The sequence below is a fragment of the Arthrobacter sp. 05L44 genome, from assembly GCF_056397605.1.
The window spans coordinates 912,486-1,131,114 of the sequence record NZ_JBFTNS010000001.1 but is presented as its reverse complement, the minus strand read 5'-3'; the positions used below and the strand labels follow the sequence as shown (position 1 = coordinate 1,131,114).

Below are 218,629 nucleotides of genomic sequence, written 5' to 3'. Positions count from 1 at the left end.
CGCCCGGTCCCATTCCGAACCCGGAAGCTAAGACCCACAGCGCCGATGGTACTGCACCCGGGAGGGTGTGGGAGAGTAGGTCACCGCCGGAACATCATTAGGTCGAGAGCCTCCAACCACCAGGTTGGAGGCTCTCCCACTTTAACCACACAACCAACCACGCCAGACCTGCGGACCGGCCCTCCCCCGGCCCCCGGCACAGACGGACGGCCCTCCCCGGCAGACCGGCACACCACGCAACAAGCGCCCCGGGCCGGCCACTGCAGCCCGCCGACGCCCCGCCCTGGCCAACACCTGCCGCCGGCCCCGCGCCCGGCCACACAGCAAGGTGTCCGCTGATGGCTGAAAAGCGGTCCAAAACCCGGAAATTTTCCCAAAAAAGGGCGAAAACACGCGGAATTTGCCACCTCGGCGGCGCCAAGCTGGTAAGTTTTCGAAGAGTGGCCCGCATGCATGCCGCGTGCAGGCTTCAGAAATTAGAACAGTCCAGGAGGACATAAATGGCTAAGAACCGTAGTGAACTTGTTGCAGAGGTAGCTGGCAAGGCCGGCACCAGCCAGGCAGCCGTCAACTCCGTGCTCGATGCACTGTTCGAGGTTTTCGAGACCTCTGTCGCCGCCGGCGAAAAGATCACCATCCCGGGCTGGCTCGCCGTCGAGCGCACCGACCGCGCTGCCCGCACCGGCCGCAACCCGCAGACCGGCGAGACGATCCAGATCGCCGCTGGCCACAGCGTCAAGCTGACCGCCGGCTCCAAGCTGAAGGCTGCAGTCGCCAAGAAGAAGTAGTCTTCTTCAAACGCTTGAAAGGAGCGGCAACCCTCTGGGTTGCCGCTCCTTTTGCGTTAAGCCTCCCCGCGGATTCGGCGGGCGGACGGGCGTAGCGGACAATGGAGTTGTGCCTTTCGCAGCAAAACCCCAGACCACAGCAGCGCCTGCCCCTACGGGGGGAGCGCCTGGCTCTGGTGCCGGAACGCCGGGTATCTCCCGGCCCTGGCAGGTGGCCGGACTGGCTGCGCTGTTCCTCGGCCTGGCGGCGGCGCTGATCTTCTCGGGTGCCGCCGGTGCCCGCGCGGTCTCGGATCCCGGCGCGCTGGTCCGCTGGGGCCTGCCCGTCAGCAAGGCCGTGCACAACGTGTCCCTCGCCGCGGTGATCGGCGGCCTCATCTTCGCCGTCGGGATCCTGCCGAGGAACCTCTCCGGACGCCCCGCCCGCGGCGCCGACGCCCCCGAACACCCCGCCTTCACCCGCGCCCTGGCCATCGCCGCGGCCGCAGGTGTCGCCTGGACGTTGTCGGCCGTGGCCGTGCTGGTCCTGAGCTACTCGGACATCGCCGGGCAGGAAATCTCCGGCGACCCCGAATTCACCAAATCACTTGTGTACTTCATGACGGACATCGAGACCGGGCGGGCCTGGTTGACGGTGGTGATTATTGCCGCCGTCGTCACCACCGCACTGTTCGGTATCCGCTCGCGCGGAGCCTTGGCACTGACGCTGGTCCTCGCCACGGTCGGCCTGGCGCCGGCGGCGCTGATCGGCCACTCCGCCAGCTCGAACGACCACGAGGGCGCCATCAACTCGCTGGGCCTGCACCTGGTGGGTGTCTCGGCCTGGGTCGGCGGCATCATTGTGCTGGCGCTGCTCTCCGGCATCCTCGGTTCCCCCAGGGGTGCCGGCGCCCAGGGCCGGACCGACATCACCGAGCCCACCCTGCGCCGCTTCTCCACGCTCGCCGGCTTCGCTTTCGCCCTGGTCTTCGCCTCCGGTGTCATTAACGCCAGCATCCGGGTCTCCAGCTGGGCCGACCTGTTTGGCTCGGCGTACGGCCAGCTAATCCTGGCCAAGGCAGCGGCCACCCTGGTCCTCGGCGGCGTCGGGCTGATGCACCGTCAGTGGGTCATCCCCCAGCTGGGCGTCAAGGGCCGCGGACTCTCGGCCCGCCGGGTGCTGTGGCAGCTGATCCTTGTGGAGCTGCTGATCATGGGCATGACGTCCGGAATCGCGGTCGCGCTGGGCCGCTCGGCCCCGCCGCAGCCCACCACCTTCGCCCCGGACGCCTCCCCGGCCTTCATCCTCTCCGGGTACGAGCTCCCTCCCGAGCTGACGCCCGAACGGTGGCTCACCGAATGGCGGCTCGACTGGCTGTGGGTCGCCGTCGCCGGTTTCGGCCTGGTGTCCTACGTCCTTGGCATCCGCAAGATCCGCGGCCGCGGCGACGCCTGGTCCTGGTTCCGGACCGTGAACTGGGTGATCGGGCTGGTGGTCCTGACCTACGTGACGTCCGGGCCGCCGTCGGTCTATGGCCGTGTCCTGTTCTCGGCGCACATGGTGGACCACATGGCCCTGACCATGGTGGCCCCCATCTTCCTGGTCCTCGGCGCCCCCGTCACGCTGGCGCTCCGTGCCCTCACCGCGCGGCGGGACAGCTCCCGCGGCCCGCGGGAGTGGCTGTTGGTCTTTGTGCACTCCAAGTTCTCGCAGCTGGTCACCCACCCGCTGTTCGCCGCCGCCAACTTCGCCGGCTCGATCGTGCTGTTCTACTACTCGGACGCCTTCGGCTATGCGATGCGCGACCACGTGGGCCACGAGCTGATGAACCTGCACTTTGCCCTGACCGGCTACATCTTCGTCCTGACCATGATCGGGACGGATCCGCTGCCCCGCCGGGCGCCGTACCCCATGCGGCTGCTGCTGTTGCTGGCCACCATGGGCTTCCACGCCTTCTTCGGCGTCGCCATCATGGGCGGTACCGGGCTGCTCGCCGCCGACTACTTCGGAAACCTCGGCCGCACCTGGGGCCAGTCGGCCCTGCTTGACCAGCAGATGGGCGGCGCGGTGGCCTGGGGCATCGGCGAAGTACCCACCCTGCTCGTGGCGATCGGCGTCGCGGTTATGTGGTCCCGGTCCGACGCGCGGGAAAGCAAACGCACCGACCGTGCGGCGGACAGGAATAACGACGCCGATCTCACCGCTTACAACGATATGTTTGCCCAGCTCGCCGAACGCGACGCGAAGCTGGCAGAACGCAATTCAAAGCTGGAAGGACGCTGATGAGCGAAACCGTACGCACCCACCTCCGGGTCCGGGCCTCCGAACTGGTAGGCCGGGGCTGGCTGAACACCGGCGGGAAGTCCCTGGACCTGGAATCACTGCGCGGCAAGATCGTGCTGCTGGACTTCTGGACTTTCTGCTGCATCAACTGCCTGCACGTCCTCGATGAACTGCGCCCGCTGGAACAGCAGTACTCCGACGTCCTCGTGACCGTCGGCGTGCACTCGCCCAAGTTCGAGCACGAGGCGGACCCGGTGGCCCTGGCCGCCGCCGTCGAACGCTACGAAATCCGCCACCCGGTTTTGGACGACCCGGAACTGGACACCTGGAAGGCCTACACGGCCCGCGCCTGGCCCACCCTGGTGGTCATCGACCCCGAGGGCTACATCGTCGCGCACCTGTCCGGCGAGGGGCACGCGGACGGGCTGGCAGTGCTCATTCCCGAGCTGATCGCCGAGCACGAAGCCAAAGGCACCCTGCACCGCGGCGACGGCCCCTACGTGGCTCCAGAGCCGACGTCGGGCACGCTGCGGTTCCCGGGCAAGGCGCTGTACCTCCCGGCCGGCCGTGGTGGCTCGGCCGCAGCCGGCGACGCCGGCTCCTGGCTGGTTACCGACACCGGTCACCACCGCCTGGTGGAGCTCTCCACCGACTTCGAAACGGTGCTGGACACCTACGGTTCGGGCGAGAAGGGCTACGCCGACGGCGCCGCCGGCGAGGCCCGGTTCAACGAACCCCAGGGCCTGGTGCTGCTCCCGGAGGACGTCGCCGCCAAGGCCGGCTACGACGTCGTGATCGCCGACTCCGTGAACCACCGCCTCCGCGGGCTGTCGCTGGCCGACGGCACCGCCACGACCCTGGCCGGGAACGGCATCCAGCGGCTGCTGGAGACCGGCCCGGCGCGCGTGGATGAGGACGGCGCCGCGTACGGTGCCCGGCTCGAAGCGGATCCCCTGCAGGTTGCGCTGAGTTCGCCGTGGGACGTGGTCTGGTCGAGCAAACTCAACGCGGTGGTTGTCGCGATGGCCGGAGTGCACCAGATCTTCAGCTTCGACCCCGTCACCGGCGCGGTGTCCATTGCCGCCGGCAACGGCCTGGAGGGCCTGCTCGACGGTCCGGCCGCCGAAGCCTGGTTCGCGCAGTCCTCCGGCCTGGCCGAGGACGCCGACGGCAACATCTGGGTCGCCGACTCGGAGACGTCGGCGCTGCGCAAACTTGTGATCGCGGACGACGGCGCCATCACTGTCGAGTCCGCCGTGGGCAAGGGATTGTTTGACTTCGGCTTCCGCGACGGCCCCGCCGCCGACGCCCGCCTCCAGCACCCGCTCGGCGTGACGGTCCTGCCGGATGGCTCCGTGGCCATCGCGGACACCTACAACGGTGCGGTCCGGCGCTACGACCCCGCCACGGGCACCGTCTCCACGCTCGCGCGCGGACTGTCCGAGCCCTCGGACGTCATTGTCGACCACACCCAGGTGGCCGGCTCCGAGCCGCTGCTGGTGGTGGTGGAGGCCAACAAGCACCAGCTGGTCTACGTGCCCATCCCGAAGGAAGCGCAGCAGGTGGACGAGGGTGCCTCGCAGACCCAGCGGCCCAAGAGCCCCGTGGCGCCGGGCCTTCTATCCCTGACGGTGCGGTTCACGGCGCCGACCGGGCAGAAGCTCGATGACCGCTGGGGCGACCCCACGCAGCTGAAGATCTCCTCCACCCCGCCGGAGCTGCTGGTGGCCGGTGGGGGGACCTCTGTGGGCCTGCTCCGCACCCTGGAGCTCTCGTCCGACGTGCCGGAGGGCGTGCTGCACATTACCGCCCGGGCCGCGGCCTGCGACGGCCCGGAGACCGAGGACGGCGAGATCCCGGACCACGCGGCGTGCCACCTGTACCAGCAGGACTGGGGCATCCCAGTGGTTCTGCAGGCCGACGGGGACACCGAACTGGTCCTGGACCTGCGCGGAATGGACTAAGGCGCGCCGCGGACCGGCCCCGTTTCGGCGGCCGGTCCCGCGGCCTGCGGCTAGTTGCTGAGCAGCGGGGTGAGCTTGACGGTGTCGCCGGCGATGTCCAGGCGCGTGGTGAAGCTGAAGTCGTGGACCGCGTTGAGCTCCGTGACGGCGCCGGTGAAGAGGTCCACCTGCCGGGCCTTGATCCGGGCTTTACCGTCCAGGGGAGCCACCACCCAGCGTCCGCCGAACGGCTCGATGCTGACGGCGGGGTAGTCGGTGATGCTCCAGTCGATGGTGCCGTCCACCACCCGGTTGTTCGTGGCGTGATAGAACGGGCAGTCCGGTTGGAGCTGCTGCTGCTTGTCCGCCTGGGCCGCGCAGTTGTCCAGGAACTCCTTGACCTTGGCCGTGACCGAGTCCTTCAGGCCCGCGGTGGCGTGGGTCAGGAGGTTCAGCGGCGCCGAGGGCATGTCCCGGCTGGACACGGTGGCGCGCGTGGGGGGTGCGGCGAAGAACTGGCCGTCCAGGGAGGCCTCGTATTCCCCGGGGTACAGCACGGCGAAGGTGTTCCGGCCGTTGGGCATGTTCACCGGAACGCCGTTGAGCGAGGCCTGGCTGGAGTTGACCACGGTGACGTCCAGGACCGGCAAGGCGGCGGGGACGATCGACCAGTCGTGGAAGAAAAGCCACTGGGTGCTGGAGCGCTGCAGCAGGAACTCGGTGCGCAGCTGGCTGCCGTCAATGGTGTAGTCGATCGGCACCATCACCTGGTTGCCGCCACGGTCTTCCGCGGCGCCGAACTTCACGTCCGAGATCCGGGCGGCCGCTTTTTTCAGGCCTTCACCGTCCAGCATCGCGGCGTTGCTTTGCGGTACGGAGGCATGCAGCAGGCCCAAGGCCTTCCCGCCTTCGCCCTTCTGCAGGGCATCCAAATACTCCCGGACCGGCTGCTGCGGGCTGCCGATGGAATTGTTCACCACGTTGATGGCGACGATGGCGGCGGCCACGGCGAGCATCAGGCCCAACAGCCACACGGCTGCAATCCTGACCAACGCCTGACTCATCTGCACGTACCTTACGTTACCTGCACGCCCGCTGAATGCCGGTGTCACAGGCGCCCGGTGTGACGTGCACCATCACCGCGGGGTATGTCCTAGCGACGGCGCCGCCGCGATGACGTGCCGAAGACGCCGCGGAGCAGCTCCCGGCCGATCTGCGTCCCGAGGGAGCGCGCCATGCTCTTGAGGCCGCCGCCGAGCACACCGCCCAAGGCCCCGGCGATGTCCCCGGCCATTCCGCCGCCTGCCGGCTGCTGCTCGGGAGCGCGCCGCTGGGGGGCCGGGGCGGGCGCGGGGGCCGGTGCCGAGCGGCTGCTGGGGCGGCCGAGGATTTCTTCCTCGATCTGGCGGGCATCGGCGTCGACGGCGTTGGGGTCCAGCGCCGTTCCGGCGGCCGGGCCGGTCGGTGCAGCAGCCCGGCCGGCGAGCTTTTCATAGGCCGAGACGTTGTCCACGGCGGTGCCGTATTTGGCGAGCAGGGCGGACCCGGCCACGGTGCTGGCCACCAGGGCGGCATCACTGGGGCCCATCACCGACTCCGGCGCCCGCAGCCGGGTCAGTGCCACCGGCGTGGGCGCGCCCTTTTCGTTCATGACGGTGATGACTGCCTCGCCGATTCCGGCGGAGGTAAGGGTTTCTTCGAGGTCGTAGTCGCTGACCGGGAAGGTCGACACTGTGGCTTTGAGGGCCTTGGCGTCCTCCGGAGTGAAGGCACGCAGGGCGTGCTGCACCCGGTTCGCCAGCTGGCCCAGGACATCCGCCGGGACGTCCTTGGGCGTCTGGGTCACGAAGAAGATCCCCACACCCTTGGACCGGATCAGCCGGACGGTGGTGGTGATTGCGTCGAGGAAGGCCTTGGACGCGCCGTTGAACAGCAGATGCGCCTCGTCCAGGAAGAACACAAGCTTCGGTTTGTCGAGGTCGCCGGCTTCCGGGAGGTCCTCGAACAAATCAGCCAGCAGCCACATCAGGAAAGTGGAAAACAGCATGGGCTTGGTCTCCAGGGTCGGCAGCTCAAGGCAGGTCACGACGCCCCGGCCGTCCGGGGCCGTGCGCAGCAGCTCGGCGGTATCGAACTCCGGCTCGCCGAAGAACTTCTCCATGCCCTGGGCTTCAAGGTTGATCAGCTCGCGGAGGATGACGCCTGCGGTCGCCTTCGACAGGCCGCCGAGTTCTTCAAGTTCGTCCTTGCCCTCGTCCGAGGTCAGGAACTGGATGACGGCCCGCAGGTCCTTGAGGTCGATCAGTTCGAGGTTGTTCTTGTCCGCGAAGTGGAAGACCAGCTGCAGGCTCGACTCCTGGGTCTCGTTCAGTTCCATCACGCGGGACAGCAGGACCGGCCCGAACGAGGTGATGGTGGACCGGACCGGAATGCCTGCCCCGTCGCCGCCGAGGGCCAGGAACTCCACCGGGAAGGTCTTGCCGGACCAGGCCTGGCCGATGCTGTCGGTGCGCGCCTTCAGCTTCTCCGAACCCGTGGCGGCCGTCGCGAGGCCGGAGAGGTCGCCTTTGATGTCCGCGAGGAAGACGGGGACACCGGCGGTGGAGAGCTGTTCGGCCATCATGTGCAGCGTGACGGTCTTGCCGGTGCCGGTGGCGCCGGCCACCAGGCCGTGCCGGTTCATCATCGACAACGGCAGCCGGACCGGTGCCTCTTTGTGGAGTTCGCCGTCGACGATCGCGGCGCCAAGCTCGATGGTGGGCCCCTCCAGGGTGTACCCCTTTTGGATGGTGGCGACTTTATCTGCAGTGGATTTGATGGCCATGCGGCTAGCTTAGCCGGGTCCGGCAACCCGGACCCGGCTTCAGCTGATGTTTATTTGCCGCGACTGGGACTACCCGGCGATGGCCTTGAGGACTTCCTTCGCCACGGCCTCGCTGGACTGCGGGTTCTGCCCGGTGATGAGGTTGCCGTCGCGCACCACATGGGAGCTCCAGGCGGCCCCGTTCTCGACGATCGAACCGTTTTCCTTCAGCGCGTCCTCGACGAACCACGGCGTGTTCGGGCCGGTGCCGCCGCCGAGTTCCTCCTCGTTGGTGAATACCGTGAGGCGGCGCCCGGAGAACGCGAACGCGCCGGCGTCGTCGACGGCGCTCAGCAGGCCGGCGGGGCCGTGGCAGAACGGCGCAATGACCTTGCCGGCGGTGTTGGCTTCGATCAGCAGCCGGCCGAGGTCGGCGTCCTCGAAGAGGTCCGCCATGGGGCCGTGGCCGCCGGGCATCACGATCGCGTCGTACCCGGAAAGTTCGACGTCGGCCAGCACCAGCGGTGCCGAGAGCTCGGCGTCGATTCCGGCCAGGTAGGCGCGGAACTCATCGGCGCGGTCCTGTCCGCCGGCCGAGTCAGCAGCCAGGCTGACCCCGTCAACGGTCGGCTTGGCGCCGCCGGGGGTCGCGATGCGGACGGTGTGTCCGGCGTCGAGCAGGGTCCGGTGCGAGACGACAAGTTCCTCGGCCCAGTAGCCGGTGGGGTGCTGGCTGCCGTCGCGCATGGTGAGCGAATCGGCGGCGGATACGACCATCAGGATGTTAGCCATGTTGTACTCCTGTTCCTCCGGCCGGGGAGCCGGTTGACGGGTGGGGGTCACAAGGGCGGCAACCCCGTCAGCGCGCCGGCTATTCCGGGCGCCGGAATCCGCGGGTTTCTGGCGCCCTTGAAATAAGCCGGGCCCCGCCGCCGTTGCCACCAGTGTGCGCCGCTACCCTCCAGTGCGGCGGACCCGAATTTCCCACCACCTCCGAAAGGCCGGCATTTTCCGTGACTGTTCCGCTTTCCATCCTTGACCTCGCAATCATCGGCAAGGGCCAGACGGCGGCGGAAAGCTTCGCCGGCAGCGTGGCCATGGCCCAGCGCGCCGAAGAACTGGGCTACCGCCGCATCTGGTACGCCGAGCACCACAACATGTCATCCATCGCCTCGTCGGCGACCAGCGTCCTGATCGCCCACATCGCCGCGCACACCAGCACCATCAGGCTCGGCGCGGGCGGTGTGATGCTGCCCAACCACTCGCCGCTGACCATCGCGGAGCAGTTCGGCACCCTCGAAACCCTGCACCCGGGCCGGATTGACCTGGGCCTCGGCCGGGCGCCGGGCAGCGACCAGAACACCATGCGGGCCCTGCGCCGGGACCCGATGAGCGCCGACAGCTTCCCGCAGGACGTGCTGGAGCTGCAGGGCTACCTGACCGGGAACACCCGCATCCCGGGTGTGGACGCCACCCCCGGGAAGGGCACCAACGTGCCGCTCTACATCCTGGGCTCGTCCCTGTTCGGGGCGAAGCTGGCAGCCCAGCTCGGCCTGCCCTACGCTTTCGCCTCGCACTTTGCCCCGAACGCCCTGCAGGACGCTGTGGCGGTGTACCGCCGCGAGTTCCGTCCCTCCGCGCAGCTGGACGCCCCGCACGTGATTGCCGGCGTCAACGTGATTGCCGCTGACTCCGCGTCCGACGCCCAGGAGATGTTCCAGGCCACCAAGCGCGCCCGGGTCTCGTTGTTCTTCGGCAACGGCCGGGTCTTCAGCGACGACGAGGCGGACATGATCCTGGATGCGCCGCAGGGCCAGCACATGGCGCAGATGATGAAATACTCCGCCGTGGGCACCCCCGCCGCCGTGCAGGAATACCTGGAGGAGTTCACTGCCCACGCCGACGCCGACGAACTGATCGTCGCGCACCAGAGCGCACGGATTGAGGACCGGCTGCGCTCAGTGGAGCTCCTCGCGGAGGTCGCCGGGCTCGTCCGCGTCTGAGGCGGGGTCGCCCGGCCCCGCCCGGCCCCGGACGGGCCCGGACGGGCCGGGCATCAGCGGCCGTATGGCGCCGGCCGGCTAGGACTCCCGGCGGGCGCCCTCCGCGGCGGCCACCGCGAAGATGTGCGGGGCCGTGTAGCCGGCTTGGGCAAAGCGCTCCGCCACGCCCTCGGCGATCCGGCCGGCGTCGGCGTCCCGGACCAGCGCGATCGCGGCACCGCCGAAACCGCCTCCGGTCATCCGGGCACCGATGGCGCCCAGCTCCTGGGCACTGGAGACCGCCAGGTCCAGTTCAGCCGTCGAAATCTCAAAGTCGTCGCGCATCGAGACGTGCGAGGCGTCGAGGAGTGCCCCGATGGCAGCGGCACCGTCGGCCCGCAGTGTGGCCACGGTGTCGAGGACACGCTGGTTTTCGGTGATCACGTGCCGGACCCGGCGGTAGGTGGTCGGGTCGAGGACGGCGGCGGCGCGGGGCAGGTCCTCCGTCCCGAGATCCCGCAGGCTGGGAACGCCCATGGCCCGGGCGCCCTCCTCGCAGGAACGGCGGCGGCTGGCGTACCCGCCGTCGGCGTGCGAGTGGCTGGTGCGGGTATCGATAACCAGCAGACCCACCCCCGCGCCGGCGAAACCCAACGGCACCGCCTCGGTCTGCAGGCTCCGGCAGTCCAGCAGGATGCCGTGGTCCGGTTCACCCAGGAGCGACGCCGACTGGTCCATGATGCCGGTGGGCGCGCCCACCACGCGGTTCTCGGCGAGCTGCCCGATTTTCGCCAGCTCCTGCCGACCCAAGCCCAGGCTCCAGAGTTCGTTGAGCGCCAGCGCCACTGAGCATTCGACGGCCGCCGAGGAGGATAGGCCTGCGCCTGCCGGGACCTCGGAACTGAGCGCCAGGTCGACGCCGGACAGCCGGGAAGAGTCCGTGCCGCGGTCTGCCGCGGCCCGGGCCATGGCCCAGGCGACCCCCAGCGGGTAGGCGGCCCAGCCCTCAAGTGCGTCCGGGTCCAGCTCGGCAAGGTCCAGCTCCACAACCCCGGGGAACGAGCTGCTGGCAACCCGGAGCCTGCGGTCCGCGCGGAGGCCCGCGGCGACCGCCGTGCGCTTGTCGATGGCCAGGGGGAAAGCGAAGCCGTCGTTGTAATCCGTGTGCTCGCCGATGAGGTTGACCCGCCCCGGGGCAGACCAGAGGCCCTCCGGGGCGTGGCCGAACGCGGCGGCGAAGTAGTCGAGTCCCTGTTGGAACAGTTCCGTCATGGTTATGCTGCCTCTTCCTTGTCCATGGCGTCCCGGAGCCGGGCGGCGGCGGTTTCCGGCGGGATGTCGGCGATGAACGCCCCCATGGCCGCCTCGGAGCCGGCCAGGTACTTCAGTTTGTTTTCTTCACGGCGCGGCGAGGTCAGCTGCAGCATCAGCCGAACGTCGTCCCGGTGGGCGTTGACCGGGGCCTGGTGCCAGGCCGAAATGTACGGGGTAGGGGTGTCGTAGAGAGCGTCCACGCCGCGCAGGAGCCGGCTGTAGAGCACCGAGAACTCGTCGCGTTCCTCGTCCGTGGTCGCTGCGAGATCCGGCACGTGCCGGTGCGGGAGCATGTGCACTTCCAGCGGCCAGCGCGCGGCGAACGGGACGAACGCCGTCCAGTGCCTGCCCTTGAGCAGGACCCGTTCGGAGGCCTGCTCGAAGCCGAGGATGTCCTCGAACAGCGAGCCGCCATAGTTCTCGATGGTGCGGATCAGCTGCGCCGTGCGGGGCGTGATGTACGGGTAGGCGTAGATCTGGCCGTGCGGGTGGTGCAGGGTCACGCCGATTGCTTCGCCACGGTTTTCGAACGGGAAGACCTGCTCGACGCCGGGCAGCGCGGACAGCGCTGCGGTACGGTCCGCCCACGCCTCCACGACCGTGCGCATCCGGGACACGGGCAGGCCCGCCAGGGAACCGGTGTGTTCGGGGGAGAAGCAGACCACCTCGCACCGGCCCACCGACGGCCTGCTCCGGCCGAGCCCCACCGTGGCGAGCTCCGCCAGGCTGGCCGGGCCGCCGTCGTCCGCCAGGTCCGGGCCGAAGGACGGGGACTTGTTCTCGAAAACCGCGACGTCGTAGAGGCTTGGGATCTCGGAGGGGTTCTCCGGCGACGCCGGGGCCAGCGGGTCCAGGTGCGAGGGCGGCAGGACCACCCTGTTCTGCCGGGCGGCCGCGATGGAAATCCACTCCCCGGTCAGGACGTCCTGGCGCATCGTGGCGGTCGGCGGCCGGACGGCCGGTTCGCGCAGGTCCGGGCCGCGCTCGGCCGGGAGCGACGTGTCGGCGTCGTCGAAGTAGATAAGGTCACGCCCGTCGGAGAGCTTGCAGGCGCGCTTGGTGATCTGGCCCATGCTAGGAATTCCTTACGGAGTGGCCGCCGTCGGCGGAGTCGGCGTCAGTGACACGGCGGACCGCCAGGAGCACGCCGTGTTCGGGGTTCAGGACCGGCATCGGCAGGCCCGAAGCCGCGAGGAAACGGCCCGTGGCTTCGACTCCCGTGGCCAGCCAGGCCGGCGGCACCGTGTGGATGTAGGCACCCCGGTCATCGGAGTCCGGATACACCGCCTCCACCCGGTAGCGGCCTTCCGGCTGCAGGGCCGGGAGGCAGATCCGGCCGGGCATCTCGGCGAACGACGTCGCGACGGACACCACCGCGTAGAGGGCCTCGCTGCCGTCGTGGGCGACGACGCCGTGCACCCGGAAGGCCGGATCGGGCTCGTCGGCCCGCACCATCCGCCCGCTGTGCAGCAGGGAACGGTACTGCTTGTACAACGCGATCACCCGGGCGAGTTCTGTGTGCTCGGCGGCGCTGAGCTGCCGGACGTCCCATTCGAGGCCGAAGTGGCCGAACATCGCCGTGATGGCCCGGAAGGAGAGGTCGTGCGTGCGTGCGGTGGTGTGGCTGGTGGTGGGTCCGATGTGGGATCCGACGAGCTCGGGCGGGACCACCATGCCGGTCCAGCGCTGGATGGTCTGCCGCTCCAGGGCATCGTTGCAGTCCGAGCCCCAGACCCTGTCGGTGCGTTCCAGGATGCCCAGGTCCACGCGGGCGCCTCCGGAGGAGCAGCTTTCGATTTCCACGCCGGGGTGGGCCCGGCGCAGCTCGTCGAGCAGCCGGTACACGGCCTGGGTCTGGGCATGCACCGAGGGCCGGCCGGCGTGCCCCATCTCGGTCAGGTCCCGGTTCTGGTCCCACTTGAGGTAGCTGATCCGGTTCTCCCGGAGCAGCGCGTCGAGCCGGTCGAAGATGTACTGCCAGGCCCCGGGGTTGACCAGGTCCAGGACTTGCTGGTGCCGCCAGCGTTCGGGCAGGCGGCCGTCGGAGTCGGCGGCGCGGCGCGGCGCCGGGCCCGCGATCCAGTCCGGGTGCGCCCGGGCCAGATCCGAGTCCTCGTTCACCATCTCCGGTTCCACCCAGAGGCCGAACTCCATGCCGTGCCCGGTGACGGCGTCGATCAGCGGTGTCAGCCCGTCTGGCCAGAGCTGCTCATCGACATACCAGTCGCCAAGGCCGGCGGAGTCGTTGCGCCGGCCCCGGAACCAGCCGTCGTCGAGCACGTAGCGTTCGACGCCGAGGTCCGCGGCGGTCTCGGCGAGCTCCAGCAGGGCCGGGAGCCGGTGGTCGAAATACACGGCCTCCCAGACGTTCAGCACCAACGGGCGGGGTGCGCCCGACGCCGTCCCGGGGTGGTGCGGGCGCCCGCGGAACCAGGTGTAGAAGGCGTCAGTGATGCCGTCCAGGCCGTCCGCGGAGTAGGCGGCGAACAGCCAGGGGGTCTCGTAGCGGGCGTCCGGGGCCAGGGTGATTTCGGCGGATCCGAGCAGCTCGGACGCGCCGATCACGGTCCGGCCGTCGCCCGTGGTGTCGACGAAGCTCTCATGGTTGCCGCTCCAGCCGAGGTGGACGGCCCAGACCTGCCCGTGCCGGTATCCGAAGCCGGGGGTGCCGGCGGCAAGCAGGAGTGAGGCATCGTGGCCGGTCCTGCCGTGCCGGCCGGAGCGGACCCAGGTGCCCTGGTTAAGGGGCAGCCGCTGGGGGTGGGATTCGCGGCACCAGCGGCCGGTCAGGTCCAGGACCTCGGTCGCGGCGCGGCCTACGGGCAGAACGGCCGCCAGTTCCTCGACGGTGTAGGGGTCCGGGCCGTCGTTGGTCAGCGAGTGGCGGAGCTGGAGGAGGCCGCCGTCGTTGATCCGGAGCTCGGTATGGACCGTGATGCCGGCGTCCGGGTCGGCCTGGGTGATGACCGCGGAGCCGGTGCCGCCCTCGGCAACGGATACCAGCCGGAGCCGGGAGGAGAACGCACGCCCGTCGCGGTGGCCGCGGAGTCCGGGCCGGCCGCGCCAGCCGGAGGACGCCTGCGGAACCAGGCCCAGGGTCACCGGGGTGTCCAGGGCCGAGTGCGGGACGGGGTCCCGCAGCAGCGCTAGGTCCGGCAGGTCGGGGCCGAGGTCGGCGCCGAAGTGCAGCAGGGCGGGTTCGCCGGTGCTGAAGTCGATGAGGAGCGCCGTGCCGGAGCGCCGCAGGTAGAGGGGAGCCGGCGGTGTGTCGGTTCCTCCGGCGAGGGGTGCCGGGGCAAGGTTCAGGTCCGGGTTATTCACTGCAGCTCCAGGCGTTGTCAGGTCGGGTGGGTGGTGCGTGCTGGTTGGGTCAGCCGGCGGCGGCGCTGGCCGCGGCCTCGGTGGGGGCCAGGCGCAGCCGGCCGACGCGCTCGCCGAGGACGCGCCTGGCCTCGCTGCCCAGCCGGTCGTCGCTGATGAGTTCGTCCGCGTCCTCGAGCGCGGCGATGGTGCTGATGCCCAGGGTGCCCCACTTCGTGTGGTCGGCCAGGACCACCACCCGGCGGGCCGCGGCGACGAAGGCCCGGTCGGTTTCGGCCTCCAGCACGTTCGGGGTGGTGAAGCCGGCGTCGGGGTCGACGCCGTGGACGCCGAGGAACAGGACGTCCAGGTGCAGTTGTTTCAGCGAGGATGTGGCCAGCGGGCCCACCAGGGCATCGGACGGGGTGCGCTCGCCGCCGGTCAGGATCACGGTGGACGGCGAGGAGCTTTGGTGGAAGACGTCGGCAATCCGCACCGAGTTGGTCACCACCGTGATCCGCGGGCCGGCGGAGAGCAGCTGGGCGAGCGCCCACGTGGTGGTGCCCGCGCTGAGGCCCACCGCCATCCCCTCCCGCACCTGGGCCGCTGCCTCCTGCGCGATGGCCATTTTCTCGTCCTTAAGCTGGGTCACCTTCAGCTCGAAGCCCGGCTCGTGGGTGCTGGCCCCGCCCGGCAGCTTGGCCCCGCCGTGGATTTTCTCCACGGCGCCGGACGCGTCCAGGGCCTCGATGTCCCGCCGTACCGTCATCAGCGAGACGCCCAGCATCTTGGCGAGATCGGCGACACGGACGATCCGTTCGCGCTGGACCTCGGCGAGGATGGCTGAATGACGGGCTGCGGCGAGCATCTGGGGTCCTTACAGGTTTGAGGGGGTTGGCAGGCTTGGCTGGTGTGAGTGGGCTGCGGCCGTGCCGGCGAGCCCGGCGGCCGCTGAGCGGACGACGGCGACTGCTCCGGCCGCGAGGCCGAGACCGCCGTCGAGCTCGGTGCCGGTGAGCACGTCGACGCCGGCCAGCGGGAGCCGGACGTCGGCGCTCCCGTGGTTGATGCAGAACGTCCAGTCGGTCCCGTCCTTGCTGCGCCGGGCCACCTCGACGTTCTCCGGCAGGTCCGGAACGAGTGGTTCCACCCCTGCGTCCGCGCAGACGGTGCTGAGCAACTCGCCCAGCCCCTCCGGCGCGAGCGAGGTCGCGACGTAGTAGGCGCGGCCGCTTCCGGCAGAGTTGCGGGTCACGGCGGGGGAACCGGCGGCCGGTCCCTCGTCCACGGCGGCGAGGACCTCGGCGGTGGTGGCCTGCCCGAGCTCGTTCCAGCAGGTGCCGGCGCCGTAACCGGTGAGCCGGACATTCTCGCCTTCCCGGAGCGGGAAGAACTCTTCCATCCGGACGCCGAGCAGTGCGCTGAACGCGCCGGGGTAGCTGCCAAGCCTGATGTGGTCATTTTCGTCCACGATACCTGAGAAGTACGTCACTATCAGGTGGCCGCCGGCGCGGACGTAAGCGTCCAGGTTCGCGGCCCCGGCATCGCTGACCAGGTACTGCATCGGGGCGACCACCAGGCGGTAGCCGGAGAGGTCGTCGGTGCCCTGCCGGAAGTCCGTGGGGATGCCGGCGCGGTAGAAGGCGTCGTGCCAGCGGCGGGTTTCGGCGATGTTGGAAGCGTCCACGCTGGGGTGCGAGTCCAGTTCCGAGGCCCACCGGGCGTCGGTGTCGTGCAGGATGGCGACGTCCACTTGGCCGGAGGCGCCGGTCGCCACGGACCCGGCGATCTCGGCCAGGCTGCGCAGCGCCTGCCCGAGCTGGACCACTTCACGCCAGACCTTGGTGTCGGTGCCGGCGTGCGGCAGCAGCCCGGAGTGGAACTTCTCGGCGCCGGCCCGGGAGGCCCGCCACTGGAAGAACAGCGCGCCGTCGGCCCCGCGGGCCACGTGCTGCATGGAATTGCGGAGCATCTCGCCGGGCGCCTTGGCGATGTTGCGGGGCTGCCAGTTGACGGCGGAGGTGGAGTGCTCCATCAGCAGCCACGGCTTGCCGTTGGCCCAGCCGCGGGTGAGGTCCGCGGTGGCGGCCAGCTCCTGGTAGTTCCGCGGGTCCTCGGCAATCAGGTAGTGGTCGTTGGACACCACATCCATTTCCTCGGACCAGCGCCAGTAGTCCACCGGCTGGTGCAGGCCCATGTTGAAGCCCATAAAGTTGGTGGTGACCGGGTGGCCCGAGTGCGAGCGGAGGATGGCGGCCTCGGCCTTGTAGCATTCGAGCAACTCATCGGAGGAGTAGCGGGCGAAGTCCAGCTGCTGGGTGGGGTTCACCCAGGTCCCGGAGGTCCGCGGCGGCAGGATCTCCTCCCAGGCCGAGTAGCGCTGCGACCAGAAGGCGGTGCCCCAGGCGGCATTGAGCGCGTCGAGGCTGCCGTAGCGGGCCTCGAGCCAGCGCCGGAAACCCGCAGCGGCGCCGTCGGAGAAGTCCGGCTGGTTGTGGCAGCCGTATTCGTTATGGACGTGCCACATCACGACGGCGGGGTGGTCCTTGTAGCGGACGGCGATCTGCTCGGTCAGCGCGGCGGCCGCCCGGCGGTAGTCGGGGCTGGAAGCCGCGAAGGCCTGCCGCGAACCGTAGCTGTGGCGGACGCCGTCGGCAGTGACCGGCAGTGATTCCGGGTATTTGTGGCTGAACCACGGCGGCGGCGATGCGGTGGCGTTCGCCAGGTCCACCCGGATGCCGTTGGCGTGCAGCAGGTCCAGGACCCGGTCCAGCCAGCCGAACTCGTAGACGCCCTCGGACGGTTCCAGCAGCGACCAGCTGAAGATGCCCACGCTGACCAGGTTGACGCCGGCCTCCCGCATCAGCCGGACATCTTCCTCCCACGTTTCCTCGGGCCACTGCTCGGGGTTGTAGTCCCCGCCGAAGGCGAGCATGGGGGAGCCTTCCGAGCCGAGGCGGGCGGTGATGTAGTCCATGGCGGCGTCGGTCTGCTTGGTGCTGTTGTCCACAATTATCCTTTGCTGGAGCCGAGGGTCAGGCCGGCCACGAAGTGTCGCTGGAGCAGGAGGTAGATCACCAGGGCCGGGATGGCCGTGATCATGGCGCCGGCCGCGATGAGGTTGTAGTTGGAAAGGAACTGGCCCTGGAGGTTGTTGACGGCCGTGGTGAGGGGGAGGCGGTCCCCGCTCTGCAGGAAGAGCAGCGGCCAGAAGAAGTCGTTGTAGATGAAGATGACTTCGAGTGTTCCCATGGCGGCCAGGGCGGGACGGCAGAGGGGCAGGATGATGTCCCAGTACTGGCGCCAGATCCCGGCCCCGTCAACCAGCGCAGCCTCGGTGAGCTCGGGGGAGAGGGCCTTCATGTAGTTCGAGAGGACGAAGGTCACGAAGCCGATCTGGAACGCGGTGTCCACGGCGATCACGCTGATGTAGGTGTTGAGCAGGCTCCCCGAGTCGCTGACGCTGTAGGGAAGCGGCAGCAGCTTGAACATCTCGAACAGGGGCGCGGCGAGGACCTGCGGGGGAAGCAGGTTTCCGGCCGTGAACATAATCAGGAGCGTGACGTTGAATTTCCAGCTGACCCGGCTGACGGCGAACGCCATCATCGAGGCGAAGAACAGCACCAGCAGGACGGACGGGATGGTGATCAGCGCCGAGTTCCAGGCGTACTGGGCGAAGCCGCCCTGGGTCCAGGCCTGGCTGAAGTTGTCGAAGTTGAAGGAGCCTTCGAAGCTGAAGTAGCCGTACTTGTCCGTGTCCGCCTTGGGCCGCAGCGCGGTGAAGATGGTCCAGACCAGGGGGATGAGCCACATCACTGCGAGCACGATCAGGAAAATGTGGATGCCGTAGTGGCGTTTTCCGCGCTTGGCGCCGGCCTGCTGGCGGGACGCCGCACGGGCGCTGCGCCCGGCGATGGTGTTGCCCGCGGCCGGTGCATCGGTGGGCTGTGCGATGCTCATGCCTCTTTGTCCTTTCCGAAGGCCCTGGACAGGTAGAAGGTGATGGGAACCAGGGAGATGACAAGGAGGATGACGGCCAGCGCCGATCCGACGCCGATCACCTGACCCTCGCCGACCAGGTTTTGGATGACCAGGGCGCTGATGAGTTCCAGGCCGTTGGTGCCGCGGTTGATCACGTAAACAATGTCGAAAGCCCGGAGGGATTCGATCACGGTGATGACGATGATGATGACGTTGACCGGCCGCATGGCCGGGAAAATGACCCGGAAAAAGGTCTGGACGGCGTTGGCGCCGTCGATCTGCGCAGCTTCGCGGAGGGTGGGATCGACGCCCTTGAGGCCGGCCAAATAGAGGATCATGACGTAGCCCGCGTGCCGCCAGGTCGCGGCGATGAGGGCGGCCCAGATGTTCACGCTGGAATCGCCGAACCAGTCGACGGCCTGGGGTGTGCCCGCGGTGCCGAGCAGGAAGTTCAGCAGCCCGCTGTCGCGGTTGTAGAACAACTGCCAGATGACGCCGATGAGTGCCAGCGAAAGCATCACCGGGGTGAAGAAGATGCTCTGGTAGATCTTGCTGCCGCGGATGTTCTGGTCCAGCAGGATCGCCAGCAGCAGGCCCAGCGGCGTCGCGATCACAGCCAGGAACACCAGCCAGAGCACGTTGTGCTGCACGGCGGGCCAGAACGGCGGGTAGTTCTGGGCGATGAAGTCGTAGTTGCTCAGGCCCGCCGGCTTGATGTCGTCGAGGCTCAGGCCATTCCACCGGGTGAAGGACAGGGCAGCCGACAGCAGTGTTGGGATCCAGACCAGGACCAGTTGGATCAGGGTGGGCAGGCCCACCATAAAGGCCAGGACCCATTTATCGCGGCCTGAAAGCCGGCGGACCCGCCCCGTCGGGGCAGCGGCTTTGCGCCGCGCCCCGACGGGGCTCGTATCGGTTGGTGTACTCACGAGAACTTATTCCTTAGTGCCGGATGGTGGTGGCCCGAACGGCCACTACTGGGCGGCGTAGAGCGACTTGGCCTGGGCTTCCAGGTTCTTGACGTCCACGTTGCCGTCCTTGATGAAGGACTGCAGCGCCGGGATCATGACGTTGTTGGCCATGGCCGGAAGCGCGTCCCGGTCGAAGAACTGGCTGATGCTCTTGGCGTTGGAGATGACATCGGCCATCTTCTTGCTCAAGGGCGAGAACTTGGACGTATCGGCGCCCTTCGCGGCGGCGATGTTCGAGCTGTCGACGGAGGCGTAGACATTCTGCCCCTCCGGGGTGCCGAGGTAGGCCAGGAAATCCTTGGCGGACTGGTTCTGGCCGCCCTTCTTGGACAGCAGGAGTCCGTCGATGGGGGCTTCGACGGCGTCCCGGCCCTCCACCGCCACCTCGGGGAACGGGAAGAAGTCGATGTCTGCGGCGACGGTCTTGTCCGTGTACTGCTGGGTGAGGAAGGAGCCGAGGAGGTACATGCCCGACTTCTTCGAACCGAGGTTCTTGGCCGAGTCCTGCCAGGTCATGCCCAGGGCGTTGGGGTTCTGGAACGGGAGCAGCTGCTTCCAGGTGTCGAAGACGTCGCTGACCTTCTTCTGGTCCCACGATTCCTTGTGCGCCGTGAGGTCCATATGGAACTGGTAGCCGTTCAGGCGCATGTTCAGGTAATCGAACGTGCCCATGGCCGGCCAGCCGTCCTTGTCGGCGAATTCGATCGGGATGAGGCCGTCAGCCTTCATCTTCTTGGCGAGGGCCACAAGCTGGTCGAACGTGGTGGGGACCTCGTAGCCCTTTTCCGTCCAGAGGCTCTTCCGGTAGAAGAAGCCCCACGGGTAGTTGTAGTTCGGGACGAAGTACATCTTGCCGTCGGCTCCGGTGGAGGCCTTCTTCATGGCGTCGGAGTAGTTGCCGCCGATCTTTTCCCAGACGTCGTCGATCGGCGCCAGCAGGCCCTTTCCGGCGTAGTACTGCATCCGGTAGCCGGCGAACCACGTGAAGGTGTCGTCCGGGCTGCCCTGAAGGTAGGTGTTGATTTTGTTCTGGAAGTCGTTGTGCGGCACCACGTTCGTGGTGACAGCGACGCCGGACTTCTTGGTGAAGGCATCGGTGACGGCCTTGTAGGCGGCCTTGGGCACCTCGTCCGATGAACCCGATCCGAACGTGACGGTCTTGCTGCCGCCGCTCGCTGCGGGGCCGCTGCCGCCTGTGCACGCGGCCAGGAAGGGTACCCCGGCCATGGCGATGGCGCCGGCGCCGAATGTCTTCAGCAGCGTCCGCCGGTCCCACCCGCCCTGGGCGGAGGCTTGGCGCAACGCGTCTTCGTGCATGGTCATGATTTCTCCTTTGAAACAGCGCGGGTGGTGTGAAGCAGCTCACATGATTATCTATCATAATCGCACAATAAGGAACGTCAAGAGGCAAAAAGGAACATTCTTGCACCGGGATGCCGAAGTATGACGTCGAGGACGACGTCGACGGGCGCCGGGTGGGGGCGCCTGGGCGGCGGCTGGCGACAGTGCCTTCGGCCCGTAGATATTTCCGGGGCCGCCCGCCACACTGAAAGATGATCGCCGGCAGTCATCGCTGTGCCGGCGGCCGGTGGCGCACCGCCTGTGATCCGGGGCTGCCCACCACGCTCCCGCTGGCCAGCAAACAGATTTCACCGGCCCTAGGAACTCATGGCATCAAACCCTGAGCGCAAAAAATTCCGCCCCTCCCGGCGCCTCATCACGGTCTTCGTGGCCATCCTCGCGGCGCTGGGCATCTGGCTGGGATCCACCGTGGTGCTGCGCGGCGCTGAGCCGGGTCCGCTGCCGGCCGCCGACGGGACCATCAGCATCGAGCTGGACAAGCCCGTCAACACCTTCGACGGCTACCGCGCCATGGGCGCGGGGGCGGACGGGCTGGAAGAACACGAAATTGACCGTGTCTGGTCTGCCCGGAACGTCGAGGCCATGAAGTCGGCCGGATTCGGTCCGCTGAGTTACCGGCTGCGCACCGAGCTGGGGGTCAAGGCGTGGCATTGGAACCCACGGGGGACCTGGAGCCAGCCGGACCGGGAGCAGGGTTACTGGACGTCCTCGTCGGAGCCTGCGGGGGACTACGGCGTCTCCTATGGCTACCGCCTCCCGAGGCGCGGAAACACGATCGACCAGGGCAAGGACAACGGGCACTCCCGGCTCAACGACGGGGACGACGCGACCTTCTGGAAAAGCAACCCCTATCTGGATCCGCATTACACCGGGGAACCGGCCGGGCTGAATCCGCAGTGGATCATGACGGAGTTCCCGCAGGCACTGCCCGTGGATATGGTCCGCTTCGACTGGGGGACGCCGTACGCCGCGTCGTTCAAGGTGCAGTACTGGACCGGCACTGACGCGCGGTTCCCCGTCGACCAAGGCACCTGGCGGGACTTTCCGCAGGCAGCCCACCGGGGGACCGGAGGGACCCAGACGGTCCGGGTCGCTGACCGGCCCGTCAACGTCCAGTACCTCCGCATCCTGCTTCTGCAGGGTTCAGGCACCGCCCCCGCCGGATCCCGCGATATCCGCGACCGGCTCGGCGTCGCCGTCCGCGAACTCTACATTGGCCGGCAGCAGGGCGGGTCCTTCATCGACAACGTCCGGCACCGCGAGTCGCGCCGCCAAACGGTGATGTGGACATCCTCGACCGATCCCTGGCACCGCGCAGAGGACCTCGACAAGAACTACGAGCACGCCAGTTTCGAGCGGCTTTTCGCCAGCGGCATCACCCGGGGGGAGCCCTTGATGGTGCCCGTTCCGGCGCTGTACGGGACCCCCGAGGACGCTGCAGCCCTGGCCACTTACCTCAGCAGGGGCGGCTACCCGGTCAGGCGGATCGAGGTCGGCGAGGAGCCGGACGGCCAACTGGCCCAGCCGGAGCACTACGGCGCCCTGTATGTGCAGATGGCGGCCGCCATGAAAGCCGTGAATCCGTCGCTGGAGTTCGGCGGCCCGGGGTACCAGACCACGCTGCCCGACTGGGTGCATTGGCCCGACGGGCACGGCGTCCGGTCCTGGACCGGCCGCTTTGTGTCCTACCTCCGCCACCGCGGGGCCATGCAGGACTTTAACTTCTTCTCCTTCGAGTGGTACCCGTTCGATGACGTGTGCGCGGACCCTGCCGCGACGCTGCCCCAGAACCCGGACCTGCTTGCGCAGCTTCTCAAGCGCCAGCACGACGCCGGCCTGCCCGCCGGGATCCCCAAGGTCATCACCGAGTATGGCTACTCGTCCTTTGTGGGGGCGGTGGAACTCGAATTGCCCGGGGCCATGGTCAATGCCGAAACCGCCGCCATGTTCCTGGCGATGGGCGGCGAAAGCAGCTACTTCTACGGGATCGAGCCGAACTGGGTGGTCCAGGACGAGGTCGGGGAGAAGTGCGACACCCGGGGCAACCTGATGCTGTTCCAGTTCTATGACGAATGGAAGATCCGCCCGGTAGCCGCCTTCCAGGCCGCCCGGTTGGTCAACGAGCACTGGCTGGAGGCCGGTACCGGCCGCCACACCATGTACAGCACCACCAGTGATGTCCGGAATGCGAAGGGCCAGGCGCTGGTCACCGCCTACTCGGTCCGCCGTCCGGACGGCAGGCTCGGCGTGCTGCTGTTTAACAAGGACCCCAAGCGTGCCTTCACCGTCCGCCTGATGCAGCACGACGGCGGGGACAGCCGGCCGCTGAAAGGGAATCTGGAACTAGACCAGTATTCGGCGGCGCAATACCAGTGGAATCCCTCCCGCGGCAGGGGCAACGGCGGCCATCCTGAACCCAACGACCCGCCGGTCAGCATCACCATCGGCGCGGACAGGCACGCCACCATCACGTTGCCGCCCTACAGCATCTCCGTGGCACTGGCCCCCGGCTGAGCCGCCGGCCGGGTCACGCCGTGCCGCTACTCGCAGCCCACTCCGTCGCCGTCGCGGTCCAGTTTGCGGCTGTACCCGGGCTGCCCGGCACGGATCGGCGCGGCACCGGCGGCCCGGGCCGCGGAGCAGTTGGCGTAGTATACCGCCGGGGCGGGCGCCGGTACCGCAGCCGCCGGGGCCGGGGCCGGAGCGGGGGCCTTAAGGACCGGCGCTGGTGCGGGGGCCGGTGCGGGTGCCGCCGCCGGGGCCGGTGCGGCCGGGAGCTGGGCGGCGGGGGCGACGGCGGCCGAGCAGTCCGCCAGGATCCGGGCCATGGCATCGTGCTCGGCCCGGGTGACCCAGAGTGCGTAACTGGCCTTGACCGAAATCTGGCGCGCCACGTAGGCGCAGCGGTACGACTTGTTGGCCGGAAGCCAGGTGGCGGCGTCGCCGTCGCTCTTTTGCATATTTGCCGGCCCGTCGACGGCCAGCAGGTTCAGCGGATCATTGGCGAAAGCGAGCCGCCGTGCCGGACTGAGCCGCTGCGCCCCCTTCTGCCACGCGTCGCTGAGCGCCACGACGTGGTCGATCTGGACCGCGCTGCTGGTGCGGGCGCCGCGCTGGAAGGGAATGGACGTGGCGGTGTACGGATCCTTCAGCACGCCGGAGAGCACCACGCAGCCGTGCGTTCCGGGCTTGAGGACTTCCGCGGTGAGGTCGCGGCGCAGGATGTCGTTGCGGGTGTCGCAGCCGTTGCGGTCGACGTCGGACCAGGCCTGGCCGAATTGGTCCCGGGCATATCCGGTCTTGGGTGCCCGGCCTTTGACCGGGATGGTTGCCAGCACTTTGAGGGCGGTGGCAGCAAACGCCGGTTGCTTGGGCTGGGCTTTGGCCACGGCAGCTTTGGAGACGGGGCCGGGAGTGGCGGACGGTGCCGGGGCCGCCGGCGTCGCTTTGCTCGCCGCCGGCACGGAAGTGGTGGGCGCGGACGGCATTGTGGCCGCGGCGCTGCCGGCCTGGGCGGCCGGCGCAGAGACGCCGGCGCAGGCGCTGGTCGAGGCCAGCAGGACGGCGGCGATCCCGCAGGTGAACCAGTCGACGGCTCCCGGCCGGCGGCCGCCGCCCTGTCGCGTACCAATCCTGCGCACTTCATCCCCCGTTGCTTGTCCTGCGGCCCGGTTTTGGCCGTTGCCAGCCTACCGGCGGTCCTCAGGCGAGCAGCAAGGCCACGCCGATCATGGCGGGGACGGCCACCACGGTGGTGATCAGCACCGTATCTTTGGCCACGGTGAGGCCTGTCCTGTACCGGTTAGCCGCGACAAAAACGTTCTGTGCCGTGGGCAGCGCCGAGGTGACCACAACGGCGAAGAGCGCCTGGTCCTGCAGGCCGAGGGCGAACCGGGCGAAGAGGTAGGCCAGCGTGGGGTGCAGGATGAGCTTGAAGCCGCTGGCCAGCAGGGTGTCAATCCTCCGGCCCGTGTCCGCCTGCAGCGGCCGTGACCCGTTCAGGCTCATGCCGAACGCCAGCAGCATGGCAGGAATCGCGGCGCCCCCGATCAGGTGGATCGGCTGCAACACCAAAGCAGGAACCTCCCAGCCGGTCCCGGCCACCAGGAGGCCGAGCCCGGAACCGACAATCATGGGGTTGCGAAGAATCATCAGGGCGAAGCTCAGCGGGGTGGTCCGGTGCGAGCTGGTGGTGGCGTCAAGGAACATCAGGAACAGCGGCGTGAAGAAGGCAAGCTGAAAGATCAGCAGCGGGGCCACGTAACTGGCGTCCCCGAGGACGAACACGGCGATCGGGATGCCCAGGTTGGCCGAATTGGCCAGGGAAGCGCTCATGGAGGACACCAGGGCTTCCGGGACCGGGCGGTTGAGCAGGAACCGCACGATGCCGAAGTAGATAGCCGCCGTTGCCACTGCGCCTACGGCCGTCACCAGCAGCGGTGCGGCGAAAACGTCGTGCAGTTTGGCCTTGCTGAGGGTTTCAAAAAGCAGCGCCGGGCTCGCTACGAAGAACGTCAGCGCACTCAGGACGTTGCGGGCGTTCTCGCCCAGGATGTTGCGCCTGCCGACGAACATGCCCACCAGGATGATGAACCAGACGACGAAGAAACCGGCGAGGACTCCTAGCACGCGACTGTCCTGGACGGCGCGGGCGGAATCAAAGGGGTGGGCACCTGTCCACAATAATCAGATTTGTCCCGGGAACCGCGACGCCGGGGCGGCACCGCGTCACGAACCGTCCAGGTCCGACGCCCGGAATGAGGGCGGCCGGCGCCGGCCTTAGTTCAGCGTGGCGTTGTTCAGCGCGTGCGGCGGGCGCAGAAGGCCGGCGGTGTGGCCCTCCGCGGGATCGTTGCCGATCTGGGCGATCTTGTTGTCCTTGTCCACGTGGACCACCTTGGGGACGTAGGACTTCGCTTCTTCGGAGGTCATCTCCGCGTAGGTGATCAGGATGACGATGTCGTTTTCGTGCATCAGGTGCGCCGCGGCGCCGTTGATGCCGATGACGCCGGAACCGCGCTCGCCGGCGATGGTGTACGTCTCGAGCCGGGCGCCGTTGGTGACGTCGACGATCGCGACGAGCTCACCGGGGAGGATGTCGGCCGCCTCCAGCAGGTCCAGGTCCACGGTGACCGAGCCGACATAGTGGAGGTCCGCGTGGGTGACCGTGGCGCGGTGGATTTTGGACTTGAACATTGTTCGATTCATAACGTCACCATTCTAGCGCCGGGACGTGCGGCGCGCTGTGAGCCAGGAAACACCGCCGGACCCAATGGCCGCGGCACCGTCAGGCCGGCGGAGCGATGGACGCCGCGGTTTCGGCGAGAATTTCGCGGGCCGCGAGGATGGCCGGGCGCTTGGCGCTGGAGCGCCGCACGGACGTGAAGACTGTGCGGCGGGGGTTGCCCGGGAGGTCGATCAGCTGGGCCGTGGTTCCCCGGCCGGTCCACACCAGGTCCGGCATCAGCGCCACAGCGTTCCCCGATTCGATGAGCCGGATCTGGGCCTGCAAGTCGGCGGTCTCGAAACGCACGTCCGGCTCGAAGCCGGCAGTGCGGCAGGCCTGCTCCGCCCAGTGCCGGGACGCCGCGCCCCGCGGTTCCATGACCCAGGACAGTGCTGCGGTGTCGGCGAGGGACGTGATGGCCGGCCGGCCCGGTGCTTCGGGCGGCACGGCCAGCCGGATCGCATCCCCGGTGAGGCGCACCCGGTCCAGTTCGGCGTAGCGCGGCGCCGCGTGCCCCGGGTACTGCTCCGCGATAACAAGGTCAAAGTCCCGCGCCCATGTTTCGTGGAGGGCCGTCTCGGGTTCCCGCTGGATCATCTCGATCCGGACTTCCGGGTAGCTGGCGGCCATCCGGGTCAGGGCATCGGGCATCAGGGCCAGGGCCGCGGACTGGAAAACAGCGATCCGCACCGTTCCGGTCACTGTGGTGAGTGAAGCCGCGAGATCCGCCTCGGCCTGCTCGAGGGTTTCGAGCAGCTGCGTGGTGTGCGCAACCAGCACCTCCGCCTGCGGCGTCAGCTGCACGCGACGGCCGGTTTTACGCAGGAGGTCCACGCCCGCTTCCTTTTCCAGGAGGGCCAACTGTTGGGAGACCGACGACGGGCTGTACTGCAGCGCTTCGGCGACTTCGGCGAGCGTGCCGCGGATTTTGAGTTCGCGTAAAAGGCGCAACCGCCGGACGTCGAGCATCGATATTCCTTTGTGAATTCTAATGGTTATTGATTAGGAGAATTCACTTTATCTAATGCAACCGGGCTTGCATACTGTTCTCACTGAGTAACCCCCATCACAGGGCGGATTGATGGGCGCCACCCCCGAGCAGGAGACCCTGATGAGCACCAGAGAACTGACCAGATCGATCATGCGGCGCAAGCCCATCGACGATATTGAAGAAGAAAACAAGCACAGCGGCCTGTTCAAGAGCCTCGGGCTATGGCAGCTGACGGCCATTGGCGTCGGCGGCATTATTGGCGTCGGCATCTTCTCGCTCGCGGGGCTGGTGGCCCACGGCAGCGAGGGTGAGCCCGGGGTCGGCCCGGCGGTGCTGTTCTCGTTCCTGATCGCCGGACTGGCCTCGGCAGCGGCCGCGCTGTCCTACGCCGAGTTCGCGGGAATGATCCCGCGGGCCGGTTCTGCCTATACCTATGGATATGTGGCGCTGGGAGAGGTGATCGGCTGGTTCATCGGCTGGGACCTCTTGCTCGAATACATTGCCATCGTGGCGGTGGTGGCAATCGGCATTTCCGGATACTTCGACGCGTTCCTGTCCGGCATCGGCATCCACATGCCGGTCTGGATGACCTCCACCGTGGATGAGGGCAAGGGCGGCGTGATCAATATTCCGGCCATTGCCGTATGCCTGCTCGTGACCTGGATCCTGTCCCGCGGCACCAAGACTTTCGGCCGCTTCGAACTGGTGGCCGTCGCGATCAAGGTTGTCCTGATCCTTTTCATCATCGGGCTGGGCATCTTCTACATCAACACCAACAACTACAACCCGTTTATGCCCAGCGGCTTCGGGCCCGTTCTGGCTGGCTCCGCCACCGTCTTCTTCGCCGTGTTCGGCTATGACGCAATGAGCACAGCGGCCGAAGAGGCTACGGACGGCAAGAAGCACATGCCCAAGGCCATCATCCTCTCGCTGATCGTCGCCATGCTCCTGTATGTTGCCGCGACCCTGGTGCTGACCGGGATGCAGAACTACAAGGACATCGACCCCAAGGCCGGCTTCGCCTCCGCCTTCAACGGGGTGGGGCTGCCGGTGATCGCAACGATCATATCCGTCTTCGCCGTCCTGTCCATCCTGACCGTGATGCTGACCTTCCTGCTCGGTGTCACCCGTGTCTGGTTCTCCATGAGCCGCGACGGGCTGCTTCCGGGCTGGTTTGCCAAGACCGACCGCAACGGCACCCCGCAGCGTGTCACCTGGATCGCGGGAGTGGCCTCGGCGCTGCTGGCCGGCGTCTTCCCGATCAAGGCCGTCGCTGACCTGACCAACATCGGCATCCTGGCCGCCTTCGTCGTCGTGTGCCTCTCCGTCATCATCTTCCGCTACAAGAAGCCCGACGCCCCGCGCACCTTTCGGCTGCCGTTTATGCCGGTGGTTCCCCTCTTCGGCATGCTCGCCTCGGCCTTCCTTATGGTGCAGCTGCACTGGGAGACGTGGGTCCGCTTCGGCGTCTGGCTGGTGATTGGCCTGGTGATCTACTTCGGATACGGCCGCAAGCACTCGCTGATGAATCCGGACAGCCCGCGGCACCAGGAAGTCGTGGAAATGCACCGCCACATCGGCTAACAGCGCTTCCCCTGAAGGACCCCCTCCCGCGTGCGCGGAAGGGGGTCCTTTGCGTCTGTACGGACGGCGTGGAAGGGGGCCGGTACCCCCGCGGAGCGCCGGCACCGGGCCGTTGCGAAACGTTCGGTTCTACTAACCAGTATTGCTCAGAAAACATCGCTTTATCTTATGGAAATCCGGTCGCATACTAAATCAAGAACGGTCCACATTTTGAGAAAGAACGAGTGCCACCATGACCAACACCTCAACGGAATCCGGCCTGAACGCCGGCGCGGACGCGGGCAACGAGGCCACGCACGCCGCCGTGTCTGAAGGCTCCCCCGTGCTTGAGGCGGCAGCCCTCGCCGAGGAAACCACCGCCCTGGTCCGCCACTGGCTCACCGAGGCCGCCAAGGTGCCCGTCGACGCCTCGGCCCAGCAGCTCGCCGGGGTTCTTAAGGACCCCAACGGCCTTGACTTCACGGTCGGTTTCGTTGACGGCGTCGTGCGTCCCGAGGACCTGCAGGTCGCGGCCCGCAACCTCGCCGCCCTGGCCCCCAAGGTTCCGGCGTTCCTGCCCTGGTACATGCGCAGCGCCGTCCGCCTCGGCGGCACCATGGCCCCGGTCCTGCCGCAGGTGGTCATCCCGGTTGCCCGCCGGGTGCTCCGGGAAATGGTCGGCCACCTCATTGTTGACGCGACGGACGCCAAGCTCGGCCCGGCCATCGCGAAGATCCGCAAGGACGGCATCAAGCTGAACGTCAACCTCCTGGGCGAGGCAGTCCTGGGCGAGCACGAGGCCTCCCGCCGGCTTGAGGGAACCCACACCCTGCTCTCCCGTCCGGACGTGGACTACGTCTCGATCAAGGTGTCCTCCACCGTCGCCCCGCACTCCGCCTGGGCCTTCGACGAAGCCGTGGAGCACGTCGTGGAGAAGCTCACCCCGCTCTTCACCCGTGCCGCCGCCTTCGCCACAGGGGGCCGCAAAGCCAAGTTCATCAACCTGGACATGGAGGAATACAAGGACCTGGACATGACCATCGCGGTCTTCACCCGGATCCTGGACAAGCCCGAGTTCAAGAACCTCGAGGCCGGCATTGTCCTCCAGGCCTACCTCCCCGACGCTCTCTCCGCCATGATCCGCCTGCAGGACTGGGCCGCCGCACGGCGTGCCGACGGCGGTGCGGCCATCAAGGTCCGCGTGGTCAAGGGCGCCAACCTGCCGATGGAACAGGTGGAGGCCTCCCTGCATGACTGGCCGCTGGCCACCTGGGGCACCAAGCAGGACTCGGACACCAACTACAAGCGCGTCATCAACTACTCGCTGCACCCGGACCGGATCAACAACATCCGGATCGGCGTCGCCGGCCACAACCTCTTCGACATCGCCTTCGCCTGGCTCCTGGCCAAGCAGCGCGGCGTTGAATCCGGCATCGAGTTCGAGATGCTGCTCGGTATGGCACAGGGCCAGGCCGAAGCCGTCAAGAAGGACGTCGGGTCCCTCCTGCTGTACACCCCGGTGGTCCACCCCGCCGAGTTCGACGTCGCGATCGCCTACCTGATCCGCCGCCTCGAAGAGGGCGCCAGCCAGGACAACTTCATGTCCGCCGTGTTCGAACTCAGCGAGAACGAGACTCTGTTTGAGCGCGAGAAGCAGCGCTTCCTGGCCTCGCTCGCCAAGCTCGACGACGAGGTTCCGGCCCCGAACCGCCGGCAGAACCGTTCCCTTCCGGCCGAGCCGATGCCGCGCGACTCCTTCGGCAACACCCCGGACACCGATCCGTCCCTCCCGGCCAACCGCGACTGGGGCCGGGCCATCCTTGGCCGCGTCCAGGGCTCCACCCTGGGCAACGCCGCCGTCGAGGCCGCCACGATCAATGACGAGGCGGCCCTGAATGCCGTCATCGACACCGCGGTCGAGAAGGGCAAGGCCTGGGGTGCCCTCTCCGGAGCGGAACGGGCCGAAATCCTGCACCGCGCCGGCGACGTGCTGGAGGCCCGCCGCGCCGACCTCCTCGAGGTCATGGCGAGCGAGACCGGCAAGACGATTGACCAGGGTGATCCCGAGGTTAGCGAAGCGGTGGACTTCGCGCACTACTACGCCGAATCGGCCCGCAAGCTCGACGACGTCGACGGCGCAACGTTCGTTCCGGCGAAGCTGACTGTCGTGACGCCGCCGTGGAACTTCCCCGTGGCCATCCCCGCAGGGTCCACCCTGGCGGCGCTCGCCGCAGGATCCGCCGTGGTGATCAAGCCCGCCAGGCAGGCCCGCCGCAGCGGTGCCGTGATGATCGAGGCCCTCTGGGAGGCCGGTGTCCCGCGCGACGTGCTCACCATGGTGCAGCTCGGCGAGCGGGAACTGGGGCAGCAGCTGATCTCGCACCCCGCCGTGGACCGCGTCATCCTCACCGGCGGCTACGAGACCGCAGAGCTGTTCCGCTCCTTCCGCAAGGACCTGCCGCTGCTGGCCGAAACCAGCGGTAAGAACGCCATCATCGTCACCCCGAGCGCGGACCTGGACCTCGCGGCAAAGGACGTGGCCTACTCCGCGTTCGGCCACGCCGGCCAGAAGTGCTCGGCCGCCTCGCTGGTGATCCTGGTCGGCTCCGTTGCGAAGTCCAAGCGCTTCCACAACCAACTGATCGACGCCGTCACCTCACTGAAGGTCGGCTACCCTGAGGACCCGGCCAGCCAGATGGGCCCGATCATCGAGCCTGCCGGCGGCAAGCTCCTCAACGCCCTGACCACCCTCGGTGAGGGCGAGGCCTGGGCCGTGGAGCCGAAGCAGCTGGACGAGTCCGGCAAGCTGTGGAGCCCGGGCGTCCGCCACGGTGTGCGCCGCGGTTCCTACTTCCACCTCACCGAATTCTTCGGTCCGGTCCTCGGTGTTATGACGGCCGAAACCCTGGAGGAGGCCATCGCGATCCAGAACCAGATCGAGTACGGCCTGACCGCCGGCCTGCACTCGCTGAACACCGACGAACTTGCCCTCTGGCTGGACACCGTCCAGGCAGGCAACCTTTACGTCAACCGCGGGATCACCGGCGCCATCGTGCAGCGCCAGCCCTTCGGCGGCTGGAAGAAGTCTGCCGTCGGTGCCGGCACCAAGGCCGGTGGCCCGAACTACCTCGCAGGCCTCGGCGACTGGGTCAGCAAGGCCAGCACGGCCGAGACGAAGCCGGCACACTCCGGCGTTCGCAGGATCGAGGACGCGGCCAAGGGCATCCTGCCGGCCGATGAACTCGGCCCGCTGCAGCGGTCCCTGGCCTCGGACGCCCAGGCCTGGGCCGAGGAGTTCGGCACCGCCAAGGACGTCTCCGGGCTGAGTGCGGAACGCAACGTGTTCCGCTACCGCGCACTGCCGGTCATGGTGCGGTTGTCAGAAGGCCAGCCGCTCGCCGACCTGATCCGCATCGTGGCTGCCGGTGTCCAGGCGGGCTCGGACTTCACGGTGTCCAGCGCCGTCGAAGTACCCGCCCAGCTCCGTGCGGTGCTGTCCGGACTCGGGATTGAGACCACCGTGGAGAACGACGCCGAGTGGCTCGCGTCCGTGGGCCGGCTTGCCCAGGCTGCCACCCTGGCCGTGCACCGCATCCGCCTGATCGGCGGCGACGCGAAGGCGCTGGCCGACGCCACGGGCGGCCGCCCCGACCTGGCCGTCTACTCCCACCCCGTCACGGAGGCCGGACGCGTTGAACTGCTGCCGTTCCTGCACGAGCAGGCCGTCAGCATCACCGCCCACCGCTTCGGCACCGCGAACCACCTCTCGGACAGCCTGATCTAAGCAGCCAATCCGGGTTCGCGACCCCTGAGTACGCAACGCCGCCGTCCCCGCACTCACAGTGCGGGGACGGCGGCGTTTGCGGTTACATGGGCGCGGGCATGGCTCCTACCCGAGGTACCAGCCCGGCGGGACCCACGCGGCCGGGACGGCATGGGCGGAGAAATCCTCACAGCCTGAACAGAAGTAGGTCACCTCACCGAGCCTGCTGATGGAACCGTCCCGGTGGTGTTTGGCCGGGACAAAGGATTCCAGGTAGACGAACTCATCCGTCCCGCAGCGCTCGCAGTAGGGGATACCGACGAAGTCGTCGTCACCCCGGGTACGGGCCGCATGCGGATCCAGCCTGCCGAGGCTCGGATGCGGCAGGCCTTCCAGGCGGGCAGCTGTACTCAGCGGCGGGGCGGCGCTCATTGGATGGCGCGGCCGCATGGTGGTGTGGGAGTTGTTTATGGCTGGCGTCATTGCTGGCCTATCCCGAACGTTTGCCGGTTTTGCTGCATGGCAACAACGAGGATAAACGTTCGTTTGTCGGATCGTTGTGGGGGCCTCTGCTTGACCTTCAACACTGTCAGGATAGGACAAGTAACACTTGGGTTCAATGGTCGGGGACAGACCCGCTGAAGCAAGTATGTTGCGGGTAGCTACCTGCTGTGGAGCGAGTATTTCGCCGGGGAGCGGGACTAGGACGAGCGGCTGAAGGCGCGGCCAACAATGGTCTGGGTCAGGGCGTCGATCACCTCGGTGTTTGCCAGCGGATTGCGGATCAGGGTGAAGTCGACGTCGCCGACGGGCGGCAGGTCGAAGCGCCGGGTGATGATTTTCAGGTCCTCCGGCACCAGCGAGGAGGGCATCACGGCGACGCCGATCCCGGCCCGGACGGCGGCCAGGACACCGCTGATCTGGCGGGTGGTGCAGGTGATGCGCCAGGTCCGGCCGGTGGCCTCGAGCGCGTCGATGGCCAGTTTCCGGCTCAGGCTCGGCGCGGGGTAGGCGATCAGCGGTACCGGATCCCCGGAATCGAGGACAGTCTGCTCGAGGCCCACCCAGGAGAAGGAATCCTGCTGGACCACGGTTCCATCCTTGGCGCCGGCAACCCATTTGACGAATACCAGGTCCAGTTGGCCGGCGTTGAGCCGCTTGTACAGCTGGTCGCTTTGCCCGACCGTCAGTTCCAGGTTGATCTGCGGGTAGATCTGCCGGAACTCCCGCAGGATCCGTGGCAGCCCGGTAATGGCGAGGTCATCCGCCGTGCCAAAGCGCAGCCGGCCGCGCATGGCGGAGCCGGAAAAATAGCGTGCCGCGGAGTCATGGGCAGCGAGGATGGTGCGCGCGAAGCCGGCCATCGCGTCCCCGTTGTCCGTGAGCCGGACATCGCGGGTGTCGCGGGCAATCAGGGTTCGTTTGGCGGCGGCCTCGAGCTTGCGGACGTGCTGGCTGACCGTGGGCTGTGCCAGCCCCAGCCTGTCCGCCGCCCTGGTAAAGCTCAGCGTTTCGGCCACGGCAAGGAACGAGCGCAGCTGGGCCGGTTCAAACATGCCTTCCGCCTGCCGGAGGAACTCGGGTCGCCATGAGATTCCTTTCATTGCATTTCGTGATGCTAGTTATGCCCTGGATAGCCTTCCATTATCAATTGCGGCCAGCTTAGCGTTAAGGAGACCCCGCAGACTTCGTTTCCCTGAGGACTTTCCGTGCCACCCCCTCCGCCGTTCCATCCCGCCGACACCCGGCCGGACCAGAGCCAGCCGACCGTCCCCGCCCCCATTACCCAGCCGATCGGCGTCGTAAGTGAACGCCTGCCGTGGCGGCATACCTTCATTTCCCTGAAGGTCCGCAACTTCCGGATCTTCGCGGTGGGGCACTTCATCGCCGTGGTGGCCCTGTGGATGCAGCGGATCGCCCAGGACTGGCTGGTGCTTCAGCTCTCCGGCTCGGTCACCGCCGTCGGAATTACCGTGGCCCTGCAGTTCCTGCCCTCGCTCCTGCTGGGCCCGTGGGGCGGCATGATGGCGGACCGCTTCGCGAAGCGGAAGATCCTGATGCTGTGCCAGTGCGTGGCCGCCGTACTGGCGGCGACTCTGGCCGTACTGGCCCTCTCGCACCGGATTGAAGTCTGGCAGGTCTATGGGATAGCCCTCATTCTGGGCCTGGTCACCGTACTGGACCAGCCGGCCCGGCAGGTCTTCGTCAACGAACTCGTCGGTCCCGCCTACCTGCGCAACGCCATCAGCGTGAACTCCACGATCTTCCAGCTGGGCGGCCTGATCGGCCCGGCCGTCGCCGGAGTGCTGCTTAGCGCGGTCGGCGCGGGCTGGGCCTTCGCCGGGAACGCGCTGGCGTGCTGCTCCACCCTGACCATGCTGCTGGTCCTGCGCAAGGACGAACTGCACGTGACGCTGCCGGCGGCCAAACGCAAGGGCATGCTCCGGGAGGGGCTGCGCTATGCGCTCGGCAAACCCACGATCTACTGGCCGTGGCTGATGGCCGGCTTCGTCGCGGTGTTTGCGATGAGCCTGCCCGTGCTGCTGGCAGCCTTCGCGGACCACGTCTACCGGGCCGGTGCCGGCGGGTACGGTCTGCTCAACGCATTGGTGGCCCTCGGTGCGCTGGCCGGCGCCATCACGTCCGCGAGGCGGCGGCAACTTCGGCTGCGTTCGGTGATGCTGGGCGCCGGGATGTACGGCCTGATGCTCTGCCTGGCCGCCTCCGCGCCGTCGATGGTGTTTTTCGGCGCGGCGATGGTCCTCGCCGGCTTCTGGTGCCTGATGTTCCTGACGGCCGCCAACCAGCTGGTCCAGGTCAGCGCCAACATGGGCATCCGCGGCCGGGTGATGAGCCTCTACATCATGGTGCTCATCGGTGGACAGGCCCTCGGCGGACCACTTATGGGCTGGCTCGCCGAGCACTTCAACCCGCACACGGCCATCCTCATCGCCGGCGCGGTACCGGCGCTGGCCGCAGCCGTGGTCTCGGTGGTACTTGCCAGGCGCGGCCAGCTGGCGCTCAAGGTGGACCTGAAAAACCGGCGTCAGTTGCTGCGGATTGTCGCGACCTAGGCTCACGGGGCCGGGGCGTGGGGTTGCCTGATCGAGTAGGGGTTCCGCGGGTCCCCTCGGGTACATTGCGGTGCTGATCCCGGTTTACCCGCAATAAAGTACTCGTGGATGGGGCGGCACCCGGGACTAGAATCCGGCCATGAAACGGACTCTGCGTATTGTGGCCGACATCGTTGGGGCGTTGCTTCTGGCAACGGGTATCGCCGTTCCGGCGCAGACCGACCCGTTGCATTGCGGCGCTCCGTGTCCGCGTGATTACAGCGGCGACGGCTACCCGGATGTCATGGCACTCGACAGTCACGGCACGCTCTGGCTTTACCCCGGCGATGGCGATGGCGGGTTCAAGCCGAGGATCAAATCGGCGACCGGGTGGCACTACACGGCGATCATTCCCTCACGAGGAGCCTTCTACGGCGTCTTCGCCCGGGACAAGGACGGGAACCTCTGGGCCATCCCGAGCAACGGGCACTCCGGATGGCGGTCGCGGACCCCACTCGGCGGAGGCTGGAACCAAATGACCAGCATCATTGACGAGTCTGGCCGTGGCAACCTGCTCGCCATCGACCGCTCCGGGACGCTCTGGCGTTACCCGTACACCACGGTCGGCAATGGCTACTCGGTCAGCTGGCAACCGCGGCAGCGGGCCGCCACCGGCTGGGCCGGCCGGATGCTCGTCGACTTGCATATCGGCGGGGGTTGGCCGTGGTTCTACGCGCGGGACACCCACGGCATACTCTGGCCCTACGACGACCGCCAAGGGATCCAGGTCAAGACCCCCACCTCGTACTACACCTTCGGCTCCGGCTGGAATCGTTACACACGAATCGTCGAGGCGGGCGACTGGGAGAACGTGGACGGGCTCAGCGACCTAATCGCCACGGACAAGCACGGCGACCTCTGGATGATCCCAGGCGGAGATGCGGGAAAGCACCGCGTAAAGATTGGCCACGGCTTTAGCGGTTACACCATCTGGTGACCCGGCGAGCCCAGGCCGGGAGAGAAAATGGAGCGGCTGACGGGAATCGAACCCGCGTATCAAGCTTGGGAAGCTAGCGCTCTACCATTGAGCTACAGCCGCAGAGCCGCAGAAATGACCGCAAAAACGCCTGGTCAAGATACTGCAGAACAACGAGATTTACCTTACCCCAGCCGCGGGGCTTCCCCGAACAGCAACACCGCGAGCACCGCCGTCGTGCCCGTTCCCGTCCGCGTGCAGCGCCACCAGTGGCGAATAGGTAGCCCCGTCTCAGTTCCACGTAGCACCGACAAGCAGGTCGAGTGGTGATTCGGCGGAAAGAGGTAGCTAACACTCGTGTGCGCCAATAAGTCACATTATTGACTGTGGAGACCGCAGCCACACTAGTCGCTAGAAGGTCTCCTCATGTTTCTTCGGACGTTGATTGCTGTTCATTTTCTCTGGTTATCGGACCGTCATAAACAGTCCGGTTCCCCTTCCAGCCAGGCCGACCAGGCCGCGCCGGCCAGTGCGCCGGCCGCTCATCGGGCCGACTCCTCCCGGCGCCGGTGATGAGCGAACTCAAACACCGCCGGCCATTCCACGCAGTACGGCGCGCGGCGGTTCCAGGAATCCAAGCACGTGCACTCACCCCGGAACGTCCCCAGCACTCGGTCTGGGACGACGAATCCCGGTTCGACCTCGCGGCCTCCCGGAAAGCAGTCACCCGGCAGTGGAAGAACTTCGCCAACCGTCTCCGGCTTACTGACTCGGCCGCCATCGCTGTATCCGTGGCCGCAGCCTACGTCTTCCGGTTCGGCGTCGATGCGCCCACCAGGTCCGCGGAGGAATTCGAAGCCCGGTACCTTGCAGTGTCTGTCCTCCTGCTAGCGGCCTGGATCGCCGTCCTGGAGATCTACCCCACCCGGGACAGGCGGACGTTCGGCATCGGTGCCGCGGAATACAAGCGGGTGGTTCAAGCCACCCTCAAGCTCTTCGGCGCCCTGGCCATCGCCATGGTCTTCGTCCGGTTCGACGTCGTCCGCGGCTATTTCGCCGTCGCGCTGCCCCTGGGGCTGGTCCTGCTGACAGGCACGAGGTGGCTGTGGCGGAAGTGGTTGAACCTGAAGCGGCGCGAGGGCAAATACCTGTCCCGGGTCATCGTGATCGGCGAACGCGCCGACGTCGAGTACGTCATCAACAACATTGAAAAGAACCGGGCCGCCGGCTATGAGATCACCGGGGTCGGGTTGTCCGCCCTGGACAAATCGGTGGAGCTCCGGGCGCCCTGGTACCGAATTCCGGTGGTGTCGAGCCTGGCCGATGTTTCCCGGATGGTCGAAACTGCGGGTGCGGACGCCGTCATTGTCGCGGGCAGGGTCCCCGGCGGCAGCACCTACATCCGGGAACTCGGCTGGAAGCTTGAGGCCACCGGAACGGAGCTTGTCCTGGCGTCAACGCTGACCAACGTCGCCGGACCGCGCATTCACTGGCGCCCGGTGGACGGCTTGCCGCTGGTACACGTTGAACTCCCGCAGTACGCCGGTGCCAAGCACATCCTCAAGCGGGTCATGGATGTGGCCGTCGCGTCGCTGGCGCTACTGATGTTGTTCCCCCTCATGGTGGTTCTCGCCATCATCGTCAAGCGGGACAGCCCGGGGCCCGTCTTCTTCCGCCAACTCCGCGCCGGCAGAAACGGTATGCCGTTCCACATGGTGAAGTTCCGTTCAATGGTGCAGACCGCCGAAACGGATCTCGGATCGCTGCAGGCGCTCAACGAGGGCTCCGGGCCGCTGTTCAAAATGCGGAACGACCCACGGGTCACCAATTGCGGGCGGTGGATGCGGAAGTACTCCCTGGACGAGCTGCCGCAGTTCTGGAATGTCCTCACCGGCGAGATGAGCCTGGTGGGCCCACGGCCGCCGCTGCCCACCGAAGTTGAACGCTACGAGAAATTCACCAGCCGGCGCCTGCTCATCAAACCCGGGATAACGGGCCTCTGGCAGATCAACGGCCGCTCCGCCCTCCCGTGGGACGAGAGCATCCGGCTGGACCTCTACTACGTCGAGAACTGGTCGCTAACCGGTGACCTGATCATTTTGTGGCGAACGTTCAGGGCCATGCGCAGCCCCGTCGGCGCCTACTAAGGAGCAACCATGAGCACACTGATTGGCTACGCAGCCGGGGCGTTCGATCTCTTTCACGTCGGCCACCTCAACCTCCTCCGCCACGCAAAAGCCCACTGCGACTTCCTGATCGCAGGCGTCGTATCCGACGAGCTATTGGTTCAGGCGAAGGGCCGGCCGCCGGTGATCCCCCTGGCCGAACGCCTGGAAATCGTCCGGTGCATCAGTTACGTCGACGACGCCGTGGCGGAAACCCTGCCGCGCAAGATCGACACCTGGCGGAGCCGGCCCTTCGACGTCTTCTTCAAGGGAGACGACTGGAGGGGCACACCCAAAGGCCTCGCCCTCGAACGCGAGTTTGCCGCCGTCGGGGTAAGAGTCGCCTATTTCCCCTACACGATGCACACGTCCAGCACCGCGCTCCGCCGGACCCTGGATCTCTTGAACGCCGGCACCCAGGAAAGAGGGGTCCTGCACAGCCTGCCCTGAGCGGTCGATTCGCGCCCCGCCGGCGCCGGCTCACCGCACGGTCTCAACCACTGGCCCGGCCCCAACAACCAGCCCGGTCCCACTAAAGCTCGGTCTCTATCAGCAGCATGTACCAAACTTCGGGGGTAAAAAATGAACAACGCAACGCCCAAACCTGCCGGTTTACGCATCGCCCTGGTGGGCACGCGCGGCGTACCCGCCCACTACGGAGGCTTCGAAACCTGCGTGGAGGAAGTGGGCCGGCGGCTCGCCACGCGCGGGCACACGGTGACGGTTTACTGCCGGTCCGGCAACGGTCCGGACAGGAAAGCCGAATTTGAGGGGATGCGGCTGGTGCACCTTCCGGCGGTCCGACGGCGCTCCCTGGAAACCTTGAGCCACACCGGCCTTTCCGTCGCCCACCTGATGGCGCACCGGGCCGATGCCACCATCGTCTTCAACGCCGCCAACGCGCCCTGGCTCCCGCTGCTCCGGCTGGCCAGGCTCCCCGTCGCCACCCACATGGACGGACTCGAATGGAAGCGTGCCAAGTGGGGGCCCGTCGGCCAGCGCTACTACCGCTGGGCGGAAAGCTTCGCCGTGCAGTTCTCCAACGCCCTGATCGCGGACGCCGCCGGGATCCGTGACTACTACCGGGATACCTTCAACGCGGACACGGAGCTTATTTCCTACGGCGCCCCGCTGCTTGAGCCGAGGGCACCCCAGCACCTCGGGTCAGTGGGCCTGGGCGCCGGAAAGTACCATCTGGTGGTCGCCCGGCTGGAGCCGGAAAACCACGTGCACACCATTGTGGAAGGTTACGTGCGCAGCCGCGCCAAACTCCCGCTGGTGGTTGTCGGGTCCACCCCGTACGGGCAGGGGTACGATCAGCGGCTCAGGACCTCGGCCGACAGGCGGGTCAGTTTCCTGGGCGGCGTCTGGAACCAGGAGCTGCTCGATGAGCTCTACGCCAACGCACTGGTCTACTGGCACGGGCACTCCGTGGGAGGAACCAACCCTTCGCTGCTCCGGGCCATTGGTGCCGGCGCGGCAACCAACGCGTTCGACGTGAACTTCAACCGTGAGGTCCTCGGCCCGGTCGGCCGGTATTTCCGGGACCCGGACGACGTCGCCCGCCTGGCTGAAGAAGCAGAAACACAGCCGGCCCTGACGCGCTCGCGGGCCAACCAGTCCCGGGAGGCAGCTGCCCGCTACGACTGGGACGTGGTGGCCGACGGGTACGAGGCCCTCTGCTATGCGCTGGCGTCCCGGGCGCTGACCAAGGCGCAAGGCCCCCGGGTCCGCAGCTTCGCCGCGGCCGCCCGGCACACGGCGGGCGAAAGCCAGGTGGCACAGTGAGGCCCCCGATCCCGCGGGCTCCGATGAACCCGGCGCGGCTCCGAAGCGCCCTGCGCGCAACCCCTAACCCCAGCAGCATTCCCGTGGAGGTCCCCATGCACCAGGTCCCTGCAGTACCGGCAGTATCAATTTCGACGGGCGCCAGGAGCCGTCTCCTGCGGCGGAAAGTCCTGGCGACCCTCGTCGGTGCCACTGTCGGCGTCGCACTCCTGTCCGGCTGCAACGCCGCGGCAGGGGCGCCCGGCCAGGCCGCCGCAGCGGCACAGGGCGCCGCGTCGAGCGACCCGAAGCCGACGGCGGACGGCCCGTCACTTCCTCCGGGCGGCCCGGGGTTCGTGGACAACTCGACGGCGGCCCCTGTGGTCAAGAGGGACAAGGAGAAGGCCGCCACCGCAAAGTCGCGCGCCGTGCCGGGCGACTTCGGCTCGGCTCCGGCCAAGTACACCGACGGAGTCCTTGTCTCCGTGGGCGGCATGCGCAGCGGGGTGGTGTCCGGCACGGACCCCGGCACCATCTCCGGAGCGCCCTACGTCTACATGGATATCACCATCCACAACGGTTCCGGCGAGGTCCTGCCGGTGTCGAACGTGGTGGCGACCCTGCGCTACGGGAACGGCAAAACAGCAGCGGCACCGCTCTACGAGGGCGCCAACGAGCTCGACTTCGCGGGCACCATCAACGCCGGAGACAGCCAGACGAGGGGTTACGCCTTTATGGTCCCCAAAGGCACCGAAAGCGCCACCCTCTATGTGGACATCGACGGCGGCCACACTCCCGCGGCCCTCAGCGGAAACCTCCCGAAGTAGTGGCCAGCCACAAGTCCCAACCCAACGCCCCGGCAGGCCAGGCCGGCCGAGGCATGCTCGGCGGTGTCGCCGCCCAGGGGTCGCAGGCGCTCGCAAGCTTCGGACTGCAGGTCCTGGCCGTAAGGACCCTCGGGCTCGACGGGCTGGGGCAGTTCGCCATCATGTACGGCGTCGTTCTGCTGGTCACGGCCATTGTGAGCGGATTTATCGGCGACACCTTGACCGTCCAGGACCGCCACGATCCGTCAATCCGGTTCACCCTGCAGCTGTGGTGCCTGGGCCTGGGCCTGGGGAGCGGGCTGTGCGCGGCCGTCATGGCGATGGCCTCCGGCCTGCTGGCGCCGTCTGGGGCCTGGATCTTCGGGGGAGCGATTACCGTTTTTGTCCTCGAAGACACCATCCGGCGGCTGCTCATGGCGCACCTCCTTTTCTGGAAAATCGTCGTCGTTGACCTCGCAGGACTCCTAGGCGCCCTGGCAGCACTCGGCGCGGAAGCAGCAGGCGGGCCCTTGGGCCTCAGCTCCTTCTTCGCCGCGATCATCTGGGGCCAATCCGCGGCGCTCATCATCGGGGCGGCACTCTTGCCCAAGGATGACCGCTACCTGATCCTGGCGGCCCGGAAACTCTCGCCGGCAGTGGCCCGCTACGGCATCTGGCGTTCCCTGCAACAAGCGGTCCGGCCCACGCTGCTCACCGCCGTTCGGGTGTCTGTGACGCTCCTGGCCGGACTGGCCGCCACCGGAGAACTGGAGGTCGCCCGGATCTACGTCGCACCGATCATGTTGATGGTCAGTGGTGCGTCCTCGTACCTGTTTGCCGCTTTCGCCCGGCAAAGCGCCGTCCCGATGACGGAATTGCTGCGCAGGGCGGACCGGGGCGTGGCGGTCCTGACCGTCGTGGCCGTAGGCGCGGGCGTCGTCGCCCTCGCATCGTTGCCCACGGTGGGCCGGCTCGTAGCGGGACAGCAGCCGGAGGTCGCTGCCGTGCTCGGCTGGATCGCCTACGCCACGTCCGTGGCGGCGGTAACGCCCTACGGTGCCCTCGCCGCAGTCCGCGGCAAACAGGCCGGCGTCCTGGGTCTGCGCGTGGCGGACTCCCTCTTCTCCCTGCTTCTGGCGGGGGCATTCGTCGCGGTCACCACCGGGTACACCATGGTGCCCGCCCTGATGGCTGTCGGCTCCTTGCTCGGCGGCCCGCTCATCCGCGGCCTGCTGATCAAGCCTCTGCTGGTTTCCGAAATTCAATCAACGGCGGCAGTTCAGCCTCCGCGGTCTCGAAAGGTGGCACATCGTGCATAGCAACAAATTTCCATCGCAAGAACACTTGTCCAGGGGGTCATCGACCATGAAATCACGCGCCAACAGGTTCAACCGGTCCGTCCGCGGCCTGGCCGGGGCGACGGCCGCCGTCGTCATTGCTGCTTTCTTCAGCGCCGGTGCGGCGGCAGCCGCGGACAACCCTCCACCGCCACCCCAACTGCCACCAACGGTGAGCGGCGACGTGCTGCCCACACCACAGATCAACGGTGTGGTTTGGAAGACGGCGGTCATCGGCAACACGGCCTATGCGGTGGGCAGTTTCACCACGGCCCGTCCCTCCGGCGCCGCACCGGGAACCAGCGAAGTCACCCGCAACAATGCGATGGCCTTCAACATCCTGACCGGAGCGATCCTGCCTTGGAACCCCAACCTCAACGCCCAGGCGCGGACCATCAAGGTCTCGCCGGACCAAAAGAAGATCTATCTGGGCGGCGACTTCACCACCGTCTCGGGCAACGCGCGGGGAAAGGTCGCGGCGTTTGACGCGGCCACGGGCGCGCTCGACCCCAACTTCAAGCCGACCGTCAACGGATCCGTCTGGAACGTCGCGGCCAGCAGCAACGCCGTCTACGTGGTCGGGTCCTTTGGCGTTGCCGGCGGAGCGACGCGGCGGAACATGGCGTCCTTCACCACCGCCGCGGGCGCACTGCTGCCATGGAATCCTGCTTCTGACGACATTGTCGAGGCAGTGGTCGCGGCACCGGACAATAGCAGGGTCGTTGTCGGCGGCCGGTTCCAGCAGCTCAACGGTTCGCCCATCGTCGGCATCGGAGCCGTCGATGGTGCCGCTGGCGGCCTGCTTCCCTGGACCAGCCGGCCCATCCCAACACGGCAGGACACCAACCGATCCGGAGTCACGGAACTCTCACTCGTCGGAGGCGTGGTCTACGCCAGCGCCGACGGCGAGGGCGGGCACTGGTTCGACGGGCGGTTCGCCGCGGACTTCGCCACTGGGGACCTGCTGTGGCTGAACAACTGCTACGGCGCCACCTACGGGATTTCCGTGATGGACCAGGTCATGTACTCCGTGGGCCACGCCCACGACTGCACCTCGGTGGGCACCTTCGCCGACCACAGCCCGCAGATCTGGAAGCGGGCCACGGCCGATACGACGTTCGCCACCGGAACTGACCAGGGGGCGCCCGGATCCAACATGAACTACGCCTACCAGCCCGTTCCGACGCAGCTGCCCTGGTACCCCGAAGTCAACGCGGGCAGCTACACGGGTATGTACCAGGGTGGCTGGTCGCTCGCGAACAACGGAACCTACCTTGTGATGGGCGGTGAATTCACGCGGGTCAACGGGCAGAACCAGCAGGGCCTCGCAACCTTCGCGAAGCGATCCGTCGCCCCCAACAAGGTGGGACCGACCTACAGCCCCATGAAGCCGAACGTCCTGTCGCTGAACTCCGGGACGGCGCGAGTCGCCTGGACCGGCACCTCGGACATCGACGACGGCACACTCACCTACGAAGTCCTGCGAGATAATGGCACCGTTCCGGTGTTCAGTGTCGACGCAAAGTCGCCGTGGTGGGCGCTGCCCCAGCTCGGGTTCACGGACACCGGCCTGGTTCCGGGGTCCACCCACACCTACCGGGTGCGGGTGAAGGACCCGGAGACCAATAACTACACCGGCAGCCGCTCCGATCCGATCGTGATCTCCTCGGCCGCGCCCAGCGCCTACGCCCAGAAGATCATCGGCGACGGCGCCACGAACTACTGGCCGCTCAATGAACCCGCCGGTTCAGTGGTCTTCGACAACGCCTCTTTCGCCGACGCCGATGCCGGTTCCGGCATCAGCCGCGGCGCCGGCGGCGCCATCCCCAACGACGCGGCGTCGACCTTTGACGGGACCAGCAACGGCTTTGCCGCAACCCGCGCCGCCATTCCCGGACCGGACACGTTCACGGCCGAAGCTTGGTTCAAGACCACCAGCACCAGCGGTGGCAAGATCCTCGGCTTCGGCGGCTCGGCAACCGGCGACTCGGGCACCTACGACCGCCACATCTACATGGATAACGCCGGCCACATCTGGTTCGGTGTCTACCCCGGCGGAGTCCAAACGCTGAACACCGCCAACACGTACAACGACGGACAATGGCACCAGGTCACCGCCAGCCTCGGCAGCGACGGGATGCACCTCTACATTGACGGCGTGGCGGCAGGGCAGCGGAACGACGTGACGTCCGGCCAGGCCTACAACGGCTATTGGCGCATCGGCGGGGACAACCTCGGCAGCTGGCCCAACCAGCCCGCCAGTTCCTACTTCGCCGGTGCCATTGACGACGTCGCCATCTACCCCACGGTGCTGACCCGGCAAACAGTCCTCTCGCACTTCACCGCGAGCGGCCGCGAATCCAGCCTTCCGCCGATGCCCAAGGACGCTTACGGTTCGGCCATCACGTCGGACCAGCCGGACCTCTACTGGCGCCTCGACGAAACCTCAGGCACCCAGGCCGTGGATTCGACGCAGTCCAGCAACAACGGCGCCTACCAGGGCGGCGTAACGCAGGGGGCAACCGGAGTGATCCCGGGCTACAGCGGGACGGCGGCCACCTTCAACGGACAGGACGCGGTGGTCTCCGGCCAAAACTCGGTGAGCAATCCGACCACCTACTCCCTCGAGTCGTGGTTCAAGACCACCACCACCCGGGGCGGGAAGATCATCGGGTTCGGCAACAACAACACGGGCCTGTCAGATAACTACGACCGGCACCTCTACATGCAGGATGATGGCACGCTCGCGTTTGGGGTCTGGACAGGGCAACCGAACCTGATCATCACGCCAGTGGCCTACAACGACGGGAAGTGGCACCACGTCGTCGCCGAACAGTCCAGCGACGGCATGAAGCTCTACCTCGATGGCGCCCTGGTGGGCACCAACCCGCAGACCCAGGCCCAGCCCTACACCGGATACTGGCGCGTCGGCGGAGACACCACGTGGGGATCCTCCAGCCCTTACTTCGACGGCACCATCGACGAAGTCGCGGTGTACTCCAAGGCGCTGAGCGCCGATCGGGTGGCTGCGCACTACAACCTGGCTGCGCCGGCCAACGTCCTGCCGGGAGCCGCGTTCACCTCGACCGGCCAGAACCTGGACGTCACCGTGGACGGTACCCAGTCCAGCGACCCTGACGGTCAGATTGTGAACTACGCCTGGGACTTCGGTGACGGCCAACTCGGCTCCGGGGCCACGGCAACGCACAGCTACTCGGCCGCGTCCACGTACGCCGTGAAGCTGACGGTTACCGACAACCGCGGCGGGAAATCAACGGTCTCCCACGACGTCACTGTCACGGAGCCGCCCAACCAGCTCCCGGCCGCGGACTTCGCCGCCACCACGGCGAACCTCAAGGTATCCGTGGACGCGGCAGCGTCGCACGACCCCGACGGAACGCTGGTGAACTACGCCTGGGACTTCGGTGACGGCCACACGGCGACGGGGGTGAACGCCGAGTACACCTACCTCACTGCGGGTAAGTACACGGTGACACTGACCGTGACGGACAACCGTGCCGGGACCAGCACCACCACCCGGGAGGTGACGGTGGAACGGCCGCCCAACGCGCTGCCCACCGCCGCCTTCACCCCGACGACCCAGAGCCTCGACGGATCCTTTGACGCTTCGGCCTCAAGCGACTCCGACGGGCAGATTGTGGACTACAGCTGGGACTTTGGGGACGGCTCTACCGGCAGTGGGGTCACCGGGCACCGCACGTACGCGGCCGCCGGCACCTACACCGTCACCCTGACGGTCACCGATGACCGCGGCGGCCAGGCCCGGATCGCACACGACGTCACCGTCGCTCCTGTACCCAACAGGGCTCCGACGGCGGCTTACGCGTTCACGACCACCGATCTCCGGGCAGCCTTCGACGGATCGGCGTCGTCCGACCCCGACGGAACAATCGACGCGTACGCGTGGGACTTCGGCGACGGGTCAACCGCCACCGTCGCCGCACCGGCCCATGTCTACGGCACGGCCGGCACGTATAACGTCACCCTGACCGTGACCGACAACAAGGGTGCCCGGGACGCGGTGGTCCACGCTGTCACGGTCACCGCCGCTCCGCCGCCCAATGCGCCGCCGGTCGCCTCATTCTCGAGCGTGGTCAACGGCCTGAGCGGACAGTTCGACGGTTCGGGTTCGTCCGATCCGGACGGCACGGTCACCGGTTACGCGTGGGACTTCGGCGACGGGTCCGGCGCAACCGGCCCGACGGCGAACCACACCTTCACCAGCGCGGGCGAATACTCCGTCACCCTTACTGTCACGGACAACAAGGGCGTCACGGACTTCATCGTCCACAAGGTGACGGCCTCGGCGCCCGCGAACGCGGTGCCCGTGGCGGCTTTCACGTCGCAGGTCCAGAACCTGAAGGTCAGCTTCGACGGATCGGCATCCTCTGATTCGGACGGGACCATCAGCAGTTACGAGTGGGCCTACGGCGACGGCGGCACGGGGACGGGCGCGACGGCGAACCACACCTATGCAACCGCGGGTGACTACGACGCCGTGCTCACGGTGACCGACAACTCCGGAGCGACCAACTCGGTCACGCACCGGGTGACGGCCACCGCGGCGCCAAACACGCCGCCCGTAGCGGCCTTCACCAACTCCGCCGGCAGCCTGCAGGTTTCCTTCGACGGCTCGACGTCGACGGATTCCGACGGGTCGGTCGCCGGCTACGCCTGGGACTTCGGCGACGGGGCAACCGCCACCGGGGTGACCGCTTCACACCGTTACGGCAAGGCCGGAACGTTCACGGTCCGGCTCACGGCTACCGATGATCAGGGTGCCAGTTCCACGAAGTCGGCCCAGGTGGTGGTGACGCAGCGGAGCTTCTCGCAGGATGCATTCTCCCGGACCGTCACCAACGGCTTCGGTTCCGCGGATCAGGGCGGGGCCTGGACAAGCTCGTCCAGCTCCAGCAACTTCTCAGTCACCAACGGAAAGGGGAATATTCGTATGGCGGGTCCGGGATCGGGCCCTTCCATCTTCCAGAAGTCGGCAAGCCAGGCTGATGCCGAGATCCGGGTGAGCGCCGGTGTGGACCGCGCGCCAACAGGCGGCGGAATCAACCTGTCCGTCATTGGCCGCAGCGTCGACGGCCAAGGCGATTACCGTGCCAAGGTGAACCTGCTGGCCAACGGGGGAGTCACCCTGGGCCTGTTCCGCGTCAACACTTCCGGGGTCGGCACCATGGTGGCCGCCGAGTCGGTAGTCCCGGGTCTCACCTATCAGGTTGGCGATGTCCTGAACATGCGCGTGCAGGTGACAGGAACGTTCCCGACGACGGTCAAGGCCAAGGTCTGGAAGGCCGGCACCACCGAGCCCGCGACCTGGACGAAGATGGGTGCTGACTCCACAGCGGGTCTGCAGGCCGCCGGTTATGGCGGACTATTTTCCTATCTCTCCAGCTCGGCAACAGTGGCGCCCGTAGTGGCCTCCTGGGACAACTGGTGGGCCGGGGAGAGCGCCGACCAGTAGCCGGCGCCCCACCCAGCTGAAGCCTCAGGCGGGTTCGCCCGCCTGAGGCTTCGGCCACCCGGCCAGCTTTGTCGCCTGAAATAGCGACGAATTACTTATCCAAGGAAGGACCAAAATGTCTAATGCAGTGAACATTTCCCGCCAGGGATCCATTCACGATTTCCGGGCGGCATTAGAGTCGCTGAGGACTGCGCAAAAAACCTCAAAAGGGGCTCCAGCGTACTCTCGCTACATTAATCGTCCCCTGGGCCGTCCCCTTGCTGCGCTGGCATTTGCCTGGAAGATGACTCCTAATCAGGTGACAGCAATAAGTGCGGTCATGACGTTCTTTGGACTGCTCATTGTGGCCGTCACGCCGCCCCGGGCGTTCACGGCGCTCGCAGCGGTATTGCTGCTGGTGGCCGGGTACGCCCTCGATTCGGCAGACGGTCAACTGGCCCGTTTGCGCGGCGGCGGCAGCTTCGCCGGGGAATGGCTGGACCACGTGGTGGATGCCTTCAAGGCCAGCCTCCTCCACATCACGGTTCTCCTTTGCTGGTGGCAGTTTTACGATCTGGACGCAGCGTGGTACCTGGTTCCCCTTGCATACACCGTTCTGTCCTCGGTGTTCTTCTTCGCGGTCATCCTCACTGACCAGTTGCGGCGGCAGCACCGCGGAAGTTCTGCGATGTTTCTTCAAGGGGAGGGACACTCGTCAGCCTGGTATTCGCTGGCTGTTGTCCCCACCGACTACGGCCTCATGATCGTGGTCTTCGGCCTTCTTTGGCTTCCGCAGGCCTTCATCACTGTCTACGTCGCGCTGTTCATCGCGAACCTCATTTTTCTCGCTCTGGCGCTGCCGAAGTGGTTTGGTGAAGTACGCGCATTTGCCAAAGCGTAGTCCGGTATTTTCTTCGCATTTTCCCTCGTCAATTACTAGTTTGGATGTAATGCTATGTACTACAAACCCCTGTGGGACGGGAACTGCGATCGGGACAACCTCATGGAGCTATCCGACTATTTGAAGGCTTTTCGGGAACGCTGGCTGTTGATTCTGGTCTGCACCCTGGTTGGAGGCGGGTTGGCGGGCCTAATTACCCAGCGCATCCAGCCCACGTACACCGGAGAAGCGACCCTTTTTCTGAAGGTTGATTCCAAGACAGGTTCCCTTTACGAGCGTTCCCAGTTCGGCCTGCAGCGGGTCAAGTCGTATCCCGCCGTCGTTCAGAGCCCCGACGTACTCCTGCCGGTTATGGCGGAGCTCAAACTTGGCGGGACCCTGGAGGACCTCCAGGCGCGCGTCTCTGCCACCAACCCCACCAATACGTTCTTCCTGAAAGTGCAGGCCGAGGACAGCTCCGCTGATCAGGCAGCAGCCGTGGCCAACGCGGTGGCCAAAAACCTGGCCGTGCAAGTCGCGGTTTTGGAAACGGCCAAAGGCGAGGCTGCCTCCGCCGTCTCCCTGGTGCAGACCGTCCCCGCCTCACCGCCGACCAGCCGGACCTCTCCGAGCCTGGCTCTGAACCTCGCCCTTGGATTGCTGATCGGACTATCGCTGGGGCTTGGGACGGCGGTTGTTGGCAAGCGGTTCGGCCAGCGGATCCGCACCGCCGACGACGTTCGGGCGGCCAGCGATCTGCCGGTTCTGGGGGTGCTGGGACGTAAATCCCGCCGCAGGCCGGTCATTCCGTCCCGGCACCGGTCGGGCCTGGACGAGACGAGGTCCCATCAGGACCTGGTCACCAACTTGCAGCTTGTCGCCGGGGGGCGGCTGCCCAACCTCCTGGTCCTGGTCTCAGAGCTGGATTGGCAGGCGCAGCACAGGCTTCGCCAGGAACTGGCATCGACCCTCGCGGGCACCGGCCGGGCCGTCTGCCTCCTGGAATCCGAGCTGCCGCCCGGTGCCGCCGACGACGGCACGCTGCCGCCCGGCTCCCGCGGCCTCGCTGATCTGCTCAGCGAAAAGTGCGAGGTAGTCGAGGCGCTGATCCCGAGCGCCGACGGCAAGTTCCAGGTCCTGCCGCCAGGCTCCAAGGCTGCAGCGCCCAGCGAATTCGTCATCCAGAAGCGCTTCCCCATGGTGGCCAACCGGCTGCGGGAAAGCTTCGACGTCATCCTGGCGGAGGCCGGTCCACGCTCGGAACCGCTAAGTCTCGCGATGGTGGCCCCGTGTGCGGGCGGCGTTCTCCTGGCCGTCCAGTACTCCAAAACCCGTAAGCGCGAGCTCGCCCGTCTGCTGGCTGAGGTGAAGGCGTTCGGATTGCGGCCGTTGGGCGTTGTGATGACGTCGGTGCCGGGTTCCCGGCGGGTGCCTGTCACCGACGGATGGCGGTCGGGCGACTTCCGCGATACAGACCTGCAGTTTGAACTTCAAAGAGTCCACGAGTATCGGTGATGCCGCCGCTGGCTGGCGCCGCGGCGCCGCCGAGGAGCGCCGCGCCGTACATCGTGTGGCTGTTGACCTTGGCAAGTGTTGTTTCCTGGCGGCGGGGAGTTTATTTCTCCGGCGGCCTGGATCCCGTGGTGGTCATCAAGGGCGCCGTTGGACTTGCGGCACTGGCGGCCGCTGCCTGGAGTTTCCGTCGCGGCGACGGCAAGCTGCGAGCCGGCAGCCGCACCCTGGCCTTCCTTCTGGTCTACGTATCGATCTCGATCCTCGGCGCGATCTCCGACGGCAACCTGCCGGCGTCGCTGATCCTCACTGTCCGGGTGCTGCTCATCGCCGTTTCCATCGTGTTGCTGGCCGGCACGTTTCCGCCCCGGACCCTGGTGCATTCGCTGCTGGCCATGATGGCGCTGGTGGGGCTGTGCGCGACGGCATCAGGGCTTGAAACCATGGGGGCGGAGGGGAGGATCTACGGTGTGTTCCCTCCCCTGAACCCCAACGAAATTTCACTGCTTTGCGGTTTGCCGGCCCTGGGGGTGGTGCACGAGCTGAGTATCGGCACCATGAAGAACAGGGTGGGTCTGCCGCTCCTGGCCGCCCTGCTGGCCGCCGTGTGGATGACCGGGTCCCGGACAGGTTTCTTTGCTTTTGCTGTGGCGTGCGTGCTGATCCTGATGCACGCACGGCGGCTTCGCCTCGGCGCCGGGCTGGCCCTGATCGCCCTTGTTCCGGTTGGTTTCTACGTCCTGACCGAGACCACAGTGGTCTCGAACATCGTGGAGCGTGGAGATGCGGCCGGGGCGGACCTGCTGACACTCAACGCCCGCACGATCGCCTGGGACACGGTGCTCAGCACGCCGGCAGATACCTGGCAGCGCTGGGTCGGTGCCGGGTTGTCCGTAAAACAGGTCGCTGTTGAAGGCCAGTACTGGCAGGACCAGGTGCTGGACAGCAGTTGGATTTCCGCGCTGGCCCAGGCGGGGGTCATCGGCACGGTGGTGCTGGGTGCCTGGTCGCTTTCGGCCGTCCTCGCGAGCCTGTCCGCGAAGAATGTCCGCTCCATCACGACCCCGATCCTGGCCTTCATCCTGATACGGAGCTTCCTCGAAAATGGCCTGGTCGATTCCAACGTGCCCTTCATCGTGTTCCTGACGGTGTCGCTTCTGGTCGAACGTGTCAGGAGTAGCGGCCCGCATCCCGGGGGCGCTCACGTTCCGGGCGGGTTAGGCCGGCCAGGCGCCCAGGTGCTGGATTCCCAGGTTTCTGCCCAGGGCGGCCGCCACAACGCCCGGTAGGGGCTGGCCGAGGGTCGTGTCCCTCGCTGCGACTTCGGAGGTGGGCTGCCAGCCGCTCAGGGCCGGCCGTCCGTCCACGAAGAGGTGGGAGGATTCCTGCCCGGTTGCGGACCTGAAGCCCGGGACGGTGGTGAACACGGCGGGATTGCCCGGCCCCCGCGACCACACGACTACCCACGAGGGGCTGCTGGCCGACGGGCGTTGATAGACATCCCCGTTGGCCGTGATGCCTAGTTGCTCGGCGCTGAACTGATGCGAATAGTCCTCCACGCAGAGGAGGCAATTGCCGGTCCCGCCGGCCAGGATGTTGTTGCGGACGGCGATCCTGGAGTTGATCCACGTCATGGTCGGGTCGGGGAACACCTGCCGGGGGTCGTGGCCGGGCAGCGCACGGTTGCTGGCCCGGCGGCCGTCCTGGACGATATTCAGATTCCGGCTGTTGGCGCTCACCGTGTTGTTCCACAGGTCCACGTTGCTGGTGTCGTTGAGCTTGATGCCGTTGCCCAGGTTCGCGGCGATGTAGTTGTCGGCGACCAGGAATTTGGCCGAGATCTCCATGGTCAGGCCATGCCCCTGATTGGAGACCATGTCATTGCGAGTGATGACACCGTTGTAGACGGATTCGTCAAGCCACAGGCCCGGGCCCGCGTTGCGCACAAACGAACTGTCGCTGACCTTCACCCCGCGGGAGCGTGTCACCTTGAAGCCACCCGACACCGGGGCCTGGTTGAACAGTTCCGTGTTGTTGCCGTAGGCCAGGATCGAGGTGGCCTTGAAGTTGTCCGCCGTGCTAGCGCTGCCGCCCAGCATCCCGTTGCGGGCCAGGGTGAGGTTGCGGAAGGTGATGTTGGCGCCGACCGCGTGGATGCCGGTGCCGGCGTTGTCCGTCACGGCGACGTTTTCGACCGTGACGCCGTCTTTCTCCGCAGTGATCGCGCCCATGTCCGGTATGGACGGCGCAAACCGGCGGAACCCCACTCCGCGGAGTGTGGTGCCGCCGCCCTGCAGTGTCGCGGCCTTGGAAATGTCGCTGGCGCGGACGCTGTGGCCCGTAGGGTTGCTCCCCAGATACAGCTTCCTGGCGGCGTAGTCCACGAAAAAGGTACCGGTCTTGACCTGGTCCAGAGCCTGGACCTGCGGGACGGCTTTCCCGTCGATCCAGACCTGGTCCGGGTGGGCGGCCATCGGGTGGGCCCGGTTGACGAAGGTCCAGTTGGCCGTGCTGCCGTCGGGGGCCCCGCGGGTGTACGTGGGGCTGGCATCGAATCGCGCGGTCCAGCCGCTGGAAACCCAAAGGTTTCCGCTGGCAACCCAGTTCTGCACCGGAACGCTTCCGTCGAACCAGACAGCCTCGTGGGGGTAAGGCTGAATGGTCAGTCTCTTGTTCGCCGGGACAGTTACGCTCTCGTGGTACTGACCTTGCCTGAGAACAATGGTCGAACCGCTGGCGGCCAGGGCGACGGCGCGGGCCACCGTCCGGACGGGCGTTCCCGGGGCGCCGGTTGCGGCGTCGGACCCGCCGGGGGAGACAAATAGCGCGCCTGCCGGCACCGGATACGCCGTCGAACCCACGGCCGGGGATCCTGCCGTCAGGCGGGTCCCGGTGAGGTCCATGGCCGGCTGCGGATCCGTTACCGTCGCAGCCGCGGCCAGCCGCGGCGTCGAAGGCGCCGCCTGCCCCGGGGCCGAGGCCAACAACGGGGCGGCCACGATGAGGGTGAGGGCCGCCGCGCCCGCTACAGGACGCTTTAGGCGCAGCCGGGGTGGGACGTTAAACCTGAGGGTAGCCATACGCAGTCCTTGAGTGAGCAATGGTTGGAGGTGAGACCACAGGAGAGACCGTCCGACGATTGTTGCATGGCGGCGTGGCTACCGGAAGCGGCCTGAAGTCCGGTATCAAGGCGGGGAACGGCCCGAAAAACGACGGCGGACGGTCCGGGGCCGCAGTGTCGGCAAATCTGCGCGCAGGGCCTACGCTGAGGGAATCACGGCGGCTCGAGGCTGGGGAGGAAGCTTTTGGGTTCTGAAGAATGCGCCACTGCGGCGAGCCGGTTGTCCAGGCGCCAGTTGGTGGTGCTGTCTGCAAGCTCAATGATCCTGCTGCCCGTCTGGGCCTGCGCGCCCTCGAAGTCCGGGCCCGACGGCAAGAGTCACACGATCGACGGGCTGCTGCGTTCCAGCCCCTTCTATATCGCTCACCGGGGCTCCGGGGATAACTGGACGGAACACACCGAGGCCGCCTACAGCCAGGCGATCGCGGCAGGGTCGACGGCGATCGAAGTTTCAGTCCACGCCACCAGCGATGGCGTCCTGGTCTGCCACCACGACGAGTCGACCCTGCGGCTGACGGGGCAAGACCACAGGATCAAGGACCTGGACTACCCTGCCGTGGCTGGGCTCCGCGCCGATGCGCGCCAATGGCTGGGCCCCGCGGCCGCGCCCCAGCCCATTCCCAGGCTGAGGGACGTCCTGGATGCCCACGCCGCCACGCATGTGATCTTCATCGAAGACAAGCAGGGCACCAACACCAAGCAGCTCCTGGACCTGATGGACAGCTACCCGCACGCCACTGAACATTTCGTGTGGAAACAACCCGCGGCGTCGCCGTCCTACCGGCAGGCACAGGACCGGGGCTACAAAACCTGGGGATACTTCATGGACGGCTCGGACGGCCAGTTCGACCGGTACGCCCGCAGGCACGACCTGCTCGGCATCTTCCACAACGCTACCGACGATGAGATCCGGCAGCTGGCCGCCTTCGGGAAACCGACAATTTGCTGGGAAGTCCACACCCGGTGGATGCGTGAGCGGCTGACGGGCCTGGGCGTCCACGGGATGATGTGTTCAAACATCCCCTATGTCACGGGTGGCGCCGCGTTGGGCGTCGCCGATGCCTTCGGCACGGGATTACGCGCCGCAGGTGACCTGCCGTCCAACATCAACTGGACAGCCCAACCGCTGATCAGAGCGGACACCCAATCCGTCCTCCTGGCCAGTAACCCGCCGCTGAGTTACTGCCTGGGATCCATGGCGCCAGTGGCGGGCGGGACCTACACCGTCGCCTTCCACATGCGGTGGCCGGAAGAACCATCCGCCCAGGCCCGGGCAGGGCTTGCCTTCGGGCAGCACAGTGACGCTCCATACGTACCCACCACGTCGGGGCCCTCTGGTTACCACGTGACAATGGACCCATCGGGGGATTTGGCCCTGTTCCGCCGGGCGGAAGATGCCTCCGAAAGCACGAAGTTGGCCAGGGTCCATACGGCTCCCCCCGTTGCCGGGGAATGGATGGAATTCCAAGTGGACGTGTCGCCCGATTCAATCCGCATTGCGCGGCTGGACGGGGGCCGCGCCGTCGCATCCGTCGACGACACGTCCGAAAAGGGAAAGTATTTCTCCCTCTGCAAAAACTACGGCGGCCAGCCGGGGGTGGAATTCCGGCGCGTGACAGTGAGCGTTGGATAAGCGAGAATCCTGCTAGAAAAGCGTGAGGCATTACTCCGACCCCTTCAGGGAAAGGCAGCTTTCGTGCGGATACTCTTCGATGGACATTGGTGGATCGACGGGCCGGCCTCGAACCGGGAAGTCCTCCGGCAAATAGTTGTGACGTGGATCCGCGACTACGTCGATGACGAGATTGTGCTGGCCGTGCCGCGGAAGCACGTCAGCGCGGTGCAGAACGAACTCGGCCCCTCGGCCAGGGTGGTTCCGTCGCGGCTGGTCCCGCACGGCGCCAGTGCGATTCTTGAATTGCCACTCTTGAACCTGCGGCATAAGGCCGACCTGATGATCGCGCACAATTTCGCTCCGGCCTTTGGCCCATCGGTGGTGTTTATCCACGATTTCCTCTTTTTGACCAATCCGCAGTGGTTCACCTTTGCGGAGCGGCGGTACTTCGGTTTTATGCCGCTGCTGGCCCGCCGCGCAAAGATGATTTTCACGTCGTCGAAGAATGAGGCGCAAAGGATCCGGCGCTTCGCGAAGAGGGGCAAACCGGTTCATCCGATCGGGCTCGGTCCCAACATTGGGGTTGTCCATGCCGAACCTCGGCCGGTCCCTGACCTTGCGGGGCTCCGCGGGTTCATCCTGTCCGTGGGGCGCCTCAACATCCGCAAGAACCTGGGCATGACCCTGGACGCGGCCCTTGAGTCGGGCCGGATCTCAGCAGAGTACCCGCTGGTGGTTGTGGGCGCTGAATCGGGGAAAGGTGCGGAGTTTTCCCCGCGGCTCCGCGAAGCGGTCGAGTCGGGGGCGATCCGTTTTCTCGGCTACACCTCCAACGAAGAGCTGGCGTGGCTGTACTCCACTGCGGATGCTTTTATCTTCCTGTCCCTTGATGAGGGATTCGGCATGCCGCTGCTGGAGGCGCTCTCCTTCGGGACCAAAGTGCTGGCCAGCGACATCCCCGTGTTCAGGGAGATTATGGGCGACGCCGCAATGTTCGTTGATCCCACCGACCTGGCCGCCGCGTCCGCCGGCATCAGATCGGTCCTCGACGCCGAGCCGGATCCGGCCAGCGCGGCGCGGGTGCTGGCTAACTACTCCTGGGCCGGCACTGTCCGGAGGATGCGCCAGCACGTCAGCGGCACGGGTTCCGATCCGTCCGCGTCTCGCACTGATTCCCCGGCCAATCCCGGACCGGCCGGGTAACTCTTCGATAAAGGCCCGCCGCGCAGGGGACTCAGGGCCGGCTTTGCTCGATACGCTGAAGGGGATAGCTGCAGTCTCCGGGGAACGGGCTACGTCCATCAGCCGCCTAGCGAGGAGTCCCGTTGGCTTTTGCAGAGTACGACGTCGTGATCCAGCGCGACGCGTTGAGCGTGTATTACTTCCTGCTGGATCCAGGGAACCTCCCGGCCTGGCGCGACGGCATCCGCGGCGTTGAATTGATCTCCGGCGCAGCGTGCTCCGCCGGTGCCATCTACCGCCCGCTCCTGGCCGGCGCCGGATTCCGGCCCGCAGCGGCGGACTTCGAACTCACGGCCACCCGGCCGGGTGCCGAGATCCAGTTCCAGGTGGTGGTGGGACAGGCCCGTCCGCACGGCGGCTACTACCTCAGCACCGAGCGCGGCGGCACCCGAGTCCGGTTTGCGCTCCGTTACCGGCCCTCGGCGGCCGAGTTTCTCTCCTACGGCAGGCTCCGCCGCGCCATGAAGGCCGAGGTCGCGCAGCTGGAGCGGCTCAAGACGGTGCTGGAAGCGCAGCGGGCCGCCGCCTAGGGGCGCGCGGCGGTAACACTGGACGCACGGCTACGGCCCGGCGATTACTGCGGTACTTTTGATCCTGTGCTGATCTCAGACCGCGACATTCGTACCGAAATCGATTCCCACCGGATTGTGCTGGAGCCCTTCGACCCGGACATGGTCCAGCCGTCGTCGGTGGACGTGCGGATCGACCGCTTCTTCCGGTTGTTCGACAACCACAAGTACGCACACATCGACCCGTCCGAAGACCAGCCGGAACTGACCCGGCTGGTGGAGGTCGACTCCGGCGAGCCGTTTATCCTGCACCCGGGCGAGTTCGTGCTCGGCTCCACCTACGAGACCGTCACGCTCCCGGACGACATTGCCGCCCGGCTGGAGGGTAAATCCTCGCTGGGCCGGCTGGGCCTGCTGACCCACTCCACCGCCGGGTTCATCGATCCCGGTTTCTCCGGCCACGTCACCCTGGAACTGTCCAACATGGCGACGCTGCCCATCAAGCTGTGGCCGGGCATGAAAATCGGGCAGCTATGCTTCTTCCGCCTGAGCTCTGCCGCCGAGCACCCGTACGGGTCCGGCGAGTACGGGAACCGCTACCAGGGCCAGCGCGGCCCGACGGCGAGCCGCAGCCACCTGAACTTCCACCGCACCGACATCTAGCCGGCGCCGGTTCCTAAGCGACCGGCCGGACCGGCAATCCGGCACGTTTGGCCGGGCGCCGCAGGACCTTCACGATCGGTTCCACGAAGCGGGCGGCCAACGGACCCATCACGGCCATGATCAGGACGTAGGCCGTGGCCAGGGCGGCCAGTTCACGGGGGACCACCCCGGATGCCACGGCGAGCCCGGCGATCACGATCGAGAACTCCCCGCGGGCGATCAGTGCGGCCCCGGCACGGAAGCGGCCGGGGAGCGCGATCCCGGCCCGCTTGGCTGCCCACACCCCGGTGATCATCTTGGTCGCGGCCGTCAGCACGGCCAGCGCCAGCGCCCACCCGAGCACCGGCGGGATGGAGGTGGGGTCCGTGTTGAGGCCGAAAACGACGAAGAAGATCGCCGCGAAAAGGTCGCGCAGCGGCTCGAGGATCCGGGTTGCACTGTGCGCGGTGGCGCCGGAAATCGCGATGCCCAGCATAAAGGCGCCCACGGCGGCGGAGACCTGCATGGCGGCGGCCAGCCCGGCGACGAGCAGCGCGGCGCCCAGCAGGTTGAGCAAGAAAACCTCGGAGTTTTCGCTGTGCACTGCTTTGGACACGTGGTGCCCGTGCCGCAGTGCAACCACGAGCACCAGGGTGACGACGGCGAGGGAGATCCCGACGGTCTGCAGGCCCACGAGGAACGTGACCCCGGCCAGGGTGGCCGTCAGGATCGGCAGGTAAATGGCCATCGCGAGGTCCTCGAAGACGAGGATGGACAGGATGACCGGTGTTTCGCGGTTACCGATCCGGCCAAGGTCCGTGATGACTTTCGCGGCGATGCCGGACGAGGAAATGTACGTGACGCCGCCCATGACCATGGCGCCCACCAGCCCCCAGCCCAGCATCACGGCAAGGCCCGCTCCCGGAAGGAAGTTCAGGACGAGGTCCAGCACGCCGGCCTGCCAGGAGCGGCGTAGGCCGGTCACGAGCTCCGCCGCCGTATATTCCAATCCGAGCATAAGCAGGAGGAGGATAACGCCGATCTCGCTCGAGAGGTGCGCGAACTCGTGCATTCCCTCCAGCTTGACCAGGCCGCCCGCGCCGAAGAACAGGCCCCCGATCAAATAGAGGGGGATGGGAGACATGCCGATCCGCCCGGCCAGCCTGGCCAGCAGGCCAAGACAGAACACGACGGCCCCCAGTTCGATGAGGGTCAGGGCGAGCGGATCCATGCCGCTTATCCGTTGCGCAGGATGCCGGCTGCCGTATCCAGGCCTTCTTGGGTGCCAACGGCCACGAGCAGGTCGCCCGGATGCAGGACGACGTCGGGGCCAGGCGAAGGGAGCACTTCACCCTCGCGCATGATGGCCACGATCGAGACGCCACTGCGGGTACGGATGCAGGCCTTGCCCATGGGCTGGTTCTGGAAGGGGGAGTCGGCGCCGATGGAAAATTGCCGGGTGACGATGCCGGGGACCTCGCGGTGGGCCTCGGAGAGCTGCATTGCCAGGCGCTGTCCGCCGAGCAGGTTACCGAGGGCAGCGGCCTCGTCGGCCGTCAGCGGGATGGAGGCCTGGCAGGTGTCCGGGTCGTCCCAGGTCGAGACGATCAGCTCGGTCTGGCCTTCGCGGTATTCGACGACGCCGATCCGGCGCCCCGAGGCGGTCATGAAGTCCTTGCGCCGGCCGAGGCCGGGCAGGTCTGTCTCATCCACGTTCATGCCTCCAGCCTAGTGCGCCGACCCGGATTTCGGGCAGCTTCAGGCCTCGGGTACCACCGCGATCTCCGTCTTGCCGGGCGCTTTGACCGGTAGCAGCACGAGCAGCCCGGCGAGCAGGACCACCATGATGCCCAGGATGCCCCAGCGCTGCGCTTCGCCGGGAGCAACAAGGGGCGTGGCGACGGTGATGCATAGCGTAAACAGCGCAGGGGCCAGGAAGCTCACGGCCCGGCCGGTGGTCGCGTACAGGCCGAAGAGCTCCCCCGACTCGCCGTGCGGGGCGAGCCTAGCCAGATAGGCGCGGGAGCAGGACTGCGCCGGACCGACAAAAAGGCACAGGAACAGCCCGAACACCCAGAACGTCGTGCTCCCGGCCCAGTCCATGCCGAAGAAGGAATACTTCCCGTTGCCGAGGATGAGGATGACGCTCCCGGAGACCAGCAACCCGGCCAGCGAGCCAATGATGACCGCCTTGGGTCCCACCTTGTCGTCGAGGAACCCGCCCAGCAGGGCCCCGGCGGCGGCCACGATGTTGCCGAAGATGGCGAAGAAGATCACCTGTTTGAGTTCGAAGCCAAAGGTCCCGGCGGCGATGATGCCGCCAAAGGTGAACACGGCGGCGAGCCCGTCGCGGAAAATGGCGCTGGCCAGCAGGAAGTAGATGGTGTGCGGGCTGGTCCGGTAGATGGCGCGGATCCGGCGGCCCAGCAGGCCGTAGGACGCGAAGAACCCCAGGTTGGAGTGCCGGGCCTTGGGTACCTCGGGCACCGCGAACATCACGGGGATGGCGAAGACCAGGAACCAGAGCGCGGAGAACACGGCGACGAGGCGGATGTTCAGGCCGTCCTGCGTGGAGGCGCCCACCCAGTCGATGGTCGGCTGGACGAAGAGCTGCAGCACGATCAGCAGCGCGACAATTCCGCCGAGGTAGCCGGAGGCCCAGCCGAAGCCGCTGATCTTGCCGATGTTTGCGGGGGTGGAGATTTGGGCGAGCATGGCGTTGTAGTTGACGCCGGCGAATTCGAAGAACACGTTGCCGAGCGCAATCAGTGTCACGCCCAGCAGCAGGAACTCGGGGCGGGGGAAGACAAAGAAGCAGAGGCCGGTCAGGAGCGCGACGGCGGCCGTGTTGACGCCGAGCCAGAGTTTCCGCCGGCCGCCGGTGTCCGAGCGCTGGCCGGTGACCGGTGCCAGCAGGGCGATGGCCGCCCCGGCGATCGCGAGGGCCGAGCCCAGGACGGCGGAGGCCTGGTCCTCGCCGCCGAAGGCCTTGGAGGTCAGGTAGACCGTGAACACGAAGGTGGTCATCACGGCGTTGAAGGCCGCGGAGCCCCAGTCCCACGCAGCCCAGGCAAGGACGCGGCCCTTGCCCGTGGCATGCGCGCCGGACTCGAGTTCCGAAGCAGGGCGCGTGGCCTGGGGTATGGCGGAGTTCATAGCCTGATGGTAGCCGTCCGCATGCCGGGGCCTTGGAACCAACGGCCCTGACGCCGGCGGGTCCTCGGCGAGTGCGGGGAGGCGGCCGCCGCGGGTGGTCTGGCCCGTCACGGTCAAAACAATTTGTCAACGCTTGGTAAACTAGCCGCACCGAACCTAACCAATTGCCCCGCCTGCTCCAACTTTTTGATAATCGCATTCCCGACGTTGCGGAGATACCAGTGATCACAGTCCTTGCCGTGCACTTCGCGGTGGCTGCTGTGGCCCCGTTCCTCTTCCGCAGACTCGGTAGAAACGCGTTCTTCGCGCTGGCGGCGGTGCCCGCGGGTTCCTTTGTGTGGCTGGTCTTCCAGCACGGAATGGTCTATTCGGCCGCCGGGTCAACCGCGGTGTCCATCCCGTGGATCCCTGACCTGAGCCTGGAGCTGGCCTTCCGCATGGACGCCCTGGCCTGGGTCATGTCCCTGCTGATCCTGGGCGTCGGCACCCTGGTCCTGGTTTACTGCGCGCGCTATTTCAAAGACAAAGACAGCTACCTGGGCGGGTTCGGCGCCCAACTGCTGGCCTTCGCCGGTGCGATGTTCGGCCTGGTCACCGCCGATGACCTGCTCCTGATGTTCATCTTCTGGGAACTGACCACGGTCCTGTCCTACCTGCTGATCGGCTACGCCCGCACCCGCCTCTCGGCCCGGCGATCGGCGCTGCAGGCGCTGGTGGTCACCACCGCCGGCGGCCTCGCGATGCTGGTCGGGCTGATCATGCTGGGCGCGACGGCAGGCACCTACCGGATCTCCACGATCCTGCAGATGGCGCCGGACCTGGTGGCCGGCCCGGCGGCGGCGGCCGTGGCCGCCGCCGTCGTCCTTGTCCTGGTGGGCGCCATCACCAAGTCCGCCCTGGTGCCCTTCCACTTCTGGCTCCCCGGGGCGATGGCGGCGCCGACGCCGGTCAGCGCCTACCTGCACGCCGCCGCCATGGTGAAGGCCGGGATCTACCTTGTGGCCCGGCTGGCTCCCGGTTTCGCCGAGACGGCGTACTGGCTTCCGGTGGTGCTGGGCCTGGGCCTGGCGACCATGCTGGTGGGCGGGTACCGCGCCCTGCGGCAGACGGACATCAAACTCATCCTCGCCTACGGCACAGTCAGCCAGCTGGGCTTCCTGACCATGGTGGTCGGCCTCGGCAAACCGGATGCGGCGCTCGCCGGGCTCGCCCTCCTGCTGGCCCACGGCCTCTTCAAAGCCACACTGTTCCTGGTGGTCGGCATCATCGACCACCAGGCCGGGACCCGCGACATCCGCAAGCTCTCGGGCGTCTACCAGTCCTCCCGTGCGCTGGCCGTGGTGGCGGCGATCGGCGCTGCTTCGATGGCCGGTGTCCCGCCCCTGGCCGGCTTCGTGGCGAAGGAATCGGTCTTCGAGGCCTTCGTGCACCACTCCGGCGCCGGGACCGGACCGTGGGGACTCGTGCTCCTTAGTGGCCTGGTGCTCGGTTCCATCCTGACGTTCGCCTACAGTGCCCGGTTCATGTGGGGCGCCTTCGCGGTCAAGCCCGGCGTGCCGGCCACCCCGTTCAAAGCGATCCAACCCGCCTTCCTGGCCACCCCCGCCCTGCTCAGCCTCCTGACCGTGGTTTACGGCGTGTGGCCGGACCCGGTGGACGGCTGGATCCAGCCGTACGCTGCGCTCTTTTCCGGCCATGCCGGTGCCGCCGGCGGTGAGGCCGACGCCGGCCACCTGGCACTATGGCACGGCCTCACCCCGGCCCTGGGGCTGACTGCCGTCACGTTCGCCCTCGGCCTGGCGATGTTCTACGGCCGCAACGCCGTCTCCCGGGTGCAGGCCCTGGTCCCCGGCTGGGTCGACGGCGACCGCGCCTACCAGCTGACCATCGGCGCCCTCGACGACGCCGCCGTGTGGATCACCGGCCGCACCCAGCGGGGCTCGCTCTACTTCTACCTGGCGGTCATCCTGACCGTCGCCTTCGCCCTGCCGCTCACGGCGCTGGTCCTGGCCAACAAGCCCCTGCCCGACGGCCTGTACTTCATCGATCCCGGCTCGCCGCTGCAGCTTGTGGCCGGCGCCGGCATCGTGATCGGTGCGCTCGCCGCCGTCCGGGCCAACAAACGGTTCCTGGCCGTGCTGATGGTGTCGGTCACCGGCTACGGGATCGCCCTGATGTTCGCGCTGCAAGGCGCGCCGGACCTGGCCCTGACGCAGATGCTGGTGGAGACCATCATCCTGGTGGCCTTCGTCCTCGCCATGCGCAGCCTGCCGGCCGAACTCCGGGACCGCACCGGCGGCAAATACCGGGTGGTCCGCGTGATCATCGGCGCGGCCTTCGGGATCACGATGATCTTCGTGGCGATCTACGCCCTGGGCGCCCGGGTCGCGACGCCGGTCTCCCTGGAGTTCCCGCGCCTGGCCTACGAGGGCGGCGGGGGACTGAACGTGGTCAACGTGACTCTCGTGGACATCCGGGCGTGGGACACCTTCGGCGAAATCTCCGTGCTGGCCCTCGCCGCCACCGGCGTCGCCAGCCTGATCTTCGTCCGCGGCCGCGGCGACCGCATCGGCCCCGCCTCCTCGGTGGCAGAAGGAACCGTCGGCCGCAGGACCCGCGTGCCGGCGCATACCAGGGACAACGCGGCCCTCGCCATGAGCCGCCGTTTCGCGGCGTCCACCCGGGACGCCTGGCTGGTGGCCGGCCGGACCATGGCGCCCGAACGCCGCTCCATCATCTTCGAAGTCATCACCCGGCTGATCTTCCACTCCATGATCGTGTTCTCGATCTACCTGCTGCTCGCCGGGCACAACCTGCCCGGCGGCGGGTTCGCCGGCGGGCTGATGGCCGGCCTGGCGCTGACCATCCGCTACCTCGCGGGCGGCCGCTTCGAACTGCGCGAGGCCACCCCAGTCAGCGCCGGTGCGCTGCTGGGCATCGGGCTGGCGACCGCCGCCGCGTCCGGTGTGGCACCGCTCCTCCTGGGTGGCCAGGTCTTCCAAAGCGCCGTGATCGAACTCTGGCTGCCGGTCTTCGGCGACATCAAGTTCGTCACCTCCACCATTTTCGACATCGGCGTGTACGTTGTGGTGGTCGGCCTGGCCCTGGACGTGCTGCGCAGCCTGGGCGCCGAAATCGACGAGCACTTCGAAGAGGAACCCGAGGACGGCCCCGGCGAATCGTCCGGCGCCCCGGAGACCGACGGCCTCGCGGCCGAAACCACCGCGAAGGGCATCTCATGAACGTCAATCTGACCTTGCTGACGGTCATGGGCGCGTTGTACGCCTGCGGCATCTACCTGATCCTGGAGCGCAGCCTGACCCGGGTCCTGCTGGGCCTGATGCTGCTGGCCAACGCCACCAACCTGCTGATCCTGGCGACCGGCGGGTACGCGGGCCTGGCCCCGCTGTACAGCAAGGGCACCGCCGCGGGGGATTACAGCGACCCGCTGCCGCAGGCCCTGATCCTGACCTCGATCGTGATCTCCTTCGCCGTCACGGCCTTTATGTTGGGCATCATCTACCGCACCTGGGTGCTGGCCCGGCAGGACGAGATCCAGGACGACGCCGAAGACCGCCGCGTGGCCGAGACACCCAGCTTCGACGCCGAGGACGACGCCGTCATCCCCGTCGAAACCTCGGAATTCCCCCTGGTGGGCGGTGTGGACGGCGTAGAGACCGTGCAGGCCGGCCCCCGGCCGATGCCGGCCGCCGCAGCCGCGGCGGAGGAACAACCCGGTTCCCGCAACATCACCCCCGGCCCGGAAGGAGGGACCAAGTGAACATCGCAAGCTTTGCCCCGCTCGCCGTCGTCCTCCCGATCCTGGGCGCCGCCCTGACCTTCCTGCTGATCCGGCATCCCCGGGCCCAGCGCACCGTCAGCATCGCCCTGCTCTCGCTCACCCTGCTGCTGGAGTGCCTGTTGCTGGCCTCCGTCTGGCAGGGCGGGACAGCATCGGTCAACATCGGCGGCTGGCTGCCGCCCTGGGGCATCGTGCTGGTGGTGGACCAGTTCTCCTCGCTAATGCTGGTGGTCTCCTCCACCATCAGCCTCGCCGTGCTGGTCTACGCCACCGGCCAGGGCATGGCCGACGGCGACAGCGACGCACCCGTGTCGATATTCCACCCCACCTACCTGATCCTGGTGGCAGGCGTGTCCAACGCCTTCCTCTCCGGGGACCTCTTCAACCTGTACGTGGGCTTCGAGATCCTGCTGACGGCCAGCTACGTGCTGATGACCCTCGGCGGAACGGGGCCGCGGATCCGCGCCGGCGTGACCTACGTGGTGGTCTCCGTGGTGTCCTCGGTGCTGTTCCTTATCGCGATCGCGATGATCTACGGCGCCACCGGCACCATCAACATGGCGGACCTGGCCATCAAGCTAATGGAGCTGGACCAGGGCACCAGGAACCTGCTGCACGTGCTGCTGCTGGTGGCGTTCGGCATCAAGGCGGCCGTGTTCCCGCTCAGTTTCTGGCTCCCCGACTCGTACCCGACGGCGCCGGCGCCGGTGACCGCCGTGTTCGCAGGCCTGCTCACCAAGGTGGGCGTCTACGCGATGGTCCGGACCGAGACCCTGCTCTTCCCCGGGGACACGTTCAACACACCGCTGATGGTCGCGGCACTGCTGACCATGGTGGTGGGGATCCTTGGCGCGCTGGCCCAAAGTGACATTAAACGTCTGCTCTCCTTCACCCTGGTCAGCCATATCGGCTACATGGTCTTCGGCCTGGCGATGTCCTCCGTGGCCGGGCTGGGCGCGGCCGTCTTCTACGTGGCGCACCACATCACCATCCAGACCAGCCTCTTCCTGGTGACCGGCCTGATCGAGCGCCGGGCCGGAAGCTCCTCGGTGGACCGGATCGCCGGGCTCGCCAAGCTCTCCCCGCTGCTGGCCGTGCTGTTCTTCGTGCCGGCCATGAACCTCGCCGGCATCCCGCCGTTCTCCGGTTTCCTGGGCAAAGTCGGCCTGCTGCAGGCCGGCGTCGCCCTGGGCACGCCGCTGGCCTACGCGCTAGTGGCCGGCGGCGTGCTGACCAGCCTCCTGACGCTGCTGGCCATCGCAAGGGTCTGGAACCGTGCGTTCTGGCGCAAGCCCGAGGACGCCGAACATCCTGATCCCGTACTCCTGGCCGCCTCCGCCGGCGGCTCCGGGAGCCAAGGCGTGACCCTGCTGCCGCGCACCATGGTGGGTTCCACCCTCGGGCTGGTGCTGTTCGGGGTGGCGCTGACGGTCTTTGCCGGGCCGCTGTTCCAGGTTGCCGGCCAGTCGGCCGGGGTGATGCTGGACCGTACCTCCTACATCCATGCGGTGCTGGGTGACCAGGCGCCGGTCCCGGCCATAGCCCAGCCGCCGGGACAGGAGGGCGGCAAATGACCCGCAAGCGAATCTCCCTGCGCCAGGAACTGCCGCTGCTGGTCTGGCTCGTGATCGTCTGGGGTGCACTCTGGCAGGATTTCAGCCCCGGCAACCTGCTCTTCGGCGCCCTGATCGCCGTAGTGGTGGCCCGGCTGCTCTACCTGCCGCCGGTGGAACTGGGCGGCCGCTTTAATGTGCTGCGCGCCGTCCCCTTCGCCCTGGTCTTCCTCGGCAAAGTGGTCGCTGCCAGCTTCCAGGTCCTCTTCCTGGCCGTGGTGCGCGGGCCGCGGGTGATCAGCGCCGTCGTCGCCGTCCCCCTCCGCAGCCACTCCGACCTGCTGGTGACGGCGACCGGACACGTAATTTCCCTGATCCCCGGGTCCTTGGTGGTGGAGGTGGACCGATCCACGTCCACGCTCTACATCCACGGCATCAACGTCCGTGACGCCGACGACGCTGCCAGGCTCCGCAAGGAAGTGCGTGACACCGAAGCGGGCTTGATCCGGATCATGGGCACCCCGGCCGAACTGACCGCACTCCAGCAGGAGGTAGCCGGATGATGCCCCTCGTCCTGATCATCACCGCCGTCGTGCTCTCCCTTGCCGCGGCCGGGGCGATCATCCGCATCGCGCGCGGGCCCTCGCTGCTGGACCGGGTGCTGGCCGCGGACGTCCTGCTGGCCATCCTCGGCGCGGCGCTCTGCATCGACATGGCCGTCAACCGGCACCTGAACAACCTGATGCTGCTCGTGGCCATCTCCATCATCGGCTTCGTCGGCTCGGTGACGGTGGCACGGTTCGTGGCGGACCGGAGGAAGCAGCCCAATGAATCCTGAGACGAGCTCCGTGGATACCGTGATCGACGCAGTCTCTGCCGTCTTTATGGTGGTGGGGGCGCTCATGTCCCTCGGCGCCGCGATCGGCCTGCTGCGCTTCCCGGACCTGATGAGCCGGATGCACGCCGCCACCAAGCCGCAGGTACTGGGGCTGTTCCTGCTGCTGTGCGCCGTCGGGCTGCAGATGCGCACATGGTGGGTGTGGCCGGTGCTGGTGGTCGCGTGGATCTTCCAGCTGCTCACGGTGCCGGTCTCGGCCCACATGGTGGGCCGGGCCGGCTACCGGACCAAGCACCTGCACCCGGAACTGCTCAGCGCCGACGAGCTCGAAGCCGTGGTGCAGCAGGCGGCCGGGAAACGCGGGTTCACCGACGACGGCGAGTGACGCCGGGCGGTGTGCCCATAGCGGTGTGCCCTTAGACGATGTCCTGGGTCTTGGCGAAGCGGCTGATGGCGCGCTGGGTGCCGCGGTTGGCGAGGACCTGGATGATGGCGCTGACCGAAGCGGAGATCAGCGCGAACGTCAGGGCCTGGCGCAGGGTGGTGGGGACGTCGTCGTCGTGGCCCTTCGGCGGCTTGTTGCCGGTGGTCTTCTCCCACGCGGTGTCGACCAGCTTGGTCCCGACGAAACCGGCGACGAGGCTGATGCCGGTGCCGAGCAACTTGATGAGGATGTTCATGCGTCGTACTCCTTGCGGGCGGAAACAGGGCTCCCCCTAGCCTAGCGTCCCTGCCGTCCGAGGATTTCCGACAGCGCCTCGACCACCAGCTCATGGTCAGCCTTCTGCGGCAGGCCGGATACGGTGACCGTGCCGATCATTCCGGTTCCGCGCAGGTAGATCGGGAAGGAGCCGCCGTGGGCCGCGAATTCCAGCTGGTCGAACCAGGCGTTGTCCTCGATCCGCCGCCCGGACGCCCGCGCCCGCAGCCCCACGAGCAGGGACGGGACCTCGTACCGCACGGCCGTGCGCTGCTTGGCTTTGATCCAGCGGCCGTTGTCAGGGGTGGCGCCCTCCAGCGCCGCGTGGAAGAGCACCTGCTCGCCCTTGGTGATGTCGATGGCGATCGGATGGGAGCGCTCCCGGCCCAGTTCCACCAGGAGCAGCCCCAGGTCCAGGGCGTCGTCCTTGCTGAAGGACCGGAACTGGAGCTCCTCGATTTCGGTGAGGATGCGGCCGATGAGCGCCGCCAGGGAACCCGGCGGCTGGGGCTCCGCGGAATCGGGGTCGAAGTCGGGGGAAGGCGCTGGGGAGTCGGTCAAAGGAATCACCTTCCGTCAGCCGCGGCCGGGGCCCGGCCGCGGCTGCGGCCGATGCTCGCGATCTGAGCAGACTCTACCAAGCAGGCCGATCCCGGTCACCGGCTCGTGCGGGCGATCTGCCGGGTGTAAACTGAGCCAGCCCACAAGGGTGAATTGCATACGACAGGGGAGCGCCGCCGTCGGGCCTCCGGAGCAGTCCGGAACCTTAGGTGGGCGCTGAGAGTGCGGACAGCCGCAGACCCTCGAACCTGATCCGGTTAGTACCGGCGCAAGGGAGTCGAGTTCTCAGGGTGCCCGGCACCCGCGGTGCAAACCGCGGCGCCACCGGAGCACCCTCCCCTCCTGTACCTCAGGAGGAAGACATGACTGATATTTCTGCAAAGCAGACACTGACCACGGGCAAATACACCTGGCGGGTGGTGGACATTGTGGTGGCGGCGTTGATCGCTGTTGCCGGCGGCGTAATTTTCTGGGCCTGGGACCAGGGCGCGAACGTGGTGACCACGCCGCTGAACGCGGTCTACCCGCCACTGACCGGGCTGTACGCCGGCGGGTGGATGATCCCCGCGATTCTGGGCATGCTGGTTATCCGCAAGCCGGGAGCGGCCGTGTTCTGCGAAACCGTAGCCGCCACGGGGGAGCTGATCATGGGCTCGCAGTACGGCGCGTCCGTGCTGTTCTCCGGCTTCCTGCAGGGCCTCGGCGCGGAGCTCATCTTCGCCGCGTTCCTCTACAAGCGGTTCAACCTGCCGGTCTCGCTGCTGGCCGGAGCGGGCGCCGGCCTGTTCTGCGGCCTGAACGACTCCTTCCTGCCCTGGGGCTGGAACATCGCGTACGAGACCGGTGACAAGCTCGCCTACATCATTTTCTGCGCCATCTCCGGGGCCGTGATCGCCGGCGCCCTGGCCTGGATCGCCACCCGCGGCCTGGCCCGGACCGGTGTGCTGGCTTCCTTCGCGTCCCGCAAGGCGGCAACGGAACCCGTGTTCTCCTAGGGCCCGGACACGTATGGGAACCCTCGACGACGTGCGCCCGGCTGCGGTCACCGCCCGCGGCTGGGGCTGGCGGCATGCCGGCCGCACCCGCCCGGCCGTGAGCGGCTTGGACCTGGACATCAGCCCCGGCGAACGCGTGCTGCTCCTGGGGCCGTCCGGCGCGGGAAAATCCACGCTGCTGCACGCCCTGGCGGGGGTGCTCGGCGACAGCGCCGGCGCGGGACCGGCCGCGGACTCCGAGGATTCGGACGAGACCGGCAGCCTGCTGATCGACGGCGCCCCGCCCCGGGCCCGGCGCGGCACGGCGGGCCTGGTCCAGCAGGACCCCGAAACCCAGGTGGTGCTCTCGCGGCTGGGTGACGACGTCGCCTTCGGCGCCGAGAACCTTTCCGTGCCCCCGGCGGAGATCTGGCGGCGGGTCGCGGAGGCGCTCGACGACGTCGGGCTGGCCGGCCTGCCGCTGCAGCACCCGACGTCCGCGCTCTCGGGCGGACAGAAGCAACGCCTGGCGCTCGCCGGGATCCTCGCCATGCGGCCCGGGCTGCTGCTGCTGGACGAACCCACGGCCAACCTCGACCCCGCGGGTGTCCTGGAAGTCCGTGACGCCGTGGCACGGTGCCTGGACCGGACCGGAGCCACGCTGGTGGTGGTGGAGCACCGGGTGGCCGTGTGGAAGGACCTCGTCGACCGGATCGTGGTGCTGCAGCCGGGCTCTGCCACGGAGCCGGCCGTGTTGTTGGACGGCGCCCCGGACCAGGTCCTGGCGCAGGCGAGGGACATGCTCATCGCTGCCGGGGTCTGGGTGCCGGGCCACGTGCCGCCCACCCGTCCCCGCCGGCAACCCGGTGGGGACGGCGTCCAGTCTGGCGGCGTCCCCGCCGGCGGGATCCAGTCCGGCGGCGTCCAGTCCGGGCAGCTGCTCCTGGCCGCCGAAGGCCTCGCCGTGTCCCGCGAGCGGACCCGCCGCTCGGGCCTGCTCCAGGGCTTCAGGGCCATCCCGCCGGCGCCGGTGCAGACCGGCCTCGCGGCCCAGGTCCGGGCTGGAGAGGCCCTGACCATCACCGGCCCGAACGGCTCCGGCAAGTCCACCTTCGCCCTGACCCTGGCCGGCCTGCTGGCCCCGGTGGCGGGAACAGTATCGGCCACCACCGAGCTGAGCGCCGGCGCGGGCATCGACCCCTACAAGTGGAAGGCCCAGCAGTTGATCGCCAGGATCGGCACCGTGTTCCAGGAACCCGAGCACCAGTTCGTGACCGGTCGGGTGCTGGACGAGCTGAAGTTCGGTCCGCGCCACCTGGGCCATGGTGAAGAACGCGTGGACGAGCTCCTGGAACGCCTGCGGCTGCGCGACCTGGTGGACGCCAATCCCTACACGCTCTCCGGCGGCGAAAAACGCCGGCTCTCCGTGGCCACCGTGCTGGCCGCCCACCCGCAGGTGCTGGTCCTCGACGAGCCCACCTTCGGCCAGGACGTCAACACGTGGGCGGAACTCGCGTCCCTCCTCTCGGAGCTCCTCGACGCCGGGACCTCCGTGGTCTCGGTGACCCACGACGCGGAATTCAGCGCCGTCCTGGGCGGCACCGAACTGACGCTCGCCGCGCCGCATGCGCGGCAGCCGGACAGCGCCGGCCGGACGATCCCGGGGGTGGCGGCGCCGTGAGGGGCCCGCTGATCCTGCCGGGAACCGGGGCCGTGCTGACCCGCGCGAATCCGCTAGCCAAGTTCTTCGGCGTCCTGCTCATCACCCTCGTCCTGGCGCTCTCCATCGACTGGGTATCCGCCTCCGTGGCGCTCGGGTTCGAACTCCTGCTGTTCCCGCTGGCCGGCCTGACCCTGGCCCTGCTTTGGCAGCGCGGCTGGCCGCTGATCCTCGCCGCTGCCCTGGGCGGCTGGAGCACTGCGATCCTGGCCGCGGACCACGGACGGACCCTGCTCGACGTCGGCGTCTGGTCCATCAGCGAAGGCTCGCTGGCGCTGGGCCTCGGTTTCCTGTTGCGCGGTCTGGCGATCGCCCTGCCCGCGGTCCTGCTGATGAGCTGCACGGACCCCACCGACTTCGCCGACGCCCTGGCGCAGCAGGCCAAACTGCCGCACCGCTTTGTCCTCGGCACCCTCGCCGCGATGCGGCTGGTGGGGCTGATGGCCGAGGAATGGCAGACCATCGGCATGGCGCGGCGGGCGCGCGGGGTCGGCTCGCACGGGAACCCGGGGCAGCGGCTGAAGGCCACACTGGGGCAAAGCTTCGGACTGCTGGTCCAGGCCGTCCGCCGCGCCTCCCGGCTCGCCGTGACCATGGAAGCCCGCGGGTTCGGCGGGGCGCCGCGGACCTGGGCACGGCCAGCAGTATTCACGCCGATGGACGTGTGGGTGGTCCTCGGCGGCGTGCTGATCGCGGGCGGCGCGGTGGCGGCAGCGCTCGGCGCCGGGACCTGGAACATGGTCTTCCTCGGCCAGCAGTAGCGCCGGAGGTGGCGCCAGAGGGCTGGGCCCCGGGCCCTCGGCGGGAGGAGAGCATATCGCACAGAATGGATATTTTGTGAGCTTCACTGCAATTCACGGCCACAAGCGGGCCCAAATAGCTCATCCGTGATATTTATTGAATATGACTCAACAGACTGCTGAATACGTCGGCGCCGTCCTTCGGAATGCCCGCGGCGAGAAGGGCTGGACCCAGGGACAGCTGGCCGCCGAGCTGGGAACCAGCCAGAGCGCCATCGCCCGGATGGAGCAGGGCAAGCAGAACCTGAGCCTGAAAATGATCCAGCGGCTCGAGACCATCTTTGGCCGGGCGATCGTCAAAGTGGGCCGGCCGCAGATGACCCACCTCCGGGTGGAAGGCGGCCGTACGCTCTCCGGCGCCGTGGACGTCAACAGCAGCAAGAACGCCGGCGTCGCCCTGCTGTGCGCGAGCCTGATCAACCGCGGCACCACCGTCCTGCGCCGGCTGGCCCGGATCGAGGAGGTCAACCGGATCGTCGAGGTGCTCACCAGCATCGGCGTCGAATGCACCTGGCTCAACGACAACGACCTGCAGATCCGGCGCCCGGCCGTCCTGGACCTCGACGCGATGGACGTCGAGGCCGCCCGCCGAACCCGCAGCGTCATTATGCTGCTGGGCCCGCTGCTGGATGAATCCACCGAATACCGGCTGCCGTACGCCGGCGGCTGCGACCTCGGCACCCGCACCGTGGAGCCGCACATGCAGGCCCTGCGGCAGTTCGATCTGTCCGTCGAGGCGAAGTCCGGTTTCTACAGTGTCCAGGCGCCGCCGTCGGACGGGCATGACCGTTCCTTCGTGCTGAGCGAACGCGGCGACACCGTGACAGAAAACGCAATCATGGCAGCCGCCCACCGCCGCGGCACCACCATCATCCGCAACGCCAGCCCGAACTACATGGTCCAGGACCTCTGCTTCTACCTGCAGATGCTGGGCGTGGAGATCGACGGCGTCGGCACCACCACGCTGAAGATCGTCGGACGCCCCTCAATCGACGTCGACATCGAGTACTTCCCGTCCGAGGACCCGATCGAGGCGATGAGCCTGATCACCGCCGGAATCGTGACCAACTCCGAGGTCACCATCCGCCGGGTGCCGATCGAGTTTATGGAAATCGAGCTGGCCACCCTCGAGCAGATGGGCCAGCAACTGGAGGTCTCGGCCGAATACGTGGCCCGCAACGGCCGCACCCGGCTGGTGGACGTCACCACCAAGCCCTCGGAGCTCAAAGCGCCGGAGGACAAAATCCACCCGATGCCCTTCCCCGGCCTGAACATCGACAACCTGCCCTTCTTCGCCGTGATCGCCGCGAACGCGCAGGGCCAGACCATGATCCACGACTGGGTCTACGAGAACCGGGCCATCTACCTGACCGAACTGAACAAGCTCGGCGCGCAGGTCCAGCTCCTGGATCCGCACCGGATCTACGTCAACGGACCCACCAAGTGGCGGGCCGCGGAAGTCGGCTGCCCGCCGGCCCTGCGCCCGGCCGCCTGCCTGCTGCTGGCCATGCTCGCAGCGCGGGGTGTGTCCGAACTGCGCAACATCTACGTGATCGAACGCGGGTACGAGGACCTGGCCGAGCGGCTCAACACCATCGGCGCCAAGGTCGAGTACTTCCAGGACTGATACCGCGCTCCCGCGAAACAACAGGTAGCGGTCTAGGGCAGGTGCTGGCGCACAATGGTTGCATGCGCACCTTTGGCGTCGAGGAGGAACTGCTGATCGTGGACCCCGCCACCGGGGTTCCGCTGGCGCTTGCTGACACCGTGCTGCGCGACCTGAAGCCCGGCGTCGACCCCGCCGACACCCGGCACGATGACTCCGGCTTCAGTTTCGAGCTCAAGCTCGAACAGCTCGAAATCCAGACCCCGCCCTGCGCGGACCACACCAGCCTCCTGCGCGAGATCCGGCGCTCCCGGTCGGCAGCGGACGCCGCCGCCCGCCGGCACGGCGCCCGGGTGGCGGCCCTGGCAACCTCGCCGCTGGCCTCCTCGAGTCACCTGACACCGAAGCAGCGGTACGTGACCATGCAGGAGCGGTTCGGACGCACGGTCCGCAACCAGCTGACCTGCGGCCTCCACGTCCACACCCTGGTGAAGTCGCCGGAGGAGGCGGTGGCCGTGATCGACCGGATCCGGGACAAACTCGCCGTCCTGATCGCGCTCAGCGCCAATTCGCCCTACTGGAACGGGGCCGAGACAGGGTTCGAGAGTTACCGCACCCAGGCGTGGAACCGCTGGCCGGGGTCCGGGCCCACCATGATCTTTGGCAGCCTCCCCGTCTACCGCAGGGTGGTGAACCGGCTGGTCGAGACCGGGGTGCTGATGGATGAGGGGATGGTCTACTTCGATTCACGGCTGTGCCGGCACCATCCCACCGTCGAAATCCGGGTCGCCGATGTGTGCCTGCGGGCGGAGGACGCCGCCCTGATAGCCGTGCTGGTGCGGGCGCTGGTCGAGACGGCATCCCGCGAATGGGACGACGGCGTGGACCCCGCCCCGGTGCCGACCCTGCTGCTGCGGATGGCCGCATGGCAGGCCAGCAACTGCGGGCTCCGCGGGGAACTGCTGGACTTTGGCACCTTCACCCCCGCCCCCGCAGCCGAGGTGGTGCACGCGCTGGTGGACTTCGTGGCGCCGGTGCTGGCCGAGCAGGGCGAACTGGAGCTGGTCCGCCGGGGCATCACCCGGTTGCTGGCCGAGGGCACCGGCTCCCAGCTGCAGCGCGAACAGTTCAATGCCCGCGGAATGTCCGCCGTCGTCGAGCGGGCCGTCGAAGTGACGGCGTGCGGGGCTACACCTGCTTGAGCGCCTGCTCCAGGTCGCCGATCAGGTCCTCAACGTCCTCCAGGCCCACCGACAGCCGCACCACGCCGTCGCTCAGCCCGATCGCTGCCCGCCCGTCGGGGCCCATGGCGCGGTGTGTTGTGGTGGCCGGATGAGTGATCAGCGACTTCGAATCGCCGAGGTTGTTGGAGATGTCGATGATCCGCAGCGCGTCCAGCAGCGCGAACGCCGCGTCCTTGGCCGAACGCCCCGGCGAGGGCGCAAGCTCCAGGGTCAGCACAGTGCCGCCGGCTTTCATCTGCCGGGCGGCCAGCTCGTACTGCGGGTGGGAGGCCAGCAGGGGGTACTTCACCCAGCTCACGGCGGGCTGGGCCTCCAGCCATTCGGCCAGCCGCAGCGCGGAGGCGGAGGAGTGGTTCACCCGCAGGGCCATTGTCTCTAGGCCCTTGCTCAGCACCCAGGCGTTGAAGGCGGACAGGGCCGGCCCGGTGTGGCGCATCAGCTGTTTGACCGGGCCCTCGATGAACTCTTTGGTACCCAGGATGGCACCGCCCAGCACCCGGCCCTGTCCGTCGATGTGTTTGGTGCCGGAGTACACCACAACGTCCGCTCCGAGTTCCCCGCACCGCTGCAACAGCGGGGTGGCGAATACGTTGTCCACCACCACGGTGGCGCCGGCGGCGTGCGCGAGCTCGCTCACCGCGGCGATGTCCACGATTTCCTGCATGGGGTTCGACGGCGATTCGAAGAACACCGCCGTCGTGGGCTCGGCCAGCGCCGCCCGCCACTGCTCCAGGTCAGGGCCGTCCACGAAGACGGTCTCCACACCCCAGCGCGGCAGAATCTCGTTGAGGATCACAAAGCAGGATCCGAACAGCGAACGCGCTGCGACGACGCGGTCGCCGGCCCCCAGCAGGGCGCCGAGCGCGGTGAACACCGCGGACATGCCCGACGCCGTCGCGAAGCAGGCCTCGGTGCCTTCGAGCAGCCGGAGCCGTTCTTGGAAGGTGGCCACGGAGGGGTTGCCGTAGCGGGAGTAGACGAACCGTTCGTCTTCACCGGTAAAGGCGCGCTCTGCCGCGGCGGCAGATTCGTAGACGAACCCGGAGTTCAGGAAGATCGGCTCGGTGGTTTCCTGGAACCCGGTGCGGACCAGCCCGCCACGGACGGCCTGGGTTTCCGCGCTCCAGTCCTGCGCGTCGGGATTAAAGCTCACGGGGTGCTTTCCAGGTTGGTCGGGAGGCCGCGGTTCTTCCAGCCGTTCACGGTCCGCGCCCCGGTCGGGCCGGGTTCGCCCTCGAAGCCCTCCAAGACGTTGTAGGCAGTGAAACCGGCCGCGGCGGCCGCCGTTGCCGCGGCGATGGAGCGGGCGCCGGAACGGCACAGGAAGACCAACTCGGCGGTCCCGGCCGCCGGCGCCTGGCCCTGCAGCTGGTCCAGGAACTGCGGGTTCGGAGCGCCGCCCGCCAGGGTCCACTGCACAAAGAGCGGCTCCCTGCCGGTGCCGGGCGCCGTGACCGGGATGCCGATCCGGGACCACTCTCCTTCGGTGCGGACGTCCACCAGCACGGCGCCCGCCTCCAGCTTGGCCCAGGCGTCCTGCGGGCTCAGGTCTCCGGCGTAGCTCATGCGTGCCCCTCGCCGGCAAAGTCGGCCCCGGACAGGTCGGCGCCGTCGAGGTCATCGACGGCGCTGGCCACGGCGGCGTCGGCGCTTGCGATCGCGGCCGGCAGGACGACGGCCTGCGCCACGATGACGGTGCTGCCGTTGAACGTTGCGGAGGGGCTGCCGTGCAGCACGTACCCCTCGGCTAAGGCGGCGGACACGCGCTCGCAGAAGCTGCGGTCGTCGGGGCCGGTGAAGAGCCGGTAGGCCAGCTTTTCTTCCGCGGCCTGGCCAGAGGCGGCGGGGGACGGTGCGGGCTCAGTGGCGGGCACTGAGGGGACGGATGCGTCGGGCATGACGGATCTCCTTACTTTCACGCTTGCAGCTCGAGTGGTCGATATGCCGAGTATTCACCTGAGGCACCCCGCCGCGAAAGGGAGGGTTGCCGACCGGCAAGTCAGGGCTTGGCGCCGGGTCTCATTACTCCCCAAAAACGTAGCACCAACCGTGGCGCCCGCCGCGGCGGGGCCGTCATGTTGAGTCACGAGGCACGAGTCCCGGCGGACCGCACGCCGCGCCGCCGGGTACTCCCGGAGCTATCCCTAAGTACTACCTGCAAGGCCGGCCCACGGCCCCGGCGCCGAATCGGGTAGTCCCTACTCGGGATATCCGATAGCGGCCTCACCTTTACTGGGAGAGCTAGTCCAGGGGTCCCGGAACGGGAAGTGCGGGGGCGTCAGGGGGCCAGGGCAAGCGCAATCCCACTCCAGAGTCCGGTGCTGGCCGGACGGGGTTGCTGATCCGCCAATTTGCCCGGCGATGCTCTGGAGGGGCCGCCGGAACTTCAACGAAGGAATTGGATTGTCATGGTCTCGATTTACGTTTTCCTGTGGCGTCCGGTGGCCGGCGCCCACGAACCCGGCCGTCTCCTGAGCTCCGGAACGGACAAGCAGTGAAGCCCCGGGTGCTGGTCACCGGCGCCGGCGGCCGCGCAGGCAGGGCCATCGCGGCGCAGTTGAAGGCCCGCGGGATCCCCGTCCTGGGCACCGACATCCGCGAGCTCCCGCCCGGCGCGGGAATCACCGTGGTCCGTGTCCCCGAGGCGCGTGACCCGGAGATGGTCTCGGCCCTCCGCCGGCTGGTGGCCACCGAGGGCGTCAACCTGATCATCCCCACGGTGAGCGAGGAACTCCCGCAGTTGGCGGCGTTCCGGGCCGGCTTCGGTCCGGAGGTCCGCGTTATCGTCGGCAGCCCCGGGCCCGCGGCCATCGCCAACGACAAGCTCTACACCGCCACGCAGCTTAAGGCCGCCGGCGTTCCCGTGCCCCGCTTCGGGGTTCCGCGGGACTTCGCCGGCGCCGCCGCCGCCATGGACGCGCTGGGCGGACCCGTGGTGGTCTGGCCCCGGGTCTCCGGCGGCGGACGCGGGGTCCTGGTGGTTGACGGCAGTGCCCAGGTGGACTGGCACCGGCTGCCGGAGGGCCAGATCGTGCAGGAATATATCCCCGGCACCGAATACGGCCCCATGGTGTTCGGGATGCCGGCGCACAACACTGCCGCACCGTTCGTCGTCGTGGAGGAAAAAGCGGAGCCGGCCCAGGGCTGTGGGGGCGTGAGCGCCCGCCGGGTCGAGGCGGGGAAGGACATTGACGTGGGCAATGTTGCCATGGCTGCGGTCCGCATGTTGGGGCTGACCGGCCCGATGGAGGTCGACGTACGCCGACGCGCGGACGGGACTCCCGTGGTCCTGGACGTGAGCGCCCGGTTCGGCGCCCACAGCGGCCACGCACCGGAGTTGCTTGACGCAGTCCTGGCGTCCTTCAACCTGCCCTCGTTCAACCCGGCGTCATTCCGCCAAAGCACCGGAGCGTACGCGGATGTCCTGGTGTGAAACGGCCCTGGCCGCGGTTCTACCTGCCGCGGACCTGCTCCTGCCGGTTCTAGGCCTGCCCCTCCTGGTGCTCGGGCTGGTGAAGCTACTGGTGCTGCTACTGGCGCTCTGCTTTGAGGTGCTCGCGGTGCAGCGCCACCGCAAGGGCGCGCCGACCTTGTTCGATGAATGGCCCACCGTGTCCGTCATTGTCCCCGCCTTCAACGCGGCAACGGTCATTGAGAATTGCGTCCGGTCCATCCAGCTGACCCGCTACGACCGGTACGAGGTGGTGCTGGTGGACGACGGCTCCACCGACAACACTGCCGAACTGATGCGGGGGCTGGCCGCCGCCGATCCCCGGATTACGGTGCTGAGCCAGGCCAACGCCGGGAAGGCGGCGGCCCTGAACCTGGGGCTGGGGCGGGCCACCGGGGACGTGCTGATGTTCGCGGACGCGGACGGGATATTCACCCGCGATACCGTCAAAAGGATGCTGCAGGGCTTCCCAGACAAGAAGACCGGGGCCGTCTGCGGCGCTGACCGGCCCATCAACCTGAACCGGGCCCAGACCCGGAGGCTGGCATTCGTCAGCCAGGTCGGCACCGGCATGGCCCGGCGAGCCGTCGCCGTGGTCGGCTGCCTGCCCGCGGTCTGCGGGAACATCGGGGCCGTCCGCCGTTCGGTCATTGAGGAAATCGGCCTGTTCCGTGGGGACACCATGGCTGAGGTGTTGGAGCTGACCTGGCGGGTCCGCCGTGCCGGGTACCGGGTGGGTTTCGCCCCCCAGCGCCCTGGTGCACACGGAGCCGCCCTCCACCATCGGTGCCCTCTGGCGCCACCGGGTCCGCCGCGCCCGCGGGCTGCTGCAGACCATAAGGGTGCACAAGGATCTGACCGGCCACCCCCGCAAAGGCTTCTTCGGTGCCTGCGTTATGTCCAGCGCCATGACCGTGGTGGCGGCCCCCGTGCTGCAGATCGTCCTGCTGGCGGACCTGGCCCTGCTGCTGGCGGCGGGGCGGAGTCCGCTCAGTGCCGAGGGCTGGGCGCTGATCGGCTGGCTGGGGCTGGCCGTGACGGTGGTCCTGACCCTGTCCGGGCTGGCACTCAACCGGGCCTGGCGGGACCTGCGGCACATTTGGGCCCTGCCGCTGGTTGCCCTGTACCCCGTGTTTACCGCCCTCGCCATGGTGGCCGCCGTCGGCCAGGAAGCCCGCGGCAAGAGGGTCCGCCGCAACAAGGTCCCCCGGACCGGGGCGGCCAGCACGCCTGCCGCCGGACCGCGGGCAAGCATCACGGCGTGAGGCCTGCCCCGGTTATGGCTTCCGGCGGACGCCGCGGGCTGCCGGAGGCTGATTTCGCGCCGGTGCTAGGCCCTGCCGGCTGCATGTCGTATGCTCCCGGTATCGCACCTGCGGGCCGGTCCTCTGCCGGCGAACCGCCGCTCACTCTCACCGAATTGGGGATCCTCATGAACCTGCGACGCATCGCGCCGGCCACACTCTTGATTTCGGCAGCCCTCGCGCTCGCCGGATGCGGCGGCTCCACGGCCCCGGCATCGACAGGCGGCGCCCCCGCTACGGGATCGCAGGGCGCATCCGTGGCCGCGAGCCAGACCCCAACCCCGACGCCGACAGCCGAAGCCAAGACGTACACCCGGGGTGACCTGGCGGCAATCATCGCCGGCCTCAAAGATGCCGAGGGCAAGCGCCTGACCGCCATCCCCGCCTCGCAGCTGGACCAGGGCATCACGGCGTCGAAGGAGATGATGAAGGCGGTCAAGATCACTCCCGCGGCGTGTGCGGCCGTGGCGGACAGCAACGCCCAGATCCCCGCCGGCAGCACCTACGCCAGCGGCACGTCCCAGGCCGCCAAGGTCCAAGCTGCCACGGCGGTAACCCTCGTGGCCTTCAAGGACCCGGCAGTCCTGGCCAAGAACCTCGACGAATCCGCCGTCAACAGCAACAAGTGCTCCGACTTCACCATGGAAATCCAGGGCCAGAAGGTCACCAACAAAACCGTGGTCCTGCCCGTGGAAACGAAAGCGGAGAAGTCCTACTCCGCCATGATGACCCAGAACCTGCCGAACAACATGACCATCAGCACGGTTGTGGTGATGGGTGTCCGTGGCGGACTCGCCGCGACTGCCGTCGCCACCGGCCCGGGCGTCACGAAGGCCGCGGCGGCCGACCTGGCGCGGATGGTCAATGAGGTCTTCGCCAGCCAGGGCTAACAACGCCCCGCGGCGTCCTACTCGATGGTGGCGAAGAGTTCGTTGAGCTCGGCCGTGAGCTGGGCGCGCAGCCCCGCCGTGCCGATTTCCTTGCCATCGATGTGGTTCACGGGGGCCAGGAGCCGGATGCTCGAGATCAGCCAGACGGCGTCGGCGTCGTAGAGGTCGGCCGGGACCAGCGGGCCGTAGCCCAGTTCCCAGCCGGCAGCCTTGGCCGCGGTGAACAGGGCGCCCTGCGAGGTACCGGGAAGGATTCCGCTGTCCAGCTGCGGCGTGATCAGCCGCCGCACGGTGCGGACCCCGCCCGCGCCGTCGTCAATGGTTTCCAGGTGCGCCAGCAACACCGTCGACGTCGGGCCCTCCAGGACCCGGCCGTCGGCGGACGTAAAGATGACATCGTCCGCGCCCTGGTGGAGCGCGTAGCGCAGCGCCGCCATGTTGACGGCGTAGGACAGCGTCTTGGCGCCCAGCAGCAGCCAGGGGGCGCGTTCGCCCACTTCGCTGTCGTAGCCGCGGTCCAGCAGTACGACGTCGATGCCGGTCTCGCGCTGCCGCCGGCCGGCCGCCGGGGGCGGGGACGCCTGCACCCAGCAGGTCGGTTGGGCCGCGCCCTCGACCCCGCGGGTGGCCAGGAGCTTGACCACCACCTCGTCGTCGTCGCCGCCCGCGCTGCCGCGGAACTCGCTGATGGCCGTGTCAATCGCCCGGCGCCAGGTGTCCTCGGCGGGGATATGAAGCTCCAGCGACCGGGCGGAGCCGGCCAGCCTGGTCAGGTGGGCCTGCAGCTTCCGCGGGCGTCCGCCCACCACCAGCAGCGACTCGAAGACGCCGTCGCCGCGGGTGGCGCCCTGGTCCGTGGCCATCAGCTGCGGGCGGGACGCATCGGCGACGCGGCCGTGCTCAAAGGCGGGGTCGAGGAACACCAGCACGGTGCTGCGGGCCGGATCAGTGGCGGGGGTAGTCATGCCTTCAGCTTAGTGCGGCCTACGGCGGGATAGGATTTGCGGATTGCCCGTTCCGGAACTGTTCCGCGGGTCTGGAATTTGAGGGGTTCGCCTGTGCTGTGGCCATTTCCGCTTGTGGGAACACTCCCGTCCTGGGTGGTCCTCATCCTGACAGTCATCGACCTCGCCATCCGTGTGCTCGCCCTGGGCATCATCCCGGGGAACCGGCGCCCCACCACCGCCATGGCCTGGCTGCTGGGCATCTTCTTCGTTCCGGCGCTCGGACTGGTGCTGTTCCTGCTCTTCGGCAACTTCCGGCTCTCCCGCCGCCGCCGCGCGCAGCAGGAGGCGGTGAACACCCGGATCAGGGCCGGCACCTCGGAAATGGCCGCCGTCGAGAGCGAGTATGACGGGCCCGAATGGGTGGCGTCCGCGGCGGAGCTGAACAAGACGCTCGGCTCGCTGCCCATGGTGGACGGCAACAGCGTGGAGTTGCTCCCCGGCTACCCGGATTCCATTAAGGCGATGGCTGCCGCGGCCCGCGAGGCCAAGTCCTTCATCAACGCCGAGTTCTACATCATGAGCTCGGACCACGTGACGGACGAACTCCTGACCGCCCTCGAGGATGCCGCCGAACGCGGCGTCGAGGTCCGCGTCCTCTTCGACCACCTCGGGACCATGCGGATCAAGGGCTACAGCAAGCTCACCGCGCGGCTGAACGCCAGCAAGATCCGCTGGCGCCCCATGCTGCCGCTGCGGCCGGTGCACGGCCAGTGGCGCCGGCCCGATCTCCGCAACCACCGCAAGATCATGGTGATCGACGGCGAGGTGGCCTTCACCGGCTCCCAGAACCTGATCGAGCCCTCCTACAACAACCCCCGCCACCGCAAGGTCGGCCGGGAATGGGTCGAGCTCATGACGCGTATGCGCGGCCCGATCGTGACCACCCTGAACGTGGTGTTCGCGACGGACTGGCTCAGCGAGACCGACGAATCCCTCGAACACCAGCTGGCCCACCAGTTCAAGTCGACCCCCGGCCACGTTACGGCGCAGGTGGTGCCCAGCGGGCCCGGCTTTATCACCGAGAACAACCTGCGCCTGTTCAACACCCTGATCTACTCGGCGCAGCACAAGCTCTCCATCTGCAGCCCGTACTTCGTGCCGGACGACTCGCTGCTGTACGCCGTGACCACGGCGGCGCAGCGCGGCGTCGACGTCGAGCTGTTCGTCTCCGAGAAGGGGGACCAGTTCCTGGTCCACCACGCCCAGCAGTCCTACTACGAGGCGCTGCTGGAAGCCGGGGTGCGGATCTACCTCTACAAGGCCCCGTTCGTCCTGCACGCCAAGCACTTCACGGTCGATGACGAGGTTGCCGTCCTTGGCTCTAGCAACATGGACATGCGGTCGTTCTCGCTGAACCTTGAGGTGTCCGTGATGCTGCTGGGCGAGGACATCGTCAAGCGGATCCGCGCTGTGGAGGACACCTACCGGGGGATCTCCCGGGAGCTAAAGCTGGAGGACTGGATGGAGCGGCCCAAGCTGGTCAAGTACGTCGATAACGTCGCCCGGCTCACGGCCACCCTGCAGTAGCAGTACCCGTTCCCCGGCTAGGCCGCCGGGAAGTCCGCGCCGAGGGCCGAAAGCACCCCGAAGGCCTTGGTCCGGATCTCCTCATATTCCTCTTCGGGGGAGGAATCGGCCGTGATGGCCCCGCCAATGCCGAGGCTCAACGTGCTGCCGGACCCGCCGCCGTCGGCCACCACCAGCGTCCGGATCGCGACCGCAAGGTCGGTGGCACCGCTGAGCGAGAAGTAGCCGACCGCGCCGGAGTAGACGCCCCGGGGGGTGGCTTCGAGCCGGTCCAGGATGGCCATGGTGCTGACCTTGGGCGCGCCCGTCATGGAGCCCGCCGGGAAGCAGGCCGCCACGGCCTCGGCCCGCGGCATGCCGGCCCGCAGCTGCGCGTCGATGGTGCTGACCATCTGGTGGACCGTGGCGTAGGTTTCGATCGCGCACAGCCGGCTGACAGTGACAGAACCGGGGACCGCAAAATGGCTGAGGTCGTTCCGGAGCAGGTCCACGATCATGATGTTCTCGGCCCGGTCCTTCGGCGAGGCTTCGAGTTCGCGCCGCAGGGTCTCGTCCCGTCCCGGATCGGCGTCCCGGCGGCGGGTGCCTTTGATTGGTTCGGCGCGCATCGCCCCGCCGGCCGCGACCCGCAGAAAGCGTTCGGGCGAGGTGCTGGCCACGGTCACGCCGGCGAACCGGAGGTAGCTCGCGAACGGGGCCGGGTTGCGCCGGCGCAGCTCCAGGTAGGCTGCCCAGGCATCAAATCCGGCCGGTGCGGCGGCTGTCAGCGCCGTCGTCAGGCACACCTCGTAGGTGTTGCCTTCGGCGATCTGGTGCTGGGCCGCGGCGATTTTGTCCTTGTAGGCGGCTTCACGGTTCCTGGCATGGAAGGCGGGGGCGTGGACGGCATGGGTGCCGGGGTCGGGGGCGCCGACGTCAGAGGCGCCGGGGTCCTGCCCGGTATCCTGTGCGGCGGCCGCGCCCGACGCCGTGACGGCGGTCCGTGTCGCGGCCAGCCAGTCCCCGGCGTCTGGGGTGTCGAGGGCCAGCAGCCACACCGTGCGTTCCCGGTGGTCCAGGACGACGGCGCAGCCGGCGAAGATCAGGCAGGCATCCGGGGTGGGGGAGGCGACGTCGCTGCCGCCGGTCTCGCGCTTGAGTTCGTAGCCGAGGTAGCCGAGCCAGCCGAGGGTGAACTCGCAGGGGTAGCCTTCCGGGGCCCGCAGCGCGCGGCGGCCCCAGACCCCGTCGAGCCACCGGAAGAACCCGCCTTCGGTGTGGACGGTGGTACTCCCAACGCTCACCCGGGTCCGGCCGGAACTGTGCCGGACCGACTGGCCGTAACTGCCGCCGTCGTCCGCCAGGATGCTGAAGCGGTTGCGTTCGCCGGCTCCGGGGAGCGAGGAGTCCAGCCAGACCGCGTTCGGGGATTTGCCGTAGAGCTTGGTGAACAGCAGGGCGGCGTCCGGCGTCGCCTCGATCCGCTCGGCCCGGAGCTGCAGCCCGCGGCGGGTGGACAATTCGGGCACCAGCACCCCCGCCAGGGAGGGCAGGTACTGCAGGGCCTGGAGCACCTCGGCCGGAGCTGCGCCGTCGGCGCGGTTGAGCACATGCACGTCGGCACGGGCGGGGACATCGTCCAGTGCCAGCCACTGGTCTTCCTGGCCGGCCCACTGATCCCAGTACGGCTCATAGGTCGCACCGTCCCGGGCCAGGGCGCGGGTACGCCGTTCCCCGTCGGGGGAGTCGGCCCAGATGACGGCGTCGAGGAACGGGGCGGCGCCCGCGGACGCGGCACCCACCCCCTCGACCAGAACGATCTCGGCAGGCTGGGTGAGGCGGGTCTCGCCGTCGTAGTGCCGGTCCCAGTCCCAGCTGACCCAGCGGGCGGTTTCACCGCGGCGCAGCGGGGTGAGCACGGTGGCGATGTAGCGGTCGACGCCGGCGGACAGGCCGTTCCAGCCGGGGTAGATGTCCTCGAGGTGGAAGAGGGAAACCTTGTGATGCTCGCGGAGGCGCGCAGCGAGCTCGATGGCCAACGTGGTTTTTCCTGCGCCGGAGCGCCCGTCGATGGCGATGATGACGGGTGCTTGGCTCATGAAATAGAGCGTACCCGCTGCCCTGCGTCCTGCCGGGCGGCCTGGACATGGGCCAGGATGCCGGGGACCGCGGCCCGGATCAGGTCCCAGGTGGTGTCGAAATCGGTGTGTCCGCCGTACCAGGGGTCCTCGATGCCCTGGTCCAACGGGTCTTTCCCGGCCGCGGCGGGGTCGAAACTGCGCAGCATCCGAATCTTCGCCAGCGCCGCCTGGTCCGGGGCCGCCTGCCGGAGCCAGCCGTAGTGGTCCACATCCAGGGCCAGGATCAGGTCCCGGGACTGGAACCATTCGTTGCGCCACTCGCGTGCTATGTGCTGCTCGGAGGCGATGTTGTTCGCCGCGAGTTTCCGCGCGGCCCTCGGGTCGATCGGGCGGCCCGCCTCATACGCCGTGATCCCGGCCGAATCGACGTCGACCCCGGTGAGCTGCGCCGCGGCCGCAGCCTCTGCGAGCATCAGTTCGGCCATCGGGGACCGGCAGATGTTTCCGGTGCAGACCGTGATGATCCGGTACTGGCTCGACATTGAGGTCATGACTAAGCATGGCGGATCCGGAGGCGTCTTGGCTAGCCGGGGCGTCCGGTGGTATTACAAGTCTTGTCACATGGATTCTCGGGCTTGTCAGCGTGCGAGGGGGGTGATTTCGGCCCGGGCCGCCGGGCTCCCGCGGGCCGTTCGGCTCTGGACTGCCGACGGCGCCGGCCGCAGACTGAAGCCATGACGGATCCGGAGCCGGTGGCCCTTCCGCCGGCCGCCTTCGGAGGCGCCGACGGGGATGCGCCCTACGGGTCAGGTGATGACCCGGAGCCGGCGCCGGCCCCGGGCGGGGAACCGCAACCCGAGCCTCCCGCCGCCGGAGCGCCGCCCGCGAATACTCCCCACGGCCGGGCGGGCCGGTTTTCGCTCGGCGTCCTGCAGCTGCTGGGTGTGGTCCTGGTCGCCGCGCTGGCGGGCGCAGGTTCGGCGCTGCTGGTGGCGCGGTCCAGCGGCTGGGGTACCCAAACGGTAGTCAGGCAGTACGTCGCGCCCGGCGGCGGCGTGTCAGACCACCCCGCAGACATCAAGGGGCTGCTGGCGGCGTCGCTGCCCGCCGTCGTCGCCGTGAAAGCCGGCGCCACCCAGGCCAATCCGTTCCTGGACCCCGGCGGGGGCAGCCGGCTGACCTCGGAAGGAACCGGCGTGGTGATCAGCGCCGCGGGGGAGATCCTGACGAATGCCCACGTGGTCAACGGGGCCTCGACCCTGACGGTGACCTTCCATGACGCCACCAGTCACACCGCCCGGATCGTCAGCGTGGACAGTGACCACGACCTCGCCCTGCTGCAGGTTGCCGGCGCGGCGGAGCTGCCCATGCTGGAACTTGGCGACTCCGCGTCCGTGGCGCCGGGCGACGCGGTGGTCGCCATCGGCTACGCCCTCGGGCTGGCGGGCGGGCCCAGCGTGACCACGGGGATCATTTCGGCCACCGGCCGGAGCACCACAGCCGAGTCGGGCTTCGGGCGGAATTCGCGGCTGGCCAACTTGCTGCAGACCGACGCGTCGATCAGTTCCGGGGACTCGGGCGGCCCCCTCCTCGACGCCGGCGGCCGGGTGATCGGCATCAACACCATGGTGGCCATGTCCACCTCACAGACCGCCGCGAACGGGATCGGCTTCGCGATCTCTTCCGACACGGTTAAATCTCTGCTCCCGGCTCTGCGGGCGGGCGGCTAGCAGGGCCCGTCGGGCGCGCTAGTGGATGAGGGCCAGCAGGACGCCGACGGCGACGAACAGGACGCCGAAGGTCCGGTTGAGGATCCGCTGCCCGCGGGCATCGTGGGTGAAGCGCTGGAACGTCGTTGCGGCCGCGGCGAAGAAGAACCACATGACCAGGATGTCGATGACGATCACGGTGCCGGATAGCACCAGGTACTGCGGCACGAGCGGCTGGTCCGGGCGGATGAACTGCGGCATAAAGGCGAGGAAGAAAACGATCGCCTTCGGGTTGAGCAGGTTCACCCACAGCCCGCGGCGGAACATGGACAGCGCCGGTTCGTTGCGCAGCGCCGCGGCCTTTTCCTGGTCCAGGTCCGGTTTGTGCCGGAACTGCTGGATGCCCAGGTAGACGAGGTAGGCGGCCCCGGCGTAGCGGATGATGTTGAACGCCACCGGCGAGCTCGCCACCAGCACACCGACGCCGAGGGCAACGATCAGGATGTGCACCACCAGCGCGGCCTGCTGGCCGAGGATGCCCCAGATGGACCGGCGGAAGCCAGAGTTCAGGGAGTTGCTCATGGTGTTGATGGCACCCGCGCCGGGAGTAAAACTGATCAGGACGCCGGCGCCGGCCAGCGCCAGCCATAGGGAGAGTTGCACCTGAAAAGTTTACGGTTCCGGCCCGGCCCACTCCGCATGATGACGCGTCCGGGCCGGCGGTCAGTCCTTGCGGAGGGCGTAGTCCAGGATCATGTTGCCCTTGCTGGTCTGCTGGGAGGACTGCAGTTCGAGCCGGGTCAAAGGATCGCCGTCGTTGAACAGCCGCCGCCCGCTGCCGGCGACCACGGGGTGGACGATCAGCATAAGGCTGTCCAGCAGGCCGGCGAACAGCAGCTGGCGGACCAGCGAGATGCTGCTGAAGACGCCGATGTCGCCGCCGTCGCCCCTCTTCAGGTCCGCGACGAAGTCTTCCAGCGGGCCTTCGATCAGCCGGGAGTTCTTCCACTCCAGGTCACCCGTCAGCGTCCGGGACGCCACGAATTTCGGCAGCGGGTTGATGAACCCGCCGAAATCGGCGTCGGCTTCGGCGTTGGGCCAGTATTCCGCCCACTGCTGGTAGCCCACGCGGCCCAGGAGCCCGGTATCGATCCGGCCCATCATCTCGCCCATCCCCGCACCCAGCTCCTCGTCGAAGCTGTCGAACTGCCACAGGAACGGGTCCTCCACCACGCCGTCCACGGAGCTGAACAGGCCGGCCGTCACTTTGCGCATGCTTTTTCCTTATCGATAGGGGCTTTGAGTGCACCCTAGCGCCAGATCGGGCAGCAGGGAATGGCTTGGCGGCTGCCACTGCGGCTACGGCGTCCGGCTCAGGCGCGGGCGATGATCTCGCCGTTGGGGATCAGGAACCAGCCGTCGTCAGTGGAGCCCCAGCGGTGCCAGCCCGCGGAGATCCGGGCCAGGTCCGCGGCGGTGGCGAAGCCGTACTCGAGCGCCTGCTCGGCAAAAGCCGAATGAAGCACCCGTTCACCCCAGACCCGTGCCTGCCACCGCCGCTGCTGGCCCGTGGCGTAAAGCCAGTTGCTGCTGGTGGGTGCGACGTCGGTGAACCCGGCGGCCTGCGCCCAGGACACCAGGCGCCGGCCGGCATCGGGCTCGGCGCCGTTCCGGCGGGCGATGTTCTGGTACAGCTCCATCCACTCGTCCAGCTCCGGGAGTGCCGGGTACCAGCTCATTCCGTGGAAGTCGGCGTCGCGGGCGGCCACGATCCCGCCCGCCTTCGCGACCCGGCGCATCTCCCGGAGGGCAGCGATCGGATCGGTGAGGTGCTGGAGGACCTGGTGCGCATGGACGACGTCGAACGTCTCCGCCGGGAAATCAAGCCGGTAGAGGTCCCCGGCAACGAAGCTCACGTTCGGCACCCCGCGCTCCCCGGCCAGGGCGGCAGCATGGGCGATGACCTCCGGGGAGCGGTCCAGTCCGGTGACCTCGCCGGGGGCGACGAGCACGGCGAAGTCGCAGGTGATGCTGCCCGGCCCGCAGCCGACGTCGAGCACTGACACCCCGGGTGCGAGGTAGGGGAGGACGAAGGCCGCGGAGTTCTCCGCGGTCCGGGCCGCATGGGCACGGACCACCGACTCGTGGTGGCCGTGGGTGTAGACGTCGTCGGGCTGCTGGGCGCTCATAAGGGAACGCTACGCCTGCCGCGGCCGGGACGGACCGAACCGGCAGGTACTTGTTGCGGTTCAGTCCCGGCTGGGCGGTGCCTGCGGCGGGCCGGCCGGGGGAGCGGCGGCTTCTTGCCCGGCTTTGACCGTGGCGTCGATCATTGCGGTGATGAATCGGGTGGCGGTCTCCAGTTCAGCCGGTGTGAACCCGGCCATGGCCGCCCCCATATGCCGGGCGAGCGGAAGGAACATGGCGCCGCCGTCGCGGTAGGCTTTCGGCGTCATCCGGAGCTGCACCTGCCGGCGGTCAGGGCCCTGCCGTTCCCTCATCACGTGCCCGGACTTGTCCAGCCGGTCGATCAGCGCCGTGGTGGCCGGGGAGCTGAGGTGGAGTTCCCTGCGCAGCACGCCCGGTGTGACCACCTGGTTCTTCGCGGTGTGTTCCATGATGACGGCAAGGGCGTTCAGGTCCGTACGGTGCATGTCATTCCGGCTGCCCGCCGCGTCAGCGTACCGGTTGGCCTCAAGGCTGAAGTCCTGAAGCAGCCGGACCAGCGGCGGAGGGCCGGCGTCGGCGCCCACCGGCTGTTCGCTTGGCTGTCCGCTTGACCGTTCAGTTGACACTGCACCCTCTCTGATTCGTCCTGCCACATCCTGAGCGCTTTGCGCCCTCCGGAGTTTACTCCAGCACGCCCTCCGGGCTGTCCGGCGGCCGCGGCAGTTTTTCATCCCCATTTTCTCTAGACTGACACTTATATCTATGATGGAGATAATCTATGATTTACTAATCGTACTCCGTTACGCCACTCCGAGAAGGACGCTATGAATCGCAACCGGCCTGCCTCAACCCGTGTCCCCTTCTGGCTACGGTGGCTGGTTCCTGCCGTCCTGGTTTTCGCGTGGCTTGCCATCGCGGGGATCGGCGGCCCCACCTTTGGCCGGCTCAGCGAAGTGTCCTCCAACGATCAGGCCTCATTCCTGCCGGCAGGCGCCGAGGCCACCGCGGCGCAGGACTGGCAGGCCAAGTTCCGCGACTCCAGGGAGATTCCCGCGGTCATTGTGATCGAAGGCGATTCCGCCTTCACGCGAGCCCAGCTCGGCGAGGCGGCGGCCCTCAAGACCAAACTCGAGGCCCTGAAGGTCGGCAGTGCAGTGATCGGTCCGATCCCTTCGGAGGACTCGAAAGCGGTGCAGTTCGTGGTTCCGGTCGCCTCTTCCGACGAGGTCAAGGCCGTCATCAAGGAGCTGCGCGACGAAGTCTCGGCCTCCGCTCCGGACGGGATGCGCACCTATGTGACCGGACCGGCCGGGCTCACCGCGGACCTGGTCGGCGCATTCGCCGGCATCGACGGCATCCTGCTGCTGGTCGCCCTCGGCGCAGTCTTCCTGATCCTCCTGGTGGTGTACCGCTCGCTGCTGTTGCCGGTTGCCGTGCTGTTCACCTCGGTCTTCGCACTCTGCGCGGCCATCCTCCTGGTCTTCGGAATGGCGAAACTGGGCTGGATCCAGCTCAACGGCCAAAGCCAGGGCATCCTCTCCATCCTGGTCATCGGCGCGGCCACGGACTACGCCCTGCTCTACGTGGCCCGCTTCAGGGAGGCGCTGACGCACACCACCAACCGCACCGCGGCCGCCCTCACCGCGTGGAAAGCCGCCTGGGAACCCATCCTGGCTTCCGGCGCCACCGTCATCATCGCCCTGCTCTGCCTGCTCTTCTCCGATCTCAACTCGAACAGGGCCCTCGGCCCGGTCGCAGCCGCCGGCATCCTGTGCTCGCTCTTCGCGGCACTGACCCTGCTTCCCGCGATGATGGCGCTCCTGGGCCGGGCAGCTTTCTGGCCCTTCCGGCCCAAGTTGCTCCCGGCGACGGAGCGCGAACCCGAACTCGTCACGGGCCTCGAAGGGCAGAACGGCCTGTGGCGTGCCACCGGTTCCCTGGTCTCGCGCCGGCCCCGCACGGTCTGGATCACGTCGGTGCTGCTGCTTCTGGTGGCCTCGGCCGGCGTGCTCCAGCTCAAGGCCAACGGGGTGCCGCAAACCGACGTCATCCTCGCGGCCTCCAATGCCGTCGACGGCCAGAAGGCGCTGGCCCGGCACTTCGACGCCGGATCCGGCAGCCCCGCCGTCATCGTCGCGGATACCGCCAAAGCCCAGGAGGTGCTGGCCAAGACCAAGGCGACCGCCGGCGTCGGCGATGCCTACCTGCTAGCCGAGGGCAACGTGCCAATCGTCCCGGCCCGGGGCGCGCCCGGCTCGCCCGCAGCTCCCACCGAGCCCGCGGTGCGGGACGGCAGGGTGCTCATTAACGCCACCCTGGACTTCGCCGCCGACTCCAACGAGGCCGAAGACGTTGTGGTCAAGCTCCGCCAGGACCTCAAGCAGGCCGACGACGGCGCGCTGGTGGGCGGTGTGACGGCCACGGCCCTGGATACCAACACCACGGCCCAGCGCGACCTCGTCACCATCATTCCCGTGGTCCTCGCGGTCATCCTCGTCATCCTTATGCTGCTGCTCCGGTCCATCCTGGCGCCGGTCCTGCTGGTTGCCTCGGTGGTGCTGTCTTATGGCGCCGCGATGGGCGTCTCGGCCGTGGTGTTCAACCACATCCTGGGCTTCCCGGGGGCGGATGCGACGGTTCCGCTCTTCGGCTTCGTCTTCCTGGTGGCCCTCGGAGTGGACTACAACATCTTCCTGATGAGCCGGGTCCGGGAGGAGTCCCTCAAACACGGGACCCGGGCCGGTATCCTGCGCGGGCTGGGCGTCACCGGCGGCGTGATCACCTCGGCCGGAGTGGTGCTCGCGGCCACCTTCGCGGCCCTGGGCGTTATACCGATCATGTTCCTGGTGCAGCTGGCCTTCATCGTTGCCTTCGGTGTGCTCCTGGATACCGTGCTGGTCCGTTCGCTACTGGTCCCCGCCCTGGCCTACGACATCGGTCCGCGGATCTGGTGGCCCGGGAAGCCGGGCCGGCCCGAGGCCGACGCCGCAGCCCGGACGCTGCCGGCCGAGGCGGAACCGGAATCCGCGGAGGCGGGAATCCGGTAGGCCGCGCCCCTGACCGCAGCCGCCGTCACTGCCCCTGGTCCCCCCACCGGGCCGCGGTGGCGGCGGCTGCCTTTTCCGGTCGTAAACCCGCTCCGGCCCCCTGTTGCCTCCCGGCGGCGCTCGATAGACTGCGACTGCGCCCGAGCGGGCGCCCGAGGCTTGCAGGAGGGATCCAAACATGTCTGACAACAGTGGGTTTGATCAAACGCCGGCAGAGAAGAAGCACCAGGCCACCCCGGTACCGGCCTCCGCCGACGAAGCGGCAGCCGAAGGCGACGCCGGCCAGTACGTCGAGGGCGACTACGGGCTGGCGGGTGTCGCGGGGGAGAACCCGGCCGGGGCGCCCGAGGGCGAGTATCCGGAAGGCGACTACGGCAGGGCGGGCGTCGCGCCCGGCACCACGGTGGGAACTGAAGAGGGGGACTACCCCGAGGGTGACTACGGCGCGGCCGGTGTCGACACCCCGGAGGCCCCCGTCGTCGAGGAGGGGGACTACCCCGAGGGCGACTACGGCGCGGCCGGGGCCACCGGTCCCCGCCGCTCGGGACGGCTCGGTGGCGACACTCGCGACGGCGACGCGCGCGATGGCGCCGCACGGGCAGACGAGGCCCGCGATGCGGGCCGCGACGGCCAGTAAGGTCCGGCACCGCTAACCAGGCACCGTTCACGCACAGCGAAATCCCCTCCGGGGTTGTTGTGCCGTGCCAAGAACCACGAAATGCCGCGGGTCCGGGCCTGCCCGCGGGAGCGCGAGGTTTGTCGGCGACAAAGTTGAGCGAGGGCGACTCAACTTTGGATTGACATCTATTTCCGGCTGAGTAAAGTTGAGTGCAGAGCGCTCAATAGGTGGGCGCGCCCCGTCGTCGACGGGCCCGACCCCCGGCTAATGCCTGGGAGCGGGCCGCCGCCCGGTGGTCGGGGCAGCAAGTTTCCACGGAAAGAAGGAAGCACCACATGTCACGTGCAGTAGGTATTGACCTCGGAACCACCAACTCCGTCGTCTCCGTTCTCGAAGGTGGCGAGCCCACCGTTATTGCCAACGCCGAGGGTGGCCGCACCACGCCGTCGGTTGTTGCCTTCTCCAAGTCCGGCGAGGTCCTGGTCGGCGAGATCGCCAAGCGCCAGGCCGTCAACAACATCGACCGCACCATCGCGTCCGTCAAGCGCCACATGGGCACCGACTGGAACGTCGCGATCGATGACAAGAAGTACACCGCGCAGGAAATCTCCGCGCGCATCCTGATGAAGCTGAAGAACGACGCCGAGTCCTACCTCGGCGAAAAGGTCACGGACGCCGTGATCACCGTTCCCGCGTACTTCAACGACGCCGAGCGCCAGGCCACGAAGGAAGCCGGCGAAATCGCGGGCCTCAAGGTCCTGCGCATCGTCAACGAGCCCACCGCGGCCGCCCTCGCCTACGGCCTGGACAAGGGCAAGGAAGACGAGCTCATCCTGGTCTTCGACCTCGGCGGCGGAACCTTCGACGTCTCGCTCCTCGAGGTTGGCAAGGACGAGGACGACTTCTCCACCATCCAGGTCCGCGCCACCGCCGGTGACAACCGCCTCGGCGGCGACGACTGGGACCAGCGCGTTGTGGATTACCTGCTGAACCAGCTCAAGGTCAAGGGCATCGACCTGTCCAAGGACAAGATCGCCCTGCAGCGCCTCCGCGAAGCCGCTGAGCAGGCCAAGAAGGAACTGTCCTCCTCCTCCAGCACCAACGTCTCGCTCCAGTACCTCTCCGTCACCCCTGACGGTCCGGTGCACCTGGACGAGCAGCTGACCCGCGCCAAGTTCCAGGACCTGACCAAGGACCTGCTGGAGCGCACCAAGAAGCCGTTCCACGACGTCATCAAGGAAGCCGGCATCAAGCTCTCCGACATCGACCACATTGTGCTCGTCGGCGGCTCCACCCGTATGCCCGCTGTCTCCGAGCTGGTCAAGGAACTCGCCGGCGGCAAGGAGCCGAACAAGGGCGTCAACCCGGATGAGGTCGTCGCCGTCGGCGCCGCCCTGCAGGCCGGTGTCCTCAAGGGCGAGCGCAAGGACGTGCTGCTGATCGACGTCACCCCGCTGTCCCTGGGCATCGAAACCAAGGGCGGTGTTATGACGCACCTGATCGAGCGCAACACGGCCATCCCGACCAAGCGCAGCGAAACCTTCACCACCGCTGACGACAACCAGCCCTCCGTGGCGATCCAGGTCTTCCAGGGCGAGCGTGAGTTCACCCGCGACAACAAGCCGCTGGGCACGTTCGAGCTGACCGGCATCGCTCCGGCCCCGCGCGGCGTCCCGCAGGTCGAGGTCACCTTCGACATCGACGCCAACGGCATTGTGCACGTCTCCGCGAAGGACAAGGGCACCGGCAAGGAACAGTCGATGACCATCACCGGCGGCTCCAGCCTCTCCAAGGAAGACATCGACCGGATGGTCCGTGACGCCGAGGAGCACGCTGCCGAGGATAAGGCCCGCCGCGAGGCGACCGACACGCGCAACTCGGCAGAGCAGCTCGCCTACTCCGTGGACAAGCTGATCGCCGACAATGCCGACAAGCTGCCCGAAGAGGTCAAGACCGAGGTCCAGGCCGACGTCGACGCCCTCAAGGCAGCCCTCGAAGGCACGGACGACGCCGTCGTCAAGACCGCGTTTGAGAAGCTTCAGGCTTCCCAGACCAAGCTCGGCGAGGCCATCTACGCGCAGCCCGGTTCCCCCGACGGCGCCGAAGGCGCACAGGGTGCCCCGGCCGGCGAGCAGGCCGCCGCGGACGAAGACATCGTTGACGCCGAGATCGTTGACGAAGACGAGAAGAAGTAACCATGCCGCACCACGGTAACGAAGAAGAGCACGGCGCTTCCGGGGACCGCCGCGACAACCGGGACGAGAGCCAGAAGCCGGTGATCCACGACAACCGCAAGGTTGATCCGAAGACCGGCGAGGCCCGCCATCCCGACCAGGAACGTGCCGCTGCCGGGGAAGCCGAGTCCGGGGACGCACTGTCCCAGGCCGAGGACATCCTCAACAGCGTGGACGTCCCGGCCGCCGATTCGGTGGCGCAGGGCGTGGGAGCCGGGGAGGCGGAGGAACTGAAGAACGACCTCCGCCGCCTGCAGGCCGAGTACGTCAACTACCGCAAGCGCGTCGAGCGTGACCGCGCGGTGGCAGGGGAGATGGCCGTCATCGGCGTCCTGAACGCCCTGCTTCCGGTGCTGGACGACGTCGACGCCGCCCGGCAGCACGGCGACCTCGCCGACGGCCCCTTCGCGGCGATTGCCGCCAAGCTGGAGAATGCGCTGAAGACCTACGGTCTGGTGCGCATTGATGAGACCGGAGTGGAGTTCGACCCCACGATCCACGAGGCCCTCATCCAGCAGCCCGGCGCCGACGTCGAAACCGACACGGTCAGCCAGGTCCTGCGCTCGGGCTACAAGTCCGGCGAACGGGTCCTGCGCGCCGCCCAAGTGATCGTGTCTGTTCCGGCGTAGTCACCTTCGCCTTCGCGGATGAGGGGGCCCCGCCCCTACGCGTGGCGGCTATGGTCCTGCGGACCACAGCCGCCACGCTCCGGCAGGCCCGAAGCCACTCCCGGGCCCCCTCATCCGCTACGGCGAACAGCGGTAATCTCGCCTTAACGCTTTTTTTGAAAGGAAACGCCATTGGCTAGCCAGGACTGGGTGGACAAGGACTTTTACAAGATCCTTGGTGTCGCCAAGGACGCTTCCGACGCCGACATCAAGAAGGCCTACCGGAAGCTGGCGCGGCAACACCACCCGGACACCAACGCCGGGGACACCGCGTCGGAGAAGAAGTTCAAGGACATCTCCGAGGCCTATTCTGTGCTTTCCGATGCCGATGAACGCCAGCAGTACGACGCCATCCGTGCCATGGGTGGCGGCGCACGCTTCGCCCCCGGCGCTCCCGGCGCGGCGGCTGGTGGCGGCTTCGAGGACCTCTTCGGCGGCCTCTTCACCGGCGGCGGCGGACGCCACTCCGGCAGCTACAGCACCGCCGGCGGCATTCCGCCCGAGTTCGCCGACCTGTTTGGTGGCGGCGGCTATGGCGGCGGCGGACAATCGTTCCAGCGCGGCCCGCAGAAGGGCGCAGACCGCACCGCGTCGACCAGCATCTCCTTCGCCGGGTCCATCCGCGGGACCACCATCGGCCTGCGCGAACCGGACGGCGAAATCATCGACGTGCGGATTCCGGCCGGCATCAAGGACGGCCAGAAGGTCCGTGTCCGCGGCAAGGGCCAGTACGGCCCGGCAGGTAACGGCGACCTCATGGTCACCGTGTCCGTAAAGCCCCACGACTTCTACACCCGCGACGGCGACAACCTGCGCATCCACGTCCCGGTCACTTTCGCCGAAGCGGCCCTCGGTGCCGACATTGAGGTTCCGACCATTGACGGGGACAAGGTCCGGGTCCGTGTCCCGGCCGGGACCCCCGCCGGGCGGACCCTGCGGGTCAAGGGCCGCGGCGTCAAGCACACCAAAGCCACCGGGGACCTGCTGGTCACCATCGACGTCGCTGTGCCGAAAAAGCTGAACAAGGACGCCGAAGAGGCCGTGAAGGCCTTCGCGGCGGCCACCGCCGGCGAGGACGTCCGGGCCGGCCTGGCAGCCAGGGCCCGGTTGTAGGAGTCCTGGCATGGACATCGAGTTCGACCAGCCGATCTTCGTCATCTCCGTCGCCGCGGAACTGGCGGACATGCATCCGCAGACGCTGCGCCAGTATGACCGCCTCGGCATCGTCTCGCCCAGCCGGGCCCCGGGTAAGTCCCGCCGGTACTCGCAGCGCGATGTAAACATGCTCCGCGAGGTGCAGCGGCTCTCGCACGAGGGTGTCTCGCTGGAGGGGATCAAACGGATCCTGCAGCTCGAGAACCAGGTCGACGCCCTGCAGCGCCGCGTCGCCGAGCTGACCGACGAGCTCGGTCGGCGGCCCCGGTCCCTCGATTCCCGGATCTTCGCCGCCGGAACCGCGGGCGATGTCGTCAGCCTGGCCCGCGGCCAGCGCCCCCGGGCCCGGTCGCAGGCCCTCGTGGTGTGGCGCCCGGGAGCGCTGGACAAGTAGCGGGCCGTGCCGGACTGAGTACACGGGCGCAAAGTCACGTGGCGTTTGGGCCATAGTCGGGTACTGGAGGGTCGTGACTTCCCTCCCGCGCTGCCGGTTGAATTGACTTGGCAGCCAGCTGGCCGCCGGTACCAAGGTCTCAGTCTCGACGGTCTCAGTCACAACGTCTCAGCCCGGAGATGCCTGGGAACAAACTGTCGGGGGGCAGCACATGTTCACTTCCATTCCAGCCATAACGGCACACGTGGCCGCAGAGATCCCGGGCCGGCCATGAACACCGGGCTGCAGGCCGTCGCCTTCTTCGGGAACTCGCTTCCGGGGCTGCTGCTGCTCACGTTCGGTCACGTCGTGGTGGTCGCCTGCATGGGCTCGGACCTGGTGCGGGCCGTGTCCGTGCCGCGTTCGCGCCGCCGGTACGTCGCCAACACGGTGTTCCGGACCCTGGCGCTGCCGGCCGCCGTCAGCATGGGCGTGGCCGTGCTGGTCTACGCCGCATCCGGCGCCTGGGAACAGGTGGCCGGAGGCGTTTTTGTCCTGGTGGCCGTGATCTTCCGCTGGCACCACAGCACGGACGAGGACAGCTGGTGGACGGGCAAGGGCAAGGCGCTGGGCCGCTGGCTGCGCACGAACCTGGCGCTCCCGCCCCTGGTGGCCCCGGCCGCCGCATAAGTCAACGCCTGAACCGGTTGTGGAGCGCCGCCGGAAGAATTCCGGCGCGGGCCGTCAGTCGGTGAACAGCCCGGCCAGGTCCTCCGCCGTTAGGGCCCCGCCCGAGAGGGCATCGCCTTCCATCACGTCCGCGAACAGCTGGGACTTCTTGGCCTTGAGCGCCATGACTTTTTCCTCGATGGTGTCCTTTGCCACCAGCCGGTAGACCATCACGTTGCGGGCCTGGCCGATCCGGTGCGTCCGGTCCACCGCCTGCGCCTCCGAGGCCGGGTTCCACCATGGGTCCAGCAGGAACACGTAGTCGGCTTCGGTCAGGTTCAGGCCAAAGCCGCCGGCTTTGAGGCTGATGAGGAAGACCGGGGCAGCGCCGTTCTTGAACTCGTTGACGACGTCCGTACGGTTGCGGGTGCCGCCGTCGAGGTAGCAGAACTCGATGTCCTCCTCGACGAGGCGCTCACGGACCTTGCCGAGGAAACCGGTGAACTGGCTGAAGATCAGGGCCCGGTGCCCCTCCGCCACCAGATCCTCCAACTGTTCGAACAAAACGTCGAGCTTGCTCGAGCGCACCCCGGAGAGCGAAGGATCGATCAGCGACGGGTCCAGGCTGAGCTGGCGCAGCAAGGTCAGGGACTGGAAGATCGTGAAGCGGTTTTTGTTCACGTCCTCAATGAGGCCCAGGATCTTCTGCCGCTCGCGCTGCAGGTGCGTCTGGTAGACCTTCTGGTGCCGCGGGTTCAGGACCACCTCGAGGATCTGCTCCTGCTTGGGCGGCAGGTCGTGGATGACCTGCTCCTTGGTGCGGCGCATCATCAGCGGCCGGACCCGGCGCCGGAGCTTGTCCAGCTGCGCCTTGTCGCCGTTCTTCTCCACGGGCTTCTGGTAGTACTCGGCGAAGCGCTTCGGGCTGGAAAACAGCCCGGGCGCCACGATCGAGGTCAGCGCCCAGAACTCCATCAGGTTGTTCTCCAGCGGCGTGCCGGTGATGGCCAGCTTGAAGCTGGCGGGGAGCTTCCGCGCGCACTGGTATGCCTTGGACTGGTGGTTCTTGACGAACTGCGCCTCGTCCAGCACCAGGCCGGCCCACTGCTGCGCGGCGTAGGCCTCGTAGTCGATCCGGAAGAGGGCGTAGGACGTGATCACGATGTCGGCCCCGGCCATCGCCTCGGCGGGAACCGACCCGCTCTTAGCGAAGGTCTCGCTGATGGCCCGGACCGTGAGTCCCGGCGCGAACCGGGCGGTTTCGGCCTGCCAGTTGCCCACCACGCTGGTGGGCGCCACCACCAGGAAGGGGGCGCCGGCGGGCGCCCCGGCACCCGCGGCGTTGTCCGATGCCTCGGCGTCGGTGGCTTCCGCGGCGGTGACCTTGGCGGCGCAGATCAGCGCCAGCGCCTGCACGGTCTTGCCCAGGCCCATGTCATCGGCCAGCACCCCGCCCAGTCCGTGGCGGTAGAGGAAACTGAGCCAGTTGAAGCCCTCCAGCTGGTAGGGGCGCAGCTCGGCGTCGAGCGTGTCCGGAAGGGGAAGTCCTTTGACGCCACCTTCCAGCAGGCCGCCGACGGCCTCGCGCCAGGCGGCTGCCTGTTCGTCAACGATCCCCAGCTGCGCCAGTTCGTCCCAGAGGCCGGCCTGGAACCGGCTGATCTGCAGCGGCGCATCCTTGTTGTCCTGCAGCTCCCGGGCTTCCTCGATGAGCGCTCGGAGCTGGTGCAGTTCGGGCAGGTCCAGGGAGAAATAAGCGCCGCTGGGCAGCAGCATCTTCGTCTGGCCCGCGGCGAGGGCGGAGAAGACGGCGGCGAAGGACACCGGCTGGCCCTCGAGCGAGATCTGGATCCCCAAGTCGAACCAGTCCCGCTGGTCGGTGGCCTTGGTGGAGATGGACACCACGGGGGCTTCCTCGGCCTCGCGGTAGTCGGCGATCTCCCCGGCCGTGTCCACGGACACGTCCGCCAGTTCGCGCAGCGCGGGCAGGACCTCCTCCGTGAAGGCCAGGGTGTCCAGGCCGCTGAGTTCCGCCGACGCCGCAAGCCGCGGCGTGCCCCAGCCGCCGGTGGCCGACTCCCCGAGTTTCGGCACCACGTCCCAGGGCTGCCCGACGGTCTCCAGGATGCGCGCCTCGGCGGTGTCGTCGCGGTAGCCGTGGTCGCCGGGGTGCCGCCAGAGAGGCTGGGCGGTGACCAGGGTCCCGGCCTTGTAATGCCACTCCCAGTGCAGCCGGACCCGGTGGTCGGCGCCGTAGTTGGCCAGCAGGGACAGGGTGGGAACGGCCAGGGTGGGCAGCTCCACCGAGTCGTCCGAGGCCGTCACCCGGGCGCTCTGCTTCAGCTTGGGGTAGAACCCCGTGAGGAAGCGCCCTTCGTCCCGGGCCGGGATGTGCAGCGTGGTGCCGCCGGTGACGAACGTCAGCAGTTCCTCGCTGAGGCCGGACTCCAGGGGAGCGAGGGTGATCGCGGACTCGCCGGGGGCGACGCCGGGCAGCGCGCCGTCGTCGGAGGTCAAAAAGATGCCGTGCGCCGGCCGGCCGATGGTCCCCACCGACGCGGGATCAATCTCGGTGCCCTCCACCGTGATGGTGGGCGCGAGCGCCAGCCCGCCGTCGGCCTCACCGGCGCCGAACCGGGTCAGGTTGAGCCCGACGGCTGCCGGCTGGTCCGCCAGCCGCACGGGCTCGTCGCCGCGGCCGTGGACCAGGGCCACGCCGATCTTTCGGGCCTCGGCCAGCAGGCTCCAGAGGTTCCTGCCGGCGTACGTGTTGAGCCCAAGCCACGGGGCCGTCCCGGCGTGCTGGCGGTTCGCGACGGCGGTGTGCGAGGCGAGGAATTCCAGCATCCACTCGACGTGGGCCTCATTGCACTCGCGCCGGTAGTTGAGGTAGCTGAGGGTGTTCCACGAAACGTCCCCCCGGATCCACTTGCCCTTGGCCCCCATGATGACGGGCCGGGCCTTGAGCTGGCGGACGCTGCGCAGCGGGTCCCGGCGGCCGGTGTAGGAAAAGTGCGGCGCCGGTTCCTCGATCTCGAACTGCAGCGCCAGGGGAACACCGCTGGCGGTCGGGGTGCTGCCCGGCCGGGCAAGCAGCGGGCCCAGGGCCTGTTCCCAGTCCGTCAGCCCCAGTGCCGAGGGCTGGCGGGACAGCCGGGAGGATTCGGCCGGGGCGAGGAGCTGGACACGGGTTGCGGGGTTGTCTTCGGCAGCAAACAACAGCGCGGCAACGTGCTTGCAGTCCTTGCGGACCGGGCAGCTGCACACCCCCACCGTGCAGCTCCAGCCGCCGCCTTTGCGGACCAGCTTCGCCGTCGTCGAGTAGGGCACGTCTGCGCCGCCGCGGACCTTTCCGAGCATGAGCCCGGTGGCGGCGTCGAAGGAGATCCCGGAGACCCGGCTCCCCATGGCGTAGGCGAGTCCGGCCGCGAGGGAGCGGTCGTTGATCGCGGGAGTCTGTATTGCCAGTGCCGCACTCTCGTCCGGATGGGATGGCATGTGCGCACTACTTTCAGAAGTTGGTCATCTGATCCATCTTAACCAGCCAGGAGGGGCCCGGAAACTTCGCCTGACGTTCACCTCCCGCTGGGCCGGTACGGAACCGGCGGGACATACCGTGGAAAGGACCGGAGCAGCAATCACCACCACCGTGAGGAATTCCATGAGCACCAGCCTGACCTCGAGCCCGACCGCCACCGGCAACGCCCCGGTCCTGACCCGGGAGAGCCTCTCCGGCGGCAATGTGGACGTGGTGGATGCGAACGTCGACGTCGTCAACGCAATGTACGCCGAACTGCTCGACGCCGAGGAGATCGCCCCCAGCGCCCTGCGCAGCTACTACGTGGACTTCTACCTGACGCAGATCCTCGGCGGCGGATTCGCCCAGTACGTCTTCACCGTGCCGGAACGCGAAGAGATCGACACCTACGTCCGTGAGGGGCTGGCGGCGATGGGGGCAACCGCGCACCTGGACCTGTTCAACCGGAGCGCCGCCGCCTACGACTCGCTCTCCGAGGACGAGGCCGACGCCTACCTGGACGGGGACTCCCTGCTGGAGGCCGACGCCGGTGCGCCGCCGGTATCGGAGGGGGTCCAGCTCCTGGAACAGCTCGACGACGAATTCGAGCCCCTGCTGGAAACCGAGGACATTGTGGCCCTCAACGCCGCGTGGCTTCGCAGCCAGCCGGACCTCCTGGTCCTGGACGCGGACGAACTGGACCGGCACATCCACGAGCGGGTGTCCCGGATCCCGAACCTCGCCGAGCGCCAGGCGGAGGCGGCCGAGGAAGAGCTCGCCAGCGCGCCGGAATTCGAGCTGATCATCCGGGAACTCTGCGAGGTTGCGGGGCAGACCCTGCTGAAGATCACCATGGGCGACCCGAACTACGACCTCAACGGCGAACGGGTCCTGGCCTGGCACTTCACCACGGACCAGGGCGAGTTCCTGATGCTCGAGGATGACGACGAGGCCTACATGATCCACCCCGAGACCCGTGAAGTGGTGGCCGCCGTCGAGTTCGAGGACGAATCCGACGGCGGCCCGGAGGCTGCCGGGGCCTAGTACCCGCCGGTGGCGCCGGCGGTGATCATGTCGCCGGCAGGGTTCACCAGGTACCAGACGTTGCCGACGCCCTGGCCCGCGACGTCGCCGGGGGCACGGTCCTTGACGTAGTAGTAGACCGGCATCCCGTTGATGGTGACCTGCTTCTTGCCGTCCGGCGTGGCGATGGTTCCGATCTTTCCGGAGACGCCGTCCACCGCCGGGGTGGCGGAGTCGGTGAGCACCGGCGGCCACGCGGCGATGCACTGTCCGGTGCAGGCGCTGGTGCCGGAGTCCTTGGTGTCCTTGGTGAAGAAGTAGACGCTCATACCCTTGGCATCCACCACCACCTTCCCGGCGCTGGTGGAGGCGGTCTTGAGTACCGCGGCCGACGCCGGGGTGCCGGACCCTGCGGTGGCGGAGGTGGATGCCGGCGTGCTTGCCGCCGACGTGGCAGGCGTCGTTGCGGCGGCCGGGGGCGTCGTCGTGGTCCCGCTGCCCCCAGCACAGCCGGAAACGGCCACCGCGAGTGCGAGGGCGGACAGGGTGGCGCCGAAGTGCTTGGTCATTATTGGCTCCTTGGCTCGGTGCCGGCCATCTCGCAGTCCGGCTAGCTGTTACGACGGCGCCAGGTGAAGAATGGTTCAAAGAAGCTTTGTGAACTTTTTCGCCGGAACGTACGTCCTAGTGGGGCAGCAGCACTAAGCCCGGAGGTGTCGCATGCCGCTGGATGAAGACGTCGTGGCCGCGATCTACCGTGACCACGGGCCCGCCTTGCGGCGGTTCGTGCTGGGCGTCTGCCACGACCCGCAGCAGGCGGATGACGTCGTGCAGGAAACGGTGCTCCGCGTCTGGCAGCAGGCGCCGCAGATCACCGGCAGCCTGCGCAGTTACCTCTTCCGGACGGCCCGCAACATCATGATCGACAACTACCGCCGGGCGCAGCGCCGCCCGCGGGAGGCCGCGGAGCGGGATATGGCGGATCCCGCCGGGGCGGTGGAACGGGTCGATGAACTGCTCAACAGGGTCCTGATGGAGGAGGCCCTGCTGCGTCTTAGCTCCGAGCACCGGGATGTCCTGGTGGCCCTGCACTACCGCCGCTTCACCGTCCAGGAGGCCTCCGAACAGTTGAACATCCCGGCCGGCACCGTGAAGTCCCGCGCCTTCTACGCTGTCCGCGCCCTGCGGACTATCCTCGACGAAATGGGGGTGCAACAGTGAGCGGGCCCGATCTCCACCAGTTACTCGGCGCCTACCTGCTCGGCGGGCTGCCGCCTGCCGAAGCCGCGGACTTTGAACAGCACCTGGCCGGCTGCCGGGACTGCCGCCGCGAGCTCGATGAACTCGCCAGCCTTCCGGCGCTGCTGGACGCGGTCCCCGTGGCCGACGCCGTCGCCCTCACCGGGCCGGCCCGGGCCGTCCCCGCGTCGGCATCCCCGGCCGGGATACTCGCTGGCACCGTACCGGACGCTGTACCCCGGGGACTCCTCGCCGCGATCGCGGCCCGTCGGAGGAAAGCACGCGTCCTCTGGTCCGCGGCGGTGGCGGCCGCGGCTGCAGTGTGCCTGGCGCTCGGGTTCCTGGCCGGACCACTCCTCACGCCGCAGCCCAAGCCGGACGCCAGCTACTCCATCGCGGCCGGCAACGGCCTGCAGGTCACGGTGGGCCTGGTCAAGAAGACGTGGGGCACCGAACTGGCGGTCGAAGGCAGGAGCATGCCGGTGGACGGGACCCTCTCGCTCTGGGTGAAGGGCCGGGACGGCGGTGAGGACCGGGCCTGCGCGTGGACGGCAACGCCCAGCGGCAAGGTCCGCATCACCGGGGCCACCCCGCTGCAGCTGGCCAGCATCGCGAGCCTTGAGATGCGCGACGGCCGGCAGCAGACGGTCGCAGTGATTACGGTTCCGCGCCCGTAGGTCCGGGCGCGGGGGCCTACATCCGGCCGAGCCGGGCCCGGACGGCCAGGAAGATCCCGTAGCAAATCAGGCCCGCGCCGACGGCCGCCAGCATGTACACGCCCAGCGGCTGGTCGCGCAGTGCCTTCAGGCCACCGTCGAGCCCGGTTGATTCTGCGGGGTTGGCCTTCACTGTCGCGATGATAATCAGCAGGCCGGTCAGCAGCAGTGCCACACCCTTGGCGGCGTAGCCGGCGATGCCGGCGACGGTCACCCCGGTGCGCGCCTGCTGGTTGGATGGCAGCCGGATGTATTTGAGGAACGACTTCCGGAAACCGCGGATGGCGTAAACCACTCCGGTGATGGCGACGGCGGCTCCAATGACGATGAGCAGCAGGATTCCGCCGGGCGCCTTCATCAGCTGCACGGTCAGGTCGCTGGTGGAGCGCCGGTTGTCGGCGTGGGTGCCCAGGGCCACCGAGATCAGGCTGATGGCGAAGGCGGCGTAGACCACGGCCTGCAGGGCGGCCTTGAGTTTCTTGCCGACCTTCTTTTTGGTGGGCAGGTGGCTGAAGTCGAAAATGGCGTCGCTGGTCTGCCAGAGGGCAAGCGCCACGCAGGCGACGAAGGCGCTCCACAACAGCAGCGGGCCGCCCGGCTGCCTGGCGAGTTCCGCCACAGCGCCGCTGACGTCGGCCTGCCCCCGCCCGCCCATGGCGAGGCGGATCGCGACAAGTCCGATCAGGAAATGCAGGATGCCGGAGACGGCGAAGCCTGCCCGTGCCGCGTATTCCAGCGGCTTGGAGTTGGTGACTTCCTCGGCGACGTCCGCGGCGCCTTTAAGTTCTTCTTTGATGGTCGGTCCCTCGCGTTTTCTGGCTGTGCTCTCGCCGGCGCGCCCTCGTCCGCCGTGCGTATCCGGTAATCGTGCCACGGGAATCCGCCGCGGAACAGCACCTTGGAAGCAGCTGTTGTCCGGGTGTGCCCTGGCCTCGGCCGGCCCGGCCGTCGGCTGGTCTCAGCGGCGCCGGTAGCAGAGGTCGAAGATCATCCGGCCGGCCTCGTGGGCCTTGCCCTCGAAGCTTGTCAGGATCCGTCCGTCGAACCGGGGCGCCCAGCCCCCGGTCCCGTCCACACCCTCATTGGGCCCGGTGTGCTCGGTGCTGACCGGGGCCCGGCCTTCCTTGACCGGGGCGCCGCCCACCACGGATTCGACGCCGGACTCCCAGACCTGGGTCAGCGGGCTGTCATCGCCGCTGCGCTCGCCTTCATGGAGGTTCTCGAAGTCCACCGAGTTGGCCAGGACCTCGCGGACGTGGACAGCGTAGTTGGACCAGTCGGTGGCGATCCGCCAGATGCCGCCGGGTTGCAGCGCCCGGGCGGCGAGGTCGGCGAAGGCCGGCTGGATGAGGCGGCGCTTGTGGTGCCGGGACTTGTGCCACGGGTCAGGGAAGAACACCCAGAGTTCGGTGACGGAGCCCTGCGGCAGCATGGTGGCGAGGACCTCGGGGGCGTTCGCTTCGACCACACGGACGTTGGTCAGCCCGCGGCTGTTGATCTTGATGAGGGTGTTGGCCAGGCCGGGGGTGTAGACCTCCACGGCCAGGAAGTCCTTGTCCGGGTTTTCCTCGGCGGCGTGGCAGACGGCGTCGCCCAGGCCCGAGCCGATTTCCACGATCAGCGGGGCCTTCCGGCCAAACTCCGCCTCGGCGTCGAACACGTAGTCGGGGTGGACGGAGGTGTTGGCGATGTGCCGCGGCACGTCGACCGCCCACCGGTCCGAGTGTTCCTCCCAGGCCGCCTGCCGGCGCCCCTGGAGCCGGGTGCCGCGGCGCACGAAGCTGACCGGCCGGCCGCCGTAGGTGCCGAAAGAGGCCTGGCTGCCGGGTGTCACCGGGCGGGGGCCCTCGGGCGTTTCGGGGGATTCTGGGGTTTCACTCATCACGTCCAGAATACGGGGATCCTTTCGGCGCTGCGCGCTCCGCCTGCCAGAATGGGACCGTGACAGCACCGAAGAACGCGCCCGGCCCGCGTGCCCGCCAGCCGCTGCAGGCGGACACCCTGGTGGACGCGGAGATCGACGATGTACCCGCCGCGGAGCCCACCGTGCTGGGCAGCCGCCGGTCACTCGCCTATCTGGGGGTGTGCCTGGTGCTGATCGGGTTGAACCTCCGCACTGTGTTTTCCAGTTTCGCGGCGGTGCTCCCCGAGGTGAGGGTCGACGCCGGCCTGCCGGGCTGGGCGGTCGTGGCACTGACCACCGCACCGGTGACGCTGCTGGGCCTCTTCGCCCCGCTCGCGCCCGTGCTGGCCAGACGGTTCGGGGCCGAACGGGTGCTCCTAGGGGCGATGGCCGTGCTGACCGCGGGTCTGCTGCTGCGGCCGCTGGACGCGCCCGGCGCCGGCCACCTGCCCGCCCTCCTGCTCGGTACGGCGGCCTGCGGCGCGGCGATTTCGCTCTGCAATGTCCTGCTGCCCGGCCTGGTGAAACGCGACTTCCCGCACCGGCTGGGACTGATGGGCGGCCTGTACACCACGGCGATCTGCGCGTCCGCGGCGCTCGGCGCAGGTTTCACGTACCCGGTGTTCAGCGCAACCGGCCAGTGGACGGCGGCGCTGTGGTTCTGGGCGCTGCCCGCCGGCGTCGTTCTCCTGCTGTTCCTGCCCCTTGCCCTCAGCCAGCGGCACGGACGGCACCAGGCCGCCGCCGGCGGCGTCAACGTCTGGCGCTCGGCCGTCGCCTGGCAGGTGACCGGCTTTATGGTGCTTCAGGCCATGATGTCCTTCAGCGTCTTCGCCTGGCTGGCGCCCATCCTGCGTGAGCGCGGCGTCGACGGCGGCACCGCGGGGCTCATCGTGTCCGGCTCGATCGTGTTGCAGATGCTGGGCTCCCTGTTTGCGCCCGCGCTCGCCGCCCGGCTCCGGGACCAGCGCGCCATTAACACGGTGGTGGCGCTGATGACCGGCGGCGGGTTCGCCCTGAGCATCTTCGGACCCCTGGACCTGGTCTGGGTGTGGACCGGGCTGCTGGGCCTGGGCCAGGGCAGCCTGACGGCGGCGGCCCTGACCATGATTATGCTCCGCACCCGGGACGGCCATACCGCCGCGCATCTGTCCGGGATGATGCAGGGCGTGGGCTACGGCGTCGGGTCCGTCGGCACGCTGCTGGTGGGCCAGCTGCACCAGGCGACCGGATCTTTCGCCGCGGCGGGTGTCCTCTTCCTGGTGGTCGGATCCCTGGCCGGCGTGTTCGGTTACCGGGCCGGCCGGAACCGTTACGTCGGCTGACTAACCCGCATACCCCGATGCGCTATCACTTGTGGTTGTTCCGGGGCGTCCAGAACAGCCAAAAGTGATAGCGCAACCAGGGTTCAGGCGGTGAGGTCCTTGGCCTTCGTCTCCGGGATGGTGAAGACGCAGAGGGCGGAAATGACCAGCAGGATCACCGCGTAGACGTTGAACAGCTGCGGCATCTGCACGGTGGTGCCCAGCCACTGCTGGAGGTACGGTGCCGTGCCGCCGAACAGTGCCACGCAGATGGAGTAGGGCACCCCGACGCCCACGGTGCGGATGCTGGTGGGGAACAGCTCGGCGTAGACGGCCGGGACGATTGCGGCGCTCGCGGCGATGAAGATCAGCATGACGGACATGCTGACGGCCAGCTGCCAGGCGGAATCCTTCAGCAGCGCCGTCATCGGGAAGTGCATGATGCCTGCGCCGATCGCCCCGGACCACAGCACTTTTTTGCGGCCGATGCGGTCGGACAGCTTGCCCCAGAACGGGAGTGCGGCGATGAAGACGATGTTCCCGATCACGCCGGCCCACAGGGCTTCGCCGCGGTCGATCTTCAAAGCGGTGGTGGCGTAGCTGGGGGCGACGACGCCCCAGATGTAGTAGATCACCGTGAGGCCCACCGTCAGCCCAATTACCTGCATGGCCTGCTTGCGGTGCCGGACAATCTGCGGCCAGATCGGCGCCCGCTTCTCGGCCGAGGCCTCGCCTGCGAAGACGTCCGTTTCGTGCAGCCGGGACCGCATGATCAGGGCGTACAGGCCCATGGCGGCACCGATCAGGAACGGAATGCGCCAGCCCCACGCGTTCATCATCTCCGTGCTCAGGGCCATGTTCAGGACGGCGCCGAGCAGGGTCCCGAACAGGATGCCCACCGTGCCGGAGGTGTAGATCAGGGTGGCCCAGAAACCTCGGTGCTCCCGGGGCGCCATCTCCGAGAGGTAGGTCTGCGACGACGGCAGCTCGCCGCCGTGCGCCAGGCCCTGCACCAGGCGTGCCACGAGGAGCATCAACGAGGCCCAGGCTCCCACCGCCGCGAACGTCGGGGCGATGCCGATCATCAGGCTGCCCACCGACGCGAGGCCAACGGCCAGGGTCATGGACGCCTTGCGGCCGATCCGGTCACCGATCCAGCCGAACAGGAAGCCGCCGAAGGGGCGGGCGACGAAGCCGACGGCGAAAATCGCCAGGGTGGACAGGACGGCCGACGCCGGATCGGCCTTGCTGAAGAGCTGGCTGGCGATGAACGGCGTGAACGTGGCGTAAATCGCCCAGTCGTACCATTCGACGGCGTTGCCGATGCCGGTGCCGATGAGTGTCTTGCGGGTGGAGGTCCGGGGTGCCGTGGGCAGGGACGTCGTTGCAGTCATGGGGTTTCTCCGTTGAGGGGTGGGCTAGGAAAGGGCCGGAGCGGCGGCGCTGCTGCCCGGGCCGGAAGGAGCTGCGGCGGCAAGCGCGTCCAGCCGGGAAACGGCGAGCTCCGCGTAGAGGGCGGCGCCGTCGGCCAGCACGCCGTCGTCGAACGTGGCGTAGGGGGAGTGGTTGAACGCCGTGGACTTGTGGTCCGCGTCCCGGGGAACAGCGCTGAGGCCGATGAACGTGCCGGGGACCTCGGCGAGGACCCGCGAGAAGTCCTCGGAGCCGCTGAGCGGGGTGGCCCAGCGGGCGACCCGGGAATCGCCGAACAGGTTCTCTATGACGTTCTCCGCGGTGCGTGTCTCGTCCTCGTCGGTGATGGTGAGCGGGTATTCCTGCTGGTAGTCGACGTCGACGTCGAGCCCGTGGGCCGCCGCGATGCCTTTGAGCAGGCGCGGCACGGTGTCCATCATCTTCTGCCGGGATTCTTCGGAGAAGGTCCGGATGGTCGCCTCGATGCGGGCGGTCTCCGGGATGATGTTGCGTTTGGTGCCGGCCTGGAGCACCCCGACGGACAGGACGACGGGGTCGAACATGTTGAACTGGCGCGTGACCATCACCTGCAGCGCGGTGACCATTTCGGCGGCAGCGGTGACGGGGTCCTTGGCCGAGTGCGGGGCCGAACCGTGGCCGCCGGCGCCGAGGACCGTGACCGTCAGGCCGTCGGAGGCGCTCAGCATCACGCCGGGCTTGGTGCAGAACATGCCGTGCGGTTCGAGGGCGGAAAAGACATGCATTCCGTAAGCCGCATCCACACGCCGGCCCGGGGCGTCCAGGACGCCTTCGCGGATCATGTAGCTGGCCCCGTCGAACCCTTCCTCCCCGGGCTGGAACATCAGGACGACGTCGCCGGCAAGCCGGTGCCGGCGTTCGGACAGCAGGGTCGCCGCCCCGGTGAGCATGGCGGTGTGCAGATCGTGGCCGCAGGCGTGCATGGCCCCGTCGATCCGCGAGGTGTAGTCCACGCCCGTCTTTTCCTGGACCGGCAGCCCGTCCATGTCCGCACGCAGCAGCACGGCCGGTCGGGTATCGGCGCCGGCAGCCTCTCCGCGCAGGACCGCGGTGACCGACGTCGTATCCCGGCCGAGCGTGATCTCGTACCCGAGCCCGTCGAGGGCCTGCAGGACCTTCTCCTGGGTCCGGGGAAGCGTCAGGCCGATCTCCGGTTCGCGGTGCAGTTCGTGGCGGAAGCGGGCGAGGTCCGCCTGCATTTCCCGGGCGTCTGCGGTGATCGGCACAAGTTCTCCTCTGTGGTCTGTCCTGCCGGGTTCGGCCCGGCGTAGGCTTTCGTCTATTCTGAAGTGACCTGACTCACAGAGGCGGAAAGCCCTGAAAAAATGCAAAAAATGAGTCGTCCTGCAGATTTCGTGCACCACCAGAGGGAGACTGATGGAACTGAGCGAGGACGACCTTGCGCTGATCAACGTCCTGCAGATCGCGCCGCGCCTGAGCTGGGCGGACGCGGCGGAGGTGCTGGGGGTCCACGCCACCACGCTCGCCGCGCGGTGGGAACGGCTGCAGGCCGCGGGCGTCTCCTGGATCACCGCGCACCTGATCGGCGACCCGCACCAGATGTGCCTGGCGTTCGTCGCCGTGGACTGCGAAATGCACCGGCGCGCGGAGGTCACCGCCGAGCTCGCCGGCATGCCGGAAATCGTGACCGTGGAGGAGGCCGCCAGCCACCGGGACCTGATGCTGACCGTCATCACGCCCTCGCTGGACGACTTCAGTTCGAAGGTGATCTCGCGGCTGAAGGAAATTGACGGCCTGCTCAAGTACCAGACCGCCCTGTGCACGCGGCTGCACGCCAGCGGCGGCTCGTGGCGGCTCAATGTGCTGAGCAGGGCGCAGCAGGCCGCCGTGCGCGCCCTGGCCGGACCGGCGGCCACCGGGATTGCCCCGTCCGCGGCCCGGGACGAGCTGCCCGCCAGCCACCTGGCGCTGCTGCCGTACCTGGCCCGCGACGGCCGGGCCACCGCCGCGGACATCGCCCGCGGGCTGGGGCGTCACCCCGCCACGGTGCAGCGGCAGCTCAACCGGGTGCTGGCCAGCGGGATCCTGTCCTTCCGCTGCGAGGTGGCCCAGAAGCTCTCCGCCTTCCCCGTGACCTGCCAGTGGTTCGTCAACGTCCCGGCCGGCCGGCACGACGCCGCGGCCGCCGAGCTCAAGACCATGCGGAACGTGCGGTTGAGTGCGTCCACCACGGGCCCGACGAACTTCGTGATCATCATGTGGCTGCAGTCCCTGGCGGACGTGATGGGCATCGAGCTCGCGCTGCAGCAGAAGGTCCCCGGGATCGAGCTGGTGGAAAGTGTCATCATGCTCAGCACCGTCAAGCGGGTGGGCTGGATGCTGGCCCCGGATTCGCGCGCCAGCGGCGCCGTGGTGGTTCCGTCCCAGGGGCTCGACGGCGTGGGCTAGGTCCGCGGGGCCGGTGCCAAGGCGCCCGGGCTTGAGCCGTCCCGGCGCCCGCGTCGCCAGGGCGCCGCTCTTGTAGGCTGTGGCACGTGTCCCGAACTGACCCGCCCGTGCCGCGCGCTGACCCAGCGACCGAGGCTGCCGGCATCTTCCACCGCAGCTACCTGCTGGTGACGCTGGGTGCCCTGGCCCTCGTCTTCCTGGCGGCCTTCGAGTCCCTGGCGGTCACCACCATCATGCCGCTGGTCAGCCGCGAGCTCGACGGCGCCAGCCTCTACGCCCTGGCCTTCGCGGGCCCGCTGGCCACCGGGGTGATCGGGATGGTGGCCGCCGGCAACTGGTCGGACCGGTGTGGCCCGGTGGGCCCGCTGTACGCGTCCGTGGCGTTGTTCGTGCTGGGCCTGCTGATCGCCGGATTGGCCGGGACTATGGCCGCGCTCCTCGCCGGCCGGCTGGTCCAGGGGCTGGGCGGCGGCGCCATGACCGTGGCCCTGTACGTGGTGGTGGCCCGCGTCTACCCGCCCGTCCTGCACCCCAAGATCTTCGCCGCCTTCGCCGCGGCCTGGGTCATACCCTCGCTCGTGGGCCCGTTCGCGGCCGGGCTCGTGGCGCAGCTACTGAGCTGGCACTGGGTCTTCCTCGGCGTCGTCGGCCTCGTGGTTCCCGCCCTGCTGATGGTTGTCCCGGCGGTGCGCGGGCTGGCCGCCGACGGCGACGCCGCCGCCGAGCCGGCCGCCGCGCCCCGCAAGCCGTGGGACTACAGGCGTCTGGCCTGGGCCGCGCTCGCCGCCCTTGCGGTGCTGGGCCTGAACCTGTCCGTCGAGCTCCCGGCCGGCGGTTGGGCCCTGGCCGCCGTCGCCGTGGCTGTTGCCCTCGTGGCCGTCCGCCCCCTGGTTCCCCGGGGGACGCTGACGGCCCGCCGCGGGCTGCCCGCGGTCATCCTCGCCCGCGGGCTCGCCTCGGCCGCCTTTTTCGGCGCCGAGGTCTACCTGCCGTACCTCCTCGTGGACCGCTACCAGTTCTCGCCCACCTTCGCCGGCCTGACCCTCACCGGCGGAGCCCTCGCCTGGGCCGGGGCCTCCGCCATCCAGGGCCGGCTCGGCGCACGGCTGCAGCACCGCCGTGCGATCAGGATCGGATCGGCGCTGGTGCTGGGTGCCGTCGTGCTCGCGCTGGCAACCACCCTGCTGGGCTGGCCGCCGGCGGTTGCGATCACGGGCTGGATCTTCGCCGGCGGCGGGATGGGGCTGATGTACCCGCGCCTCAGCGTGATGACCCTGGCCCTGTCCACCAAGGACACCGAGGGCTTCAACAGCTCCGCGATGTCCATCTCCGATTCCCTTGGCGGCGCCCTGGCGCTGGCTGCCACGGGGATTGTCTTTGCGGCGTTTACGACGGCGGCGGGCCACGGCGCCGCGCCGTTCGCCGGGGTCTTCGCGCTCACCGCCGTGATCGGCGTCGTCGGCGTGGTGGTGGCGCCCCGCGTCGCCGCCACCGGCCCGGTCTAGGCGCCCTGCGGGGGTGCCCGGAAACGGGAGCTGGCCCGCAGATGATAGACTGGTCGGACTTGATGTGCAGTGATGCCCACTTTGGATTCGGTTGGCCAGTTCCAATTCGCCGGCCGGATCCCCTGCAGGATTCCTCCGGGACTCCGGCCGCAGGCGGTGGGCTTTATTCATGTGAGAGGCACATCCTGCGTCGATGAACGCGTTCTATTTGGTCCCGGCCGCCTGCGGAAGCCTGCGAGCAGCCCGGTTGACCACCTGACTTTTCTTCGGCGAACCCCTGGGCCAACCGGCACCGGGGGCCGATATCCGTACGGATACCGCCTGAAAGACCTTTGAAACATATGACTACTTTTGCTGCCCTCGGCACGCCCAAGGCCCTTGCCGACACCCTCACCGCCCAGGGGATCGAAACCCCGTTCCCCATCCAGGTCAAGACCCTCCCGGACACCCTGGCCGGACGCGACGTCCTGGGCCGCGGCCGCACCGGCTCCGGTAAGACCATTGCTTTCGCTATCCCGCTCGTCGCACGTCTCGCGGAGCGGGAAGCGGCGCACTTCCGCAAGCCCGGCCGCCCCATGGGCCTGGTCCTTGCACCCACCCGTGAACTGGCCACCCAGATCAACGCCACGATCGAGCCGATGGCCAAGGCCATGGGCCTGACCACCACCGTGATCTACGGCGGAATCTCCCAGGCACGCCAGGAGAAGGCCCTCCGCGCCGGCGTCGACATTGTCATCGCCTGCCCCGGCCGCCTCGAGGACCTGATCCGCCAGCGCATCCTGACCCTCGAAGCCGTCGAGATCACCGTCCTGGACGAGGCCGACCACATGGCCGACCTCGGCTTCCTCCCGGTGGTCAAGAAGCTGATGGACATGACCCCCAGCCAGGGCCAGCGCCTGCTGTTCTCCGCCACCCTGGACAACGGCGTGGACAAGATCGTCCAGCGCTACCTGTCCAACCCGCTGACCCACTCCGTGGACGACCCGCAGGCCGCGGTCACCACCATGGAGCACCACGTCCTGGTGGTCAACGACCAGACGGTCAAGAAGCAGCTGATTGTTGAGCTCGCCTCCGGCGCCGGCCGCCGGGTGCTTTTCATGCGCACCAAGCACCACGCCCGCAAGCTTGCCAAGACCCTGACCGACGCCGGCATCCCCGCCGTCGACCTGCACGGCAACCTGTCGCAGAACGCCCGTGACCGCAACCTCGCCGAGTTCTCCTCCGGCGACGTCCGCGTCCTGGTGGCCACCGACGTCGCCGCCCGCGGTGTCCACGTCGACGACGTCGAACTGGTCATCCACGTGGATCCGCCCACCGAGCACAAGGCGTACCTGCACCGCTCGGGCCGCACCGCCCGCGCCGGTTCCGACGGCACCGTGGTCACGCTGACCCTGCCGGAGCAGCAGTCCGACGTCAAGAAGCTGATGAAGGCTGCCGGCGTGGAGGTCAACTTCGAGCGCGTCACCGCCAACTCCCCGCTGGTCGCCGAACTGGTGGGCGAAATGGCCGACAAGATCGATCCGCGCACCCGCGCCGCGCTTCTGGCCACGAAAGCCAAGCAGCAGGGCGGCGGCACCTCCACCGGTGCCAACGCCGAGCGCAAGCGCGCCCGCCGCCAGGCTGCACCCACCGCCGGCGGCCGCGGCGGACGCGGTGGCCGGGGCCGGGTCTCCGCCGAGGCGCCCCGCACCGATCTTCCCCGCGCTGAGCGACGCGCCGTGGCTTACGAAGGCCAGGCCGCTGCCCGCAACGCCGCCGAGCGTGTTGCCGAAAAGAACCAGGACCGGGCCGACGCCGAGCGCGCCGAGCGCCGCAACGCCCGGGGCCGTGGCCGCACCACTGCCTACGCACACCACAACGATGTTCCCGCCGCCGGCGGCCGCGCCTCAGCCGGCCGTGGTGCGGACGCCCGTGTTTCCGAGGGCCGCGACGCCCGCGGGGCTTCGGCGGGCCGTGGAGCTTCCGCAGGCCGTGGCGGCTCTGCTCCCCGCAGTGGCTCCGGCCGCACCGGCACCACCTCCGGCGGCCAGCGCAACGGACGCCCGGCCACCGGCCAGCGTGCCGCGGCAGGCGCCAAGTCCGGCGGTTCCGCAGCAGTGTGGTCCTCCAACACCGGCGGCACCTCCGGCGGATCCTACGCAGGCGGCGGCAACGGCCGCTCCGGCGAAGGCCGTCCGGCACGCAGCGGCGGTCCCCGCCGCGCGTCGGCCCCGGCGTCGAACGAACGCCGCAGCCGCTAATCCCCAACCGCTCCCTAACCTCGCAAGCCGAGCTTGCGAGGCGAGGGGGCCGGTGGGGAGCACTCGATGAGGTTCGGGCCCTACCAGCCGCGGGCGCGCCACTCCTCCAGGTGCGGGCGCTCCGCACCCAGGGTGGTGGGCTTGCCGTGGCCGGGATGCACCACGGTGTCGTCCGGATACACCTCGAACAGCCGCTCGCTGACGTCCCGGATCAGCTGGGCAAACCGTTTGGGATCCTGCTGCGTGTTGCCCACACCGCCCGGGAACAACGAGTCGCCGGAGAAGATGTGGGCCGGCCCTTCCGGATCCTGGTACACCAACGCCACGGACCCCGGGGTGTGGCCCCGCAGGTGCACCGCGGTGACGTCGAAACCGTCGAAGTTGCCGACGTCGCCGTGGTCCAGCAGCACATCCACCGTCACCGGCAGTTCGGGGGCGTCGTCGGTGCCGGCCGCCGTCTTCGCGCCGGTGGCCGCCGCGAGGCCCGGCAGCGCACGGACATGGTCCCAGTGCTGGTGGGTGGTGGCGATCAGCGCCAGCTTCGGCGTCGCGGCCGTGTCCGCGGCGGCGTCGGCAAGCAGCCCCTGGATGGCGGCCAGGTCATCCGCCGCGTCGATCAGGAGCTGCGCGCCGGAGGCCTTCGCGGTCAGCAGGTACACGTTGTTGTCCATCTCGCTGACGGAAATCCGTCGGATGGTGATGTCACGTAACGAGTGAATAAGCGAGTCCATGGGCTTCAGTCTAGGACTGTCTATTCGCGGCCCTGGGAGACCCAGCTCGGGTCTGCGGCCCGGGATCCGACGACGGCGTCCGCCGCGGCGTCGAGCCTCTCCAGTTGCGCCGGGCTCAGGTCCAAAGCCAGGGCGCCCAGGTTCTCGTCGATCCGGTCCGCCTTGCGCGTGCCGGGGATCGGGACCACGGGCAACCCGAGCCTGCGGCCCTGCACAAGCAGCCACGCCAGCGCCACCTGGGCCGGCGTCGCGGGGTGTCCGGGGCTGCCGAGCTCGGCCGCGACGGACCGGACCGCGGCCACCACAGCCTGGTTGGCGTCCAGCGCGGTTTCGGCGAAGCGCGGAATGTTTCGGCGGAAGTCGTTGCTGCCCAGCTTCGAGGCGTCGACGGTGCCGGTGAGGAAGCCCCGGCCCAGCGGCGAGTACGGCACAAACCCCACGCCGAGTTCGGCCGCCGCCGGAACCACGTTGCGTTCCACATCGCGGCTCCAGATGGACCACTCGCTCTGGACGGCGGCGATCGGGTGGACGCTGTTGGCCTCGCGCAGTTCCTCGGCCGTCACCTCGGACAGCCCAAGGTGCTTCACCTTTCCGGCCTGCACCAGCCCTGCCATGGCCTCCACGGTTTCCACAATCGGAACGCGGACGTCACGGCGGTGCATGTAGTACAGGTCGATGGTGTCAGTGCCGAGGCGCGCCAGGCTGCGGTCCACGGCCTGCCGGACGTAGGCGGCGTCGCCCCGGATGTCCGAGTACCCGGTGGACGGCGTCCCCACGAGGGCGAACTTGGTGGCCAGCTGGACCTCACCCCGGCGCTCCTTGAGGAGCTGGGCGATCAGCTCCTCATTGCTGCCGCCGCCATAGATATCAGCTGTGTCGATGAAGCTCACGCCCGCGTCCACCGCGTGGTGCAGGGTGGCCAGCGCCTCGGCCGGATCTACCTCGCCATATACGGGGGTCAGGGCCATGCCGCCGAACCCCAGGGGACTGACGCTGAGGCCGTCGCCGAGCTGGACTGATGCTGCCGTCATCTTGGGTCTCCTGTTCGCTGCCGGAAGTGCCGTCCCAGCCAAGAACCTCACCCGGCGCGGGAGTATTCCGGACGTCCGCCGGAGGGATCTCCCCACCTTTGACTGTTGCGCGGGCAGTACGACGGCGCGCCGCCGGGACACGCCGTCGTACTGCCCCAACCGTGGGGAGATTCCGCGGGGGAGCGGCGGTTGCTAGGGCCCCGACGCCGGTTCAGCCGCCTCTTTCGTCCCGGGCAGCAGTTTCAGTCCGGCCGCGCAGGCCACAATTCCCGCGATGAAGAGCAGCTTCAGCGGGCTGGCGGGTTCGACGCCGGCGGCCATGGCCCAGCCCACGGTCAGGGCCGCGCCGATCCCCACCCAGACGGCGTAGGCGGTGCCCAGCGGGATGCGTTTCACGGCCATGCCCAAGCCCACCATGCTCAGGGCCGCGGCCACGGCGAAGATAAGGGTGGGCAGCAGCCGGGTGAAGCCGTCGGATTCGCCGAGCGCCGTGGCCCAGACCGCCTCGAGCACTGCGGAGGCCAGCAGGACCAGCCACGCCGGGGTTGCCGGGCGTGCCGCTGCCATTACGCCACCACCTTCAGGCCAACCACGCACGCCGCGATGCCGCCAAGCAGCAGGATCCGGCCGCGTGTTGCAGGTTCGGCTTTGGTGATCATCGCGTACACGGCGGTCAGGACGACGCCGGCGCCCACCCAGACGGCATAGGCGGTACCGGTCGGGATGGATTGCATGGCGACGGCCAGGCCGCCGGTGCTGGCAACGACCGAGATGAGGAACACCGCGGCCGGAGCAATCCGGCGGCGGCCGGTGGCCTGCGACAACCGGTGGAGGGCGGCGGCCCACACGGCTTCCAGGGCGCCCGAGAAAACAAGGATTAACCACGACATAACAGCTCCTGTGGCCAGTCTTGTCGCGTGCCGGGTACTGAACCGTCGTCCGGAGGCCGCCAGAAGGGGCCTTGCTGCCAGCCTAGCAACGCCTTACGGGAGGGGCGAGCCGGTGTTCGGCCGCCGCTTCTGGCGATGGGAGGGGAGGGGGTGGGCCCGCTAGTCCGTGGCCGGATCGATCGACACGACGGCGAGGAAGCCCCGGCCCAGGATCTCCGGGGGAGCGGTGTCCGAACCGACGACGGCGTCGTACCGTTCCAGCGTCACGGGCTCAGGAGCTGAGCCTGCGTCGGGACCAGCGTCCCGAGTCCCCGCGCTCACGGTGGCCTGGCCTTGCAGGAAGATGCCGAACTGGCCTTCGAAGACCGGATGGGCCCGCTTCTTGGAGAGCTCGATGATGGAGGTGTAGCCCTTGAAGGCACCGTGGCGGGTGATGACATTCAGGTCGCGAAGGTCGCCCGTGGGCAGTTCCCCGGCGGCCTCGGCGTCGCCGGAGAACCGGAACGGCCGGTATTTCTCCAGCGGATGCTCGGCGCCGTCCACGGTGAGCAGCAGCAGTTCGCCCTCGACCACCGTCAACACCCGTTCCATCCCGGAGTACTGCGAGAAGGCCCCGGCGCGGGTGACCTCCGCGATGCTGACGCGCCAGTCCCAGCCATCACCGGCCGCTGCGCCCCGGCCCGCTGCCTCCGGGTGCCTGGCGAGTTCGCGGGTCACCCCGCCGCCGTTGCGCCAAGGGACGGGTTTGAGCTCGGCGTAGCGGATGATCTGCATCGACCCAGCCTAGCCGCAGCCCGGCGCGGCGACCGCCCCGGGCTTGCTACCGTCAAGGTAGGACAAACGCTGAGGAGTGAGCCGGAATGTTCGTCAAAGTGTGCGGCCTGAGCACCATCGAGTCGGTACGGACTGCGGTGGGTGCCGGGGCCGACGCGATCGGTTTTGTGCTGACCCGCAGTCCCCGCGAGGTGGCCCCGGCTGTGGTCCGGGACCTGCTCGCCGAGGTGCCGGAGGGGGTGCCCGCCGTGGGCGTTTTCCGGCACGAGACCGTGGCGGAGGCCGTGGCCCTGGCCCGTGCGGCGGGGCTGGAGTGGGTGCAGCTCCACGGCCCCCGCACTCCGGCGGACGTACACGAGGTGCACGACGCCGGCCTGAAGATCATCCGCGCCGTCACCATGTCCGCGGCCCCGGAGTCCTTCGCGGACTGGGGTGAAGAGCTGTTGCTGATCGACGCCGCGGTGCCCGGCTCCGGCGAAGCCTGGGACTACGCGTCGGTCCGTGCCCTGGGGCTGGAAGGACGTCAGTGGCTGCTGGCCGGCGGCCTGGATCCGGAGAATGTGGCAGCGGCGGCCACCGCGGCCGGCGCCTGGGGTGTGGACGTCTCCTCCGGCGTCGAGCTATCCCGCGGGGTCAAGGACCCCGCGAAAATCCGGGCCTTTGTGCAGGCGGCCAAGGGGCACTAACCCGCGGCAGGACTCCACGCCCGCTGGTCGGCGGACCGCCGGCCGGACGCACCTACCGCCGTGCGGGCTTCCTCGTTAGCATGCTTGGTAGGGCCTCCGAACCCCGGCGGCCCCGCTCGTCACCTACGTGAAGGAGAACCGGTTATGACCCTGCCCGAAGGATTGACCCCCGGCGTCTGGACGCTCGACATGTCGCACAGCGAGATCGGATTCAGCGTTCGGCATGCCGGAATCAGCAAGGTCCGGGGCCGCTTCAACGAAGCCAGTGCAGAGGCACGCGTCCGGGAGTCCCTGGCCGACGCCAGCCTGCACGCCACCGTCAAGACGGCGAGCTTCGATTCCGGCGACGCCAACCGGGACGGCCATGTGCGCGGCCCGGACTTCTTCGACGTCGAGAACTTCCCCGAGATGACCTTCCGCGCAACGTCCGCCAGGGGCGACGGCGGTGACTACGTGCTCACCGGCGACCTCACCATCCGCGGCGTCACCAAACCCGTGGACCTGGAAGTGGAGTTCACCGGCGTCGTGGTGGACCCGTTCGGTGCAACCCGCGCCGGATTCAGCGCCGAAACCGATATCAGCCGCAAAGAATTCGGCCTGACCTGGAACGCCGCCCTCGAGGCGGGCGGCCTGCTGGTCAGCGACAAGGTCAAGATCAACGTCGAAGCGGCGCTGGTCAAACAGGCCGACGCCTAAGCAACGGTCCGGATCAGGGGTTGATCAGGGCGAACCCCTGGTCCGGAACCGGCGCCCGCGGGGGAGAATGAAGCCATGAAGACACTGCTCAACATCATCTGGCTGGTTTTCGGCGGCCTCTGGCTGGCCGTCGGGTACTTTATTGCGGGCGTCGTCTGCTGCCTGCTGATCGTCACCATCCCGTGGGGGCTCGCCTCCTTCCGCATCGCGTCCTACACCCTGTGGCCTTTCGGCCGGATGGTGGTGGACCGGCCGGGCGGAAACGGCTTGTTCACGCTGTTCGGCAACGTCATTTGGCTGTTGGTGGCCGGCATCTGGATCGCCATCGGCCACGTCGTGACGGCCTTCGCGATGGCCGTCACCATCATCGGCATCCCGTTGGCGATCGCCAACCTCAAGCTCATCCCGGTCTCCCTGATGCCGCTGGGCAAGCAGATTGTGCCAACAAACAGGCCCTTCGTGAGCACCTACCGCTAGGGACTACCGGGCCGGAGAACAAGCCGGAGAACAATCAGGAAGCCGAGGGAACCGCCATGACGGAGTCAACAATCCCGGAGGCCGTGACCAGCGATAGTGAACTGATGCTGGTCATCACCCGCGAGTTCCAGTTGCCGGTAGCTACGGTCTGGGCCGCCCTGACCGATCCGGACCAGGCCCCCGCCTGGTGGGGTCCGCGCGGCTTCCACACGCCCCGGGAAAGCATCGACGCCGACCTTGAAATCGGTGGCCTCTACCGGGCCTGCATGATCCAGGACGCCACCGGGCAGGAGTACTGGTGGAGCGGCATCCACACGGACATCGAACCGCCCACCCTGTTTGTCTTCACCCACGCCTGGGACAAATCCGACGGCACCCGGGGCTTCGAGACGGAGGTGGCGTTCAGGCTGGAGGAGATCGACGGCGGCACCCGCATGACCTTCACCCAGGGCCCCTTCGACACAGCCGAAAACCGCGACAACAACGGCACCGGCTGGCGGGAGTCCTTCGACCGCCTCGCCGAGCACCTCCGCCGGACGGCCGGATAGGCAAGGGGTCAGGCCAGTTCGCCCTGCAGGTTCCGCCGGGCGGTGTCCTCCCACAGCTCGCGGCCGCGGTCGGTGTGGAAAAGCGGGTCCGACTCCAGCAGGTGGCGTACGACGGCGGCGCGCCCGGCAGCAAAGTCGGCGTCGCCGATGTGCGCGAAGTCTTCGCGGACGGCCGCCAGGTACCGTGCGTAGGCGGCGGAGTCCCCGCCGAGGACGGAAAGGTCCGCGTCGCTGAGCAGGGCGGCGGGGCCGTCGTCGGGGTCCGGCCGGTGGTCCGCCGTCATCCGCACCAGCCGTGCCACCTCGTCCACCTCGTCCGCCGGGAGGCCGGCACGTTCCAGCCGCTCCTCAGCGAGCCGGGCCGACTCCTCCTCGTCCTCACCGGCGATGCCGCGGTACACGGCGTCGTGGAACCAGGCCGCGAGCAGCACGGTCCGGGGCGGCTGCGCCGGTGCGCTCAGCCGGTCCAGGGCCTCCAGGACGGCCAGCAGGTGCGTGCGGCCGTGGTACTTCCGGTGCTCCTCGCCCCAGCGGTCCAGGAGGTCCAGGAACAACGCGTCCTTGCCCGGAAGGACCTCGTTCCAGCGGGTCAGGAGCGGAAGTTTCAGCGAACCGCTGCGCCTGCGCGCCGGGATCCGGAGCCCGCTCGCGATCAGTTTCCGGACCAGGACGCGGCCCTCCACGGGGATGGCGCCCGCCGCGACCAGGGCATCGTAGCGGGCTTCGGCGACGTCGTAGTGGTCGCCGTCGAACGCCCGCTCCGGGATCTCCGCGGCCCGCGCGAAGGCGTGCAGCTCCGCGAGGGAGGTGTCCGAGACAAGGTGTGAGAAATAGGTTCCATGGGCGGGCCAGAGCGGCGGATCGAGGTAGACGGCCATGCAGGCAGTCTACGAGGACGCCGGCAGGATGTTCTGGTTTCCGCGGAAGACGTTGCCGGGATCGAAGTCCCGCTTCACCCGCGCCAGCCGGTCATAATTTTCCTCACCGAAGGCCGCCCTGACCCGGTCCCGGCCCTCGTCGCCCACAAAGTTCAGCCAGACGCCGCCGTTTGCGTAGGGCGCGATGTCCTCGCGGAACCTCTTCACCCATGCTTTGGCCTCCTGGCCGCCCGCGGGGGTTTCCTCGATGCCGAACGGGTGCGTGACCCACTTGGCGCCTCGGTTCTGCAGCGGCGTCTTGGCGGCCGCCGGCCCCGCGACTGCGCCGCCCCAGCGGGCCACCAGCTGCTGGGAGTGGGGTCCGGGAAGGTGCCGGGCGGAGTCCACGATCACGTCCAGCGCGTCGTCCGGAAGCTCGTCGTGGTAGTCGGCGCTCCAGTAGTTGTAGAGGTTGGGCGGGTCATCGATCATCGACTGGAAGTTGGCGTAGTTCATGTCGCCCACCAGGTCCACGGCCGGTCCCAGTTCGCGGAACGGAGCCGCGTGCTCGGCACCGTCCGCCGGATCGCCGGCGTACAGGTAGGCGAGTCCCGCGGCCTGTTTGCCCACCATGTCCGCGGGGACAAAGGGCTCCGGCGGAGCCGTGAGGAACACCAGCGCGCTGCCGACGGCGTCCGGAGCGGCCAGCGAGAGGTTCCGGTACGCTCGTGCGAGGTCCGCGGAGGCCGCCCCCGGCCAGAGCATAAGACCGGCCTGCACTGTGGGCCCCAGTGGGTGCAGCCGGAAGGTGAAGCCGGTGGCGACGCCGAAGTTCCCGCCGCCGCCGTGCAGTGCCCAGAACAGCTCAGGATTCTGATCCGCGCTGGCCGTCACGCGGTCGCCGGCCGCCGTCACGAGATCCACCGAGAGCAGGTTGTCGCAGGCGAAACCGAACGAGCGCTCCAGCCACCCCGAACCGCCGCCGAGCGTAAACCCGGCCACCCCGGTCGTGGAGGCGCGGCCGCCGGTGCTGGCCAGGCCGTGTTCCTGGGTGGCGCGGTCGAATTCGCCCCAGTTCACCCCGGCCCCGACTGTGACCGTGCGGTTCTCCCGGTCCACGCTGATGGATTTCATCGGGCGGACGTCCACCACCAGCCCGTCATCGTTGGTGGACATCCCGGCCACGGAGTGGCCGCCGGCGCGGACCGCGACGTCGAGGTTGTTGTCCCGGGCGTAGGACAGCGCGTCGGCCACGTCGGCAGGGTCCGCGCACTGGGCGATGACGGCCGGGCGCCGGTCGATCATCGCGTTGAAGAGTTTTCGAGTTTCGTCATAGTCCGGGCTCTCTGGCCTGACCCATTTCATGGCAGTGCTCCCTAGCCGACCGCGGCTCCCCCCACCCCCGAATCGTACGGCGGATGGCCGGGGCAGGGCTACAGCCGGCCGTTTGCCGCCGCGGCAGCAGGTTCTGCCCCGGCTGTCGTCGACTTCCGATGATGCGGGCACTATTGGGGCAATTTGTCCGCAAATGCGGGTTAGAGTGAACCCATGCCTACTTTTCGCGTTTCCGAAGCGGCCCGGTTCCTGGGCGTCAGCGACGATACCGTCCGGCGCTGGACCGAAAGCGGAAGCCTGACGCCGCTGAAGGATGAGGCGGGCCGGCTCGCCGTCGACGGTTTGGAGCTCGCCACTCTCGCGCGGGAACAGTCCAAACTGCCCGAGGACCCGGCCCGGACCGGGAGTTCGGCCCGGAACCGCTTCGTCGGGCTGGTCACGGCCATCACCACGGACACGGTGATGGCGCAGGTGGAACTGCAGTGCGGGCCGTTCCGGGTGGTCTCGCTGATGAGCAGCGAGGCGGTCCGCGACCTTGGCCTGGAACTCGGATCCGTGGCCACCGCCGTCGTCAAAGCCACCACGGTGATCATCGAAAGCCCGCACGGGAAGGCCCTGGCATGAGACTGCACCTGAAAGTGGCTTCGCTCGTGCTGGCCGGAATCCTGGCCGCCGGTGCCGCGGCCTGCGCCGCCCCGGCCGGCGGAAGTGGTGCGGTCGGCGGGGGACAGGCGGCCAACACCCTCACGGTCTTCGCGGCGGCCTCGCTCAAAGCACCGTTCACCGCGCTGGCCAAGGACTTCGAGGCCAGCCACCCCGGGACCAAAGTGGCCCTGAGCTTCGCCGGATCCGCTGACCTCGCCACCCAGCTGGACCAGGGTGCGCCCGCCGATGTATTCGCCTCGGCGGATGTGAAAAACATGAACAAGGTCGCCGGCGCAGGCCTGGTGGACGGTACCCCCGCGAACTTCGCGAGCAACGTCCTGGAGATTGCCGTGCCGCCGTCAAACCCCGCGAAAATCGGATCCTTCGCCGACCTCGCCCGGCCCGGGGTCAAGGTGGTGATGTGCGCCGCGCAGGTCCCCTGTGGGGCCGCCGCAAAGTCGATCGAGGGTAAGTCCGGGGTGCGGCTGACGCCGGTGAGCGAGGAATCGTCCGTGACCGACGTGCTGGGCAAGGTCACCTCCGGCGAGGCCGACGCCGGGCTCGTCTATGTCACCGACGTCCGGGCCGCAGGGACCAAGGTCACCGGCATCCCGTTCCCCGAGTCGGCCTCCGCAGTCAACCGGTATCCGATCGCCGGCGTGAAAACCAGTAAAGGCAAGGACCTCGCGGCCGCGTTCATTGCGCTGGTCACCGGGACGCAGGGCCGGCAGGTGCTGGCCGACGCGGGGTTCGGCAAACCGTGACACGGCACGGCTACAGCGGCATCCCGCGCTGGGTGCTGGCCGTCGCCGCCGTCGGGGCGCTGTTTGTCCTGCTGCCGCTAGCCGCGATGGTGGCCAGGGTGGACTGGCCCAACTTCGTCCCGCTGCTCACCTCGGACGCCTCGCTGACCGCCCTGGGGCTCAGCCTCCGCACCGCCGCGGCGAGCACCGTGCTCTGTGTGCTGCTCGGCATTCCGCTGGCCCTGGTGCTGGCCCGCGAGGACTTCCGGGGCCAGCGGCTGCTCCGCTCCTTTGTGCTGCTGCCCTTGGTGCTGCCCCCGGTTGTGGGCGGCATCGCCCTGCTGTACACCTTTGGCCGGCAGGGCCTGCTGGGCCGGAGCCTTGAGGTGGCGGGCATCCAGATCGCGTTTTCGACGACGGCGGTGGTGCTGGCGCAGACCTTCGTGGCCCTGCCGTTCCTGGTGGTCAGCCTCGAGGGTGCCCTGCGCTCCGCCGGAAGCCGGTACGAGGCGGTCGCGGCCACCCTCGGCGCCGGACCCACCACGGTGCTGCGGCGCGTCACCCTTCCGCTGGTGCTTCCCGGGCTGGCCTCCGGCGCGGTCCTCTCTTTCGCCCGCAGCCTCGGCGAATTCGGCGCGACCCTGACCTTCGCCGGCAGCCTGCAGGGCGTCACCCGGACGCTCCCGCTGGAGATCTACCTCCAGCGCGAGACCGACGCCGACGCCGCCGTCGCCCTGTCGCTGCTTCTCGTCGCGGTGGCGGTCATCGTCGTCGGGCTCAGTTACCGGCGGCCGTCGCCTGACGGTTGGGGGCGGGCATGACCTTTACACTCGACGCCGCCGTGGCGGCACGCGGATTCGACGTCTCCCTGAGCCTGGGGCCGGCCGAGACGGTGGCGGTGCTGGGACCGAACGGTGCGGGGAAATCCACCCTGCTCTCGGTCGTCGCCGGCCTGCTCCGCCCCGACGCCGGCCGGGCCAAGCTCGACGGGCGTGTGCTCTTTGACCTCGGCGGAGGCCCGCATGCCTGGACCGCTCCGCACGCCGGAACCGCTCCGCGCGCCTGGACCGCTCCGCGCGCCTGGACCGCTCCGCATCGGCGCGGCACGGCGCTGCTGGCCCAGGAACCCTTGCTGTTTCCACATCTGAGCGCGCTCGACAACGTGGCGTTCGGTCCCCGCAGCGCCGGTGCCGGCCGCGCCCGGGCCCGCGAAACCGCCCGGCACTGGCTGGCGGAGGTCGAGGCCTCGGAGCTAGCCGGACGGCGGCCGGGGGAGCTGTCCGGCGGCCAGGCCCAGCGCGTGGCGGTGGCCCGGGCACTGGCTGCCGACCCCGACCTGCTCCTGCTGGACGAGCCGATGGCCGCCTTGGATGTTCACGCTGCCCCGCTGCTGCGGCGTCTGCTGAAGCGGGTGCTGGCCGGGCGCCGCGCCATCATCGTCACCCATGATGTCCTGGACGCCTACATGCTGGCCGACCGCGTGATCGTGCTGGAAGAAGGACGGATCACCGAGGACGGCCCCACCCGTGACGTCCTCCAGCGGCCACGCAGCCGCTTTGCCGCCGGGCTGGCCGGGCTGAACCTCGTGGCAGGGACGCTCACCCCGGGCGGAATCCTGACCGCCGGGGGACAGGAACTCGCCGGCCGGCACGAGGACCCGCCCGTCCTGGGCCAAAGCGGAGTGGCCGCCTTCCCGCCGTCGGCCGTCTCTGTCTTCCTCAGCGAGGCGCACGGCAGCCCGCGCAACAGCTTCCGGGTGACGGTGACCGACCTGGAGCAGCACGGCGACCAGATCCGGGTCCGGGCCGGGGAGCTGTCCGCGGATGTCACGCCGGCCGCGTCCGCGGACCTTGGCCTGGCCCCCGGGGTGTCCGTGTACTTCGTGGTCAAGGCCGCCGCGGTGTCGATCTACCCGGCGTAGGGGGTGGGACGCCTCGGGCGGGGGCCGGGGACGACGTCGGGCCGCACGGCCTAGGGTGGAGAGAGGCCCCTCCCGCGAACAGAAGGAATTCAGTGCACAACAGCTCAGCCCCGGCCCACGGACGCACCGCACTGGTGGTGGGAGCCAGCGGCATCGCCGGCTCCGCCCTCGTCACCCTCCTCGCCGAGACGGGATGGGACGTCCTGGCGCTGACCCGCGGCGGGGTATCGCGGCCGGGTGTCCGGTCCGTCAGCGCGGACCTCACCTCGCCGGCGAGCCTCGCGGCGGCGCTCGCCGGCGAAAAACCGACGCACGTGTTCTTTACGGCATGGTCGCGGCAGAGCACGGAACGGGAAAACATTGAGGTCAACGCCGCGCTGCTGGGGAACCTGCTCAATGCCCTGCGCGACAGCCCCGTGGAACACGTGGCCCTGATGACCGGGCTGAAGCACTACCTTGGCCCTTTTGAGGCGTACGCGGCGGGCGAGATGCCGGACACCCCCTTCCACGAGGACGAGCCCCGCCTGCCTGTTCCCAACTTCTACTACGCCCAGGAGGACGAATTGTGGGCGGCGGCGGGACGGCAGGGCTTCAGCTGGTCGGTTCACCGCGCCCATACGGTGATCGGACACGCGGTGGGGAACGCCATGAACATGGGGCTCACGCTGGCGGTGCAGGCGTCCATCTGCAAGGAACTGCACCAGCCGTTCATTTTCCCGGGTTCAGAGACGCAGTGGAACAGCCTCACCGACATGACGGACAGCGGGCTCCTGGCGGAACACATGCTCTGGGCGGCGACGGCGGACAGCGCGGGGGACCAGGCCTACAACATCGTCAACGGCGACGTCTTCCGCTGGCGCTGGATGTGGCCGCGTCTGGCCGCCTACTTCGGCGTCGAGGCCGTCGGGTTTGAGGGCGAACCCAGGCCATTGGAAGTGCAGATGCAGGGCATGGAATCCGTCTGGGCGGACATGGCTGCACGGCACGGACTCGCCGAAACGGACCTCGCGCGCGTCTCCTCGTGGTGGCACACCGACGGCGATTTGGGCCGCAACATCGAGGTCCTGGCCGACATGAGCAAGAGCCGCCTGGCAGGCTTCACCGGGTACCGCCGGACCCTGGATTCCTTCACGGGGTTGTTTGACCGGCTGAGGGCCGACCGGCTCATCCCCTGACACCTAGCCCTTGCCGGCAGCCGGGCGTGCTGCCCGGGCCTAGTCCTTTGACCCGGGGTTGCCCTGCGCCTTGTTCCGGACCGGGTGCTGGCTGACGATCGAGACGCGGTTGAAGGCGTTCATTGTGATAGCGAGCCAGCTGACTGCTGAAAACTCGGCGTCGCTGAGGTGCCTGCGCGCCGCGCGTCCTTCGTGCTCGCGTGCCACGGCGTCGGAGATGTTGGTGATCGCCTCGGCCAGTGTGAGGGCCGCGCGTTCCTTGTCGGTGAAGAGTGTGGTGTCGCGCCATGCCGGCAGCACAGCCAGCCGCTGTGCCGACTCGCCGTTCTTCACGGCGTCGCCCACGTGCAGGTCCAGGCAGAAGGCGCAGCCGTTGATCTGCGAGATGCGGACATTCAGCAGTTCGATCAGGGTCTGGTCCAGGCCGGCCTCGGTCGCGGACTCCTTGGCTTTGAGCCCGAGGCCGTTCAGTGCGCGCCACGCCGCGGGGTGCTCTTTGTCCAGGAAAACGCTGCGCGGGCCGTGCTCGGGGGCCGAGTTCTCAGTCATGAGTCCACAGTACAGAGGTCCGACGACGCCCCCGGCAGCGCGTCGTGTGACAAACTTGTCAAATCTGTGACAGACTTTACCCGTAGCTATTATTCGATCCGGCGGTCGGTTCCTTGGGGGAGCCGACCGCCGGATCGCTTCTTTTATGCCGGACATGCCCATTTTCCTGGGCCCCAGACGGACAGGCCCATCTTCACCGCCCCGGGATGGACAGGCTCATTCTTAGCGGGCAGCCTCGTCGCACACGCTCATCGTTCAGGGCCCTTGACGGACATGCCCGGTCCAGGGTTCGGCCAGTGGACATATCTGGAATATGTCCACTGCTCCGGGCGAAGAATGGGCATGTCCATCGGGGAACCCAGTAGGTACTCGTCATGTCCATCGGCTGGCGCCAAGGATGGGCATGTCCATCCGGTGGGATCAGCGACGGGCATGTCCGGACGCGATTTGGGCGGCCGCAGGGCATGCACTTCACTCGGTCCCGCGAGTGGACATGTCCATAGGGGCGTCCGAAGGATGGGCATGTCCGTCAGGGTTCATCCCGGGACATGTGCAATTTGCGACGCACGCCCGGCCCCACCCCGGCCCCACCCCCCGCACCCCCTCCACCCCCCGCCCCTAGACAGCAGTTTCGCCGTGGGCAAACATGGTGCAAAAGAGGTCAAATCCAAAGTTGAGCGAGATACACTCAACTTTGACGCTAGTCTCATCCCGGAAGGAGCCCTCTTTGGACGCCAAATTCACCACCAAGAGCCAGGAGGCTCTCGCCGCGGCCGCCATGAACGCCTCGACCGCTGGCAACCCGCAGCTCGAACCCGCGCATCTGCTCAAAGCGCTCATGGACCAGCGCGAGGGCGTGGCCGTCGCGCTTCTGCGGGCCACCGGCACCGACCCCGACGCCGTCAGCGTCCAGGCGAGCACCGCCATCAAGGCCCTCCCTTCCAGCTCCGGGGGCAGCGTGCAGCAGGCCCAGCTCTCCCGCAGCGGACTGCAGGCAATCAAGAACGCCCAGAACGAGGCGGAGCGCCTCGGCGACAGCTTCGTCTCCACCGAGCACCTGCTCCTGGGCCTGGCTTCGGGCAACGACGACGTCGGACGCCTCCTGCGCGAGGCCGGCGCCTCCCACGAGGCGCTCGTCGCGGCGCTGCCGGGCGTGCGCGGAGACCGCAAGGTGGACAGCGCCGATCCCGAAAACACCTTCCAGGCGCTGGAGAAATTCGGCACCGACCTGACCGCGATCGCCCGCTCCGGGAAACTGGATCCGGTGATCGGGCGCGACGCCGAGATCCGCCGCATCATCCAGGTCCTCAGCCGCCGCACCAAGAACAACCCCGTGATCATCGGAGAGCCCGGCGTCGGGAAGACCGCCGTCGTCGAGGGACTGGCCCAGCGGATCGTCGCCGGCGATGTCCCGGAGAGCCTGCGCGGCAAAACCCTGATCGCGCTGGATCTGGCCTCGATGGTGGCCGGCGCCAAGTACCGCGGTGAATTCGAGGAGCGGCTCAAGGCCGTCCTGGAGGAAATCAAGAGCTCCGAGGGCCAGATCGTCACCTTCATTGACGAGATCCACACCGTGGTGGGGGCGGGCGCCTCCGGTGACAGCTCCATGGACGCCGGCAACATGCTCAAGCCCATGCTGGCCCGCGGCGAGCTCCGGCTGATCGGCGCCACCACCTTGGACGAATACCGCGAAAACATCGAAAAGGACCCAGCCCTGGAACGCCGCTTCCAGCAGGTCTTCGTCGGCGAGCCCAGCGTGGACGACACTATCGGCATCCTGCGCGGCCTCAAGGAGCGCTACGAGGCGCACCACAAGGTCGCCATTGCGGACTCCGCGCTCGTTGCGGCCGCGGCCCTGTCCAACCGGTACATCACCGGGCGGCAGCTGCCGGACAAGGCGATCGACCTCGTCGACGAAGCCGCGTCCCGGCTGCGGATGGAGATCGATTCCGCGCCGGAGGAGATCGACCAGCTCCGGCGCCAGGTGGACCGGCTGACCATGGAGGAGCTCGCCCTGGCCGGCGAGACCGACGCCGCAGCCGTGGAGCGTCTGGCCGCGCTGCGGGCCGACATGGCCGACAAGAAGGAAGAGCTGGCCGGGCTCAACGCCCGCTGGGAAGCGGAAAAGGCTGGCCTGAACCACGTCGGTGACCTCAAAGCCAAGCTGGACGAGCTGCGCTCCGCGGCGGACAAGGCCCAGCGCGAGGGCGACCTGGAAACGGCGTCGCGCGTGCTCTACGGCGAGATCCCGGCCCTGGAACGCGAACTCAACGCGGCCGCCGAGGCCGAATCGGCGCGGGTCGCCGGCGGCGGCGCGAAGCAGGACCTGATGGTGGCCGATGAGGTCACCGCGGATGACATCGCCGAGGTGATCTCCGCCTGGACCGGCATTCCCGCCGGCCGCATGCTGCAGGGCGAGAGCCAGAAACTGCTCGAGATGGAGCATGTCCTCGGCGAGCGGCTCATCGGCCAGGCCAAGGCCGTCACCGCGGTGTCCGACGCCGTGCGCCGCGCCCGGGCCGGAATCAGCGACCCCAACCGGCCCACCGGGTCCTTCCTGTTCCTGGGCCCCACCGGCGTCGGCAAAACCGAGCTCGCCAAGTCCCTGGCGGACTTCCTGTTCGACGACGAGCGGGCGATGGTCCGGATCGACATGTCCGAATACTCGGAGAAGCACTCCGTGGCGCGGCTCGTGGGTGCGCCCCCGGGCTACGTCGGCTACGAGGAAGGCGGCCAGCTGACCGAGGCCGTCCGCCGTCGTCCGTATTCCGTGCTCCTGCTGGACGAGGTGGAGAAGGCCCACCCGGAGGTCTTTGACATCCTCCTGCAGGTGCTCGACGACGGCCGCCTCACCGACGGCCAGGGCCGCACCGTGGACTTCCGCAACGTGATCCTGGTCCTGACCTCCAACCTGGGCAGCCAGTTCCTCGTGGACCCGCACCTGGACTCCGCGGCCAAGCGCGACGCGGTGATGGCCACCGTGCACGCCTCGTTCAAGCCGGAGTTCCTCAACAGGCTCGACGAGGTGGTGCTCTTCGATCCGCTCAGTGTGGAGGAACTGGCCGAGATCGTGGAGCTGCAGGTCAAGGAACTGGCCGACCGGCTCAAGGGCCGCAGGCTCACCTTGGAGGTAACCGAGGGCGCCCGCGCCTGGCTGGCCGTGACGGGCTTCGACCCCGCTTACGGTGCCCGTCCGCTGCGGCGCCTGGTGCAGCGGGAGATCGGCGACCGGCTGGCCAAGGCTATTCTCGCGGGCGAGATCGCCGACGGCGACACGGTCCTGGTGGACACCGCGCCTGACCTTCTGGAGCTGACCATGGGCGGCCCGGACGCCTCGGCCCGGCCCAACGGCGGGGCCGCCACCGGCAGTGGACTCTCCGTCCGCCGCAAGGACTAACACCAACGACGCCGAAGGGCTGCCCGCCGGATTGTGCCGGCGGGCAGCCCTTCGTTGCATCCGGCCGGAGCCGGCTACTTGGCGGGTGCGGTGCTGCTGCGCTTCCGGAACGTCCCGGCGATGGAGAGTTTGCCGGAGTAGTGGATGGAGCCGAACCGGAACAGGTGCGCGGCCAGCCGGAGGACCAGGAACCCGGTGATGAACAGCTCCGCGATGATCACCGCGGATTCGACCGGGCTGAGGGTGCCGAACGCGTTGCGCAGCAGGGCCGTGATCGGTGAGGAGAGCGGGAAGTACGTGAAGATCTGCACGATCGGCGCATGGGGGTCGGAGATGATCAGGCTGATCGCGTAGAACGGCACAAAGATCAGCCCCATCAACGGCCCGAAAATCGTGCCGGCTTCTTTGGTGGTGGGCATAACGGCGCCGATCGCAACGAGGACGCCGGTGAAGACCGTGAAGCCGCCCAACAGCAGGAGGGCGCCCACGATCATGGTTCCGGGCTCGAAACTGATGGTGGACAGGTCAAAGTCGGGAATGGCGAGTTTGTCCCGGAAGAAGACGAACCCGACGACGATCGGGGTGAGGAAGACCAGGATCTGGACGAGGCCGACCATAAACAGGGCGGCGACCTTCCCGAGGATCAGGGTGGTGGGGTTCAGGGTGGTCAGGATCATCTCCGTGACCCGGTTTTCCTTCTCTTCCAGGGTGCTGCTGAGCATCTGGTTCGAAAGCAGGATGATCGACACGTAGAAGATGACCAGGAACAGCAGCGGCGGCACCGCGGAGCCGAAACCGCCCGTGAGCTGGCCGTCCTTGTAGGTCTTCGTCTCGGTCTTGACGTCCCCGCTGGCCGCGGCGGTGAGCTGCGGCGAGCCGACTTTGGCCTGCGCCGAAGCGGTCAGGAGCTGCTTGGCAACGGCGTCGTACTTGTTGTTCTCGAAGATCCCCCTGTCCGAGCCGAAGGCCTTCACGGCCTGCTTGGCCGGCTCGGCGGGATACACGAAGTAGGCGTCGCTTAGGCCCTTTTTCACGTCCTGCAGCGCCTGGCCGGGATCCGAAGTTTTCTTCCCGCCCATGGCCTTGGCGATCTCCGGGACGATCAGTCCGGAGTCGTCGGTGTAGGTGAAGGACATGGAAGCGGTCTTCTGGGCATCGGCGCTGGCCGAGGACGAGGAGTTGCTCAGGTAGACCAGGGCGAACACGATCGCGATCACCACCGGGATGGCCAGGGTGGCAATCCAGAAGCCGCGCTTCTTCAGGGTGCGGGTGAATTCGAACTCCACCACCGTGCCGAGGTTGTGCCGGGCGAAGGGGCGCTTCGGAACGGCCACCGGGGTGTCCTGGGCGGCGGATGGGCCGGAGGCTTCCGGGGCCGGGGTGTGCTGGGGTGCCGGGCTGTGCTGCGTCATCGGATTCAGACCCCTGCCAGTTCGTGGTGTTCGCCGTAGACCTTGATGAAGACTTCCTCGAGGGAGGTGCGCGCGGTGGTGAAGGATCGTACGGCGACGCCGACGTCGATCAGGTGGCGCAGGACGGTCGCCTCGTCGCCGCCGGGTCGGGGCGAGAGCTCGGCGCTGCCGCCGTCGTCGGTGACGATGTCATACAGCGGGGAGGAGGGCAGTGCGCCGGAGTAGGACAGCCGGTACAGGGTCCCGCCGAACTGTTCCTGGACCTCGGCGACCGTGCCGTAGGCGCGGGCGGTGCCGTCCTTGAGCAGGATGACCCGGTCGCAGAGGCGCTCCACCTCTTCCATCTGGTGGGTGACCATGATGACGGTGGCGCCGGCGAGTTTTTGTTCCTCGATGATGTCCATCAGCAGGCGCCGGTTGACCGGGTCGAAGCCCTTGGTGGGTTCGTCCAGGATCAGCAGCTCGGGATCGTTCATGATGGTCACGCCCAGCTGCACCTTCTGCTGCTGGCCGCCGGAAAGTTTGTCCAACCGGGTGGCCGCCTTGTCGCCCAGGTCCACGCGCTCCAGGTAGTCCCGGGACCAGGCCTTGGCGTGGGCCTTGGTGAGGCCCTTGAGCCGGCCGAAGTAGACCATTACGTCCAGGACGGCTTCCTTCTTGTAGAGGCCGCGCTCCTCGGGCAGGTAGCCCAGGCGGGCGCCGTCGCGCGGGGCGAAGACCTTGCCGCCGATGTGCAGGGTCCCGGCGGTGGGCTGGTAGATGCCCAGCAGGGCCCGGAGCGTGGTGGTTTTGCCGGAGCCGTTGCTGCCGAGGAACCCGAACGTTTCCCCGGCGCGGACATCGAAGGACAGATCCTTGATGACGGTCTTGTCCCCGAAGTCCATCCGGAAGTCTTGTATGTGCACAAGCGGCTCCGAGGCCGCGTCCCCCAACGTCATGGCACCAGCCTAACCGCAGGTCCGCGTTCCCGGGCTTAGGGGATAGACGCGTGCTGCGCGGGGTGTCGGACGCGCGCCCGCGCGACCGCCGACCAAAACCGGTGCCCGACCAATGCCGGTGCGGCCGTCCGGCCCGTGCCCTAGGGTGGAAGCACTGGCCATATCGCCGATGCTGGGGGAACTGATGGGGAAGACGCCAACCGAACGTTACGGTACGCGACTGTCGGCATGGCTGGGCATGTTTATTGCGACCACGGTCGGCGGCCCGGCGTGGTTTCGGCTCGCGGAGCGGGGCTTCAGCTGGCCGGACGCGCTGCTGCTGGCCGCCGGCGCCGGACTACTGATTTTTTGGGCCGTCAGGCTGGTCCTGCTGGAACGCCTGCTACGGACCGCCGGTAAAAACGCGGGCAGCCCCTAAATCTGTCAGGCCGGGACGGGGCAGCCCCGATCAGCCTTAGGCCTCGCAGTCGACGCAGTAGGCGTGGCCGTTCTTCTCCCGGGCGATCTGTGAGCGGTGCCGGACCAGGAAACAGGAGTAGCAGGTGAACTCGTCCTCGGCCTGCGGAACAACGTGGATGATGAGCTCTTCGTTGGAGAGATCGGCACCCGGGAGTTCGACGCCGTCGACCGTGTCCGTTTCCTCAAGTTCGAGGACCACGCTCCGCGCGTCGGGGGAGTTGGCTTCCTTCAGGGCCTCGAGGGAGGCGTTGCGGGATTCCGCGACGTCGGGTTTCACTTCGTCGTAGTCAGCTGCCACGGTAACTTCTCTCTCTGGACGATGGTTCGGACTGGACCCTACCGGACATTGGGGCGCCGGGCATTGTCAGCTGGGGCGGGCGCGCCGGTGTGCCTGCACTTCCGCAGCCACAGGTTCCGGCGTAGCGGCCCCTACAGGCGCGGGATCAGGGATTCCTTGATGAGGTTCCCGCCGTCGGCGACGAAATAGCAGTCCACCCGCCGGTCGCCTGTGCCCCAGCTGGAGGAGCTGGGATACGCGAGCTTGTAGCTGAACTGGTAGTCGCTGGACTTGTCGGTCAGCGGCGCGGCCTTGCAGGTGTCGAGGGCCTTCTTCTTCAGCGATTCGCGGCCGGGATAGGAGTCGCCGTCCGCGTAACGCTCCACGGCCACCAGCTGCGCGGAGTGCCCGGTGGTGCAGGGCACCACGGTGGAGGTCGGGGCGCTCGCGTCGAAGTCCTTGAAGCAGTCACCCAGCCGGAAGTCCATCGGGTTGACGCCTTCCAGCGGCAGCGGGCCGCGGGTTGCGGTGGATGACGCCCCGGCGGAGGCGGAGGCCGGCGCGGCGGCGTCGGACTGTTGGGTGGTGCCGCCCAGCGACGTCAGCCACCAGATCAGCAGGCCCAGGACCACGACGGCGGCCAGCGCGGCCACGACCTTCGCCGGACCCAGCCGCTGGGCTCCCGCCAGGGCGGTGCGTCCCAGTTGCTGCGTTCCGGCGCCCACCCTGCCGCCCAGCTCCCGGGCACGGGGCCCGAGGTCACCGGTCTTGAGCTGGGCAGCACGGGCCGCGAAGAGTTTGCCGAGCTGCGAGGCGCCCGAAGGGCTCTTGCGGTTCGACGGTTTGACGGTCGGCCTACCAGCGGGCGCGTCCGACGGCGGCCGCCCGCTGTCGGGGCGGGTCCGGGTTTGCGCCGGTGCCGGCGTCGAATCGGCAGTCCGGGTTTGCGTTGCCGCCCGGCGGGATGCCGGTGCTGCCTCGCCGGCAACCGGGGCATCCGTACTCGGGACTACCGGCACGGCCGACGTCGGCGGAGCCGTGGGGCGCGGCGGGATATAGAAGGAAGGCGCGCGCGGCGGGGCGGGCTGGGCGGGCCCTTCGCCGGCCGCGTCCGGGTGCCGGGCGTCAGGCATTCCGGCATCGCCGAGCCTGGCGTTCTGGTCGCCTTCAGGCTTGTCGGTCACTCGGGAATGCACCTCTTCCGTGCGTCTGGGCCGGGGTGAAGGTCCGGCGTCGGGCGCCGTTTCCGTGAGCCCATCATGAGACTCTATCGAAGAAGCGGGCCGGACCGCATGCGGACGGTACGGTGCCCCGCGCGCCGGGCGGGTGAGAGCCCGGGGCGAAACCGGCGGCAGGGCGGTCCGGATGCGACCCTTGACACTGTCCACAGACGCCCTACTGGCAAGCAGTGATTGCCGAAAGCATGTAATCTAGGTGTACGACAAATTGACCAAACATTCCGGGGCCTCACTAACGCCAATGGTGACCACCTCCGGTCCGAGTACAAAAGGGGGTCACGCCATGGGGCGCGGCCGTCAAAAGGCAAAAGCTACCAAGCAGGCTCGGGATATTAAGTACTATTCCCCGAACACTGACTACACCGCACTTCAGCGTGAGCTCAAGAGCTCCGAAGGTCGTGCGCCGAGTCGTTTTTCGAGTGAGCCGGCGGAGCCGGATTATTCGGCCTACGTGGACAAGTACGCGGACGATGTGGAAGAGGACGACGACGAGGTTGACTCGCGTCGGATAGGTTAGTCGACGCTTCTTCCGGCAGGGTGCCCAGTGCACGGATTGCCAACCACACGATTTCAGGCCCGCCGGCCACATCCTCTTTGGGGTGTGCCCGGCGGGTTTTCTGCATCCAACCTAGTGTGAAGGACGCCCATGGCCATTCGAACGGGGTTTGCCGAAGGGGAGGTCTGCTGGACGGACCTCCAGACAGCGGACGTGGCTGCGGCCAAGGAGTTCTACGCGGCCGTCCTCGGCTGGCGGTACGAGGACCTGCCCACCCCTGACGGCCGCAGCTACGCGCAGGCGTTCCTGGGCCAGGACCTGGTGGCGGTGATCGCGCCGCAGAACCCCCTGCAGCAGGAGGCCGGTGCGCCGGGCCAGTGGAACGTCTACTTCGCCGTTGACGACGCCGCGGACCTGGCCGCCGAAGTGCCGCATGCCGGCGGGGCGCTGGAGTTCGGCCCGGAGAGCATCGGGGACACCGGCGTGATGGTCTTCTTCGCGCCTCCCGGCGGGGGGACCACCGGCGCCTGGCAGGCAGGCAGCCACTTCGGGACCGCACGCAGTGAGGAGTCCGGCGCCCTGGCCTGGGTGGAGCTGCTGACCCCCGAGCCGCAGGCCGCCGTCGGCTTCTTCCAGCAGCTGTTCCGCCACGAGGTCACCGAATACCCGCAGGACGACGGCGGCACGTACACAACCCTGATGGTGGACGGCGCCGAGGTGGCCGGCATTGCCACGGTTCCCACGGCGGAACGGAACCTCGAACCGGGCTGGCAGGTGTACTTCGGTGTCGCCGACGTCGCCGCCGCCGTGGCGGCCGCGCGGTCCGCCGGCGCTGACGTCCTGGTCGAACCGGACGGCAGCGACGACGGCGGCAGCATCGCCACCCTCCGGGACCCGCAGGGCGGCGTGTTCAGCCTGCTCGAGGCCTGAACCAGCCCTCGATCGGGTGTAGCAGGCGCTTACGCGTAGGCGTTGACCATCCGGACGGCACCGCCGTCGACGCCCTTGGCGCCCTGCACGTAATCCGGGCCGGTCTTCACAACCGAATCCGAGTTCTCGCCGACGGTTCCCATGACCCAGGAGGGCAGGCCGCGGGCATTGAGGTGGTTCACGGCGGCGTCGGCGGCCTCCGGTGAGACGATCGCGACCATGCCCACGCCCACGTTGAGGGTGCGCTCGAGGTCGGCCAGCGGGACGTTGCCCAGCTCGGAGACCAGCTTGAAGATGGGGGGAAGCTCCCACGTGCCGCGGTCCACGGTGGCCAGCAGGCCCTGCGGCAGGACGCGGGCCAGGTTGGCGGCCAGGCCGCCGCCGGTGACGTGGCTGAAGCCGTGGACGGCACGGCCGGCGGCGGAGCCGTCCACCGGGAAGGCGCGCGCCAGGTCCAGGCAGTCAGCGGCGTAGACGCGGGTGGGTTCCAGGAGTTCCTCGCCCAGGGTGCGCTCGAACTCGGAGACGTGGCGGTCCAGCGCCCAGCCGGCGTGGTTGACCACGCGGCGGACCAGCGAGTAGCCGTTGGAGTGCAGGCCGGAGGAGGCCATACCAATCACCACATCGCCGGCGCGGACCCGCTCCGGGCCGAGCAGGGCGTCGGCCTCGACCACACCGGTGGCGGCACCGGCGACGTCGTACTCGTGTTCGCCCAGCAGGCCGGGGTGTTCGGCGGTCTCGCCGCCCACCAGGGCGGTGCCGGCCACCGAGCAGGCGGCCGCGATGCCGCGGACAATGTCGGCGATCCGCTCCGGGACCACCTTGCCGCAGGCGATGTAGTCGGTCATGTACAGCGGCTCGGCGCCCACCACCACGATGTCGTCCACCACCATGCCCACCAGGTCAAACCCGATGGTGTCGTGGATGTCCATGGCCTGGGCGATGGCGACCTTGGTGCCCACGCCGTCGGTGGAGGTGGCCAGCAGCGGCCGCTTGTAGGTCAGCAGCTTCGAGACGTCGTAGAGGCCGGCGAACCCGCCGACGCCGCCGATCACGGAGGAGTTGTGGGTTGCCTTGACGGCGTCCTTCATCAGTTCGACGGCGCGGTCGCCTGCTTCGACGTCGACGCCGGCGGAGGCGTACGTGATGCCGGTGTTCGGGGCGTTGTTCGTGTCAGCGGCCGGGGAGGCGGAAGTCATACTGGCTCTTTCTTGTCGGCATCAAGCTTGTCGGCGGGTACGCGGTCGGCGTCGGTGAGCAGTTGTTCGAATTCGGCGTCGGGTCCCGGATCGCAGCCGGTGGCACCGGCCTTCTCGGCAGGGTCCTCGTCGGCGGGGATGGCGGCGTCCGCAGCGGCAGCCGAGGCGCCGGGCGCCGCGGAACGGGCAGCGGGCAGGCCGCCGAGGTCGGTGCGTTCCAGCAGGTTCTTGCCGAGCTTGTCCGCGCCGGGGAGCTCGATCGGGTACTGGCCGGTGAAGCACGCGGTGCACAGGCGTTCGCGCGGCTGCCGGGTGGCGCCGATCATGCCGTCCTCGGAGATGTAGGCCAGCGAGTCGGCGCCGATGGCCTGGGAGATCTCGTCGATGGTGGCGCCGTTGGCGATCAGCTCGGCGCGGGAGGCGAAGTCGATGCCGTAGAAGCAGGGCCACTTCACCGGCGGGGAGGAGATCTTCACGTGCACGGCGGCGGCCCCGGCTTCGCGGAGCATCCGGACAATGGCGCGCTGGGTGTTGCCGCGGACGATCGAGTCGTCCACCACCACCACACGCTTGCCGCGGATCACGGACTCCAGGGCGTTGAGCTTGAGCCGGATGCCGAGCTGGCGCAGGGTCTGGGAGGGCTGGATGAACGTCCGGCCCACGTAGGCGTTCTTGACGAAGCCGTGCGCGAAGGGGATGCCGGATTCCTCGGCGTAGCCCACGGCGGCCGGGGTGCCGGACTCGGGCACGGGAATGACGATGTCCGCTTCCTGGGTGTTCTCCCGGGCCAGCTGGCGGCCCATTTCCACGCGGGATTCGTAGACGGAACGGCCGGCGATCGCGGCGTCCGGCCGGGCGAGGTAGACGTATTCGAACACGCAGCCGGCCGGCGTCGGCTCGGCGAAGCGCTGCGAGCGGACGCCGTGCTCGTCAATGGCGATGAATTCGCCGGGCTCAATCTCACGGATGAAGCTCGCGCCCACCGTGGCGAGGGCGGACTGTTCGGAGGCGACCACCCAGCCGCGTTCCAGCCGGCCCAGAACCAGCGGGCGGATGCCGTAGGTGTCGCGGGCGGCGTACAGGGTGCCCTCGTCCATAAAGACGAAGCAGAAGCCGCCCTTGATGACGGGCAGCAGTTCCAGGGCGGTCTGTTCGAGGGACTTGCCCTCCTCGCCCTCCAGGAGAGCGGTGACCAGGGCCGTGTCAGAGGTGTTGCCCTGCTTCATTTCACCGCTGAGCTGGCCGCCGTTGCGCTCCTCGATCATGCCCTTGAGCTCGGCGGTGTTGGTGAGGTTGCCGTTGTGCGCCAGGGCGACGGTGCCCGTGGCGGTCGCGCCGAGGGTGGGCTGGGCGTTGGCCCAGTGGCTCGCGCCTGTAGTGGAGTAGCGACAGTGGCCGACGGCCAGGTGCCCGGTCAGGGTGTTCAGCGTGGTCTCGTCGAAGACCTGGGACACGAGGCCCATGTCTTTGTAGACGTTGATCCGCTTGCCGTCGCTGGTGGCAATACCAGCCGACTCCTGACCGCGGTGCTGCAGCGCGTACAGCCCGTAGTAGGTGAGTTTTGCTACTTCTTCGCCGGGAGCCCAGACCCCGAAGACGCCACATGCGTCCTGCGGGCCTTTTTCGCCAGAGAGAAGATCATGAGAAAGTTTTCCATCGCCGCGTGCCACTGGTCGATTATCTCACGTTGTGCGCTAGGACTTTTCCGGCCGCCCGATTGTGACCTTCCGGCCGGTTGCCTGTTGGGTCAGGCGGGGTTCCCGTCGTCGGTGTCCGGCTCGGAATCCGGGACGGATTCAACGACGGCGTGCTCGGCGCGGCGGACGCTCAGGCGGTCCAGCACCAGCGCGACGACGGCGCCCACGATCGCGCCGCCCGCGATGCAGAATGTCAGGAAGAAGCCGAAGACGGAGTTGGCGTCGTAGCCCTCGTCGCTGCTGGGCACGCCGTATGCGATGACGGCGGCCACAACCACGCCCAGCAGTCCGCCCAGGATCAGGAACGGCACGTACTTCGGAGCGCGGCGGACGGTGACGGAGCGGCGTTCGGGCGCAACGGGGGTGTCTTCAGGAGCCATGCCGTTAAGCCTACTGCCCCGCGGAGCACGGACTTCCGCCGCCGTCGTCGGCCCCGAAAACCCCTAGCGGGAATGCACGGCGCGGAGCACACTATGTGGTGGGGGAGGGTGCGGTCCGGACTTCTGAGGACACACCATGTCAGTTGCAGCGGACAGCCTCCGTGACCGGCAGCGCATCATCTGGGACCAGTTCGCGGCCGGCTGGAAAAAATGGGATGCGGAACTGCTGGACTGGCACAGCCCGTTCGGCGAGGCCATGCTCGAGGACGCCGCGCTCAGGCCGGATTTCCGGGTGCTGGATGTCGCCGCCGGTTCCGGCGAGCCCGGGCTCAGCGCCGCGGCCCTGGTTCCCGGCGGGGACGTGGTCCTGGCCGACATTTCCGCCGGCATGCTGCACGTCGCAGAGGAGAAGGCAGCGGCCCGTGGCGTCACCAACGTCAGTTTCCGGGTGTGCGATGCCGCCGACCTGCCGTTCGAGGACGGGAGCTTCGACGCTGTCCTGTGCCGTTTCGGCCTGATGTTCTTCCCGGAGATGCGGACCGCCCTCGGAGAGATGGTGCGGACGGCCAGGCCGGGCGCCCGGATCAGCGCCGCTGTGTGGGGCCGGGCCGCCGCCAACCCGTGGGCGAGCCTCATTCTGGGCACCCTCGCCCAGCACACGGAACTGCCCCGCCCGGCGGCGGAGTTGCCGGGCCTGTTCCGGTGCGCCGCGCCGGGGTTTATGACTCGGATGTTCCAGGACGCAGGCCTGGGGCAGGTGACGGAGCGGACGGTCAGCACCGATCTGGTGCATGCCTCCCCGGAGAGTTACTGGGAGTTCATGATCGACATCGCCACCACGGTCGCGACAGGCCTGGCCAAGGCGGACAGGGAGGCCCGGGCGCTGATCCGGTCGGACGTGTTCCATATGCTGGGCCGGTACGAGCACCAGGGCGCAGTCAGGATGCGCTCGACGGCGACCATCGTCACCGGCACCCGCGGGTGACTCAGGCTCCCTGGCAGGAGCGTTGGGGGCTTCTGGGGCGGAACGGCTAGGCCGGGACCGCCGGCCCGGAGGCGTCGGCGATGATGGCCCGGACGGAGTTGTTGCGGGCCTCATGGGTGAGTTCCGCGAGGCCCAGCGCCTCAAGAAGGGGCGGCAGGTACATCCCGAAGCGGCCGCGGTATCCCTTCCGCAGCCCGTACCACCCGCCGACGGGGTTTTCCGGATCGCGTCCCCACGCCTCGACGGTGCCGTCGGTGGCCGGTTTGTTCTCGTCCGAGGCGCCCAGCGGGACCCAGTCGTCCTTTTCCATCAGCCACAGCTGCAGGTCTTCGATGGCGCGCAGGTGGTACTTCAGCGTGGTGGAGCCCACCTGGCAGACGAGGGCCGGGGGATCGGCCTGTTCATCCTTGTACATCGTGTATTCGGACGTTCCCGAGGCCGTCTTGAGCTCCCAGGGATCCTGCTTGGTTCCAGATGCCACGTGCTGACCGCCTTCGGTAGGGTCCTTTGCCGGCTGATGGGACCGAGCCTACCCACTGCACCCTCTCGGGCGCGAGGGCTGGGCGCGAGGGTCTAGACGCCCAGCTCTTCCTTCAGCGCAGCGACGTGCCCGTCGGCCTTGACCTGGTACTGCGCCAGCTTGACCTTGCCCTCCGGGTCCAGGACCACGGTGGAGCGGACGATGCCCTCGGTGATCTCGCCGCGGACCAGTTTCTCGCCCCACGCACCGTACGCGAGGGCCACGGCGTGGTCCTCGTCGGCGAGCAGCGGGAAGGTCAGGGCGAAGTCGCCGGTGAAGTGCGCCAGGGCCTCGGGGGCATCCGGGGAGATCCCCAGGACCTCATAGCCGGAGCCCTGGAGGGAGGACAGGCTGTCGCGGAAATCGCAGGCTTCGGTGGTGCAGCCCGGGGTGGCGGCCTGCGGGTAGAAGTAGACGATGACGTTCTTGCCGCGGTAGTCAGCCAGGGCCACCGGCTTGCCCTCGGCGTCCGGCAGCGTGAAGTCGGGGGCCGGCGTTCCGGGCTGAAGCTTGACAGTGAGGTTCTGGCTCATGGGAGGTCCTTCGCGGGGCTGATGGATACGTGTCTGTGGTGCACAACACCGGGCGCCGATGCCGTATTCCGTCAGCGGTCAGCGGGGTGTCGGCTGGCGTAGTGCCCAGTCGAAGGCCGTCGCGGCGGAGGCCTTGTACTCCAGGCCGATCCTGCCCCGGTAGCCGAGTTCACGGCTGCGGGCGATCCACCGTTCCAGCGGCAGGGTCCCTGTTCCGGGGGCGCCGCGGCCGGGCGCGTCGGCGATCTGGACGTGGCCGAAGTCCGCGGCATGCCTGTCGATGACGGCATCGACGTCGTCGCCGTTGACGGCGAGGTGGTAGAAGTCGGCGAGCAGTTTGATGTTGGCCGCGCCGGTTTCCTGCCGGACGCGGTCGATGACCCGGACGGCGTCGTCGGCGGTAAGCAGCGGGTAATCGGGGGCGCCGCTGACGGGTTCGAGCAGCACGGTTCCGCCGATCGGGGCGACGCCGGCGGCCGCGGCCGCGAGGTTCTGGACGGCGAGTTCGTCCTGGGCCTCCGGGGCGTGCCCGCGAAGGCGGTTTCCGTAGAGGGCGTTGAAGGACGTGCAGCCGAGCCGGCCGCCGATCCCGGCAACGACGTCGATGTTGTCCCGGAACTCGGCCGAGCGCCCGATCCAGGAGACCAGGCCGCGGTCGCCTCCCGGCATATTTCCGGCGTTGAAGTTCAGGCCGGAGAGCTGGACACCGGCGTCGGTGACCGCGCGTTCGAACCGGGTGATTTCGGCGTCGCCCGGGACGGAAGCCTCGAAGGGCCACCAGAATTCGACGGCGTCGAACCCGGCGGCTTTCGCCGCTGCGGGCCGTTCCAGCAGCGGCAGCTCGTCCAGCATGATGGAGCAGTTCACGGCATAGGTCATAGCGGGTTCCTTCCGGGCGAGCGGGGGAGCCCTACCGTTTTCGGGGATCTTTCCGGGCCGCAAGCCCCACCAGGGCGCCGATTCCCAGGCCGATCAGCAGCCCGGTAAACGGTTTGTCGACGGTGGCCACGCCGACGGCGAAGCCGATGGCAGCGCCAACCAGCATCCCGATCCACAGCGACTCGTACTTCACAGCCTCAGGCTAGCAACCCCGGGGCCGGGAGGGTGAGGATTTCGGCGGCGCCGTCCGTGATGGCGATGGTGTGCTCGCTGTGGGCGGTCCGGCAGCCGGTGGCGCTGCGGAGTGTCCAGCCGTCGGGGTCCGTGACGAGTTTGGCCGTGTCCGCCATGACCCACGGCTCGAGCGCCAGCAGCAGCCCCGGGCGCAGCTGGAATCCGCGTCCCGGCCGCCCGGTGTTGGGCACGTGCGGGTCCTGGTGCATGGTCGATCCGATGCCGTGGCCGCCGAACTCGGTGTTGATCGGGTACCCCGCTTCCGTGAGGACTGTGCCGATGGCGTGCGCGATGTCGCCGATGCGGGCCCCGGGCGTGGCCGCGGCGATTCCCGCCTTCAGGGCGCGCTCGGTCGCGTCGATCATGGCGACGCTGGCCGCGGGCCGTGAGCCGCCTACCAGGAAGCTGATGGCGGAATCCGCGGCGATGCCTTTTTTGGAGACGGCGAGGTCGAGGGTCAGCAGGTCCCCGTCGGCCAGCGCGTAGTCGTGGGGGAGCCCGTGCAGGACGGCGTCGTTGACGGCCGTGCAGATGTAGTGGCCGAACGGCCCGCGGCCGAAGGAGGGAGCGTAGTCGAAATAGCAGGAGTCGGCGCCGGCGCCGGCGATCATTTCCCGGGCCCAGCGGTCAATCTCGAGGAGGTTCGTGCCGACTTTGGTCCGGTTCTTCAGCGTCTGCAGGATGGTGGCGACCAGCGCCCCCGACTCCCTGCCCCGGTCCAGTTCGGTTGGGTTCAGGATCTCGATCATGCGCGCCTCACTGTCTTTACTCCAATAACTATCCCGGCCATATTATCCCGGTACTACAATTGGGTCCATGGTCAGATTGCCACTCACATCCGAAGAGGTCGAGCGCGGAGAGCGCCTCGGGGCCCTGCTGCGCCGGGCCAGGGGCCAGCGTTCCATGCTCCGGACCGCGCTCGACGCCGGGGTTTCACCGGAAACCCTCCGGAAGATCGAGACCGGCCGGGTGGCGACCCCGGCGTTCCCGACCATCGCCGCGATTGCCGAGGTCCTGGGGCTTTCCCTGGACGCGGTGTGGGCCGAGGTCAACGGTCCAGGGCGGGCTGTTGAGGCGGCCGGTGGCCCCCGCGGCGGGCATGACCGGCTGGCTTCCTGATCCGGTGGACTTAGAGTCCGGGCACGGCGTGATCGCGCCCTCGATCGAGGACTTTGTCCGCCGTCTCGCCGCGGTGAAGACGGGCCCCGGCTGTACCAACTTCTTCGACCACACCTCTGCCGCGAACGCGCTGCGCCGGCGGAACCTGGCCCTCTACCTGCAGGAAATGCTGGACCGCGCGCCCACCGTGCTCCTGCTGGGAGAGGCCCCCGGGTTCAGGGGCATGAGGATTACCGGGGTTCCCTTTACCAGCCGCACCATCCTGGCCGGCCCGGTCAATCCGCTGGGCCTGTTCGGTCCGGGCAGGGGCTACGTGCTGCCGGCGGACGCTGCCGGGATCGCGGCGGAGCCCACTGCCACCGTGATGTGGGAGGTCCTGGCCGAGGTGGGCATCCTGCCGCTGCTCTGGAGCGCCTGCCCCTGGCACACCCACGTCCCCGGCCGGCCGCTGTCCAACCGCACCCCCACGGCGGCCGAGGCGGCGCTCGGCGCCCCGTTCTGGCAGGCGCTGCGGGAGCTGTTCGGGATCGAGACGGTGGTGGCGGTGGGGAACGTGGCGCACCGCAGCCTGCAGCGCAACGGCCTGGACGTGCCGAAGATCAGGCACCCGGCCCATGGCGGACGGTCCGGGTTCAAGCGGGGCCTGGAGGAACTGATGGCGGCAGGCGCGGCGGGATAGGCCGGTCCGGCGGGCCGGGGGCAGGCCCGCTAGCTCGGGGACGCGGCAACCGGGCACACGCAGGCAAGCCGGGGGATTCCCCGGCTTGCCGGTGCGCGATGGCAGCCGCCGGACCGGTGGCCCGACGTCGGACGGTTCCTCAGTGCCCGATTGTTGCCACCTCGCTCATTTCCCAGTGGGTCCAGTTGGACCAGTGGTCGCCGCTGCGGACGCGGAACGAGACGAGCTGGTACACCTTTTCACTGCCACGGCGGTCATGGACGCGGTCGTAGCTGTGGATGGTCACCGAGTCGTCGCGGCGGTTGAAGGACTCCCAGAAGACGGACCGGCCCAGGAAGTCGTCGTGCCGGCGGCCATGCTCTTCCTCAAAGCGCAGCTGCCTGATCTGAACGCTCCTGTGGTCCTTGCAGTCAACCTCGATGCGGAAATCGACCCAGTGGTGGCGCTCGGTAGGCGTCAGCGGATCCACGGTGCAGCCACGGAAGTCGGTCGAGGCATCGGCCGGTGCTGCCAGGGCTACCGGTCCTCCGATGAGACCCAGGGTGAGGGCCGAAGCCAGGGCAAACCTGACCGACCGGGGCCGGGATTTTCTTGCTGTTGGGGTAGTGGTGGACATTTCCTTTGGTGCTCCTACTGGAGGATGCGGTGCTTCAGTGTCGGACGGCGTGCGCCGGTCACGATCACGCCGCAGGGACGCCGCAGCCGCGGCGGCACCACCGTCCAGAATCGATTAGCTCACCCGTGCTAAGTGCGGGTGCAGGTCCGGGTGCTCCAGGCATTCCCGGTACGTTAATCGTGCGCCTGACCGCGCCCGCGCGCCAGCCCCGCGGCGCATTCGGAATAGCGCCGCGGGATGGCCGGACCGGGTCCGGAGCGCCGGTTCGCTACTTCGCCAGGAACCCGAGCAGGGCCTCGTTGACCTCCGCGGCGTGGGTCCAGAGCATGCCGTGCGGGGCGCCGTCGATCTCCACGTAGTCGGCGTCCGGCAGGGCCTTGGCGAAGCGCCGGCCGGTGACGTCGATCGGGAGGATATTGTCGGCGGTGCCGTGCACAATCAGTGCCGGGACGTCGATCTTCGGGATGTCCCCGCGGAAGTCGGTCAGCCAGGTGGGTTGCGCGGCCACGGATGCCGTCGGGCCGCCGGCGGTGGCGAGGTTCCAGCCGGCGCGCATGACTTCCTCGCTGAGCCGGGGCGTGCCCAGGAAGGTGTCGCTGTTGTAGAAGTTCTTGAAGAAGTCGGTAAAGAAGGCGTAGCGGTCTGCCGTGACCGCTTCGAGCAGCCCATCGAACACGGACTGCGGAACGCCGTCCGGGTTGTCCTCGGTCTGCAGGAGGTAGGGCTCCAGTGAGCCCAGGAACGCGGCCTTCGCCACCCGCTGCGAGCCGTAGGTGCCCAGGTAGCGGCCCACTTCGCCGGTGCCCATCGAGAATCCGACCAGCACGGCGTCGTTGAGGTCCAGGTCCGTCATCAGGGTGTTCAGGTCGGCGGCAAAGGTGTCGTAGTCGTAACCGTCGGTGGGTTTGCTGGAGCGGCCGAACCCGCGCCGGTCGTACGTGATCACGCGGTAGCCGGCGGCCAGGAGTGCGGTGGTCTGCTTCTCCCAGGATGACCCGTCCAGCGGATAGCCGTGGATCAGCACCACGGGCTGGCCGGCGCCGTGGTCCTCGTAGTAAAGCTCGACGTCGGTGCTGTTTTCGGTTCCAACCTTGATGTGTGCCATGAAGCGGTCCTCTCGGTACGGTCTGACGTCAGTACATGCGTCCCGGCGGTGGGACCCACTGTAAGGAACCAACGCCGCCGGCGGACAGGGTGTTCCACGAATTTGCCACCAATACCCCCAGGGGTATAGTTGAGCAACGAACCCCCGATAAAAGGAGCCCACAATGTGCCAGGCAGTTGCATGCAAGAAGTGCGGAAAAACCACCTGGGCCGGCTGCGGCCAGCACGTCGACCAGGTCATGCGCGGTGTGAAGGCGGCGGACCGCTGCAAGGGCCACGAGGACGAGCCGAAGACCGGCTTCTTCGCCAAGTTGTTCAGCCGCTAGGCGGCAACGGCGGCGCGTTCCGAGGCCGGGCGCCGCAGGTCGGTGCCGTAATACGACGACGGCGGACCGCCCCGTCCGCCGTCGTCCGCCTGGAGACGATTAGGCTGGCAGCTATGCCGAAGAAGATCACTGTCAGCCTGCCGGACGCCTCCCTGCGTGAGTACCTCCAGCCCCATCCGGACGTCACCATCCTCGAATGGGACATGACCGGGGAGCCCCCGCTGCAAAGAATCGACATTGTTGTTCCGCCCTACATGGCCGGGACTCGGCCGCTCGGCGCGCTGAAGGACGTGGAGACCGTGCTGGTGCAGAGCCAGTCCATCGGCTACGACGGCGTGACCGACGTTTTGCCGGCCGGCCGCGTCTTCGCCAACGCCGCGAGCGTCCACGAAACGTCCACGGCCGAACTGACCCTGGCCCTCATCCTGGCAAGCCAGCGCGAGTTTCCGCGGATGCTGCGGAACCAGCAGGACGGCCGCTGGGAGAGCCGCCCGACGGCCAGCCTCGCCGATCAGCGCGTGCTGATTGTCGGGTACGGTGGCGTCGGAAAGGCCATCGAGGACAGGCTCCTGCCGTTCGAAACCACTGTCACCCGGGTGGCCAGCCGCGCCCGGACCGACGCCCGCGGCCCCGTCCACGGCATCGACGAGGTCGGTAGCCTGCTGCCGAACCACGACATCGTGGTGGTCGTGGTGCCGCTGCGCGATTCCACCCGCCACCTCATCGACGACGCGTTCCTTGCCGCCATGCCCGACGGCGCCCTGCTGGTCAACGTGGCCCGCGGCCCCGTTGCGGACACCGAAGCCCTCGTCAAGCACACCACTGCCGGCCGGATCCGCGCCGCACTGGACGTCACCGACCCCGAGCCGCTGCCCCAGGACCACCCGCTGTGGGGCACGCCCGGCGTCATCATCAGCCCGCACATCGGCGGGGCATCCGCGGCCATGCGCCCGCGGATGGGCCGGCTGCTGCAGCGCCAGATCGAGCTTATGATGGCCGGCGAACCACCCCTGAACGTGGTGCTGAACGGCTAGCCCCGGCCATACCCGGGGCCGGTTGGCAGGCATGCCGGAGCGAAGCGCCTACCAGCCGTTAGTGCCCGGGGCGCCCTTGAACGGTCCCACGATGTTCGCGGTGATCCAGCCGCCGTAGAAGTCGCCGGCCTGGGCGGCCACCTTCTCGCCGTCGACCTCGCAGGACTCCATGCGGCCGGGGTAGAGGGCCACCCGTGTGCTGAGTGCCTCGAAGCCCCGGGCCGGGTCCGGATAGGTCCACGCGCCGCGGCTAACCGTGACGCCGCCGGCGACGACGTCGAAGTAGTGCGCTTCGCCCTTGAATTCGCAGAAGCTGGTGCCCTCCGCCGGGACAAGCACTCCGGGTGGGAAGGCGTCCACCGGCAGGTAGTAGACCGGGGGGTGGCTGGTTTCCAGGACCCGAACCGTAGAGGTGGTGTCGGCTATGACGTGTCCGCCGAGCCGGACCACCACCCGTTCGGACCGGGGCTCCGCCCGAGGCGGCCGCGGGTAGTCCCACACCGATTCCTGGCCCGGCCCCGCCTTGATGGGCCGGGGGCGACGGAGGAAGCCTGAAACGCCGTTGCTGGGAGTCATCTCCACATCATGGCACCTTCCGCGGCCGAGACCAGGGTGGGGTGCGCCACGGCCCTTATTTTGGCGTCCCGTTGTGCGGCCGTTGGGCGAGTTGCTGGGCCTGCCGTTGATGCACTCCGGGTAGCCAATCCAGCGCAGCGGACGGTCCGAGCCGCGGGTCGTCGGGTTCGGCGCCGTCGCGCAGGCCCGCCAGGTAGGCGCGGTCCTGGTGCACTCGCGCCCGCAGCTGACCGGCCCCGCCGACGGAACCGTGCCCCGGGACGACCGCGACGACGTCGTCGGCCACGCCTTCGAAAAGCAGCAGTGCCGCGAGATAGTCCCCGACCGGATCCGCGGCTTTCAGGTCCAGGAACGGCATCAGGATGTCCGAAAGCATGTCGCCGGCGACCAGCACGCCGCTCTCCTCGACCAGCAGCGCCGCGTGGCCCGCGGCATGGGCCTGATGCTCCAGGATCCGGACGGTTGGGCCGTCCCAGGGGACGTGCGCGGTGCCGGCGGGCAGCCCGGTGATGAGGCCAAGGTGTTCCATCGGGATTTCCGCGGCGAAGTCCGGCGGGAGCACCCCGGCGACGCGGACTTCCCAGTCCGGCTGTGAGAGCAGTTCCCGGATCGGGGCCGCGCAACGGGCCGTGGCGTAGCGGGGCGCGTCGCCGAAATCCGCGAGCCAGAGGACATGGTCCCAGTGCGGATGGGTCGAAAAGCCCGCCACGACCGGCTGGCCCAATTCGCGAAGGTCTTGGGCTAGGGCGGCCATTTCGTTTCGGGTTATCCCCGGGTCAATCAGCAGCACACCCGCCTGTCCCTGCACGATCACGCAGTTGCTCTGCAGGAACTTGCTCTCATGGACCAGAACGCCCTCAGCGACTTGCTTCAGCACGATGTGCCTTCTTGTAGTGGTTGGTAGTGCCTGCCGAGACGGTATTCCCGGGCGGTGGCGGAGCGCAAGGACTACGGCGCACTTCTTTCACCCGGGGTGGGAGAATTTCCGGGCCCGGCGGTGTCCACCACGCAGAACCGGTTGCCTTCCGGGTCGGCCAGGATCACGTAGTCCGCGTCCGCCGGCAGTTTGTCCCAGTGCACCCGGGTGGCGCCGAGCGCGAGGAGCCGCTCCACTTCGGCGGCCTGGTGGTCTGTGTAGAGGTCCAGATGCAGGCGCGGCGGGACCTGCACAGGGGCGGGGACGCGGTCCAGGGAGACGCACGTTCCACTGCCGCCGGGCGGTTGTAGGATGACAAAATCGTCCTCAGGTTCGTGCCGGGGCGAAAAGCCCAGGGCAGCCTGCCAGAAGGCCAACTGGAGTTCGAGGTTGTCCACCCGGATCACGATCGAGCCAATGCTCAGCATGTTGCCAAGCTACACCGGGAGGGAAGTTAAGTGATCGCGGAGTCCACCACCGTCCGGGCGCGGGACGGCTTTGAACTGGCCGTGCAGGCCCGCGGTCCGGCCGGCGCCCCGGTGTTGCTGCTGCTTCAGGGGCAGGCCAATTCCCACCGCTGGTGGGACGGGATCCGGGACGCCTTCGAAGGTGAGTTCCGGACCATCCCGATGGATTATCGCGGCACGGGATCGAGCCGCGGCCCGGTGGAGCACTGGACCATCGCAGGGTTCGCGGCCGACGCAGCGGACGTGCTGGCCGGCGTCGGAGTTCGAAGGGCGCTGGTCTACGGGACATCGATGGGTGGCCGTGTTGCGCAGATGCTGGCGGTGAATCATCCCCAGCGGGTGGCGGCCCTGGTGCTGGCGTGTACGTCACCGGGCGGGACGAACGCCGTTCCGCGTCCGCGTGGCGTCAGTGCGTCCCTGGCCGCAGGGTCACCGGATGAGCGGCTGGCGATCCTGCACCGTCTGTTCTACACGCCGGCGTGGCCGCATGCTCCGCGGGACAGTTTCCTGCTGGGGGACCCGACGATGACCCGGGCTGAGGCTTCCGCCCATCGGAAGGCGAGCCGGCAGCATGACGCCTGGGAGTTCCTACCTGACCTGGACGTCCCCACCCTGGTCCTGCACGGGGACGATGACCAGATGACGCCGGTGGAAAATGCCAGGCTGCTGGCGGAGCGGATTCCTGCGGCCGAGTTACGGATCTATCCCGGCGGACGGCACGGGTTTTTCGAGGAATTTTCGGCGCAGGTCAACCCGGTGGTGGCGGAATTTTTTGCCGCCTTCAAGGCTCCGGCGCGGCAATGAGTGGGGCGGAGACGTCGCCGGAGTTTGTCAGATACCAAGCGGTCCGACCGAACGCACGCGGGAATCATGTCGGGATATTCGGTCTAGCCAACGGGCTGGCGAAGGAAGGCAGGCTAACCAGCGAAGATTACCGCTGGTGGCAGGACGCGAACGCCTGGTACGACGCCGCCTATCCCGACCCCAACCGTGCCGATCCCACTGTCTACGACCGCGAACGCAATCCGCATGCCCAGGCATGGTTCAAGGCCAGCGCAACACACCTGCTGGCCCGAATTCCCGGTTATCTTCAGTTGCTGGCCCGGTACGCCGTGCCGTGGGAGGAACTCCGTACGCCCACCCCGGGGCGTGTCCTCTATGAAGATGACGTCCAAGTTGTGGTGGATCCTCAGACCAGTCCAACCGCGGCGCTGCCCTAAGGTTGTGCCGCTCAACTACTGGAGCTTTGGGGCCCGCTCTCGGTAGCGTGAGCCGCATGACCATCAAACTGGAGAACGTCGGCATTGCCGTGCGTGACCTCGAGGCAGCGATCGCCTTTTTCTCGGACCTTGGCCTGACCGTCGTCGGCCGTGACACCGTCAGCGGCGCCTGGACCGACACCGCCGTCGGCCTTGACGGCAACCACGCCAAGATTGCCATGCTCCAGACGCCCGACGGCCACGGGCAGCTGGAGCTCTTTGAGTACATCCACCCCACGGCGATCGAGACGGAACCCACCCTTCCCAACGAGATCGGCATGCACCGGGTGGCTTTTTCGGTCGACGACATCGACGAGGCCCTCGCCATCGCCGCCAAGCACGGTTGCCACCCGCTGCGAGGCGTCGCGAACTACCAGGACATTTACAAGCTGACCTACCTCCGTGGCCCCAGCGGCATCCTCGTGATGCTCGCGCAGGAACTGAACAAAAGCTAACCTCCGGCCGGCCCTGGACCGGCGGGCACTGACCGAGCGTCCCGCAGCACTGAAGGAGTTGACGCGATGACTAAGTACCTGATCCCGTTCCCGAGCGCCGCGATGGTGTTCCCCGAGGATGAACTGCCGGCCGTCGCTGAGGCGGCACACGCCGTCGTCCAGGAAGCGAAGGACGCCGGCGTCTGGGTCTTCGGCGGAGGCATTGATGAGAGTATCCCGCCTGTGATGGTCGACGCCGATGGGAGCGTCCGCGACGGCACCTACCCGCAGACGGCGCAGCTCGAAGGCGGCTATACGGTGATGGAGTTGCCGTCGTACGAGGCCGCCCTGGAATGGGCCGCCAAGATCGCGACCGCCTGCCGTTGCGCGCAGGAGGTCCGCGCGTTCCAGTACGACCCCGCCAGTTAGTGCGCGTGAGAAAGGAAAGGCCCCCGGGGAAAACCGGAAGCCTTTCCTTTTCTAGTTATGTTGGTTGGGTTTGTACTTACTTGACGGCGACAAATGCTGTGTCGGCAAGCATTCCCGGCCGAATAGCGAGGACGCCCTGCGCTGCGGTTGCTGACGGGACCTCAATGGCCTTGTTGCCTTTGGCCGTCGCGCCCTTGTAGAGAGTACTGGTCGTGTTGATCGCCTGCGGTGCCATGATCAGTTTGTCGAGTCCGTTAATGGTCTTGCCGTCGGGCGTGACGTAGTCGACGGAGACGAACGCGGGCATCTGACCGTTGGCGTCGTCACCGATGTAGGTGGCGGAGTAGTTCACGAGGATGTACTCGGATCCTGCGGCCGGCGGCTTGTTATAGGTATCGGCAGCAAGGACGGCATTGGTGGCGCCAAGCTTGACGGAGTTAACGACGATCCGCCAGTCCTTGGACTCCACGGCCGAACCAATCGGGTTCGGGTTCTCGCGGGTTCCGACTTTGCTGTCGGCTTTACCGGCCGGCGCCGCGTTCGCGGAGGGCGCACCGGAAGGCTGGACGACCTTCGTCTCTCCGCTGCCCATTGCGTTACTGAGCGATGTGGCGACGACCGAAGTAAATACGACGACCCCGACGATGGTGCCGACGACCGAAAGGATGAGGGCCGCGATGCCCATGCCCTTGCCCTTGTCCTTGAAGAACAGGGAAACAATGGAAAGGATGAACGCAATAGGAAGCAGAATCCAGCCGATGATGAGGGCGCCCGGAACGCAAGCGAAGATGAATCCGACGATCGCCGCAATAAGTGCGATCAGTCCAACAGTGTTTCGCGGTTTCTTCGTCTTGGTTGGCTGCTGCGTAGGCAATTGAGGGGGCGCCCCGTGAACGGACGGTGCCGAGTACGGTTGCTGCGGATCGTGGGGCGCGGTCTGCTGTGAGCCCACCCCAGGGAGCTCTGAATTTGTCATGAAACAAACTATCGCAGAGGGGTATGACAGCCAACGTTTGCCGACACAGGCGGGATGATAACGAATTGGCACTGAAAATTAGCCCTGCCGCCGCCGGCCGCCCCACCCCACCCCCAAATCCGCCCTGAGAATAACCCGGTCCGCACCCAGCATCCGGACGTAAACTGACCTCCGGATCACCAAGCGGGAAATGCGTGTGAAGTGGAGACCGGATGCTCTGGAAACTGCTGGTTCAATACCTGAGGCCGCAACGCGGGCTGCTGCTCGCCGTCGTCGTCTTCCAGCTGGCGGCTTCCATCGCGTCGCTGTATCTGCCCACCCTGAACGCGGACATCATCGACCAGGGGGTGGCGCGCGGGGACACCGATTACATCCTGCGTACCGGCGGCATGATGCTGATGGTCACGCTGCTGCAGATCGCGTGCACCATCGCGGCCGTCTACTTTGGCGCGAAGGCCGCGATGGCGCTGGGCCGGGACCTGCGCGGGGCGATTTTCGGCCGCGTGGCGGAGTTCTCGGAGCAGGAGGTCACACGGTTCGGCGCGCCGAGCCTGATCACCCGTTCCACCAACGACGTCCAGCAGGTCCAGCAACTGGTGCTGATGTCCGCGACGCTGATGGTCACCGCGCCCATGCTCAGCATCGGCGGGGTCATCATGGCGGTCAGGCAGGACGTGCAGCTGTCCTGGCTGATCGCGGTGAGCGTGCCGGTGCTGCTGGTGGCGGTGGGCCTGATCGTCACCCGTATGGTGCCGCTGTTCCGGCTGATGCAGACCCGGATCGACACGGTCAACCGGGTGCTGCGTGAACAGCTGACCGGCATCCGCGTGGTCCGCGCCTTCGTCCGCGAGGACGTGGAAACGGCCAGATTCGCGCGGGCGAACGCGGATGTCACGGACACCGCCCTGCGCGCCGGCCGGCTCATGGCGCTCGCCTTCCCCACCGTCATGCTGGTCCTGAACGTCTCCTCCGTGGCCGTGATCTGGTTCGGGGCCTTCCGGATCGAGGACGGGTCCATGCAGGTGGGCACCATGATCGCCTTCCTGAGCTACCTGATGCAGATCCTGATGTCCGTCATGATGGCCACGTTCATGGCGATCATGATCCCGCGCGCCGCCGTCTCCGCGGACCGGATCGGTGCGGTGCTGGGCACCGAGTCCAGCGTCCGGCCGCCCGCGCAGCCGGTCAGCCTGCCCGGCGCCGCCCGCGGCGAACTGGAGATGCGCGACGTCGGATTCGCCTACCCGGGTGCCGAGGCGCCGGTCCTCTCCGACGTCAGCTTCACCGCCCGCGCGGGGCAGACAACGGCGATCATCGGGTCCACTGGATCCGGAAAGACCACCCTGGTGAACCTGATGCCGCGGCTCTTCGACGCCACCGCCGGCTCGGTAAGGATCGACGGCGTGGACGTGCGCGAGCTGCACCCGGACCTGCTCTGGGGGCACATCGGCCTGGTCCCGCAGAAGCCGTACCTGTTCACCGGCACAGTCCGCAGCAACCTGCTCTACGGCAAACCGGACGCCACGGAGGACGAGCTCTGGCGGGCGCTGGCCATCGCGCAGGCCGAGGACTTCGTCCGCGAGATGGAGGGCGGGCTGGACGCGCCCATCTCGCAGGGCGGCACCAACGTCTCAGGCGGCCAGCGACAACGGATCGCGATCGCCCGGGCTCTGGTGAAACGCCCCGAGCTGTACATTTTCGACGACTCGTTCTCCTCCCTGGACACCGCCACCGACGCCCGGCTGCGGCAGGCGCTCAAGCAGCACACTGCCCGCGCCACCCTGGTGATCATCGCCCAGCGGGTCTCCAGCATTGTGGACGCGGACCAGATCCTGGTCCTCGACGACGGCAGGATCGTCGCGCACGGCACCCACGGGCAGCTGCTGGAGAGCTCGGAGACGTACCAGGAGATTGTGAACTCCCAGCTCGCGGCGGAGGAGGCGGTATGAGCAAGGTTGAATCCCAGACGCCGACGGCGGGCGGTCCCGGCGGCCCCGGCGGCGCCGGCGGGGCGGGGACYGGTTCCGGCGGGTCGCCCGCTGGCGGCCCGGGGGCCGGGGCGGGCAAGGACGCGCCGCTGCGGATTCCCCGTCCGGCCGGCGGCCCCGGCCGCGGCGGCCCGTTCGCGGGCATGAACATCCCCGCGGAGAAGGCCATGAATTTCGGTGCTTCCGCCCGGCGGCTGCTCGGCGAACTGCGCCCCGAACGGCTGTGGCTGACGCTGGTACTGGCCCTCGCCGTCGTGAGCGTCACGCTGGCGGTGATCGGCCCCCGGCTGCTGGGCGAAGGCACCAACCTGATTTTCGCCGGCGTCGTGTCCAAACAACTGCCCGCCGGCGTGACCAAAGCGCAGCTGATCGCGCAGCTGCGGGCCGCGGGGGAGAACCAGAAAGCGGACATGCTCAACGCCATGGCGTTGACTCCCGGCACCGGGATCGACTTTGCCGCGCTGTCCTCGGTGCTGCTGTGGGCGCTCGCGCTCTATGTGCTGGCCTCGGCATTTATGTGGATGCAGGCATATATCCTCAATGGCGTCGTGCAGCGCACAGTATTCCGGCTGCGGGCGCGGATCGAGGCGAAGATCAACCGCCTGCCGCTGCGCTACTTCGACACCGTGCAGCGCGGCGAGCTCCTCAGCCGGGTAACGAACGACGTCGACAACATCTCCCAGAGCCTGCAGCAGTCCATCAGCCAGGCCGTGACCTCGGTGCTGACCGTCGCCGGGGTGCTGGTGATGATGGTGATCCTCTCGCCGACGCTGGCCGTCATCGCGCTGGTGACCATCCCGCTGACCCTGGTGACGACGGCGGTGATCGCCAAACGCTCACAGAAGCTGTTCGTGGCCCAGTGGAAGAACACCGGCGAGCTGAACGGCCAGATCGAGGAGACGTACACCGGACACGCGCTGGTGAAGGTTTTCGGCCGGCAGCGCGAGGTGGAGGAGACGTTCCGGCAGAAGAACGCGGAGCTGTACCAGGCCAGCTTCGGCGCGCAGTTCATTTCCGGGCTGATCATGCCCGCCATGACGTTCATCGGGAACCTGGTCTACGTGGGGATCGCCGTGGTGGGCGGCCTGCAGGTGGCGTCCGGGGCGATGCAGCTGGGCGATGTGCAGGCGTTCATCCAGTACTCGAGGCAGTTCACCCAGCCGCTGGCCCAGCTGGGCTCGATGGCGAACCTGCTGCAGTCCGGGGTGGCCTCGGCGGAGCGGGTGTTCGAGCTGCTCGACACCGAGGAGCAGCTGACCGACCCGGACGTGCCGCTGAAACCGGAGGCGACCCGCGGACGGCTGGTGTTCGAGGACGTGTCCTTCGCCTATTCGCCGGACAAGCCGCTGATCTCTTCGTTGAACCTGGTGGCCGAACCCGGGCAGACCGTGGCGATCGTGGGGCCCACAGGGGCGGGCAAAACCACGCTGGTGAACCTGATGATGCGCTTCTACGAGCTCGACGCCGGGAAGATCACCCTCGACGGCGTGGACGTGGCGCTGATGTCGCGGCACGAGCTGCGCTCGCGGATGGGGATGGTGCTGCAGGACACCTGGCTGTTCGGCGGGACCATCCGGGACAACATCGCCTACGGCCGGCCCGGTGCGTCGGATGCGGAGATCCTGGAGGCGGCGAAGGCAACGTACGTGGACCGGTTCGTTAAATCGTTGCCGCAGGGCTACGACACCATGCTCGACGACGAGGGCGGCAACGTCTCCGCGGGGGAGAAGCAGCTCCTGACCATCGCCCGGGCGTTCCTGGCCCGGCCGTCGGTGCTGATCCTGGACGAGGCGACGTCTTCGGTGGATACCCGCACTGAGGTGCTGGTTCAGAAGGCGATGAGCGCGTTGAGGAGCGACCGGACGTCGTTCGTCATCGCCCACCGGCTCTCCACCATCCGCGACGCCGACCTCATCCTGGTGATGGAAGCAGGGCAGATCGTGGAGCAGGGCACGCACGCGTCACTACTCGAGGCCGGCGGGGCGTACGCCCGGCTCTACGAGGCCCAGTTCGCGGCGCCGGTGGCGGAGGTCTAAGGGCGACAAAACCCGGCGCATTAGGGTTAGACGGCGGATTTACTATAGCGGCCGTGGTGGCGCAGCCAAACATAAAGTCCGACCGAGGCGCTAACAGCCAGCAAAGGGATAGCCCACAACGCGGAATCAGTACCTCGCAGCAGGACGGCACCGGCAACGACGGTGGCCGCCCCGATGCCGAGGCCCGGTGACGCGGTCGAAAGGCTGCTAATGACATCCTTCCTGAACTGTCCGTGCAGGGAGGTCAAAATGACAATGGCAGTCAGGAGTGCCAGTCCCGCTGCGAGGAGAATGAACCCCTCGGCAAGGCCGATGATAGTGACTCCTGCAGCGAAAAAAATGCTGAGAAGAACCCAGTAGGCGTCGCTTGTAAAAGCATTTCGATTTCTTTGGTTCATTGATTCGATCCTAGCAACCGCGGTTGAAGTCGAGGGCAGTTCCGAGGAGGCCCGGCGGGCCAAACAGGCTGTGGTCTCAACCAACTGTTCCGGCGGTCTACCGAAGGTCGGGCGGCAGTGGTACTTTCTGCTTGGATCAGGGGTTCGTCACGCGATTCCTTCCAAATCCGGCCCCTGAGCCCGCTTTCGAAAGCAGAGGCTACGATGGCAACTTTATTGATTTTCCATGAGGTCGACGACGTTGATCACTGGCTCAGCTCGACGCGACGCCAGGAAGTCTTCGGACCCTTGGGCATGACCGTGCGGACCTTTGTCGACCCGCAGAAATCCAACCGCGTCGGCCTGATCGTCGACGTTCCGGACCTTGATACGTTCCAGCGAATGATGGAGTCCGAGGCTGCCGCGGACGCCATGAAATTCGACGGCGTGCGCCCGGACACGATCGTGATGCTGGTCGAGCCGGAGCTCAGCACCTGACCTGGGAGAGCCGTCAGTACTCGCCCTTGATCACGAAGTACGATCCCCGGATGGTCCCCGCCAGCTTTGACTTCTGCCGGGCGAACTTGAAGCGCGTCTCGAGTTCCTCGGGAACGTCCATGCCGTCGGAGAGCTTGAACCCGACCGCGCGCTTGCCGCCGTCGGCGATGCTGTACATAACGTTGATGGACAGGCCGGACTCGTAGAAGACGTAGTCCATCCGCAGGCCGTCGACCTCGAAGGTGGTGGCTTCGAGAGGGCGGGAACCGATGGTGATGTCCCGCTCTTCCTTGAGGATGCGGGTCACCCGGTCCACCGCCTCCGGGGCCTCGGCTGCGGGGCTGACGGTGAAGGCGTGGCCGTACTTGGTGCTGTAGTAGCGTGCCTCGTTGGCGCGCAACCCGGCCAGGGCGTCGGCAACGGGGGACGATTCCAGGCCCGTGGTGGAAACGTCCTTGAAGTCAACTACGTACGGCATGCGCCCTCCTGAATTGGTGTCGTGGATCAACGATAACGCGGCCACCGGCACCCTCCTGCCAGTACACCCCCTGCTAGTCGGCGAGGATGAGGTAGAGGGCGCGGCGGGTCTCGTCGATTTTCTCCATGGCCGCGGTGCGCTGTTCCTCTGTGGCCGAGAAGCGGAACTGGTGGATGACTCCCATCAGCTTCGCAACGCTCTGGTGGAACGCCGGACCCGATCCCTGACCCTCGGTGTTCCAGGCGTTCTCCAGCTCCTCGGCGTGGGCGGCGATGTACTCCCGCCCGGCGTCGGTGAGCGTGAACTCGGTGCGCCGGCCGTCGCCCTCCGGGGCAATCAGGTCCTCGTCCACGAGTTGCTGCAGGGTCGGGTACACCGAACCCGGGCTGGGGCGCCAGGCTCCGGAGGTCTTCTCGGCGATGGTCTTGATCAGGCCGTAGCCGTTCGAGGGCGCCTCGGCCAGGAGCGAGAGGATCGCCGACCGGACGTCCCCCCTGCTGGCGCGGCGGGAACCGCCGGGGCCGAATCCGGGGCCGAACCCCGGACCGAATCCGCCGCCGAAGCCGCGGCCCGGTCCGAACCCGCCGTGGCCGTGGGGCCCGCGCCGGCTCCTTCCGCGCCCGTACCGTCCGTCGGCGGGTCCGCCGCCGGGAATCTTGTCGTCGTGAATGCCTTTCATAGCGGCATCGTCCTTTCGCTTCGTTCGTTCTGTTGGTATCGCCGATCAATCGGCGATAGTTAACGATATATCGGCGAGTGTCGAAGAACAAGAGGCGAAGGGAAATTGCCGGCGGTGCTATCCGGTTCGGCTATTCAGCGAACGCTGCGACGGCGTCGTCCTCCTCTGCGCGGGCCTGCTCGTGTAGTGCCGCAAGGAGCCCGGCGGCCAGGCCGGTGCGCTCGAGCATGCCCTCGATGCTGATCCATTCGTGCCGGGCGTGCGCGCCGTCGCCCACGGCACCGAGTCCGTCGAGGACGGGGAGCCCCAGCGCCGCGGCGAAGTTACCGTCGCTGGCCCCGCCCACCGATGTTTCCGCCAGTGCAAAGCCCAAGCGGGCAGCCACCTCCTCGGCCTTCGCGAACAGGCGCCCCGTTTCGGCGGAGCGGGGCATCACGGGCCGGTTCCACCCGCCGGAGACCTCGACGGCGGCTTCCGGGCTGCGGGCCGCAAGGCCGTCCAGGGCGGCGTTGATCCGCCCGGCCTCAGCCTCGGAGGTCACCCGGACGTCGAGGTCCGCGGTAGCGGACCCGGCCTTGACGTTGGTCCGCGTCCCGCCCTCCACGAGTCCTACGTTGACGGTGGTTCCCTTGGCCAGGTCCGTTTCGGCGTGCAGCTGCACGATTACGTGCGCTATTTCGTCGATGGCGCTGGCGCCAACTTCGGGGTCCAGTCCGGCGTGGGCTTCCTTGCCGGTGGCGGTGACCCGGAAGATTCCCACGCCTTTCCGGGCCGTCTTCAACGCGCCGGCGGCGCTGGCCTCGAACACCAGGACCGCGCTGCCCCGGGCGGCTTCCGCCTCGATGACGGACCTCGACGACGGGCTTCCCACCTCCTCGTCACCGTTGAGGACCAGCCGGAGGTTGGGGCGGGGCAGGCCGAGCTCGGCCGCTGCACGGAGGGCCCACACGAGCTGCACCAGGCCGGCCTTCATGTCGAAGGCGCCGGGTCCGGTGAACTGGTCCCCGTCCACGGTCGCCGGCCAGTCGCGCAGTGTCCCGGCGGACCAGACGGTGTCGTAGTGGCAGAGGGCCGTAATCCAGCCCTCGCCGCCGTCGTCGGAGGGGTAGTCAAGCACCACGGTGTCGCCGTAGCTCCCGCCGTCGATGTGGCGGCGGGCAGCGGGGGTGCCGATGCGGCCCGTAATCCATTCCTCCACCCAGGCCAGGCCCGCTGTCAGCAGCGCCTTGTCATCCGAGGGGGTTTCCCGGGAGACGTAGGCCGTCAGGTCCTCGAGGAGGGCGGCACGGTGGCCGGCCACCCAGGCTGGCAGTTGCTCTATCTCGGTCATCGGGTGGCCTTCCGGTCCAGTGCGGTGAGGTGGTCTTCGTCCATGGCGATGGCACCCGTTTCAAGGTTCGTAATGAGGGACACCAGCTCCTCGATCAGGGGCACGTCCAGCTGGTGTTTGGCGGCCATTTCCAGGACCGGGCGGTACTGGGTGGGCACCTCGGTGGGGCGTTTCCGCACCGCGATGTCGCGCCAGATGCCGGAGCGGGTCTTGGTCTGGGTGGAGAGCCACTTGACGAGGTCGTCCGTTGCCCCGGCGTTCCGGCCGGCGTCGGCGCCCCGGGTGTAGCAGGAGGGGTCGAACGCATCGAACCCTTCCAGGGTGATGCCTTCGGCCGCGGCCACATCGAAAACCTCCGCGGCGAGTTCGTTCATCGCCGGCCGGTGCCGGTCGATCAGTTCGCTCATGTCGGCGTCGGCCAGTGCCGTGGCGGTGAGCATGGCCCCGAACCCGAGTTTGGACCAGAGGTAACCGGCCACGTTGTCCGTGACCGCCGGCGTGCCCCAGTGCCGTAGGTCATGGGCCAGCTGCCGCACCCGGTCGCTGGTGCCCCCGGTGTGCTCGCCGAGCGCCATGGCGCCGATGCCGCCGTCGTTGATGACACCCGGTTCGAGGACGTCGGCGAAGAGATCCACAAAGGCGATCACAGTCCGGTCGGCCCCGACATGCAGGGCGATGGTGGCCTCGTTGAGGCCGTTCTGCAGGGAGGCGACGTAGCCGGTGCTACTGAGCCGGGGCGCTATCCAGCCCGCGGCGCTGTCGGTCGCCTGGGCCTTGACCGCCAGCAGGACACGCTCCAGGGTGGCGGGGGCGTCGTCCAGGCCGTAGCAGGGAACGTCCGCGGCCAGGACCCCCGCGGGACTCTTGATCTGCAGCCCGTTCTCGCGGATGGCCGCGACGTGCAGGGGATCGGCGTCGACCAGCTGGACCGGGACGCCCTGTGCGTGGAGGTGGGCGGCCAGGGTGCCGCCGATAGCTCCGGCACCGACCACTGTGTATGGGTTTTCCGTCATGAAGATACTTTCGTGTTGTTGCCGTCGGGGGCCGCCGCCGCGTTGGCGGGCCAGTGCAGCGGCAGGTTCATGGCGCCGGCGGACGAGCCGCCGTCGACGCGCAGGGTCTCACCTGTGATCCATTCGGCTTCGGGGCCGGCCAGCCAGACGACGGCGCGGGCAATGTCGTCGGGTTCGCCGCGGCGCCCCAGCGGGTTGCCGGAGACGGCGGCGGCGTATTCCTCCGTCACCGGGTTGGCGTCGCTGTTGACCGTGACGAAACCGGGGGCGACGGCGTTCACGCGGATGCCGTGCGGCCCCAGCTCCAGGGCCGAGGCCCGCGTCGCCATTTCCAGCGCGGCTTTGGACGTGGAGTACGGCGCTGCGCCGGGACGGGCCCGCAGGGCCGCGCCGGAGGAGATGTTGACGACACTGGCACCCCGTCCGGCCTCGATGGCACGCTGTGCGAGGGCAACGGTGGCCAGCAGGGGAGCGCGGGTGTTGAGGTTCTGTACCGCGTCCCAGGTGGCGGCGTCCAGGGATAGGAAGGGCGTGGCCGGATAGATCCCGGCCGAGTTGACCAGGACGTCCACCGGAGCCTCGGCCCAGGCCCGGGCGACCACGTCCCCCGGACCGGCGGGGGTTGCGAGGTCTGCCGTCAGGACCGTCGCGTCCTCTGCGCCGGCTGCCCGGCACTCCCCGGCGACGGCGGCCAGGGCCGCGGGATTGATGTCCACCAGCGTGATCCGGAAGCCAAGCCCGGCGAACCGGTGGGCCACCTGCCGGCCGATGCCGCTGCCGGCCCCCGTGATCAGTGCATGGCGGCTCAATCGAGGGCCTTGCCTTTGGTCTCCGGCATGGTCAGGTACACAACGACGCCGATTGCCGCGGCGATCGCGCAGTAGAGCCAGACGAATCCGCCGTAGCCGCTGGTGTTCATCCAGGTGGTGATGTACGGGGCCGTTCCGCCGAAGATGGCAACCGCGAGGGCGTAGGGCAGGCCGATGCCGGTGGCCCGGACTTCGGCGGGGAACTGTTCGGCCATGATGACCGCGCAGTTGGCCGAGTAGCCCAGGAGCAGGATGATGCCGATGACCTCGATGAGCAGCAGCATCCAGAAGTTGCCGTTCAGCAGGGCGAAGGCGGGCCATGAGAAGAGCAGGAACCCGGCGGCGAACGCGGTCATGGTGGGTTTGCGGCCGATCTTGTCGGACAGCAGGCCGGCGAAGGGGAGCAGGACCAGGAACAGGCCGACGGCGATGAAGTTCGCGAGGAGTGCCTGGCTCAGCGGGATGCCGGTGGAGACGGCCGCGTAGGTGGGCATGTAGGAAACCCACATGTAGTACAACAGCGTCCCGGCGATGGTCACGCCGAACACGCGCAGGGTGGCTTTGGGGTGCTTGACGAACATGGTGAAGACGGAGTTGCGGCGCGTTTCGCCGGACGCTTCGGCGCGGCTCTTGGAGTTGACGAATGATTCGGTCTCCTCCACGGACGACCGCAGCCACAGGCCCACCAGGCCGAGGAGCGCGGCCACGATGAAGGCCAGCCGCCAGCCCCAGTTGTCCAGCGCGTCCTTGGACAGGGTGCTGGTGATGATCGCGCCCATGCCGGAGGCGAGCAGGACGCCGGCGCCCACTGACACCTGCTGCCAGGAGCCGGCGAAGGCGCGGCGGCGGGGAGCGGCGGATTCGACCAGGAAGGCCGAGGAGGAACCGAACTCGCCGCCGGCGGCAAAGCCCTGGACCATCCGGGCAATCACCAGGACGATCGGGGACAGGATGCCCACAGTGTCGTAGGTGGGTGCGATGCCGATCAGGGCGGTGGCCCCGGCCATCAGGCCGATGGTGAGGACCAGGCCCTTCTTCCGTCCGTGGTGGTCCGCGTAGGCGCCCATGATGGCGGCCCCGACGGGCCGCATCACGAACCCGACGGCGAAAATGGCGAGCGTGGCCAGGAGGGCCGCGATGGGGTCGCCCTTGGGGAAGAAGTGGTGGGCGAACACGGAGGAGAAGGTCGTATATACGGCCCAGTCCACCCATTCGACGGCGTTGCCGATGCTGCCGGCGACGATTGCCTTGCGGCCCTGGGGTGAGAGTTTGGTTGCGTGGACCTCGTCCACTGTCAGCTGTTGTGTCATGAGATGGTCGTCCTTGTGGTGAGCCGGGAGGCAACGTGGGCTGCCAGGTCGGCGTGGGTGGTGATCCACACATCGTTGTGCGATCGGATGTGGTCCATAAGTTCTGCCAGGATCATCAGCCGGGACCGGTGCCCGATGATGTGGGGGTGCATGGTGAGCTGGAAGACGCCGCCTTCCGCGTACGCGGCGTCGAACTCGTCCTTCCAGATCTGCAGGAGATCGCGGGGCGGCATATAGGGCCGCAACCCGGTGAAGCGGTCCATCATCAGGTACGGCGCGTCGTCCCGGATCCACTCCACCGGGACCTCGATGATGCCCGTGGGGGAGCCGTCGGCGAGGATCTCGTAGGGCTCGTCGTCGGCCATCAGGGAGGAGTCGTAGATGAATCCCAGCTCCCGGATGACGTCGAGGGTGGAGTCGGAAAAGTCCCACGACGGCGTCCGGATGCCCACCGGCCGGATGCCGGCCTGCTGGTGCAGTACGTCCGTGGCGCGTCCCAGCAGGTCCAGTTCCTGCTCGTAAGTCAGCAGGGTGTTCCGCTCGTGGATCCAGCCGTGCACGGCCACCTCATGGCCCTGCTCCACGTAGGTGGGGACTTCTTCCGGGCGCAGCAGCGCGCAGACGGCCGGGATGTAGAACGACGCCGGTGACTCGTAACGGCGGAGGAGCTCCAGGATGCGGGGTACAGCGGCGCGGGCACCGTACTCGCCCTGCGCCATCCGCCCCGGCGAGGTCTCGCCATCACGCAGCGAGGGCGTCTCGTGGTCCGAGTCGAAGGACAACAGGACCGCTGCCCTGGCCCCGCCGTTCCAGCGTTCGGCCGGATCGGGATGAACAAGGGACTGCCCGGCACGGACGCGGTTGACATGCCCCCGCCACTCCGATTCGGGCCATTGCCACGACTGGGTGTTGTTCACTAGCGCTCCTTTGTTCTTCACGTGTTCTTCACGATGCGGAGGATCGGCGCGGACCACGGCCTGGCCGCCGGCGCCTTCAGAGAGTGATCCAGCTCTCAAGTTACAAACCTAGGGTAGATCGTGTGGCGCAGCAAGGGTTCATGGAAAAATCATTCAGAAAAGTTTAGATGAATGGTTTTTTCACCTACCGAATCCGTCGTTTGGCGGTAGTCTTGAGTCAACACAGCAGCACCACCACGGACCGGCGGAGGCCACCATTCCACTCATCGACGAGACGGACCTCGACATCATCGCGGCCCTGCAGATCGCCCCCAGGGTCCCGGCCAACGCTCTGGCCGAGATCCTGGGTGTGCCGACGAGCACCATCACCCGCCGGCTGAACCGGCTGCAGAACGAGCGGCTGATGAAGGTGATCGGCCGGTACGCGTGGCCGCTGATCCTTTCGGGGAACCCGCAGCAGCTCTGGATCTGCTGTGAACCGGGGCGGTCGGCCAAGGTGGCGGAGCAGCTCAAGGCGTTCCCCGAAGTGCAGTTCGTCATCACCACCTCCGGGACCGGCGACATCTACGCCGACGTTTTCCCGCTGCTGGGAACGGACATGAACGATCTCCTCAGCAACCAGATCCCCTCGCTGCCAGGGATCAGGTCGGTGGAAAGCCGGCTCATCCTCGATTCGCGGCGGGTGGGCCAGAGCTGGCGGATCCAGCGGCTGACGGCGGACCAGAACGACGCGTTGGCCGCGCATGTGGTTCCGGTCAACCTGCCGCCCCTAAGCTCCATCGATGAACTTTCTGACCTGGAATTTGGCACCATGGCCGAGCTGGGCCGCAACGCCCGGGCGTCCGCCGCCGAGGTGGCCCGGACCCTAAACGTGAGCAGCTCTTCCGCGTACCGTGCGATCCAGATGCTGCTGGGTACGGGGGCGATTTCACCCCGGGTGGAGGTCGAACCGTCCGCTGTGGGCTTCCCCCTCACCGCGGTGGTGTCCTTGCAGGTCAAACCGAAGTCGATCTCGCATGTGCTGGACCAGCTGGGCGGCCATGAGTCGGCCCGTATGGTCACGATGGTCACCGGCCAGGCGCCCGTGGTGTTCCATGGTGTCTTCCGGGATCCAGGGAGCCTGGCCGACTTCATTACGGGTGACATCGGTGCGCTGCCGGGCATCCAGTCGATGGACACTCGGGTGGCCATCGACGTCACGCGGCGCTACTGGATGGACCGTAACGGCCCGTTCATCGGCGACCAGGTGGAGGGGCTGCTGAGGAGGTAGGGCTGCTTCAGCGGGGCTCGCGGATGGGGATGGTGCTGCAGGACACCTGGCTGTTCGGCGGGACCATCCGGGACAACATCGCCTACGGCCGGCCCGGTGCGTCGGAGGCGGAGATCTTGGAGGCGGCGAAGGCCACGTACGTGGACCGGTTCGTCAAGTCGTTGCCGCAGGGTTACGACACCGTGCTCGACGACGAGGGCGGGAACGTCTCCGCGGGGGAGAAGCAGCTCCTGACCATCGCCCGGCCGTTCCTGGCCCGGCCGTCGGTGCTGATCCTCGACGAGGCGACGTCTTCGGTAGACACCCGCACCGAGGTGCTGGTTCAGAAGGCGATGAGCGCTTTGAGGAGCGACCGGACGTCGTTCGTTATCGCCCACCGGCTCTCCACCATCCGCGACGCCGACCTCATCCTGGTGATGGAAGCCGGACAGACCGTGGAGCAGAGGAACCATGCTTCACTGCTGGAGGCCGGCGGGGCGTACGCGGCGCGGTACGAGGCCCAATTTGCGGCGCCGGTGGCGGGGGTTTAGCGTGTAGGCCAAAAAGCTCAGTGCGTGTCAGAGCGAATGGAAGTCAGAGGGGTGAGGTGGCGCGTCGAAAGGGACTCCCATAGCGCCGATCGCTTAGTTCGCCAACGGTGCTGGGGGCGAGAGATGTTCCAAGTCAAGGCTCTCTGTCCTGAGGTAAAGGTAGAGGCTGAACTCCTCATCCGTGGATAGCTGGCCAGTGACCGAGGCTACAGCTTCTGCAATTTCGGGCCGTAGGTCACGTTCCTTTGGCTTACACGCCTCAGCCAAAGCTTCCGCAAAAGCCGACCACAGCATGTGCTTGTCTGGAGCCGAGTACGCGGGCCCCTTTTTGGATTGGGGGGCCATCAGTCTGTCGGCAATCTTTGCCACGTCTTCGATCAGTACGCCGTTTTGCCGCAGCTGGTTCATGAGCTCAGGAGATGCCTCGCCCTGATCCATGTCCTCCAGCGAAGGAACGAGAGAAGACGGCACGATTACGTGGATAGTCAGGTGCATCCCGGTTGAGTTCCAGTCGTTGGACTGAATCCTCAAATCGACCGTCTTTCGGAGGATTTGCCCCAGGGAAGACTCCTTGCCATGCCCCTTCGTGATCTTCTCCTGTAGCGGCCGAAACCAAGGCTGCACGTCATCAGGGAAGGGGAATCTACTGAATTTCCGACCTACCTGGGCAGCGAATTTGCTTACGGCGAGGGCATCGGCGGGGTTTACCCCGGATGATAGGCGCCCGCGCTGGGCCAACGATGATTTGGTCACGGTGGAGCAATGTGCCAGATCAACGAAGTAGCTATCCTGGCTGAGGCCAGAAAGATGGACGTATTGGGGCATGCGTCCGCTCTTAGCCATGCCACTCTTGTTCGCGTCCAATTCCACCACCGGGGCGACCACGGTGTATGGCTTGGAGGGTTGCACGAGATCACATGTTTGAGTGATGATAGCGACGCCGTGCGGACAAGCAACTTCCCCCAATGCGTCTGCGCCGACGATCGGCAAAGAATAGAAGTCCAGCACATCGCCTTGGCGGAGCACACGACATGCTGCAACGGTCGCGTCGTCTTGAGCGGTCCCATCATCCGCGTATGACGGGACCGCCACATCGCCGCTACTCAAGTCAGCCGATGAGCCGGTCCGGGGTGTAAGCAGCGACCTGCAGAATTGCCGAATGCGGTTGCCGAGATTTGAGCTTTTCAAAGATGCTGGGTCCTTCAGAGGGAGTTGCAAGGATAAGTGAACGACGTTCTGCCGGACTGCCGCTGGGAAGTCGGCTGATTACGTCCTGCATCTCGCTCAATTGTTCCTCGTTGAGGGCATTCATTCGCCCCCCGCTGGCCCAGTGGTGGACGGCCCTTCGAGAGACACCGAAAATACGCGCAAGTTGTTCCCAAGTGAGACCAGAGTCCGCGTGGAGTCTTCGCACTGATTCGGCAGTGCTCGGGCGCTGTGATTCGTTTGGCGCTCCCTCCACAACGGTCGAGAAAGCGATGGAAGAGGCCAGTGCCGATAGATCGGACAGCCGAGCAGATCGCTCATTGCTGAGCCAGGTTCCAGTGAAACCTTCGCAGATGATTTGTGAATCGAGCACAGGTGTAGCTGGGACACCTGTGGTCGTCATCATGAGGGCAATTAAGCCAACACCGAGGTTCTGCACGGGCCAGTTGGATTCAGTATAAGTCTTTTCATTGCGGTGCTGAGCGGGGCTTTCGGCCGCCGCCAATTGAGTCATCATCGATTGGCTCCAAAATGATCCAAGAATTCGGGCTTGACGGCCCATCTGAAGTACGCGTATGCCAGGGAGGCCAATTCTGTCGCTTTAGCCACGCTGTGAACTGGATCCAGTGGAATTCTCGCCTCGGACGATGCATCCAGATCTAGTAACCAGCTTTTCACGTCAACCGGCGGTATGACCGGATCAATGGTGGCCCCTTTCGGTAGTTGGGCCGACCGGACTCGCAGATGCGATTCGTCGATTTTGTACACTGCCTCGGTTAGCGTGTGAACCATTTCGACTGATTCGCCAAAGTCCGAGGAACCAAGGGCTGGTATTTCAACCAAGTCGCTAAGACGAGCAAAGTCTTCCGTTTTCGAAATGCGATTAGTGTATCGGAATCCAATTCTTTCGATTACTGGAATTTCTACGATAGACAGAAGACTCTTCAGGGCGGACTCCATCCGTGTGAAGAAATCCTGTCGGTTAGTGTAATTCCTTGTCTGAAGTGTCAGGAAGCGCTGGGAGATGAGAACACTCCAGTCCCCATCAGTGCTCGTCCACTCATATATATCATCGCCCTGGGACTGAGAAATGCCTTGCGGAGATAGCTGATATTGCACCTCTTTGTGCTGATTGTTTATTGGGTACTCATGCGCGACTGCACGACCGAAAGAAGTCGCGACATCGCTGATGTCCCCCGTCATTGTCGTTATTTGGGGCCAGCGAATCTGGCTAATAACAAGAATTAGAGGCGCAGTCGTCAACTGAGTCTCTGTCACGGGCTCTCCCGTGAAGGGATTGTTTGAGAGGTAGTCCGCCATACTTCACACTGTACTTCACATGCAGTCCAGACGTGCCCGTTGTTTCTGCCTTGTTATGTGAGGAGAGTCATGGTTTCTTCGATCCACGCGTAGAGAGCACCCTTGACGCCACCTCAGCCAAGAGGCGCGGGGCACGTGGCTACGTTGTCTCCTTCCTCAGCCGCTGATTCGTTATCGTTGTTCTCCTTTTCCATTGCTCTGTCCTGTCGGAGCCGAAAAGGTGCACTTCCATGCTCCTCGTGCCCCCTTCGGCGTCGATCAAAATGTTGCAGATGAAGGCTCAACCTTTATTCGGACAACGTCCGTCCTCTCCATCGGTCGAGCCGAGTTCGCTTGCTTGGATGGAGCCAACAGCCCATCGGATATCTTCCGACATAGGAGTTCTATCTGAACCTCGTCGCGACCCCCCCTCGGTCGTGAGCCGACACCGCTCGGATCACATGCGTTTACAGCACTGAGCGGCAGTCAACGGAAGCGGCGCTAGTGCATGTTGTTGCTGGCTATGGGCGGGGCCTGTGCGCCGTTGTGTGCGGCGCAGGGACGCCGGGTCCGGTAGCTAGTCTTCGCCATAACAATCGATTCTGTTACGCATTCCTGACTTAACCGCCCGAATGGACGTTCACCAGCCTTCGCAAACGTCGGCGAAATCACGGGCGGCTTCGGCCTCGCCTAATTCGTGGACGACCTCGGGGCAGCGTCTTCGCCTACGTCGTTTCCAACCGCTCCGTTTTCGGCACCTAACTCGAGCGTGCCCTTAAACCAGCGGCCACGGATACCGCATGCCCGTCCGGTCCACCGGCAGGGACCCAGCGACCAGCATCCGCTTAGCGCGGCGCTGCAGGGCGGTGACTTCGTCGTCGTCGAGCAGTTCCGCCAGCTCGGCGGGCACGGACTCAGCTAAAGGTGCAATGTCCGAAAGCAGCGCTTCGGGGATGGGTTCGCCGGCGAAGTCCCAGATCACGGTGCGGAGCTTGAAGGCTGCGGAGAAGCACAGCCCGTGGTCGATGCCCCAGATCCGTCCGTCGTCGCCGCGGAGGACGTGGCCGCTCTTGCGGTCGGTGTTGTTGGCGACGAAGTCGTATAGGGCGATCCGGGCCAGTTCTGCGTGGGTCTCGGGGGCGTCCTCGAACAGGGTGAAGTAGTGCTGCTGGAAGTCGCAGTCGATGAACCACTGCAGCGACCCGACGCCCAGCGGAGCATCCTCGCGGATCACCGTCGGCGGGACGAAGCCCCAGCCCAGCGATTCGCTGAGGAGGTAGGCGGCGCGCTCGCGTTTGTAGAGCCCCGGCTCGAAATCGGAGAGCGGCCGTTCGCCGGCCTCCGGCTTGTAGACCGCGTACCCCTCGTCCTCGCCGCAGCTGACCTGGACCAGGAACGTCTGGTTGCTGCTGCGCGGAATGAGGCCAAGCAGCTCGATGCTGCCCTCGGTGAGCAGGGTCAGTTCCCGACCGGACCCGGACCCTCCCGCCACGGAAGCCACGTCAGGATCCCCGCAGCCCGCTGAGCGGTTCCGCCGTCGAATTCACCATGTGCACCGCGGGATCCTGGCCCTCCACAAACGTGATGGCTGAGACCGAGCCCGGGCTGATCATGATCCGCTGGAACAGATCCAGCGGCGTGCCCAGGGCATGGGCCACCGCGGCCTTGATGGGGTCGGCATGCGAGAAGCACACCACCACACCGCCGGCGTGGGCCGCGCACAGGGCCTCCATCGCCCCGACAATCCGGGACTGCATCTCCGGGAAGCTCTCGCCGTCCGGGAAGCGGAACTGGGACGGGCTGTGCTGCACGGTCTGCCACTCCGGCAGCGCCGCGAGGTCCGCGATCGCGGAGCCGGTCCAGCCGCCGAAATCGCACTCCAGCAGCCCGTCGTCGTGCTTCACCGGCAGTCCGGTGCGCGCCGCCGTCGGCTCCGCCGTCTCGCAGGCGCGCTCCAGCGGCGAGGAATAAAGGGCATCTACCGGCAAACCGGCGAGCCGGTCCGCGACCCGTTCGGCCTGCTCGCGGCCGCGGTCGGAGAGGTGCAGCCCCGGCGCGCGGCCGGGGAGGACTGAGCCCGTCGTCGGCGTCTGGCCATGGCGCACCAGCAGCAGCAGGGTGCCGGGGCGTGCGGGCGCGGGAGGAGAAGCTGATTCGTCTGCGGGTGCTGTAGCCATCAGCATCCAGCCTATTGCGCCAGGCGTCCGGATGCGCAGGAATCTCACCAAATCCCTCGATTCCCCGCCGGGTACAGGTCTACGGTGGAGGAGTGAGTGATCGCCCCGAAATCTTCACTGTTGGTGAACTGCGCGCCTCCGGCCACGTCCACAAGGACCTGCGCCGCGAGATCCGCGACAACCTGCTGGCCGCGCTCGCCGCCGGCCGCGACCCCTGGCCCGGGATGTACGGCTTCAGCCGGACCGTCCTGCCCCAGCTCGAACGCGCCCTGCTGGCCGGGCACGACGTCGTCCTCCTCGGCGAACGCGGGCAGGGCAAGACCCGGCTGCTGCGCACCCTGGCCGGGCTGCTGGACGAGTGGTCACCGGTGATCGAGGACTCGGAATTGAACGAACACCCCTACGAACCCATCACCGAGCACTCCCGCGCCCTGGCCCTCACCGAAGGGGACCGGCTGCGGGTGGCGTGGCGGCACCGCTCCGAACGCTACGTCGAGAAGCTCGCGACGCCGGACACCTCCGTCGCGGACCTGATCGGCGACGTCGATCCCATGCGGGTGGCCGAGGGCCGCCGCCTGGGCGACCCGGAAACCATCCACTACGGCCTGGTCCCACGCTCCAACCGCGGCATCATCGCCATCAACGAACTCCCCGACCTCGCCGAGCGGATCCAGGTCTCCATGCTCAACGTCATGGAGGAACGCGACATCCAGATCCGCGGCTACGTGCTGCGCCTGCCGCTGGACGTCCTGGTGGTCGCGTCCGCCAACCCGGAGGACTACACCAACCGCGGCCGGATCATCACGCCCCTGCGGGACCGCTTCGGCGCCGAAATCCGCACCCACTACCCGATCGAGCTCGAGGACGAGGTAGCCGTCATCCGGCAGGAGGGCCATCTGGTGGCCGGCGTCCCGCCCGTCATCCTGGAGATCCTGGCCCGCTACACCCGGGCGCTCCGAGAGTCCCCGGCGATCAACCAGACCTCCGGGGTGTCCGCACGGTTCGCGATCGCCGGCGCCGAAACGGTCGCCGCCGCTGCCCTGCGCCGGGCCAGCGTGCGCGGCGAGGACGAAGCCGTGGCCCGGATCATCGACCTCGAGGCCGCGGTGGAAGTCCTGGCCGGGAAGATCGAGTTCGAATCCGGTGAGGAGGGCCGGGAACAGGACATCCTGGACCACCTGCTGCGGATGGCCACCGCCGAGGCCGTCCGGGCGCACTTCCACGGCCTCGACATGGGCGGCCTCGTCGCCGCACTGGACGGCCACACCACGGTCACCACCGGGGAACTGGTCACGGCCAAGGAGTTCCTGGCGGGCCTCCCGTCCCTCGACGGCTCGAGCCTGTACGACGAGATCGGTGAGCGCCTGGGCGCGGAGAACGACGGGCAGCGCGCCGCCGCCGTCGAACTGGCCCTCGAAGGCCTCTACCTCGCCCGCCGGATCGCCAAGGACTCCGACGACGAGGCCACCATTTACGGGTAACTCCGCCAAGGCTAAGGAGGCCGCCATGAGCGTTCACCACCGGTCCCGCTACAGCCGGTACGCGGGCGGGCCCGATCCGCTCGCGCCGCCGGTGGACCTGGCGGAGGCGCTGGACGCCGTCGCCGAGGACGTGATGGCCGGCTACTCGCCGCGGCACGCCCTGCAGGAATACCTGCGCCGCGGCGGCCGCAACCGGGAAGGGCTCGATGAACTCGCCGGCCGGGTGCAGCAGCGCCGCCAGGACCTGCTGGGCCGGCACAAGCTGGACGGCACGCTAAACGAGGTCCAGAAGCTGCTGGAGACCGCGGTGCTGGAGGAGCGCAAGCAACTGGCCCGCGACGTCCGGATGGACAACACGGACCGCGCCTTCCGCGAGATGCAGCTGCAGAACCTGCCCAAGTCCACCGCGGCGGCCGTCAACGAACTCTCCTCCTACGACTGGCAGTCCAGCACCGCCCGGAAAGCCTACGAACAGATCAAGGACCTGCTGGGCCGCGAGGTCCTGGACCAGCGGTTCGCCGGCATGAAGCAGGCCCTTGAAGGCGCCACCGAGGAGGACCGCGCCGCCGTCGCCGAAATGCTGGCCGACCTCAACGAACTGCTCGACACGCACCGCCGCGGCGAGGACACGGAGGCCGACTTCCAGGACTTCATGGCCAAGCACGGCCAGTTCTTCCCGGAAAACCCGCAGTCGGTCGAGGAGCTGATCGACGCGCTCGCCCAGCGCTCGGCCGCCGCCCAGCGGATGCTGCGCTCCATGTCCGCCGAGCAGCGCGAGGAACTGATGCAGCTTTCCGCCCAGGCCTTCGGCTCACCGGAGCTTATGGCACAGCTGGGCCAACTCGACGCCAACCTGCAGGCGTTGCGCCCCGGCGAGGACTGGTCCGGCTCCGAACAGTTCAACGGCGAGGAAGGGCTGGGCCTCGGCGACGGGACCGGCGTGCTGCAGGACCTCGCCGAACTGGACGAACTCGCCGAGCAGCTTTCCCAGTCCTACAACGGCTCCCGGCTGGATGACCTGGACCTCGATGCGCTCTCCCGCCAGCTGGGGCAGGACGCGGCCGTCTCCGCCCGGACGCTCGCGGAGATCGAGAAGGCCATGCACGACGGGGGTTTCCTGCGGCGCGGTGCCGACGGCGACCTGAGCCTCTCCCCGCAGGCCATGCGGCGGCTGGGGAGGTCGTTGCTGCGGGATACCGCCAAGCAGCTCTCCGGCCGGCAGGGCCGCCGCGACACCCGGGTTGCCGGTGCCGCGGGGGAGCAGACCGGGTCCAGCCGGCCGTGGGAGTTCGGCGATGCGGAGCCCTGGGATGTCACCCGGACCATCACCAACGCCATCCGCCGGACCATTGCCGACGGCGGCGACCCGCGCCACGGGCTGCGCCTGGCCGTGGACGACATCGAGGTCACCGAAACTGAGGCCCGCACGCAGGCCGCCGTCGCGTTGCTGGTGGATGTGTCGTTTTCGATGGCCGCGGAGGGGCGCTGGGTGCCGATGAAACGCACCGCGCTGGCACTGCACCACCTCGTGTCCACCCGGTTCCGCGGCGACCGGCTGCAGCTGATCAGCTTCGGCCGCTACGCCCGGTCCATGGACATCGGCGAACTCACGGCCCTGCCGGCGCTCCGCGAACAGGGCACCAACCTGCACCACGGGCTCCAGCTGGCCGGCCGGTTCTTCCGCCAGCACCCGGCAATGCAGCCGGTCCTGCTGGTGGTGACCGACGGCGAACCCACCGCGCACCTGGAGGCCGACGGCGAATCCTGGTTCAACTGGCCGCCGGACCCTGAGACCATCCGCGTGACGGTGGCCGAGTTGGACCGGCTGGGCCGCGCCGGCACCCAGGCGACGTTCTTCCGTCTGGGAAGCGACCCCGGCCTGGAGCGTTTCGTGGCCCGGATGGCCCGGCGGATCGACGGCCGCGTCGTGGCCCCCGACGCCGGGGACCTGGGCGCCGCCGTCGTCGGGGAGTACCTCCGCGCGCACTTCCGCGGCCGGGCGTTCGGGGACGAGGACTGGGCTAGGTAGAGCACCCAAAGCCGGACACCGCCGTCGTCGGATATCCGCACAATTTTTGTCGGATCGGTGCAGAGTTGTTCGTAGCAATGGTGAGCGGCCGCCCAGGAGGGGCGCCCCGAACCGTAGGAGACGAGTTGCCATGCAGTTTTTGCTTTCCGTCATTCACAACCAGCGTGAGCTCGCCCCGTCGGATGAGATGGCTGCCATCGACGTGTTCAACGACCGGCTCCAGGCCGACGGGCACTGGGTCTTCGCCGGGGGCCTCGGTTTCCCCGACACCGCCACCGTCATCGACAACCGCGGCAAGGCGCCGGTGGTAACGGACGGCCCGTTTGTGGAGTCGAAGGAATACCTTGCCGGTTTCTGGATCATCGAAGCGCCCGACCTCGACGCCGCACTGCAACTGGCAACCGAGGGGTCGAAGGCGTGCAACCGCAAGGTCGAGGTGCGCCCGTTCCTGTGAGTGGAAGTGACGTCGGAGGAGCGATCAACGAGGCCTACCGCGGGGAGTGGGGGCGGATCGTGGCCGCACTGGCGCGGCGGTTCGGCGATCTTGACCTCGCCGAGGAGGCTACGGCCGAGGCATTCGCGACCGCTGTGGAGCGGTGGCCGTCCGACGGCGTCCCCGGCAACCCCGGCGCGTGGCTGACCACCACGGCCAAACGCAAAGCCATTGACCGGATCCGGCGCGAAAACAAACGCGACAGCAAACATCAGGAGGCCCAGTTGGTGTTCGACGACCACCCGCCTGAGCCCACCGGCGCCATCGACGACGACCGGCTCCGGCTGATCTTCACGTGCTGCCACCCCGCGCTGGCCATGCAGACCCGCGTGGCGCTGACCCTGCGGATGCTCGGCGGCCTGACCGTCCCGGAAATTGCGCGCGCCTTCCTTGTCCAGGAGGCCGCAATGGCGCAGCGGATCACCCGGGCGAAGGCCAAGATTAAAGCCGCCCGCATCCCGTACCGCGTACCGTCGGTAACGGACCTCTCGGAGCGTGTCTCCGGGGTGCTGTCCGTGCTGTACCTGATCTTCAACGAGGGCTATCTGGCCTCAGGCCCCGAGTCCGATCCCGTCCGTGCCGACCTGACCGCCGAGGCGATCCGGCTCACCCGCCTGGTCCGCGCCCTGCTGCCCGACGACGGCGAGGTGGCCGGCCTGCTGGCCCTGATGCTCCTCACGGAGGCCCGCCGGACCGCACGGATTTCGGCCAGCGGCGAGCTGGTCACCCTCGATGAGCAGGACCGGTTCGCGTGGGACGCGGGCCTGATCGCCGAGGGCCGTGGCCTGGTCCGGGAGACCATGGCGGCCGGGACGGAGCCGGGTCCGTACCAGATCCTTGCCGCGATCAATGCCGTGCACACCTCGGCCCGGGATGTCCGCGACACCGACTGGTCACAGATCGTGGCCCTCTACGACCGGCTGGTGGCCCGCGACCCGTCGCCGGTCATCGCCCTGAACCGGGCCGTCGCCGTCGCCGAAATGGACGGCCCGGGGGTGGCGCTGGCCGCCGTTGACCGCCTGGAAAACGAGCTGTCCGGCTACCACGCGTTCCATGCCACCCGTGCCGAGCTGCTGCGGCGGCTGGGCCGCGGCCTGGAGGCCCGCCTGGCGTATGACCAGGCCATCGCACTGGCCGGCAACTCCGCCGAGGCCGCTACCCTGAAGCGCCGCCGCGACCAGGTGCCCGCCCGGCCCTAGCAGCGCGGTTTACTTGGCGGCGTCGGCGAGCTGCTGGCGGAAGTCCGCCTCGCTGTTGAGCGTCAGCATCTTGCCGTTGAGGAAGAACGTCGGCGTTCCGGTCACTCCCAGGGAGCGGCCGTCCGCGACGTCCTTGCGGATCCGGTCGGCGGTGTTGTTGTCCGCCACCGCGGCGTCGTACTTGGCCAGATCGAGTCCAAGGTCCCGGGCGTAGGTGCGGAACAGGGGCGCCTGCGAGTCCTGCTTCCCGCCCCACTGCGTCTGGGTGTCGAACATTTTGGCGTACATCTGCCCGTACTTACCCTGTTGGGCGGCGGCTTCCACGGCCAGAGCCGCGGTTCCGGAGTTCCGGTGCCCGGGCAGCGGGAAGTAGCGGTTGACGAACGTGATCCGGTCCCCGAAGTCCTTCTTCAGCTCTTCCACCAACGGGTAGGCGGCCAGGCAGGATTCACACTCGAAGTCCAGGAACTCCACCAGCTGGGCCTTCTCTGCGGCCGGGGCGGTGACGCGGTGGCTGTCGTCGCGGACCAGCTGCGCGTCGGCGGCCGGCTGCGCGGCGGGCGGGGCCGGTTTGGTCGCGCTGAAGACCGCGTACCAGACCAGGCCTCCCGCGACGATGATCCCAAGGAGGATCCAGAGGACCAGACGGACCTTTTTCGCGGGGTCCGCCGGGGCGGTGGAGGGGTGTGCCATCAGTGGTGGATGCTTTCCTGGTCGCGGTGGGCCGCCGGTTCGATCTGGAAGGTGGAGTGTTCGACGCTGACGTCGAAGTGTTTGGCCACGCAATGCTGCAGGTCCGCCAGGATGGTCGCGGCGTGGCCGTCGGTCATGCAGGTGTCCTCCACGGTGACGTGCGCGGACAGGACGGCGGTGCCGGAGGCCACCAGGGAGGCATGGAGGTCGTGGACGTCGATCACGTGCGGCACGGCCAGGATGTGCTCGCGGACCTGGGCCATGTCGAGCCCTTGCGGGGCATTTTCCATCAGCACGTTAACGGTGTCCCGCAGCAGTTTCAGGGTGCGCGGGATGATCAGGACGCCGATCAGGAGGGACACGACGGCGTCGGCCTGGACCCAGCCGGTGACGGCAATGATGATTGCCGCCGCAATGACGGCCACCGACCCGAGGGCGTCATTGAGCACCTCAAGGAACGCGGCCTTCATGTTGAAGTTGTGGTGCCGTCCTGACGCCAGGACAACAAGGCCGACGGCGTTGCCGGCCAGGCCGATGATCCCGAACCAGAGCATGGTGGAGCCGCCCACCTCGGGTGGCTCGATGAGGCGGCGGATGCCCTCGACAATGACGAACGCGCCGACCCCGAGCAGCAGGGCGGCCTGCCCGGCCGCGGCGATGATCTCGGCCCGCTTGTAGCCCCAGGTCCGCTTGGTGGTGGCCGGCTTCAGGGCCAGCGAGGCGGCGATCAGGGCGATCAGGAGCCCGGTGGAGTCGGTGAACATGTGACCGGCGTCGGCCAGGAGCGCGAGGCTGCCCGTGAGGAAGGAGCCCACGATCTCCGCGATCATCACCGTGAAGGTGATGGCGAAGACCAGAATCAGTTTCCGCCGGTTGCCGGCCGCCGCCGCGCCGTGGTCGTGGCTGTGCCCGCTCATGCCTGGCTCCACGACTCGTCGGGTGCGCAGCAGGTCGGGTCCACGGCCAGCACCACTCCCAGCAGATCGCCGATCGCATGCCCCAGCCGTGCGTCGGCGAGCTCGTACCGGCTACGCCGGCCGTCCGGAACAGCAACCACGAGGCCGCAGCCGCGAAGGCACGTCAGATGGTTGGAGATGCTTTGCCGGGACACGTCCAGGGCATCGGCCAGGCCGGATGGGTAGGCCGGTGCGTCCGCGAGGGCCAGCAGGATCCGTGCCCGGGTGGGGTCCGAGACGGCGAAGCCGAACCGCGCCAGGACCGGGGCATGGGTGAGGGTTTCCATGCCTTCAAAGTACAGCTGCGGATGTATTCAGGCAATTCTGTATTACGGCATCAACGGCAACGGCCTCAGCGGCTGCTCACCTTGCCGAACAGCCTGGCAAGGGGCGCGAGCACGATCGGGCGGGCGGCGTACCAACCGGCCGCCGTGACGGCGATGGCCGCCGCGAACAGCCAGAACCCGGTCCAGTTCACGGCGTCGGTACCGGCGAACATGTGGTTCAGGTTGCGCAGGGCACCGGTCGCGAACACTAGGAAGACGTGGATGAGGATGAACAGGACAAAGAACAGCATGGTGGGGAAGTGCAGGGCCCGGGCGACCTCCACGGGGTAGACCCGGTTCAGCGTCTTGGCGTTCTTCGGCCAGAATTCGCTCATCCGGGCGCCCGTGACAGCGGCGAGCGGGGCCGCGATGAACACCACGATGAAGTACATCAGCTGCTGCAGGCTGTTGTAATTGACCCACCCGTTCTCCACCGGCCAGTCCAGGGTCATGTACTGCAGGAGCGCTGACGCCGCGTTGGGGAACACCTCCCAGCTGGTCGGCACAATCCGCATCCAGTGCCCGGACGCGAAGAGCAGCACCGCGAAAATCAGCCCGTTGGCCAGCCAGATGATGTCCAGCGACTGGTGCAGCCACAACGTGATGCTGATTTTCTTGCCGCCGCGTTTCGGGGTCCAGAACGCGGGCGGTTTCTGCTGGGTTCGCACCTGGTAGCCCGAACGGATGATGAGCACCATCAGGAAGATGTTCAGGAAGTGCGCCCACTGCGCCCACCACGGGAAGCCCGGTTCGGCGGCGTCCGGCAGCCGGTACTCGCCCGGGTACCTTTCGAGGAACGCCGGGACGCCGGGCAGGGTGGTCACGCCGCGGGCGGCCAGCACCAGAATCCCCGCGGCGGCCACGGCTCCGGCCGCGAGGAACACCACGAGTTTGATCCACTGACCCAGGGTGCGGGAGCCGTAAAGCCGGGCCTCGGCCTTCGGTGGCGCTGGTTTTTGGGGCGCTGGTTCTTGCGGCGCGGGTTTAGGCGCATGGCCGAGGGAGCGGCCTGTGCCGCGGGTGCGGCCGGAGAAACCTCGGGCGTCGGCGTGACTGGCGACGGCGGGGCGGGGGCTGCCGCCGCCGCTTTGACCGGCGGCTCAGGTACCGGCTGGGGTGCCGGCTCAGCTGTCGGCGCGGCCCCCGGCGCGGCCTGGGCCGCGGGAGCGACGGCCGGTGCCGGCGCGGGTCCGGCGGGCGGCCACGGCTCTCCGCCTGGCACACGCGGAAGTCCGCGGCGAAGCTGGCCGGCTCCCGCCGTCGCTGCAGCCGGGGCAGCTGAGGACGTCGCCGCCTCGTTCGTTTGGAGTGGGGCGGCGGGGGCAGGCGTAGGCTCCGGGGCACTGGCCGCAGCGGCCGACTCGGCGGCCGCCGGTTCCGCCGGTGCTGAGGGCCGGGCCGGACTCCCTACCGGTACGTCACCGGCCGGCGGCCAGGCCTCGCCGCCCGGCACACGGGGCAAGCCGCGGCGCAGCTGCCTTGATCCGCCTGCGCCAATTGACGGCGCGACCGCGGGGGCCTCAAATCCGGAGGCTTCAGGCGCGGGAACGGCCGCTGCCGCTGCCGTCGTCGCCGCTGACGTGTTGGGGACCGCAGCAGGGGCTGCGGCCAGACGTGCGGGCGCTTCGCCGGCGGGCGGCCAGGGCTCGCCGCCCGGCACGCGCGGCAGGCCCCGCCGGAGGGACCGGGACTGGGTTGCCATCGCTACTTCTTCCGGGCCTCGAGGGCGCTGATCAGCTGGGGGACCACCTTGAAGAGGTCGCCCACCACGCCGTAGTCGGCGATGTCGAAGATGGGGGCGTCAGGGTCCTTGTTGATGGCGACGATCGTCTTCGCGGTCTGCATGCCGGCCCGGTGCTGGATCGCACCCGAAATCCCGAGCGCAATGTAGAGCTGCGAGGACACCGAAACCCCGGTCTGCCCCACCTGGTGCGCCTGGGGGATGTAACCCGCGTCCACCGCGGCCCGCGAGGCTCCGATCGCGGCGCCCAGGGTGTCGGCCAGCTGCTCCACGAGGGCGAACTGCTCCACCGAGCCGAGGCCGCGGCCGCCGGCAACCACCTTCGCGGCCCCGCGCAGTTCGGGCCGTGACGTGGCGGCGACCGCTTCCTCGAACGAGTCAATGCGGGCGGACGGCTTCCCGGAGGCCGGCACCTCCAGGGTCTCCGACGCCGGCGGCTGGGCCGTGGCACGTGCGTCGATCGCACCCTGCCGGACCGTGATGACCGGCGCCCCGAACGTGGCCGTGGACGTTACGTTGTAGGCGCCGCCATAGACCGAATGATGCGCCACCACGCCCTCCTCGTCCCGGGCCACCCCGACGGCGTCGGCCGACACGGCGGCACGGGTGCGGGCGGCGTACCGGCCGGCCAGGTCACGTCCGTTCAGGGAATGCGAGATCAGGATGGCATCCGGGGCCGTCCGCTCCACGGCGGCGGCCAGCGCGTCCACGGCCGGCGTCCCCAGGGCGGCAGGGTCCGGGGTCTCAGCGATCAGGACGTGCGCGGCGCCGAGGCCCGCGGCTTCGGCGGCGGCAGCGCCCCCGGTACCGGGCGCGGCCAGGACCAGGGCAACCGGTGTGCCGACCGACGCGGCTGCGCCCAGGAGTCCGGGGGCCGCCTTCTCCAGTTCACCGGAAGGCCCGGCTTCGACGACAACGAGGATTGCATCACTCGGGAAATCAGTCATGTCCGTGCTCCTTACGCCAGGCGGTTTTCGATCAGGAAGTCGGCGAGTTTCTCGCCGGCGTCGCCGTCGTCGGTGATCTTGACGCCCGCGGTGTGCGGGGGCTTTTCCGCGACAGCCAGCATGATCGATCGCGCCGCGTCCGGGTTGTCGGCGGTGACGCCCAGATCGGCCAGGGTGAGGACTTCGAGGGGCTTCTTCTTCGCGGCCATGATGCCCTTGAAGTTCGGGAAGCGGGGGCCGGGAAGCGCCTCGGTGATGGAAATGACCGCGGGCAAGGACGTCGAAACCTGCTGCACCCCGGAGTCGACGGGCCGGGTCCCGGACACGGTGCCGTCGCCGATCTCCACGGCGCTCAGGCCGGAGGCGAGCGGCACGTCCAGCAGTTCGGCCAGCATTGCGGGGATCATGCCGCCGGATCCGTCGGTGGAGACGTTGCCGGTGACCACCAGGTCGAATCCGATGCGGCGGAGGGCAGCGGCGAGGGTCTCGGCGGTGAGCCCCAGATCCGCGCCCCGGAGTGCCTCGTCCGTGACATGGGTGGCGCTGCCGGCGCCCATGGCCAGGCCCTTGCGGATGGTCGCCGTGGCACCCTCGGGTGCGAGCGAGAGGACAGCGACGTCGGTGCCCTCGTGAGCGTCGGCGTAGGTCAGCGCCAGTTCCAGGGCCCGCTCACCGATCTCGTCGATGACCGCGTCGCTGGCGCCGCGGTCTGCGAGGCCGGTCTCGAGGCTCAGTTTTCGGTCCCCGTACGTGTCCGGGACTTCCTTGACTAGGACGACAATCTTCATCGATGGCTCTTCCTGTGGCGGGCATGCCGCCATAGCGGAGACATGTCGAATCTCCATAGAGTCTACGAAAGTGCAGCCGTCCCGGCATGCAGGACGCGTGCCGCCGGGAAAAGTGGCCGGCCGGACCCGGTGCGGTCCGGCCGGCCGGGCGGAGCTACCGGAGCACTACCGTCCTGTTGCCCTGCAGGATTACCCGGCCCTCGCAGTGCCAGCGCACGGCGTTGCTGAGCGCCTTGCACTCCGTGTCCCGGCCGGCCGCAACGAGGTCCTCCGGCCCGTAGGTGTGGTCCACCTCCACCACCTGCTGGGAGATGATGGGCCCCTCGTCCAGCTCCGCGTTGACGTAGTGCGCGGTGGCCCCGACGGTCTTCACGCCGCGGGCGTAGGCCTGGTGGTACGGCTTGGCGCCCTTGAAGCTGGGCAGGAACGAGTGGTGGATGTTGATGGCCCGCCCGTCCAGCTTCCGGGTGAGGGCGTCGCTGAGGACCTGCATGTAGCGGGCCAGGACCACCAGCTCGACGTCGAAGTGGTCGATGAGCTCCAGCAGCCGGCCCTCCGCCTCCGGTTTGGTGGCGGCGGTGACAGGGACATGGAAGAACGGGATGCCGTGCCATTCCACCAGCGCCTGATGGTCCGTGTGGTTGGAGACCACGGCCACCACGTCCACGGGGAGTTCGCCGATCCGGGCCCGGAACAACAGGTCGTTGAGGCAGTGCCCGAACTTGGAGACCATGATCAGCACCCGGCGCTTGGATCCCTGTGGCTCCAGCCGCCAGCTCATCCCGAACCGCTCCGCCATGGGGGCGAAAGCGGTCCGCAGGGCAGCGGCGGTGGAGGCATCGCCGTCGGACGCGAAGTGCACGCGCATAAAGAAGTGCCCCTCGGAGCGCTCACCGAACTGTTTGTTGTCGATGATGTCGCAGCCGTGTTCGAGCAGGAAGCCGGAGACGGCGTGCACAATGCCTGGCGTCTCCGGGCAGTCCAGCGTCAGGACATGCTCAACGGCGGTGGCGGCCCCGGCCCGGAACGGTTCAGTCTGGATGGCGGTCATGGGTCAGCACTCGATCACGTTGACGGCGAGGCCCCCGCGGGAGGTCTCCTTGTATTTGGTCTTCATGTCCGCTCCTGTCTCGCGCATGGTTTTGATGGCTTTGTCCAGCGATACCTTGTGGCTGCCGTCGCCGTGCAGCGCCAGCCTGGCGGCATTGATGGCCTTCACGCTGGCGATCGCGTTCCGTTCGATGCAGGGGATCTGCACCAGGCCGCCCACGGGGTCGCAGGTCAGGCCCAGGTTGTGTTCAATCCCGACTTCCGCGGCGTTTTCCACCTGTTCCGGGGTGCCGCCGAGCACCTCGCAGAGCCCGGCGGCGGCCATCGAGCAGGCGGATCCCACTTCGCCCTGGCAGCCCACTTCCGCGCCGGAGATGGAGGCGTTGATCTTAAACAGGATCCCGACGGCGGCCGCCGCCAGCAGGAACCGGACCACACCGTCGTCGTCCGCCCCCGGGACGAACTTGGCGTAGTAGTGCAGCACCGCGGGAACAATGCCGGCCGCGCCGTTGGTCGGGGCGGTAACGATCCGGCCGCCGGCCGCGTTTTCCTCATTCACGGCCAGCGCAAAGAGGTTCACCCATTCCATGGCCCGGAGCGGATCCGTGGTGCCGGTGTCCGCCGTCAGGGTCCGGAAGAGCGATGGCGCACGGCGCGGGACGTTCAGCCCGCCGGGAAGGATGCCTTCCGCGGCGCAGCCGTTGTCCACGCACTCCCGCATGACCACCCAGAGGGCCAGCAGCTTCTGCCGGACCTCGGCCTCGCTGTGCCAGACGAGCTCGTTGGCAAGCATCACCTCGGAGATGGACATGCCCTCCCGCCGGCACACCGCCAGGAGTTCGTCCGCCGTCGTGAAGGGATACGGCAGCACGGTGTCATCCGGGACCACCTTGTCCGCACCGTCGGCGTCGCCGTCCACGACGAAGCCGCCCCCAACGGAATAGAAGCTCCGTTCGCTGAGCACCGCCCCGGTGTGGTCCAGGGCCCGGAACGTCATGCCGTTCGGGTGGGCCGGCAGGGACTTGCGGCGGTGCAGGACCACGTCCTCGTCCCAGTTGAAGTCCACCCGGTGGTCCCCGCCGATCCGGAGTTCGGCGTCCAGGGCCGCGGCGGCCACCTGGTCGTCCGCCGTGGCGGTGTCCACGGTCTCCGGGTCCAGGCCCTGCAGCCCCAGCACCACGGCCTTGTCCGAACCGTGGCCGCGCCCGGTGGCACCGAGCGAGCCGAACAGCTCGGCCTGAACGCGGGCCGTCGCGCTGAGCTGGCCGTCGCCCTTGAGGCCGTCCGCGAACAGCTTCGCCGCCCGCATCGGGCCGACCGTGTGCGAAGACGACGGCCCGATGCCAACGGAAAACAGGTCCAGGACGCTGAGGGCCATCAGGGCACCTCGGGGGAAGCGAACTCCCTCATGGCGTCCAGCAGCCAGCGGCCCAGGAAGTCCGCGAAGGACGCGCGGGGGAAGAGCCGGAAGCTGTCCTCGGCGGTCTTCAGCAGCACCACCGGGATGTTGCCGACCTCCGTGGCCAGGGCGGTCCCGGGGGTGAAGGCGCGCGGGTGCAGGTCCAGGGCGCAGCCCTTTTCCAGCACCGCCCGGGCCCGCGGACCGGAGAGCTCGAACGTGGTGCGGTTCGCGGAGAGGTCCACCACCTGGCCCGGGGCATCGCCCAGGGCCGCGGTGAGGGAGCCGACGAGGCCGCCGTCCAGGGCGGTCTCTTCCGGGGCGACCACCAGGAACTCGGACGGCCCGAGCCACAGGACCTGGACGGGCAGGTTGCCGGCGACGTCGCCGCAGCCGGCCGGCAGCCCGCCGGTGATGGCGGCGATCCGTGCGGCATCCGCGGTGTGCGGGGCGACGCGGACCCCGGCCATGGTCTGGAACGGAAGTTCCCGGAGCGCCACGGTGCCGGCGATGGAGCCGGCGTCCAGGGCGGCGGCCAGGCTGGAGGCGGGGCTGCGCCGGATTTCCCGGAGCGCGTTGCTGCCGGTGAGTGCTGCTGTGTTAGCCATCTTTGCGGGTCCCTTCGGAGTCAAAAAGTACGGTTTCGGCGACGACGACGTCCACCAGCTGGTCGCCCGCGGCGGCCACAAGGGTCTCGCCGATGCGGTTGCGGCCGTTCTTGATCAGCGCCAACGCGAACGACCTGCCCAGCGCGGCGCTGTGGTAGCTCGAGGTCACGAATCCCTGCATCGGGACCGGACCGAACGCGGGATTCGTGCTGATTCCCTGTTCGACCAGCTGGGTGCCCTCCGGGAGCCGCAGGGACTTGTCCACCGGAAGGACGCTGACCAGGTGCTTGCGGTCCTGCCGCTGCGCATCGGCCCGGGCGTAGGAGCGTTTGCCGATGAAGTCCTTGGCCTTGGAGACCACCCACTCCATCCCGGCGTCCTGCGGGGTGACGGTGCCGTCGGTGTCCTGGCCCACGATCGGGTAGCCCTTCTCGGCCCGGAGCACGTGCATGGTTTCGGTGCCGTACGGGGTGATGCCGAACTCGGCGCCCGCGGCCGCGACGGCCTCCCACGTGTTGAGCCCGTACCAGGCCGGGACGTTGATTTCGTAGGCCAGTTCGCCGGAGAAGGAGATCCGGCAGACCCGTGCCTGCACGCCGGAGGCGAGGGTGGTTTCGCGGAAGGTCATGAACGGGAAAGCCTCGGCGTCCAGTCCGCCCCCGGCGGCCAGCCCGGGCGCCACCTTCGCGAGCACCGCCCGGGATTTGGGCCCGACGACGGCGATGGTGGTCCACTGTTCGGTCACCGAGGTGCAGTGCACATCCAGGTCAGGCCATTCGGTCTGCAGCCACTCCTCCAGCCAGTCGAGCACCTTCGCGGCGCCGCCCGTCGTGGTGGTCATGAAGTACCGGTCCTCGTCGAGGCGCAGGGTCACGCCGTCGTCGAAAATCATGCCGTCGGCCATGCACATCACCCCGTAGCGGGCCGATCCCGGCGCCAGTTTCTTGAACGCGTTGGTGTAGACCCGGTTAAGGAACTCCCCGGCGTCCTTGCCGCGGATCTCGATCTTTCCGAGCGTGGTGGCGTCCATAAAGCCCACGGATTCCCGGACGGCGGCGCACTCGCGCAGGACGGCCGTGTCCATATCCTCGCCGGCCTGCGGGTAGTACCAGGGGCGCTTCCACTGCCCGACGTCCTCGAACAAAGCGCCCTGGGCGACGTGCCACGAGTGGATGGAGGTCTTGCGGGCTGGGTCGAACAGTTCCCCGCGCTGGCGTCCGGCCAGGGCCGCGAAGGCCACCGGCGTGAAAGGGGCCCGGTAGGTGGTGGTGCCGATGTCGCCGATTCCCCTGGACGCTTCGCCGGCCTGGCGGAGGGCTGCGGCGATCACGCCGATCGCGTTGACACCGGAGGTCTTGCCCTGGTCATTGGCGGTGCTGATGGAGGTGTAGCGCTTGATGTGTTCCACGGACCGCAGGCCGGCCCCGGTGGAGCGCAGCACGTCGGCCACGCTCTGGTCCCGCTGGAAGTCCACAAAGTGGTGGTGCCAGTCGTCGGCCGTGCCGGCCTGGCCGGGGACCAGCCACAGCTGGCGGGTCGGGGCGGAAGCCTGCGGCTCGCGCAGCGTAGCGGGCACGATGGGGGAGTCGAAGCCGGCGGCGATGGCGGCCGCGGCGCCGGCGGAGACGCCCTCGGCGAGGCAGTCGGCCAGTTCGAAGCTGCCGCGTCCCGAGCCGATGGTCTGCTGGGCCGGAACCACGGTGCTGGGAACGAAGGCCGCGAGGTCCTCGTCCCAGCGCAGTTTGCCCTGCCGCTGGGAGTGGAGGTGGACCAGCGGGCTCCAGCCGCCGGAGACGGCCAGCAGGTCGCAGGCGATCTCCTCGATGCCGGAGGTGAGCTCGCCGTCGTCGTTGATGCTGCGGACCGTGACGGTGGCCAGCCGGCCGGTGCCCGTGGCGGGGTCCGTGCCGGTGTCGGCGACGGCGCTGCCGATCAGCACCCGGGTGCCGGATTCGGCGGCCGCCGCGGCGACGTCGCTCAGCCGGGACCGGGCGTCGACGACGGCGGCAACCTTGACGCCCGCGGCGCGCAGGTCGGCGGCCAGGGCGTAGGCGCTGTCGTTGGTGGTGCCGATGACCACCCGAGTCCCCGCCGCCACGGCATACCGGTTCAGGTAGCTGCGGACGGCGGAGGCGAGCATGATGCCGGGCCGGTCGTTGTTCTCGAAGACCAGCGGGCGCTCGTGGGCGCCGGGGGCCAGCACCACCTGCGCGGCGCGGACGTGCCAGATGCGCTGCCGGGAGACCCCGGGGGCGGCCGGGCTGGAGAGGTGGTCCGTGCGGTTCTGCACGGCGATGACGTAGTTCGCGTCGTAGGCGCCGAAGGCCGTGGTGCGGTTCAGGACCGTGGTTTCGGCGCCGGAGATGAGCTCGGCCTCGACGTCCGCGACCCATTCCAGCGCCGGCTTGCCTTCGATGGTTTCGGCCACGTCCGGAGCGGCCGGGCCGGACAGGAGCGAGCCGCCGAGCTCGGGCTGGTCATCCATCAGGATCACGCGTGCCCCGGTGCGGGCTGCCTCGCGGGCGGCGGCCAGCCCGGCGGGACCGCCGCCGACCACCAGGACGTCGGTGTGGACGTACTTCTTGTCGTATTCGGCCCGGTCATCGGCCGGATCGAGGCGGCCCAGGCCGTTGAGCCACTGCGCTTGGAGGCCGTCCACCAGTGTGACGGTGGTGGCGGGCAGCATGGACTCGGCCACGTGGCCCGGGAAACGGGGTTCCACCCGGACCAGGGCGTTGGGTTCCTCCACCCCGGCGGACAGGATGCCGCGGGGGCGGTCCTCGTAGAGCGAGTTGCCGGCGCTGATCCGGCCGTTGGCGAGCAGGGCCGAGGCGAGGGTGTCGCCGGGGTGGCCCGTGAATTCCTCGCCGTCCACGGTGAAACGCCAGGAGATGGTGCGGTCGATGCGGCCGCCGGCGGCGAGTCGGGCGTTCTGGGACGTCACTTGGTTGCTCCTTCCGGGGCGGTGGTGCTGGTAGGGGAGGTGCTGGTGCCGGGGCGGGGTGCGCCCATCGGGTAGACGGCCTGGATGTCGTAGGTGACGGTGTCGCGGAGCACGTTGAACCACTGCCGGCACCCGGTGCTGTGCAGCCAGCGCTCGGCGAAGGCGCCCTTGGTGTTGTCGCGGTAGAACAGGAATTCGGCCCATTCACGGTCGCTGAGTTCGTTCGGGTTCTCGGGGTAGGGCACGTGGGCCTGGCCGCCGTAGTGGAACTCGGTCTCGTCGCGGGAGCCGCAGTTGGGGCAGGAAATAAGCAGCATGGCGTCTTCTTCTTTCTGGTGGGCGGCGGCTAGTGGGCCACGGCGGCGGCGCCGTGTTCGTCGATCAGTGCCCCGGTTTCGAAGCGCTCCAGCGCGAACGGCTTGTTCAGCTGGTGCGGTGTCCCGGTGGCGATGGTGTGGGCGAAGGTGAGCCCGGCCGCCGGGGTGGCCTTGAACCCGCCGGTTCCCCAGCCGCAGTTGACGAACATGTTCTCCACCGGGGTGGTGCCGACGATCGGGGACGCATCGAGGGTGGTGTCCACGATCCCGCCCCAGGTCCGGAGCACGTGGGCGCGGGCAAAGATGGGGAAGAGTTCGACGGCGGCGGCCATCTGGTGCTCGATCACGTGGAAGGACCCGCGCTGGCCATAGCCGTTGTAGGAGTCGACACCGGCGCCCATGACCAGTTCGCCCTTGTGGGCCTGGGAGACGTAGACGTGCACGTGGTTGGACATCACCACCGTGGGGTGGACCGGCTCGTGCAGCTCCGAGACGAGGGCCTGCAGCGGGTGGGACTGGATGGGCAGCCGGAAGCCGGCCATTTCCGCCAGGACGGAGCTGTGCCCGGCCGCGGCGAGGCCCACCTTTTCGGTCTGGATGGTGCCGCGGTTGGTCTTGACGCCCACCACCCGGTTGCCGTCCTTGACGAAGCCGGTGACCTCGCAGTTCTGGATGATGTCCACGCCCAGTTCGTCGCATTTGCGCGCGAACGCCCAGGCGACGTGGTCGTGCTTGGCGATGCCGGCCCGGGGCTGGTAGGTGGCGCCCATAACCGGGTAGCGGATGTTGTCGCTGATGTTCAGGATGGGGCAGAGTTCTTTGACCTGCTGCGGGTCCAGCCATTCGGCGTCGACGCCGTTGAGCTTGTTCGCCCCCACCCGGCGCATGCTCTCGCGGACGTCGCCGAGGGTGTGCGCCAGGTTCATCACCCCGCGCTGGCTGAACAGGAAGTCGTACTCCAGTTCCTCGGGCAGGATTTCCCAGAGCTTGAGCGCGTGCTCGTAGATGGCCGCGCTCTCGTCCCACAGGTAGTTGGAGCGGATGATGGTGGTGTTCCGGGCCATGTTGCCGCCGGCCAGCCAGCCTTTTTCCAGGACCGCGATGTTGGTCATGCCGTGGTTCTTTGCCAGGAAGTAGGCGGTAGCGAGGCCGTGGCCGCCGCCGCCGACAATCACGGCGTCGTAGGAGGACTTGGGCTCCGGGTTGCGCCAGAGGAAGTCCGGGTGCTCCGGAAGGTGGGGGGTGCTCACTGGGCAACTCCGTTCGTGGTGGTTCCGGAATCGCCGGAAAGGTTGGGGTACAGGGGGAATTTGTCGGCCAGGACCGTGACCCGGTCGCGGAGCAGGACGGCGGACTCCTCGGTGAGTTCGCCCTTGAGCGCCTCGGCGATGATGTCCGCGACCTCGGTGAATTCGGCCCGGCCGAATCCGCGGGTTGCCAGTGCCGGGGTGCCGATCCGGAGCCCGGAGGACACCATCGGCGGCCGGGGGTCGAACGGGACCGCGTTGCGGTTGACGGTGATGCCGATCCGGTGCAGGCGGTCCTCGCCCTGCTGGCCGTCCAGTTCCGAGCGGCGCAGGTCCACCAGGACCAGGTGGACGTCGGTTCCGCCACCGACGACGGAGATCCCGTAGTCCGCGACGTCCTGGGCGAGCAGCCGCTCGGCGAGGATCCTGGCGCCTTCGAGGGTGCGCTGCTGGCGGTCCTTGAAGTGGTCGCTGGCGGCGATCTTGAAGGACACGGCCTTCGCAGCGATCACGTGCTCCAGGGGGCCGCCCTGCTGGCCGGGGAAGACGGCGGAGTTGATCTTGCGGGCGAGGGCCTCGCGGCTGAGGATGACGCCGCCGCGGGGACCGCCGAGGGTTTTGTGCGTGGTGGTGGTCACGACGTCGGCGTACGGAACCGGGTTCGGGTGCAGGCCCGCGGCCACCAGCCCGGCGAAGTGGGCCATGTCCACCATCAGGTAGGCGCCCACCGCGTCGGCGATGCGGCGGAACTCGGCGAAGTCGAGCTGCCGGGTGTAGGCGGACCAGCCGGCCACGATCAGCCGGGGCCGGTGTTCGAGCGCCAGCGCCTCCACTTCGGCCATGTCCACAGTCATGTCGGATTCGCGCACGTGGTACGGAACAACGTTGTAGAGCTTGCCCGAGTAGTTGATCTTCATCCCGTGGGTCAGGTGCCCGCCATGGGCGAGGTCCAGCCCCATGATGGTGTCGCCTGGATCCAGCAGCGCGAACATGGCGGCGGCGTTCGCCTGCGCCCCGGAGTGCGGCTGGACATTCGCCGCCTCGGCGCCGAACAGGGCCTTGACCCGGTCAATGGCGAGCTGTTCGATCACGTCGACGTGTTCGCAGCCGCCGTAATAGCGCTTGCCCGGGTAGCCCTCCGCGTACTTGTTGGTCAGGACCGACCCCTGGGCCTCCATCACCGCCGTTGGTGCGAAGTTTTCCGAGGCGATCATTTCCAGCGTGGACTGCTGGCGCTCCAGCTCGCGGGCAATGGCGGATGCAATGTCCGCGTCCGCTTCAGCGAGTGAACCGGTGAGTGCTTCCAACATGAAATCTCCTTACGCAGTCGCCCATTGGCTGATCATCAACTGATCTAGGACTGATATATTAGCTGTAGTGGAATAGTATGTTGCAGATCACAGGACGTCAACAGTGGTGTTCGGGCCGGCCGTAATATGGCCTCCCGGCCTTAGGAGAAGGAACCCAGATGAGCATGGTGCTCGAGAATGAGCCCGCGGGAAGCCCCGAGCTGTCACTCGCTGACCGGGCGTACCAGCACCTGCGGGACAAGCTGATCATGCTGGAGATCCGTCCCGGCGAGGCGATCAACGAGGGCCAGCTTTCCGTTGAACTCGGCGTCGGCCGCACTCCCGTGCGGGAGGCGCTAAAGCGGCTGGAAGGTGACCACCTGGTGGTCTCGTATCCGCGCCGGGGGACGTTCGCCACCGTTGTGGACATCACCGAACTCGCGGACGTCTCCGACGTGCGGGAGCTGCTCGAACCCCTGGCGGCCCGCCGTGCTGCGGCGAACGCCAGTGCGGAGATGCGGGAGCAGCTGCGCCAGGTGGCGGAGGCAATTTCGGCCATCGATGCCCGGCCCGATGACAAGCGGGACCTGATGCGGTACGACCTCACGGTCCACCGGCTGATCTACCGCGCCGCCGGCAACCCGCACCTGGAAGACACCCTGATCCGCTTCGACAACCTGGCCACCCGGATCTGGTGCCTGGTCCTGGACAAGGTCCCGTCGGTGAAGGGCCACATCACCGAACACGTGAAGCTGCTCGAGGCCGTGGCCGACGGCGACGCGGAGCTGGCCGAAAAGCTGGCCTACGAACACGTCTCAAGATTCGAGAAGACCATCCGCAGCGTCCTTTAGGATCAGGGAGGCAGGTGCGTACCTGGTCCGTCCCCCGCAGCTTGGGGGCGGCCACCGGACCCGCCCACCCATGATCACCACCCCCCGGGGCAGCCAGTCCCCGGCCAGACCCTCGGAGCAGCCATGTTTGAAACAGCCGTGCGGGACGGCGTCGTCCTGAAGCCCCTTGAGACCTGGCATGCCGCCGAGTTTGCCGAGCACATGGGCAGGGCGCGGGAACATATCCGCCCGTGGGTGGGGCCTGCATTCGTCACCGACACCGTCGAGGGCGCCCGCGCCACCCTGCAACGCTACGCAACGGCAGCCGCCAACGACGGAGCGCGCATCTACGGGCTGTGGGACGACGGCAGGATCCTTGGGGGCGTGATGTTTGTGACGTTCGATCCCGTCTGGGGCATCTGCGAGATCGGCTGCTGGCTCGAACCCGACGCGGTGGGCCGCGGCCTCATCACGCGCTCGGTGGAACTGCTCATCGAGTGGGCCTTCGCCGAGCGGGGGATGTCCCGCGTCGAATGGCGGTGCCGCACCGACAACGACCGCAGCGTCGCCGTCGCGCAGCGGCTGCGTATGCATTCGGACGGGATTCTTCGCAGCAGCTGGGTCTACGACGGAAACCGTTACGACAAGGAAGTCTTTTCGATCCTCCGTGCCGAATGGGCTGCCGCGCAGCCTGCCGCGGCGAGCTAGCTCCGGCCGGGCGGAGTCGCGGCTGCCGCCGCCGCGGCAATGTGGATACTGAAGAGCCTGCCGGAGGTCCGCGGGTCCCCGCCCAGCAGCGCCTGGATCTTGCTGAGCCGCTTGTGCATGGTCTGCCGCTCAACGTTCAGCGCCACGGCCGAGGCCGTTGTGTTGCACCCCGAATCGAGCCAGCACAGGAGGGTGGCCAGCAGGGCCGTCCCGTGTTTCCGGTCCCACTCAAGCACCTCACCGAGTGCGGATTCGACGTAGGAGTCCAGAAAAGCAGGGTGCGGCACGGCGGAAAGAATCCGGCGGCCCAGGAAGTCCATGGCATCCAGGGCATCGCCGGCCCCGGGCGTGCCCAGCCGCATGACTTCCCGCGCCTCGATATAGGAGTCGTGCGCCCGGGCCCCGTCCGCGACGTTGGGGCCGAAGGCTGCGCAGGTGTCGGAATCCGCCAGGGCTTCCCGGGCGGCGCGGAGGAGCACTTCCCGGGCGGCCCGGGCGCCCTGGTGCGGCAGTGCCAGCAGCACCGCGCGCTCGCCGTCCCACAGGTGGGACTTCACCTGCACCCCGCGGACTTGCAGGGCGCGTTCGACGGCGGGGAATTTGGTGTCGCGTCCGGCGGTCCGGAATACCGCCACCATTGCCGCATGGCCGGGCTGGAGCCCGGCCTGCAGCCAGAGCCGCTGGAGGGAATCGGCATCACCGCCCTCGATCACCGCCTCCAGCAGGCGCGCTTCGGCCACCTGCGCGGGCGTCGGACGGAAGGCCTGCGAAAGCGCGACGGCCAGGATTCCGGACAGCCGTTCGGCGGCAAGCTCCAGCAGCATCGGATCGCCGGGGGAGCGGAGCGTCAGCTGGGCCGCGTGCTGGCCGCCGACGACGATGCCGGCTTCGGCGGCTGAGCCGCCTTCGGCGACGGGTTCCCCCGCGCGGCCCAGCAGCGATCCGTCCGGCGCGGCCAGTTCGACGTCGGCCTTCAACGCCGCCGCCACCAGCTCAAGGATGGTCGGAAGGTGGGGGCCCTTGTCCGTGATCAGCCGCGCGATCCGCCTGGAGAGGTCATCAACCACCAGGTGGGCGGCCGCCTGCTCGTTGACCACCATGCGGTTGACCGCCTCGGCGATGTCCACGAAGGGTGCCACGGCGCGCAGTTCGATCAGCGGCAGCCCGTGGGTGTTGGCGGCCGCCACCAGTGCCTCCGGCAGGGGTGCCAGCTGTCCCGCGGTCTGCAGGGCGAGGGCCGCAATGTGCCGGGCCGCGAGGCTCCGGACGTAGGCCTCCTGCTCCTCGGCAGGCAGCGCCAGCAGCGACTCCCCGCCGGAGAGCAGCAGTTCCCCGCCGCGCAGGAGCGGGGCGATCTCCAGCACCTCGCTCGAGTGCACCCAGCGGACGGTCCGTTCCAGGGTCCCGGGCAGGTTGCTGCGCACCAGCGGGCTGGCGGCGGTCATCGGCGTCGTGGCCAGCACGTCGGCAAGCGTAAGCATCGTGAATCCCCCGGGGGTTGCGTCATATTGTCACTCGATAGGTCTTCAGTGTAATCAAAACGACTCTACTTTGTGGGCCGGGTCACTAATAAACTGGATCCACTCCCGTTCTTCATCACAACGAAGTGAATTGAGGCACAGCATGTCCCAAGCTCAACACGGCACGCACGAAGCGGCCACTGTGGAGGTTGAAGATGTCCTCCAACCCATTCCTGAGTCCGCACGGACCACCAAACTTTCCGGCCAGTTCTGGATCTGGGCCGGCGCCAACGTCGCCCCCATCAACTGGATCCTCGGAGCCCTCGGCATCCAGCTCGGCCTCGGCCTGGGGGACACCCTCCTGGTCCTGATCGTCGGCAACATCATCGGGATGGCGGGCTTTGGCTTCTTCGTCATCCTCGGCCAGCGGACCGGCGCCACCGGTATGCTGCTGGCCCGCGGTGCCTTCGGCCGCCGCGGGGCCTACCTGCCGGCCGCCATCCAGGCCACCATCGCCATCGGCTGGTCAGCGGTCAACACCTGGGTGATCCTGGACCTGATCCTGGCGCTCTTCGGAATGATCGGCTGGGTCGACCCCAGCCAGCCCAACATCATGGTCCGCATCCTCGTCGCCGCGGTCATCATGACGGTCCAGGTGGCCATTTGCTACCGCGGCTACCGCGCCATCTCGAAGTTCGAGCGGATCACCATGCCGCCCACCATCCTGGTGCTGGTAGGGATGTCGATCGTCGCCTGGACGCAGCTGGACATCAACTGGAGCTACGCCGGCCCGGCCGGCGCGGTCCTGGAAGGGCTGCCGCGCCTTGCGGCCATGTCCTCGATCATGACCGTCATCGGCATCGGCTGGGGCATCGGCTGGTTCACCTACGCACCGGACTACTCGCGGTTCGTCAGCCGCAAGGTCAAACCCGCCAAGCTGTTCATCGTCAGCGTCCTGGGACAGTTCCTGCCGGTGGTCTGGCTGGGTGTCCTCGGCGCGAGCCTCGCCACCAAAAACGGCCAGGCCGACCCCGGCGAACTAATCGTCTCCAACTTCGGCACCCTGGCCATCCCGGTGATCCTGCTGGTCATCCACGGGCCGATCGCCACCAACATCATCAACCTCTACACCTTCGGCGTCGCTTTCCAGGCCCTCGATGTGAAGATCTCACGGCGCAAACTGTCCGTGATGGTCGGGATCCTGTCCATGTTCGCGGTCATCGGGTTTATGTTCGCCGAGGACTTCGCGATGATCCTGGACACCTGGCTGGGCGCCATCGTGGCCTGGGTGGCAACCTGGGGCGGCATCATGGCCGTCCACTACTTCATCTTCGAGCGGCACCACAAGGACTTCTCCTACCTCTTCCTCGACTCGAAGAAGACCGCCCTCAAGTCCGTGAACCCGGCAGCGTTCATCGCCTTCTTCGCCGGAATCCTCATGACCTGGCTCTTTATGTACGGCGGCATCCCCGCCCTGCAGGGACCCATCGCAACAGCCATGGGCGGCGTAGACTTCTCCTGGCTCGCCGGAACCCTCACCTCCGCCGCCATCTACTTCGCCCTCGGCTACGCCCGCTTCCGCCGCCGCATCAGGGCCGGCGTACCGCTGGGCATCCGCCTCGACCTGGAGGAAGAAGCCGTCCTGGCCGAACACGGCGACGCCTGCGAGGACAAGCACAGCGCCCCTGCACCGGCCGCCGTCGGCTCATAACCCCCACGCCACCTGACTATCCACCACCACGCAAAGGAATACCTGTGACCATCACAACCTCCGCCCCCGCCTCGAACGTCTCCGAGCTGGAGCGACTGAAGACCTTGAACAACGGGCAGAAGGTCAGCCTGACGTTCTCCGACAGCGAGTTTGAGCGCCGCCTGGCCGGCCTCCGCAGCATCATGGCCGAGAAGGACCTCGACGCCGTCGTCCTCACCAGCTACCACTCCATCAAGTACTACTCCGACTTCCTCTTCACCTACTTCGGCCGCTCCTACGCCATGGTGGTCACCAAGGACGACACCGTGACCGTCACGGCGAACATCGACGCCGGCATGCCCTGGCGGCGCAGCTACGGCGACAACGTGGTCTACACGGACTGGCGCCGGGACAATTACATCTTCGCCATCCAGGAGGCGCTGCGGACCCGCGGCATCAGCCCCCGCCGGCTCGGCGTCGAAGACGATTCCCTGCCGCTGGACAACCGGAACAAGATCCAGGCGGCCTTTGCCTCGGCAACCCTGGTGGACGTCGCCCAGGCCGCCATGCGGCAGCGGATGATCAAGTCAGCCGAGGAGATTGAGGTCATCAAGCACGGTGCCCGGATCGGCGACCTCGGAGGCGAAGCCATCCGCAACGCCATCACCGCCGGGATCACCGAGTACGAGGTCGCCCTGATCGGCACCGAGGCCATGGTCCACGAGATCGCCCGCACGTTCCCCGACTCGGAAATCCGCGACACCTGGGTGTGGTTCCAGTCCGGCATCAACACCGACGGCGCCCACAACTGGGCCACCACCCGCAAGATCCAGGAACACGACATCCTGTCCCTGAACTGCTTCCCCATGACCTCCGGGTACTACACCGCCCTGGAACGGACCCTGTTCTACGGCGAACCGGATGCCCGCTCCCTGGAGCTGTGGAACATCAACGTCGAGGTCCACAAGCGCGGCCTGGAACTGATCAAGCCCGGCGCCGTCTGCAAGGACATCGCCGCGGAACTGAACGAAATCTACGTCGGCCACGGGCTGCTGGCCAACCGGACGTTCGGCTACGGTCACTCCTTCGGCGTCCTGAGCCACTACTACGGCCGCGAAGCCGGACTGGAGCTCCGCGAGGACATCGACACCGTGCTGGAACCGGGCATGGTGGTGTCCATGGAACCGATGATCACCGTCCTGGACGGCCAGCCCGGCGCCGGCGGCTACCGGGAGCACGACATCCTGGTGGTCGGCGACGACGGCGCCGAGAACATCACCAAGTTCCCGTTCGGCCCCGAATACAACATCATCGGCGCCTGACAGCAGCGTTTGCGCACACCCTGCGGGTGCGGCGCCACGGCCGCCGTGGCGCCGCACCCGCGGACGCACCCACCAAGGAGCACCACCAGCATGAACACCTCAGTATTCCTCGAAGACCTGGACGCCTTCGCCTACCGCGAGGCCCTGGAGTGCGGGGAGGGCGTTGTCCTCATCCCCGTCGGGTCCCTCGAACAGCACGGACCGCACCTCCCGCTGGGAACGGACACCATCCTCTCGTCCCGCTTCGCCGAGGGCATCGCCCGGCAGCTAGGGGCGCTGGTGGCCCAGCCGATCGCGTACGGGTACAAGTCGCAGCAGAAATCCGGCGGCGGCAACCACCTTCCCGGAACCACCAGCCTGGATGGAACCACCCTCATCGGAGTGGTCCGCAACCTGGTCAAGTCGTTCCTGGGCCAGGGCGTCAGGCACCTGATCCTGGTGAACGGCCACTTCGAGAATTACCAGTTCCTCTATGAAGGCATCGACCTGGCCCTGGAGGACCTGGGGATCAAACCCGGTGCCGGGCAAAGCGTGCTGCTGCTCTCCTACTGGGACTTCGTCAGCCAGGAAACGCTTGCGCAGGTCTACCCGGACGGTTTCCCCGGCTGGGACATCGAGCACGGCGGCGTCCTCGAGACCTCACTGATGCTCCACCTCGAACCGGCCAGGGTGGCCATGGACCGGCTGGTCGACGGGCCCGCAGCCGTCCTGCCCCGCTTCGACCGGCTACCGGTGGTGCCCGAGCGCACCCCGGCCTCCGGCTGCCTCTCCTCGGCGGCCGGATCGAGTGCCGCCAAGGGCAGCCTGCTGTACGGCCAGGTGGTGGAGGACCTCGTGGCGGACATCGTCAGCGAGCTCGTCCGCGAACCGGCCAGGACGGCCGTGCCGCAGTAGCAGAGCGACGGGGGCGGGCTACGGCAGCCTTGAGGGGCGCAACGCCGTCGCCTCGCCCGCCCGGGCCGGATCCAGGGGCACCGGGCTCACCAGCACCGCCGGTCCGCGCCGCAGGACGCCGTCGGAGAGGACCTGGCAGCGCACCCCGCCCCGCCCGCGCATGGCCTTGTGGGCGCCGGGGGCAAGCATCGCGTCCATCCAGGCGCACGGGTGGGCCGGCCGCCCGGCTCTGAACCGCACCGATTCGCCGCCGGATTCAATGACGAATTCGTGGCCGAGCAGCGGCGCCAGCTGGGCCCCGCGGAGATGGACGTTGCGACGGGTCAGCAGCGGATCGAACGGGGTGGCGCCTAGTTCGGAGGCGATGGCGTCGAGCGCCTCAAGCGCGAACAGGGTGACGGCGGCGTCCATGTGCGCGGCCTTCCCGAAGAACCGGTCACCGACGATTCCCTTGCCGGCCACGACGGCGGCTTCCGCGGCGTCGGTGGTCGGCACGTCCGCAGCACCCTCGCGGGCCCGGCCGAAGTAGGCGTGCGCCGGCGAGACCAGCAGATGCACAATCTCGACGTCGTAGCGGTGGCCGGCGGTCATGTATCCACGCTACCGCTCCCGGCGCCGCACCAGGCGGCCAGTGCCTCCCGAAGACCGGCAGCGGTGCCTTCGCCGACCCAGGCCACGTGCCCGTCGGGCCGGACCAGGACAGCCGTGGGCGCGGACACCGTGCCAATCACCGGAAGCTCCCACGCGCCGTCGTACGTCGCAGCCACCCGCTGGACACGGCCCGTCCAGGGGCCCGCGTCCAGTCCCGGGCCGCCGAATTCCAGCAGCACGGGCCGGGCCCGGCGCAGCAGTTCGAACACCCGAACCGGTCCCTCAGGGGCGGTGAGGGCAAGGTCCGGCATCCGGCGTCCCAGCAGCGGATGCCCCGCAGCCGGACCGTACGCCACGTCCAGTCCGGTGATCAGCCCGGCCACCACCGTGCCCGCGCCGGGGACGCCGAGGACCTCGCCGAGCAGGTCGCGCAGCGCCTCCTGCCTCGGATCGGCCTGCTGGAACAGCGACTGCGCCATGGTGTACTTCAGCGCCCGCGCCCCGGCCGGGTGCCGTTCCGCGTGGTACGTGTCCAGCAGCTCCGCGCCGGAGGCACCGCGCACCACCTGCCCGAGCTTCCAGCCGAGGTTGACGGCGTCCTGCAGCCCCAGCCCGATCCCGAGCCCGCCCGTGGGGGAGTGCACGTGGGCCGCATCGCCTGCCAGCAGCACCGGACCCTTGCGGTAGGCCACCGCCTGGCGGGTGGCGTTGGTGAAGCGGGACAGCCAGCGGGGATTGTGCACACCGAAGTCGGTCCCGAACACCTCGGTCAGGCCCTGCCGCAGCTCGGCCAGGGTGGGCTCGGCCGCGGGGCCGAGCCGGGACTCGGTGAGGACCACCCGCACCATACCGTCCTCCATCCGGTGCAGCCCATGGATGCCGCGCGCGTCGATCTTCGCGGCCGGTGGCAGGTCACCGGTGGCTTCCACTTCCGCGATCAGGCTGCTCCGGGTGGCGTCCGGGCCCTCGAACCCGATCCCCGCCGAGCGCCGGACCACACTGCGCCCGCCGTCGGCGCCCACCACATAGCGGGCCCGCACGGGGCCGCCGGCCGCGAGCTGGACCCGGGCGCCGTCGTCGTCCGCGCTCACGCCCGTGACCTCGACGCCGCGCCGGATCGGGACCGCGAGCTCCTCGGCCCAGCCCAGGAGCAGCCGCTCGATGTGGTTCTGGAACAGCGCCAGTGTGTAGGGATGGCGGGTGGGAAGGCCGGCCAGGTCGATCGCCGTGCTGCCGAACGTCGCGGCATGGAGCTTGGTGCCCTCGGCCAGGAACCGGTCCACGATTCCGCGCTGGTCCAGCAGTTCGAGGGTGCGGGCATGGATCCCGCCGCCCCGCGATCCGGCCAGCTCCTGCGATTCGCGCCGCTCCAGGACGACGACGTCGGCGCCCGCCAGCCGCAGTTCGGCGGCCAGCATCATCCCTGTCGGCCCGCTCCCGACGATCACCACATCATGCATGCCGCTCTCCCTCGTGTTGGCACCGACGGCCAGTATGCCGCACCCGGCTGGCCTTGCCGCAAGCCCTGCCCTGGGAGATATCTTGAAAATAGAAGGGCGTTTGGCCGCAGCTGACTTAAAGCCCGGCGCCGTCGGGCCGGACAAACGCGATCGGCCCGCGTGGCGAACCACGCAGGCCGATCGTGAGGAGTGCCTCCCAGCGGTTGCCGGACCGGCAACCGCTGGGAGATGGGTGTGTCAGCCGTCGTTGCCGGCAGGAGTAGTGGTGGTGGTGTAGCCCTCCAGCTTGTTCGCGGCCAGTGCGTACTTGTTGTTGAAGGTGTTGGACATGGTCACCTTGGAGGTGTCGACGCCGATGGTCTTCTCCATGTCGAAGATAACCTTCGGACCGCCGGCCGGCATGATGCCGTCCGGCAGGAACTGGCCCTTGTCCTGGTTCAGAGCGGACACGTACTGGTCCTTGCTGATGGTGCTGTTCTGGACGTAGGAGGCGGGCAGCTTGTCGGCAATTTCCTGAGCGGAGTGGCTGCTGATCCAGTGCATCGTGTCGACCAGCGCGTTGACCACCTTCTGGGCAGCGTCCTCGTGCGTCTTGACCCAGTCGGACTGGGCCAGCAGGCCGGCGGCCGGCGAGAGGCCGCCCAGGGTGGCCTTGGCGCCGTCGGCCGTAGCGAGGTCGATGGCGGACACGGCGAGGTTCTTGCTCTCAAGCGCCCCGACAGTGGGCTGGGTGGTCATAACGCAGTCGGCGGAGCCGCGCTGGATGGCGGCGATGGCCGTTGCACCGGCGCCGACGGCCAGGGTGTGGTAATCGCTCTTTGAAAGGCCTGCCTTCGAGGCGATGAACTGGGTGAGTTCATCGGTGCCCGATCCAAGGTCGGTGACGCCGACGGTTTTGCCCCGCAGATCCGCAGCCGAGTGAACGTTGGCCTTGGGGCTGCACATGATGCGTTCGCCCGGTGCGCCGGAGAGCTGCACCAGGTTGGTGACGGCCTTGCCCTTGGCCTGGAAATCGATGGTGTGGATGTACCACGCCCCGGCCATATCGACCTGCCCGGATGCCATCGCGTCCTCGGCGCCGACGCCGCCGTGCGACTCGGTGGAGAGCTCCACCTTGACGCCGTACTTTTCGTAGTAGCCGAGCTGCTGCGCCAGCTGGTACGGCAGGTAGATCTGCTTGTCGATGCCGCCAACCATCATCTTCACGGTGGGCATCGAGCCGGCGTCGGCGGCTGCGCTGCCGCTTGCCGGGCTGGTGCTGCTTGCGGGGCTGGTGCCGCAAGCCGCGAGGCTGAGCGCGATCACTCCGGCAGCGCCGACGGCGTAGATCTTGTTATTCATCATGGGTGTACTTTTCCTTTGCTTATTCTGAGGTTTGGAGCGATTGGTGGGTTAAGGGAGACGGGACAGATCAGACCGTCTGGGCTTCGGACTTGTTCGGCGGCCGCCATTTGAGCAGGGAGTGCTCCAGCAGTCCGATGAGGTATTCCGCGCCGAGGGTCACGGCGGCGATGATCACCATGCAGGCGAAAACGGTGTTCGGATCGAAGGTCCCCTGTGCCTGGCTGATGATCAGGCCGATGCCTTGCTGGGCGCCAAGAACCTCGGCGACGAGCGCGCCGATGATGGCGAAACCGAACGCCGTGTGCAGGCTCGCGATGATCCAGGTCATTGCGGACGGAATCGTCACGTGGATGGCTACCTGGAGCGGTGACGCACCGAACACCCGCACGTTCCCGATCAGGTTCTGGTCCACCTCGCGGACGCCCTGGAAGGCGTTGAAGAACACGACGAAGAAGACCAGGACCGCGGCGAGCAGCACCTTCGGGAACACCCCGAGGCCGAAGGCCACGATGAAGATGGACCCGAGCACAATGCGCGGAATGGAATTCACAATCCGGATGTAAGGGCCGACGACTTCGGACAAGTACCGGTTCGAGCCGAGGAGAATCCCGAGGACGACGCCGACCAGCGTGCCCAGGAGGAAGCCGTAGATTGCCTCCTGCACGGTGATCCAGAGGTTTTCCCAGATGGTGCCGAAGGCGGTGCCCTGAGTGAAGAGGTTGACCAGGCTGTTCCAGATTTCGGTCGGTTGTCCGAAGAAGAACTTGTCCACCCAGCCGGCTGCGGTGAACCACTGCCAGCCGCCGACGATGATCACCGCGAGGACGGCCCGGCCGGTCCAGACCCACGCCGTTCGGCGCGTCATGGCCCGCCGGGCGGAAACCTGGGGCTCGACGGCCCGGTCCGTGGCCGAAGCGCCGCCGAGGGTGGTGGTTGTGGTGGTTGTCATGCTGCTGCACCTGCCGATTGGTTGTAGGCCCGGGTGACCTCGTCCTTCAGGGATTCCCAGATCTGGCCCTGGAGTTCCAGGAAGCGGCCCTCGTGGCGGATCTGCTGGACATCGCCGCGGGGGCGTGGAAGATCGATGTCGAAGACATCCTTGATGGTGCCCGGGCTGCTGGTCATGATGACCACTTTGTCCGCGAGCGCCACGGCCTCGTCGAGGTCGTGGGTGATGAACAGGACGGACGGGCGCAGGTCCTCCCAGAGCTGGAGGAGCTCGTTCTGCATGATGGCCTTGGTCTGCACGTCGAGGGCGCCGAAAGGCTCATCCATCAGCAGGATCCTCGGGTTATTGATCAGCGCCGCGGCCATGGCAACGCGCTTGCGCATACCGCCGGACAACTGGTGCGGATAGCGGTCCTCGAAGCCGGCCAGGCCGACGCGCCGCAGCCAATCCATGGCGAGCAGCGTCGCTTCGCGCTTGGGCGTTCCGAGCAGGATCGGGCCGATCGAGACGTTGCCCAGGACGGTCTTCCAGGGGAACAGCGCGTCCGCCTGGAACATGTAGCTGACGCCCTTGGTGATGCCGTCGACGATTTGGTCGTGGACGCTCACCGAGCCGGCGCTGGGACGCTCGAGGCCGGAGACCTGGGCCAGGGTGGTCGACTTGCCGCACCCGGTGGGTCCGACGATTGCGCAGAACTGGCCGGGTTCGACTTTCAGCGTCACGTCGCGGATCGCGGTGAAGGTCTCACCCTTGGGCGTGAGGTACCTCTTGGTCAGGCCATTAATGTCGATGCCCGCCGCGACCTCGGCTTTCTCGGCATCCGCGTTGGTACGCGTGGGATTGTTAGCATCCATGCTGTTAAGACCTCTTCGTCTTTCGGTTCTTTTGACCGGCTGGGCCGGGTGATATCGGGGGTTGACGTGATCTCCATCACGGAAACTATGTGAAGCTTAGAAAGTGATCTTTTATGGAAGAAGGCTTCGGTAAGTTGTGTGCCTTAACAGCGAAATTGCATGTTTTGTGCGTTTTCTGCACTAGCGGCGGGGAACTGCCCGGGTGCGGCTCCCAGTGAGGCTTCCGCGGCTTTCATCCCTGGCCGCCGCGCTTCGGGTCAGGGGCAGGTCCTCAACGCTGATCACCCAGATCCTGCTGGCCTCCCTGTCGTTGCTGCTGCTGACGGTGGTCCTGGGCGGGTTCCTTTTTACGCTCATCAGCAACCAGACCCTCGACCGGCAGTACCAGCTGCGCGCCCTGGGCATTGCGACCACCACGGCGCAGATGCCGGAGATCCGCTCCGCGCTGGCGGCCGGGGACCCCAAACATGTCATTGATGGGCTGGCCCGGGAGATCGCGGCGGCCGCCCAGCCTGCGTACGTGGTGGTTTCGGACCGCGACGGCGTCCGCTTCTCGCACCCGGACCCCGGCCTGATCGGCCGCAAGCTGGAGGAGCCCGTTGCCGTGCTCGACGGCGATACCCACGTGGGGTTCGACCCGGGAAGCCTCGGCATGTCGGCCAACGCCAAAGCCCCCATCTTCGGGCCGACGGGCTCGGTCATCGGCCAGGTGTCGGTGGGTATCGCCGAAACCAAGGTCCTGGACAACCAGGTCCAGAACATCTGGCTGATCGTCGGGTTCTCCGCGCTGGTCCTGGCCCTCGGCGTCGGGGGCTCCCTGTTGCTCTCCCGCCGGATCAAGCGCGTCACGTTCAACATCGAGCCCGCCGAGATCGCCTCCCTGTTGCAGGAGCGTGAGGCCCTCCTGCACGGAATCCGCGAGGCCGTCGTCGGCGTTGACGACGACGGCAAGGTGACCGTGATCAACGGGGAGGCCCGACGGCTGCTGCACATCGACGGGACGGCGCTGGGACGGCCGGTCGCTGAGCTCGTCCCGGAGGGCCGGCTCCGGGACCTCCTCACCGGCAAACTCTCGGGCGCCGACCAGGTGGCATTGACCGAGGAGTCACTGCTTGTGGTCAACCGGATGCCGGTCTCGACCGCAGGGCGGAGCATCGGGTCGGTGGTGACGCTGCGGGACCGGACGGAGATCGAGGGCCTGGTCCGCGACCTGCACTCGATCCAGGGATTGATGGAGGCCATGCGCGCCCTGGAGCACGAGTACGCCAACCGGCTCCACATCGTTGACGGACTGCTGGAGATGGGCGACGTGGACCAGGCCAGGAGCTACGTCTCGCAGATTTCATCCATGTCCAAGTCGCTCGGCGAAGGGCTGCGGGCACGGATCGCGCCGCCCGAGCTTGCGGCCCTCCTGCTCGCCAAGATCACTGTGGCCGCCGAGCACGATGTGCTGGTGGAGGTGACAGCCGAGTCCCGGCTGGAACGCCCCCAGGTGGACCAGGGGGAACTGCTGACCATCGTCGGCAACCTCCTGGACAACGCCGTGGACGCGCTGGCAAACACGCCGCGGCCGCGGCTGGTGACGGTACAGTTTGACGACACCGACGGCGTGTTCATCGCGGTGCGCGACAACGGGGCGGGCGTCCCCCTGGACAAAATCGACCAGGTGATGGTGGACGGCTATTCCACCAAGGACCCGCGGCCGGGGATGCGCCGCGGCATCGGGCTGGCCCTGGTGCAACGGATCGTCCACCGGGCGGGGGGAACGTTGGATGTGTTCCCCGGCCCCGGCGGCAATTTCGAGGTGTGGCTGCCGGCAGGGGCGAACATTGTTGACGAGGACAGGAGCGCTGACGTTGATCAAAACATTGGTGGTTGACGACGACTTCCGGGTCGCCGGGATCCACGCCGCCCGCGTTGCCCGGGTGGACGGTTTCGAGTGCGTCGGCCAGGTCACCAGCGCGGCCTCGGCGCGGGAAGCGATCACGCGCCTCAGCCCGGACCTGCTCCTGCTCGATGTCCACCTCCCGGACGAGGACGGTCTGTCATTGCTGCGCTCGCTGCAGGCGGCTGGAACCCAGGTTGACTGCATCATCGTGACCGCCGCCCAGGACCTGGCCACGGTCAAGTCCGCGATGAGCAGCGGGGCGGTCTACTACCTCGTCAAACCGTTCACGTTCGACCGGCTCCGGACCCAACTTGAGGCCTACCGGAAGTGGCGGCAGGAGCTGGATTCCGTGTCGACCGCCAACCAGGCCACCGTTGACAGTCTCTACAACGCGCGCTCGGCGGGGGTGCGGGCGTCCGCGCCGGGTCCCCGGCTCCAGCCGACCATGCAGAAAGCCCTCGACGCTGTCCGGGCTGCCGGTGCCCCCATCGGCGCGGCCGAAATCGCCGACCAGCTCGGTGTCAGCCGGCCGACGGCACAGCGCTACCTCAGCGCCCTCGAACGGAAGGGCCTCCTCCTGCTCGACCTCACGTACGGCGCCACCGGACGGCCGCTGAACTCCTACAGCGTGCCGTAGCCGCGGGGCCGGGCCCGTCGCTCGCGGTTCGCACTCCACACAGAAACGCCACCCGGCATCTGCCGGGTGGCGTTTCCGTGTGGGCGGTCAGGTGCCGGCGCTAGTTGCGGCGGCCGCCGTCGTCCTCTTTGGTGATGGAGGCAACCGCACCCGTTTGTTCGTTGAGCAGGACCTTGCCGGGACGCTGCTTGTGGAAGTCGAACATCGCGTTCACCGTGCCGGCGGCGGCGTCGGCGGAAGCGTCGCCGATCTGGCCGGTCTGCCAGTTCTCCTCGATGAAGCGCAGGATGGAGGCCTGGTCGGTCTGCGTGTGGTCAACGAAGTTCTTCTTGGCATACGGGGAAATGACCACCAGCGGCTGGCGCGGGCCGGGGCCGCAGCGGTCCGCGTAGCCGCCGGCCATGGGAACGCCGCTGGCAGCGGCCTTCTGGCACCATGCGGCGTCGTCGGCCGTGTCGGAGGAGTTTTTCACCTTGGCCGCAGCGTGGTCGTACCAGCCGTCCGAGTCGTCATAGGCGAGCACCACGGCGGTGTCCTCCCAGTTCTTGGATTTCTGGATCTCGTTCACGGTCTTGGTGACGAAGTTCTGCTCATCGACCGGGTCCGAGTAGGCGGCGTGGCCGTCCTGGTACATGCCGGCCTTCAGGAAGGACACCGCGGGCATGTTGTCCGTGTTGACCACCTTGTTGAAGTCGGTGAGGTCGTACTGGTGGTTCGCCTGGCCGTTGTGGCCGATCTCCGCGTCCGACGCCGGGGCCAGGTGGTGCGGGTTGGCGGTCGAGGCGTAGTACTGGAACGGCTGGTGGTGGGGCGAGTAGTCCACCACGGACGCGCCGGCGGCGTTGGTGTGGCTGGACAGGCACGACGCCGGGGCCGTGCCGGTGGCCGGAGTGGTCGGGGTGAAGCCGCCCTGGAACCAGCCCCAGGACGTGCCCTTGGCGTTGAGCAAATCGCCGATGTTCTTGCCGCTCATGCCGGCCAGGTTATTGGTCTTGGCGTGGCTGCTGTTGGAGCAATCGTCATACACCGGATCGGGGTCGTTGATCACAGTGCCGACGCCGTTCGCGTCGGGCTGGCGCACGGCGCTGCTGCCGCCGGCCGGGGTGGCGACCGGCTGGCCCGCGGCTGTGAATTCCCGGGCTCCGTGCGTCTGCCCGGAGACCAGGTTCAGCGCGCCGGGGGTGGAGGGGCCAAAGACGGTGCTGAAGTGGCTGTCGCTCATGGCGTAGTTCTGGGCGTAGTTCCAGATACCGGTCACGGTGTTTCCGTCGTAGTAATCCATGGTGAGCCCGTTGCGGCCGTACTGGTTGGTGCCGCAGGCGTCCCGGCTGGTGTACTCGACGAACTTGTCCATCAGGCCGCCGTTGTACGCCTTCTGCTCGGCGCCGTAGTTGTGGTCCTGGTCGCAAGTGACCGCCTGGGCGGGGGAGAGGCGCGAGGGCTGGACCGCGTTGGGGTTGTTCGGCGCCAGGAGCCCGGCGGTGGCCAGCGTGTCGATCTTCTTGGGCGTGTTCTTGGCCGCGGTGAAGGCGGCTGCCTTCGTGCCGCTGCCCTGCTGGGTTTCGCCGGGGATGTTGGCGGCCTTCGGATAGGTGGCGAAGTAGTGGTCGAAGGAGACGTTCTCCTGGAAGATCACCACGACGTGCTTGATCGGGGTGGCCGTGGCGGCGTGGTCCTTGCCGCTGGCTGCGGCGGGGCCCGCGGCTGCGGGGCCGGCTCCGACCAGGCCGGCGGCCAGGGCTGAGGCCGCGAGGGCGGTGGCGCAGGCGGCGGAGGCGACGCGGCGCCGGGTGATGCGTGGGGCTGGACGAGACATGGGGGTATCCAATCGTTCCTGTGCTGGGGCCGTTACTTGGTGGCTGCCGCGGTGGGCGCGGTGGCTTCGTAGGTGAGGATTTCGGTGCCGTTGCCTTCATCGCCGTTATCGGGCGCCACCTTCAGGGTGAGGTGGTTGCCTTCGGCGGTGATTTTGAAGGGGTTCCGGGTGGCGACGTGGCCGGCAGTAGACCACTGCTGGAACGGCACGTCGCGGATCACGCTGCGGGACTTGAGGTCGATCATGGCCATCCCGCCGAGTTCGTAGGTGGCGCCGGTCCCGCCGGCCGCCGGTGTCTGCGGGAGGTTGGTGATGCCGCCGCAGAGCATCTTGGAGGCCGGCACGTACTGGCAGTCCTGGTAGTCGATGAAGTAGTCGGTGTTTTGCCACGTGGAGAGCTGGCGGCCGCGCAGGTCCCATTCGGCGAAGCGCCGCGAGCCCCAGGTGTTGCCAACGAGGTGGCCGGTCTGCTTGTCCATCACGATGCCGCCGAAGTGGTCGTTGACCTCGAACTGCTTGTGCACCGCGAGGGTGCTGGCGTCCACGCGGTAGACGATCGCGCTGCTGTTGGGACGGTACTGGGCCACCGGGACCCAGACGTTGGTGCCGTCGAAGTCGATGCCGCCGGGGTGGTACATGTCGCCCTCGCCCAGGATGATGTCCTTCTGCAGCTTTCCTGCTTTGTCCATCACGAACAGGTGGCCGATGCCCTTGCCGGGGGTGCGGTCGTAGCCGCCCTGCGGGGCCGGGAACTTTTTGGTCGGCTCGATGATCTGCACCGACGACAGGAAGATGTGGTCTTGGCTGAAGGCGATTCCCTCGGTGTGGTAGGTGGGGAAATCCAGCTTCAATTTGCTGGTTTGCTGCCAGTTGGTGGACCGGTCCACGCCGTTGAACGCCGCGGCCAGGGCGGAGTCCGTCCCGCGGGTGGGGGCGGCGCCGTTTCCGCCGTTCTGGCCGGTGGTGCCGGCGGCCTGGGCGGCAGCTGTGCCGCCGATTGCGGACGCTGCCAGGAGGATAGCGGCGGCGGCCGTGAGGATGCCTCGGGTGCGGGTCGCGCTCATGGGGGGAGCCTCTCAGGGGATGTCAAATAGGACCCGGCCAACTTACTGGCCGGTAATTAACCGGTTGTGGCTCCAAGATGAACAGCAGGGGACACTCTCCATGTGACGCAGCTCACATCTAATCGACCGTGACGTTTCCTCTCCCGGCCCCGTCTTACCTAAGGCCGGTTCAGCTCCAGCAGATCATTGCAGCGGTGGACCGCCTCACGGTGAAGGCCCGGATCGGCGTCGGGCTGACCCGCCCGGCCCCCGACGTCACCAGGGCAGTGGCCGGCGCAGTCCGGCAGTACCTCGGCCCGCGGCCGTGCACCGTGGAGATCACTGTGGTGCAGATCGGCGGCTAGGATCCCGGGGCTGCGAGGGTGCCGTGGGCGCCAGAAACGCGACGACGACGGCGGGAAGCTCCCGCCGTCGTCGTGGTGTTGCTGGGGGTTGGTGCCGTTAAGCGGAGGCCGAACCCAGATCGGCTGCGCCGTTGCTCAGGCTGAGCGTGAAGGTGTTCGGCCCGCTGGCGTGCACCGCGATGTTGGACTTCGCGGTGTTGTGGCGGACGGAGAGGTCGTGGATCAGGGTGTCCAGCTCGTGGTGCATCGTGGAGCGGTCCCAGAGCTTGTGGGTGACAGCGTGGGTGGCAGTTTCAAACGTCATTGTTCAGTGCTTCCATTCATGAATCCGGGTGTCCGGCTGCCGCACCGATGCGGAGCCGCCGTAGTCCACACCGGGAACGCCGGAGACCATGGGCAGCTCTATGAGCTCACCGGTTTGGCCTCGTTGCGTCCACCAGGATGGGCCCCCGCGGGCTTCGGGCGCGGGGCGTCGAAGCTCGTTTGGGGGCGGTGCGGGCCGGGAGCTCTCGCTTCCGGCTGCCTTTTTATGATGCACAGCGGGCGGCTGGCGACTCAAGCCGGAGGACGATTATTGCTGGTGAGACTGGTCACAGCCGGCCCGGATGCCGCCCCCCGACGGCCCGCTACTTGGCCGCGGGGGACTGGAGTTGGGCGGCGGTCAGCTTCATCCACGGCGAGTCCGGGGCGCCCTCAAGCATGGCCTGGGGGCTGTCCGACTGCGTCCACCATTTGGCCTCGAACGCGTAGCCGTCGAACAGGATCCGTGACCCGCGCTTGTAGACGGTGGCAGCAGACCACTCCGGGTAGGTGCCGGCGGCGACCGTGGTCCGGGGGCTGGGGCGGTCGCCGGGCAATACCGGGCCGATGAGCTTCCACGGGACCGTGGCGCCCTGGTCGACGGGGTTGTCCGGACTGTCGCCCTGCGTCCACCACTTGGCTTCGTAAACGTTGCCGTGCCACACCGTGCGGTCGCCGCCGACGTACCGTGCGGTCTCGCTCCACACGGGGTAGGGGCTGGTGGACGGGTCGTCGGTCGCCGTGGGGGTGGCGGAGGCGGCCGTCAGCTGCGGAACGGCCGATGCCGTGGGAATGACGTCGGCGCCCAGGACCGTGGCGAAAAGGGCGTCGCCCTGCTGGATGCCGCTGCAGCTGTCGGAAACCTTGGCGACGTCCGGGTAGTTGCTGCCGCAGGTCCGGTCGCGGTTGAGCGACCACATGGACACCCGGCCCACGCCCTTCGCTTTGGCGTAGGCATTCAGGGATGCGGCGTCGTCGAGCGTGAAAATTTCCCCGGGGACATCGTTCTGCCCAATCATCGGGGTGAGACCCAGCTTGCGCCAGGCGGTGTCGGTGCCCAGGTCCTCGCCGTTTTGCCGGAATAGTGCCTGCAGCTGCGTGTGGGTGGCTTCGGCCGCGGAGATGGAGGCCTGGGACATGGACTGGCCGGGCGCTTTACTCCCGCCAAAGTCCATCGTCATGATGTTCACCCCGGCCACGTCGACGCCGGCGCGGAGGGTCCGGGACACGAGGTCGCGGCCCGCCGCCGTCAGCCCCGCCGGGTCCGCGGGCAGGGTCAGCCACACCTCGAGGCTTTTCCCGCCGTTCCGGCGGTCCTGCTGGAGGGCCGCGACGGCCTTGCCGCGGCGGTCGATCGACGCGGTGTCCGCCAGGGCCGTGCCCTCGACGTCGAGGTCAATGGAGCGCAGGTCGTAGCGTTCCACCACGTCGCGGTAGGCGCCCGCGAGCCTGTCCGGATCGGTGCAGCCGACGGCCAGTTCGCTGTTGCTCTGCCCACCGAAGGACACGGAGACGGCGCCGCCGACCTGGCGGAGCCGGGCGATCCTGCGGTCCAGGTCCAAGTCGGATTCTGCCTGCGTGAGGCTGTATGCGGCCCCCCACGACGGCGAACAAGGGTCAGCTTTGTCCGAAACGATGAAGGAAAGAACGGCGCCCTTGGCTTCGGGGCTGCCCGGGGATTCGAACGCAAACCGCGGTGTGGCCGTGACGTCGACATAACCGGAGAAGACCGACGGAATGGACGACGCCGCGTTGGCGTCCTGGAATGAGCGAAGGCCTAAATACGACCCGCCGGTGAGGGCGAGAAGAACAATTACCAGAATTCCGAGCCGCAATTTAGAGAGGCGGCGCCCGGGAAAGCGGTTCGACACAGATTTACCCCAATACTTGTCCAAGAGTCCTGCTCAACGCCCTGTGCGCGGAATTGCGGCCAAATATGTTGATTCCCGATATTAAGACGAAGCCGGGGTCACGATATGTGGGGTCGTGCGCTTATTATATGGGCAGACCGCACCGCCTAATGACGAGGCCGGCCTGAAGTGTGTCCGCTGGGGGTGCACATGATGCAGATGGGGATTTATGTCCGACCTCCTGGCCGTTTCGCGGCCTGAAGATTCCGCGGCCGACGATCAGGCCACAAAGGTCCGCAAACGGCAATGGGGAGCCGAACGGCGCTCCGAACCGCTGGCCATCGTTCATCCCGAACCATCCCGCCGGAAAATCATCCTCGGACGTGTGGGCATCGTCGTGACGGTCCTTGCGTGGGCTGGCTATGTGGTGACCACCGTGATCAGGGCCCTGATCAACGACCCCACTGCGGGATTCAGGTTCCGGGCGGAAGCCGTCTCCTACGTCATCGTCGTCACCTTCCTGACGTTCTCGGCCCTGATGTACCTGCTGGCACGCCAGGGCGCCCTCAACCGCTTCCGCGACCACCGCAGGGTTCCCCGCGGCGAACTGGACCGTCACTTCACCGATTACACGGATGCCGTCACCGTCCTTGTCCCGTCCTACGCGGAAGAGCCGCAGGTGGTCCGGGCGACGCTCTGGTCCGCGGCCCTGCAGGAGTTCCCGGACCTTTCCGTGGTGTTGCTCCTGGATGACCCGCCGTTCCCGGACAACCCCGATGAGCAGGCACGGCTGCAGGCCACCCGCGACCTCGCCGCCGGCATCACCAGAACCCTCAAGGAGCCGTCGTCCCGCCTGAACGCCGCGAGCGCGGCGTTCAACGAACGCGCCGGCAAGCTCTCAGCAGGGGCGGAACTGCCCGCCCTCATCGAGGAATACGAATATGCGGCCGGCTGGCTTGAGGGCATGGCCGAGGCCGAGCAGGTGGAGGACCACGTCGATGAGTTCTTCGTTGACCTGGTGCTGATGGGCCTGGCCCGCGAACTGCGCCTGGTCCTAACCGCGCTCTACGCTGCCCGCGCCCAGCAGACGGCCCCGGAATTACCGCGCATGCGGGAGCTCTACGCCCGGCTGACCTGGATCTTCAACGTCCGCGTCTCCACCTTCGAACGCAAGAAGTATGCGAGCCTGTCGCACGAGGCCAACAAGGCCATGAACCTCAACTCCTACCTGAGCCTGATGGGGCACCGGTGGCGGCAGGAACAGACAGCCGATGGAACTGTCCTGCGGCTGGCCGCAGACCCGGCCGCAAAGCCCGCCGCCGAGCCCGCGGCCGAGCCCGCGGCCGAGCCCGCCGCCGGGGACCTGGTCATCGCCGACAGCACCTACGTCCTGACCCTCGACGCCGACTCGCTGCTGTTGCGTGACTATTGCCTGCGCCTGGTCCACTTCCTGGAATCACCGGGCAACGAGCGGGTGGCCGTGACCCAGACCCCGTACTCCTCGTTCCGCGGCGCCCCCACCCGCATCGAACGCGTAGCCGGGGCCACGACGGACCTGCAGCACATCCAGCACCAGGGCATGACGCGCTACGGGGCGACGTTCTGGGTGGGTGCCAACGCCGTGATCCGCAAGGTTGCCCTCGAGGACATTGTGGAGGTCTCCTCCGAGGGTGGCTTCGAGGTCCGGACCTACATCCAGGACCGGACCGTCATTGAGGACACCGAATCCAGCGTGGACCTGGGCCGTGAAGGCTGGGACCTCGTGAACTACCCCGAACGGCTCAGCTACAGCGCCACCCCGCCGGACTTCGGGTCACTGGTGGTGCAGCGGCGGCGCTGGGCCAACGGCGGCCTGCTGATCCTGCCCAAACTCTGGGACACCATCCGGCACCGCCGCGGCCTCGACAAGGACGTCAGGGCCCGCGAAATCATGCTCCGCGTGAACTACATGGCGTCGCTCACCTGGGCCAGTTTCGGGCTCCTGTTCCTGCTGGCCTACCCCTATGACAGCAGGCTCCTCAGCCCGCTGGTCTTCGCCGCCGCGCTGCCCTACTTCCTGGCCATGGGCAGCGACCTGCGCGAGTCCGGGCACCGCTTCAGCGACATCTTCCGGATCTACGGGTTCAACCTGGTGCTGATGCCGGTGAACCTCGCCGGCGTGCTGAAATCCCTGCAGCAGGCCCTGACCGGTGACAAGATTCCGTTCGCCCGCACGCCCAAGGTCAAGGACCGGACGGCGGCGCCCGCGATCTACGTGATCGCGCCATACGCGATCGTCGCCTTTTCGCTGTTCACGGTCTGGCGCGATGTCCTGCAGCAAAACTGGACCAACGCGGCGTTCGCGGCCTTCAACGCGGTTATGGCCGCGTACGCCATCCGCGCCTACATGGGGATCCGGAACTCGATCGTCGATATCTTCCTGGGCGTGCTGAATTGGCTTTACGTCAAGCCGAAAGCCGCCGCGCCCGCACCTCCGCAGATCATCCCGAAGGCGCCGGAGGAGATTAACTGGGAGTCGATTCTGTACCACGGCGACCGCCGCCTTAACCGCGACCTCCGCGGTAAAGAAGACCGCCGTAAGAGGGCCGGGGTGAAGTGACGGCCCTATTTATGACAGGGTCGCTGCCGTGTTGACGAGGTGCCCGGCTTTGGCACGTTTAGAATGGGCCAAATGACGCCCGAACCACTCCTTGCCGCAGACGGTAAAAACGCCCTGCGCATTAGTGGCGGCATCCTCGAGTCGGTGTGGGTGCCCGGCTCCTTTGTCGACGTCAGCGATGCCCGCGATGCCATGCGCGCAACCAAACAACTCTGCCAGGGCAGGCAAGTGCCGATGCTCTCCGAAATGACCGACGTCGTCATCAGCGCCGCGGCCCGTTACGAGTTCGCCAAATCAGCAGACGTTATTGCCATCGCCGTCCTCGGATCGAGTGCGGTGGACCGTGTGGTGGCGGCCGCCACCAGCCGGGACACCAAGTATCCGCACGAATTCTTCACGTCCCGCGAAGCGGCCATGGCCTGGCTGGGCGCCTTTGTCCGCGGCGGGAACCCGGCGGATGCGCTCCACCTGCAGCCTGCCTCCACTACGCCCTAGGCGGTCTTCCGGCGGACTGCTAGTCTCCCCGTAAGAGGGGAAGCGGCAGTAGCGGCGAGGGAATCAGCATGACGGTTGCCCGGATCCAGGTTGACCAGCGTGTGATCGGAATCGACTCACGGCGCTTCGCCTCGGTGGAGAAGGCGCTGGTGGAACTGATCACCAACAGCGACGACAGCTACGCCCGGGCGGAAAACGCCGGAGCCGCGGTGCCGGGCCGGATCACCGTGGGCTACGAACGCCATCACACCGGGGCCGTGCTGACGGTCAGCGACCAGGCGGAGGGCATGTCCTTCGGGCAGGCCCGGCGGATCCTCAGCTACGGCGGCGCCCACAGCCCCCTGGCCCGCGGTGAAGGCGACGGCCGCGGCTACTTCGGCCGGGGCCTCAAGCAGGCCATCTTCGGGCTGGGGCACGGCTGGATCGAGACCATCCAGTCCGGCCGCTTCACCCGCATCGACGTCTTCCGGGGCGATAACGGCGGGTATCTTTACGACGACGGCGGGGAGGACCGCCGTGCCTACCCCGCCGACTACGCCCGGCTCGGGGTACCGGAGGCCCCTGCCGGCAGCGGCACCCGCGTAACGGTGGTGGTGGACAACCCCCGCGCCCGGATCACGCAGTACAACACCTTGCTGCAGTCCCTGTCCGCCAACTTCTACCTGCGCGCCGTCCTGGGCCGCCGGACAGTGGACCTGGAACACGGACAGCCCGGCTCCACGGAGCACCACACCCTGCAGGTCCGCTTCCTGGAACCGCCGGCGGAGGTGCTGCTCGGGCCGGACCGGCCCGGAACCGTCAGCTTCGACGGCGCGGACTACCCCTTCACCCTGACCCTGAAGCGGGCCGCGGACACCGAACTGACTCTCAGCGGGGACGAACGGACCAACGGCCTGGTGGTCCTGTCCGGGAAAGCTGTCCTCGACTGCCAGCTCTTCGCCTTCGAAAACCAGGTGGGGACCGAGTACCTGTTCGGCGAGGTGTCCTGTGATGCGCTGACGGGGATGCTGGGGCGGGGCCGGGCGATCATCAGCGACGAACGGGAGGGCCTGAATCCCCGGGACGCCTTCGTCGCCGCGTTCTCGGAAGCCGTCAGCGCGATGATTGCCGGCGCGGTCCAGGCCGAGAAGGAGAAACTGACGCACCTGGAGCGGGCCACCACGTCCGGCCGCGCCGCGGACATGATCGAGCATCTCCTGCGGCACATGAGCGAGGCCGCCGTCGTCGACCTCGGGCTGGCAACGTCACCGCCGCCTGGGACGGCCCCGGCGGTTGGGGACCAGCCCGCGGCACTGCGCTTCACCACGCCCTTCTACTACCGCCCGCCGGGCCATCCGTTCCACGTGTCGCTGCTTTTTGATGCCGCCCAACTGCCCGACGGCGCGACCCTGACCTTCGAGGCCGAACTGCCCGCCTCCGTGCAGATCGAACCGGTCCCGGTACCGGTCGACGTCGGCACGCTGGGCGCCGCGGACCGGCTCGAATGGGCGGTGACGGGGGAACGGCCCGGGGACCGGGGTGAACTCACCGCCCGGGCCGGCGACTTTTGGGCGCTGTGCGAGATCGTCATTGCCGAGCACGCGTCGCACCATGGTGCCGGCCAGGGTCCGCAGGGCGCCGGGGGAGGGCCGGACGCGCTGGGAGCCACGGCGCCGCTGCGGGAGGCGGCGCACAACCACAAGGCACACAGGCCAACCCGGGACCACGGCGTCGACCTCTTCACCGGCTACGAGTTCCGCAGCCTGCACAACAGCGCCGACCGGGCCGTCTACAGTCCGGCCGAACGCAAAGTCATCATCAACACCGCGGCCCCCACCGTCCAGCTGTACGTCGACGGCCGCGGGCGGTTCCGGGACTCCGCCCGGCTGTTGCTGGCCGAGCTCTTCCTGGACGTCATCGCGGACGAGCTCGCCAGGCGCCACACCGAACAGCACGGCCGGGCCGGAAACCTCGAGGCCTTCAAAGCGGCCAAGCGCGACATCATCCGCCGGTACGGCAGCGACATCCACCGCTCGTTCCTGGGGTGACCGGACTCTTTCGGGGACCCCTTGACACCCCTCCGCAAACACAATATTCTACAACCAAATGGTTGTAGATCAATGGAGTGATGAAGACGTCGACCGCCTCTTCCAGGCGTTTGCAGACACGACCCGTCGTGACATTGTGCGGCGCGTAACCGTCGGCGAGTTCTCGGTCTCCGGGCTCGCTGCGCTCTACGCCATGAGTTTCGCCGCCGTCCAGAAACACGTGGCGGTGCTGGAACGCGCTTCGCTGGTGACCAAGGAGAAGCGCGGAAGGGAGCAGATTGTGCGGGCCAACCACGACGGACTGCAAAGGGCCCGCAGGCTGCTCGATGAGTACGAGGTCATCTGGCGGCAACGGACCGAAAGGATAGCCGATTTGCTCGCCGACGGAAATCTTTATTCCGGCCAGCCAGTGGTCCGGAAGGCAGAAGACAGCGAAGCAGGGGAATAGGAAGGGTTGGACATGACCGTTACAAGTTCAGTCAAGAACCTTGAGGCATTGAGCCTCTCCATCGTCACCGAGTTCGATGCCGGCGTGGAGCGCGTCTGGCAGGTCTGGGAGGATCCGCGCCAGCTGGAGCGCTGGTGGGGCCCGCCCACCTGGCCTGCCACCTTCGAAAAGCACGACTTCGTTCCCGGCGGGGAGGCCAGCTACTACATGACCGGCCCCGGCGGGGAGAAAGCCCGCGGCTGGTGGCGCTTTGTTGCCCTCGATGCCCCGCACCGCCTTGAGTTCGACGACGGCTTCTCGGACGACAATGGCGATCCCGTGGCCGAGATGGGCACCATCCACGGTGTCGTGACGCTCGAGCCGATCGGGGACCGGACCCGGATGACCGTCCTGTCCACCTTCGAGAACGAGGACCAGATGGAGAAGATCGTCGCCATGGGCATGGAGGAGGGCATGAAGGGCGCGCTCGGCCAGGTGGACGCCATTCTTGCCGAGCACGTCAACGCCTAAACTGCGGCGGACGACGACGGCGGTGCAGCGCCGTCGTCGTCGCCTTGCGCCGCCCAGGACGCTGGCGTCGGCCTAGTTGTTCAGGGCCGCGTACAGGTTGAGGCTGGCCGAGAACACCAGCCACGAAACGTAGGGCAGCATCAGTAACCCGGCGGCGGTGCTGATCGGCCCGAAATGCAGGACGGCGAAGGTCGCAATCACGGCGTGGGCAGCGATCACCAGCAGCGCCAGCCACAGGGCGGCCGCCCCCAACATCGGGTACATGCCGAAGAACATTAGCGGCCACGACAGATTCAGCAGCAACAGGCCGGCGTAGACCCTCAGTGCCGTCCGGCGCGGGTAGCGCTGCTGCCGCCACACGAGCCACGCGGCCACGGCCATGGCCGCGTACAGCGCCAGCCAGATAGAGCTGAACATCCACCCTGGCGGGGTCCACGAGGCTTTGTCCGCGGCCGCGTACCAGGCGCCGTTGGTCCTGATCGGCAGCGAGGCCAGCAACGAGACGGCCCAGGACGCCACCAGGAAGCCGGCCAGCGCTGCGATTTGCTTTGGTAGCGGGCGGGTGCCGGAGGCAAGGGTGCCCGGGGCCATTTGATCAACGTTCAAGAGCACTGACTTACTGTGGACAACCGAGGGCCCCCGCGTCAAACTGCGACGGCGGGACGTGCGGCGGGCGATCAGGCCTGCTTGCCCAGCCGTGCCCCTGAACGCGGATCGAGGCCCTTGCCAAGAAGGTCCTGCCCGCGGAATACGTTGTTGATGTAGCTGGTGAGCCGGTCTGCCGTGGCGCGGTAATTGTCTGCATCCTTGATTTCCGCAATGGCCTGGACAAACAGGGTCCCGCTCTTGGCCGCCACCCGCAGGAACTGGATGGATCCTTTGCCCTCAATGGCCAGACGCGCAATGACGGCATAGGTAAGGCCTCCGTTGGTAAATGCGGATGCTCGCAGGTACGTTGCAGTGGCGGTGTTATTTCCGCTGGTCAGCCGCACGGGGGAGCAATCTGGGAGCTTGCTGACCGAGGAGAAGGCCAGCGACAGCAGGTCGTCGCGGTCCGCGGTGACGGCCAGGAAGACGGGTTCGGCGGACGTGCCCCTGAAGGTTCCGGCAGCCGGGGTGTTATCAGTCATGAGCGTTGCCCAGGCGAGGGTATCGGCACACTCGGCGGGTTTGATCTTCGCCCCGCCAGCGTTGAAATGGAAAAACCAGTTCTCTTTCCAGAATGTTTCACCGGACAGGACGACGGCGTGACCTCCGCCGGGATCTGAAAACACCCCCACCATCGACTCGACATCTGTCTGGGAGTACAACCGGGACGCCTTGGCCGGCACAGCCGGCGTGGGCGGGATGGTGCGAGGAGATGATGCGGCCGCGTCCGGGCTTTGTGTGCTGGCATCGGAGCTCGGCGCCTGGACGAATCCTTGCTCAGGGCCAGGGGCCGACGGCGCGCAACCTGTCAGTGCGCTCGCGGTCAAGGCGGCGGCCATCATGATGTGTCGAACCTTATGCATGTGCCACCCTTGTCCCCCAACGGTCCCCGATGTCTGCACATCCTACGGCCCGTCCGGCGAAGTGGGGCGGAAGGAGTCCGTGATTCGCCCCGGGCAGCAGTTCGCGAAATGATGTGGGCATGGAGCATACGGACCAGCAGCCCTGGGTGAAGAACTACCAGCCCGGCGTCCCTGCGGAGATTGACCTGCCCACGGAATCTCTGGTGGCCATGCTGGAGCACTCCGTGGCTGAGGCCGGAAGCGCCCCGGCGCTGGAATTCTTCGGCCGCCGGACCAGCTACACGGAGCTGGGCGAGCAGGTTGACCGGGCCGCTGAGGGGCTTCGCCGGCTGGGCGTCCGTGCCGGCGACCGGGTGGCGCTGATCCTGCCGAACTGCCCGCAGCACGTGGTGGCGTTCTACGCGGTGCTGCGCCTGGGCGCCGTCGTGGTTGAACACAACCCGCTGTACACCTCCCGCGAGCTGCGCCACCAGTTCGAGGACCACCAGGCCCGCGTGGTGATCGTCTGGGACAAGGCCGCGGCGGCCATCCGGGAGTTCCCGGCCGACGTCGAG

General features: G+C 67.9%; 199 protein-coding genes, 1 tRNA gene, 1 rRNA gene, 2 pseudogenes and 3 riboswitches (1 of these 206 running past the window's edge). Of the genes and pseudogenes, 99 read left to right on the top strand and 104 right to left on the bottom strand.

Going from position 1 to position 218,629, the window contains the following annotated elements:
• The 4 genes from rrf to AC1DHY_RS05215 all read left to right on the top strand — a co-directional run.
• A 5S ribosomal RNA gene (gene rrf, locus AC1DHY_RS05230) occupies nt 1–92 on the top strand; the annotation flags it as partial.
• Between the two features lie 408 nt (nt 93–500).
• Nucleotides 501–788 carry an HU family DNA-binding protein gene (locus AC1DHY_RS05225; RefSeq protein ID WP_011776355.1) on the top strand — a complete coding sequence of 96 codons (288 nt, stop codon included), beginning with the start codon at nt 501–503 and terminating at the stop codon, nt 786–788.
• A gap of 109 nt (nt 789–897) precedes the next feature.
• Nucleotides 898–3,051: a bifunctional copper resistance protein CopD/cytochrome c oxidase assembly protein gene (locus tag AC1DHY_RS05220; RefSeq protein WP_476903254.1), complete on the top strand. Its 2,154-nt coding sequence runs from the start codon at nt 898–900 to the stop codon at nt 3,049–3,051.
• Nucleotides 3,051–5,015, top strand: coding sequence for an NHL domain-containing thioredoxin family protein (locus tag AC1DHY_RS05215; protein WP_476903253.1), 1,965 nt, complete (start codon nt 3,051–3,053; stop codon nt 5,013–5,015). The genes AC1DHY_RS05220 and AC1DHY_RS05215 overlap by 1 nt, the downstream gene beginning before the upstream one ends.
• A gap of 50 nt (nt 5,016–5,065) precedes the next feature.
• Here the strand turns inward: AC1DHY_RS05215 and AC1DHY_RS05210 are convergent, their stop codons facing one another.
• The 3 genes from AC1DHY_RS05210 to AC1DHY_RS05200 form a co-directional block, all read right to left on the bottom strand.
• A complete protein-coding gene (locus tag AC1DHY_RS05210; RefSeq protein ID WP_476903252.1) occupies nt 5,066–6,058 on the bottom strand; it encodes a hypothetical protein in 993 nt (330 codons plus the stop codon).
• A gap of 89 nt (nt 6,059–6,147) precedes the next feature.
• On the bottom strand, nt 6,148–7,818 hold the full coding sequence (locus AC1DHY_RS05205; RefSeq protein ID WP_476903251.1) for a helicase HerA-like domain-containing protein: 1,671 nt from the start codon (nt 7,816–7,818) through the stop codon (nt 6,148–6,150).
• 69 nt (nt 7,819–7,887) lie between these two features.
• Nucleotides 7,888–8,589: a type 1 glutamine amidotransferase domain-containing protein gene (locus AC1DHY_RS05200; protein ID WP_476879637.1), complete on the bottom strand. Its 702-nt coding sequence runs from the start codon at nt 8,587–8,589 to the stop codon at nt 7,888–7,890.
• Between the two features lie 221 nt (nt 8,590–8,810).
• Here AC1DHY_RS05200 and AC1DHY_RS05195 point away from each other — a divergent pair, with 221 nt between their 5' ends.
• The gene (locus tag AC1DHY_RS05195) at nt 8,811–9,800 is read left to right on the top strand and encodes an LLM class flavin-dependent oxidoreductase (protein WP_476903250.1); all 990 of its coding nucleotides are present in this window, start codon (nt 8,811–8,813) and stop codon (nt 9,798–9,800) included.
• A gap of 78 nt (nt 9,801–9,878) precedes the next feature.
• Here AC1DHY_RS05195 and galK read toward each other — a convergent pair whose 3' ends face one another.
• The 8 genes from galK to AC1DHY_RS05155 form a co-directional block, all read right to left on the bottom strand.
• Nucleotides 9,879–11,051: a galactokinase gene (gene galK / locus AC1DHY_RS05190; RefSeq protein WP_476879823.1), complete on the bottom strand. Its 1,173-nt coding sequence runs from the start codon at nt 11,049–11,051 to the stop codon at nt 9,879–9,881.
• Nucleotides 11,052–11,053: 2 nt separating this feature from the next.
• A complete protein-coding gene (gene galT / locus AC1DHY_RS05185; RefSeq protein ID WP_476879822.1) occupies nt 11,054–12,166 on the bottom strand; it encodes a galactose-1-phosphate uridylyltransferase in 1,113 nt (370 codons plus the stop codon).
• A 1-nt stretch (nt 12,167) separates the two neighbouring features.
• Nucleotides 12,168–14,399, bottom strand: coding sequence for an alpha-galactosidase (locus AC1DHY_RS05180; protein ID WP_476903267.1), 2,232 nt, complete (start codon nt 14,397–14,399; stop codon nt 12,168–12,170).
• 64 nt (nt 14,400–14,463) lie between these two features.
• Nucleotides 14,464–15,261, bottom strand: coding sequence for a DeoR/GlpR family DNA-binding transcription regulator (locus AC1DHY_RS05175; RefSeq protein WP_476903249.1), 798 nt, complete (start codon nt 15,259–15,261; stop codon nt 14,464–14,466).
• Between the two features lie 9 nt (nt 15,262–15,270).
• Complete coding sequence (locus AC1DHY_RS05170) at nt 15,271–17,370, bottom strand: beta-galactosidase (RefSeq protein ID WP_476879824.1); 2,100 nt, start codon at nt 17,368–17,370, stop codon at nt 15,271–15,273.
• 35 nt (nt 17,371–17,405) lie between these two features.
• Entirely contained in the window at nt 17,406–18,353 is a 948-nt protein-coding gene (locus AC1DHY_RS05165) for a carbohydrate ABC transporter permease (protein WP_476903248.1), read from the bottom strand.
• Complete coding sequence (locus AC1DHY_RS05160; protein WP_476903247.1) at nt 18,350–19,303, bottom strand: carbohydrate ABC transporter permease; 954 nt, start codon at nt 19,301–19,303, stop codon at nt 18,350–18,352. The genes AC1DHY_RS05165 and AC1DHY_RS05160 overlap by 4 nt, the downstream gene beginning before the upstream one ends.
• 45 nt (nt 19,304–19,348) lie before the next feature.
• Complete coding sequence (locus AC1DHY_RS05155; protein WP_476903246.1) at nt 19,349–20,668, bottom strand: ABC transporter substrate-binding protein; 1,320 nt, start codon at nt 20,666–20,668, stop codon at nt 19,349–19,351.
• Nucleotides 20,669–21,013: 345 nt separating this feature from the next.
• On the opposite strand from AC1DHY_RS05155, the gene AC1DHY_RS05150 reads away from it, so the two are divergent.
• A complete protein-coding gene (locus tag AC1DHY_RS05150; RefSeq protein WP_476878259.1) occupies nt 21,014–23,221 on the top strand; it encodes a discoidin domain-containing protein in 2,208 nt (735 codons plus the stop codon).
• Nucleotides 23,222–23,247: 26 nt separating this feature from the next.
• On the opposite strand, the gene AC1DHY_RS05145 is transcribed toward AC1DHY_RS05150, so the two are convergent.
• The 4 genes from AC1DHY_RS05145 to AC1DHY_RS05130 form a co-directional block, all read right to left on the bottom strand.
• A complete protein-coding gene (locus tag AC1DHY_RS05145) occupies nt 23,248–24,348 on the bottom strand; it encodes a GmrSD restriction endonuclease domain-containing protein (protein ID WP_476903245.1) in 1,101 nt (366 codons plus the stop codon).
• A 61-nt stretch (nt 24,349–24,409) separates the two neighbouring features.
• Nucleotides 24,410–25,336, bottom strand: a complete 927-nt coding sequence (locus tag AC1DHY_RS05140; protein ID WP_476878261.1) for an AEC family transporter — start codon at nt 25,334–25,336, stop codon at nt 24,410–24,412.
• Between the two features lie 150 nt (nt 25,337–25,486).
• Nucleotides 25,487–25,915, bottom strand: coding sequence for an aspartate 1-decarboxylase (panD, locus tag AC1DHY_RS05135; protein WP_476878262.1), 429 nt, complete (start codon nt 25,913–25,915; stop codon nt 25,487–25,489).
• A 79-nt stretch (nt 25,916–25,994) separates the two neighbouring features.
• Nucleotides 25,995–26,903 (bottom strand): LysR substrate-binding domain-containing protein, encoded by a 909-nt coding sequence (locus AC1DHY_RS05130; RefSeq protein WP_476878263.1) that lies wholly within the window; start codon nt 26,901–26,903, stop codon nt 25,995–25,997.
• Between the two features lie 142 nt (nt 26,904–27,045).
• On the opposite strand from AC1DHY_RS05130, the gene AC1DHY_RS05125 reads away from it, so the two are divergent.
• Both AC1DHY_RS05125 and AC1DHY_RS05120 read left to right on the top strand, forming a co-directional pair.
• Nucleotides 27,046–28,509: an amino acid permease gene (locus AC1DHY_RS05125; protein WP_476878264.1), complete on the top strand. Its 1,464-nt coding sequence runs from the start codon at nt 27,046–27,048 to the stop codon at nt 28,507–28,509.
• A 232-nt stretch (nt 28,510–28,741) separates the two neighbouring features.
• Entirely contained in the window at nt 28,742–32,272 is a 3,531-nt protein-coding gene (locus AC1DHY_RS05120; RefSeq protein WP_476878265.1) for a bifunctional proline dehydrogenase/L-glutamate gamma-semialdehyde dehydrogenase, read from the top strand.
• Between the two features lie 105 nt (nt 32,273–32,377).
• On the opposite strand, the gene AC1DHY_RS05115 is transcribed toward AC1DHY_RS05120, so the two are convergent.
• Together AC1DHY_RS05115 and AC1DHY_RS05110 are read right to left on the bottom strand one after the other, a co-directional pair.
• Nucleotides 32,378–32,734 carry a hypothetical protein gene (locus tag AC1DHY_RS05115; RefSeq protein WP_476878266.1) on the bottom strand — a complete coding sequence of 119 codons (357 nt, stop codon included), beginning with the start codon at nt 32,732–32,734 and terminating at the stop codon, nt 32,378–32,380.
• Nucleotides 32,735–32,952: 218 nt separating this feature from the next.
• A complete protein-coding gene (locus AC1DHY_RS05110) occupies nt 32,953–33,807 on the bottom strand; it encodes a LysR substrate-binding domain-containing protein (RefSeq protein ID WP_476878267.1) in 855 nt (284 codons plus the stop codon).
• A 153-nt stretch (nt 33,808–33,960) separates the two neighbouring features.
• On the opposite strand from AC1DHY_RS05110, the gene AC1DHY_RS05105 reads away from it, so the two are divergent.
• Nucleotides 33,961–35,325, top strand: a complete 1,365-nt coding sequence (locus tag AC1DHY_RS05105; protein ID WP_476878268.1) for an MFS transporter — start codon at nt 33,961–33,963, stop codon at nt 35,323–35,325.
• A 139-nt stretch (nt 35,326–35,464) separates the two neighbouring features.
• Nucleotides 35,465–36,301, top strand: a complete 837-nt coding sequence (locus AC1DHY_RS05100; RefSeq protein ID WP_476878269.1) for an FG-GAP repeat domain-containing protein — start codon at nt 35,465–35,467, stop codon at nt 36,299–36,301.
• Between the two features lie 28 nt (nt 36,302–36,329).
• On the opposite strand, the gene AC1DHY_RS05095 is transcribed toward AC1DHY_RS05100, so the two are convergent.
• Nucleotides 36,330–36,403 (bottom strand) — tRNA-Gly (locus tag AC1DHY_RS05095).
• A 449-nt stretch (nt 36,404–36,852) separates the two neighbouring features.
• Here AC1DHY_RS05095 and AC1DHY_RS05090 point away from each other — a divergent pair.
• From AC1DHY_RS05090 to AC1DHY_RS05050, 9 genes are all read left to right on the top strand, one after another.
• Nucleotides 36,853–38,427 (top strand): sugar transferase, encoded by a 1,575-nt coding sequence (locus AC1DHY_RS05090; RefSeq protein ID WP_476878270.1) that lies wholly within the window; start codon nt 36,853–36,855, stop codon nt 38,425–38,427.
• A 9-nt stretch (nt 38,428–38,436) separates the two neighbouring features.
• Complete coding sequence (locus AC1DHY_RS05085) at nt 38,437–38,895, top strand: FAD synthase family protein (RefSeq protein ID WP_476878271.1); 459 nt, start codon at nt 38,437–38,439, stop codon at nt 38,893–38,895.
• Nucleotides 38,896–39,027: 132 nt separating this feature from the next.
• The gene (locus tag AC1DHY_RS05080) at nt 39,028–40,233 is read left to right on the top strand and encodes a DUF1972 domain-containing protein (protein WP_476878272.1); all 1,206 of its coding nucleotides are present in this window, start codon (nt 39,028–39,030) and stop codon (nt 40,231–40,233) included.
• Nucleotides 40,234–40,328: 95 nt separating this feature from the next.
• A complete protein-coding gene (locus AC1DHY_RS05075) occupies nt 40,329–41,039 on the top strand; it encodes a DUF4352 domain-containing protein (protein WP_476878273.1) in 711 nt (236 codons plus the stop codon).
• The gene (locus tag AC1DHY_RS05070; protein WP_476903244.1) at nt 41,039–42,337 is read left to right on the top strand and encodes a hypothetical protein; all 1,299 of its coding nucleotides are present in this window, start codon (nt 41,039–41,041) and stop codon (nt 42,335–42,337) included. The genes AC1DHY_RS05075 and AC1DHY_RS05070 overlap by 1 nt, the downstream gene beginning before the upstream one ends.
• 46 nt (nt 42,338–42,383) lie before the next feature.
• Nucleotides 42,384–47,849 (top strand): PKD domain-containing protein, encoded by a 5,466-nt coding sequence (locus tag AC1DHY_RS05065; protein WP_476903243.1) that lies wholly within the window; start codon nt 42,384–42,386, stop codon nt 47,847–47,849.
• Between the two features lie 115 nt (nt 47,850–47,964).
• Nucleotides 47,965–48,729 (top strand): CDP-alcohol phosphatidyltransferase family protein, encoded by a 765-nt coding sequence (locus AC1DHY_RS05060; RefSeq protein WP_476878666.1) that lies wholly within the window; start codon nt 47,965–47,967, stop codon nt 48,727–48,729.
• Nucleotides 48,730–48,783: 54 nt separating this feature from the next.
• Nucleotides 48,784–50,223 (top strand): Wzz/FepE/Etk N-terminal domain-containing protein, encoded by a 1,440-nt coding sequence (locus AC1DHY_RS05055; protein WP_476878665.1) that lies wholly within the window; start codon nt 48,784–48,786, stop codon nt 50,221–50,223.
• 68 nt (nt 50,224–50,291) lie between these two features.
• Nucleotides 50,292–51,509 carry an O-antigen ligase family protein gene (locus AC1DHY_RS05050; protein WP_476878664.1) on the top strand — a complete coding sequence of 406 codons (1,218 nt, stop codon included), beginning with the start codon at nt 50,292–50,294 and terminating at the stop codon, nt 51,507–51,509.
• Here AC1DHY_RS05050 and AC1DHY_RS05045 read toward each other — a convergent pair.
• Nucleotides 51,438–53,300 carry a right-handed parallel beta-helix repeat-containing protein gene (locus AC1DHY_RS05045; RefSeq protein ID WP_476878663.1) on the bottom strand — a complete coding sequence of 621 codons (1,863 nt, stop codon included), beginning with the start codon at nt 53,298–53,300 and terminating at the stop codon, nt 51,438–51,440. The two genes, AC1DHY_RS05050 and AC1DHY_RS05045, sit on opposite strands and share 72 nt — an antisense overlap.
• A 279-nt stretch (nt 53,301–53,579) precedes the next feature.
• On the opposite strand from AC1DHY_RS05045, the gene AC1DHY_RS05040 reads away from it, so the two are divergent.
• The 4 genes from AC1DHY_RS05040 to dcd all read left to right on the top strand — a co-directional run bounded on the left by AC1DHY_RS05040 (nt 53,580) and on the right by dcd (nt 57,370).
• The gene (locus AC1DHY_RS05040) at nt 53,580–54,974 is read left to right on the top strand and encodes a glycerophosphodiester phosphodiesterase (RefSeq protein ID WP_476878662.1); all 1,395 of its coding nucleotides are present in this window, start codon (nt 53,580–53,582) and stop codon (nt 54,972–54,974) included.
• A gap of 138 nt (nt 54,975–55,112) precedes the next feature.
• Nucleotides 55,113–56,159, top strand: a complete 1,047-nt coding sequence (locus tag AC1DHY_RS05035; RefSeq protein ID WP_476878661.1) for a glycosyltransferase family 4 protein — start codon at nt 55,113–55,115, stop codon at nt 56,157–56,159.
• Nucleotides 56,160–56,281: 122 nt separating this feature from the next.
• Entirely contained in the window at nt 56,282–56,728 is a 447-nt protein-coding gene (locus tag AC1DHY_RS05030) for an SRPBCC family protein (protein WP_476878660.1), read from the top strand.
• Nucleotides 56,729–56,794: 66 nt separating this feature from the next.
• Nucleotides 56,795–57,370, top strand: a complete 576-nt coding sequence (dcd, locus tag AC1DHY_RS05025; protein WP_476878659.1) for a dCTP deaminase — start codon at nt 56,795–56,797, stop codon at nt 57,368–57,370.
• A gap of 13 nt (nt 57,371–57,383) precedes the next feature.
• On the opposite strand, the gene AC1DHY_RS05020 is transcribed toward dcd, so the two are convergent.
• Genes AC1DHY_RS05020 through AC1DHY_RS05010 form a run of 3 tightly spaced genes read right to left on the bottom strand, consistent with a single transcriptional unit; the run spans nt 57,384 to nt 60,505 of the window.
• Nucleotides 57,384–58,580, bottom strand: a complete 1,197-nt coding sequence (locus AC1DHY_RS05020; RefSeq protein WP_476878658.1) for a cation:proton antiporter — start codon at nt 58,578–58,580, stop codon at nt 57,384–57,386.
• A 5-nt stretch (nt 58,581–58,585) separates the two neighbouring features.
• Complete coding sequence (locus AC1DHY_RS05015) at nt 58,586–59,068, bottom strand: cation:proton antiporter regulatory subunit (RefSeq protein WP_476878657.1); 483 nt, start codon at nt 59,066–59,068, stop codon at nt 58,586–58,588.
• A gap of 39 nt (nt 59,069–59,107) precedes the next feature.
• On the bottom strand, nt 59,108–60,505 hold the full coding sequence (locus AC1DHY_RS05010) for an MFS transporter (protein ID WP_476903242.1): 1,398 nt from the start codon (nt 60,503–60,505) through the stop codon (nt 59,108–59,110).
• 221 nt (nt 60,506–60,726) lie between these two features.
• Here AC1DHY_RS05010 and AC1DHY_RS05005 point away from each other — a divergent pair, with 221 nt between their 5' ends.
• From AC1DHY_RS05005 to mnhG, 6 genes are read left to right on the top strand one after another with little or no spacing between them, the layout of a single operon-like run.
• Nucleotides 60,727–63,747, top strand: coding sequence for a Na+/H+ antiporter subunit A (locus AC1DHY_RS05005; RefSeq protein ID WP_476903241.1), 3,021 nt, complete (start codon nt 60,727–60,729; stop codon nt 63,745–63,747).
• Nucleotides 63,744–64,286 (top strand): Na(+)/H(+) antiporter subunit C, encoded by a 543-nt coding sequence (locus tag AC1DHY_RS05000; RefSeq protein ID WP_476878654.1) that lies wholly within the window; start codon nt 63,744–63,746, stop codon nt 64,284–64,286. Before AC1DHY_RS05005 ends, AC1DHY_RS05000 begins: the two co-directional genes overlap by 4 nt.
• Nucleotides 64,283–65,881 carry a Na+/H+ antiporter subunit D gene (locus tag AC1DHY_RS04995; protein WP_476903240.1) on the top strand — a complete coding sequence of 533 codons (1,599 nt, stop codon included), beginning with the start codon at nt 64,283–64,285 and terminating at the stop codon, nt 65,879–65,881. Before AC1DHY_RS05000 ends, AC1DHY_RS04995 begins: the two co-directional genes overlap by 4 nt.
• Nucleotides 65,878–66,423 carry a Na+/H+ antiporter subunit E gene (locus tag AC1DHY_RS04990; RefSeq protein WP_476903239.1) on the top strand — a complete coding sequence of 182 codons (546 nt, stop codon included), beginning with the start codon at nt 65,878–65,880 and terminating at the stop codon, nt 66,421–66,423. The genes AC1DHY_RS04995 and AC1DHY_RS04990 overlap by 4 nt, the downstream gene beginning before the upstream one ends.
• Entirely contained in the window at nt 66,420–66,698 is a 279-nt protein-coding gene (locus AC1DHY_RS04985; protein WP_476879464.1) for an MrpF/PhaF family protein, read from the top strand. The genes AC1DHY_RS04990 and AC1DHY_RS04985 overlap by 4 nt, the downstream gene beginning before the upstream one ends.
• Nucleotides 66,688–67,083, top strand: coding sequence for a monovalent cation/H(+) antiporter subunit G (mnhG, locus tag AC1DHY_RS04980; protein WP_476879465.1), 396 nt, complete (start codon nt 66,688–66,690; stop codon nt 67,081–67,083). The genes AC1DHY_RS04985 and mnhG overlap by 11 nt, the downstream gene beginning before the upstream one ends.
• A 31-nt stretch (nt 67,084–67,114) precedes the next feature.
• On the opposite strand, the gene AC1DHY_RS04975 is transcribed toward mnhG, so the two are convergent.
• Both AC1DHY_RS04975 and AC1DHY_RS04970 read right to left on the bottom strand, forming a co-directional pair.
• Nucleotides 67,115–67,378 (bottom strand): DUF4235 domain-containing protein, encoded by a 264-nt coding sequence (locus tag AC1DHY_RS04975; protein ID WP_476879466.1) that lies wholly within the window; start codon nt 67,376–67,378, stop codon nt 67,115–67,117.
• Between the two features lie 41 nt (nt 67,379–67,419).
• Nucleotides 67,420–67,959 carry a heme-degrading domain-containing protein gene (locus AC1DHY_RS04970; protein ID WP_476879467.1) on the bottom strand — a complete coding sequence of 180 codons (540 nt, stop codon included), beginning with the start codon at nt 67,957–67,959 and terminating at the stop codon, nt 67,420–67,422.
• Between the two features lie 154 nt (nt 67,960–68,113).
• Nucleotides 68,114–68,252: riboswitch (TPP riboswitch) on the top strand.
• Nucleotides 68,253–68,321: 69 nt separating this feature from the next.
• Here AC1DHY_RS04970 and AC1DHY_RS04965 point away from each other — a divergent pair.
• From AC1DHY_RS04965 to AC1DHY_RS04945, 5 genes are all read left to right on the top strand, one after another.
• Nucleotides 68,322–68,954 (top strand): ECF transporter S component, encoded by a 633-nt coding sequence (locus tag AC1DHY_RS04965; protein ID WP_476879468.1) that lies wholly within the window; start codon nt 68,322–68,324, stop codon nt 68,952–68,954.
• Nucleotides 68,955–68,967: 13 nt separating this feature from the next.
• Nucleotides 68,968–70,614, top strand: a complete 1,647-nt coding sequence (locus AC1DHY_RS04960; RefSeq protein ID WP_476879469.1) for an ABC transporter ATP-binding protein — start codon at nt 68,968–68,970, stop codon at nt 70,612–70,614.
• On the top strand, nt 70,611–71,414 hold the full coding sequence (locus AC1DHY_RS04955) for an energy-coupling factor transporter transmembrane component T family protein (RefSeq protein ID WP_476879470.1): 804 nt from the start codon (nt 70,611–70,613) through the stop codon (nt 71,412–71,414). The genes AC1DHY_RS04960 and AC1DHY_RS04955 overlap by 4 nt, the downstream gene beginning before the upstream one ends.
• 142 nt (nt 71,415–71,556) lie before the next feature.
• A complete protein-coding gene (locus AC1DHY_RS04950; RefSeq protein ID WP_476879471.1) occupies nt 71,557–73,080 on the top strand; it encodes a UDP-N-acetylglucosamine 1-carboxyvinyltransferase in 1,524 nt (507 codons plus the stop codon).
• Between the two features lie 62 nt (nt 73,081–73,142).
• The gene (locus AC1DHY_RS04945) at nt 73,143–74,261 is read left to right on the top strand and encodes a glutamate--cysteine ligase (protein ID WP_476879472.1); all 1,119 of its coding nucleotides are present in this window, start codon (nt 73,143–73,145) and stop codon (nt 74,259–74,261) included.
• On the opposite strand, the gene AC1DHY_RS04940 is transcribed toward AC1DHY_RS04945, so the two are convergent.
• Genes AC1DHY_RS04940 through AC1DHY_RS04930 form a run of 3 tightly spaced genes read right to left on the bottom strand, consistent with a single transcriptional unit; the run spans nt 74,248 to nt 76,201 of the window.
• Nucleotides 74,248–75,456, bottom strand: a complete 1,209-nt coding sequence (locus tag AC1DHY_RS04940) for an O-succinylhomoserine sulfhydrylase (protein ID WP_476879473.1) — start codon at nt 75,454–75,456, stop codon at nt 74,248–74,250. The genes AC1DHY_RS04945 and AC1DHY_RS04940 overlap by 14 nt on opposite strands.
• Entirely contained in the window at nt 75,453–75,869 is a 417-nt protein-coding gene (locus tag AC1DHY_RS04935; RefSeq protein ID WP_476903238.1) for a rhodanese-like domain-containing protein, read from the bottom strand. Before AC1DHY_RS04935 ends, AC1DHY_RS04940 begins: the two co-directional genes overlap by 4 nt.
• The gene (locus AC1DHY_RS04930) at nt 75,866–76,201 is read right to left on the bottom strand and encodes a DUF1737 domain-containing protein (RefSeq protein WP_476903237.1); all 336 of its coding nucleotides are present in this window, start codon (nt 76,199–76,201) and stop codon (nt 75,866–75,868) included. The genes AC1DHY_RS04935 and AC1DHY_RS04930 overlap by 4 nt, the downstream gene beginning before the upstream one ends.
• 14 nt (nt 76,202–76,215) lie before the next feature.
• Nucleotides 76,216–76,330, bottom strand: a riboswitch (SAM riboswitch).
• A 467-nt stretch (nt 76,331–76,797) separates the two neighbouring features.
• Between AC1DHY_RS04930 and AC1DHY_RS04925 the strand changes: the two genes are divergently transcribed.
• From AC1DHY_RS04925 to AC1DHY_RS04910, 4 genes and pseudogenes are all read left to right on the top strand, one after another.
• Nucleotides 76,798–77,736: an ATP-grasp domain-containing protein gene (locus AC1DHY_RS04925; RefSeq protein WP_476880302.1), complete on the top strand. Its 939-nt coding sequence runs from the start codon at nt 76,798–76,800 to the stop codon at nt 77,734–77,736.
• A pseudogene (locus tag AC1DHY_RS04920) lies at nt 77,723–78,445 on the top strand (glycosyltransferase family 2 protein); the annotation flags it as partial. The gene AC1DHY_RS04925 and the pseudogene AC1DHY_RS04920, both read left to right, overlap by 14 nt.
• 28 nt (nt 78,446–78,473) lie before the next feature.
• Nucleotides 78,474–79,019: a glycosyltransferase family 2 protein gene (locus AC1DHY_RS04915; protein ID WP_476903268.1), complete on the top strand. Its 546-nt coding sequence runs from the start codon at nt 78,474–78,476 to the stop codon at nt 79,017–79,019.
• A 167-nt stretch (nt 79,020–79,186) separates the two neighbouring features.
• Entirely contained in the window at nt 79,187–79,948 is a 762-nt protein-coding gene (locus tag AC1DHY_RS04910; protein WP_476880305.1) for a hypothetical protein, read from the top strand.
• 17 nt (nt 79,949–79,965) lie between these two features.
• Here AC1DHY_RS04910 and AC1DHY_RS04905 read toward each other — a convergent pair whose 3' ends face one another.
• Nucleotides 79,966–80,913 (bottom strand): aminodeoxychorismate lyase, encoded by a 948-nt coding sequence (locus tag AC1DHY_RS04905; RefSeq protein WP_476903236.1) that lies wholly within the window; start codon nt 80,911–80,913, stop codon nt 79,966–79,968.
• A gap of 93 nt (nt 80,914–81,006) precedes the next feature.
• Between AC1DHY_RS04905 and cls the strand changes: the two genes are divergently transcribed.
• Complete coding sequence (gene cls, locus AC1DHY_RS04900) at nt 81,007–82,482, top strand: cardiolipin synthase (protein ID WP_476903235.1); 1,476 nt, start codon at nt 81,007–81,009, stop codon at nt 82,480–82,482.
• 17 nt (nt 82,483–82,499) lie between these two features.
• On the opposite strand, the gene pabB is transcribed toward cls, so the two are convergent.
• Both pabB and AC1DHY_RS04890 read right to left on the bottom strand, forming a co-directional pair.
• On the bottom strand, nt 82,500–84,560 hold the full coding sequence (gene pabB / locus AC1DHY_RS04895; protein ID WP_476878782.1) for an aminodeoxychorismate synthase component I: 2,061 nt from the start codon (nt 84,558–84,560) through the stop codon (nt 82,500–82,502).
• The gene (locus AC1DHY_RS04890) at nt 84,557–85,093 is read right to left on the bottom strand and encodes a low molecular weight protein-tyrosine-phosphatase (RefSeq protein ID WP_476878783.1); all 537 of its coding nucleotides are present in this window, start codon (nt 85,091–85,093) and stop codon (nt 84,557–84,559) included. Before AC1DHY_RS04890 ends, pabB begins: the two co-directional genes overlap by 4 nt.
• A gap of 183 nt (nt 85,094–85,276) precedes the next feature.
• On the opposite strand from AC1DHY_RS04890, the gene AC1DHY_RS04885 reads away from it, so the two are divergent.
• Nucleotides 85,277–86,272 (top strand): S1C family serine protease, encoded by a 996-nt coding sequence (locus tag AC1DHY_RS04885; RefSeq protein ID WP_476878784.1) that lies wholly within the window; start codon nt 85,277–85,279, stop codon nt 86,270–86,272.
• Nucleotides 86,273–86,290: 18 nt separating this feature from the next.
• Here AC1DHY_RS04885 and AC1DHY_RS04880 read toward each other — a convergent pair whose 3' ends face one another.
• The 4 genes from AC1DHY_RS04880 to AC1DHY_RS04865 form a co-directional block, all read right to left on the bottom strand.
• Nucleotides 86,291–86,914, bottom strand: coding sequence for a LysE family transporter (locus AC1DHY_RS04880; RefSeq protein WP_476878785.1), 624 nt, complete (start codon nt 86,912–86,914; stop codon nt 86,291–86,293).
• A gap of 60 nt (nt 86,915–86,974) precedes the next feature.
• Complete coding sequence (locus AC1DHY_RS04875; protein WP_476878786.1) at nt 86,975–87,526, bottom strand: dihydrofolate reductase family protein; 552 nt, start codon at nt 87,524–87,526, stop codon at nt 86,975–86,977.
• A 98-nt stretch (nt 87,527–87,624) separates the two neighbouring features.
• On the bottom strand, nt 87,625–88,440 hold the full coding sequence (locus AC1DHY_RS04870) for a methyltransferase domain-containing protein (protein WP_476903234.1): 816 nt from the start codon (nt 88,438–88,440) through the stop codon (nt 87,625–87,627).
• A 60-nt stretch (nt 88,441–88,500) separates the two neighbouring features.
• The gene (locus AC1DHY_RS04865; RefSeq protein ID WP_476878788.1) at nt 88,501–89,046 is read right to left on the bottom strand and encodes a MarR family winged helix-turn-helix transcriptional regulator; all 546 of its coding nucleotides are present in this window, start codon (nt 89,044–89,046) and stop codon (nt 88,501–88,503) included.
• 198 nt (nt 89,047–89,244) lie between these two features.
• Here AC1DHY_RS04865 and AC1DHY_RS04860 point away from each other — a divergent pair, with 198 nt between their 5' ends.
• The 7 genes from AC1DHY_RS04860 to AC1DHY_RS04830 all read left to right on the top strand — a co-directional run bounded on the left by AC1DHY_RS04860 (nt 89,245) and on the right by AC1DHY_RS04830 (nt 97,206).
• Nucleotides 89,245–91,467: an MMPL family transporter gene (locus AC1DHY_RS04860; RefSeq protein WP_476903233.1), complete on the top strand. Its 2,223-nt coding sequence runs from the start codon at nt 89,245–89,247 to the stop codon at nt 91,465–91,467.
• A 178-nt stretch (nt 91,468–91,645) separates the two neighbouring features.
• A complete protein-coding gene (locus AC1DHY_RS04855; protein WP_476903232.1) occupies nt 91,646–92,104 on the top strand; it encodes a hypothetical protein in 459 nt (152 codons plus the stop codon).
• Between the two features lie 317 nt (nt 92,105–92,421).
• The gene (gene dnaK, locus AC1DHY_RS04850; RefSeq protein WP_476878791.1) at nt 92,422–94,281 is read left to right on the top strand and encodes a molecular chaperone DnaK; all 1,860 of its coding nucleotides are present in this window, start codon (nt 92,422–92,424) and stop codon (nt 94,279–94,281) included.
• A gap of 2 nt (nt 94,282–94,283) precedes the next feature.
• Complete coding sequence (locus AC1DHY_RS04845) at nt 94,284–94,949, top strand: nucleotide exchange factor GrpE (RefSeq protein WP_476903231.1); 666 nt, start codon at nt 94,284–94,286, stop codon at nt 94,947–94,949.
• Nucleotides 94,950–95,120: 171 nt separating this feature from the next.
• Nucleotides 95,121–96,101: a DnaJ C-terminal domain-containing protein gene (locus AC1DHY_RS04840; protein WP_476903230.1), complete on the top strand. Its 981-nt coding sequence runs from the start codon at nt 95,121–95,123 to the stop codon at nt 96,099–96,101.
• Nucleotides 96,102–96,111: 10 nt separating this feature from the next.
• Entirely contained in the window at nt 96,112–96,537 is a 426-nt protein-coding gene (locus tag AC1DHY_RS04835; protein WP_476878794.1) for a heat shock protein transcriptional repressor HspR, read from the top strand.
• Between the two features lie 270 nt (nt 96,538–96,807).
• Nucleotides 96,808–97,206: a hypothetical protein gene (locus tag AC1DHY_RS04830; RefSeq protein ID WP_476878795.1), complete on the top strand. Its 399-nt coding sequence runs from the start codon at nt 96,808–96,810 to the stop codon at nt 97,204–97,206.
• 54 nt (nt 97,207–97,260) lie between these two features.
• Here AC1DHY_RS04830 and AC1DHY_RS04825 read toward each other — a convergent pair whose 3' ends face one another.
• A complete protein-coding gene (locus AC1DHY_RS04825) occupies nt 97,261–100,683 on the bottom strand; it encodes a DEAD/DEAH box helicase (RefSeq protein ID WP_476903229.1) in 3,423 nt (1,140 codons plus the stop codon).
• A 163-nt stretch (nt 100,684–100,846) separates the two neighbouring features.
• Here AC1DHY_RS04825 and AC1DHY_RS04820 point away from each other — a divergent pair, with 163 nt between their 5' ends.
• Nucleotides 100,847–101,746 carry a DMP19 family protein gene (locus AC1DHY_RS04820; protein ID WP_476878586.1) on the top strand — a complete coding sequence of 300 codons (900 nt, stop codon included), beginning with the start codon at nt 100,847–100,849 and terminating at the stop codon, nt 101,744–101,746.
• Here the strand turns inward: AC1DHY_RS04820 and AC1DHY_RS04815 are convergent.
• Nucleotides 101,743–102,294 (bottom strand): COG4315 family predicted lipoprotein, encoded by a 552-nt coding sequence (locus AC1DHY_RS04815; protein ID WP_476903228.1) that lies wholly within the window; start codon nt 102,292–102,294, stop codon nt 101,743–101,745. The two genes, AC1DHY_RS04820 and AC1DHY_RS04815, sit on opposite strands and share 4 nt — an antisense overlap.
• A 151-nt stretch (nt 102,295–102,445) precedes the next feature.
• On the opposite strand from AC1DHY_RS04815, the gene AC1DHY_RS04810 reads away from it, so the two are divergent.
• Complete coding sequence (locus AC1DHY_RS04810) at nt 102,446–102,946, top strand: sigma-70 family RNA polymerase sigma factor (RefSeq protein WP_476878588.1); 501 nt, start codon at nt 102,446–102,448, stop codon at nt 102,944–102,946.
• On the top strand, nt 102,943–103,641 hold the full coding sequence (locus AC1DHY_RS04805) for an anti-sigma factor family protein (protein ID WP_476878589.1): 699 nt from the start codon (nt 102,943–102,945) through the stop codon (nt 103,639–103,641). Before AC1DHY_RS04810 ends, AC1DHY_RS04805 begins: the two co-directional genes overlap by 4 nt.
• Nucleotides 103,642–103,657: 16 nt before the next feature.
• Here AC1DHY_RS04805 and AC1DHY_RS04800 read toward each other — a convergent pair whose 3' ends face one another.
• Nucleotides 103,658–104,476 (bottom strand): DUF1206 domain-containing protein, encoded by an 819-nt coding sequence (locus AC1DHY_RS04800; protein WP_476878603.1) that lies wholly within the window; start codon nt 104,474–104,476, stop codon nt 103,658–103,660.
• Nucleotides 104,477–104,638: 162 nt separating this feature from the next.
• Nucleotides 104,639–105,562, bottom strand: a complete 924-nt coding sequence (gene trmB / locus AC1DHY_RS04795) for a tRNA (guanosine(46)-N7)-methyltransferase TrmB (RefSeq protein ID WP_476878590.1) — start codon at nt 105,560–105,562, stop codon at nt 104,639–104,641.
• A 104-nt stretch (nt 105,563–105,666) separates the two neighbouring features.
• Here trmB and AC1DHY_RS04790 point away from each other — a divergent pair, with 104 nt between their 5' ends.
• Nucleotides 105,667–106,908, top strand: a complete 1,242-nt coding sequence (locus AC1DHY_RS04790) for an MFS transporter (protein WP_476878604.1) — start codon at nt 105,667–105,669, stop codon at nt 106,906–106,908.
• Between the two features lie 83 nt (nt 106,909–106,991).
• Here the strand turns inward: AC1DHY_RS04790 and AC1DHY_RS04785 are convergent, their stop codons facing one another.
• Both AC1DHY_RS04785 and AC1DHY_RS04780 read right to left on the bottom strand, forming a co-directional pair.
• Entirely contained in the window at nt 106,992–108,281 is a 1,290-nt protein-coding gene (locus tag AC1DHY_RS04785) for an MFS transporter (protein WP_476878591.1), read from the bottom strand.
• Between the two features lie 24 nt (nt 108,282–108,305).
• Nucleotides 108,306–109,565 (bottom strand): M20 metallopeptidase family protein, encoded by a 1,260-nt coding sequence (locus tag AC1DHY_RS04780; protein WP_476878592.1) that lies wholly within the window; start codon nt 109,563–109,565, stop codon nt 108,306–108,308.
• A gap of 151 nt (nt 109,566–109,716) precedes the next feature.
• On the opposite strand from AC1DHY_RS04780, the gene AC1DHY_RS04775 reads away from it, so the two are divergent.
• The 3 genes from AC1DHY_RS04775 to AC1DHY_RS04765 all read left to right on the top strand — a co-directional run bounded on the left by AC1DHY_RS04775 (nt 109,717) and on the right by AC1DHY_RS04765 (nt 114,493).
• Nucleotides 109,717–110,748, top strand: coding sequence for an Lrp/AsnC family transcriptional regulator (locus AC1DHY_RS04775; protein WP_476878593.1), 1,032 nt, complete (start codon nt 109,717–109,719; stop codon nt 110,746–110,748).
• A gap of 86 nt (nt 110,749–110,834) precedes the next feature.
• Nucleotides 110,835–112,253 (top strand): MFS transporter, encoded by a 1,419-nt coding sequence (locus AC1DHY_RS04770; RefSeq protein ID WP_476903227.1) that lies wholly within the window; start codon nt 110,835–110,837, stop codon nt 112,251–112,253.
• A 341-nt stretch (nt 112,254–112,594) separates the two neighbouring features.
• Nucleotides 112,595–114,493: a DEAD/DEAH box helicase gene (locus AC1DHY_RS04765; RefSeq protein WP_476878595.1), complete on the top strand. Its 1,899-nt coding sequence runs from the start codon at nt 112,595–112,597 to the stop codon at nt 114,491–114,493.
• A gap of 80 nt (nt 114,494–114,573) precedes the next feature.
• On the opposite strand, the gene AC1DHY_RS04760 is transcribed toward AC1DHY_RS04765, so the two are convergent.
• From AC1DHY_RS04760 to AC1DHY_RS04740, 5 genes are all read right to left on the bottom strand, one after another.
• Complete coding sequence (locus AC1DHY_RS04760) at nt 114,574–115,224, bottom strand: MBL fold metallo-hydrolase (protein WP_476878596.1); 651 nt, start codon at nt 115,222–115,224, stop codon at nt 114,574–114,576.
• Nucleotides 115,225–115,244: 20 nt separating this feature from the next.
• Nucleotides 115,245–116,255, bottom strand: a complete 1,011-nt coding sequence (locus tag AC1DHY_RS04755) for an aldo/keto reductase (protein WP_476878597.1) — start codon at nt 116,253–116,255, stop codon at nt 115,245–115,247.
• 192 nt (nt 116,256–116,447) lie between these two features.
• On the bottom strand, nt 116,448–116,822 hold the full coding sequence (locus AC1DHY_RS04750; RefSeq protein WP_476878598.1) for a DMT family transporter: 375 nt from the start codon (nt 116,820–116,822) through the stop codon (nt 116,448–116,450).
• Entirely contained in the window at nt 116,822–117,145 is a 324-nt protein-coding gene (locus tag AC1DHY_RS04745) for a DMT family transporter (RefSeq protein ID WP_476878599.1), read from the bottom strand. Before AC1DHY_RS04745 ends, AC1DHY_RS04750 begins: the two co-directional genes overlap by 1 nt.
• A 9-nt stretch (nt 117,146–117,154) precedes the next feature.
• A riboswitch (guanidine-III (ykkC-III) riboswitch) is annotated at nt 117,155–117,220 on the bottom strand.
• 84 nt (nt 117,221–117,304) lie between these two features.
• Nucleotides 117,305–117,919, bottom strand: coding sequence for a HutD/Ves family protein (locus AC1DHY_RS04740; protein ID WP_476878600.1), 615 nt, complete (start codon nt 117,917–117,919; stop codon nt 117,305–117,307).
• 86 nt (nt 117,920–118,005) lie between these two features.
• Between AC1DHY_RS04740 and AC1DHY_RS04735 the strand changes: the two genes are divergently transcribed.
• The 4 genes from AC1DHY_RS04735 (at nt 118,006) to AC1DHY_RS04720 (ending at nt 120,326) form a co-directional block, all read left to right on the top strand.
• Nucleotides 118,006–118,605: a phosphoribosylanthranilate isomerase gene (locus AC1DHY_RS04735; protein WP_476903226.1), complete on the top strand. Its 600-nt coding sequence runs from the start codon at nt 118,006–118,008 to the stop codon at nt 118,603–118,605.
• Between the two features lie 144 nt (nt 118,606–118,749).
• Nucleotides 118,750–119,301, top strand: coding sequence for a YceI family protein (locus AC1DHY_RS04730; RefSeq protein ID WP_476878602.1), 552 nt, complete (start codon nt 118,750–118,752; stop codon nt 119,299–119,301).
• Nucleotides 119,302–119,376: 75 nt separating this feature from the next.
• Nucleotides 119,377–119,778, top strand: coding sequence for a YccF domain-containing protein (locus AC1DHY_RS04725; RefSeq protein ID WP_476903225.1), 402 nt, complete (start codon nt 119,377–119,379; stop codon nt 119,776–119,778).
• Between the two features lie 56 nt (nt 119,779–119,834).
• Nucleotides 119,835–120,326: an SRPBCC family protein gene (locus AC1DHY_RS04720; RefSeq protein ID WP_476880340.1), complete on the top strand. Its 492-nt coding sequence runs from the start codon at nt 119,835–119,837 to the stop codon at nt 120,324–120,326.
• Nucleotides 120,327–120,334: 8 nt separating this feature from the next.
• Here AC1DHY_RS04720 and AC1DHY_RS04715 read toward each other — a convergent pair whose 3' ends face one another.
• Complete coding sequence (locus tag AC1DHY_RS04715) at nt 120,335–121,204, bottom strand: DUF4031 domain-containing protein (protein WP_476880339.1); 870 nt, start codon at nt 121,202–121,204, stop codon at nt 120,335–120,337.
• A 9-nt stretch (nt 121,205–121,213) separates the two neighbouring features.
• Complete coding sequence (locus AC1DHY_RS04710; RefSeq protein WP_476880338.1) at nt 121,214–122,548, bottom strand: FAD-binding oxidoreductase; 1,335 nt, start codon at nt 122,546–122,548, stop codon at nt 121,214–121,216.
• A gap of 183 nt (nt 122,549–122,731) precedes the next feature.
• On the opposite strand from AC1DHY_RS04710, the gene AC1DHY_RS04705 reads away from it, so the two are divergent.
• The 5 genes from AC1DHY_RS04705 (at nt 122,732) to AC1DHY_RS04685 (ending at nt 127,002) form a co-directional block, all read left to right on the top strand.
• Nucleotides 122,732–123,142, top strand: coding sequence for a TOBE domain-containing protein (locus tag AC1DHY_RS04705; RefSeq protein ID WP_476880337.1), 411 nt, complete (start codon nt 122,732–122,734; stop codon nt 123,140–123,142).
• Nucleotides 123,139–123,927 carry a molybdate ABC transporter substrate-binding protein gene (modA, locus tag AC1DHY_RS04700; RefSeq protein ID WP_476903224.1) on the top strand — a complete coding sequence of 263 codons (789 nt, stop codon included), beginning with the start codon at nt 123,139–123,141 and terminating at the stop codon, nt 123,925–123,927. Before AC1DHY_RS04705 ends, modA begins: the two co-directional genes overlap by 4 nt.
• A complete protein-coding gene (locus AC1DHY_RS04695) occupies nt 123,924–124,727 on the top strand; it encodes an ABC transporter permease (protein WP_476903223.1) in 804 nt (267 codons plus the stop codon). The genes modA and AC1DHY_RS04695 overlap by 4 nt, the downstream gene beginning before the upstream one ends.
• Nucleotides 124,724–125,827: a sulfate/molybdate ABC transporter ATP-binding protein gene (locus AC1DHY_RS04690; protein WP_476880074.1), complete on the top strand. Its 1,104-nt coding sequence runs from the start codon at nt 124,724–124,726 to the stop codon at nt 125,825–125,827. Before AC1DHY_RS04695 ends, AC1DHY_RS04690 begins: the two co-directional genes overlap by 4 nt.
• Nucleotides 125,828–125,919: 92 nt before the next feature.
• The gene (locus tag AC1DHY_RS04685; protein WP_476903222.1) at nt 125,920–127,002 is read left to right on the top strand and encodes an SDR family oxidoreductase; all 1,083 of its coding nucleotides are present in this window, start codon (nt 125,920–125,922) and stop codon (nt 127,000–127,002) included.
• A 39-nt stretch (nt 127,003–127,041) separates the two neighbouring features.
• On the opposite strand, the gene AC1DHY_RS04680 is transcribed toward AC1DHY_RS04685, so the two are convergent.
• Nucleotides 127,042–127,551, bottom strand: coding sequence for a carboxymuconolactone decarboxylase family protein (locus AC1DHY_RS04680; RefSeq protein WP_476880072.1), 510 nt, complete (start codon nt 127,549–127,551; stop codon nt 127,042–127,044).
• A 727-nt stretch (nt 127,552–128,278) separates the two neighbouring features.
• Here AC1DHY_RS04680 and clpB point away from each other — a divergent pair.
• On the top strand, nt 128,279–130,948 hold the full coding sequence (clpB, locus tag AC1DHY_RS04675; protein ID WP_476903221.1) for an ATP-dependent chaperone ClpB: 2,670 nt from the start codon (nt 128,279–128,281) through the stop codon (nt 130,946–130,948).
• 74 nt (nt 130,949–131,022) lie between these two features.
• Here the strand turns inward: clpB and AC1DHY_RS04670 are convergent, their stop codons facing one another.
• Both AC1DHY_RS04670 and AC1DHY_RS04665 read right to left on the bottom strand, forming a co-directional pair.
• A complete protein-coding gene (locus tag AC1DHY_RS04670) occupies nt 131,023–132,360 on the bottom strand; it encodes an ABC transporter permease (RefSeq protein ID WP_476903220.1) in 1,338 nt (445 codons plus the stop codon).
• Nucleotides 132,361–132,365: 5 nt separating this feature from the next.
• Nucleotides 132,366–133,298: an ABC transporter ATP-binding protein gene (locus AC1DHY_RS04665; protein WP_476878582.1), complete on the bottom strand. Its 933-nt coding sequence runs from the start codon at nt 133,296–133,298 to the stop codon at nt 132,366–132,368.
• A gap of 145 nt (nt 133,299–133,443) precedes the next feature.
• Between AC1DHY_RS04665 and AC1DHY_RS04660 the strand changes: the two genes are divergently transcribed.
• Nucleotides 133,444–133,716, top strand: a complete 273-nt coding sequence (locus AC1DHY_RS04660) for a hypothetical protein (protein ID WP_476878581.1) — start codon at nt 133,444–133,446, stop codon at nt 133,714–133,716.
• A 36-nt stretch (nt 133,717–133,752) separates the two neighbouring features.
• On the opposite strand, the gene AC1DHY_RS04655 is transcribed toward AC1DHY_RS04660, so the two are convergent.
• Nucleotides 133,753–134,055 carry a DUF4193 domain-containing protein gene (locus tag AC1DHY_RS04655; protein WP_476878580.1) on the bottom strand — a complete coding sequence of 101 codons (303 nt, stop codon included), beginning with the start codon at nt 134,053–134,055 and terminating at the stop codon, nt 133,753–133,755.
• A 131-nt stretch (nt 134,056–134,186) separates the two neighbouring features.
• The gene (locus AC1DHY_RS04650) at nt 134,187–135,218 is read right to left on the bottom strand and encodes a hypothetical protein (protein WP_476903219.1); all 1,032 of its coding nucleotides are present in this window, start codon (nt 135,216–135,218) and stop codon (nt 134,187–134,189) included.
• Between the two features lie 337 nt (nt 135,219–135,555).
• On the opposite strand from AC1DHY_RS04650, the gene AC1DHY_RS04645 reads away from it, so the two are divergent.
• On the top strand, nt 135,556–135,789 hold the full coding sequence (locus AC1DHY_RS04645; protein WP_476878584.1) for a DUF3073 domain-containing protein: 234 nt from the start codon (nt 135,556–135,558) through the stop codon (nt 135,787–135,789).
• 129 nt (nt 135,790–135,918) lie between these two features.
• Nucleotides 135,919–136,698 (top strand): VOC family protein, encoded by a 780-nt coding sequence (locus AC1DHY_RS04640; RefSeq protein ID WP_476903218.1) that lies wholly within the window; start codon nt 135,919–135,921, stop codon nt 136,696–136,698.
• Between the two features lie 29 nt (nt 136,699–136,727).
• Here the strand turns inward: AC1DHY_RS04640 and purM are convergent, their stop codons facing one another.
• The 3 genes from purM to AC1DHY_RS04625 form a co-directional block, all read right to left on the bottom strand.
• Nucleotides 136,728–137,897, bottom strand: a complete 1,170-nt coding sequence (gene purM, locus AC1DHY_RS04635) for a phosphoribosylformylglycinamidine cyclo-ligase (protein ID WP_476903217.1) — start codon at nt 137,895–137,897, stop codon at nt 136,728–136,730.
• Nucleotides 137,894–139,567, bottom strand: a complete 1,674-nt coding sequence (gene purF, locus AC1DHY_RS04630) for an amidophosphoribosyltransferase (RefSeq protein WP_476903216.1) — start codon at nt 139,565–139,567, stop codon at nt 137,894–137,896. The genes purM and purF overlap by 4 nt, the downstream gene beginning before the upstream one ends.
• A gap of 77 nt (nt 139,568–139,644) precedes the next feature.
• Nucleotides 139,645–139,974 (bottom strand): hypothetical protein, encoded by a 330-nt coding sequence (locus AC1DHY_RS04625; protein ID WP_476878575.1) that lies wholly within the window; start codon nt 139,972–139,974, stop codon nt 139,645–139,647.
• A 136-nt stretch (nt 139,975–140,110) separates the two neighbouring features.
• Here AC1DHY_RS04625 and AC1DHY_RS04620 point away from each other — a divergent pair, with 136 nt between their 5' ends.
• On the top strand, nt 140,111–140,959 hold the full coding sequence (locus tag AC1DHY_RS04620) for a class I SAM-dependent methyltransferase (RefSeq protein WP_476878574.1): 849 nt from the start codon (nt 140,111–140,113) through the stop codon (nt 140,957–140,959).
• A 46-nt stretch (nt 140,960–141,005) separates the two neighbouring features.
• Here AC1DHY_RS04620 and AC1DHY_RS04615 read toward each other — a convergent pair whose 3' ends face one another.
• From AC1DHY_RS04615 to map, 5 genes are all read right to left on the bottom strand, one after another.
• On the bottom strand, nt 141,006–141,440 hold the full coding sequence (locus AC1DHY_RS04615) for a DUF6855 family protein (RefSeq protein ID WP_476878573.1): 435 nt from the start codon (nt 141,438–141,440) through the stop codon (nt 141,006–141,008).
• A gap of 92 nt (nt 141,441–141,532) precedes the next feature.
• Entirely contained in the window at nt 141,533–142,012 is a 480-nt protein-coding gene (bcp, locus tag AC1DHY_RS04610; RefSeq protein WP_476878572.1) for a thioredoxin-dependent thiol peroxidase, read from the bottom strand.
• Nucleotides 142,013–142,090: 78 nt separating this feature from the next.
• Nucleotides 142,091–142,891, bottom strand: coding sequence for a hydroxypyruvate isomerase family protein (locus AC1DHY_RS04605; RefSeq protein ID WP_476878571.1), 801 nt, complete (start codon nt 142,889–142,891; stop codon nt 142,091–142,093).
• A gap of 31 nt (nt 142,892–142,922) precedes the next feature.
• A complete protein-coding gene (locus AC1DHY_RS04600) occupies nt 142,923–143,084 on the bottom strand; it encodes a hypothetical protein (protein WP_476878570.1) in 162 nt (53 codons plus the stop codon).
• Nucleotides 143,085–143,088: 4 nt separating this feature from the next.
• A complete protein-coding gene (map, locus tag AC1DHY_RS04595) occupies nt 143,089–143,874 on the bottom strand; it encodes a type I methionyl aminopeptidase (protein ID WP_476878569.1) in 786 nt (261 codons plus the stop codon).
• Nucleotides 143,875–143,941: 67 nt separating this feature from the next.
• On the opposite strand from map, the gene AC1DHY_RS04590 reads away from it, so the two are divergent.
• Together AC1DHY_RS04590 and AC1DHY_RS04585 are read left to right on the top strand one after the other, a co-directional pair.
• Nucleotides 143,942–144,244 carry a helix-turn-helix transcriptional regulator gene (locus tag AC1DHY_RS04590; protein ID WP_476878568.1) on the top strand — a complete coding sequence of 101 codons (303 nt, stop codon included), beginning with the start codon at nt 143,942–143,944 and terminating at the stop codon, nt 144,242–144,244.
• Nucleotides 144,245–144,248: 4 nt separating this feature from the next.
• On the top strand, nt 144,249–144,923 hold the full coding sequence (locus tag AC1DHY_RS04585; protein ID WP_476903215.1) for a uracil-DNA glycosylase: 675 nt from the start codon (nt 144,249–144,251) through the stop codon (nt 144,921–144,923).
• A gap of 139 nt (nt 144,924–145,062) precedes the next feature.
• Here the strand turns inward: AC1DHY_RS04585 and AC1DHY_RS04580 are convergent, their stop codons facing one another.
• Nucleotides 145,063–145,539, bottom strand: coding sequence for a hypothetical protein (locus AC1DHY_RS04580; protein WP_476878566.1), 477 nt, complete (start codon nt 145,537–145,539; stop codon nt 145,063–145,065).
• 268 nt (nt 145,540–145,807) lie between these two features.
• Entirely contained in the window at nt 145,808–146,644 is an 837-nt protein-coding gene (locus AC1DHY_RS04575) for an alpha/beta fold hydrolase (protein WP_476878565.1), read from the bottom strand.
• 163 nt (nt 146,645–146,807) lie between these two features.
• Between AC1DHY_RS04575 and AC1DHY_RS04570 the strand changes: the two genes are divergently transcribed.
• Entirely contained in the window at nt 146,808–146,969 is a 162-nt protein-coding gene (locus AC1DHY_RS04570) for a hypothetical protein (RefSeq protein ID WP_476878564.1), read from the top strand.
• Between the two features lie 113 nt (nt 146,970–147,082).
• Nucleotides 147,083–148,003, top strand: a complete 921-nt coding sequence (locus tag AC1DHY_RS04565) for a 2-hydroxyacid dehydrogenase (protein WP_476878563.1) — start codon at nt 147,083–147,085, stop codon at nt 148,001–148,003.
• A gap of 48 nt (nt 148,004–148,051) precedes the next feature.
• On the opposite strand, the gene AC1DHY_RS04560 is transcribed toward AC1DHY_RS04565, so the two are convergent.
• The 3 genes from AC1DHY_RS04560 to AC1DHY_RS04550 all read right to left on the bottom strand — a co-directional run bounded on the left by AC1DHY_RS04560 (nt 148,052) and on the right by AC1DHY_RS04550 (nt 149,923).
• Nucleotides 148,052–148,579, bottom strand: a complete 528-nt coding sequence (locus AC1DHY_RS04560) for a DUF427 domain-containing protein (protein ID WP_476878562.1) — start codon at nt 148,577–148,579, stop codon at nt 148,052–148,054.
• Between the two features lie 55 nt (nt 148,580–148,634).
• Nucleotides 148,635–149,456 (bottom strand): MBL fold metallo-hydrolase, encoded by an 822-nt coding sequence (locus AC1DHY_RS04555; RefSeq protein ID WP_476878561.1) that lies wholly within the window; start codon nt 149,454–149,456, stop codon nt 148,635–148,637.
• A 71-nt stretch (nt 149,457–149,527) separates the two neighbouring features.
• Nucleotides 149,528–149,923 carry a VOC family protein gene (locus AC1DHY_RS04550; RefSeq protein ID WP_476903214.1) on the bottom strand — a complete coding sequence of 132 codons (396 nt, stop codon included), beginning with the start codon at nt 149,921–149,923 and terminating at the stop codon, nt 149,528–149,530.
• Nucleotides 149,924–149,953: 30 nt separating this feature from the next.
• Here AC1DHY_RS04550 and AC1DHY_RS04545 point away from each other — a divergent pair, with 30 nt between their 5' ends.
• The 4 genes from AC1DHY_RS04545 (at nt 149,954) to AC1DHY_RS04530 (ending at nt 152,084) form a co-directional block, all read left to right on the top strand.
• Complete coding sequence (locus tag AC1DHY_RS04545) at nt 149,954–150,766, top strand: alpha/beta fold hydrolase (RefSeq protein WP_476878559.1); 813 nt, start codon at nt 149,954–149,956, stop codon at nt 150,764–150,766.
• On the top strand, nt 150,763–151,182 hold the full coding sequence (locus AC1DHY_RS04540) for a hypothetical protein (RefSeq protein WP_476878558.1): 420 nt from the start codon (nt 150,763–150,765) through the stop codon (nt 151,180–151,182). The genes AC1DHY_RS04545 and AC1DHY_RS04540 overlap by 4 nt, the downstream gene beginning before the upstream one ends.
• Nucleotides 151,183–151,238: 56 nt before the next feature.
• Nucleotides 151,239–151,676: a VOC family protein gene (locus AC1DHY_RS04535; RefSeq protein ID WP_476878557.1), complete on the top strand. Its 438-nt coding sequence runs from the start codon at nt 151,239–151,241 to the stop codon at nt 151,674–151,676.
• 66 nt (nt 151,677–151,742) lie between these two features.
• Nucleotides 151,743–152,084 carry a YciI family protein gene (locus AC1DHY_RS04530; RefSeq protein ID WP_476878556.1) on the top strand — a complete coding sequence of 114 codons (342 nt, stop codon included), beginning with the start codon at nt 151,743–151,745 and terminating at the stop codon, nt 152,082–152,084.
• Between the two features lie 76 nt (nt 152,085–152,160).
• Here AC1DHY_RS04530 and AC1DHY_RS04525 read toward each other — a convergent pair whose 3' ends face one another.
• Complete coding sequence (locus AC1DHY_RS04525) at nt 152,161–153,060, bottom strand: hypothetical protein (RefSeq protein WP_476878555.1); 900 nt, start codon at nt 153,058–153,060, stop codon at nt 152,161–152,163.
• Nucleotides 153,061–153,272: 212 nt separating this feature from the next.
• On the opposite strand from AC1DHY_RS04525, the gene AC1DHY_RS04520 reads away from it, so the two are divergent.
• Together AC1DHY_RS04520 and AC1DHY_RS04515 are read left to right on the top strand one after the other, a co-directional pair.
• Complete coding sequence (locus AC1DHY_RS04520) at nt 153,273–155,009, top strand: ABC transporter ATP-binding protein (RefSeq protein ID WP_476903213.1); 1,737 nt, start codon at nt 153,273–153,275, stop codon at nt 155,007–155,009.
• Complete coding sequence (locus AC1DHY_RS04515; protein ID WP_476903212.1) at nt 155,006–157,084, top strand: ABC transporter ATP-binding protein; 2,079 nt, start codon at nt 155,006–155,008, stop codon at nt 157,082–157,084. The genes AC1DHY_RS04520 and AC1DHY_RS04515 overlap by 4 nt, the downstream gene beginning before the upstream one ends.
• A 26-nt stretch (nt 157,085–157,110) precedes the next feature.
• Here AC1DHY_RS04515 and AC1DHY_RS04510 read toward each other — a convergent pair whose 3' ends face one another.
• Complete coding sequence (locus AC1DHY_RS04510) at nt 157,111–157,482, bottom strand: hypothetical protein (protein ID WP_476879906.1); 372 nt, start codon at nt 157,480–157,482, stop codon at nt 157,111–157,113.
• Between the two features lie 204 nt (nt 157,483–157,686).
• Here AC1DHY_RS04510 and AC1DHY_RS04505 point away from each other — a divergent pair, with 204 nt between their 5' ends.
• Complete coding sequence (locus AC1DHY_RS04505) at nt 157,687–157,959, top strand: hypothetical protein (protein WP_476879905.1); 273 nt, start codon at nt 157,687–157,689, stop codon at nt 157,957–157,959.
• A 13-nt stretch (nt 157,960–157,972) separates the two neighbouring features.
• Here AC1DHY_RS04505 and AC1DHY_RS04500 read toward each other — a convergent pair whose 3' ends face one another.
• The 7 genes from AC1DHY_RS04500 to AC1DHY_RS04470 form a co-directional block, all read right to left on the bottom strand.
• A complete protein-coding gene (locus AC1DHY_RS04500) occupies nt 157,973–158,437 on the bottom strand; it encodes a phage tail protein (protein WP_476879904.1) in 465 nt (154 codons plus the stop codon).
• Nucleotides 158,438–158,510: 73 nt separating this feature from the next.
• A complete protein-coding gene (locus AC1DHY_RS04495) occupies nt 158,511–159,116 on the bottom strand; it encodes a PadR family transcriptional regulator (RefSeq protein WP_476903211.1) in 606 nt (201 codons plus the stop codon).
• A gap of 130 nt (nt 159,117–159,246) precedes the next feature.
• On the bottom strand, nt 159,247–160,446 hold the full coding sequence (locus tag AC1DHY_RS04490; protein ID WP_476879902.1) for a M20 family metallopeptidase: 1,200 nt from the start codon (nt 160,444–160,446) through the stop codon (nt 159,247–159,249).
• Nucleotides 160,443–161,459: a ketopantoate reductase family protein gene (locus AC1DHY_RS04485; RefSeq protein WP_476879901.1), complete on the bottom strand. Its 1,017-nt coding sequence runs from the start codon at nt 161,457–161,459 to the stop codon at nt 160,443–160,445. Before AC1DHY_RS04485 ends, AC1DHY_RS04490 begins: the two co-directional genes overlap by 4 nt.
• Entirely contained in the window at nt 161,456–162,268 is an 813-nt protein-coding gene (locus AC1DHY_RS04480) for an SDR family NAD(P)-dependent oxidoreductase (protein ID WP_476879900.1), read from the bottom strand. Before AC1DHY_RS04480 ends, AC1DHY_RS04485 begins: the two co-directional genes overlap by 4 nt.
• Nucleotides 162,265–163,578, bottom strand: a complete 1,314-nt coding sequence (locus AC1DHY_RS04475) for an MFS transporter (RefSeq protein ID WP_476879899.1) — start codon at nt 163,576–163,578, stop codon at nt 162,265–162,267. Before AC1DHY_RS04475 ends, AC1DHY_RS04480 begins: the two co-directional genes overlap by 4 nt.
• The gene (locus AC1DHY_RS04470) at nt 163,575–164,495 is read right to left on the bottom strand and encodes a polysaccharide deacetylase family protein (protein ID WP_476903210.1); all 921 of its coding nucleotides are present in this window, start codon (nt 164,493–164,495) and stop codon (nt 163,575–163,577) included. Before AC1DHY_RS04470 ends, AC1DHY_RS04475 begins: the two co-directional genes overlap by 4 nt.
• Nucleotides 164,496–164,643: 148 nt before the next feature.
• Here AC1DHY_RS04470 and AC1DHY_RS04465 point away from each other — a divergent pair, with 148 nt between their 5' ends.
• Both AC1DHY_RS04465 and AC1DHY_RS04460 read left to right on the top strand, forming a co-directional pair.
• Nucleotides 164,644–165,765 carry an Lrp/AsnC family transcriptional regulator gene (locus tag AC1DHY_RS04465; RefSeq protein WP_476903266.1) on the top strand — a complete coding sequence of 374 codons (1,122 nt, stop codon included), beginning with the start codon at nt 164,644–164,646 and terminating at the stop codon, nt 165,763–165,765.
• A 17-nt stretch (nt 165,766–165,782) separates the two neighbouring features.
• Nucleotides 165,783–166,295 (top strand): annotated as a pseudogene (locus tag AC1DHY_RS04460) (ATP-binding cassette domain-containing protein); the annotation flags it as partial.
• Nucleotides 166,296–166,388: 93 nt separating this feature from the next.
• Here the strand turns inward: AC1DHY_RS04460 and AC1DHY_RS04455 are convergent.
• The 5 genes from AC1DHY_RS04455 to AC1DHY_RS04435 all read right to left on the bottom strand — a co-directional run bounded on the left by AC1DHY_RS04455 (nt 166,389) and on the right by AC1DHY_RS04435 (nt 170,977).
• Nucleotides 166,389–167,303, bottom strand: a complete 915-nt coding sequence (locus AC1DHY_RS04455; RefSeq protein ID WP_476878430.1) for a hypothetical protein — start codon at nt 167,301–167,303, stop codon at nt 166,389–166,391.
• 100 nt (nt 167,304–167,403) lie between these two features.
• Nucleotides 167,404–168,018, bottom strand: a complete 615-nt coding sequence (locus tag AC1DHY_RS04450; RefSeq protein ID WP_476878431.1) for a hypothetical protein — start codon at nt 168,016–168,018, stop codon at nt 167,404–167,406.
• Nucleotides 168,015–168,821, bottom strand: a complete 807-nt coding sequence (locus AC1DHY_RS04445; protein ID WP_476878432.1) for a TIGR04255 family protein — start codon at nt 168,819–168,821, stop codon at nt 168,015–168,017. The genes AC1DHY_RS04450 and AC1DHY_RS04445 overlap by 4 nt, the downstream gene beginning before the upstream one ends.
• A gap of 754 nt (nt 168,822–169,575) precedes the next feature.
• Nucleotides 169,576–170,301, bottom strand: a complete 726-nt coding sequence (locus AC1DHY_RS04440) for an SCO1664 family protein (RefSeq protein WP_476878433.1) — start codon at nt 170,299–170,301, stop codon at nt 169,576–169,578.
• 1 nt (nt 170,302) lies between these two features.
• Nucleotides 170,303–170,977 (bottom strand): MSMEG_4193 family putative phosphomutase, encoded by a 675-nt coding sequence (locus AC1DHY_RS04435; protein WP_476878434.1) that lies wholly within the window; start codon nt 170,975–170,977, stop codon nt 170,303–170,305.
• 92 nt (nt 170,978–171,069) lie between these two features.
• On the opposite strand from AC1DHY_RS04435, the gene AC1DHY_RS04430 reads away from it, so the two are divergent.
• From AC1DHY_RS04430 to AC1DHY_RS04415, 4 genes are all read left to right on the top strand, one after another.
• A complete protein-coding gene (locus AC1DHY_RS04430) occupies nt 171,070–172,458 on the top strand; it encodes a sigma 54-interacting transcriptional regulator (RefSeq protein WP_476878435.1) in 1,389 nt (462 codons plus the stop codon).
• A 25-nt stretch (nt 172,459–172,483) separates the two neighbouring features.
• Entirely contained in the window at nt 172,484–174,487 is a 2,004-nt protein-coding gene (locus tag AC1DHY_RS04425; protein WP_476903209.1) for a vWA domain-containing protein, read from the top strand.
• A 130-nt stretch (nt 174,488–174,617) separates the two neighbouring features.
• Complete coding sequence (locus AC1DHY_RS04420; protein ID WP_476878437.1) at nt 174,618–174,941, top strand: YciI family protein; 324 nt, start codon at nt 174,618–174,620, stop codon at nt 174,939–174,941.
• Nucleotides 174,938–176,179, top strand: a complete 1,242-nt coding sequence (locus AC1DHY_RS04415) for an RNA polymerase sigma factor (RefSeq protein WP_476878438.1) — start codon at nt 174,938–174,940, stop codon at nt 176,177–176,179. The genes AC1DHY_RS04420 and AC1DHY_RS04415 overlap by 4 nt, the downstream gene beginning before the upstream one ends.
• A gap of 9 nt (nt 176,180–176,188) precedes the next feature.
• Here AC1DHY_RS04415 and AC1DHY_RS04410 read toward each other — a convergent pair whose 3' ends face one another.
• The 13 genes from AC1DHY_RS04410 to glyA form a co-directional block, all read right to left on the bottom strand.
• The gene (locus tag AC1DHY_RS04410; protein WP_476903208.1) at nt 176,189–176,872 is read right to left on the bottom strand and encodes a DsbA family protein; all 684 of its coding nucleotides are present in this window, start codon (nt 176,870–176,872) and stop codon (nt 176,189–176,191) included.
• Complete coding sequence (locus AC1DHY_RS04405; RefSeq protein ID WP_476878440.1) at nt 176,872–177,789, bottom strand: cation diffusion facilitator family transporter; 918 nt, start codon at nt 177,787–177,789, stop codon at nt 176,872–176,874. The genes AC1DHY_RS04410 and AC1DHY_RS04405 overlap by 1 nt, the downstream gene beginning before the upstream one ends.
• A complete protein-coding gene (locus AC1DHY_RS04400; protein ID WP_476878441.1) occupies nt 177,786–178,115 on the bottom strand; it encodes an ArsR/SmtB family transcription factor in 330 nt (109 codons plus the stop codon). Before AC1DHY_RS04400 ends, AC1DHY_RS04405 begins: the two co-directional genes overlap by 4 nt.
• 65 nt (nt 178,116–178,180) lie before the next feature.
• On the bottom strand, nt 178,181–179,041 hold the full coding sequence (locus tag AC1DHY_RS04395; RefSeq protein WP_476878442.1) for a cytochrome b/b6 domain-containing protein: 861 nt from the start codon (nt 179,039–179,041) through the stop codon (nt 178,181–178,183).
• Nucleotides 179,042–179,858: 817 nt separating this feature from the next.
• The gene (locus AC1DHY_RS04390; protein ID WP_476878443.1) at nt 179,859–180,842 is read right to left on the bottom strand and encodes an electron transfer flavoprotein subunit alpha/FixB family protein; all 984 of its coding nucleotides are present in this window, start codon (nt 180,840–180,842) and stop codon (nt 179,859–179,861) included.
• Nucleotides 180,843–180,853: 11 nt separating this feature from the next.
• On the bottom strand, nt 180,854–181,630 hold the full coding sequence (locus tag AC1DHY_RS04385) for an electron transfer flavoprotein subunit beta/FixA family protein (RefSeq protein ID WP_476903207.1): 777 nt from the start codon (nt 181,628–181,630) through the stop codon (nt 180,854–180,856).
• A 154-nt stretch (nt 181,631–181,784) separates the two neighbouring features.
• Nucleotides 181,785–182,681 (bottom strand): formyltetrahydrofolate deformylase, encoded by an 897-nt coding sequence (gene purU / locus AC1DHY_RS04380; protein ID WP_476878445.1) that lies wholly within the window; start codon nt 182,679–182,681, stop codon nt 181,785–181,787.
• A gap of 3 nt (nt 182,682–182,684) precedes the next feature.
• Nucleotides 182,685–184,058 carry an L-serine ammonia-lyase gene (locus tag AC1DHY_RS04375; protein ID WP_476903206.1) on the bottom strand — a complete coding sequence of 458 codons (1,374 nt, stop codon included), beginning with the start codon at nt 184,056–184,058 and terminating at the stop codon, nt 182,685–182,687.
• The gene (locus AC1DHY_RS04370) at nt 184,058–184,687 is read right to left on the bottom strand and encodes a sarcosine oxidase subunit gamma (protein ID WP_476903205.1); all 630 of its coding nucleotides are present in this window, start codon (nt 184,685–184,687) and stop codon (nt 184,058–184,060) included. The genes AC1DHY_RS04375 and AC1DHY_RS04370 overlap by 1 nt, the downstream gene beginning before the upstream one ends.
• Nucleotides 184,680–187,631, bottom strand: a complete 2,952-nt coding sequence (locus AC1DHY_RS04365) for a sarcosine oxidase subunit alpha family protein (RefSeq protein ID WP_476903204.1) — start codon at nt 187,629–187,631, stop codon at nt 184,680–184,682. Before AC1DHY_RS04365 ends, AC1DHY_RS04370 begins: the two co-directional genes overlap by 8 nt.
• A complete protein-coding gene (locus AC1DHY_RS04360) occupies nt 187,628–187,948 on the bottom strand; it encodes a sarcosine oxidase subunit delta (protein ID WP_476903203.1) in 321 nt (106 codons plus the stop codon). The genes AC1DHY_RS04365 and AC1DHY_RS04360 overlap by 4 nt, the downstream gene beginning before the upstream one ends.
• A gap of 29 nt (nt 187,949–187,977) precedes the next feature.
• A complete protein-coding gene (locus AC1DHY_RS04355) occupies nt 187,978–189,198 on the bottom strand; it encodes a sarcosine oxidase subunit beta family protein (RefSeq protein ID WP_476880258.1) in 1,221 nt (406 codons plus the stop codon).
• Nucleotides 189,195–190,505 carry a serine hydroxymethyltransferase gene (glyA, locus tag AC1DHY_RS04350; protein WP_476880257.1) on the bottom strand — a complete coding sequence of 437 codons (1,311 nt, stop codon included), beginning with the start codon at nt 190,503–190,505 and terminating at the stop codon, nt 189,195–189,197. Before glyA ends, AC1DHY_RS04355 begins: the two co-directional genes overlap by 4 nt.
• A 158-nt stretch (nt 190,506–190,663) precedes the next feature.
• Here glyA and AC1DHY_RS04345 point away from each other — a divergent pair, with 158 nt between their 5' ends.
• Together AC1DHY_RS04345 and AC1DHY_RS04340 are read left to right on the top strand one after the other, a co-directional pair.
• Entirely contained in the window at nt 190,664–191,335 is a 672-nt protein-coding gene (locus tag AC1DHY_RS04345; RefSeq protein ID WP_476880256.1) for a GntR family transcriptional regulator, read from the top strand.
• A gap of 123 nt (nt 191,336–191,458) precedes the next feature.
• On the top strand, nt 191,459–192,022 hold the full coding sequence (locus tag AC1DHY_RS04340) for a GNAT family N-acetyltransferase (RefSeq protein ID WP_476880255.1): 564 nt from the start codon (nt 191,459–191,461) through the stop codon (nt 192,020–192,022).
• Here the strand turns inward: AC1DHY_RS04340 and AC1DHY_RS04335 are convergent.
• A complete protein-coding gene (locus AC1DHY_RS04335) occupies nt 192,019–193,503 on the bottom strand; it encodes a helix-turn-helix domain-containing protein (protein ID WP_476903202.1) in 1,485 nt (494 codons plus the stop codon). The two genes, AC1DHY_RS04340 and AC1DHY_RS04335, sit on opposite strands and share 4 nt — an antisense overlap.
• Nucleotides 193,504–193,645: 142 nt before the next feature.
• On the opposite strand from AC1DHY_RS04335, the gene AC1DHY_RS04330 reads away from it, so the two are divergent.
• From AC1DHY_RS04330 to AC1DHY_RS04320, 3 genes are all read left to right on the top strand, one after another.
• Complete coding sequence (locus tag AC1DHY_RS04330; protein ID WP_476903201.1) at nt 193,646–195,193, top strand: purine-cytosine permease family protein; 1,548 nt, start codon at nt 193,646–193,648, stop codon at nt 195,191–195,193.
• Nucleotides 195,194–195,237: 44 nt separating this feature from the next.
• Nucleotides 195,238–196,494: an aminopeptidase P family protein gene (locus AC1DHY_RS04325; protein ID WP_476880562.1), complete on the top strand. Its 1,257-nt coding sequence runs from the start codon at nt 195,238–195,240 to the stop codon at nt 196,492–196,494.
• 90 nt (nt 196,495–196,584) lie between these two features.
• Nucleotides 196,585–197,388, top strand: a complete 804-nt coding sequence (locus AC1DHY_RS04320; RefSeq protein WP_476879837.1) for a creatininase — start codon at nt 196,585–196,587, stop codon at nt 197,386–197,388.
• 18 nt (nt 197,389–197,406) lie between these two features.
• Here AC1DHY_RS04320 and AC1DHY_RS04315 read toward each other — a convergent pair whose 3' ends face one another.
• The 5 genes from AC1DHY_RS04315 to AC1DHY_RS04295 form a co-directional block, all read right to left on the bottom strand.
• The gene (locus AC1DHY_RS04315; RefSeq protein WP_476903200.1) at nt 197,407–197,979 is read right to left on the bottom strand and encodes an MOSC domain-containing protein; all 573 of its coding nucleotides are present in this window, start codon (nt 197,977–197,979) and stop codon (nt 197,407–197,409) included.
• On the bottom strand, nt 197,976–199,439 hold the full coding sequence (locus AC1DHY_RS04310; protein ID WP_476879839.1) for an FAD-dependent oxidoreductase: 1,464 nt from the start codon (nt 199,437–199,439) through the stop codon (nt 197,976–197,978). The genes AC1DHY_RS04315 and AC1DHY_RS04310 overlap by 4 nt, the downstream gene beginning before the upstream one ends.
• A 237-nt stretch (nt 199,440–199,676) precedes the next feature.
• Nucleotides 199,677–200,783: an ABC transporter substrate-binding protein gene (locus AC1DHY_RS04305; RefSeq protein WP_476879840.1), complete on the bottom strand. Its 1,107-nt coding sequence runs from the start codon at nt 200,781–200,783 to the stop codon at nt 199,677–199,679.
• 67 nt (nt 200,784–200,850) lie between these two features.
• On the bottom strand, nt 200,851–201,732 hold the full coding sequence (locus AC1DHY_RS04300; RefSeq protein WP_476903199.1) for an ABC transporter permease: 882 nt from the start codon (nt 201,730–201,732) through the stop codon (nt 200,851–200,853).
• Complete coding sequence (locus AC1DHY_RS04295; protein WP_476879842.1) at nt 201,729–202,586, bottom strand: ABC transporter ATP-binding protein; 858 nt, start codon at nt 202,584–202,586, stop codon at nt 201,729–201,731. Before AC1DHY_RS04295 ends, AC1DHY_RS04300 begins: the two co-directional genes overlap by 4 nt.
• 202 nt (nt 202,587–202,788) lie before the next feature.
• Between AC1DHY_RS04295 and AC1DHY_RS04290 the strand changes: the two genes are divergently transcribed.
• Nucleotides 202,789–204,465, top strand: coding sequence for an ATP-binding protein (locus tag AC1DHY_RS04290; protein WP_476879843.1), 1,677 nt, complete (start codon nt 202,789–202,791; stop codon nt 204,463–204,465).
• Nucleotides 204,443–205,111, top strand: a complete 669-nt coding sequence (locus tag AC1DHY_RS04285; RefSeq protein WP_476903198.1) for a response regulator — start codon at nt 204,443–204,445, stop codon at nt 205,109–205,111. Before AC1DHY_RS04290 ends, AC1DHY_RS04285 begins: the two co-directional genes overlap by 23 nt.
• 100 nt (nt 205,112–205,211) lie before the next feature.
• Here AC1DHY_RS04285 and AC1DHY_RS04280 read toward each other — a convergent pair whose 3' ends face one another.
• Both AC1DHY_RS04280 and AC1DHY_RS04275 read right to left on the bottom strand, forming a co-directional pair.
• Nucleotides 205,212–206,927: a phospholipase C gene (locus AC1DHY_RS04280; RefSeq protein ID WP_476903197.1), complete on the bottom strand. Its 1,716-nt coding sequence runs from the start codon at nt 206,925–206,927 to the stop codon at nt 205,212–205,214.
• A gap of 32 nt (nt 206,928–206,959) precedes the next feature.
• Nucleotides 206,960–207,991: a DUF6454 family protein gene (locus AC1DHY_RS04275; protein WP_476903196.1), complete on the bottom strand. Its 1,032-nt coding sequence runs from the start codon at nt 207,989–207,991 to the stop codon at nt 206,960–206,962.
• A 128-nt stretch (nt 207,992–208,119) separates the two neighbouring features.
• Between AC1DHY_RS04275 and AC1DHY_RS04270 the strand changes: the two genes are divergently transcribed.
• Nucleotides 208,120–208,335 (top strand): hypothetical protein, encoded by a 216-nt coding sequence (locus AC1DHY_RS04270; protein WP_476903195.1) that lies wholly within the window; start codon nt 208,120–208,122, stop codon nt 208,333–208,335.
• Between the two features lie 97 nt (nt 208,336–208,432).
• On the opposite strand, the gene AC1DHY_RS04265 is transcribed toward AC1DHY_RS04270, so the two are convergent.
• Together AC1DHY_RS04265 and AC1DHY_RS04260 are read right to left on the bottom strand one after the other, a co-directional pair.
• A complete protein-coding gene (locus AC1DHY_RS04265; protein ID WP_476880205.1) occupies nt 208,433–208,639 on the bottom strand; it encodes a hypothetical protein in 207 nt (68 codons plus the stop codon).
• A gap of 322 nt (nt 208,640–208,961) precedes the next feature.
• Entirely contained in the window at nt 208,962–210,470 is a 1,509-nt protein-coding gene (locus AC1DHY_RS04260) for a chitinase (RefSeq protein WP_476903194.1), read from the bottom strand.
• 244 nt (nt 210,471–210,714) lie between these two features.
• On the opposite strand from AC1DHY_RS04260, the gene AC1DHY_RS04255 reads away from it, so the two are divergent.
• The 5 genes from AC1DHY_RS04255 to AC1DHY_RS04235 all read left to right on the top strand — a co-directional run bounded on the left by AC1DHY_RS04255 (nt 210,715) and on the right by AC1DHY_RS04235 (nt 216,564).
• Nucleotides 210,715–213,084, top strand: a complete 2,370-nt coding sequence (locus AC1DHY_RS04255) for a glycosyltransferase family 2 protein (protein WP_476903193.1) — start codon at nt 210,715–210,717, stop codon at nt 213,082–213,084.
• A 72-nt stretch (nt 213,085–213,156) separates the two neighbouring features.
• On the top strand, nt 213,157–213,579 hold the full coding sequence (locus AC1DHY_RS04250; protein ID WP_476879040.1) for a DUF7793 family protein: 423 nt from the start codon (nt 213,157–213,159) through the stop codon (nt 213,577–213,579).
• Nucleotides 213,580–213,647: 68 nt separating this feature from the next.
• On the top strand, nt 213,648–215,606 hold the full coding sequence (locus AC1DHY_RS04245) for an ATP-binding protein (RefSeq protein WP_476879039.1): 1,959 nt from the start codon (nt 213,648–213,650) through the stop codon (nt 215,604–215,606).
• Between the two features lie 58 nt (nt 215,607–215,664).
• Nucleotides 215,665–216,054, top strand: a complete 390-nt coding sequence (locus AC1DHY_RS04240; RefSeq protein WP_476879038.1) for an ArsR/SmtB family transcription factor — start codon at nt 215,665–215,667, stop codon at nt 216,052–216,054.
• 12 nt (nt 216,055–216,066) lie between these two features.
• Entirely contained in the window at nt 216,067–216,564 is a 498-nt protein-coding gene (locus AC1DHY_RS04235; protein WP_476903192.1) for an SRPBCC family protein, read from the top strand.
• 72 nt (nt 216,565–216,636) lie between these two features.
• Here AC1DHY_RS04235 and AC1DHY_RS04230 read toward each other — a convergent pair whose 3' ends face one another.
• Entirely contained in the window at nt 216,637–217,176 is a 540-nt protein-coding gene (locus AC1DHY_RS04230) for a TspO/MBR family protein (protein WP_476879036.1), read from the bottom strand.
• 65 nt (nt 217,177–217,241) lie between these two features.
• Nucleotides 217,242–218,054, bottom strand: a complete 813-nt coding sequence (locus AC1DHY_RS04225; RefSeq protein WP_476879035.1) for a hypothetical protein — start codon at nt 218,052–218,054, stop codon at nt 217,242–217,244.
• Nucleotides 218,055–218,194: 140 nt separating this feature from the next.
• On the opposite strand from AC1DHY_RS04225, the gene AC1DHY_RS04220 reads away from it, so the two are divergent.
• On the top strand, nt 218,195–218,629 hold the start of the coding sequence (locus tag AC1DHY_RS04220) for a long-chain-fatty-acid--CoA ligase (protein WP_476879034.1). The gene runs 1,254 nt beyond the window's last position; 435 of the gene's 1,689 nt are visible here — the first part of the coding sequence; its start codon is at nt 218,195–218,197; the stop codon falls past the right edge of the window.

Coding starts and splice junctions, on each gene's coding strand:
- AC1DHY_RS05210 (WP_476903252.1), bottom strand. CDS start 6,058: ATGAGTCAGGCGTTGGTCAGGATTGCAGCCGTGTGGCTGTTGGGCCTG.
- AC1DHY_RS04760 (WP_476878596.1), bottom strand. CDS start 115,224: ATGGACTCGCTTATTCACTCGTTACGTGACATCACCATCCGACGGATT.
- AC1DHY_RS05110 (WP_476878267.1), bottom strand. CDS start 33,807: ATGTTTGAACCGGCCCAGCTGCGCTCGTTCCTTGCCGTGGCCGAAACG.
- dnaK (WP_476878791.1), top strand. CDS start 92,422: ATGTCACGTGCAGTAGGTATTGACCTCGGAACCACCAACTCCGTCGTC.
- AC1DHY_RS04525 (WP_476878555.1), bottom strand. CDS start 153,060: ATGACAAATTCAGAGCTCCCTGGGGTGGGCTCACAGCAGACCGCGCCC.
- AC1DHY_RS04445 (WP_476878432.1), bottom strand. CDS start 168,821: ATGGCGGACTACCTCTCAAACAATCCCTTCACGGGAGAGCCCGTGACA.
- AC1DHY_RS04340 (WP_476880255.1), top strand. CDS start 191,459: ATGTTTGAAACAGCCGTGCGGGACGGCGTCGTCCTGAAGCCCCTTGAG.
- AC1DHY_RS05080 (WP_476878272.1), top strand. CDS start 39,028: ATGAACAACGCAACGCCCAAACCTGCCGGTTTACGCATCGCCCTGGTG.
- AC1DHY_RS04910 (WP_476880305.1), top strand. CDS start 79,187: ATGAACCTGCGACGCATCGCGCCGGCCACACTCTTGATTTCGGCAGCC.
- AC1DHY_RS04335 (WP_476903202.1), bottom strand. CDS start 193,503: ATGCTTACGCTTGCCGACGTGCTGGCCACGACGCCGATGACCGCCGCC.
- AC1DHY_RS04870 (WP_476903234.1), bottom strand. CDS start 88,440: ATGAGCGCCCAGCAGCCCGACGACGTCTACACCCACGGCCACCACGAG.
- AC1DHY_RS04425 (WP_476903209.1), top strand. CDS start 172,484: ATGAGCGTTCACCACCGGTCCCGCTACAGCCGGTACGCGGGCGGGCCC.
- AC1DHY_RS05100 (WP_476878269.1), top strand. CDS start 35,465: ATGAAACGGACTCTGCGTATTGTGGCCGACATCGTTGGGGCGTTGCTT.
- galK (WP_476879823.1), bottom strand. CDS start 11,051: ATGACGGAACTGTTCCAACAGGGACTCGACTACTTCGCCGCCGCGTTC.
- AC1DHY_RS04275 (WP_476903196.1), bottom strand. CDS start 207,991: ATGAGCGCGACCCGCACCCGAGGCATCCTCACGGCCGCCGCCGCTATC.
- AC1DHY_RS04735 (WP_476903226.1), top strand. CDS start 118,006: ATGTTCGTCAAAGTGTGCGGCCTGAGCACCATCGAGTCGGTACGGACT.
- AC1DHY_RS04965 (WP_476879468.1), top strand. CDS start 68,322: ATGACTGATATTTCTGCAAAGCAGACACTGACCACGGGCAAATACACC.
- AC1DHY_RS05120 (WP_476878265.1), top strand. CDS start 28,742: ATGACCAACACCTCAACGGAATCCGGCCTGAACGCCGGCGCGGACGCG.
- AC1DHY_RS04510 (WP_476879906.1), bottom strand. CDS start 157,482: ATGAACCAAAGAAATCGAAATGCTTTTACAAGCGACGCCTACTGGGTT.
- AC1DHY_RS04835 (WP_476878794.1), top strand. CDS start 96,112: ATGGACATCGAGTTCGACCAGCCGATCTTCGTCATCTCCGTCGCCGCG.
- AC1DHY_RS04960 (WP_476879469.1), top strand. CDS start 68,968: ATGGGAACCCTCGACGACGTGCGCCCGGCTGCGGTCACCGCCCGCGGC.
- AC1DHY_RS04730 (WP_476878602.1), top strand. CDS start 118,750: ATGACCCTGCCCGAAGGATTGACCCCCGGCGTCTGGACGCTCGACATG.
- AC1DHY_RS04560 (WP_476878562.1), bottom strand. CDS start 148,579: ATGACTCCCAGCAACGGCGTTTCAGGCTTCCTCCGTCGCCCCCGGCCC.
- AC1DHY_RS05150 (WP_476878259.1), top strand. CDS start 21,014: ATGGCATCAAACCCTGAGCGCAAAAAATTCCGCCCCTCCCGGCGCCTC.
- AC1DHY_RS05085 (WP_476878271.1), top strand. CDS start 38,437: ATGAGCACACTGATTGGCTACGCAGCCGGGGCGTTCGATCTCTTTCAC.
- pabB (WP_476878782.1), bottom strand. CDS start 84,560: ATGAGCCAAGCACCCGTCATCATCGCCATCGACGGGCGCTCCGGCGCA.
- AC1DHY_RS05175 (WP_476903249.1), bottom strand. CDS start 15,261: ATGCTCGCCGCAGCCCGTCATTCAGCCATCCTCGCCGAGGTCCAGCGC.
- AC1DHY_RS04225 (WP_476879035.1), bottom strand. CDS start 218,054: ATGATGGCCGCCGCCTTGACCGCGAGCGCACTGACAGGTTGCGCGCCG.
- AC1DHY_RS04890 (WP_476878783.1), bottom strand. CDS start 85,093: ATGACCTCAATGTCGAGCCAGTACCGGATCATCACGGTCTGCACCGGA.
- AC1DHY_RS04975 (WP_476879466.1), bottom strand. CDS start 67,378: ATGAACATCCTCATCAAGTTGCTCGGCACCGGCATCAGCCTCGTCGCC.
- panD (WP_476878262.1), bottom strand. CDS start 25,915: ATGAATCGAACAATGTTCAAGTCCAAAATCCACCGCGCCACGGTCACC.
- AC1DHY_RS04725 (WP_476903225.1), top strand. CDS start 119,377: ATGAAGACACTGCTCAACATCATCTGGCTGGTTTTCGGCGGCCTCTGG.
- AC1DHY_RS04375 (WP_476903206.1), bottom strand. CDS start 184,058: ATGGCCCTCAGCGTCCTGGACCTGTTTTCCGTTGGCATCGGGCCGTCG.
- AC1DHY_RS04305 (WP_476879840.1), bottom strand. CDS start 200,783: ATGATGAATAACAAGATCTACGCCGTCGGCGCTGCCGGAGTGATCGCG.
- AC1DHY_RS04570 (WP_476878564.1), top strand. CDS start 146,808: ATGTGCCAGGCAGTTGCATGCAAGAAGTGCGGAAAAACCACCTGGGCC.
- AC1DHY_RS04875 (WP_476878786.1), bottom strand. CDS start 87,526: ATGCGCAAAGTGACGGCCGGCCTGTTCAGCTCCGTGGACGGCGTGGTG.
- purM (WP_476903217.1), bottom strand. CDS start 137,897: ATGACTTCCGCCTCCCCGGCCGCTGACACGAACAACGCCCCGAACACC.
- AC1DHY_RS05090 (WP_476878270.1), top strand. CDS start 36,853: ATGAGCGAACTCAAACACCGCCGGCCATTCCACGCAGTACGGCGCGCG.
- AC1DHY_RS04565 (WP_476878563.1), top strand. CDS start 147,083: ATGCCGAAGAAGATCACTGTCAGCCTGCCGGACGCCTCCCTGCGTGAG.
- AC1DHY_RS05075 (WP_476878273.1), top strand. CDS start 40,329: ATGCACCAGGTCCCTGCAGTACCGGCAGTATCAATTTCGACGGGCGCC.
- AC1DHY_RS04785 (WP_476878591.1), bottom strand. CDS start 108,281: ATGACTGCAACGACGTCCCTGCCCACGGCACCCCGGACCTCCACCCGC.
- AC1DHY_RS04320 (WP_476879837.1), top strand. CDS start 196,585: ATGAACACCTCAGTATTCCTCGAAGACCTGGACGCCTTCGCCTACCGC.
- AC1DHY_RS04575 (WP_476878565.1), bottom strand. CDS start 146,644: ATGGCACACATCAAGGTTGGAACCGAAAACAGCACCGACGTCGAGCTT.
- AC1DHY_RS04310 (WP_476879839.1), bottom strand. CDS start 199,439: ATGCATGATGTGGTGATCGTCGGGAGCGGGCCGACAGGGATGATGCTG.
- map (WP_476878569.1), bottom strand. CDS start 143,874: ATGATCGAGATCCTGAACCCAACCGAACTGGACCGGGGCAGGGAGTCG.
- AC1DHY_RS05215 (WP_476903253.1), top strand. CDS start 3,051: ATGAGCGAAACCGTACGCACCCACCTCCGGGTCCGGGCCTCCGAACTG.
- AC1DHY_RS04745 (WP_476878599.1), bottom strand. CDS start 117,145: ATGTCGTGGTTAATCCTTGTTTTCTCGGGCGCCCTGGAAGCCGTGTGG.
- AC1DHY_RS04990 (WP_476903239.1), top strand. CDS start 65,878: ATGACCCGCAAGCGAATCTCCCTGCGCCAGGAACTGCCGCTGCTGGTC.
- AC1DHY_RS05165 (WP_476903248.1), bottom strand. CDS start 18,353: ATGAGCATCGCACAGCCCACCGATGCACCGGCCGCGGGCAACACCATC.
- AC1DHY_RS04485 (WP_476879901.1), bottom strand. CDS start 161,459: ATGACGGAAAACCCATACACAGTGGTCGGTGCCGGAGCTATCGGCGGC.
- AC1DHY_RS04400 (WP_476878441.1), bottom strand. CDS start 178,115: ATGGAAACCCTCACCCATGCCCCGGTCCTGGCGCGGTTCGGCTTCGCC.
- trmB (WP_476878590.1), bottom strand. CDS start 105,562: ATGAGTGAAACCCCAGAATCCCCCGAAACGCCCGAGGGCCCCCGCCCG.
- AC1DHY_RS04720 (WP_476880340.1), top strand. CDS start 119,835: ATGACGGAGTCAACAATCCCGGAGGCCGTGACCAGCGATAGTGAACTG.
- AC1DHY_RS04475 (WP_476879899.1), bottom strand. CDS start 163,578: ATGACACAACAGCTGACAGTGGACGAGGTCCACGCAACCAAACTCTCA.
- AC1DHY_RS04665 (WP_476878582.1), bottom strand. CDS start 133,298: ATGACGTTGGGGGACGCGGCCTCGGAGCCGCTTGTGCACATACAAGAC.
- AC1DHY_RS05115 (WP_476878266.1), bottom strand. CDS start 32,734: ATGACGCCAGCCATAAACAACTCCCACACCACCATGCGGCCGCGCCAT.
- AC1DHY_RS04755 (WP_476878597.1), bottom strand. CDS start 116,255: ATGACGGCAGCATCAGTCCAGCTCGGCGACGGCCTCAGCGTCAGTCCC.
- bcp (WP_476878572.1), bottom strand. CDS start 142,012: ATGAGCCAGAACCTCACTGTCAAGCTTCAGCCCGGAACGCCGGCCCCC.
- AC1DHY_RS04280 (WP_476903197.1), bottom strand. CDS start 206,927: ATGTCTCGTCCAGCCCCACGCATCACCCGGCGCCGCGTCGCCTCCGCC.
- AC1DHY_RS04985 (WP_476879464.1), top strand. CDS start 66,420: ATGATGCCCCTCGTCCTGATCATCACCGCCGTCGTGCTCTCCCTTGCC.
- AC1DHY_RS04810 (WP_476878588.1), top strand. CDS start 102,446: ATGCCGCTGGATGAAGACGTCGTGGCCGCGATCTACCGTGACCACGGG.
- AC1DHY_RS04930 (WP_476903237.1), bottom strand. CDS start 76,201: ATGCCCGACGCATCCGTCCCCTCAGTGCCCGCCACTGAGCCCGCACCG.
- AC1DHY_RS04690 (WP_476880074.1), top strand. CDS start 124,724: ATGACCTTTACACTCGACGCCGCCGTGGCGGCACGCGGATTCGACGTC.
- AC1DHY_RS04605 (WP_476878571.1), bottom strand. CDS start 142,891: ATGACCTATGCCGTGAACTGCTCCATCATGCTGGACGAGCTGCCGCTG.
- AC1DHY_RS05065 (WP_476903243.1), top strand. CDS start 42,384: ATGAAATCACGCGCCAACAGGTTCAACCGGTCCGTCCGCGGCCTGGCC.
- AC1DHY_RS04705 (WP_476880337.1), top strand. CDS start 122,732: ATGCCTACTTTTCGCGTTTCCGAAGCGGCCCGGTTCCTGGGCGTCAGC.
- AC1DHY_RS05125 (WP_476878264.1), top strand. CDS start 27,046: ATGAGCACCAGAGAACTGACCAGATCGATCATGCGGCGCAAGCCCATC.
- AC1DHY_RS04765 (WP_476878595.1), top strand. CDS start 112,595: ATGACTACTTTTGCTGCCCTCGGCACGCCCAAGGCCCTTGCCGACACC.
- AC1DHY_RS05205 (WP_476903251.1), bottom strand. CDS start 7,818: ATGGCCATCAAATCCACTGCAGATAAAGTCGCCACCATCCAAAAGGGG.
- AC1DHY_RS05225 (WP_011776355.1), top strand. CDS start 501: ATGGCTAAGAACCGTAGTGAACTTGTTGCAGAGGTAGCTGGCAAGGCC.
- AC1DHY_RS05060 (WP_476878666.1), top strand. CDS start 47,965: ATGTCTAATGCAGTGAACATTTCCCGCCAGGGATCCATTCACGATTTC.
- AC1DHY_RS04590 (WP_476878568.1), top strand. CDS start 143,942: ATGGTCAGATTGCCACTCACATCCGAAGAGGTCGAGCGCGGAGAGCGC.
- AC1DHY_RS04905 (WP_476903236.1), bottom strand. CDS start 80,913: ATGACTACCCCCGCCACTGATCCGGCCCGCAGCACCGTGCTGGTGTTC.
- AC1DHY_RS05170 (WP_476879824.1), bottom strand. CDS start 17,370: ATGGACTACATCACCGCCCGCCTCGGCTCGGAAGGCTCCCCCATGCTC.
- AC1DHY_RS04520 (WP_476903213.1), top strand. CDS start 153,273: ATGCTCTGGAAACTGCTGGTTCAATACCTGAGGCCGCAACGCGGGCTG.
- AC1DHY_RS04450 (WP_476878431.1), bottom strand. CDS start 168,018: ATGATGACTCAATTGGCGGCGGCCGAAAGCCCCGCTCAGCACCGCAAT.
- AC1DHY_RS04935 (WP_476903238.1), bottom strand. CDS start 75,869: ATGAGCTACGCCGGAGACCTGAGCCCGCAGGACGCCTGGGCCAAGCTG.
- AC1DHY_RS04945 (WP_476879472.1), top strand. CDS start 73,143: ATGCGCACCTTTGGCGTCGAGGAGGAACTGCTGATCGTGGACCCCGCC.
- AC1DHY_RS04670 (WP_476903220.1), bottom strand. CDS start 132,360: ATGACGCAGCACAGCCCGGCACCCCAGCACACCCCGGCCCCGGAAGCC.
- AC1DHY_RS04550 (WP_476903214.1), bottom strand. CDS start 149,923: ATGCTGAGCATTGGCTCGATCGTGATCCGGGTGGACAACCTCGAACTC.
- AC1DHY_RS04535 (WP_476878557.1), top strand. CDS start 151,239: ATGACCATCAAACTGGAGAACGTCGGCATTGCCGTGCGTGACCTCGAG.
- AC1DHY_RS05015 (WP_476878657.1), bottom strand. CDS start 59,068: ATGAACGTGGATGAGACAGACCTGCCCGGCCTCGGCCGGCGCAAGGAC.
- AC1DHY_RS04410 (WP_476903208.1), bottom strand. CDS start 176,872: ATGGCACACCCCTCCACCGCCCCGGCGGACCCCGCGAAAAAGGTCCGT.
- AC1DHY_RS04235 (WP_476903192.1), top strand. CDS start 216,067: ATGACCGTTACAAGTTCAGTCAAGAACCTTGAGGCATTGAGCCTCTCC.
- mnhG (WP_476879465.1), top strand. CDS start 66,688: ATGAATCCTGAGACGAGCTCCGTGGATACCGTGATCGACGCAGTCTCT.
- AC1DHY_RS05010 (WP_476903242.1), bottom strand. CDS start 60,505: ATGAACTCCGCCATACCCCAGGCCACGCGCCCTGCTTCGGAACTCGAG.
- AC1DHY_RS05055 (WP_476878665.1), top strand. CDS start 48,784: ATGTACTACAAACCCCTGTGGGACGGGAACTGCGATCGGGACAACCTC.
- AC1DHY_RS04645 (WP_476878584.1), top strand. CDS start 135,556: ATGGGGCGCGGCCGTCAAAAGGCAAAAGCTACCAAGCAGGCTCGGGAT.
- AC1DHY_RS04250 (WP_476879040.1), top strand. CDS start 213,157: ATGACGCCCGAACCACTCCTTGCCGCAGACGGTAAAAACGCCCTGCGC.
- purU (WP_476878445.1), bottom strand. CDS start 182,681: ATGACCGCCATCCAGACTGAACCGTTCCGGGCCGGGGCCGCCACCGCC.
- AC1DHY_RS05130 (WP_476878263.1), bottom strand. CDS start 26,903: ATGCTCGACGTCCGGCGGTTGCGCCTTTTACGCGAACTCAAAATCCGC.
- AC1DHY_RS04295 (WP_476879842.1), bottom strand. CDS start 202,586: ATGGATGCTAACAATCCCACGCGTACCAACGCGGATGCCGAGAAAGCC.
- AC1DHY_RS04580 (WP_476878566.1), bottom strand. CDS start 145,539: ATGTCCACCACTACCCCAACAGCAAGAAAATCCCGGCCCCGGTCGGTC.
- AC1DHY_RS04315 (WP_476903200.1), bottom strand. CDS start 197,979: ATGACCGCCGGCCACCGCTACGACGTCGAGATTGTGCATCTGCTGGTC.
- AC1DHY_RS04370 (WP_476903205.1), bottom strand. CDS start 184,687: ATGGCTAACACAGCAGCACTCACCGGCAGCAACGCGCTCCGGGAAATC.
- AC1DHY_RS04855 (WP_476903232.1), top strand. CDS start 91,646: ATGTCTGACAACAGTGGGTTTGATCAAACGCCGGCAGAGAAGAAGCAC.
- AC1DHY_RS04385 (WP_476903207.1), bottom strand. CDS start 181,630: ATGAAGATTGTCGTCCTAGTCAAGGAAGTCCCGGACACGTACGGGGAC.
- AC1DHY_RS04420 (WP_476878437.1), top strand. CDS start 174,618: ATGCAGTTTTTGCTTTCCGTCATTCACAACCAGCGTGAGCTCGCCCCG.
- AC1DHY_RS05020 (WP_476878658.1), bottom strand. CDS start 58,580: ATGGATCCGCTCGCCCTGACCCTCATCGAACTGGGGGCCGTCGTGTTC.
- AC1DHY_RS05000 (WP_476878654.1), top strand. CDS start 63,744: ATGAACGTCAATCTGACCTTGCTGACGGTCATGGGCGCGTTGTACGCC.
- AC1DHY_RS04620 (WP_476878574.1), top strand. CDS start 140,111: ATGTCAGTTGCAGCGGACAGCCTCCGTGACCGGCAGCGCATCATCTGG.
- AC1DHY_RS04245 (WP_476879039.1), top strand. CDS start 213,648: ATGACGGTTGCCCGGATCCAGGTTGACCAGCGTGTGATCGGAATCGAC.
- galT (WP_476879822.1), bottom strand. CDS start 12,166: ATGGGCCAGATCACCAAGCGCGCCTGCAAGCTCTCCGACGGGCGTGAC.
- AC1DHY_RS04625 (WP_476878575.1), bottom strand. CDS start 139,974: ATGGCTCCTGAAGACACCCCCGTTGCGCCCGAACGCCGCTCCGTCACC.
- AC1DHY_RS04490 (WP_476879902.1), bottom strand. CDS start 160,446: ATGACCGAGATAGAGCAACTGCCAGCCTGGGTGGCCGGCCACCGTGCC.
- AC1DHY_RS04505 (WP_476879905.1), top strand. CDS start 157,687: ATGGCAACTTTATTGATTTTCCATGAGGTCGACGACGTTGATCACTGG.
- AC1DHY_RS04860 (WP_476903233.1), top strand. CDS start 89,245: ATGAATCGCAACCGGCCTGCCTCAACCCGTGTCCCCTTCTGGCTACGG.
- AC1DHY_RS04435 (WP_476878434.1), bottom strand. CDS start 170,977: ATGGCTACAGCACCCGCAGACGAATCAGCTTCTCCTCCCGCGCCCGCA.
- AC1DHY_RS05200 (WP_476879637.1), bottom strand. CDS start 8,589: ATGGCTAACATCCTGATGGTCGTATCCGCCGCCGATTCGCTCACCATG.
- AC1DHY_RS04680 (WP_476880072.1), bottom strand. CDS start 127,551: ATGACTGAGAACTCGGCCCCCGAGCACGGCCCGCGCAGCGTTTTCCTG.
- AC1DHY_RS04495 (WP_476903211.1), bottom strand. CDS start 159,116: ATGAAAGGCATTCACGACGACAAGATTCCCGGCGGCGGACCCGCCGAC.
- AC1DHY_RS04360 (WP_476903203.1), bottom strand. CDS start 187,948: ATGCTGCTTATTTCCTGCCCCAACTGCGGCTCCCGCGACGAGACCGAG.
- AC1DHY_RS04750 (WP_476878598.1), bottom strand. CDS start 116,822: ATGGCAGCGGCACGCCCGGCAACCCCGGCGTGGCTGGTCCTGCTGGCC.
- AC1DHY_RS04885 (WP_476878784.1), top strand. CDS start 85,277: ATGACGGATCCGGAGCCGGTGGCCCTTCCGCCGGCCGCCTTCGGAGGC.
- AC1DHY_RS04740 (WP_476878600.1), bottom strand. CDS start 117,919: ATGCAGATCATCCGCTACGCCGAGCTCAAACCCGTCCCTTGGCGCAAC.
- AC1DHY_RS04345 (WP_476880256.1), top strand. CDS start 190,664: ATGAGCATGGTGCTCGAGAATGAGCCCGCGGGAAGCCCCGAGCTGTCA.
- AC1DHY_RS04240 (WP_476879038.1), top strand. CDS start 215,665: ATGGTTGTAGATCAATGGAGTGATGAAGACGTCGACCGCCTCTTCCAG.
- AC1DHY_RS04715 (WP_476880339.1), bottom strand. CDS start 121,204: ATGGCCGTCTACCTCGATCCGCCGCTCTGGCCCGCCCATGGAACCTAT.
- AC1DHY_RS04500 (WP_476879904.1), bottom strand. CDS start 158,437: ATGCCGTACGTAGTTGACTTCAAGGACGTTTCCACCACGGGCCTGGAA.
- AC1DHY_RS04405 (WP_476878440.1), bottom strand. CDS start 177,789: ATGAGCGGGCACAGCCACGACCACGGCGCGGCGGCGGCCGGCAACCGG.
- AC1DHY_RS04775 (WP_476878593.1), top strand. CDS start 109,717: ATGGAACTGAGCGAGGACGACCTTGCGCTGATCAACGTCCTGCAGATC.
- AC1DHY_RS04825 (WP_476903229.1), bottom strand. CDS start 100,683: ATGCCATCCCATCCGGACGAGAGTGCGGCACTGGCAATACAGACTCCC.
- AC1DHY_RS04330 (WP_476903201.1), top strand. CDS start 193,646: ATGTCCCAAGCTCAACACGGCACGCACGAAGCGGCCACTGTGGAGGTT.
- AC1DHY_RS05155 (WP_476903246.1), bottom strand. CDS start 20,668: ATGACCATGCACGAAGACGCGTTGCGCCAAGCCTCCGCCCAGGGCGGG.
- modA (WP_476903224.1), top strand. CDS start 123,139: ATGAGACTGCACCTGAAAGTGGCTTCGCTCGTGCTGGCCGGAATCCTG.
- AC1DHY_RS04390 (WP_476878443.1), bottom strand. CDS start 180,842: ATGACTGATTTCCCGAGTGATGCAATCCTCGTTGTCGTCGAAGCCGGG.
- AC1DHY_RS04815 (WP_476903228.1), bottom strand. CDS start 102,294: ATGACCAAGCACTTCGGCGCCACCCTGTCCGCCCTCGCACTCGCGGTG.
- AC1DHY_RS04530 (WP_476878556.1), top strand. CDS start 151,743: ATGACTAAGTACCTGATCCCGTTCCCGAGCGCCGCGATGGTGTTCCCC.
- glyA (WP_476880257.1), bottom strand. CDS start 190,505: ATGTTGGAAGCACTCACCGGTTCACTCGCTGAAGCGGACGCGGACATT.
- AC1DHY_RS04820 (WP_476878586.1), top strand. CDS start 100,847: ATGAGCACCAGCCTGACCTCGAGCCCGACCGCCACCGGCAACGCCCCG.
- AC1DHY_RS04540 (WP_476878558.1), top strand. CDS start 150,763: ATGAGTGGGGCGGAGACGTCGCCGGAGTTTGTCAGATACCAAGCGGTC.
- AC1DHY_RS04640 (WP_476903218.1), top strand. CDS start 135,919: ATGGCCATTCGAACGGGGTTTGCCGAAGGGGAGGTCTGCTGGACGGAC.
- AC1DHY_RS04845 (WP_476903231.1), top strand. CDS start 94,284: ATGCCGCACCACGGTAACGAAGAAGAGCACGGCGCTTCCGGGGACCGC.
- AC1DHY_RS04950 (WP_476879471.1), top strand. CDS start 71,557: ATGACTCAACAGACTGCTGAATACGTCGGCGCCGTCCTTCGGAATGCC.
- AC1DHY_RS04710 (WP_476880338.1), bottom strand. CDS start 122,548: ATGAAATGGGTCAGGCCAGAGAGCCCGGACTATGACGAAACTCGAAAA.
- AC1DHY_RS04830 (WP_476878795.1), top strand. CDS start 96,808: ATGAACACCGGGCTGCAGGCCGTCGCCTTCTTCGGGAACTCGCTTCCG.
- AC1DHY_RS05045 (WP_476878663.1), bottom strand. CDS start 53,300: ATGGCTACCCTCAGGTTTAACGTCCCACCCCGGCTGCGCCTAAAGCGT.
- AC1DHY_RS04255 (WP_476903193.1), top strand. CDS start 210,715: ATGTCCGACCTCCTGGCCGTTTCGCGGCCTGAAGATTCCGCGGCCGAC.
- AC1DHY_RS04300 (WP_476903199.1), bottom strand. CDS start 201,732: ATGACAACCACCACAACCACCACCCTCGGCGGCGCTTCGGCCACGGAC.
- AC1DHY_RS04265 (WP_476880205.1), bottom strand. CDS start 208,639: ATGACGTTTGAAACTGCCACCCACGCTGTCACCCACAAGCTCTGGGAC.